Consider the following 230,686-nt stretch of genomic DNA (forward strand, 5'->3'; position numbering starts at 1 on the left):
ACTGCTGGAATGTTGAAAATTGAAGCGCCATTGGTCGATCCAAAACCACCTATCGGACCTGAAAAACCGAGCCAACCTAATCTCTCAATTTGGCAAGATTTATTAGGTAATCCATATCAGCGAGCGATTCATTTTGCTCCACAAGCAAATAAACCAAAACAGTCGGATAACATCGAAATAGAAATTATTGGTGATGGTATCAACATGGATGGTATTCACACCTTAACGGGGAATTTTTAATTATGTTATATCCGAAGCCTACATTATTGATCAGTATGCTTTCACTGAGTAGTTTTTCAGTTTTTGCAGATAATGTGCCAAATGCTGGACTACTTCTTCAACAGCAAACCATACAGCAATACCAATCTCAAGCTGAGGTGAATATTGAGCAGCCTGCACAAATGCAAATCGCGCAAGCAGATGCTCAACAGCAAGTTAAAGTTGAACAGATTGTAATTACAGGAAATCAAAGCATTAGCACACCAGATTTACATGCTTTGGTTGCCGATGCTGAAACTAAGATGTTGACACTTGCTGATTTACAGCAATTGACGAAACGGATTACGACTTATTATCAACAGCAGGGTTATCCCTATAGTCGGGCGTATTTACCTGTACAAAGTTTGAAAAATGGTGTGGTTAAGATTGCGATTTTGGAGGCAAAATATGATCGTATCATTATCAATAATCAAACCAAAACTTCGCCACACTTAATCCAAGCTATTTTGCAGCCTCTACAATCAGGCAATATTATTGATTCGGCGACTTTACAGCAGCAGCTTAAATTGTTGAATCGTTTAGATGGGATTCAAACACGTAATATCATTAGCGCAGGGCGTTATGCTGGAACTAGTGATTTAACAATTGATATTCAGCCAACATCATCACTGACAGGCTATGTCGGTTTAGATAATTATGGCAATGAATATACCCATGAAGTGCGTTTAAATGCTGGCGTTGCAGTCAATAATGCTTTGGGTTTGGGTGATCGCTTGACTGTGGATGGCATGACATCGGGCAATCTAAACTTTGGTCGACTGGCCTACGAAGCAACAATGAATGGTATCGGTACACGTCTAGGTGCGAGTTATTCTGATTTAGCCTATGAGTTAGGTAAAGAATATAAAGCTTTAGATGCGACGGGCACAGCACAACAAATCAGTGTATGGTTGAATCAACCAATATTATTGAATAATCGTAGTGAAGTGATTTTGGGTGTGGAATATGATCATAAACGCCTGAAAGATGATATTAACGTCGCAGAAATTTATCGGGATCGGAATATTGATGTTGGGCGTATTCGTTTAGATGCTTCTCAATATGATGATTTTGCAGGTGGCGGTTTAACTCAACTTGGCGTTGCAACAGATATTGGACGGGTTAATTTTAAAAATGCGATGGCAGAACTTGGTGATCAAGCAACGGCAAAAACACAAGGTGAATTTGTTAGTGCCTTTATGAATGTCTCTCGCTTGCAAAATTTAAATGGTTCAAAAACCCAAATCTATGCAGCTTTACAAGCACAATATAGCCCTGATAATTTAGATAGCGCTCAGCAATTTAGTGTTGGTGGTGCGTCGAATATTGCAGGATATAAGAATAGTGCGTTAAGTGGTTCAACTGGATATTACGTTTTGTCTGAACTTAGACAGAGTTTATATGCTTCTGCACAAAATCAACTTGCAGCGAAGATCTATGTCGATACAGCAACGGTTAAACACCAAGCACGAGAGTGGAGTGGTTTAACAGGCAAAAATATAGAACAGATTAGTAGTGCAGGTTTTGGACTAAACTGGTCAAATGCGATGCAATGGCAAGCAGCATTAACTGTAGGGTTCCCGATAGGCTCACAACCTGATAGTGTCGATAAGCGTAATGACGTCGAAGCTTGGCTTAATTTAAGTAAACGTTTTTAAATAAGAACCGAGTTGTGATCAGTTAAAATCATTGGGATTCTGATGATTTTAACGAGCAAAATTAAGAAATAAAAAAGCAAAGCCGAGGCTTTGCTTTTTTAATCAACAAAACTTAGATTTTGCTAATTAGATCATTAATTTGTTTCGCTTGTTCAGCCGCATTACCTGTGTAAGTTGCAGGTGTTAATTCAGCCAAACGTGTACGTTCGTCGGCAGGAACTTGTAATAATTCATCACCATTTACGAAGTTCACCATCATCTCACGCGTCATTGCTTGACCACGAGTCAATGCTTTTAATTTTTCGTAAGGTTTTTCAACGTTATAACGACGCATAACAGTTTGGATTGGCTCTGCAAGTACTTCTTGTGCTTGGTCTAAATCTTCATTTAAACGGTTCGCGTTCAACTCAAGTTTACCAATACCTTTTAAGCAAGCATCAAAAGCAATCAAGCTTTGTGCAAAACCAACACCCATGTTACGAAGAACAGTTGAGTCAGTTAAATCACGCTGCCAGCGAGAAACAGGAAGTTTTTCACCAAGATGACCCAATACCGCATTTGCGATACCTAAGTTACCTTCAGAATTTTCGAAGTCAATTGGGTTTACTTTATGAGGCATGGTTGATGAACCAACTTCACCGTCTTTTAATTTTTGCTTGAAGTAACCCAGTGAGATATAGCCCCAAACATCACGGTTAAAATCAATCAAGATCGTGTTGTAACGACGTAATGCATCGAACAATTCAGCCATATAATCGTGTGGCTCAATTTGTGTGGTGTATGGGTTAAATGCTAAACCTAAAGATTCTACAAATGCTTGAGCATGTGCAGCCCAGTCAATTTCTGGGTAAGCAGATAGGTGAGCATTGTAGTTACCTACAGCACCATTGATTTTACCAAGTAATTCGACATTTTCAAATTGCTTGATTTGGCGGGCTAAACGATAAGCAACGTTTGCCATCTCTTTACCCAAGGTAGTAGGGCTTGCAGTTTGACCATGTGTACGAGACAACATTGGTTGTTCAGCGTGTGTGATTGCCAAAGCAGAAATCGCATTGAGGATTTGTTTCATGCTTGAAACTAAAACTTCACGACCATTTTTAAGCATTAATGCATGAGACAAGTTGTTGATGTCTTCAGAGGTACATGCAAAGTGAATAAATTCGCCCGCATTTTGTAGCTCATCAATGTTTGCAATTTTCTCTTTAAGGAAATATTCAACTGCTTTTACATCATGGTTCGTCGTTCGTTCGATTTCTTTAATGCGATTCGCATCTTCTTCAGAAAAATTGGTTACGATTGCATCCAATGCTGCATTTGTTTCAGCAGAAAAAGCAGGAACTTCAATAATTTCTGCACGATTTGCAAGTGCTTGTAACCAACGCACTTCAACCGTAACACGAGCGTGGATTAAACCAAACTCAGACAAAAAAGGGCGTAACGCATCGCATTTGCTTGCATAACGTCCATCAAGTGGTGAGAGTGCGGTTAAAGCATTCATACAGATTCCTTAATTTTGGAATAAACATAAAAATAAATTCGTTTTAGCATCGGTTTATACCACCTGATACTGTAAACGAGCGAGAGCTTGAATATCTTGTAATAACTTACGTTTAGTAAAAATCATACTCCAAGAGCTACCACCGAGCTGCTTCCATAAATGTGCAAGTTGTAAGCCAGTAAATAAGCATGCACGAATACGGTTGGTATGATTGATGTCTTTAAATGCTTCCGCATTACCGCGAACGAGAATGCGAGGATTGATTTGCCCCGCTGTTTCCACATAAGTTTGTGCAAGGTTGGCAATAATACTTGGGTGCAAATAATTGTTATCGAAAAATGAAAGCTGTTTTAATATTTTTTGCTGAGCTGTTTCAATGATTTTGACGTATTCGGGATTGCTATATACTTTCTTTTCTAATTGCAACAAAGCCATCGCATAAGACATGGGCAGTTTAGCTGCTGAAATTTTAGGAACACGAGATTTGGGTGCAGTGTTAAAAGGCTGAGTAATACAGCCTTCTAAAGTTTTTAAACCGAGTGAAATATCAGCAAGTTGATTAAAAAAATCTAAAGTTTGAGTGGCATTATTGGTAGCGGGTCGAATATTAAGACTGGCTTTAATCAATAACTCAAAATAAAAATTACCACTATCCCCAATACTTTGCTGTCCCGCCATCGCGGTCATATGCGTGAGCTGCGTTGCTTGAAACACAGCAGCCAATGCCAAAGCACGATTTTGTCGAACATTCAACGCTTGGGCGTGCTGAAAGGGTAACTCCACCATGCTTCGCTTCCAATTTCCTTAAATAAAATCTGGTTCAGGTGCATTGGTATGGTGAATCACACCACCACCTAAGCAAACCTCTCCTGAGTAGAACACCACGCTTTGTCCAGGAGTTACAGCTCTTTGTGGTTCATCAAACTCAACTCGAATACCATTTTCGGTTTGCTCATCACGATAAATTGTACACGCTTGATCAGGCTGACGATAACGGGTTTTTGCCGTGCATCGGAATCCTGTGCTTGGAATGTCTTGTTCACCTGCGACCCAATCAATTGACTCGCTCCAAAGCTGTGTGCTTTGCATGAGTGGATGTTCATGTCCTTGACCAATCACCAGTCGGTTATTGGCGATATCTTTATGCAATACGAACCATGCACCTTCTTGCACACCTTTCATACCACCGATACCAATACCACCGCGTTGACCCAGCGTATAGTACATCAAGCCATGATGTTCACCAACTTCTTTACCTGACTCCAAAACAATTTTTCCAGCTTGTGCAGGTAAATATTGTTTTAAGAAATCGGTAAAACGACGTTCACCAATAAAGCAAATGCCAGTTGAGTCTTTTTTCTTCGCTGTCGCTAAATCAAGTTCTTCTGCAATTCGACGCACTTCAGGTTTTTCAATTTCACCCACGGGGAATAAGGTCTTGTTAATTTCACGACCATGCACCGCATGTAAGAAATAAGTCTGGTCTTTATTATTATCGACACCACGTAATAAAGGTGCGTAGGTTTCACCACGTGAGTTTTGTAGACTTGCACCACGACGCGCATAGTGACCCGTTGCGATAAAGTCTGCACCCAAGGTCATGGCGTGATCTAAAAATGCACGGAATTTAATTTCTTTATTACACAGAATATCTGGGTTTGGGGTACGACCTGCCGCATATTCTGCCAAAAAGTGCTCGAATACTCGATCCCAATATTCCATTGCAAAATTAGCAGTATGTAGCTTGATGCCAATTTTATCTGCAACGGCTTGAGCATCTGCTAAATCTTCGAGTGCTGTGCAATATTCCGTACCATCATCTTCTTCCCAGTTTTTCATGAAAAGACCTTCAACTTGATATCCTTGTTGAAGTAATAATGCGGCAGAAACGGAGGAGTCTACACCACCAGACATACCGACAATGACACGTTGTTGCATCTAATTAAGCGTCCAAATGAGAAGTTAATGAGGGAGAGAAAGGTTGCTCATAAATGAGCGATAAGGGATATTTTTTGCCAGCAAGGGCATCTTCAATTACTTTTAAAACCAATGGGCTACGCGCACGTGCTGTTTCTTGTAGCTCATCTAAGTTCATCCATACTACACCAACAATACCTGTATCCAGTTGAGCATTTTCTTCAACCGACGTGACATGTGCTAAAAAGCAAAAACGGTAATAGGTACGATCTGGAAACATCGGTGGAGTATAGGTATAAATACCGAGCAGATGATCAATTTCAACATGATGACCTGTTTCTTCTAAGGTCTCACGAATCGCTGCTTGAATAATGGTCTCATCGCATTCTACATGTCCCGCAGGTTGATTAAACACGGTATGTACAAAGCCTTCGCTGTGTTCTTCAACAAACAGAAAACGTCCGTCTTTTTCGACTACAGTAGCGACTGTGACATGGGGTGTCCAAGCGGTCATAGAAAGCACCATGATTTTAAAAAACGTATTCTACAAAATTTGGGCGTTTTTGGCTATGGAAATTGAATCATAGCTTGACGCACCGTTATTCAATTATGGACTTTTAATTTTTCCGTTAATATATTTTTGTAAGTCTTTTGCCGATTGTCATGCAGGATCATCTATTACGTATGTTCAACTATAATTTAAGACATCTAAGCTTTTCCATAATTTGGATTCTCTATTGAAATTAATTGATCAGCGTACATTGTACAGCCCCAAGGATCTTTCCAATCACAGGTTTTTGCAAAGGTTGATAAAATGCACTTATTTTGCAATGGCATTAAGTTTTCCGTAAGATTTAATATTCCTGCAATTCTGATGCGATTCAAAGCTCACATACTGATTTTCTCTGGGTATAAAAATTAACAACGAGGCAATAACATGCAATTGTATCAAATGAATTTCATTCTAATAAAGCAGTTCCTCATTCGGGGCAAAATGCATTAAAAGATGGTAAATAATGGAGAAAATCATGAAGGTTTATGAAGATAATGGACGAAATTCATTGGACGAAATTCACAGAGTCCAAAGTGAATTAGGTTATAATTTACCCAAAAATTATATTTCTCTAATGCAAAAGCATGATGCCTTAGAGCCTATAGAAAATATATTTGATTTCACTAATGTTTATGATCAGGCTGATAATAGGGATATAAATTTTTTTAGTTTCAAAGAAAATTATTTAGGAGGAAGTATTTTAAGTGAACAAGAAAATGTTTCTGATTTAAATAATTATGGTATAGAAAATCTTGTTGTGTTTGGAAGATGTGCTAATGGTGATTATATTTGCTTTGATTATAGAGATAATCCTAAAAGTTCAGAGCCTAAGATTGTATTAGTATACCATGATGATTTTATTGATTATGATGATGGTAAAAGCACAATGGTGGTAAACTTTGTTGCAGATAACTTTGATGAATTCATGAAATCACTCTATGAGAGTGAAGAATAGTACTTAAGTATTATTTCATTCCACCCCTTACGAAGTATACTTTTAGGTATAATCTTGCGGAAAAATATTCCTCATGGTTGGTTTATTATTTATATAAAATATTTTTTCTATATAAAAATTGAACGCATTAAAGTACTCCACCCTTTAATTGTACCAAGTGAAAATATTTCCAAAGTTTTTTAGTTATATATTCTAAAATATAATGGTGATCTATTTGGTCTTATTATAATTATCCTTCACTTTTACATAATGACGTGCCGAATAAGGAAGAAACTCCATTTCTTTTTCAGTCAGTGCACGAACTCGCTGTACTGGGCTACCAACATACAGGTAACCACTTTTTAACACTTTACGTGGCGGAACAAGGCTACCAGCACCAATCATCACATCATCTTCGATAATCACGTCATCTAAAACAACGGTATTAATCCCGATCAGGACACGATTACCAATGGTACAACCATGCAAAGTTACATGATGTCCAACCGTCACATCTTCGCCAATGACGAGAGGTGAACCGTTTGGTTTAGCTTGATTTTTATGGCTGACATGCAACATACAATGATCTTGTACATTACTATTTTTGCCAATTTGAATAGAATTGACATCACCACGAATTACGGCAAAGGGCCAAACAGAAACATTCTCTGCTAATTTGACATCACCAATTACCACAGACATGTCATCTACATAACAGCTTGAATCAACATCAGGTGTTTGATCGAGATACGGACGAATGTTCTTAGTCATTAGAAGCTTCAAAACAAAATATGATGGAATTATAAAATAAAAAAGCATTCATGCCCAAGAGCATGAATGCTTAATTAGTCTATTCTAAAATTAGAATAAGTTACTGAAGAACATTTTGATATGGTCAATCATACGTGCAAAGAAGCTTGCTTCTTCAACAGGCTTTAATGCAACCAGTGGTTTCTCTGCAATGACTTTACCATCAAGGCTTGCCACTAATTTACCCACAACTTGACCTTTGGCTAAAGGCGCATTCAATTTAGGTTGAACTACAAGCTGAGTTTTGATTTTGTCCGCTTGACCTTTAGGCATGGTTACGTTGAAGTTTTCAGCAAGACCAATTTGAACATTATCTTCTTTACCAAACCATACTTTGGCTTTAGCAAGCACTTGGTTAGCAGGTTGTACATTTGCAGTCTCGAAGTTTGCAAAGCCCCATGCTAACAATGTACGAGTTTGACTAGCACGTTCATTCATGCTTGGTGTGCCAAAGATCACTGAGATCAAACGCATTGGTCCACGTTTACTTGAAGTGGTTAGGCAATAACCCGCTTCATCAGTATGTCCTGTTTTTAAACCATCAACACTTGGATCTGTATAAAGCAAAGCATTACGGTTGCCTTGTTTAATACCATTAAACGTAAATTCTTTTTCCGAATAGATTGGATAGTATTTAGAGCTATCTTTAATAATATGTTGCGCTAGTACAGCCATATCTTTAGCAGTTGAGTAATGACCTTCAGCAGGCATACCTGTTGCATTGATAAAGTGAGTATTCACCATACCAATACGTTTGGCTTCTTGGTTCATCATGTGGGCAAATGTACCCTCGTTGCCCGCAATGTGTTCGGCCATTGCTTTAGATGCATCATTGCCTGATTGAATAATAATACCACGTAACATTTCTAGAACAGTTGCTGTACCATTTAATGGTACATACATACATGATTCAGCACTGGTACCACGACACCATGCTGATTCATTCATACGGACTTGTTCGTTGTCTGTTAATTCACCCTTTAAAAGTTTTTGTTCTATGATGTAGCTTGTCATCATTTTGGTCATAGAAGCGGGTGCGAGTTTTTCATTTTCGTTTTTTGCAGCAAGGATTTGTCCTGTCTCGTAATCCATCAATACATAGGATTTATTATTTAATTCTGGTGGAGACGGTAGGACAGTCGCTGCATATGAAAGGCTTGGCAAAAGTAATAATGCAGCAAGAGCGCTTTTTTGAGTCATTCTAGGTGTTCCAATATCTTGTGTGAAGCAGATGAGCCTAGCATTTTAGGACAAAGCAAAGCCGACTTCTACGGCAGAAGTCGGCTTTTTCATGCAGTATTGTAACTAATCAGTTACTTAGAATAATAATTCCGAACATCATCGCAAATTTGACGATTATCATCTTCAGATGCAGCCTTGGCATCTTTACGCGCTTCAGCAAGAGGAGCTTGGAACTCTTTGGTTTTAGCACGTTTATTGAGGATGTCTACAGCATTTGGTTCATTTGATAAATATGATTTGACGAGGTTGTCATATGCTTTATTAAATTTTAGATCTTTGCCAATTAAATCTGGGCAGATTTCTGACAATACATAAATTGCAGCAAGTTCTTGAGGAGTCACGCCTTCAGATGTTGGTGTAACTTCAATTTTTTCAGGTTCAGATTTTTTTTCTGCGGCAAATACAGTTGTTGTGAAAAGACTAGAAGTAATGAGAAATGATAAACCTAGTGTTTTGAAAAAACTTTTCTTCATAAGAACTCAAACTCAGAAACAAGACTTAAAGAATTTGAATAGCTTATAGCATAAAAATATGAATAAATTGTATGTTTGCTGTAGGGAAGTGGGGTTGTGTGGCTTTAAATATTAAAATTTAAAACCACAAATTTGTGATTGAGCTATTAGCCTTCAAAATTCAATACATCGTCACATACTGACTTTTGTTCAGCTTTTTCAACTTCTTTCGCTGCTTCACGAGCATCTTTCAATAAAGATTGGAATTCTCCATCCTTTTGTAGACTCTCAAGGGAAGCTGACTTATCAGAATAGGTGCTTAAATAAGAAGCCACCATCTTTTTGATGTTTTCGTCAAATTTAGCATTTTTTCCAATTATGCTTGGGCACATTTCAATGAGGACTTGCGCATTGGCAATATCATCTTTGATAAGTGCATCTGCTTCTTTAGCTGAAACCGTTGTGTTTGCAAAAATTGCGGGTGCTGTTAGAAGTGAAAAACTTACCCCTAAAACACGGATAAAAGTAGATAAATGTCTCATGGCGGCATAAATTTCTAATACTATGAAGTTACAAATATATATAATTCACTGAATAATTCAATTGAAAAAACTACGTAGTAACATTTAAAGAGACAGGATCAAAGTGAATATTTTAATAGCAAATGTTTATTTATAATTTAAAATATTGTTATTAATAAATATTTGTAATTATTATATATAAATCACCCGTATAGTTACCCGTTTTTAAAATTGTTATTATTTTTTATTAAAAATAAAGCCTGCTATGAGCAGGCTACGGTATTTAAATCTTGCTTAAATTCTTCAACTTTATGTTTTACATAAGATTCATGCCAAAAAACATCTTTTTTATTTAAGCGAACTGGCTGTTGAATTTCACCAGATTTCACTCTGTCATAAAATGCATCTTTTTTGATTGAAAGTAAGTCCATAAATTCTTTTGCGCGTACACGACGATCAATTTTCATTTTTATTTACCTCCAATTCATCCAAGATCTCAGCAAACAATTTAATACCTTCACGTAAATGATTTGCATATTTTTGCGGTGCTGGATCAACGTATTTAAAGCGACCATTTTCTTGAAATGGAATAGGTGGTGTTAATCCAGCAGCCAAGTAAACGCTAACAATTTGCCCACCAATCGCTGATTCAATTTTTGTGATGATTTGAGGCTGTTCAAGCATTTCTGTATATGTAGTCATGTGATAATCCTCAAAATGGCAAGTCTTCAAATGGATTGGAATCCATTGTTTCATCCCAATCTTTTGGATTGAAATCATATTCATTATTGAATAACTTAAATGCTTCTATTGCATCATGAATAAGTAGATTTCTTGACTCATGATTTGATGTTGAAAGTCTTAAATAGCTATAGTTATCAGTTCCGTCATCCATAATTTTGTGATGTGTGAAATAAATATTTAACTCTACATCCTCATTTTTTGTTCCCTGATAAAATTGAATATAAGAGCTAATATCTTTATTTTTAAAATTTGCTGCTGCCTGAAGAAGACTTGGAAAATTATGCTGAAATGGCATTGGTTTGTTAATCTCAATCCAATGCCTAGCTTGATTAATAGCATCATCAAGCGCGTTATGTGCTTCGCCAGATGGTTGAAAATCAACTTTGTGTGAGTATTTTAAATATGTCCTAAAACACATTTCTCTTGAGAATTTCCACGGTTTTTTCATGTCTAATTTATCAAGAATATTATTGGCCCATCGAATATCAGCAATTGCTCCTTTACTCCAGATTTCCTCACACTCATATTTTTTATATAGATCAACAAGCATACCCATTGCATAGCCAATATTAGTAGTTCCACCAAATGCGGATTTTTTTGCTGTATCGGATTGTTCTTCCCACCAAAGTAGGGTATCGACTGAAACAGTACAGCCAAGGTCTAAGCATGAATGCTGATCTATCTTTTCAAAAAATGAATCAACAATTCCATCTTCATTAAACACAACTACACCCATGCTTAAAATAACAGGGCATTCAGCAACGTCGAGAGTTTCAAAATCAAGCATTAAACGATTCATGCAATAGTTCCTTTTTTCTTTTTGTGTGCGAGTTGGTTAGCTGCATTACATGCAAAACATTTATAATTCAGCCCCGATCTTGAAAATTGGGTTTTGATTATAAAAAATGGTGTTTCGCCATGAACTTTACAGACACCCGTAAATTTTCTTTCGTTGTTGCTGGCAGCAACTAGCATTAACTCTTTGTTCAAAGTTTGGCGATTATGATTATCTAAATCTTTGATTTGAAAACAGTCAACGCATTTCAAGCAACGGGGACGATCTTTATAAAAGCGATAAACTGTATAGCCATGGTGTATACAAAGCGCTTCAATTTCATTGAGATTGTTGTCACGTGCCGTTTTAAATACTTCAATGTTATGAAAACGAATCATTGCACGTTCACCATAAACAACGAGCTTTGATACACGCTTTGGCTTAACAACTTTTGGTTTTACTAGGCGTAATTTAACGACTTTGACCTTGGTTGGTTTTTCCTTTTTTGGGGGATTCACTGGAGTATGTCTAGTAACTCGTTCAGCATTATATTTTTCAATATCAAGTTTCCGAACGGGTTGTTTTGCATACGGAATATTGCCATCTTTAAAGTTTGAATGTCCGAATTGTAATTCAGTAATTGTATTACCTTGGGCTAGCCATGCTTCAACGTCAGCTTTTAAATCAGGCTTAATAATTTTGCTGGCTGGTTCATAGAATTGCATTGCTATTCTCCAGTGCAGTGGTAATTGCATAGCCGAACAATAGAATCATGAGGGCAAGCAATCCAACTATAAGTTCAGTCTTTAACATCACTCATCTCCCAACTTTCTTACAAAAACTTCATGTTCGTTGGCATTTTGGAATTGTGCTTGGTATGCAATAGCACGTTCTGCATCTTGATCAATTGAATGCGCGCAGCTCTTTAAGCTTGAAAAAACCAATGCGCCCAGGATTAAAAATAGGGCAACGTAAACGGCAGTAAATTGAGTGGCTTCTTTCATGTTTAAGCCTCAATCAACTGGTTTTTATGAGCTGTGTGAACTTGATCGACCCATTGTACTTTTTCACTTAAATCAATAACTTCAAGATTATAAGCAGAGTCTATAAATGCATTTGCCTGAGCAATTGCTGCAATAAATTCAGGGTAGGTGTGAGCGTGTGCAATGTTAGAAATTGCACATTGGATTTGATCGATTGAACGTGAGCGATAGAAATCGAGATCGTGCTGTGGTTCAGCAACAAGGCGACCAACGACAATGCCGTCGAAGTGGTCAAATTGAGGGTCGAATTTTTTCATAAGGGCACCTAAGTAAAGTTAGTTTGCCATATAAAACTAACTTTACTAAGTTTAAGTGTCAATATTTAAATTAATTTTTCTTAGTTTAATGAATCTTTTAATTGATTCTTATAGGAATTTTTTACTAGGTGTAAATTTGCCTGTATATTTTCCTTTATAAACTGCATCTTCTTTTAAAGGAATTATATTTGGTTGAAAATTATTATTTAAAGCTTTGAGATACAATGATTTGTTTTCTCTAACCAGTGCTTTAAATGTTGCTTCATCATCTTGAAATACGATTATCATTTCACCTGTTTGAACATATTCCAGTGGTACATCTGGATCAATACAAATAAAATCACCATCATTAAATTCTGGCGAATTACTGATTCCTTGTGTAATCAGATAAAAACTATTTTTACCTGTATCTGGTGGAGAAGGTAGCCAATTATCAATTTCGTGAGGTGAAATTGATCGTACATTTGTCATTGAACCGCATTGAACATAAGTCAAAACTGGAAGCATCCTTGTAATTGGTCTAAAATCTATAACATTATCAGATGTATCTGATTTTCCATACATTATATAGTCTATAGTTGTATTTAAAGTTGGTGCCATAATATTTAAATGTTCTAATTTAGGAATATTTACATCTTTTTCCCAGTGAACAATTGCTGCGTCAGTGATACCTAGGATTTTCGCTAAATCTTTTTGAGTCAGTTTTTTCTCTTTTCTCAGGTTTCTGATTCGATTACCAATAGATTCCATGATTTAAGCCTTAAGTTTAAAACTAATTTATCTTAGCTCTTGACGCACTAAGTTAACTGCTATTAAATAAACTAAGTTAAATTAGTTTTTAGGTGTTACATGACTCGTCAAGAAGCGGCAAAACTTTTGAATTGTTCTTTTGCAGATCTGGCTGAAAAGCTGGGAATCACGACGGCTGCTGTTGCTCAGTGGGGTGATGACAAAGAAATACCTCTTTTACGTGAGATTCAGGTGAAAGAATTGGCAGCAGGTCGAAATCCTCTATTTAAGTCAAAAGCTAAACGAAATATATCTCAGTCAAAAATCTAAAAATATGAATGAATTGAGAGGATTTAAACATGCAACTTACGAATAAAGAACGAGCACAAATGACTGTGATGTCACTTCAAATGGCTTTGAAAGCATCGGTTTATCGTCATAACGATGACAGTATGATGGCTTATATTGCTGAAAAAAACGGTTGGAATATCAATACATTCCGCAGTTCACTTAACCCAACTACGCCAACGCACAAGCCAAATATTTATCATTTGGAAGGTGTTCTTGCTGAAACCAAAGATGCTCGAATCATGGACAGCATCTGTGCAATTCACGGAAACGCGGCTTGGTTTGAATTGCCTAAGGTCAATGTTTTGTCTGACTCAGATTTCATTTCGAAAGTCGGACGTTTGGCTAAAGAAAATGGCGACCTAGTGCAGTCAATTGTCACAGCGATCAAAGACGGTGTGATTTCAGCAGATGAATTGGCTGTCATTCGTAAAGAGTCTTATGACTTGATTCGTATTGCAGCAACTTTGTTGGCAATGGCTGAATTACATCATGCTGGGGGCAAATAACGATGGCACTAACATTCCCTCAAGTACGTGATGCAGCCTTGGGTCGCTGGAAAGATATGATTTTCCCAGCTTTTGCAATCACGGTACCAGTTCATAAAAACAAACATGGGCCATGTCCGATTTGCGGTGGTACTGACCGTTTCCGTTGTGATGACAAACAGGGCAAGGGCACTTGGATCTGCAACCAATGTGGTGCGGGTGATGGTTTTGAGCTAGTTGTGAAAGCGCGCGGCTATACACATGCGGAAGTTTTAAAAGAGGTTGGCTCAATTGTTGGTTTATCGGCAGATAGTAAAGTAACCGATGCTGATCGTCAGAAATGGCGTGAACGTGAAGAAAAAATGCGTTTACAGGCTGAAGCTGAAGAACGTAAGGCGCAAGAAGCTGCTGCAAAACGTGCGGATCGACTTTGGAAAGGTAAATCTGTAGACCGTGATTGCCCTTATTTAGATCGTAAACAAGTGCAGAATCACGGTTGCAAGATTAATGGCAAAGGTAATCTGCTTGTTCCTCTGTTTGATATAGACGGCAAAATTTGGAATATGCAGGAGATCCATGCAGATGGATTTAAGCCTTATCTTAATGGTGGGCGTGTTAATGACTGCTTTTATATCATTGGAAAAATCCTAGCTGAAAATCAAATCGTATGTATTGCGGAAGGTTATGCAACTGGAGCAAGTATTTATGAAGCGACAGGACACACAACGGTAATCGCATTTCAATCAGGCAATATCGACAAGGTCGGCATTGCAATTCGTTCTAAATATCCAAATTTGCAGCTTGTTTACTGTGCTGATGATGACAGTGCAACGCTAAATGCAGGTCTAAAAGCTGCGAATAAAGCTGTGGCTGCCACTGGCGGTATCATTGTATTACCTAAATTTCAAACGGTGGAGTCTGTATGAATCTCGAAGAAAATAACGAGCAGCCACCAGCAGCAGTTAAGCCACCATCTGATTTTAACGATCTGCATGTGTTGTCGGGGTTAGGTGAAGTTCGTCGGCAGATCGAAACGGCCATTTCATCATCTGATTTTGCTTTTGATGTTTCCCCGTGCCCCCTAAATTTAACCGACCACAATTTAGGGGAAATGCCAGAAAATAATGGATATATCGACTATTCCGATGATGCTTTTCAGCTAGATTTTGCACCGCCAATGAATGGCCATTCTATTGAAACTGGTCAGCAGGAAACAGCGGGGGGTGGGGAAAATTTTAGGGTCCTTGATCCAAACAGTCTTGAAGCTAAACTTAATAATGCTTTAGATCGCTATGCTGTGATTGCGTGTAGCAATGATGCTTTTGACTTTAAAACCAAGCATAAATTCAAGATTTCATCATTGAAACATACGCTCAGTAATACGTTTAAGCACTGGTATAGTCACGAGAACCGCAAAACGCTTGAAAAAGATGAAGTTGAAGCTCTGCTTAATCAAGACATTGGATCTGTAGCACCCAATATGAGCAAAAACTGCATTTTGTTGAAAGGTGAAACGTATATCTATGACAAGTCTTTAAACCGTGTGGTATCGTGGTCTGCATCTCAATTGATGTACCCGCATGAGTATAAGAAATGGATTGAAAGTCCGACTCGTTGTGAAATCGATTATGAAAAATTGATATTCGATCCAACACGTAAAATTGATATTGATCCAAATTATATCAATACATTTGAGGGCTATGGTGTTAAGCAGCTCTTGGATCAGGATCATAACCCATTAGATACTCGTTCATTACTGGCAAAATGTGCAGGCATTTTAAAAATGACCTGGTGTTTGTGTAATGGTGATTTAGATATTCAGCGTTGGTTGCTCCAGTGGCTAGCGTATCCACTTCAGAACGAAGGGCAAAAGGCGCACAGTGCTGTATTGATGGCAAGTCATGTTCAAGGGTCGGGAAAAACAACGTTATTTGAAAAAGTAATGGGTGGAATTTACGGTAAATATCACCGAGTTATTACCTCACAAGAATTGGAAAGCCCTCAATTTAACGGTTGGTTGAACAATGCAGCATTCATTTTTGGTGAAGAAATTGCAACGAATGCCACTAAGTACAACGTTACGCCTTATCTGAATGCGTTGATTACTGCAAAAAGTGTAACGATCAATGAGAAGCAACGCCCTCAGAAACAAGTGCCTGCATATTTCAATATGGCATTTGCTTCAAATGAAAATATTCCATTTCCGTTGCATGGTGAAGCGAGACGTTGGTTTGTCATCGCACCGCAAAATAAGCTAGATGAGAAATTGAGTGAGCAAGTCTATGCAGAAATCGCAAATGATGGCCTAGATGCGTTCTATACCTACTTAATGAGTGTGCCTTTGGAGGAATTTAAGCATGATAAGCCACCGATTACCGACGCTAAACGGGCATTGATTAATGCAAGTAAGCGATCTATTGAGGTGTTTATTGACGAATGGTTGTCTGGTGAAACCAAGTACAAAATTGTAAGTTGCAAGGCAAGTCAGCTCTATGATTCATACAAAGAGTGGGCATCTGCAACGCTGGAGCATAAATATACCTATCGGAAATTTACTGAGGATATCAAGAAGATAGATGGCATAGAGCTGCTTGAGAAGCAGAAATGGCGGTATATCCGTCAAGAGGGCCAGTCCCTGATCATCAAGGTTGGTGAAGTGCCTGCTGATCGGAATGCATTGGATTGGTATGGAGAGTGCGTGAATGAATTTGAAAAAGGTGTACCAAATGTACTTGACAAAAAAACTGCCTAAACCTAAGCTTTGTGACGTAAAAACAATGGCTTGTGAAGCTGTTCAGGTGAACGAGGGGAATGACAAAAACGCTCGTTCACCTAGTCGTTCACCTAGTAAGCCATTGAATTATAATAATGAATTACTCTCAGGTGAACGAGAGAACGACTTTTCTCCCGCGCACGTGGGAAGAAAATTTATATACCCTCTTATTTATCTATATTCTATACTCAATAACTCTGTCTTTATTTTTTTTACTCTCACGTGCGCGCGTATTTTTTCGTTCACTCGTTCACTTTTAAAGAATTTAATAATAAAAACAAATGTTTATCAGGTGAATGACTTAAAAATGTCGTTCCCAAGTCGTTCACTCGTTCACCTGAAAGGCTAACCAATGGAAAAATTAATTCGATTATTAAATCCAAAAACTGTTAATTATGAAGCAATTAGGGTTGATAATGCTTCATCTGAACTTACAGCTCAGGATGTTGTGCTTGCAATGAGCTTTGCGAAGCTGACACCACTTCAAGAAAATTTAATTAAGTTGAAATGCTTTGATGCAAACAGTGATGAAAATTTAAATCAATTTTCTCAATTGCTGGTGCAAAAGTACCAAGGTTTATTTGCTGGCCAAAAACTGGCTTTTGATTATCACCAGACTGTGATTCGTGTTGCGTTGCTGGAGTTCTGCAAAGTGACGGCTAATTACACACCATCATGCCGAAATCGTGCTGTCTTGGCTGGTGTTGAATATCGTGTGGTGCATCGGTACTTGGGTAAGGTGATTACATTGATTCTTGAAGATTTTGAAAAGGAGTATGCAATTGCTGAAGAGAAGATCTTTTTTCAGCTCTATAAAACTAATTAAAATAAGTTATTGACACTGGAACAAAGTTAAGTTAGTTTTCTCCATAATGAATTATTGTAAGTTTAATCCTCAGAGTCTTAGGACTCTATTCAAAGGACTGTATGTTTAACCGCATACAGTCCTCTTTTTTTTGAGGTCTAGCATCATGGCAAACAAACCGCCCCAACGGGCAAAACGCCCGTGCAAGGTGAGTAGTTGTAAAGACTTTGCTGTGAACGGTGGTTACTGTGATCAACATCAAGAACGGATCAGAAAGAAAGATCGTGAACGGGGCACAGCTCACCAGCGCGGCTATGATGCTGAATGGGATAAACAGCGGCTTTTGTTCTTGGATGAGCATCCATTGTGTGTTGATCATAAGCGTCGTGGTTATATTGAGATGGCAATGGTGGTTGACCATATCATTCCGCATAAAGGCGATAAGAAACTATTTTGGGATAAGTCGAATTGGCAAGCACTGTGCAAATCCTGTCATGACAGAAAGACTGCAACTGAAGACAAGGGTAGCTGGTCATATCAGCAGACAGTAATTGAAAAGCCAGTATCTTGTTATGTATTTAAAGTTGGTCAAATGGTACATGCTGCTACAGGTTATGCATTTGATTCACTGAGTTGCAAAGCTATAGATCAATTTGAGATTAAGTCAATTCAAGACAAGATAATCGAAGTTGAAGATGCAGATGGTTTTATACACCGTTTGCATCATTCACATTTCAAAGCGGTGACTGCATGAGTGACTACATGAACATGACACTTGAGCAGCTTCAGCAAGAACATGCTGAGTTGCTTGAGTTTAATGAGATGCTTGATAAGAAATACAAACATCATGCAGCACGAGCTGAAAAGTACAGGCGCAAGTGTGAATCTATAGCAAGTTTATTCGTCGTTCCTAGTGAAAATCACCAAATGACAATTAAAGCAATCCAAACAATTTTGGAAAGGGTTGGTGAGGAATGATCAAATTGAATGTCTTTTTTCTGTGTTTTTATGTGCTGTCTAGTTTTGGCGCATTAATGACTGATGATCAGGTGATGTCTTGCTTTAGCGGCATCTATGCAATGGTATTTGCGTTAGCTCTCATATTTTCACCAAGAGAGGTTTGAGATTAAATCAATTCAGGACAAGATTGTTGAAGTTGATGACGCGGATGGGTTTACCCACAAGCTGCATCATTCACATTTCAAGGCGGTGGCAACATGAGTGAAGTTATATTGCTTGGTGATCCTGTTGTCTATCGTGATGACATCAATGGCTTTGATGATGTTGGCGTGGTAGTTCAGGTTGGTTCAAGTCTGCATGTACTTTGGAATGGTGAAAAAAATCCACGTGTAGAAATCTATGAACGTTTGCGACTTGCTCGACTAGATGAAACAGATCTACATCGTCGAGTGATAAAAGAGGATGATTGAAATGAAAAGAAAAGACCGCGATTGGTCTGGGGTTTGGGTTCTTGTTTTGATTCTAATCTTACTGTTCAGCATATTCATCTCAGTTACAAATACGATTGCACTTTGTAAAAATCAAAAAGTGTTTTGGATTAAAGGCACACAATACAGTTGCTCTATTTTCAAATAATTATTGTGTGGGGATAGGGGGTAAAAAGTCGAAAAGGCTTTCCTAGAAAAGACCGCCCCCCCATGAAATTTTTACGTGGTCAAAAGTCCATAGGGGGGTATACCTCTAATATTTAAATAGTTTTAAAAAATTTGGAGGTTCTTATGTCTAATATGGGTCGTCCACCTAAGTCCTTACAGGAAAAAAATTTAAGTGGCAGCCGCATCCGTTCAGATCGGGATGGGGATGCACAGGAAGCAAATGCAGCCGTGGAACTGGGAATGCCGCCATGCCCTCGTTGGATAAAAGGAGCCGCGAAAAAACACTGGGATGTACTGGGGCCCACGTTGGTTCAGGCGGGCTTAATGTCTGTAGTCGATGGTGATGTGTTTTCAATTCACTGTGACAACGTTGCACGCTATGCCGATGTGGTTGAGAAATTGGACAACATTGAATCATGGCTGGCAAGTACACCCAACGGTTTTGAGGTTCAGGCAGGATTTGTCCAGATTCGCAACAAGCTTCAGGAACAAATTTTAAAAACGGCTGCTGAATTTGGCTTGACCCCAAAGGCGCGTTCAAGTGTCAAGATCAACAAGCAACAGCAGCTTGACCTACTGGGTGCTGATGCTGCCCAGAAAGAAGAAAATGACCCCTATGCTGGGTTTAACATTCGTTCAAGTTAGTGAGTTTTTATGCGCGATTATTTCAAAATTGCGCTCCAGTATTGCCATGACGTGCGCTCTGGAGTGCGCACGGCTGGGCAGTTGGAAAAACTTGCAGTCAAACGTTTCCTGAATGACCTAAATCGCTCAGGCATTGCGCTTGGATCGGGTGATGAGGAAACAGAAAAATTACTTAAATCATTAAAAATTGGCGCAAAGCCGCCTGACATAGGGTTTGGGTTTAAGTTCGATTTAAAGCGCGCACATCATGCGTGCTTTTTTATTGAAACCTGTCCTCATGTTGAAGGTGAGTTGGCGCGCTTGAGGCGTGACGGAACCCGAAATCTTTTGGTTATGTCGCCTTGGCAGATTTTTGTCACGGTCAATATTTTTGGATGGGTCGATTATGAAGATTTGCGCCGATTCACTTATGTATATCTGGAAGTTGCTAAGAAAAATGGTAAAACGACTTGGCTTGCTGCTGTCGGGCTTTACATGGGGTTCATCGACGGTGAACCAGGTTCCAACGTCTACGCGGCTGCCACGACCAGAGACCAAGCCAATATTTTGTTTGGCGCGGCAAAAACAATGGTTGAGTATTCGCCAAAGATGCGCGAGCGTTTTGATATTACGAAGCAAGAATATTCAATTTTCCAGACCACTACCAACTCGTCATTTAAGGCGCTATCACAAGATCGGGACGGATCAAAGGACGGCTTCAACGTACATTGTGGCCTGATTGATGAATTACATGCGCATAAAGATTCGGGCATGTATGACATTGTTTCAAACGGGATTGCATCACGTTCCCAGCCGCTACTTTTTGCGATTACTACGGCAGGCAAGGACACAACATCTGTTTGTTACCGTGAACGGAAAATCGTTGTCGCTATCCTGAAAGGGGAAGCGACTCATGACCGATATTTCGGGATGATTTTTTCTTTAGATAAAGGCGATGATTGGAAAGACCCGAAAAACTGGTCTAAAGCGAACCCGAATATTGGTATTTCAGTAAAGCCTGAATATCTTCAGGGCATGGCTGATAAATGTAAGATTTCCCCAGCCAATGAAGCCATATTTCGGCAGAAACATCTGAACGAGTGGGTCGGGGCGGTGGACGGCTGGATTGCTGAATCTGTTTTGACCAATACCATTGATGATCAGGTCAGGATTCAGGAATTTAAGGGCGTGGTTGGGTTTGGTGGCTACGATTTGGCAAGCCGTCTGGACTTGGCAAGCTGGGTGGAACTGCGTCCCCGTCGGGAAAATGGCAAGGTGATGTGGCACGCTTTTTCACATAACTATATCAACGAGCGTGTGATTGAGGCCACGGAAGCAATTAATGGCGAGATGCGTCCCGATGATTATCCAGTCTGGCGTGATGATGGTTACTTAATTGAAACGCCTGGCGCTTCAACTGATTTTAACCGCATTAAAGAAGACATTATTCAACATCACATAGATTATCCATTTTATGAGGTTGGGCACGATCCGTACCATGCTGAACAGGTGACAGCGGATTTACTGGATGAAGGAATCAATGTTATTGAGGTGCCACAACGTACTGAATACTTGAGTCCAGCCATGCGCTGGATTGAGGTTCTGATTGCGGAGGGGCGTTTCTTTTATGACGGCAATCCTGTTTTTGGTTGGTGCATTCTCAATATCGTGGTCAAGCCTGATGCCAAGGACAATATTTTTCCGCGAAAAATTTCACGGGCAAAAAAAATTGATGCTGGTGTTGGTTTAATTATCGCTGCATCAAGGGCGATGTACTGGGATAAAGAGGAAGTTTTTGAGCTTGTCCCTGGTGAAATTGGTGATGATTGGGACGTGGATGACTATTTAGAAAACATGGTGGTAGGTAGACGACGATGACAGCAAAAATTGCAAAAAATCGGCTGTTTGAGTGTCTTGAAAAGGACAAAATCCAACGGGCCGTGAATGAAGTCAAGGATTTACAGGGGCGAAGCACAGGCCCAGAAAGTCCCAAAAAAGGGACATTGATTGATTTTCCACGTTCAAACAGCCGTATTGCCAGTACAGCAACGTTTGAACGGGCAATGACGCTTTCTGCGGTGTTTGCCTGTCATAAAATTCTGGCTGAAACGGTGGCGAGTTTGCCGCTTGAGATGTTCATTTTTGATAAAAATCGGCATAGAAAACAGATATTTGATCATGATTTAGCCCGTTTATTCCGCAATAAACCCAACGATGATCAGACAAATGTTGAGTTTAAAGAGACTTTTATGCTGAATTTGATCAGTGGAAATGTCTATGTGCGGAAATATTACTATCACAAACAGCTTAATCAGCTTGTGGTGATCAATAATGCGTCGGTTTTACCAAAATTGAATGATAAAGGCAAAAAAGAGTACCACGTCACATATTTTGACGGAAAAAAGGAAATTCTGACAGATAAGGAAATCTGGCACGTCAAATTGTTTGGCACTGGCTTGGTTGGCATGTCGCCTTTGGCGTATGGGGCCAGATCAATCGGAATTGGCCTTGCCACTGACGATAAAGTCGGGCGTGTGATGGAAAATGGGGCAAAACCCTCTGGAACGCTATCAACTGAAAAATCTTTGAAAAAAGAACAGCGTGATGCATTGCGTCAGGAAATGTCAGAGCTGGTATCTGGCGATGACTGGTTTCTGCCAGTGCTGGAGGGTGGCTTAACGTTCGAGAAAATCAGCTTAACGCCTGAAGATATTGAACTGTTATCCACCCGACGTTTTACGGTTGAAGAAATTTGTCGTTTCTATGGTGTACCTAGTGTCCTGATCAATGACACAAGCGGTTCAACGGTTTGGGGCAGTGGTATTGAACAACTGGTCGAGTCGTTTTACCGCTTTGGTTTGCGTCCTTACTTTGAACGAATTGAGGAATCTGCACGGCTGAATCTGCTGGATCGGGTCGATTGGGACACATACGAGTTTGAATTTAAGATCAAGGACTTGTTACGGGCATCCATTACCACACGTATTGCGAACAACAAGGCGCGCATCGAAAGCGGTCAGTCAACAATTAATGAGGTCAGGATTGAAGAGGGTTATGCACCGATTGAGGGTGGTGACAATCTGATGCTGGCATCTAATCTTATTACCCTTGATCGTGTAGTGACAGGGCAGACAGGACAAGGGGAGTAAAATGAAGTTACTCAATGATGGTATTGGTTTGCCTTTGCTGTTGCGGAATGCAGGCTTTCAGATGCCAGATGTTCAGACGCGGCTGCTACCGTTTCAAGATATGCAGTTGCGTTTTGATGAGCAGCAAGACCAGAACAAGCCGTTTGAGTTTGAGGGGTATGCTGTGCGCTGGGATAGTATCAATTCGCATGGCGAACAGTTTGTCAAAGGTGCTTTTACTGATTATATCAATGCAGTCAAGGCGGGTGCAGCACGATGCCATATGTACTATAACCACGGTTATCAACTGGTTTGGGTCAATCCGACCTATGGTATGCGAATTGGTAAGTGGTTGAATCTGGAAGAGGATGACATTGGGTTGAAAGTGACGGGGCGTATTACCCCGAATCACAGTCTGGCCCATGATGTTCGGGCCATGCTGGAGGATAAAACCATTGATGGCTTATCTGTTGCATTTTTCCGTCCGAATCCAATGGATGTTGAAGACTTGGGCGAATATGTACGGATCAAACGCGCCAATTTATATGAAATCAGTCCGTGTGATGAACCCAGTGACCGCAATGCCCGTATCACGGATGCTGACATGCGTAATATTCAGACTGAGGATGATTTAAAACGTTTTTTACGCCAGTTCAATCTTGATGAAGCGGCTTCAACTGCACTGATCCAGCGTGTTCAGTCTTTTGGACAACCAGAACCTGAACCTAAAAAAGACCCCTTTGCTTGGTTGGACCAAGTTTAAACCTTAATTTTTTACATACATGACCGCCCATTTGAGGCGGTTTTTTCTTGCAAGGAAAAATATATGACAGCTTATATGCCTCGTCCAGTAATGACTTTACCGATTTATGCACGTAATGCAGGCGGTCAGTCTATTGATGATTTATCCAAGGATTTACAAGATCGTATTGCAAAACTGGATAAATTGATTGAGACCCGCCAGAACCAATTGACCAATTTGCCTGAAAATGTCCGTCAAGAACTTGAAGATCGTACCACTGAAATTAACAAGCTCGCTGCGGATATTACCCAGATTCAAACTGATTTGGTGAATCAGGCCAAAACCCGTAATAAAGAGGAAGCTGATACGCTTGTTGGCATCCTGATCCGCAATACAGAAGCAATCGAAATTGCCCAAACCATGTTGAGCAAACGCCAGAAAAATTCCAGTGTGAATTTTGATGGTATCAAAGCCCGTAACATCATCACTTTGGGCAGTTTGGGCGATAACGCACAATATGCACAAAATGATCTGAACCGTCGTCCGTGGCAACCATTAACAGTGGTTGACCTGATTACCTGGGCACCGCTTACAAACGATGTTGTTACCTTGTTGCGTGAAACCGCTTGGGGCTTGATGGCGGATATTGTGCCAGAGGGTACAGCCAAGCCTGAATCTAATTTGACTTTCGGCACAATGGTACTGAATGTCGGGGTGATTGCTCACTGGATCAAGGTATCGAATCAGGTGCTGGCAGATATGCCGATGCTTGCTTCATATATCGAAAGCCGCATGGCCTATGGTATTCGTTTCAAGCTGGAATGGTTCGTGATCAATGGTCATACCCCTGCTGTTGGACAGCCTAAAAACTTTAGCGGGTTAATGGAGACAGGTAACTTTGTCACCATCACCGTTGATCCTGAAGACACTGACCTTGATATTCTGAATAAAGCCAAGTACAAGGCGGCAAAATCCTTTGTTCAGCCTGAATGCTATATTTTGAACCCTGAAGACTGGGGCTTTATTGAACGTCTCAAGGGTGAGGATGGGCATTATATTGTTGGCGTGCCAACAGGTATTGGCGCGCAAGTGTACTTGTGGGGCTTGCCAGTCCGTTTCAGTCCAGCTCAAACGGCCCGAAAATTCTGGTGTGGTAACTTATCCATTGGTTATGACGGATATATTCGTCAGGATGTGGATACTCAGGTATCCCTTGAAGACGGTGACAACTTCATTAAGAACCTTGCGACAGTTCGTTCAGAAATGCGTGCGGCTGGTGGTGTGATCATTCCTGATGCCAACGTGGCAGGCGACTTGACTACATAATCTTAAATATTCACAAAAAGCACCCTTCGGGGTGCTTTTTTTAACTCTTTTCGTGTCGCAAAAAGGCTATTTTTATGAGTGATTTAATTGACCCCAACATTGTCAAAAAGCAGTTACGTGTACTGCATAACCGTGATGATGATTACATCGGATTACTCACAAAAGCAGCTCTAAAACATATTCAAAATTTCTTAGATCGACCACTTGAAGAAGTACTGGTCGAAGGCAAGTTGCATGAAGATTTGACGATTGCAGCCTTGTTGATCATTACTGATATGTACCAGAACCGAGCAGCTCAAACTGAGGTGAATCTCTATGTGAACAATGCTGTTGAAAATTACATGCTGCCATACCGAAGAATGGGGGTCTAAATGTCAAAACGTTTAATAAAAAAAGCAGCGATGCTTTCAATTATTGCTCAAGAAGATGCTTTGAAAAAGGTTTTAGTTTTTCAAGAAAAGATGAAAGAAGGTACGGTTCCTGTTTCAACGAACTGTATTAAAGAACTTCTCGCAGAGATTGAGCATCATCTTAAAGAATCACTTGATTGGACAGCTGGCATCCATGAAATAGGGGAATGACATGCAATCAGGCGAATTAGACCATCTGTACGAAGTACTGCAACGTACTGAAGAAAAAGACAGTGCGGGTCAAAAAAAATGGGTGTGGAACAAGATTGGTGAATTTTATGGCGGTGAAGTACCTGTCAGTACTTCAGCATTTTCGTCATCTGGTGCGATGGGATCGGCTTTAGTCGTTCAGATCAATTACCGACCTGAAGATTTTCCAGATTTGTTGCCTGAACATCAGTTGCGTGATGCAGACAGCCAAAACATTTATGCGATTACCGGCATCTTGCCAGTCAGTCGTGCCAAACATCGAATTATGTGTGCGGTAGGGAAAATATGATTGATTCGTCTGTGGAAGTTGAAGGCTTGGACGATCTTACAAAGCAATTGACCAGATTAGTGAGTCTAGCAAAGCAACAACAGTATGTAATGAATGCAGCTAGTTATGCGCTTAGCCCGATAGTAAAAGAAGTAAAGCGTTTAGCACCTAAGGCTGAATCAGAATATATCCGCTATCGAAATGGTCGAAAAGATAAAGTTAAGCCTGGTGGATTAAAAAAAGCGATTTCGAGAAAAAGAGTAAAACTTGAGAAAAGCCGTGGTGTGGCACTTCAAATAAAATATAACAAGGCATTTTATTGGCGTTTCTTGGAGTATGGTACACCCAATATGGCTGCTATTCCTTTTATACGTCCAGGTTTTGATACAAAAAAATCAGAAGCCTTGCAGCGATTTAAAGATCGATATCGCAGTTATGTCGATGATGTTATTCAACGTCGAGCAAGTGCGGGAGGAAATGGAGATGCTGGCGATTGAAATTTGTAATGTACTGCTGAGTGGTGCTGGATTTAAGTGTGGACCTGCACCCATTACTGCAGGTGAAGACCTGACAGATGGCTATGTCACCTTTCAGGACATTAGCACGGTACCGCAAAACGATGTAACAGGTTGGACGGGTATTGATTATGTCCGCATGCAAGTGAATGTCTATCACCATGAAAAATTGAAAGCATCACAGCGTGCCAATCAAATTAAGAAATTATTTTCAAAACAGAATCCGTACTGTGAATGCACGCCAGCTGGTGAGCGTGGATCACATGATACTGAAACCTTGCTGCACTGTCAGCAAATCGATTTTTACATGACTCAATCTGATAACAGTTGTTAGGAGACACTATGACTGATTGCGCAGCGGGAACAGTTGATTCCCAAGGGATCGAACTCCATGTGACTGGAGCACCGCTTTTCCCTACTCAAACATTAATTGCAGATGTATTGGATTTGCCTTTACCTGCAGGTGAACGTCCGACTGATGATGTGACTTCTGTGACATCAAAATTTGCTGAAAAATTGGCAGCTGGTGTCATTGATTACGGCAATATCGAATTGGGCTTACTTCAACGGACTAATGATGATCAGCAGGTGACACTGGAGCGTGCCTTCATTGCTGGTGACTGTTTTGATTGGGAAATCAAATTACCTGATGAAGCTAAAACTTCATATAAATTTTGCGGATCGATCACCAAATTTGCACCATCGCGTGAAGCATCGAAAAAGAACCGTGTGGCTTTAACGATTGCCATCTCTGGTGCTGTTGACCACTTAGAAAATGGTGTTTCGGTGATTAATCCTCCTCCATCAGGACCTTAATCGATTTATTTCAAAAAGACCCCGTTTCGACGGGGTTTTTTCATTCTATCTATTTCAAAAAAATGAGAGGCAATCATGTCTAAATTAGTAAATGCATTTTTAGGTACCGTTGGTAAAAAATCTTCACAGGTCGTTGAAGTTCCTGAAGTGGGTAAAGTTGGTGTTTTTACATCCATGACCTTGCAGCTACGTGCAGAGTATTTCGCTGAGCGTAAAGACAATGACAAAATTGCCAATGCCTTATTGTTGCAAAAAACCGTATTTGACCCCGAAACAGAAGAACTGATTCTTCAAAAGCTATCGTTGGATGATATTAATAACTTACCAACATATGTCACTGATCCATTGGTTAAGGTTGCATTGCAAGCAATTGGTGTGACACCTGAAATGATTGCACAGCAGGCCAATAAAGAAGTGGAGCCTGAAGAACTAAAAAACTCCGCGAACGACCAGAACTAATGTTTATGTTTCAGCTCGCACTGCGGTTGGGTCGGACCGTAAACGAGTTGATGAGCAGTATGAGTGCTGAGGAGTTCGAGTACTGGAAAGCATTTTCAGTATTCGAGCCAATCGGTGTTCTACGTGAAGATGCATTATTTGCCAATGTCTGTAAAACATTTGCTGATTTGCATGTGAAAAATGAACTGACATTACGGGATTTCACTGTGTTTAATCGCAATAAAGCAGAGCCTGAACCAGATCAAGAGCAAGTGATGCGTAACATCAAAGCAGTGTTTGGAGCTTTAAGTGCCAAGTCAAAGGCATAAGAATGTTTAAAACTGCCATAAAAAATCATATTTTCTACCAAGCACAGCAAATAAGATACCGCTTAGGTTGTTGCACTTTTGAAAAAATTGGATTAGGCTTTTTAAGTCACAGCAAAATCTGTGATTTGGGTTAGCCTCCAAATACATTCAAAGAGAGCAATACCGCTCAAAGCGGTTTTATTTTGCCTAAAGCTTTTTACAACCTGTGAAAAGCACCTACTATGGTGGGTTAGGTAGGAGCATCGCAAGATGCGCCAGTTCTCTTTGCTGGTAAGGCTAATCCTATCTAATCTGCCACCCAATTTATTAGCCTGAATTTGGTGGTAATTCTTATCAAAGAGGATTTGCCATGAATGCTATTTCAAAAGTTGTTAAATTTAATAATCAACAATTACCTGTATTTTTACATCAGGATAAACCTTATGTTGCTATGAAGCCTATATGTGAAAATATTGGGCTTCAATGGGAAGCTCAATTAAGAAGAATTAAACGTAATCATGTGCTTAGCAAGGGTATGTCCATTATGGACATACCTTCTAACGGTGGTATTCAGCAATATGTATGTTTACCATTAGGGTTGTTAAATGGATGGTTAATGGGAGTAGATATAAGTAAAGTTAAGTCTGAAATAAAAGATACTTTGATGAAATATCAACTTGAATGTTATGACGTGCTTTACAAACACTTTATGCCTAAACCACCAAAGCAAATAGATATGTCTATGTATGTGAGCAAAGATGTTCACAATAATTTGGCACTTAAATACCATCGTATGTTTAGACAGTATGATGACATGATTGATACCATGCGGGCACAAGTTGAAGATATGCAACGGAAATGTCGTAGGTATGATTTTAAAATGGTGCGAAGTGCGATCAGTATAGAAGAAGCAGCGAATGTTTTAAAAGTTCCAGTATCTAAGATTAAGAAAGTTTTGGAGGATGAGTATATCATTCAGGAACGCTGCACCTATGTTGAACATAATAAGCCGATACTGAAAGTGACCGAGCGTGGTAAGTCTTTTGATTTGGTTTTTATTCAAAATGAAATTGGTAAAAATGGTGTTGAGGAAGTCATCATGATTAATGAAGATGGTATGGCATATCTCAATGGACGAGTTTGATTTTAGATTTCATGAATAAGTAAGTTTGTGTAATTTTAAATCTAATAGTATGATCCCTATCAATAATGATGGGGATTTTTATGAAAAAGTTAATTTTCGCTACTATGTGTTTACTATCTACTTCGGCATTTGCGGGTTCTTCACTTTTTGCTGAATATTCTGCACATAAGGGGAAGTTTAGTGATGGTATTAGTGCTGATCTGAATGGTGGTGCTTTTGGTATTTCCACATCACAATCACATAATGGATATTGGGGGAAATTTGAGTACCTTACGAGTAGTGAGTTTAATAATGGTGAAAAAATCATTTTTTGGAATGGGTCTAAGTGGGACTATACAACTAAGAAAGCGAATATAAGTTACTATGAGCTTGCGGCTGGCGGTCATTTGAATTTCTACAATGTAAACAATGTGTATTTACTTGGGACACTAGGTGTTGGCGTTGGTGTAATTGATGTTGACGGGTTTGATAGCTCTGCATATTTTACAATGCCTGTTGGTATTGAAGCTGGTTATAATTTTGCACAGAATTTGTCTGTATATGGTGGTATTGGCTACAAGTGGGCGATTGAGATCAAAGATAAGCGTACGCTTTGCAAAGATGGGACTCGTAGTGACAGCAAAGGTTCTGGCACATGTTCTTGGCATGGTGGCGTTGCAACTGGACAGGATAGTATTACTGTAGGTGACTTTGATGGCGTGACTTATAAAGTTGGTTTACGTTATAATTTCTGATCTTGAGTAAAGTTGTGCAATTCTTAAACTAATAGTATGATCCCTATCAATAATAATGATGGGGATTTTTTATGGGTTTTAATTTTAGAAAGAGTTTTAAAATTGCGCCAGGTGTAAAATTAAACGTTACAAAAAAAGGGATTAGTAGCGTTTCTGTTGGAAAGAATGGCGCAAGAGTGAATGTTAGTAGAAAAGGAACTAAAACTACAGTTGGTATTCCAGGTAGTGGTTTGTCTCATTCAAGCTATAGACCACATAACAGCAATGAATCACAAGATAATAAAAATCAGATAGGTTTTGGAACATTACTTATTATTGGTCTTGTTGTTTTGTTTTTTATCATATTTATATTCGGGTGATTTATGAAGTTTTTAATATTGCTGTTTGCAGTTTATTTTATCCCTATAAATTCTTATGCTAATGATAAGGAAGAAGATAGATTGTTATCGAATTTTGCAGAAGCTACCAAGGCTAGAAATTTACCTAAGAAATGTCAGGCGACAAAAGATTTACTTAGATATTATAAAAAGGTTGGTAATAAGAATCGGGTAATAATGTCACAGGGTATTTTGGACAGAGATTGTAAAAAATATAAGTGAATTAAATATGAAATTATAACCGCTTTAATAGCGGTTTTTTTTCATCTGGAGAAAAGTGATGGCTGGTAATGATATTTTAAGCCGTATTCAAATTTTGCTTGATGCAGATACGGCAAATTTTGAACAAGGTATGCAGGATGCACAACGAACATCTGTATCAACCTTTGACAAAATTAAATCCAGTGCAAAAGTCATGGGTACCGCAGTTGCTGCGGGTGCAGCATCAGCGACAGTGGCACTTGCAACCATGGCTTGGGAAACAGCAAATCAAGCCGCTGAACTCGAAAAATTCGCGCTGCGTGCCAATACAACCACTCAAGATTTCCAAAAAATGGCGGTGGGTGCTCAGGCCTATGGTATTGAGCAAGAAGCGCTCAGCGACATGATGAAGGACTTCAATGAAAAGCTAGGTGAGTTGACGACGATTGGCGCTGGTGGCGGTGTCGATTTCTTTGAACAAATCGCAGTGAAGACTGAAGGATCTGCAGCAGCAGCCGAAAAGCTGATTCTAAAAATGCAGAAACTTTCGGGACCTGAAGCACTCCAGCTCTATGTCGATAAGCTTGAAGAAGCAGGGGTAACGCAACAGCAAATGTCATTCTATCTGGAGTCGATGGCTTCAGATATGACCGACCTCATTCCATTGTTGATCAATGGTGGTGAGGGCATGCAGCTTTATTCCGATGCTGCGGAACGTGCTGGCATCGTGATGAACGATGAAACCATTGCTAAAGCTAAAATTCTCAAAGAGCAAATGTATTTGCTCGATTTACAGTTACAAGGTGCTAAAAATCAGCTGATGCAGGCGGTGATTCCTGCTTTTGTTGATATTGCACAGGCTTTTTTTGGTGGATCTGAGCAGGGAATTCAATTCTCTGGCGTAGCTGAAGGTATTGCAAAAGTATTGAAAGGTGTTGCTGCGGTAGCAATTGGGGCAGTTACATCAATTCAACTTTTGGGTAAAGCACTTGGTGGAATGGCCGCAATTGGTGGTGCAATCTGGAATGAGACCGACTGGTACGAAATGAATCCAATCGGTCTAGTAAAGGCAGCGTATGAGGCACGTGCTGAAATTTCAGCTTTAACGAATGAGATGAAAGCCGACATGCACAGCACCATTATTGGTGCAGCTGATCGTCTAGATGGCATGTGGAATAGTACAAGTTCGGGTACAGCAGCACAGATGGCAGCCTTGCGTAGTGTTGAGAAAACAACAGGCGGTGTGAATGCAGGTTTAGGCACATTAGTTGAGAAGCAAGACAAGGCAGAAAAATCAGCGAAAAAAGCCACAAAAGCCAATTCTGAGCTAAATAATGTCTTACGTGATCAAGAGCGTGCTTTAGAGCAAGCCAAGCGGTTGGTGTATGAATATGGCGATGAGTTGCTTCGTATTGAAGAGGATCTGAAAAAAGATCTTGAAGAAATTCAGGGTGCAACATTAAAAGCTGAAGCGAAAGATCGTTATTCTGCCCTGGCTAAAGCGCAGGCAGCTTCACGAAAACAGTTATACGTGGCTGAGCTTGAAAATGAGCTATATGAGCACCGTAAAACTGAAGAAGAAAAACTTGCTGATGAACTGCGCATTAATAAGCTTCGTTTAGATGCTCAGCGTGGATTAAATAAAAATGAGATAGAACTGCGTAAACAAGCATTGGACGATAAATACCGTTTAGAGCTTTCTCAAATTGATAAAGAAAAACGTTCTCGTGTTAATACTGCAATGGCTGCGTGGGGTGGTACCTATTCAGACATGACAGGGCAGGGTGAAGAGCATGCCTTGTCACAGCAGCGTTTTTCACGGATTGATCAATCTCAAGAGCTGTTCGATGCGCAAATGGCGTTGGCAGATACCGCTGAAGAACGTGAAGCTATTTGGGAAGCACACCACAACCGTATGCAGTTCATTGAGCAAGAGTACTTCCGTTCTCGTGCCAATATGCAACTGCAATGGGGCATGAGCTATGTTCAAGGTGCAGCAGGTGTCATGGCTCAAGTCTTTGGTGAAAACTCCAAAGCCTATCAAGCCATGTTTGCCGTGCAAAAAGCCATGGCGATTGCTCAAGTGATGATGAATGCGCCTGCCACCTTCTCTGCAGTGATGACATCGGCTTCAGCCATTCCAGTGGTCGGTCCATTCATTGCACCAGGATTGGCAGCGGGTGCAGTGGCATTACAAATGGCTCAGGCTGCAATGATTGGATCTGTATCATTCCAGCCAACCGGTATGGCGCATGATGGTATTGATCGAATTCCAGAGGAAGGGAGCTGGTGGCTTGATAAAGGTGAACGTGTCCTAAAAGAGCAAACATCATCAAAACTTGATAGCACACTCGATGAGATCCGTCGAAACAATCGTGAACCTGCGTACGATATGCCATCAGTACAACAGCCGATTTATAACATTCAAGCCTTGGATGGTAAGAGTGTTGAGCGTGTACTAAAAAAACACAATCGGCACGTTGCTGGAAGTATGAAAGGCTATGCACGTAATTTTGGGAGATAAATGATGTCTGATGTTTTATTTCCAGACTTAAGAATTGGTTATGACCTGACGCGAAAGCCGATGTTCAATACCAAAATTATGACATCGGTGAATGGTCATGAACTGCGGGCAAGTTATCAAGCTGTGCCGAAATATGAGTTTTCATTGACGTTGCCAGGGCTTCAAGAACGGAAAGGCGAACTTCAGGCAATTGAAGACTTTTTCATTGCTCGTCGCGGTGCCTTTGATTCGTTCTTGTTCAAAATGCCTTGGGACAATGAATATGACTGCACCTTCAATGGTGACGGCACGACGACTTCATTTCAACTATATAAAGGTCAGTTGCCACTTGGAAATACACAATCGCAAGTGGCTTTTGATGCTGATCCTACATTTTGGAATGAAGATGACAATCAGCAGTTTTGGAGTGAAGACGATAACGAGTTGTTTTGGGACGATACAAAAATCACAGTCAGCAAAAGTGGTGTAGTTCAAGCAACAAAGCCATTGAAAGCCGGGCATAAGTTTTCAGTGAACGGCACCTTTTATTATCGTTGCCGATTTGCTGATGATAGCCAGGCATTCACGCTGTTCAGTTATCGACTATGGAAGGGTGAAGTTACTTTGATCGGATCTTTGGGAAATAAAGTATGAGAGCAGCTTCTGCGAAACTAATTGCGTTACTTGATGCTGATCAGTTTGTGATGGCAGATCTCTATACCATCACCACTGTTCAAGGTGATGTATTCCGATACACGAATTATGACTTTGACCTGGTGGTTGCAGGTCAGGTCTATAGCTCGGAAGGTCCTATCATCAGCCGTGACGGGATCAGTCTTTCACTCGGCATTGAGGTTGATAATTTATCGATCAGTATTGATTGTATTGATGATAATGAATGGAACGGCATCAATGTTGTTCAAGCGTTTCATAATGGCCAGCTAGATGGTGCGCGTTTCAAGCTGGAGCGAATCTTCATGGATATGGCTACACCAACGGATACCAGTGCCGGAACGATTAAGTTGTTCGAAGGTCGAATCATTGAGCCTGACTTAGATCGTAATTCAATTCAGGCCAGTGTTGCATCGGATCTGGATGAATTGAACGTGCAAATGCCACGAAATCTTTATCAGCCAAGCTGTACCAATACGTTATTCGATACAGCATGCGGTCTATTGCGTCAAAACTTTATGGTGCAAACAACGATTGAAGCAGGCAGTACTACAGCTCGAATTTTATGCCAGGTGAATCAGCCTCAAGGCTGGTTCACACAAGGCGTAATTGAGTTCTTGGACGGTGGCAATGCTGGTCTGAAACGGACGATTCGTCTGCATGAATCGGGGGCTTTGTTATTGACTTTGCCATTGTTGGAAGCACCGCAGGCGGGGCAACGAATCAAAGTTTATCCAGGATGTGATAAGCGACTTGAGACTTGTCAAAACCGTTTTAATAACTTTAGTCGTTTTCGTGGTGCGCCATTTATACCTGTACCGGAAACAGCCGTTTAATCAAATTTAATCTTCAATCCATACCTAGCAAATGCTAGGTTTTTTTATGGGGTAAAGAATATGGCATTGCCTACAGCTGATGAACTTATTGCAAGTACAGTAAATCATGGTCAATTTAAAGCAAAGCTAAAACAGTTAGTTGAGAATGTTGAATCGAAAGATAGTGCTCAGGCTAGAGTCGAAGAAATAAGAACGGATTTAACTGATCCCAGTAAAAATCTTTTTAATGAAAACACAAAAATAACAGGGAAATTTATTTCAAACGACCCTGCGGGCGTTATTCAAAATTCTGCAGGCTGGTCAATATCTGACTACATACCTGTAACTGCCGGTTTGTCTTATGCTATTTCAGCAGAAGCGAGACGTCCAGGTTTAGCGTTTTATGATTCTGCGAAAGTTTTAGTTGCAGGTAGCTACAATGGAAGTAATCCTGCAATTGTTACAGCGCCAGTGGGTTCGGCATATCTTGTGATTAATGTTGATTCTAATACTATCACTGCCTCAAAAGTGCAAGTGGAGCAAAGTTCATCTGTCACAAGTTACGTCGAATTTGGAGGAATTATTAAAGAGGAAAAAATCCCGACAAATATCCCTAGACGTGAAGATCTGGTTTCTTATGTTGAAAAAACAGAGCTTGAAACTTTGGTAAACCCATTAACAGTAAAGGATTATGATGTGGTTACCATTAGTCCAAATTTGCTTGATACAACCAAGAAACAATTAAACAAGTTGATTAATAGCGACACTGGTCGGATCGTAGCGTCAACAAACTGGTCTTGCTCGGATTTCATCCCTGTAGTTGCTGGTCAATACTATACGCTTTCATTTAGTAATAAGCGCGTGGGTGCTGCATTTTTCACAACAAAAGAGAGTGCTGCAACCACTAGTCTTGGTTATATTAATTCTTTAGCAAATCCACTGACAGTTCAAGCACCAGCGGGTGCAAACTGGCTCGTTGTCAATCTTGACTCGCCAACGATTGTTGCTTCAAATGTTCAAGTAGAAGCCGGCAATGTAGCAACAAAATATCAAGAGTATGGCACACATTTTAAGATTGACCCTGCATATATTAATGGCTTTGGCGGCAATTCTAAGAGTAAACTGGAAATTAAAGCGGCTAATCTTGCAGCAGTTTCTGGTTTTGTCGATGGCGTTCCAATTAAGATCAACCTGCAACTTACAAAAGCCAACACACATGACAACAGCACAGTATTCAATTTTGCCAGTGATATTGTAAATAACGTGATTCAGCGTGCAGTCTTAAACGACGATGTGGCACCGATGCGCCTCGACGGTTTTACAGTTGGCGCAAATCATGGTTATGAAAAATCAAATGTAACCCTTGCTTCACATGGAAAAACAGCAGCGGATATTGGGTCGGTGTGGTCAAGTGCTGGTAAAGAGTATGTGATTGTAGACATTGTTTCCGTTGATGTTTTAAGTGTAACGAGCAGAACGGATAATGTTGCATTTTCACCTGGAGCACTGACCCATGTTAGTGGCGCTTCAAATACTACATCCTTTACACCAACTTCAACAGTTTCGCGTCAATGGTATCCAGCCATTCGTGACAGAAAACTTACTTGCTTTGTTGATAATGTAAAAATTGATCTCGCTCAGATTGCAAATTATGACTTTGAAAAGAATGTTAAATTTTTAGAGTCATATAGCATCTTGAAAAAGTCAGACATGATCGACTGGCTCATTGCGAATAGAGGGATTAACCATACTAACTATGCTGCTGCACCATGTTACACAGTAGATTTTGGCTATACGTTTGACCGTGAATGTGGATGCACAATCTATTTCGGTGGTGTTGGGCGTAAAACTGTCGTTTTACAAGACCAAATGGTTGCTCAGAGTATTCAGCTCGACCAGGGGAACGGGGTTGTTTATAACTATATTCCTAAAGCCGTACCGTTTACGGCCGGTGGTTATACGTATGATTTTTCACAGAAAGAAAACTTATATGGCAAGAACCCATCAGAAGCTTTGCATTTAACAGCATCGCGTCAGGAGGCTGGAACAAGCCCAATTGATCGTTTGGTTATGCTGAATGACCAGGTCGGTTATGCAATTGGATATCTGCCGATTTTAGACGCTGCGCCTGATGTTCGACCCACTAATGCATCTAGAAAATATTTAGAGATTCGCAATGACACGCTGAAAGTCTATCCTCGTTTGATAGATTCCGCACTAATTAATCAAATTAATGATGGTGATGCTTTTGCTGCGATTGCATATCGAAAGTATTTTAAGCGCAGTCCAGACCGCACATGCAAATACGTAGTTAGATCAGAGATGGGTGATTATTTATATCTCGACTGGCATACAGCCAAAACGGATGAAATTGAGCTGCCGGCGGACTTGGTTGGGCGTGAATTTGAGATTTTTGAGAAGTCTAGCAACGTCACGCTGCTTTCAAAGTTTGCCAGCAATTCGATTTTAGTCAAAATTGATGCTTCAAAGAGTTATGGCTACCTAGTAATTAAGTTTAAATAACACCCACCAACCCCAGCCTTAATTAAGTCGGGGTTTTTTGGATTAATATGGAAAAAAATATCGAAGTTGTAGATGAAGCAATGACATGGCTCGGTACGCCATACCATCACCAAGGGCGTGTCAAAGGTGTCGGTGTCGATTGTGCAACACTGCTTTGTGAGGTTTACGAAGCAGTAGGGCTGATTGATCATTACGATCCAGGCCCATACCCACCTGACTGGCATATGCACCAGATGGGGCAGCGCTATCTTGAGCACATTCAAAACTTTTGTGAGCAGGTAAACGATCCTCAGCCTGGTGATATTGTTCTTTATCATTTTGGCAAGTGTATCAGTCATGCTGCAATTGTCGTCGAGTGGCCAACGATCATCCACTCATATATCCATCAGGGGGTCATCCTTCAGGATGGAACCAAAGGAAGTTTAGCCCGGCGAATTGCCGGGTTTTATCGTTTAAGAGGACAGTAAAATGGGTGGTGTTTTTGGGGGTGGTACAGTCAGCACATCTGACAAACGTATCAATTCAATGCGTATTCAACAATCCGCTTATGGCCTTTGCCAGCCCCTGGTTTATGGTAAAAACCGTGTTGCTGCTAATATGTTCTGGTATGGTGACTTTACCGCCACAGCGCATACAACAACGACAAAGCAGGTTGGTAAAGGTGGTGGTGTAAAAACCAAAAACACGACTTATACCTATAGCGCGTCTTTCATGCTTGGTCTCTGTGAAAATAAGATTAAGGACATTGGTATTATCTGGCGTGATAAAGAACAGATTGTTCCTAAAACGGAAGGCGGTATTCAGCTTAAACCCATTGATCAGCTAGGGTTTGAATTATTTGATGGTGATCATAATCCTGTTTGGGGCTATCTCCCATCAAAGCATCATGACCAGGCATTGCACTATCCATTTCTCGGTTATGTCGCATGTGCCAACTACGATCTGGGGGGGAGTGCCAGCTTATCGAATCACAATTTTGAAGTGATTAGCGATATTACATTCTCAGAAACGATTCATGATGCAAATCCAGCGGATGTAATTGAAGACTTCATTACCAATCCACGATATGGCGCATCACCCAGTCTGCAAATGGCAGATTTATCTGAATTTCGGACTTACTGTACAGCAACCAATTTGTTGATCAGTCCTGCTTTGACAGAACAGCGTGAAGCATTCGAAATCATCAATGAAATTGTTGAAGCGGTGAATTGTGCCGTGGTACCTAGTCCAGACGGTTTGAAGATCCGATCTTATGGTGACAGTGTCGTCAGTGGAAATGGGGTAACGTTCGTACCTGATCTGGAGCCTGTTTATCACCTTACTGATGATGATTTTATAGGTGAAGATCAGCCAGTTCGGGTACGCCGAAGTCGTGATACAGATGCATATAATCATTGCCAGATTGAATATGTAAACCGCTTCAATCAATACAATACTGAAACAGTGGAGGCTAAAGACCAAGCCAATATTGAAATGTTTGGTCTACGTACGCAAGATCCGGTCAAGCATGATTTTTTCTGTGAACCTAAAATTGCCCGTCATGCAGTGCAGTTGCTATTGCAGCGAAAACTTTATGTCCGTAATGAATATGAGTTTGAATTGGGCTGGAAGTACTGCCGTTTAGAGCCGATGGACATTGTGACCATCACAGATGAATCACTAGGCTTAAATCAGTTTCCAGTTCGGATCACCCGGGTTGAAGAAGATGAAGACGGAATGTTCTCGATTACGGCTGAAGAACTGGCTGTTGGATCTCGTTCTGCAGTTGAATATGATCTTCAATCATCGAATGGGTATCAAGGTGGAAATGAAGAACCAGGAAACGTGAATGCACCGAATATTTTTGAGCCACCATTAGATTTGACAGGGGGTAAGAATCAGATCTGGGTAGCTGTATCAGGTGGAATTAATTGGGGCGGCTGTAATGTCTGGGTCAGCTTGGATAATACGACTTATGAAATGGTTGGTACGATCTATGGGTCTGCTCGATATGGTGCCTTGGTTTCAGCGATTGATGCAGATGATACCGAGATGCAGATTCAGTTGAATACATCCAGCCAGATGTTCAGTGGTACGGTTGAAGATGCTGAAGTTGATGCAACTCTATGTAGAGTCGGTGACGAATATATTAACTATATTGAGGCCACATTGAATGGATCTGGGCTGTATACATTGAGCGATGTGATCCGTGGACGTTTCGATGATGCAGGGCCACATAATGCAGGCGAATCATTTGTTCGTATTGATCGTGCCATTTTTAGTCATGATTACAATGAAAATATGGTCGGAAAGCAGATTTATTTGAAGTTCACCAGCTTCAATGGATTGCAGCAAAGAGAACAGACTTTGGATGAAGTGACTGCGTACAGTTACACCATCAACGGGGGGCGTCCTGCAGGTGTCAAAGGTTTATCACTTCAATCTGCATTTGAAGGAACGAGCTTTAAAGTTCAATGGCAAAGTGCAGCTGGTGCGACAGGTTATATTGTTCAGATTTGGTCGAATGGTGTATTGCTTCGAACTGTTGATACAACGAATACAGATTATTCATACAGCATGGATGAAGCGAAAATCGACGGTATTCAACGTGCTTATACAGTACGGGTCGCAAGTAAAAACGGCTCGATTGTCAGCACTTATGCTGAGCTGAATATCAGTAATCCAGTTCCGCCACAATTGTTGAACGTGTACACATCGGCAACAGCAAACTCGATCACAGTGACTTGGATTCCAAGTGAAGTTCCTGATCTGAAAGATTACCAGGTTTGGGTCAGTCCAAATGCAAACTTCGATCCAGATACACTAGCAGCATCTTGGACAGGTACTGAGAATGCTTGCACGATTACTGGCTTGCAATCGACGACCACATATTATGTGCGTGTTGCTGCGCGGGACGTATGGAAGCCGACCTCGTGGAATTATTCATCACGGATCACACAGGCAACTGCTGATAGTTAAATTTTTCAACCATAAAGCACCTTCGGGTGCTTTTTTATTGCCGATTTTAAGGGGGCGCAATGTCGAACGCGACACAAATGGTGGATGCTTCTGGGCCAGTAGCGACTACAGCAGGCACAGGTATCACAATTATTTCCTGGCTTGCTACTTGGGACTGGGGTTTTTTAATTGGTGTTTTGATAGGTTTGGCTGGTCTTGCGATTAGTTTTGCAAACTACTTATCAAACAAGCAATTTCAAAAACGTAAAGATCAACGTGAGCAAGAAGAACATGAACTGAAAATTGCTAAATTGCGAGGGCAATCGGATGCAAAACAAGACTAAATTATTTGTCGCTGGTTCAACAGTTGCTGCCGCTTTATTAAGCGGCATTTTTATTACTGGACCAAGTGAACAGCAAGTTCAAGCAACAGCACAAAAAGAAGGCTTTACACCTAAGCCGGTGATCCCGGTTAAAGGAGATGTACCAACTATCGGCCACGGCACCACAGTCTATCCAAACGGTGTACGAGTCAAGATGACAGATCCTGCAATTGATCGTAAAACAGCGCTTCAATATTTGAAGCTTCACATGGATAAAGATGCACAACGGTTCAATAAAACCATATTGAATGTACCAATTTCACAGGATGAATACGATCTATATTTAGATTTCACATATCAATACGGTACCGCAAACTGGTCCAGTTCATCGATGTTGCGCAACCTCAAAGCCAAAAAATATAAAGCTGCCTGTGACTCATTACTCAAATGGAAATACGTAGCAAAGCGTGACTGTTCTATTCGTTCAAATAACTGCTATGGCGTTTGGACACGACAATTAGAGCGTCATAAGAAATGTCTGGAGGCTCAATAATGCTAATTATAGCTGCAAAATTTTGGCGAGAAATCATTATTGGTTTTCTCGCTTTTTTATTGCTGATCACTTTGACTGTTTTAAATCATAAAACAGGTCAATTAAAACAAGCTGATCAAAAGTGTTTTGCACAGATTCGAGAAATTGAGCGTAAGCAAGTTAAAGCCTTGGCTGAAGCTCAAAACAAAGCAAATAAGGCGAGTGCTGAATATGAGCAAGTCAAAGCTAAACAACGAACAAAAGTCGAAACTGTTACACGTACAGTGCAAAAGATCGTGGAACGTCCTATTTATCTCAATCGCTGTATTGATGACGATGGGTTGTCAGAAATCAACAATCTTATCAAAGCAAGTGATTCCAGCTAACTTATTGCAACCATGTCAAAATTTGAGTCAATTAGAGCGGGGTACTGGTAAAGAGGTTCTGTTGTGGGCTGTCGATACTGTAGCTAAGTACAATGAATGTGATTCAAAACATGCTGCACTTGTGAAAGCTCTCGAATGAGGGCTTTTTACATTTTGAGAAAAAAATGCGCAAAAATTGAATATAAGAATTAAATTGCGCAAATATATTCACAATAATTTATTCTTTGACTTGTTTGAATCCCTTCAATTTACGACCTATCGTAACTAAAAATCTATCAACCTCATCTTTATCAGCAAATTTAATTGCGCCATCTTGCTCATCTTTTAGCACATAATGCTGTGTGTACATTGAACTGATGTCGCTATAGTCTTGATAGTCCTCATGCTCATATTGAACAATATGCAGATATTTCCCGTCTTTCTTTAAATAGATGTATCTCATACAATTTTCCAACTATCTACTATGTCTGCCCAGTCTTGTAGCATCTTTCTACGGCTTTCCAGATATTTCGCATGGTTGTATGTAGCCCGTGTTTTATTTTCTTCAACATGAGAAAGTTGCTTATTAATCCAATCAGGTTTATAGCCTTTCTCATTTAGCAGGGTGGAAGCAGTGGCTCTAAAGTCATGAGTAGTTACTTCTGGAAGACCTATAAAAACTAGCGCACGATTTAGCGTGGTGCGGGATAAAATGTCATCCGTTTTAAATGGTGCAGCAAATACATGAGTTTTGTCACCACAAATTTCATATTGTTCTTTAAGTAGTGCATATAATTGATCAGACATGGGTACGATATGAATATGATTCTTCTTATTTGTTCTTTCCTGAAGTCGTCTTCTTGATGCTTTTGGAAACTTCACTATTTTTTCGTCAAAGTCTACAAAAGACCACTGCATTCTCCGTATTTCTGAAGCTCGTAGCATGGAATACATCATTGCACGACATGCATTACTTACAGTTCTTGTTCCGCCATATAGACTTATTCTAACCATTAACTTAATTCTTTCTTCTTTTTCGAGTGGGCGTGCATGTTCAGTTTCAGGTGATTCAATTGCATTTCGAACTGCATATGTTGGATCTGTATCAGCTCTTAAAGTCACAATAGCGTATTTCATAACCAAGCCAATGAATCGTCTATTTTGGCAAGCAGCAGCTTCTCCTGTACCGTAATGCCCAGTCTTTTTTACCCGATCCATTGTTTTATTCAAAATTCTTAAAACATCAGCCGAATTTACTTCTTTGATAGGTTTGTCACCAATTTCTTTGTAAATATCAGTTCTCATAGATCGCTTAAACTGGTCTCTATATTCTTCGCTTTTATACTTCATCTGTTCAACGATATATTCTTCAGCTACAGCTTTAAATGTGTTTCTATTAGCAGTTTGATTCTCATGTTGAATTTTCTTTTTTTCTTGTACTGGGTTAATACCATCTTTTAAAAGAACTTTTATTTCGTCTTTCTTTTTTCGTGCTTCAGCTAAAGATACCAACGGGTAATCGCCTAGACTAATTGTTCCTTCTTTGCCATGTAGTGTATATTTAAGTCGCCATACTTTCTTTCCAGATGGTCTAACCTCAATGTACAGACGTTCAGCGTCAAGAGCTCTATACATTTTTTCTTTTGGTTTTAGAGTTTTTATTTTAGTATCTGAAAGCATTGTTACCCGTCCAGTGTTTTTATTACCCGCAAATATACCCGTTTTATTTGCAGATTAATACAGATCAATACCGACTAAAACCGACTAATGAATTGGTAAGATGTAAGTGAATAAAGACTTTTCCAGATTAATTCAGATTTAAGCAGACTAAAGTGAATATTTTAATAGCAAATGATGATGGTGTTTTTGCACCAGGCTTACAGGCTCTAGCACAAGCGTTAAAGCCTTTAGGACGCGTCGTCGTGGTTGCACCTGAAAGTGAGCGTAGTGGTTACTCAAGTGCTTTAACTTTAGATCGTCCTTTACGACCTATTCCAATTGCAGAAGATGTTTGGGCTGTGAATGGAACGCCCGCAGATTGTGTTTATTTATCAATGAATGGTCTATTCGATTTTGAATTTGATCTTGTTGTCAGTGGTATTAATAGTGGCGCAAACCTCGGCGATGATGTTCTATATTCAGGTACGGTTGGTGCTGCATTTGAAGGTCGCCTAATGAAACATCCTGCAATCGCAGTTTCATTAGCAGGTTCAAATGTACGTTCCTATGAACATCCAGAGCATTATGCGAAAGCTGCACAATGGGTTCATGATTTTATTGCGAATGGGCTACCAATTTTGCCGCCCCGTCATATTTTTAATATTAATATCCCAGATGTTGAGCAAATTAAAGGGACACAAATCACCTATCAAGGTCGTAGAGCACAATCCAAACCAATTAGTAGCCATGTTGATCCACGTGGTCGCCAAGTCTATTGGATTGGTTTAGCCGGTGAGGCGGTTACAGAACCTCAATCCGCTTCAAGTCATATTCAGTCTGATTTCTTTGCTGTCGCGAATGGTTATGTCAGTATCACGCCGATTCAAATGGATGCAACTAATTATGCTGTACTCGACAATTTACATCTTCATGTAAATGGTTAGCAGTGGCTATGTTATAACTTTGTGAATATAGAAAGTGAGAACTCGTTTTTTCTCACTTTTTTGGTACTCTTAGGCGCAAATAAATTAAGGTTTTTTCGATGAGGGCGAAGATGCATTTAAACCATGTCTCGATTTTTCTATCACGAAAAATGATTAAAACAATCGTGTTGTCTATGGCAGTAACAAGCATTGTCGTCGTTACAGGTTGTGCATCAAAACCACAAGCAAAAGGTGGTAATCGTTATGTACAGCAAGCACCCAATTATTACACAGTACGTTCAGGCGATACGCTGAGTGCAATTTCAAATCGTTATGGATTGAATTATTTAGATGTTGCTGCGCTGAATGATATTGCGCCGCCTTATCGTATTTATGTCAATCAATCATTACGTTTAAAAGGTTCTGTTGCACAACGAACGACATCTACACAAGCAGTGGCACAAACCACGCCGATTCAACGTCAAACGATTAACTTACCAACACAACAACCTGTTGTTCCTAAGACACAGCCTGTTATACCAAAAGCTGTTATTCCAGCAAATCCCGTTACACCGTCTTCAACGACGCTTGCTTCGAGTTTACGTTGGGTAAAACCATCAAATGGAGCGATTATTCAAAGTTTCAATTTGGCAAATAACGTCAAAGGAACACGTTACGGTGGTAATGAAGGTGATCCTATTTTTGCTGCTGCAAATGGGCAAGTGGTCTATGCTGCTGATGGTTTAAAAGAATATGGCAATCTAGTCTTGATTAAGCATATTGATGGTTATATTACGGCGTATGCACATAACAGTAAGATGTTAGTCAAGAGTGGGGATAATGTGATTGCTGGTCAAAAAATTGCAGAAATGGGTTCTTCAGGTGCTTCACGTATCATGCTTGAGTTCCAAGTTCGTTTAGATGGTAAGCCTGTGAATCCAATGACAGTTTTACCAAACTAAAATAGTCGAATTAATAATCTTTCAATAAATTATTAATAATCGCTAGTTTAAGGGTAGACTTCCCTGTATACTTATTTGAGATTGCTTTAATTAGAACAATAAGCATATTTTAATAAATTAAGAGGGAAGTCTATGCTAGATCAATTGCGTGCAATGGGGGTCTTCGCTTGCGTTGTTGAAAAAAGTTCTTTTAGTGGTGCAGCACGAGAATTAGGAATTACAACAAGTGCAGTCAGTCAACAAATTCGTTCTTTAGAACATGAAATGGATGTCACTTTACTTCATCGTTCTACTCGAAAACTCAGTCTTACAGAAGCAGGACAAGCATTTTTTCTCAGTTGTCAAGAAATGTTGGCTGCCGCTGAACGTGGCAAAATTCGTATCAATGAACTCCGCGACGATCTTGTTGGAGATTTACGTATTGCGACGACACCTGAATTAGGTGCCTTGCATGTCATTCCAGCACTATCTCATTGGATGTCAGCACATAAAGGTCTAGCGATTCATTTTGAAGCAGACCATCGTTATATAGATTTGATTGAAGAGCGGATTGATATCGCAATACGGATGAGCTTGCGTGTTGATGATCATCAGCTCACCGCAGTACCTTTAGCGAGAGTTGATCAGGTTCTCGTTGCATCGCCAAGTTATCTCAATCAAGCATCACCTATTACTCGCCCAGAAGATTTACGAAATCACGAATTATTACCTGTTACCTTGATGCAAAATTATCAACATTTTGCCTTCCGTCATGGTTTGAGTGGTGAAATTGTCAATGTTGATATGAAAACACGCTTAGGCACAAACAATGTTTTTGTTGCTAAATCCTTGTGCCAGCAGGGGCATGGTATCGCGCGTATTCTCTATATGGATATTCAAAAAGAGTTGATCAATGGGTCTTTAGTTGAAGTTCTACCTGATTGGCAACTTCCTGCATATACACTTCATGCTTTAACTTCTAAGCGTGAACAATACCCAATGAAAGTACATCGTTGTATTGATGCATTAAAACAATATTTTGCTCAATTACCTGGTGGGCGATCTCTACAGGGTGTAGCCTAAGAAAAAAGCCATGTTTATTTAAAAACATGGCCTTTTCATTTTACCTATTCTTCTTACGAAGTAATTTTAAGCTTTTAGCTTCAACAGTAGATTCTTCTGAAGATTTTGTCTCAGTTTCAGCTTTTTTGGTCTTTTTCCGCTTTTTCTTTTTCTTAGGCTCATCATCTTCAACAGCTTCGCCATCTTCAATTGCTTGCCAATACTCAAGTTGTTCCATAACGGCTGCATAGATTGAATTTTTACTATATCGACCTTTCTTATCTAGTGTACCTACTGGACGAGCCATTAGAATTTCTAAGGCTTGATCAATAGTTTCAATCGCATGGACATGGAACTGACCTGCTTGAACCGCTTCAATTACATCTTGACGTAGCATCAAATGTTGCATGTTTTGACGGGGAATAATGACGCCTTGTTTGCCTGTTAAGCCTTGAAGTTTACATGCATCGTAGAAACCTTCGATTTTTGCATTCACTCCACCAATTGGTTGTACTTGACCGAGTTGGTTCATAGAACCTGTAATCGCCCATGATTGATCAATCGGAATTTGAGAGATTGCAGAAATTAAAGCTGAAAGTTCTGCAACAGTGGCACTATCGCCATCCACTTGTCCATAGCTTTGCTCAAACGCCAATGCTGCGGAGAAATGTAAGATTTGTTCACGGCCAAAGTGTGCTTTTAAGAAGCTTGACATGAGCAACACGCCTTTGGCATGAAGCGAACCGCCTAACTCGACACTGCGTTCAATATCTAAAATATCACCACCACCTTGATAAACGGATGCGGTGAGACGAGAGGGTAAACCGAACTCAACATCTGCATAGTGAATTACAGACAAGGCATTGATTTGACCTAGGCGATGTCCTGTAGTTTCAATGAGCTGCGTACCACGTGAGAGATCTTGCCAATAAAGCTCTCTTAAATAGCCTAAGCGATATTGGCGATGATGTAGTGCTTGGTTGACATGCTGATCAGTGACGATTTTATCATCGGCTTTAAAGGCATGATGATGTGCTTCACGAATTAAATCACCGAGTGTAGAGGCATGTAGTGAGAGTGAACTTTGATCTTCCGCCTGACGGCTAGAATCAGTGAGTAAAGCTGCAAGTGCGGAACGATCAAATGGAAGTAATTTATCTGCTTGAACATAGTCTGCAATCAGTTGCATATAGGCTTGTTCATTGCTGTTATTGCGTTGCAAGGTATCGGTAAAATCAGCGCGAATTTTAAAGACACTGCCTAGCTCAGGTTCAACTTCTAAAATTTCATAGTAAATTTCAGGTTCTGCCAGTAAAACGACTTTGATATCTAAAGGAACAGAAGCGGGTTCAATCGAAATGCTGCCTGTTAATGTTAGCATGTGTTCCAAAGATGAAAGTTTGAGCTGACCTGACTTCAATGCACGTTTTAAACCTTGCCATGCATAAGGTTGTTCAAGCAACTGCTCTGCTTCAAGCATTAGGAAGCCACCGTTGGCTTGATGTAATGAACCTGGGCGAATTAAGGTGAAATCGGTGGTAATCGTACCATTATGTGTAAGTTGTTCAACATGACCCAATAAATTGTAGTGTGTTGGAAAATCTTCGAAAATAACAGGTGCGCCGCTATTGGGTTTATTGGCAACGATCACATTGGCTTGATAGCGTGAAGGAACACGGTTGAATAAAGCAGGTGTAAAGTCATCTTCTTCTTGCTCTAAAATTAGCTCGACATTATCAATAATGTCCTCAGCATAATGTTTTAGATATACATCGAGACCTTTTACTTCTTTGTTTTTATTTAAAATCGACTCCATACGTGGTGTAACCACTTGAGTGGCAATTTCACGGTTTAAAATTGATACTTGATCACGAGCATCATCTTCTAAATCACCAAGATGTAACCCTAAACGCTCTAGTTTTTTCTCCATATAACGCATGTTGGATGTGATTTCAGCACGGTCTTTGCTGCTTAGAGCATCAAGATCATTTTTTGTTAATTCTTGATATTCATTTTCTATGAGCTGCATTGGAATAAACACGTGTTTGTCATCACGAGAAATCAATTTTAAATCGAGTTCTTGTCCCTCTTTTGTGAGTTCTATCAACGCTTGCTGTTGGACGTCACCTGTATCTTGACGAATGCGTTCAATGCGATTGTGATAGCTTTCAGCACTAAAACGACGTTCCAATTGTTTTAGTATGATTTGCCATGTTTGCTGTAAAGCATTTTGAAATTTTATACCTTGTCCTGCAGGAAAGCGTAGTGCAATCGGTTGTCTTGGATTTTTGAAGTTATTGACATAAACCCAATCGTTTGGCGTAGGCATGCTTTTAGCGTGTTGCTGAAGCAAGCGTTTAATCATGGTGCGTTTGCCAAGACCCGCTGTGCCTACTGCAAAAATATTATAGCCAGAGTATGGCAAGGAAATACCAGCTTCTACTGAAGCACGTGCACGATCTTGCCCAAGAAAGTTATTAAGGGGTTTGATACGTTTCGTTGAACTCGGAATCTCAGCTAAATTTAGAAGATGCGTGAGTTGTTCAGGGTTTAGTGCTGTTTTCTTAAGTGTCGTTTGAATATCCGTCTGCTCAAAGGCGCTTGGTAAAGAATTGATTTTCGCTGTAGTCGTGTTTCTTGGTGTTGAAGATAAAGTTGTTGCAGTCATTTGATCAAGTTTTTGGGTCACTATTGCTATCCAACAAAGAAACGAAAGTTAAGTAATTAAAGGTATACAGTTTTAGGTCTAAAGATCAAGCGAACTTGTGTTTTTTATCGACAAAACAAAACAATGGTTGCATAAAGCAACTTGCAAGCAAGAGCAAGAAACGATTGAATAGGCACATTCACGCATGTTCATGGAAAATAATAACCAATGACAACTCAAGCCACTGGGTGGGCATCCGCATTTAAAGCTTTTTTAGATCGCCGTGCACTGATTATGCTATTTCTTGGTTTCTCGGCAGGGATTCCCATTTTATTGATTTTTTCTAGCTTGTCTTTATGGCTAGGTGAGGCAGGAATTGATAAAAGTGCTGTGACATTTTTTAGTTGGGCTGCATTGGGCTACTCTTTTAAATTCGTTTGGGCACCGTTGATTGATGAATTGCCCGTTCCATTTTTAACGAAAAGTTTAGGTCGCCGCCGTGCTTGGTTGTTGATTGCACAGTCTTTGATTATATGTGCAATTTGTATTATGGCATTTTCCGACCCAGCACTTGGACAAGGCTATTTAATTCAAATGGCAGTTGGTGCAGTCTTGCTGGGATTCTCCGCAGCGACCCAAGATATTGTGATTGATGCTTATCGTATCGAGCTTGCTGAAAGGGAGATGCAAACGGTTTTAGCTTCAACTTACAACGCAGGTTATCGTATTGGGATGATCGTTGCGGGTGCAGGCGCTTTATTTCTTGCTGCTTATTTAGGTACAGCTAAAGGCAATTATATCTATGAAGCATGGAAATATACTTATCTAACCATGGCAGCAGTCATGGTGGTTGGTATTATTACCACTTTATGTATTCGTGAACCACAAGTAAATCGTGTTGATAAACATTATAAAACTACAGATTACTATCGCTTAGTCTTTGTATTCTTTATTGCTGTTACAACTTTTGTGGTCAGTTATATTTACTCTGGCAATTTGACAGATACTATCGCTAAAGCAGCAAATATTAAAGACACTGCAGCTTTATTTGGTTTAGAAGCCCTGCGTTTTTTAACTGCTACAGCCACAGCTTTATTCGTTGGTTTTGGTTTGGTTAAAACTGGCGTCGTGAATCAACAAATGGCTAAAGAAACTTGGGTTGCCCCAATTTTAGATTTCTTCAAACGTTATGGTATTAAACTTGCCTTAGTTCTTTTGCTGCTGATTGGTTTTTTCCGCATCTCAGACATTATTGCAGGAGTGATTTCCAATGTGTTCTATCAAGATCTAAATTTCACTAAAGAACAAATTGCTGAGGCTGTGAAAATCTATGGTGTGATCTTTAGTTTAGTTGGTGGCTTTCTCGGTGGTTTATTAGCGCAGCGCATGAATATTATGAAACTCATGTTCGTGGGTGCAGTGTTGGCCAGTTCAACCAATTTAATCTTTATCGGCTTGGTCAAATCAGGAAAACCACTTGCTCCACTTGAGGTTCAGGTCGGAAATAAACATTATCAAGTGCAAACTGATGATGTTGGATATTGGAAATTACAAGTGCCGAATGACGTCTTAGCAAAAGCAAATTCGGTACAGGTAAGTACTCAGTACCAAAATCAGAGCGATACCAATGTAACTCTTGCAATACCATATTTAGTAAATGCTCAGCACGCTCAGATTCAACTATTACCTATCAGTAGTGATGACCATTTAACACCAAAAGAGTTAAAACAAAGTTTGGTGGTTAAAGGGCAACTGGCAGGGATTAAAGCTGAAGACTTAAATGAGGAGAAGCCTGTTGTTCTTCAATTAGATGGTCAAGAGTTTACTGCGAAAGTGGATGATAAAGGAATATTTACTGGTGCTGTAGATGGAAAGCTATTACAAGCATCTTCCACTAAAACCATTAAAGCTTTTGTTAATTTCAAAAATAATAGTGCAAGCCAGTTATTTGCAACAAGATCATATCGTATTAATACTGCATCACATGTTGAAACCGCACTCGATGTCGATATTCAGCCAATTGCTGTGGTCGATCCAAGTCAGTCAGGCACAATAGAACTCTCTGGCAAAGTGATTAAAGGCTATAGCTCATTGTGGCTCTATTTTGCCATTATTGTAGATAATTTAGCTTCAGGTTTGGCAGGTGCGGCTTTTATTGCCTTTTTATCGAGCTTAACCAGTGTGTCATTTACTGCGGTTCAATATGCGATTTTCAGTTCTTTAATGACGCTCACACCCAAATTGTTGGGGGGGTATTCAGGAACGATTGTGAGTAATATTGGTTACCCAAATTTCTTTTTAATGACGACTTTGATTGGGATTCCAATTTTGATTCTTGTGGTTTGGGTCGCGAAACTATTGCGTGACCATGAAAACCAAACAACTCAACAGACAGGTGAATAACTATGCGCATGTTACATACGATGTTACGAGTAGGTAATTTAGAACAATCTTTAAAGTTCTACACTGAGGTACTTGGTATGAAATTACTACGCCAACGTGATTATGAAGAGGGGCGTTTTACCTTGGCTTTTGTGGGCTATGGTGATGAAGAAAACAACACTGTGCTTGAGCTGACTCATAACTGGGATACAGCTGGCTATGATTTAGGCAATGCCTATGGTCATATCGCCATTGGCGTAGATGATGCATATAAAGCATGTGAAGAAATCAAAGCACGTGGTGGAAAAGTAGTACGTGAAGCAGGTCCTATGAAAGGTGGTGTCACGGTGATCGCTTTTGTTGAAGATCCAGATGGCTATAAGGTTGAATTGATTCAACAGGATCAAGATGCACGTAATAATTAATTTCGTATCTTGATCTACAATTTCTAATTTAAAGCCCTAGCTTTATTTATACAGCTCAGAATGATGTTTTGATCGAATGGTCAATAACCTCATGTTGGGCTGTATTATTAGTGAACAGATTGGGAAAAAGTTATGTTAAAGCTCTTGGCGCTAGATCGTTTCACAATATTATTGATCGCAATGGTAGTGCTAGCGACTTTTTTGCCAGTTTCAGGGCAGGTTGCGCATTACTTCAATATTCTAACGACAGTTGCGATTGCTATATTATTTTTTTTACATGGCGCCAAGTTGTCACGTGAAGCCGTTGTACAGGGAATGCTGCATTGGAAAATGCATGCATTGGTTTTTGCTTTTACTTTTGTGATTTTTCCTGCAATTGGGCTTTTAGCTAAACCTGTTTTGGAGCCACTTCTTGGGCAGCAATTGTACTGGGGCTTCTTATTTATGTGCTTCTTACCCTCAACGGTACAATCTTCAATTGCATTTACCTCGATTGCAAAAGGGAATGTTGCAGGAGCGGTTTGTAGTGCATCTTTCTCTAATATCATTGGGATGTTTATTACGCCAGTCTTAGTGAGTTATTTTATCTTAGGCCAAAGCCAACATGGCTTTGATCCTACGCAATCGATTGTTCAAATTACCTTGTTACTATTGGTTCCCTTTGTCCTAGGTCAGTTACTTCGCCCTTATGTTTTTCCTTATATGATCAAATTACCAAGCTTAGTGAAAGCTTTCGATCAAGGATCAATCTTAATGGTAGTTTACGGTGCCTTTAGCAGTGCTGTAGTTGCAGGCCTATGGCATCAAATTAGTGGATTAGCTTTGCTGTATTTAGTACTTACATGCTCAGTTTTGCTTACTATTGTAATGTTGCTTGCTTTGTATTTACCAAAATGGTTGGGTTTTAATCAGGCAGATCAAGTTACGATTTTCTTTTGTAGCTCTAAAAAAACGCTAGCGAGTGGCGTGCCAATGGCGCAAATTCTGTTTATTGGTCAGCCTTTAGGTATGATTGTATTGCCAATTATGATTTTTCATCAAATCCAATTAATGGTCTGTGGTGTAATTGCGAATCGTTGGTCTAAGAAAGATAAATAACAATAATTTTTTTACTCAAGCTATTAATTTATGTGAATGTAATCGGGTGTCTGCGACATTTAGCCAACATTCAATTTGATGTTTATTAGTAGCTATGTAATATTTATAGATAAAATTGATTAGAAAAATCTAATCAGATTAAAACTTACAACTACTAAGATTAATATGATGAAGAAAAATTTAAAATTAGCGTGCCCGATTTTATGTATTAGTATGGCATGCTTATTAATATCACCTATGACTTTTTCCAAATCATTTCCGTACGATGAACGGGGTAGTGTCAGGATTGATACAATACAAATGCATCTCATTAATCCGACTGAAGATCAATCCTTAAATCAAAGAATTATTGACCAAGTTCGGAAAAACATCGCAATTTTTCCTGGTGAAAGTATCTCAGAGGAAAAGTTAGATTTTATAACGGCTAGAGTTAGAAATAGTCTTCGATTAGACAATCTATCGTATGATGCTGAGACTAGCATGGGTGGCGGCTTAAATCTCACCTTAGAAATAACATTAAATGATAAGCAATCGGTCACAGAAAAAGGTTATTTGATTGATAAAAAAAAGAAAACATTACCTTTGCTCTATGATAATAATGGTAAATATCTTAAAGCCAAATTAGAGTTATTAAGTATGTATTATGGCAATAATAATGCTTGGTATGCTCAGCCTGAAAAAATGCTCAACGGAAATCCATTGGTTAATGGAAGTCCAGCAGGCGGAGGTTATGATGATTGGCTAGAAGCTTTTGTTCATACTGGCTTATATGGAATGTATCCTTTAGGTATAAATACTTTTAGTTATGCAGGATTAAGTGGAATAGGTACTCTGTCTACAGGGCAAGAATTGTTTACTGACAAAACTCGAAATCATTTTGCGGTTGAAGATGCATATGTTGGCGTTGTAACAGGAAAAACGACGATGTCTGGAAATAGAATCGTTTCCAATACTTCCATAGGTCGTCAAAAATTCAGTTTGGGTGATGGTTTACTAATTATTAATACTGCATCTAATGGTTCTGATCGAGCCGCGTTACAATCAAATGCTCGTTGGGCTGGTGATCTAGTTTTTCAGTCTCAGCTTCAATATAACAAAACAAAATTTGAATTATTTTATGTAGACCCCGATGAATTACCTGTGATTGATTCCAAAACAAAGATTCAAGGTGTCAATATTCAAACCAATTTTTTTAATGGTATAGATGTTGGGGTGAGTTATTTAAAGGTTCCCCATTCAAGTTCTATATATTATTTGCCAGATGGTTCAACTCGAACTCGTGATGGTTTACGTGTAATAGATGGGCGCTTTAGATGGCAACCTTTAATAAATGGCAAGCCTTCTTGGTTTTTTGCAACAGAATATGCACAACAGTCTCATGAAGATTTCAATATGCGTGCACAGGCATCTAGTTATGAGCTGGCTTATAAATGGTCAGATTTAACGATGTCTCCTTCATTAGGTTATCGCTATGCAAGTTTTTCAGGGGATGATCCAAATACACAACAATATGAAAGATGGGATCCATTATTTTCAGGGGGGAATGGTGAACAATGGGTTCAAGGTGTAAATCATTTTAAGATTGTTCAGAACTCAAACTTAATTACACATCGTTTACAGGCACGCTTCAAGCCTAATCCAAAAGTAGAAATCGTGCCACAGTTTTGGTTATTTAGAGCAGATTCAAAATTAAACTTAGGGGGTAACCCAGCTTTGTCATTCATCGATTCAAAGGATTATGGTAGAGAGTTTAATGTTTCTGCAAAATATTATTATTCAAGAAATTTGTATATTCACAGTCAATTGGCCTATACCCAACCTGGCGATGCGGTAAAAACTGTATTAGGTGATGGAGTCAAAGATTGGTGGAGCTCTATGCTTTTTGTTCGATACGCATTTTAATCAATTTAGTATCATTATTGAGGAAATTTCCATGTTTAAGAAAAAAGTAAAAGCAGGATTTGCATTTAGCTCAGTATTGTTATACTCAGCCCTTGTCACTAATGTTTATGCGATTGATGTGCAACCTATTTCAGATCAATACTTTACAAAAGATCGTTTTAAAGGAAAAACTTTGTTAATTACTGGCGGTGCGAGGGGGATTGGAAAGGCATCTGCAATTCGTGCATCGAAAGAGGGGGCGAATATTGTAATTGCAGATGTATTGGCTAAGGAAGGGCAAGAGACTGTTGCTGAAATTAAGAAAATGGGCGGTAGTGCTATTTTTGTACAAGCTGATGTAAGTAAAACACCAGCATGTAATATGATGGTTGAAGAAACAATTAAGAAATACGGGCAAATAGACGGTGTGTTAAATGCAGCAGGGGTTATGGATGCTGTACCACCAGATGCTGAGGTAAATGTTGAAAAACAAAAAAAAGAATTATTTGCTCCTATACATGAAGCTACGGATGAATATTGGAACCAGACTTTAGCAGTGAATGCAACGGGAATGTTTTGTTCGTTACGTTCTGAATTAAAGCAAATGGTGAAACAAAATAAAGGTGGAGCAATTGTAAATATTGGTTCGATTGCTGGCTTGACGGGGTTGGCTGGTAATCCTGCATATGTTGCAAGTAAGCATGCGGTTACGGGTCTCACTAAAAATGCTGCAATTGATTATGCACCCTATGGAATCAGAGTAAATTCAGTAAATATGGCCGCTACAGAAACTGCAATGACAGATGCAGCCTTTAAAAAAGTAGCTACTTTACAAAAAGAACGGGCAAAAAATCCTGAGTTAGCAAAAATGCCAAATACTGCTATGTTAAAGACACAAAGTCTCCTTATGTTTGCCGACTCCAAACATAGAATGTCTACACCAGCAGAACAAGCTAGTGTTATATTATTTTTGCTTTCAGACGAAGCTTCAAATATTACAGGAGCGACATGGGCCACTGATGGTGGATGGACCACTTATTAACTAAAGTTTTTGAATGCTGTGAGAGTTAATGTGTGCATGAGGAGTTGTATACACGTTTTGTTTGGTAGTTATATATTTTAAACCCACTAAAAATGTGTATAATGCTCTCCACTTGTTGGCTTTGCTCTGACCTAAGGGGTCTCGGTGAGTCAAAAGAAATGGTCTGTTGTGGTATTGATCTGCGAGTGTTAACACTCTGCTTTCCTCATCTTGAGAGTGATCAATTGCGATAACAGCTTAAGCCTTTCTTACTAAATAGGAGCATCGACCATGCGCGCCGATATTCACCCTAAATACGAAAAATTAGTTGCTACTTGCTCATGCGGTAACGTAATCGAAACTCGTTCTGCACTTGGTAAAGAAACTCTTTATCTTGACGTATGTTCAGCTTGCCACCCATTCTATACTGGTAAACAAAAGAATGTAGATACTGGTGGTCGTATCGACAAGTTCAAACAACGTTTCTCTGGTATGTCACGTTCTATCAAACGTTAATATCGAGAAAACAAAAAACGGGCAATATGCCCGTTTTTTTATGCTTCAGTTTTATTAAGGTATTTTGCAATCTATTGCGTACAAGACCTTATTGGTCTTGTACGTCAGTTAAACGATCAAGTTTCTTTTGGAAGTAGTTACCTTGTAAGAAGCGGGCCTCGACATTCCATGCATTCGCAAACAAACTCATATCATTAAGTTCGGTGAGTACAATCTCAACTTGCTTGTGAGCAATAAAATGAAGAATTTTCTCTTGTAGAATTGCCATTTCTTTTTCAGATCCTAGCATTTTCGCCAATTTGCGATGGAAGCTTAAATACTGTGTGTCGATCTGTTGAAGAATTGAGTCACTATAAAGAGAATCGCCAAAGTTACGAATAGAGATCTCAGCACCGTGTTGACGAAGTGATGCAATCAGAGGTTGAGCCTGTGATAAATTTTGCTGAAGAGCTTGCTCTGAGAATTGCAGAATTAAAGGATGAGCTTGTTTGCTTCCAATAATTGTTAATAATTTAGCAACCAATTCAGATAATTTTCTGTCATTCAATAAAATATGATGGTTCAGATTAATAATTAATTTAGCTTTTGGATATTGGGTAATGAAGTTATGCAATTGCTTACAGGCTTCTACTAATACCCAACGGTCTAACTGAGCCGATAATTCATGATCATCTTTTAGATCACTAAGATCCATCAAGTCTAACCATTGATTATTATGAATAATACCGCCAGATACTTCATAAGTATGAGTGAATTGATCTTGTTTATCATAAAGCTGCTGATATTTTAGATGGATATCACCCTTATCTAATTTATTTCTGAGCTCTTGTAAAAGATTGAGTTCCATCGATATTGAAATTTTATCAGTTGTCAGGCTAATATCACTGTCAATCGCTGCATTTTTCAATAGTGGTAGCGCATGCGTAAATGCTTGGGAAATGATTTTCTCAAAATTAGCATCATCTAATATTTGTTGGTCTAGTTCTTGATAACCCAGTTTTAAATGTAATGGGAAAGTATGGTTTTCAGTGACCAGTAATTGAGGTTTTTGTAAACTATTCAAACCAATAAGCAAAGAGTTTAAAACTGTTTTTGATTCAGCTTGAATAAGCCCAACATACAAAGCCGTTTCTATTTGATAAATTGGAACATTGACTTGTTCTTTAATGAAATTTGCAATATTTGAAAAATAAGCTTTAGTTCCGCGCCAGTCTGTTTGAAAAACTTCATTTGGACAATTATTTAAACTAAATAAAATCAGAGCATTTGAGTTTGCTGGGTGATTGGTTAAATGGCGATTAATGTGCTGTAGAGCAGTATTTATACTCGGTGCTTTTTCAGATGATGTTGTCGTTGAAGCAGTACTTGGTGTTGCAATCGCATTTAATGATTCACATTCTATATTGAGTTGTATTTCATCATCATTACCAGAGGCTAAGAACTCAACATGTAAAGAATTATTCTTCACCATTGGATTTTGGGTGCGAATTTCAAAGCGTGCTTGTTCGAATAAGCCTTGGGAAATTCTTTTAAAGCGTAATTTAAACTGACCTAAATCTTCAGGTTGTAAAATATCAAGTATTGGTAAGCCAATGACGTCGTCTTCGCTATCGAAACCAAATAGGTGAGCATATTCAGCATTTGCTTTGATATGAATACCTTCTTGTAGAATTGCAACTGCTTTATGTGTTTCAGCAACAAGTGATTGGGCTTGTGTTTGAGCTGCCTCTAATTCGGTAAGTAAACGGTGCTCTGCTTGTACTAAACGACTGAATGAAAGTGATCTAATAATACTGATATAAAATTCTTCTGGCGCCTTTAAGTTCACAACATCATAAATACCTTTATGAATGTAATTTTGATATAGCGCTGAATTATAGTCATCTGGCTCAAGTAGTAGGATGGGTAAACTTGGTTGTGCTGATGCATGAATAAGAGAAAGCGTTTGTTCGATTTTTAGATCGTAAGCACGTCCAAAAATTACAATATCCCAAGGCAAATTCAATTGTTTTTCAAAAGTTTTTAAGTCATCAAGTAAAATAGCCTGTACTTGATGTTCTTGCTGCGCAAAAAGTTCCAAAACTTGATTATACCTTAATTGGTTATCATCAATAATGAGTAAGCGCGTTTCAGTTCGTTTCAACTTTTTAGAGAGTAAAGAATTTCTCACTTCAATGCTTCCCATAAATCTTGGTCATTTGTATCCATATTTTTTTGCGCAATAAATTTATTAAGAACGGGTTGTTCTTCTTCATTAAGTAGTTCAAAGTCGAATTGAACAAAACTTTGGGTAATTAGTTGTGCGGTTAACAGATACACTTTTACTTCCTCTTTCCCTAATCTCAAATGAACAGCTTGCTGTTCGCGAAAAATTTGCGAGCCTGGCAAAATTATTGTTGTTTTAGTTTCATCTAAATTTTGATTTTTTAAAATAAGCGCAGGGTGATAATTACTAATATGACGATCTGCTTGTACACGAACTGCACAAGGGAAAATTTCTTGTGCTAAAACCTCTAAGCCTAATTCTAAACTTTTTTCACTTGATTGCTTTAACCAACGAATTACACCGCCACGCCAATGTCCATGAGAGGTTTCTTTTACAAGAATATATTCACCTGTTCTTAGATTTTTTGGCGCTTCGGCTGACCATTTAATCCGATAACCATTGACACTAATATCTAAAATATCTGCTTGATAAATGGCTTTATTTTCTCGGCTTAAACGCTGGATTGAAGATTCTTGATTACCAGAAGAGTCTTTTTTATCCCAAGTCGATAGAAATTTTGATTCACTTTGTAGTCCATACCCGTGTTCTAAGAGTAATGTTTCACCAAAGTTTTTTGCTTTGGATAAATAGAAGTGGGCAGTTAAGAGTCCAAAACAAATATGTAGTTGAGCTGAATATTCATAGCGTTCATGGCGACGTTCCGCCGTAGATCCTAAAATCGTCTGAACGTGGAATTTTAGAGCGGGTGTGAGGTAAATTTTTTCATTCTTAGAAATATATTCAGCATTTTTATGTAATGTTGCTGTCACATGATCAAGTAAACCGTTTGTACTAATAAAGATATTAGGATTAAATCCTGAACTTTGTTTTTTGTTATATATTGGGGGATGATCTTTAGTTGTATCAACAACGTATTTTGTTAAATCAGTCTCTTTAGATAAGAGCTGTAGCATTTTGGCCCAGTCAAAACTGCATTGAAACAGGGCTTGAATTTCTGTTTGACGAATTTGATTAGTATTAAAAATATCCATCAAAATTAATTGCGCATAGGCCTGAGCAATATTATTCAGGCTATTTGGCTTAGTTTGCGCCTGTTCAATAGTCACATGATGATACTTATGTGTCACTGCTGCATCGTACAATTGATGTGCAATGAGCCACTGTCCTGCAACAGGTTCACTATATAACATGTGTTGTTGATAAAGGAGCTGTGTGAGCTGTTGTAATGCTTGGAATGTTGCAAGTGTTCTAGCAGTATTTAAATTTTTCTTTTGGTTCAGTGCAAAAATAGAAAATTTTTGATTTTCCAATTGTTCGCTACTGCGGCGAACAATATTGATATAAATAGCTGCAAAATAGCAGCGTAACAGCATCGCCAGTTCAATAATGTGCTCATTACGATCTGAACTGATTACACCCTGATTAAAAAAGTTTTTTTCTAAGCTGCCTAAGATATTTTCAATCGTTGGGTGTAAGGTCTGGATGAGATCAAAACGTAATGTTTCTGAACAATCTAATTCACAAAGCTCTAATAAGGCTGCAAACAATGCTTTTGAAGTGTCACCCAACTGCATGATTGAGAGGGTTGAAATCCATTCTGTTAAACTTTTTGCGTTTGCATCACAAAAACTGAGTTTATCCCGTCTTAAAACAGTGGGAATTTGAAAAATATCCGAAAATGCATTATTCATCATTGTAATCAATCTCAGAACGTTTGAACCCCAAAAAGCGGTGTTTTATTTTTTTCGCCCGCAATTTCCCTGACGAGTTTTGGAACTAAATATCCAGGTAAACTCGCTAATACATCACTGTATATATGATCTATCTCTGAAGATCTTAAGTCAAAATGTTGAGCACCTTTTACTTTATCCAATAGATGTAAGTAATAGGGCATAACCCTCGCTTCAAATAGTCGATAACTTAGATCAGTTAAAGCTGTTGCAGAGTCATTCACACCTTTAAGTAAAACTGCCTGATTTAACACAGTAATATGATGTAATGATAACTGTAAAAGCTTTGAACACGTGAAATCATCAAGTTCTGAAGCATGATTTGAGTGTATCACTACTATAATGCGTAGCCTACTGTTTTTTAAAATAGAAATAAACTCATCATCGATACGATTTGGAATAACAACGGGAACGCGTGAATGAATTCTCAATATTTTGAGTTGAGGTAAAGATTCTAATCGCTCTAACCAAAGTGCTATTTTTCGATTAGATAAAGTTAAAGGATCGCCCCCACTGAGAATGATTTCATTGATGGCAGGGTTGTCCTCAATATATTGTTTTATATTTAGCCAATCATCATTTTTAGGTAAATTTTCTTGATAAGGGAAATGGCGACGGAAACAATAACGGCAGTGAATTGCACATGCGCCTGTTAAGGTCAGTAAAAAGCGAGACTGGTATTTGTGTAAGACACCAGCCATTTGATTGGCTGCTTCTTCACCTAAAGGGTCAGTAACAAATTCAAGGTGTTCTTCAAGTTCAAGATGATGCGGTAGTACTTGTAAAAGAAGGGGATCAAAGGGATCACCAATGCGCATTTTTCCGACGAATGCACGCGGCACACGTAATTTAAACTGTTCAGAGGCAAGGATTGCCCCTGATAATAATTGCTCAGTCGATAATTCCAGCAGATTTAACAACTCTAAAGGATCAGTAATTAGATCACTGAGTTGTGATTGCCAGTTTTGCTCTTGATGTAAATAGTTTATCATGCAATACGTTAAAATAGTGTTAGCCTAAGCTGTGCGCGTAGTCTAACACTAATAGATTTGAGTTTTAAGTTTGGAGTGAGCCTTTCATGGCCTATTATTCTACAAATGATTTTAAAGCAGGCCTTAAGGTTATGCTTGATGGCAACCCATGTTCAATCATGGAAAATGAATATGTAAAACCAGGTAAAGGTCAAGCATTTAACCGTGTGAAATTACGTAACCTTCGCTCAGGTAAAGTATTAGAAAAAACTTTCAAATCAGGTGACTCTTTAGAAGCGGCTGATATTGTTGAAGTTGAAATGGATTACCTTTACAACGATGGTGAAATGTGGAATTTCATGGATCCAGTATCTTTCGAGCAAATCGCTGCGGACAAAACTGCAATGGGCGATGCTGCGAAATGGTTAAAAGATGATTCTAATGAAAAATGTACGATTATGTTGTTCAATGGTGTGCCTTTAAACGTTAATCCACCAAACTTTGTGGTGTTGAAAATCGTTGAAACTGATCCAGGTGTACGTGGTGATACTTCTGGCGGTGGCGGTAAGCCAGCGAAACTTGAAACAGGTGCAGTAGTACGTGTTCCATTATTCGTTCAGCAAGAAGAAAGTGTTCGTGTTGATACGCGTACAGGTGATTACCTAGAGCGCGCATAATCGTAAATGAGTAGCAATGCTACGTAAGCTATACGATTATCGAAGGGATGATTAAACAATCATCCCTTTTTTTATGCCAAAGTATTAGATAAATCATTTTTAATAACAGATAGACTTACAAAGATATTTCTTCTAAAGAAAATATAGACAGGGAAATCCAAAACTACAGCTTATGTATTTGAGAGGTTCTGAATGGAGACAGTACAAGCAAAGTCGACGCTATCCTCAAAAATTCTGTGGAGTTTAGTTGCCATCATTGGTGCAATTTCATTTGGAATTTTGGCGGTAAGTCGTGGAGAGCATGTCAATGCAGTTTGGCTCGTTCTTGCCGCGGTTTGTGTTTATAGCATTGCATATCGGTTCTACAGTTTATTTATTGCAACAAAAGTCTTTGAATTAAATCCTAAACGCTTAACACCAGCACATCGTTTGAATGATGGTCTGGATTATGTGCCCACCAATAAATACGTTTTATTTGGACATCACTTTGCTGCTATTGCAGGTGCAGGGCCTTTGGTTGGTCCAATTCTCGCAGCGCAAATGGGTTACTTACCAGGCACCATCTGGCTTTTGGTCGGTGTGGTGATTGCAGGCGCGGTACAAGATTTTCTGGTGCTATTTATTTCAACTCGGCGTGATGGTCGCTCTTTGGGTGAAATGGCAAAGCAGGAGTTAGGTACTTTCGCAGGTGTTATTGTGATGTTGGGTACGCTCGGTGTCATGATTATTATTCTTGCGGTACTTGCATTGGTTGTCGTAAAAGCTTTGGCTCATAGTCCATGGGGGGTGTTTAGTATCGCAGCAACCATCCCAATTGCATTATTCATGGGCATATACATGCGTTATCTACGCCCAGGGAAAATTGCTGAGGTTTCGATTATTGGTTTTGTGCTAATGATGGCGGCGATTGTTTTTGGTGGTGATGTAGCAAAAGACCCTTACTGGGGGCAATTGTTCACCTTAACTGGAACTCAGCTAACTTGGGCACTTATCATTTATGGCTTTATTGCGTCAGTATTGCCTGTGTGGTTATTGTTAGCACCTCGTGACTATCTATCAACCTTCCTTAAAATTGGTGTAATTGCGGGTCTGGCGATTGGAATTATCTTTGCAATGCCTGAACTCAAAATGCCTGCGGTGACTCATTTTGTCGACGGTACAGGTCCAGTATTTGCGGGTAGCTTATTTCCATTTCTTTTTATTACGATTGCTTGTGGGGCAATTTCTGGTTTCCATGCCTTGGTATCTTCAGGGACAACGCCAAAGTTGGTTGATAATGAAGTCAATATTCGTATGATCGGTTATGGTGGTATGTTGATGGAGTCATTTGTCGGTATCATGGCAATGATCTGCGCAACCGTGCTTGATCCAGGGATTTATTTTGCGATTAATGCCCCTGCTGCCGTTTTAGGTACAAATGTTGATACTGCTGCGGAAGCGGTAAGAAATCTTGGTTTTGTGGTCAGTCCTGAAATGCTTACTGTACTAGCACAAGAAGTAGGCGAAAGTTCAATCCTTTCTCGGACTGGTGGAGCGCCAACTTTTGCGATTGGTATGGCTCATATCATTTCGGAAATTTTCAATAGCCGTGCAATGATGGCATTTTGGTATCACTTTGCCATTCTATTTGAAGCACTATTCATTTTGACCGCAGTCGATGCAGGTACTCGTGCTTGTCGCTTTATGGTACAGGATACTGTCGGGATTGTTGTACCTGCAGTAAAACAATCAGGTTCATTCTTTGGAAATTTGGTTGGGACGTCTGTGGCAGTTGCAGGTTGGGGCTTCTTTGTGTATCAAGGCGTAGTCGACCCTCTTGGTGGTATTAATTCTTTATGGCCATTATTTGGGATTGGAAATCAAATTCTTGCTTCAATGGCATTGATCTTGGGTACGGTTATTTTATTCAAGATGAAGAAAGAGAAGTATGTTTGGGTAACGATTTTTCCAACGATTTTCCTATTTATTACTTCTATGACAGCGGGTTGGCAAAAGATTTTCCACGAAAATCCGAAGATTGGCTTCCTTGCTCAAGCGAATCGTTTCTCTGATGCCATTGCACGTGGAGATGTTCTTGCACCTGCGAAGTCAGTTGCTGAAATGCAGACCATTGTGATGTCGAATCAGATCAATGCGGTGTTATGCGGATTTTTCATGATTGTTGCAATTGTTATGATTATCGCATCGATTGGAATTATTCGCCGTGCTTTAAAAAGTCCTGTGCCAACTGTAAATGAAGCGCCTGCGGTATTCACTGAAACTGCAATGACAGCAGAAACAGCGAGGGGAGAATCATGATGGATTTTAAAATTGCTCGGCAAGGCAGTGCTGTGATTGTGAAGATTATTAAATTCACCATCATGTCACAAAAGCATTTGATCTTTTCACCTAAAAATTGGTCTCGTATTGCAGTGTTATGGCAAAACTTGCAAAAAAGTTTTCGTTTGATGGTGGGTGTGCCTGATTATGAAAACTATGTAAAGCATATGCAAGCGCATCATCCAGATTTAACCCCAATGGATGCCAAGACTTTTTATCGTTATTGTGTTGATGCACGTTACCCATCGTCAGGTGGTAATATCAAGAAATGTCCTTGCTAGAAATTATTTGATTTCTTTGAAAAAAAACTAAAACAGTGTATGTTGAATCATGCACTGTTTTAGTTTGGGGATTGCGTTATGTGGGGCATGGAAAAAGCTTCTATTCAAGAAAAACAACAAAAAAATCAAGAAGTAGAGCAAAATATTAAAAATTTTACTCAGAAAATCGAACGTTTTTTGATTGAAGTGAATCAACTTATTTTAGATAAACCACAACAAACCAAATTAGCGCTGACCTGTTTATTGGCAGGTGGGCATGTATTGTTTGAAGATTTACCAGGATTAGGTAAAACAACTCTAGCGAGTGCCTTAGCTCGTCTAGCAGGGCTGCATTTTCAGCGGATTCAATTTACCAATGACATGTTGGCGAGTGATGTGATTGGGATCAATATTTTTAATCAAAAAGAACATTTATTTGAGTTCAAGAAAGGGCCTATTTTTACTCAGATTTTATTGGCAGATGAGATCAATCGTTGTAGTCCAAAAACACAGAGTGCATTACTCGAAGCCATGGAAGAAGGTGCAGTCACTGTTGATGGAACTCATTATGAATTACCACAACCATTTTGGGTGTTGGCAACGCAAAATCCACTATTTCAAAGTGGAACTTATGCTTTGCCTGAGTCGCAACTTGACCGTTTTTTGATGCGTTTGTCGCTTGGCTATCCATCTCGCCAAGCTGAAAAACTACTGTTACAGCAAAGCTCACGTCAGGTTTTAATTCATCAATTAGAAGCAGTATTTACGCAAGTTGATATTTTGCAATTACGTGAATTGGCAAAACAGGTTTTTTTAAGCGATGCTGTACTCAATTATATTTTAGATTTGGCTGCTGAAACACGTAAACAACGTCATGGCTTATCAACACGTGGTGTATTGGCATTAAAAGCTGCTGCACAAGCTTATGCATTGGTTGAAGGTCGTAGCTTTGTAACCACTGATGATGTGCAAACCGTTTTTGTTGCCGTGGTTGCTCATCGTTTAAGTTTAGGCGAAATAGAGGTAAAACAAATTTTGCAATCGGTTAATGTCTTATAGTTGAGATTGGCTTATGCAAAGGATTCAGCAGTGGATTGCGAAACGCTTTCAAGTTGACGGGACTAAAACTCTGTTACAGAAAGATGTTTTGGTTTTTACCTACAAGCAAGGTTTTTTATATCTCGTTCTGATTTTAATTACCTTTATTGCAGGGATTAACTACGCAAATAACTTGATTTTAGGTTTCTGCTTTTTAATTAGCGCCATTTTATGTATTAGTTTTTATCTCACATTCAAGCAATTGCATGTTCTGCAAATTGATCTGATTGCAGCTGAGGTTGGGCAAGTCGATCAGCCTTTAATTTTAAAACTTCGGTTGAATCAGCCATCCATAATGACCCGATATTTACGTATCCAATGGCTGCAACAAGAGCAACTCATTTACTTAGATCAACAACAGCACACCGTAGAACTTGCTTTTTTTCCAAAGCAGCGTGGTTTATATGAATTTGGTGCAATGAAAATTTATTCGACCTATCCTTTAGGTTTGGTGCGAGCGTGGACTTATTTATATCCAAAACATAAAGTTTGGATTGCACCTAAAGCTTATGACTGGCAAAAAGAACATAAAAATCAACCAACCAACGCCAATGATAGCTTAGATGAATTTAAGGAACTTAAAGCCTTTCAACAAGGTGATTCTTATCAAAATGTGGCATGGAAGCAAGTTGCTCGAGGACAGGGATTTTTTATCAAAATGTTTGAGGCTCAAGCCAATCATCAACATTTAGAAATTGATTATCAAAAAATTCCTGCGCAAAGTCATGAGGAAAAATTAAGCTTTATGATGGGCTTAATTGAGCAATGTGAACAACTTGGTAATGATTATGCATTGATACTGCCACATGCAAGATTGGAAAGTGGTCAGGGGCAAATACAGCTTCTTCAAGCAAAACTTCTACTTGCGCAGGCCTAAGATCATGACCAAAAAAATCTATTTTTGCATTTTAGCTGTATTAGCATTTGTATTAATTGGGCAAGTCACTTTTATTCCTGTGACATTGAGTGGGTTGTGGGGTGTTATTTGGCTTACATTGGTATGGCGATATAGAAAACAAAAAATTTCACCATTTCCACGCTTATTTTTAGTTTTTTTCTCTTTATTATCTTTAGGTCTGATTTATTTAAATTATCAAACTTTACTGGGAGTAGAAGCAGGAGTCGCATTTTTAAGTACGTGTTTATTTGCGAAAAGTTTGGAAGCTAAGAATACCCGTGATTTATTGATTGTATTTAACTTTGCGTTATTCGTCAGTGCCAGTTTATTGTTACATAGTCAGGCATTCTGGATGGCTGTTCTGGTTTTTTCAGCATTTGTGATGTGTTTGATGGGTTTGTATCGGATTCAAACTGGTCTATTTAACCAGCATCAATTATTATCCAATCAGTTAAAAAATGATGTTAAACAAATTCTAAAGTTTGTCGGGATTGCAACGCCGTTCTTTATTATATTATTTATTTTCTTTCCTCGTTTGCCGCCGCTTTGGGCAATTCCTATTCATAAAAATCAAGCCACTACAGGAATCAGTGATCGTATGTCTCCTGGAGATATTGCACAACTATCACAATCATCGGCTTTGGCTTTTCGTGTTGTTGCGGATATGAGACAACTGCCCAACAGACAAGAGTTGTATTGGCGTGCTTTGGTTTTGGATGAATATGATGGTACAACATGGACCAGTAGTTTTTATAATCAACAGATTAAAAGCGTAAACTCAAATTCTCATGGGGTTAGCTATCAATACTTAGCTGCTGATGAACAGGCAAATTGGATCATGGGCTTGGAATATTCCATTCCACAAGAACGTTATTTACAATTGTATCAAGATGATAGTATACGCCCATCAAAGCTGATTAAACGTAATCAACCCATACAAATGTTTTGGTTGGGGCGAACATCAACATCATCTGTTTTACTATCGCCACGTCAAATTGAATTTAATACTCGATTTGATCATGATCGTGATCAAAAAGCACAGCAATTAGCCCATCAACTGTTTGAACAAAGTCAGGGACAGCCTGAAAAATATATTAAAAAGGTGCTGAATTGGTATGGAGACCATAACTTCGTTTATACCTTGGCACCAGGGACACTTGGCAGTGATCGTATAGATCAATTTTTATTTTATAGTCGAAAAGGTTTTTGTGAGCATTATGCCTCTAGTTTTGTGATGTTAATGCGTTATGTTGGAATTCCTGCAAGAGTTGTCACAGGTTATCAGGGTGGGCAGTTTGCATTAGATAGAGAAAGTTGGGAAGTACGCCAACTTGATGCACATGCTTGGAGTGAAGTGTATCTAGAGGGTGAATGGCAAAGAATTGACCCTACAGCAATCATTGCACCACAACGTATAGATTCAGGAATGCAAGAATATTTAAGTCAATATCAAAACATCTGGGGGAATGGGGGAAGTCATTCATGGCAACTACAGCAATTTAAATTTTTAACAAATATACGTATTTGGAGCGATTATTTAAGTTATCAATGGCAGTCTAAAGTTGTTGGTTATGATGCAGATAAACAAAAAAATTGGTTATCTAAACTAGGTTTTAATTCAAGTTATAGTTATGTGCTGATCTTAATTATTGGTATTGCTGGAATTTTAGCTGTGTATGTTAGCTTCTATTGGTGGAGACAAACAAGGCAGCAAGAATTATATCAACGTGTCATTATTCAATTTCAAAAGCAATTGCCTAAACATTTGCATAAAAGATCAGGGGAAACATTTCAAGTTTGGATGCAGCGTTTATCAAGTATAGATAGTGATCAAAAATCATTTCACCAAGTAGTTGTGCTATATCAAAAAATTGTGTTTTTAGAACAGAATACTCAGCAAAATATTCAAGAATTTAGGAAACTGCTTAAAGTCTGTACGAACGCAATTAAACAGTCTCAAAAAAACTTGTGAACCTGATTAAAAATGAATATCATGCTCTCATTCTAGGTGTATAGCTCAGTTGGTTAGAGCGCTACGTTGACATCGTAGAGGTCTCCAGTTCGAGTCTGGATATACCTACCAAGATTTATCAAAGACTTATAAGCGAATCAGCAGCTTATAGGTCTTTTTTTATACTTATAAGTTGTGTACTATTCTTTGGATTATTTAAGTAAGCATCCGCTGAGCCTCTCTTTTTCTCATCTTAGATCCTAAAATGAAGTGTACAGAGATTAAATTATTAGGAAGAAGCAAGATGAGCTAGTATTTTGCTTCCGACCGATCAAGGTCAAAGTTGCATCATGAACTAAACGCATCTTATACAAAATGAAAGATCTCAGATTTATACATTGTTACGTGAAGGTTTTTTCTGGAAATATCAAACGTAATCGTGCTAGAAATGGCTATTTCGCTAATCATGCGAATAAAGTAGCTCGAAGACGACATTGTGCTAATCCCCCCAAGAATCCTTTGTGAAATATGGGCACATGTCATCTCTTATCTTTAATAGAGTCCTGAACAGATTTTTTCTCGTGTTCCAGTCAGTTTGTATTCAATTTATCGCTTTATAAGGCAGGATAAAAACAATAGCGGTACACTCTTTCATAACCTACGTTTTACAAATCAAAGAAAGAGGAAATACGGCTCTCCTGAAACCCGTGGTTAGCTGAGTAATAATAAAAGTATTCATGACAGACCTATTGAGGTAGAGCAGCAGATTCGCTTTGGTGATTTGGAAATAGATACAATTGTTGGTAAAAACCATCAGCAAGCATTAGTCTTTATTGTGGATCGGAAGACAGGTTGTTTATGGCTGAAAATGTAGCTCACGTAAGGCAGATGAAATTTGCTAAACAACCATCAGTCTTCTTGAGCCGATCTAAGATCAGCTCAAGACTATTACTGCAGATAATGGCAAAGATGCGCGAATGAAAATATAAATGGTCTAATCAGACAATATATTAAAAAAGGCAGTAATTTAAATATCTATACGAATGAATATATCTCAGAAATCACTCTACGTTTGAATCATCGCCCAAGAAAAAAATTCAGATTTAAAAGTCCGTGTCAGGTATTATGACAACAACATGCTGTTGCACTTCAAATGATAATATAAGCCTATAGAAAAGCCACCTTGCGGTGGCTGTTTTCTTATAGCGGACTTAAAATTTAATGATTTTAAAATGTATTCTGTAACTACTATTTTTTAAATGCATAATCTTAATTTGAATCAAAAAAAAGCTTTTATAGATCTCGACTTGCTAAAATCTTAGCTGATTTATCTAATCCATTTTTCCATAAAATCGGCGTACTTAATATTTCTACTTTGCTAATTTGATTTTCAGCAGGAATATTCATAGCAAATGTTTTAAAACTTTCAGAATTTTTGGGATCAAGTTTATTATCACTAAAATCATCCGATTCTTTAAACCAAGGTCTAAATCCACCTTGTATTGCAAAGTGTTTAGTCGTTTGATTTTTATAGTATACTTTTAGCGTATAATCACATCCACTTTCGGCACAGAAATTTTTATAAATACTGTCACTATTTCTACTAATTTTTGCTAAGTCATTTGCATCTGTTGGATCTATTTGTGTTAATAGATTTCCTGTATAGGTTTTAGATACAGGATATATTTGTGTCATGCCTTTGGTATTCGCGTTACTGATAGTAAATACTACTGTTTTGACAAGTACATTTCTTTTATTTGCATAATTTTTATTTATTCCAAATCTTGCTCGATCCCATTTGTCATCGGTTGGATCATAGTCTATCCATTGATAATTTTTTTGATCCCATTTAGAATAATTGGTCAAACTTTTATCATTTATAATTGTTTTAGATTCAACATATTTTTGAATTCTTGCAGCATTATAATCTGAAAATATACCATATTGATATTTTTTAGATCTATCTTCACTACCAGACTCCATTACATCAACTTTGTAGCAATTTCCATTTTCATCTAATGGTCTCACATATCCATGAGATGTATATTTTTTACAGTTTGAGTAGTTTTGCGCATCACTGGTAACGAGATCTGAAATAAAAGTATTTGTACTTATATCAAATCCCCATTCTGAGCCTTTTATGCTTCCTCCGTAGTAGGGGAAGTTATTATCTTTGTATTCTCCTGCTGCATGACCAAGTCCAAAAGCATGTCCACTTTCGTGATTAAATATACCACTATAATAATGGTCTCCAACACTCACATTTCCCCATCCGACTCCGCCTCCTGGATACTGATATTCACCTTTAGAATTCATTTGAACAATAGGCCCATAGTATTGATAATTTAAACTAGAATTTCCACTTGCATAGTAGATCGTAGTAATAGTATTTAGAATTGTATTAATAACTCTTGAATCCTTTTCCAAAACTTTTTCAGCTTCTTTTCCATCGGAAGGAGGAACGATCATATAATCCCATTTAATTTCACCAATAGGATGCTGTTCAAAAATTAATTCTGATATTGGCCAAATATTTTCAAGTTCAGCTTTCTGTTGAGAAGTTGGCGAAATAACTTTGTCGTAAGCGATTAAGTTCGTAGATGCTCCAAATAAGTAAAATGGTAGAATTTGTATTTTTAAATTAGAATGTAATGAAAACTCTACTTCCTTAAAGCTGGATGGTTGAGCATTATCTGATATAACTCTAAATCTAAGCCCTTTTTGCATATATTCTTTTGGAATGTTTGCTATCCAAGTATTTTTTGAAAATGGTAAGGGTTTTACATTTCCATCTACTGAAAATGATTTATAGTCTTGTGATAGATTAATGCTTGTTATTAAATTATGAGACTTATATATCTCAATTTTAGGATTCTGATCACCATTTAAATTTAAATCTAAAAGGATTATTGCTGATTTATTTGGAGTAGCTCTATAAGTTAGTTCACTGCCATCTTTTAACTTCCATACTTTACCCTGTTCAGTTGGTAATATATGTGACTGAATAATATTTACTTTACTTAAAGTTATAGGAATCAATGTTTGTTTTTGTGTTTCAGTTAATTTTAATTCCTTATCCGTATTCATAACTTGATTTGGGGCTGATGATTCACCACCACAAGCAGAGAGGAAAATAGGAATGCTAAGTATTTTTAAAAATTCTATCTTTTTCATAAGATTAATTCTATAAGTGTAATAGTATTAATTTATCAAAAATTTTTTTTATTATCTATATTTATAATTTTGTTTATATTCACAAATAAATTTTTTAATGTCAATTTAAGCACGTATTTAGATATTTTTATGAAAATACAAATGTATTTTAATGATACATTAGACCTCTTTCATAAATAAAATTTTATTCATCTCTAAATTATAAATAACTGCAATCAAATTAAATCTTAAGCCAATTTTTTCCTCTATTTCGGTAACGCTCTGCAAGGATTTTGAAAGTCTTTAATTTACCAAATAAGTAACAGCTAAATAACAAACATGTTTGCTTTTTAGCTCTTACTTATTTGCTGTGTTTTATAGTGAATGATCGCTTGTACCTTAAATGTATGAGCTTTTTTCTTGCCGCTGTAGGTTTTGTTCTGTTTTTAGGTCTTTGAATTGGAATTTGAGTGGCATCTTCGATTACAACATTGCAGTCTATACCTTCCCCTTCAGGGATATCTCTGGGAAACCTGGCTGAATTAAACTATCTTCAACTAGACGAACAGTTCTGGAAGCTATTGGCTCTGATACACCATAATTTGCAGTAACTTGAAATAAACTTCGGTATTATCTTCAATAGCTTAAACAGGATTCGAGTTAGTTATGCTTGAACAATTTTTATCAGATATTGGAATCTTGACTAACCCTAATATTGGTGCTAATTTAATCAATAAGGAAGTCATATACTATTTAGGATTTAAGAGAAATCTTACCCAAATGAATAAAGATATGACAACCTGAATACACAGCTAACAACGAACGAGACGATTCAGATTGTTTTTAAAAATGTTCAAGGTTGTAGAAAAGCCCGTTAATCGGGCTTTTTTAATGCCGATTATTTTTTGGATAAAATTTAGGCTATAGTGAAATAAAGATTGGAGGAGCAATAGGGGATTGTGATGCTGATATTTATTATTTTGGTCATTGTGATTGGCTTAGTCTTATTAGCCTTCTTCGCAAAGAAAACAGATTCTACACAGGATACATCTGATTATAGTCATCCGTATTCTTCCACAACCTCTCCATGTGATTCTTCTCAGGATAATGTTTCTAGACATTCTGATGAATGTGGCTCAAATGATGATTCGAGCTCAGACTCAAGTAGTTGTGATAGTAGCAGCAATAATGATTAGAAAAAGCTTGTACCCCCCTAAGGGGCAAGGGGTACAAGATAAACCGAGTTTAATTAAGGTAGATCAAACCAAATCATTTGGCTTTCTTGCAATGCAGTAATGGTTGCAATTTCATCGAATACTAAAGCATCACCTGCTTTAACCAAATGATTGGCAATCATTACTTCACCTGAAATCACATGCACGTAGTTCACTTTTTTTCGTGCTGTAATTTCTAAATGCTGATCTTTCTCAATGACAGCAGTTTTCACTTCCACATTTTGACGAATCGACATTGGTGCAGATTCATCACCAGCAATCAAATGCCATTGGTTTGGATGATCTTTCGGGTTGAGCTGAATTTGCTGATAGGTTGGTTCGGCATCTTGTACATTCGGTTGAATCCAAATCTGTAATAGATGCACCGCTTGATCATGCTTGTTTATTTCACTGTGGGTGACGCCAGTTCCAGCACTCATCAACTGCCATTCACCTGCATTGATCTGACCTTCATTGCCCATACTGTCTTTATGGGAAATGGTGCCATCAAGTACACAGGTTAGAATTTCCATATTGTCATGGGGATGGGTACCAAAACCATTGTGAGCAGCAACCGTATCATCATTGATTACACGTAATGCGCTGACACCCATGTATTTCGGGTTATACCAACTACCAAATGAAAAGCTATGATAGGTGTCTAACCAACCCGCTTTGACATGACCACGGTTTTCACTACGATGTAGATAAGCATTCATCTTTCATCTCCCAGTTATTATGTTTTGCTTGATGCTTATATTATCGATTCATAATGGTGATAAGTAGTCTTTAAATGCGACATATTGTTCTATAAATGCAATGATTCGGTAATGAGTATTTTCTTGGATAAAATAAAAAAGGCTGAATCAAATATTCAGCCTTTTCAAGTTGGTAAATTAATTTACCAATCTTTTATTTTGATTTATTTTCTAGCTGTGGAATTGCAGAGCCTTGACCCACTGCAAGCAAACCAGTTTCAGTATAGATACCCAATTTTGCACGGGTATCGGTAATATCAAGGTTACGCATCGTTAACTGACCGATACGATCCATTGGTGTAAATACAGAATCACCTTTCTCCATAGTTAAACGCTCAGCTTCATACGTGAGGTTAGGAGATTCAGTGTTCATGATGGTGTAGTCATTGCCACGACGTAATTCTAAAGTCACTGTACCCGTAATGGCTTTAGCAACCCAACGTTGTGCTGTTTCACGAAGCATCAATGCTTGTGAGTCGAACCAACGACCTTGGTAAAGTAGGCGACCTAAACGTAAACCGTTAATGCGGTATTGTTCAATCGTATCTTCGTTATGAATACCAGTTACTAAACGCTCATAAGCAATGTGTAACAAAGCCATACCAGGTGCTTCATAAATACCACGAGATTTTGCTTCGATGATACGGTTTTCGATTTGGTCAGACATACCTAGACCATGACGACCACCAATACGGTTCGCTTCTAAAATGAATTCAACTGGATCTTCGATACGTTGACCATTGAGCGCAACAGGCATACCTTGTTCAAAAGTAATGCTAACTTGTTCTGGTTGGATTTCAACGTCATCTTTCCAGAACGCAACACCCATAATTGGGTCTACGATTTTAATACCCGCATTGAGGTATTCTAAATCTTTTGCTTCATGCGTTGCGCCTAACATATTTGAGTCAGTTGAATACGCTTTTTCCTTTGACATTTTATAGTCAAAACCGTTGTCGATGAGGAACTGTGACATTTCCGCACGACCGCCTAACTCATCAATAAAGGTTTGGTCTAACCAAGGCTTATAGATTTTGAGGGCAGGATTGGTCAATAAACCATAACGATAGAAACGTTCAATATCGTTACCTTTATAAGTTGAGCCGTCACCCCAGATGTTCACATCATCTTCTTTCATCGCAGTAACAAGCATCGTACCTGTAACTGCACGACCCAAAGGTGTGGTATTGAAATAAGGAACGCCACCAGTACTAATGTGGAACGCGCCACATTGAATTGCTGCAATACCTTCAAGCGCAAGTTGTAAACGACAATCGATTAATCGAGCTTTGACTGCGCCGTATTGTTCAGCTTTCTTTGGAATTGCATCATAGTCATCTTCATCAGGTTGACCCAAGTTTGCAGTATAAGCATAAGGCTCTGCGCCTTTTTGCTTCATCCACAATAAAGCTGCTGAAGTATCGAGACCACCAGAAAAGGCAATCCCAACTTTTTTGCCTACAGGTACGTGCTGCAAGATAGTTGCATTATCAGTCATTGCTTGTCCTAACATTTATTAGTAAAGACTCCGAATAGGTAGTCTTGAGAATAAAAAATCGGAACTATTGTAACACTTTTCATTGAGCTTGTTTTCCTGAAAGAAAAACTAAGCAGAAAAATTATGTTCTAATACATTTGATTTTGGTTTTTTAGATTGGAAATCAAAATAGTTACATTGCTTTTGACTTTAGTGTCAGCATTTTCTTGAAAAGAGTCATAAACACATATAAAAATTCAGTTAAAGTACTATGCAACAAGTTGCAAAGCCAATAAATACAGAAGGAATACCATGACTAGCTATGCAAATATCTTAAAACCATTACATTTAGGGTTTACGACAATTAAAAACCGTGTAGTAATGGGCTCTATGCACACAGGTTTAGAAGATCGTTTCTTTAATTACCCTAAACTTGCAGCTTATTTTGAAGAAAGAGCAAAAGGTGGTGTTGGCCTAATCATCACAGGTGGTATTTCTCCAAATCGCCAAGGTTGGTTATTACCAGCTGGCGGTACAATGAATAGTTTAATGGATATTCCACAGCATCGTTTAGTGACGCATTCAGTTCATAAACATGGTGCAAAAATTTTAATGCAAATTCTGCATTCTGGGCGTTATGGCTATCAACCTTTTGTGGTTTCTTCGAGTGCTGTTAAATCGCCAATTTCACCATTTAAACCGCGTGAAATGAGTAATCAAAATATTTTGGATACGATTCAAGATTACGCACGTTGTGCGAGTATTGCGAAGAAAGCAGGCTATGATGGTGTTGAAATCATGGGTTCAGAAGGGTATTTGCTGAATCAGTTTTTAAGCCGACATGTGAACCAACGTACTGATCGTTGGGGTGGTGATATCGAAAATCGTATGCGCTTTGCAGTTGAAATTGTGAAAGCAATTCGTGCGAAAGTGGGCGAGAAATTTATTATTTGTTTCCGTTTATCAATGCTTGATCTAGTGCATGATGGTAATACGATGCAAGAGGTAACGGTTGTTGCTAAAGCATTGGAAAAAGCGGGTGTCACGTTATTAAATACAGGGATTGGTTGGCATGAAGCGCGTGTTCCGACTATTGTAACTTCTGTTCCACGTGCTGCATTTGCGGACTATACCGCGTTTGTAAAGCAGCATGTTTCTATTCCTGTGATTGCCTCAAACCGTATTAATATGCCAGATGTTGCCGAAGATATTATTGCTTCTGGTAAAGCCGATATGGTGCAAATGGCGCGTCCATTATTGGCAGATCCATATTGGGTAAATAAAACTGCAACCAATCGTGTAGATGAAATTAATACGTGTATCGCATGTAACCAAGCATGTTTGGATCATAGTTTTAAGAATCAACGCGCAACCTGTCTTGTAAACCCACGTGCAGCATTTGAAACAGAATTGGTTTATATCAAAACTAAAAAACCTAAACGTATTGCGGTTGTTGGTGGTGGTGTTGCTGGAATGTCAGCTGCAACAGTTGCCGCAAGTCGTGGTCACGCCGTTACTTTATTTGAAGCAAGTAATGATGTTGGTGGTCAGTTTAATTTAGCGAAAGTTGTTCCTGGAAAAGAAGAATTCCACGAAACCATTCGTTACTTTAAGGTGCAAATCAAGCAAACAGGTGTCGATTTGCGTTTAAATACGCGCGTAAGCCGTGAACAGCTTGAACGTGAAGGTTTTGATGAAGTTATTGTGGCTACAGGTGTCGTTCCTCGTGCATTAAAAATTCAGGGCAGTACTGCGCCACAAGTATTATCTTATGCTGAAGTGTTACGTGGTGCTGAAGTTGGACAAAAAGTTGCTGTAATTGGAGCAGGGGGAATAGGTTTTGATGTATCAGAGTTTTTATTAAAACCACCGCATCAACCTCAGCCTCAACCTTTAGCAGAATGGCAACGTGAATGGGGGGTTGATCCAAACCCTAATTATATTTCTGAAGGTGGAATGCAACGTCCAGAAGTAGAAATGCCAATTCGCCAGATCTATTTATTACAACGCAAAACTACACCTTTAGGTGTTGGCTTAGGTAAGACTTCAGGCTGGGTACACCGCGCGCAATTGAAAAAGCATGCTGTTCGTATGCTTCGTGGTGTGCAGTATAAAGCGGTAACTGATGAAGGATTATGGGTTGAGCATAATGGTCACGATCAGTTATTGCGTGTAGACACAATTGTCGTGTGTGCTGGGCAAGAATCTGTAAAAGATTTAATGCCTAAAGATGGTGAAAATACTTTAGCGAACTATCATATTATTGGTGGTGCGAAGCTCGCTGCTGAGTTAGATGCGAAGCGTGCAATCCGTGAAGGGGCTGAATTGGCCGCTAAACTCTGATAATTGATGAAACATTATGCATTTGAATACATTGCACTTAAATTTCTCTTGAATAAAGACAACAAGCTTTGTATTCTTACGCACATGGAAGCGTGGCAGAGCGGTTTAATGCACCGGTCTTGAAAACCGACGAGGGTGTGAGTCCTCCGTGAGTTCGAATCTCACCGCTTCCGCCAAATATTAAAATAAGCCCTTGTTTTTACAAGGGCTTATTTTTTATCTATGACTTTACCCCTCAACCTACCCCTCATCAAATATTGAATGTAAAAAGCAGAGATGGGATGATCTTGGACTGAATAAGAAATCAGTACAAAAATATTAAATAATTCTAAACTCAATTTTGGCTTTGAAAAGATATTTTTAAAATATAAAAGGCTCACGAATGAACCCTTAGATGACAATAAAAAGGCTATAGGTTGTGAACATTACTTGAGTATTTTTTTCACATACAGTGAGCTTATAACGATAAAAAACCAAGTGGCTGATTGACTCGTTTAATAAGTTGTAATCATGTTTTTGGACGATACCTAATCAAAGCAATTGATGTGCCGATGTTCAGGAAAAAACACCTTGAAGTTGATAATCTAAGCATCTGTTTACCGATTGTTCTTTACGTAATAGTTAAAAGAAAAATTGATCGTAATTTAGACATTAGAGGATTTCTTTTTTATACTTAATTCAATTGTTTAAAAATACTATTAGAGATTTCTTGATGAAAATTGAAATATGTGTGCCAAGTTCTGCCACAACTAAAGAGAGGGGGGATTTACTAGAAACTTTAAGTAGAGAAATGCTTGAGATTCAAAACTTCAAAGTAGAAGAAGAAGTTAAAAAGACTGGAATGGAGTTAGATTTGCTATGTAAACATAATGTTGCGGACAGAACAATCTATGTTGAATGTAAAGCTTATCGAGACGGGAAAATTGATGCTCCTATTATTAGGCAACTAATGGGTACCATCGTCTTACAAGGATATTCAGAAGGTTGGTTAATTAGTACTAGTGAATTGGGTAAAGAAGCTAAAGGGATTGAGGATGAATTAGCATCAAAAGGCTTAGCTGGAAAGTTAGTTATTTATACACCTAGAAAAATTATTGATTCTCTATTGGCTTCCAAAATTATAAATCCTCCTCCTCAAGTACAATTAATACAATATTTGCCTGAAGAGAATATAGGAGAATGGAGTTTACTAATCACACCTTATGGTAAGTTCTGGGCTGTTGCAATTCTGGAGGGAGGAATGCCTTCTAAAGTGGTTTGCTATCATGCTAAGTCCTTAAGTTTAGTTGATGACCAAGCTCTTTTAGATAATATTGCTTCGACGGACTCAAACTTATCAAAATTAGATTTCTCGAAAATAATATTATTTACAAAGAAGGAGAAAAAGTTAAGTTTAGAAGAGAGCCTAATTGAAGTTGTTGAAGTCCAAAAAGGTGATGATTGGAACGACTATCGTCCTGCTAGACCTGAAGACTTTGTAGGGAGAACTAAAGATATTAATGATATCTTTGATTTTTTTAAAAAAATTAAAGAAAAGGAAACAACTAGACGTTGTTTTGCTATTACAGGAAATTCAGGGCTAGGCAAAAGCTCATTAATCATAAAATTGCTTGAGAAAGCAGAAAATAGACATCAAAAACACAAAGTTTATATATGTGCTGTAGATGTTCGAGCTGCTAAATCATCAGAATATATCTATGCTGCATTGCTTAAAACGTTGAAGAATGCTCAAAAAAAGGGATTTGGTGATCCTGAAATTAATATTTTGATTACAAATGCTAGTCATCCGTTAGATTCGGAGTCGATTACTGAATATTTAGAAAGTGTGGATAAGGCTAATCAAATAATAGTCTTAGTATTTGATCAGTTTGAAGAATTGTTTAGTAAACCAGATCTATCTGATCTATTTACTAATACTTCCAATATGTTAATGGATGCTACTAGTTTACAATTTAATTTTTGTATTGGCTTTGCATGGAAGACAGATAGTACTACGCATACGGAAAATCCTGCATATTTTTTCTGGCATAAACTTTCCGAATATCGTATGGTAAGAAAATTAAGCCCATTCTCAGATAGAGAATCTCATACTGTGATTAGTAAGTTTGAGGATGTGATTGGTCAAAAATTAGATGGTGATTTGAAACATAATTTAACAGTATCAAGTCAAGGTTATCCGTGGCTCTTAAAAAAATTATGCATCCATTTATATGACAAATTAGAACAAGGTGCTAAACAGGAAGATTTGTTAGAAAATAAATTAGATATCGCTAGTTTATTTTCGGATGATTTAAGTGAACTAAGTATATCTGAACAAAAAGCACTAAGATTTGTTGCAACAAAGGCACCTGTAGACTTGATAGAAACTATTGAAATTTGTACTGATGAGATAGTTCAAAGTTTATTACATAAAAGATTAATTGTTAAAAGTGGCAATAGGCTAAATCTCTATTGGGATATTTTCCGAGAATTTGTTCTGACAGGAAATGTTCCAATTATCGCTCTTAGATATTTACCATCACATGATTTTTCAACAATTTGGAATGTTGTGAAATATTTATCTAAGTCACCTGTAACTATTCATTCTTTACAAGAAAAGACAAACTTTTCTGAAGGTACAATTCAAAATGTTGGAACTGATATTTTACTTTTTGGATTAGCTACAAGAGAAAACTCTCAATATGTTCTATCTGAAGATTTATTAGAGGATGGAAATACTCAAGAAAATCTACTGAATATAATTAGAGAAAAATTTAAAAAACATATTATTACCTTACATTTGAAAGATTTACCTAGCGGAACTTTTTTAACAATTACTAGTATTATTGATTTAATGAAAGAAACATATTCAGAGAATAAGTATGCTGATAAAACTTGGCGATTATATGCTATTAGGCTTATCCGTTGGTTAGAATTAACGGGTTTTTTACAACCAACAACAGAGCCAAATACATGGATTTACCGAGATCTAGGCAGTTCAAAAACTTCCGTTATGAATAGAAGACGTACTTCTAATTTCTTTGTTCCTAGAATTTCACCTCAATTGTTTATTTCAATTTATAGTGAAATAGTAGGTAAAAGTCTTCAACAGTTACCGAATGATAGTAAGACAAATAAAACAGTAGAGATTTTGAGAAAGTTTGAGTTAGTAGACAATGATCGGGTGATGGAGATCGATGATTTTGATTCAATTCTTTATGCTAAGGCTAGTTCAGAATTTAGTATACAAGCTATATTGGAAATAAAAGATTTGTATTCAACTGATAAATTATCAGGGCAGAATTTAGGCATTCTTTTGAAAGAAAAATATGATCTGAAATGGACAGATGTTACAACGCAGCATTCAGGTAATAAGCTAAATAGCTGGGCTAAATGGATTAAAGCCTATGAGGTGAAAAATGAATAGAAATTTTTGAATAACAAGGAAATTGAGAACATCAGTTTCGTTCAACTTTTTAATTTTTATTCATAAATTTCTTTTTATTTCTAAGACTTCCTTCTTTTGAGGAACTTTTAGTGAAGTTCATCTTAAGTCCATAATGAAAAAATTTAATAAGTTATAGCTTCAAAGTTACAATCTGTGAAAATAAAAATAGCCTTAACTTAAGGCTATTTTTTATATCTATTTTTGGCCTTATTTACTATACATTGCCTGTGTATTCCTTCCACGCATAAGTAATTCCATTGCCCTTATAACGATAAAATCCAAGTGGCTCATGGACTCGTTCGATAAGTTGTAACCATGCTTTTTGGACGATACCTTGTCCATCGTAGCAATGGGTATGCTTAGGCTCTGGAAAAATACCATGAAGTTGATAATCATGACAGACTAATTCCCATTGTTCTTTCAGCAAGGGCATATAGTTTTCTTCATTCCCAATAATGTAAACAAATGCCTGTGCAGTTAGCCCCTGATCAAGACCTTTGACGATGCGCCATTGAATATCATAAAGCTTATCTGTGAGCTGCTTTGCTCTATGTAGCCACTGAAAATATTGCTTTAACACTTTTACAGATATTTTCTCCGCATCTTCCTGAGTCTCATAATGAGGTGGATCAGTTTGTGCAATCAAAGGTAGCTCTAAGAAAATACAATTGGCTTGGTCTTGTGTTTGCATTACACGTCGGAAAACAGTTTTTTGTTCATTACGAAGTTTTTGCACTTGCGCTTCATATTTATTGGCGTGAAGCTTAGCTTTGGCAACGTATAGTTCACCACGAAAATGATTGAAGTTATTTTGAAATATAGTGATTGGAATGGCTTGGGGTGAAGTCACTAAACCAATATTTTGAAGTGCAAATTTATGAAAGACTTTTAAGTGAGGATGAACTTCAAAGCCTTCAAAGAGGTCGATAAAATGAGCAAAAATTTTTACTTGATCTAGAATCCAAGTACATAATTGATTCATCTGAGGATAAGGTACAGTTGGCGTAGCTTTATGGAACAACTTAATTTTATCCTGTTCTATCAGTTTCGTACCATTGATCAAACCAAATGCGATTTGATTAAACATTGGATCTCCATACATAGGTCTGACCATTGTGCCATTTGTAGGAAAGCCAACACTTCCATTCGGATAAACATGTGGTGGTGTTTGTACCATGTTAAAAAAATTAGGTTGTGTATTTTGTACAAAAACTTGGTTCATTTGGGAATCCTCTGTAATTCGGTTAAATGGATTAATAATGTTTAGTTAGATTTGGTCGCCCCATTTCTTTACGGAGATGAGGTAAAATGCCTGTATTGAGTGTTTTGATGCGTTCTAAGTTGCTATGTAAGACGTACTGTTCAAACTTGGCAAAGTAGTGAATAACTTTCGCGATATTGTCGTACTTGCTTTGATCATCACGATTGATCACACCCAAGGCATCGTATTTGTACTTTTTACGATTCTTGCTGGTATTACAATTAAAATAGCTATGTCGACCATCAATTTGCTGATCCCACATTTCACCAATCATTCGGCCTAAGCTAATATCTTCACGGTGATGACTACCATTGAAAAAGAAAAAGCAATGAAGGTGTAAGGCCTGATCTACGCCATATTCCAGCTTCGTAACGTAGCCTGCTAAATGTACAGACTCTCTACGACGCAGCTTCTGCATTAAAGTATGGAAATTACTTACGATTTCTTTAGGCGTAAAATTTTTCTTGTCGTCGGGTAGATACAAGTCAACACGTACACCAATTAAACGTGAGTAATGTTTACGAAGTTTATTGATATATTGGAGTACTTTTTTTTCACGCCGCCTCGCTACCTTTCGACGATCATTCACACGCTGTACATATTTTGGAGAATGTAAATATTCAAATAACGTTTTAATGAATTGATTAATGAGCATAGCGACAGAGATTTTCTGACCTGTAGGTACACCACTGGTATCAACTTCATTCAATTGGTCATATGGGTATGCAATTAAGTCATAAATACAATCTTGATACGGTCTTAATATCTTATTAAAAGCAGCCATGACCGCATCATATTGCTCGCATCTATAGCTTATTGAGGACTTCAGCTTCTTTGAATTAACTAGAAAGTTTCGGATCAGCTCTAGTATTGGAGGATATATAAGCATCCATTTATCATTGAATAAGCTTCCTGATTTAGGCTTATCTTTTTGATATAGGTAGGTTGCTTTCTGTAGATTTACTTCGTTACATAAGCTAATCGCATTACTGCAAACGCTAATTGCTGGATTCCATTGTTTCTTCTTAAATAAGCTGATTGAATGATGTTTTGAGAATTCATTATGATCATCTGTTTCAGGATAACAGGCATAGTAATGCTCGATAGCCTCACCAACTTCATCGTTATATGGTGATGGTAAATCTTCAGTTGGTTCATCAGATGATGATTCTTCTAACTCATCTAAATCTGATCCTACAATCAAAGCATGAGGTTCAAGTCGAAGTGCCATTTCTAGTGTCGTAGGTGTTAAGTCAATTGTTTTTACATCTGGGTATTCTTGTCCCATAGATATAGCTCCAATTAGTAAAAAAATACAATTGTCTAAATCTGACCTATAGTATGTGTAGAATAGAGATATGATGAATTGATCTAATATATTTAATGAATTTAAATAACTTATTGAATATATTAGGTATATATATTAATCATATAAACTACATCAGCAAAGATCAGAGACAATAACGGTGTATCAGGGGACTTGAGATCAAGCCCCATCCTTAATATCGGTAAATTACTGTTTCTGCGTGATTGAAAAGATAAGCACTTGGTGCTTATGCTTTTTTCGATAAAAGCCAAGCATTAAGCTCGTGTTGAAACCAGCCTACGGCAGATACTGAAATTTTGATCGATTTGGGGAAGGTAGGATCATAACGAGGCGACTTCGGGTTAAGAAGCTCATAGATACTTGATCTGGAAATACCCGTGATATCTACAACTTCTTTGATACGTAGAACTTTTAGTGATAGCTGATTGTTTTGCATGGGAAAACCCTCCGATTACGAGAGTATTCTGTGCTAATGTAATTCGAATTAAGTCCATTTCGTAATTCTATTTTTTAACATGAGCTCAAAAAACATACAATTCCCAAAGGAAATTATTCATCACGTATTCAGAAACCTGATTGTTCAATCAATTACAATTCAAAAACTTGATAAAAGTCACCCTAAACTTATAAGCAATATGAAAAGGTTAAGGGATGAAATGCATGATGATTTTGTTAATGATTTTTTTGAATTTTATACATGTCACAACTTAGATTCAGAGCGGAAGAGAACACTGATATCTTCATTGTTTAAAAATAATCGTTTTATAGATCATGCTTTTAATTATTTTGAAACGGGAGTCCTAGGTATATCTGAGGATATTTTAAAATCTCATGCACTTACGCTCGAGCAAGTCGTGAATATTATTAAATATAGAGAGCCTGAGTTTTTAGAAAATGTAAGTAGGATTAGTAAGCATCTTGAAATCGAAAATTTCCTTGCTGACACAACACGTGAATACTACATTTCGGATTTGTTGATTGATTTACCTATTGATCAACTGGTTTATGACTATATTTATTTTCAGTTAATTATTGAAAAGTATCAACATAGTGCTGACGGCGAATATCAAGCAGAACTGAGCAATCCAATTGATATCGCAAAAATGTTTAGGCCACTCAATCATTATTTACGCTTTTTTTCACCAAAATTTACAACCTCATTTGTGGAATACAAAGAAGTAAAAAAAGGGTCATTAAGGTATGATTACTTAAGCTATAACTTAAGAATTGATGAACCCACTGAGAATATTGCGGATAGTATGACGACATTTTTTCTGCAATACATTGCACATCGGGTCTGGTTTTATCATGACGTTGCCGATGTTGATAATGGTCAAAAGGGGATCAAGATTGAAGAATTACATGAAATCAATAAGATTTTACAAACACTGGATCTGAGGTCGAATGTAGATCATCACTATGAAAAAAATATTTCAGTGCAGACTGATTTAGTCGCATTGTGGTTGTATGAAATTAACAAAGAGAAAAAAGACAATAAACGCAATGAGATTTGTAAGAGAGAATTAGCCAAACTTGAGAACGTAAATCCAGAGAATAGGCCTGATAAGGCTAAGTTTTTTAATACAGTTGATTTGTTACTTCAACAAGAAAAAACGGATATGAAGCCGTTGGCATTCTTGCAAGAAATATCTGAACGATTAAAAAAAATTAATGCTCTTAGTAGATATGATTTAGATATTAAATTCAGCGTGACAGATAGACTGCTCAAACCAGAGAACAAAACAGAAACCAAGGTGTTGTTGTGTTCTGCCTATACACCAGTGAGTGGAAATTCAGAACGTACAAAATGTGTAGAATATATGATCTTAAACACAACAATTAGCTCGCAATATAAAGATTTACTGCAAAATATGGAAAAATAATCTAACCGTAAAAAAGCATTATTTTTCTAAAACAAAGACTAATCTTTTCAAAGCCTGAGCTTATCAAAATTGCCGTTTTTAGTATCAAATTGGCTATACTGCTGACTGGAATCAGTCAGCAGTTTTGTCGGGCATAACATCAAATTTTACGTTAGCAAACGCATCAGAATTTGATGTTTTGAATACCTAAAAATTATAGGTATAGGTCAAACCGCTGCTGGTCGTGATGGTCACTTCACGTACATATTCGGCAGAACAGCCTAAGTAGACCTTTGCCACAGAACCATAACGCATATTTTGGTAATCGTAAGTGCCTTTGCTTCTACAATTGCCACGGTTGATTAAAACCCCTGTGATGGTGGTTGGCGCATCATTCAATGACATGATGTTCAACAAATCGGTATAGCCTGTCATCGAGTATTGAGATTCTTCACGGCGAACACGGACTTCAAACTGTTCCTGCGGTGCTGTTTGTACGGGTTCAACAGGTGGACCATTTAAGTCATATTCAGAGCTATCCACCATCGTCGTTTTAAACTTATCATCTGCTGGATCTTCAGTGGTTTGTGACGCGGTATTTTCACTTTTTGCTTTAGTTTCAGTGGGTGGACTGCATGCACTGAGGCTAGCGATCAGCAAGCTTGAGTACAGCAATGACTTGATCAGATTCATTGTTCAATTCCTATTCTTAAATTCTTTATTGATTGCATTGGTTGAGCCACATGGCTCAACCAATCATTTGGTTTTTGCATTATTGTTTTGATGATTGAGATCGTTATTTACATTTACCTGAACGGACTGATTCCACCATGCGTGGTTGGGTCTGCTCTGTACTCAGGCGTAGGCAAACCGCCTTTTTTGATTTGGCAGAACTGGAAATCAATTCTTCACCCTGAATTGGATTTGCGCCACCAGCGTTGTACACCATATAGCGTTTGCCTGAAGTCGTTTTAAACGTAAATGCATCACCTGATTCGCCAAAGCCTTCAATTTTCTTTACGGCGACAGTGACGGTATTGGCTTTGGCAAAAGCAGAACCACACAACACACTCAGCCCCAAAGCTAAAAATAGTTTCTTCATCTTGAATCTCCTTATGCTTATTTATTTCCTAAAAATGGTGACAGGCCAGACCGCTGCTTTACCGAGGTTGTAGGAATAAGGCAGGTGAGCGGTGCTGCTACAATTTTTGAAATAGACTGAGCAAATCACTGCGATAACGATGTAACCGATAATTAAATAATTTTTCATTTTTGATCCCTGCCTTATTCTTTACATTGCTGTACAGCATTCGCCATCACTTGGTTAAATTCAGGTGGTGGTTGCATGGTTTCCCGAGTGGTGACATCTGCCATGCTTTCCATAAACTCAGGCGAGTAGTGCGCCTCAACCTTGTCGTAAATACAGGAGCAGGTTGAACGATCTAGACCACCAGCCTGACAGCCTGCTTTAAAGTCACGTTTGACCTTGCTGTCACATGCAATCAGTAAGCTGCTACTAAGAATAAGAGTAATGACCCCGAACCACGTTTGATATTTCATAGATATTCCAATTCATGGTGATGTGTTGTTTTTAAAATCGTGATGGATTACCTATTTATGCCAACCTGCCAGATAGACCAGCAGCCATAAAAAAACCAGCAATAAAATAAAGCTTGGCCCAAGAGCCACCACGACGATGACAACCAAAATAAGCTGTGCGATGAATTTCATGATTTTTATCCAGCACAAAACACCACTGACCAAAATGGATGCAGTAGTTGATGAATGCCTTGAATCAATCAGGACACAGCGAAAGCGTGCGATAAATGAATTGGGATGAAATGCCTGAGAGGCGGAGCAAGTGCAGGGGAATAAAGCACAGTAAATTGCGTCATGGTTGACTCCTATATGCATTAGAAGTTCTACCGCATCACTGCTAAATAATGGTGGCAGAACGAAAAGGGGTTAGCAGACTGGGCATATAGAACCAGCACGCGCGAACGCGTCCCCCTCCCGTTCTACCGCAAAGGGGGACGAGAAGGTTTCACATAGAGCTTACCCTCAGAAGAGAATAAGTCTGATGCGCTATATACAACGGTCTGCTAAAACCGACTGACAATGTAGGTCAGCCCTTGCATGATAATCGTTGCTAAAAAACAGGTCAATTGATCTATTAACCTTCATTCAAAAATTGCCTAAAACTGATGATAAAAAACGCATTCTAAAAAAATACAAATACATAGTATCTAAATGAGAACGGTGCTTCTCCATTCGAGACCGCACCAATACATGCTTCAACTACATCGCAATCATTTTGCCTGCTTCCCCAGCAGGCTTTTTTATTCATTTACAGGAACTACCACAATGAGTTTGCCATGTCCTTATTGCCAGTCCCGAGAGACGGTACAACTACAATCACCGCAACATTTACCCAGTACTTCAACCAATAACCCCATTTCTAACAGTGTGATGTCACCGATGGCACTTGCCACATTAGGCGTGAGTGTTTCCAAAAGTCTAAATATCCCACCAATTGCAGGCGCAATCGTTGGGGTGCTGATCGGTGGTATCTGGATGTTGATTACTGAAGATGAACAGCAACAACCACTACACCCAACTTATCGCAGACAGTACTACTGCAATCACTGTGACCGCAGCTTTAGCCCAAATTTACGCAATTAAGTATTCAGCAAAATTCAAATCTAACGCTTTACCCATTCAAAATTGATACAGGAATTATTCATATGGCACATTTAGTTGAAACAATGGCATTTGTAGGACAAACCCCTTGGCACGGCTTAGGTAATCAACTCACTCAAAACCAACCCATCGAGGTTTGGGCACAACAGGCAGGCATGGATTGGCGCATCGAATCCTCCGATGTCAGTTACATGGCTCAAAATGAAAAAGGGCAAAGCATCATCATGCCTTTTGAGGAACAACGAGTACTTTACCGTTCTGATACCCATGCACCTCTATCCGTGGTGAGTCAACGCTTTCAGGAAGTGCAACCTAAAGAGATTTTAGAATTCTATCGTGACCTGACCGAACAATCAGGCTTTGAACTGGAAACCGCAGGCGTACTCAAAGGTGGTAAAAAGTTCTGGGCATTGGCGAAAACAGGACAGACTTCCGCTTTAAAAGGTAAAGACGTCAGCAATGGTTATATTCTTTTAGCGACAGCTTGTGATGGTACATTGGCAACGACAGCACAGTTCACCAGTATTCGAGTGGTGTGTAACAACACCTTAGCAATCGCTCTACGTGGACAGCAAGGTAATTCAGGTGTGGTCAAAGTTCCACACAGTACCCGATTTGATGCTGAGAAAGTCAAACAGCAATTGGGGATTTCGGTGCGTGCATGGGATGAACACATGTATGAGATGAAACAGCTTAGTCAGCGTAAAGTGACTCAACAAGAAGCAGCAGCCTATTTTGATGCGGTGTTTAATAACACCAGTCTCAGTACAGCAGAACAGGATGAAAGCATTGTGCAGTTTTACCGAAATGCAGCCATGCCGAATCAAGGCATCAACACAACAACCAAAGCTGATAATAAAACTGAACCGAATGGACGAGCCATGTCGAAAGTCATGACCATGTTTAACGGGCATGGGCGTGGTGCAGAACTCAGCTCAGCCAAAGATACGGCGTATGGTTTACTGTGTGCCATTACGGAATTCACAGATCATGAGCGTCGGGCCATGAGTACTGACCATCGACTCGATTCAGCATGGTTTGGAGCAGGTGCAGTGATCAAGCAACGAGGCTTGGAACAGGCATTGAGAATGGTGGGTTAGTTAAGAAAAGCACACCATTTATTCAGTTTTATTTAAGCTAAGCCGCTTAATTTAAACATAAGATAATACCGTAAAGCACAACAAACACCTTTAGCCACATTCTCCAGATGTGGCTTTTTTTATGCCCGAAATTTAGCTTTTACGATTTTACTCATACAGGAATATTCAATATGAATAGCCATACCCAAATTCAAAACACCTTAAACCATCCACCTTTACAACCCTATGTACCTAACTTAAATCAACCCACTCAACAGGTTGAGATGGGAACTCGAAGTAAACGTCATCCACAGAGTCACACAACCGACGCTCAAAATAAACAGCCACGTAAAACCAAAGCTCCTGTAGCCAAACGTCTTGCCAACACCAAGCAGATAAATTACCAACAATGGCTGGAAGTTCGAAAGCAGGGCATTGGTAGCAGTGATGCAGCCACCGCATGTGGACTCAATCCGTATATGTCGATGCTAGAACTATGGATGATCAAAACAGGTCGGATGCAACAAAACATTGAGGACGAAAGTGCAGGCTATGCACCCTTATATTGGGGCAAGCAGCTAGAACCTTTAGTCGCTGAGTACTACAGCATGCACACCAATAATAAGGTACGTCGTGTCAATGCAGTGCTACAGCATCCCGATGAAGACAAACACTTTATGTTGGCGAATTTGGATTATGCCGTAGTTGGTAGTGAAGAAGTTCAAATCTTGGAATGTAAAACCGTGGGGGAATATGGCTCTAAGCTTTGGCGAGATGGTGTACCACTGTATGTACTGTGTCAGGTACAGCATCAACTTGCGGTGACAGGTAAACAAGCCGCGCATATCTGTGCCTTGATCTGTGGACATGAAAGCAAAATCTATAAGGTGACACGTAACGAAACCGTAATTCAGCACATCATTAATGCCGAACGCCACTTTTGGCAATGTGTCGAAACAGGCATTCCGCCAAGTGTAGATGCCTCTGATTCAGCAGCTAAAGCCTTGCAGCAACTTTATCCAGCACAAACGCCGTTACTGGTGGAAGATCTCACTCAAAATGAACAAGCGAATTACCTATTTAACCAGTTATTAGAGGAACGACATAAAGTTGAACAACACCAACAGTATTTCGATGAACTCAAACATCAATTACAAATGCTGATGAAAGAGGCAGAACGAGCAGTGTTTACGGGTGGTTCTGTCACTTGGAAAAAGTCACAAGATTCGATCAGCCTAGACAGTAAATCCTTACTGAAAGAGCATCCTGAATATCTACAGCAGTTCCCTCAAACTAAAGCAGGAACGCGAAGATTTCAGATTTATCCGAATGGTGGATAGAGCAGATACGATCCAGCATTTATTTCCCGACTACGTATCAAATCAACAAACACCAACCGATCCCATACTTCAACAGGTATGGGATTTTTTTATGCCCAAAATTTTATTTATACATCTATATAGAGGACATCATCATGATTAAAGGTTTAGCTATTACCCCACCTGTATTAGGTCGTATCAGCATTGGCAAGATCGTGGAAAAGAACGGCAAACGACTGCCTGAAAAGGACGATCAATTTACCATTACTAGTCAAATCCAAAATAAGGATGGTTGGGTGAAACATCCACTGGATGAACAGTTACGTGCCAAAGCACAAAACCAGAAACTCAGAACCATTCCAGTACGCATGATCTTTAACGATCCTGAACTGAATCTACGGGCAGAGTACAGCCTATTTGACCGCCAAACTGGACGCTTAATCTGCTCAGGTAATGGAGAAACCTGTCAGCGACTGGGACAAAATGGTATTGAACAGCATCCATGTCCATCACCTGATCTTTGTCCATTGGCACAGGGTGGGTTGTGTAAACCTTATGGGCGGCTGTATGTGAATTTAGATGAATCGGATGAGTTTGGCACTTTCATCTTTAGAACCACTGGCTTTAATAGTATCCGCACTTTGGCAGCACGGCTGCGTTATTACCATGCCGCATCAGGCGATTTACTTTCATGCTTGCCATTGCAACTGACTTTAAGAGGCAAGAGCACTACGCAAAGTTACCGCACTCCAATTTACTACGTAGATTTAACTCTACGTGATGGCACAAACTTGAAAGATGCGATTAGTTCAGCCAAGCAGATGGATGAACAGAGCAAAGCAGCAGGGTTTTATCAGGAGGCGTTGGATCATGTGGCAAGGCAGGGTTATGGCAATGCCAGTTTTGAAGTTGCTGGGGATGAGGGACTGGATATTGTTGAGGAATTTTACACGGATGAATCTAAATCAGAACATCAGCAAACGCATGATCTGAACCATGTGCAGGATATTCAGAAAGGCTTGCAGCAATCGGTTCAGGCTTTGAATTGAATTTAAAAAGAGTATTCGTACTCTTTTTTTGCAAATTGGAGGTAGGCGATTTGAAATTGATTTATGTGTAAATGTGAAGTTAAATTAGATTTACTTTAATAACACTTTTTAGTATTTTGTTAGCAAATCAGAAGTATGTCCATCGTCATGCGTTCAAGTAGGTTGTCTAAGCTTATACTCGCATTTATCCTGTTTTTGTTTACGATAACAATTACGGGAGTTCATGCGTGGGCACCTGTTTTACTTGAAAATATTGAACACCAACATGAATTAAGTATTGTTGTGGAAGATGATGCATCAAGTCATTGGTCTTTGCAGCACTCAGGTGATTCTTTTACAAGTATGACTGATCATGATGTAGAAACACACACTTGGAAGAATTTTGATGAGCCAATCTACCATCACTCGGTGAAGCCTATTTCTTCTGATAGTGATCTAAGCATAGACCCTGTGTTTATTCTAAGTTTTATCACTGCTCTTATTTTTCTGTTCCTAAAGTTATCTGAACATCAGATTCGGGTATTTGACTTTAGAAAAAGAATATTTATTTTACGTAATTCTTATACCTATACAAAAGCTCTTATTGTTCTAAGAAATTGATTTTTATATACAAAAAATAATTATTCATTTTTTTGTATAGGTAAAGTCATGTCTAAAATTTATCAGCTATTCCTTAGCTGTGGTTTTGTAGTAACGGCAGCAAACGCATTTGCGGAAACGAATTATGCTGAACTACAAAAGCAGGTTATCGCAAGTGATGGTGTACTCAATAGCCTACAGCAGTCCGAGCAAGCTTATGAAATCAACCAAAAGTTTGCTGGCAGATTAAATAATCCGACTTTCAATGTGGAGTTGGATAATCTTGGTAATTCCAAATTGAAGGGTTTGGATGGCTCAACAACCTTGTTAGGGTTGTCACAAGAGATTCCTCTTAGTAATAAACTCTCCTTGAGAAAGCAAATTGCGAGTTTTCAAGGTGATCGTAATCAGTTCGAAATAGCAAAGCGTCAGGCTGAACTCAAAGCAGATTTAAGAATCTGTATGGCGAACTGGTATGTGGCAACTCAACGTGCTGAAGTTTATTCAACAGAAAGCAAGTTGAATGCAAGACAAGCCAATGTTCTTTCGGAAAGGCTCAAGTTTGGGCGAGTCATTCCTTCGGATGCTCAGCTCAGTGCAGCACTTTCATCTGAATCAAAACTACGTTATCAAAATGAAGTGAAAAAGGGGCAGTTTCAGAAGAATCTGTGCTCTAAGTTCACATCGAATCTACCAAGTAACGCTTTAGAAGTTCCTCTAAGTTTTAATTTCACAGACAAAATTAGTTTGGCTGAGCAAGAAGCGTTTCTGAGTTCAAAATTGAAAAAGACACAATTTGAACTCGCTCGTAAAGAAGCAATACCTGATATCACTTTGGGTGTTGGGGTCAAAAACTATCAAGAAACCAATGACAAGGTATTCCAAGTTTCAACCTCAATACCACTCAATATCTTCAACCGAAATAAAGGCAATATTGCGATTGCCCAAGCGGAACAGATGAAAGCTGAAACGCAGTCTGTATGGGTTAGCCGTAATTCTAAAATTGAACTGGAAAACAAGTCCATTGAGGTTTCTAACTTAATCGATGTGATCCACCAATATGATCAAACCGTTTTGCCCGCAACCAATGAAAGTCTTCGCATTGCAGAGATGGGATACCAAGCAGGGAAAAACTCGTTACTTGAGTTCAATAGCATTAAGCAAATTTGGTTAGACAAACATCTTGCTCGATTCGATTTGTGGTTGGCTTTGCAGACAGAAATTGCAGAAGTCGAGCGCAACTACATTACTCATTTAGATCAAGAATAAGGGCAAGAATATGAATAAACCAACCAATACTTTAATGGCTACGGGCATTATTGCCTTGCTTGTCGTGTTATGTGCTGTGGCATGGTACAAGACAGGTCAAAAGACTCAGTCTTCTTCAGCACATGGGGAAGCAACAGAAGTAAAAGTTGCAGTAGCAGGTGACGAGAAAGGACCTCATGGTGGACGTTTATATCGTGATGGCGATTTCTCAGCGGAAGTGAAAATCTTTGAGCAGGGCGTAGAACCACATCTCCGTGTTTATGGGTATTTCAAAGATAAACCGCTTAAACCTGAAGCGTTAACGGCAAATGTCTACATCAAACGTTTGGATGCAGAGCAAAATATTCAATTTAAACCAGAGAGTGATTACTTGATCGGTAATGAAATTGTCTATGAACCACATTCATTTTTGATGATTGTCAATGTTGATTATCAAGGTAAAAAATATACGTGGAAATGGGACACAAAAGAAGGTCGTGTCACCATGTTAGACAGTAGTATCAAGAGCAGCGGCTTAGAGCTTTTAAAAGTTGAATCCATGATGTTTGAAAATGCTTTAGAGTTAAAGGGAGAATTGAAGTTCCCCGATAATTTTGAAAGTTTTATCACACCGAAAGCTAGCGGAACGCTCATCAAAACATATCGCACGATTGGAGATAAAGTAAGTCAAGGTGATTTGTTAGCTACAGTACAAAGCCAAGATTTGATTCGCTTAAATGCTGAGCGTTCTATTGCAATGGATAATTTGCAATTTGCACGTAAGAAGATGGAGCAAGAACGAACGTTATTTCAAAAACGAGTATCGCCTGAAATTGACTACATTAATGCAAAGCGTGAATTTTCTGCCGCTCAAACTAGTGCAAATGAACTGAATAACTTAATCAGCTCTTATGGAGGTTCAGGCAACGGTACAACTGAGGTTCGGGCTGCGATGTCTGGCACAGTCTTACAAGTGCTGGGGGCTGTTGGATCAAACGTTACACCAGCTACACCATTATTTAAAATTGCCAATACATCTCAATTACTTGCAGTAGTCAACGTTCCTACGGATAAGCTGAATACAATTAACCCGAATGCTAAGGTGACGGTAAAACCCCAAATTCAATCGGGCACAGAAGAAGCACTGGGGACGATCAAATACATCAGTGATGTCATTGATCCAAAAACACGTACTGCTCAAGTCTTTGTTGAAATTGCCAACCAATTTAAATGGCGTTCAGGTCAATTGATCACCGCACATATTTTTGAAAATCAAAGCTTGAAGCCGATGGTGGTTCGTGAAGATGCTTTACAGAACTTCCGTGATTGGGATGTGGTATTCATTCGTGTAGGCAATGACTTTGAAGCACGTCCTTTAGAGTTGGGTGAAAAATATAATGGGTTTGTTGAAGTTAAGTCAGGCTTAAAAGCAGGTCAGGTTTATGCGGCAGGTAATTCTTATTTATTAAAAGCAGAGCTAGGTAAATCTGGCGCTACTCATGATCATTAAGGGGTAGCACCATGTTTGACCAAATTGTTAAGCTTTCGATTAAGAATCGTTGGCTTGTACTGATCATCTTCCTATTCGTAGCTGCATTGGGTGTTTATAACTATTTCAAACTACCTATTGATGCTGTTCCTGATATCACAAATGTACAAGTCCAAATCAACAGTGAAGCACAAGGCTTGTCTCCTATGGAGATGGAGTCACAAGTCACTTACCCGATTGAAACAGCTTTGGCAGGTATTCCTAATCTTGAATATACACGTTCTGTGTCGAGATACGGTTTATCTCAGGTCACGGCGATATTCAAGGAAGGGACGGACATCTATTTTGCCCGTCAAATTGTCAATGAAAAATTGCAAGGCGTGACATCAACACTGCCAAGCGGCATATCGACTTCAATGGGTCCTGTTTCCACAGGACTTGGCGAAATCTTCATGTATACCGTTGAAAATGCCAAGAATAGTCTAAACCCACTTTCACCCACTGAATTAAGAACTTTACAGGATTGGGTCATTAAACCTCAGCTTCGAAATGTAGAGGGTGTGAATGAAATCAATACCATTGGTGGGTATCTAAAGCAATTTGTGGTACAGCCTGATTATGCATATTTACGTAGCATAGGGCTAGATCAAAAGGCGATTTTAGAGGCGATCTCTAAGAACAGCATGAACAGAGGCTCAGGGTACATTGAGAAAAATGGTGAGCAGTATTTAATCCGTTCTGATTCTCAAATTAACTCGATTGAGCAAATCCAGAATATTCCGATTACGACGAGCAATGGCTATATCCTCAGATTGAAAGATGTTGCCAAAATATCGATTGGTCATGAATTACGGACAGGTGCTGCGACCAAAGATGGGCAAGAAATTGTACTGGGTACAGCATTCATGCTTATTGGCGAAAACTCTCGAAATGTTGCTCATGCTGTAGATCAAAAGCTACAACAGGTTCAAAAGTCGCTACCTGAAGGTGTTGAAGCAAAAGCAGTCTATAACCGAACAACTTTGGTTGATGCAACGATTCAAACAGTGAAGAAGAATTTACTTGAAGGCGCAATTCTAGTCATTGTGGTGCTTTTCATATTCTTAGGTCATTTCCGTGCAGCTCTGATTACGGCGATGGTGATTCCGTTATCCATGTTGATGACAATCACAGGCATGGTCAACCAAAAGATCAGTGCTAATTTAATGAGTTTGGGTGCACTCGATTTCGGAATTATTGTTGATGGTGCTGTGGTTATTGTCGAGGCATCTCTCGCTAAATTAGCCATGAAGCAAAAAGAGTTAGGACGTATTCTGACTCAAAAAGAACGCTTTACGACTGTGTTTGAAGCAACAAAGGAATCTCGAAAAGCGATTCTTTATGGTCAATTGATCATTATTTTGGTTTATCTGCCTGTGATGACTTTGACTGGTGTTGAAGGCAAGATGTTTACACCAATGGCTGCAACGGTTGTTATGGCTTTAGTTGGAGCAATGATTCTTTCAATTACCTTTGTCCCTGCAATGGTGGCATTAGTTACCACAGGTGAAATTAAAGAAGAAGAGTCAAAAATTGTTCATTTTATTAAGAAGTTTTATAGCCCGATTTTAGATTGGTCTTTAAATCACAGATATCTACTGATCGCCATTGTCTCAATATTCTTTATATTCAGTGCAAGTCTTGCAACTCGTTTAGGTTCAGAATTTATACCTTCTTTAGATGAGGGGGATGTGGCATTACATGCTTTGCGTATCCCAGGTACTTCATTAACTCAAGCCGTTGAAATGCAATACACGCTTGAAAAAGAAATTGTGAAAATTCCTGAAGTTCAGACCATGTTTGCCAAAGTTGGAACAGCAGAAATCGCCACTGACCCAGTTCCACCCAATGTAGCTGATAACTTTGTCATGTTGAAGCCACGTAGTGAATGGCCAAATCCAAAGAAACCAAAAGCTGAAGTCGTTGCCGATATTGAACGAGTAGCTAAAGGTGTTTATGGAAATAATTACGAGTTCACTCAGCCGATCCAAATGCGCTTTAACGAACTTATTTCAGGTGTCCGTACCGATGTCGCTGTGAAAATATATGGTGATGATCTCGATCAGCTACTCGAATCAGCAAATGCTGCCGCTAAAATTTTAGAGGGAGTGAATGGTACTGCTGACTTGAAAGTTGAACAGATGACGGGTTTACCAATGGTATCTGTCGAGCTGAAAAAAGATATGATTGCTAACTATGGGCTTGATGCTGAAGATGTACAGCAACAGGTTTCTAGCCTCATCACTGGTGAGACAGCAGGTAAGGTATTTGAAGGTGATCGAAAGTTCGATATTGTCGTTCGAATGGATCAGAACTCTGTCACAGATTTAGAAAAACTCTATCAAGTCCCTGTAAATCTGCCTGATGGTTCAAGTGTACTTTTATCAGAATTGATCGAGTTAAAAAATGTTCAAGGACCAAACCAAATTTCTCGTGAGAATGGTAAGCGTCGTATTGTTATCACAGCAAATGTCCGTGGGACAGATATTGGTAGTTACATTGCAGAAGCACAATCTAAGCTGAATGCAGATTTTAAATTACCAGAGGGTTACTGGTTGACTTGGGGCGGTACGTTTGAACAAATGGAGTCTGCATCGAATCGACTCATGGTTGTTGTTCCAATCGCTTTAATTCTGATCTTTGCCATGATCTACATGGCTTTAGGTAATGTTAGAAACAGTGTCTTGGTATTCACAGGCGTACCATTTGCACTAACAGGCGGTGTGATTGCTTTAGCTTTACGGGATATTCCATTCTCAATTTCTGCTGCCGTCGGCTTTATCGCATTGTCAGGTGTGGCTGTGCTGAATGGCTTAGTTCTTGTTTCTGCCATTCAAAGGCTTCGAATGCAAGGGGAAAGTGTCGTTGATGCGGTGAGACATGGTGCAATGGAACGACTGCGCCCTGTTTTGATTACAGCTTTAGTGGCTTCTTTAGGCTTTATTCCAATGGCTTTAAACGTAGGTATTGGTTCTGAAGTTCAACGTCCAATTGCAACTGTCGTTATTGGTGGGATTATTTCATCAACCTTACTGACTTTGATTATTTTGCCGACCTTATATGTGTGGTTTAACCAAGGTTGGTCAAGAAAATCAAACGATGCTACTGAACAGGTTGTTTAGGGGCATCTTTAATGACAAATATATTTCGAGATAAACAAAGCAAATTTGTGATGATGTGGCTAGTCTGCATGATCAGTCTCGCTTTATGTTTGCACTTTAATGAGCATGTAACTGAAAATGAATTTCAGAGACACGTTTCAATTGACGCAATTCATTCGCACCATCATGAGGTCAGCCAACAACATTCACATGGTCATCAGGATAACTACTATGAACATTTTGTTGGTTATGACGTACTTAAATCGATTGCTTTAGCTCATCTATTAAAGGGGATATCGATTCTAGATTGGTGTAAAGAATATGTTTTTTTGATGATAAGCCGTATTTTTAAACCGCCCAAAAAGTGAATGGATTTTCAATTCATTTTAAATTTTGGAGTTTGATATACATGCAAATTATTGATTCACACATTGTGAAATTAAGTGCTTACATAAAGCGATTACTTACTTTATTCATTACATTGGCAAGTCCTACACTTTTTGCTCATGGCGTAGCAGAAGGTGATAAGGGCTACATTCAAGAAATTTATGGCGTTCATGTGATTCCATTCATCTATTTGGGTGCGAAGCATATGGTCACTGGATATGACCATTTATTATTTCTTGTTGGCATTATCTTCTTTTTATATCGAATGAAAGATATCGGCTTGTACGTCAGCCTATTTGCACTTGGGCATTCGATTACCATGCTAGTGGGTGTTTATTACAATATCTCGATAAATGCTTACATCATTGATGCAATCATTGGTTTTTCAATTGTTTATAAGGCTCTTGATAATTTGGGGGCTTATCAGCGTTGGTTTGGTTTTCAACCAAACATGAAAGTAGCGACTTTAATTTTTGGTCTGATTCATGGTTTTGGACTCGCAGTAAAAATTCAGGAATATGAGGTTCCAAGTGATGGACTGTTGGCAAATTTAATCTCATTCAATATTGGGGTTGAATTAGGTCAGTTTATGGCTCTGTGCATCATCTTGTTATTGATGACGTTTTGGAGAAAGACACCATATTTCTTTAAAACAGCCTATCAAAGCAATGTTTTCCTCATGTTCCTCGGTTTTTTACTTGTTGGCTATCAACTTACTGGCTTCATTACTCAATAAGGATCTAAATTATGTATAACGCTGAAATTCCAAAAGATATCGAATTACCTTCATCAAGAAAGTTAATTAAATCAACAGCGATAGCTGCCGTTAGTGCTGTGGTCGTGTTGGTTACCTGTGTCATGCCTGCGGAGTATGCGATTGATCCGACGGGTATAGGTAAAGTGCTTGGCTTAACCAAAATGGGTGAAATCAAACAATCACTCGCTCAAGAATCAGTGAATGGTCTCAATGCTCAACAGGTAGTGAATAGTGTTGAAGAAATGTCAGTAGAAACTCCGACTCAAATGGCAATTGATACTGTTCAGATGACCATGCCTGCGATTAATAAAGAGAGCATTAGTATTGAGTTAAAACCTGGGCAGGCAACAGAGGTAAAACTAACGATGCCACAAAGTGCAAGTGTCAACTTTGATTGGAAAGCTGTAGGAGGTGGTCTTAACTATGATACTCATGGTGATCCCGTAAATGCCTCTAAAGGGTTCTATCATGGCTATGGAAAAGGCAAGAATGAGACAACTCAACAAGGTGTCTTAAAAGCAGCTTTTGATGGTAAACATGGTTGGTTCTGGCGTAACCGTACAGAAAATCCAGTGACTGTAACTCTACTTGTAGAAGGACAGTTTAGTGAAATGAAGAAAGTCTTTTAAGCTTTAATCAATCTCCTTGGAATAGTCTTCCAAGGAGATTTAATCGTTATAGATGTCAGATTCTAAAAAGGAATCCATAAAATGCTAGAAGTACTAAAAAATACCACATATCGGCATTTGTTCTTGGCCCAAGTGATTGCACTCATTGGAACAGGGTTAATCACGATCGCCCTAGCTTTACAGGCATACGATATTGCCAAGGGAGAAGCTGCTCAAGTTCTTGGTATTGCTTTGGCAATTAAGATGATTGCTTATATCGGTGTAGCACCTATAGCATCAGCATTTGCAGAGCGCTTACCAAGAAAACAGGTATTGGTTGGATTAGATATTATCCGAGCATTAACAGCATTGTGCCTACCATTTGTGACACAAATCTGGCAAATCTATATTCTCATTTTTATTTTGCAATCTGCATCTGCTGCATTTACGCCAACATTTCAGGCAATGATTCCAGATGTTCTGCCTGAAGAAAAGGACTATACCAATGCTTTGTCATTGTCTCGCTTAGCCTATGATTTGGAAAATATTATCAGTCCAATACTGGCAGGCTTCTTACTCACTGTCATGAGCTACCATAATCTGTTTTTAGGAACAGTATTAGGTTTTATCGGTTCTGCTTTGTTTGTGGTAAGTGCAAAATTACCAGTCGCCAAAGTGCCTGAGTTTAGAGGTGTTTATAGCCGTATAAAGCAGGGAGCTAAAATTTATTTTAATACGCCAAGACTTAAGGCGTTGCTTGCTTTAAATTTAGCCATTGCTTCGGCGAGTGCTGTTGTAATTGTAAATACTGTTGTATTGGTTCAATCGACATTTAAGCTTACCGAAAATGCAACGACATGGGCATTTGGTTTATTTGGTCTTGGATCAATGTTATCTGCTTTTGTTTTGCCAAAGATATTGGATAAGTTTCCTGATCGTTCTGTTATGTTGACGGGAACTACAATTCTTGTGATTGGATTATTCAGTGGTTCTTTGATTGCATCTTATAATGGTTTGTTAGCACTTTGGTTTGTCCTTGGTATTGGATATTCAGTTTCACAGACACCTACAGGTCGTTTGATTCGCAAGTCTGCATCAAGTGAGAATAGAACGTCATTATTCGCAGCCCAATTTGCATTTTCCCATGCTTGTTGGCTGATCACTTATCCATTGGTTGGATGGTTGAGTACGAATATAGGCACATTACAGACTTTTATTCCGATGGCTGTTATTGCAATTATTGCTCTCATTCTTGCATTACGCTTATGGACAACTAAAGATGAAGATTTTCTAGCACATAGCCATGATGATTTACCCGCAGACCACGAACATGTGATTCAGCATCAAATCAATGGTGTGCATGTGCATGAATATGTGATTGATGACTACCATCAAAAATGGCCTAAATAATTCTTTTCGACTAATGGATTAGAAGTGCATCGTTTATTTGTTGTACAATTTCAAACTTGTTTTATCGTTCAATAAAAAAGGGAAACAATATGAAAAAACTAATCTTGGTATGTTTAATGGGGCTTGCGGTAACAAATGCTTTTGCTCATTCAGGTGGTACTGATTCTTCGGGATGTCACACGAATAGTAAAACAGGGGATCGTCACTGCCACTAATAAAAAAGAGTAAGCCTAAGCTTACTCTTTATTTTTTCAAAAAATAAAATCGTTATATGACTGTGTGCAAGATTAGACCGCATAGTGCAGAAGCAAAAATGACATACATGACTTTGACTTCAAAATGGAATAAGGCAATAAATGCAGCAATTGCGATTAAAGCAGCTTCATAGTTGAAGGGATGACTAAACCCATTTGGCCATAATACGTGATAGCTAAAGAAGAGTGCGAGATTAAGAATTACACCAACAACGGCAGCAGTGATTGCAGTTAATGGGGCAGTAAATTTTAATTCATTATGAGTTGATTCAATGATAGGCGCGCCAGCCAGAATAAATATGAAAGAAAATAAAAATGTAAACCATGTAACTATCGTTGCCCCAATAGCCCCTGCTAAGAATAGATGCTCTGAGCCTAATAATGCCTGATTAAATGCACCTAGAAAGCCAACGAATGCTACAACCATGATTAGAGGACCTGGGGTGCTTTCCCCAAGAGCTAAACCATCAATCATTTGAGTTGGGCTCAACCAACCATAAAAATTTACAGCACCCTGATAAACATAAGGTAATACTGCATAAGCACCACCAAATGTTAGAAGTGCCGCTTTAGTAAAGAACCAAGCCATTTGTGTATACGAGTGATCCCATCCAAGAGTTAAACTTAAACTAATGATAGGAATAAACCATAGTAGACCACCGATGAGCACAATACTGCCTAATCGTTTCCAACTAAATATTGCATGTTCTGGTGTAGGTGTATCATCGTCAATTAAAGCCCGACCATAATCCTTTTTACTTTGTTGATGTGAATTTCCACCAGAAAACAGGGTCGGATATTTTTTACTGGTTAGATATCCAATAATAGCCGCAGTGAAAACGATCAAAGGGAAGGGTAGGTTAAAAAAGAAAATCGCAACGAATGCTAATGCAGCAATCATCCACAAGAATTTGTTCTTTAATGATTTACTACCAATTCGGTGCGTTGCATGAAAAACGATAGCAACAACGGCAGGTTTAATCCCATAAAAAAGACCAGCAATAATAGGGACATCACCAAATTTCACATAGACCCATGACAGACCAATCAGGATAAATAGAGAGGGTAATACAAAAAGGATTCCTGCAACTAATCCACCAACGGTTCTATGCATCAACCAACCGATATAGGTTGCTAATTGTTGTGCTTCAGGCCCAGGCAGTAACATGCAGTAGTTGAGAGCATGTAAAAAACGCTTTTCAGAAATCCAACGTTTTTGTTCAACAAGTTCTTGGTGCATGACGGCGATTTGGCCTGCGGGTCCACCAAAACTAATAAACCCTAATTTAAGCCAAAACAGAAAAGCCTGCCAAAATGAAACAGGCAGTATCTCAGGTTCTGGTGGTGTAATCAGTTCTTGTTCCATGATTATTCTCTTGAAAGGTTGGCATATAAGCCATCAAAAATATGGTTGGACAATTCAAATAATTGATCATCATTGCTAATTTGACTTCGAATGCCTTGAATAATTTTTTCAATACCAAGCGCTTCAGGAGGTTCAATACCACCTATATCAAGGTAATGAACAATTTCAGCGATTTTCTTTAATGCGGGTGTTTCTAGATCAAAACTATGTAAAAGAACTTCGAAGGTCACCCAATGATCGATGTGGCTGAAAGTTGCACCATCAAAATCGAATCCTAATGCTTCTTGTGGGCAGTCACTCGGCGTTTCTAACCAAATGAATGTTGGTGAAGTATCAATAAATGTCTTGATTAGCCACGCAGAGGCCAGACGATCAATCCAAGGTCGTTTACGTGTTGCCCAAGTTCTATTTTGATAACTAGTTTTGTTTAATAGTTGGATATGAGCTTGTATTGCTTGAGGTTCATTCGCTTCACCAATACGTGCAATTGAAAGCTCTAATGAAGATAGTTCATTTAAAACCTGAGCTTGAGTCTCATCAGGGTAATAATCAATTTCTACAAGTGCATCGATACTTTTTCTCAGTTTACGAACTTGCTTGAGTAGCTCTTTCTTTTCATCTTTAGTCTGTCGATCTCTCAACTCAGAGAGTTGTTTATAGAGGACATCGTATTCTTCTTTTCGATTGAAGAAAGGAGCTAATTCAAGATTTATAGGTTGGTCTGCGTGAAATACATAAGCAGTCCCTTGTTCTGAGATAACATCATTAGTAATAGGATCAAACTTTTCACTATGGGAAATAGGGAGTAAGTAGACCCCATCTCTTAGAATTGCTGCGCCACTTGCTTTGAGAGATCGCCAGACTCTCATCCGAGTGGTTGTGTTCTGCGTAGGCAGTGAGGATATGAGTAAGGATATTTTCATGTAATATACTCAACTTATTTGTTTAATATATTACAAATAAAAAAATAAAGGACAAATACAAAGAAGTGATTTCTTATATCAGAAGAAATATTAAAGCGCGGAAATGACTAAAGAGCAGGTGTTTTTTAAGTTTATGATTTTATATAAATTATTTGGTTATATATTGTTTCAGCACACTTCAATATTTGTGAGTTTAGTACTACTTATCAAAGAAAAATTGTTTTAGTTATAGTTAAATTATTGATTGCAAATTGTTTAAATTGCAGGGTGTGCAAAAGTTGACTGAGAATTAGGTTATTTGTAAATCTCAGTCAAAATTTTAACTCTTAGAAGGTGCTTATCGATTTAAGATGACATCAGCTAATTGATGGGCAATTTCCTCAATACTATTTACAGAAGTATTTAAGGCGACTTTATCAGCTAAATTCGGACTATAATCTAAAACATCATTTTTAGTAATTCTGTGCCAAATCGGTAGAATCATTTTGTGACCATTCATTTCACGGGCTACTAAGCCATCAAGTTCATAGTTGGTCCAGTCTTTTTTTATAAAATCAGTTGAAAGAACAACGGTACCGTATTTAGAGTTTCGGAGACCACTATCAATTTTACGACGCAAACTATCCCCAACTTTTAACGTGAATTCGTCGTACCAAACTTTTACTCCAAGTTGCTGTAATGTCTCTGCAAGTGGTCTGACAAAATCTTCTTTATCTTCTGAAGCGTGTGAAATAAACAAATCATATTCTGGTTCAATCTCAGGTATTGTATTGTTGTAAGATGGTATTGAAACATCAGTAATGTATTGGGTAGAAGCCTTAATAGCATCAATTTCACGTTTCAGTTTCTTTTGATGTTCAATTTCGTCTTTCTGATGTTTTTTAGTCAGAGCCTCTAATTTTTTTCTTTCCAGTATTTCTTCTTTTATAAGGTTCTGTTTTTCTTTCAGTAGCTTATTGTCAATATCAGTTTTCTTCTTTTGCAAGTCTGAAAGTTTTGATTGTATTCGAGCGTTTTCTTGTTCTTTCCGACTAATTTCTGTTAACTTTGTTTTTAATGTAGAAGGGCTAGTTGTCTTCCCGATAGAATTTTGAATTTGTAAAATTTTAGAAATTATATCAGCTCCCTTTTTCTGTTCTAAGCTCATTCGATGGGTAATATCTGCTAACTCCTTATTTAATCTTGTTATGGTACTGCTTATAGTTTGTATTGACATGTTGGCTCAATGATAAATATTAAAGAATAAGATTATTATTTGGTTGGGTTAAATACAAGGTTTATGTATTACGTCATTGTGTAAGCGTAGAGCAATACTCTGCCCAATCAGCCATTAAGCCTTTACGTTTTTCTAAATAGCCTCCACGTAAATAAGAAGCTTCAACCTTATCTGGAAGTTTGTGTGCGAGAACATGTTCACACACTTCTCTACGGTAATCTGTTTTGTCTGCCGACCAATCACGGAAAGTAGACCGAAAGCCATGCGTTGTAATGACTCGGTTTTGTTTGGGATCAATATAGCCTAAGCCATTTTCTTTAAGCTTTTGCTCATGCAGTCGTTTGATTAGGGTCGTCAAAGACATATCAGAAAGCATCTCACCACTCCGTGGCGCAGGGAAGATGAAATCTTGAATTAGAGTATGATTTTGAATTGATTCAAGCAAACTTATCGCTTCTTTCGACAAAGGCACATGATGTTCCTTTTCTGCTTTCATACGTTCTTTAGGAATAATCCAGACTTTATTCTTAAAATCAATTTCCTGCCATTTCGCCCCAAAAATTTCACCAGAACGACAGGCCGTTAAAATTGCAAATTCTAGAGCTTTAGGCGAAATTCCTTTTTTCTGTCTCAGGTGTTGAATAAACTCAGCGACTTGTTCATAAGGCAGGGATGGATGAGGGCGCGATTCCTGTTTTAAGTTGCCTAAGATTGGCTCAAGATTACCTTTCCATTCAGCAGGGTTAGTACCCTCAAAATATCCCATAGCCTTAGCATAATCAAAAATAGTTTCTATGCGACCACGAATACGTTTGGCTGTTTCATTTTTTTCGATCCAAATTGGTTTAAGAGCTTCTGCAATATCAACTTTGGTAATTGTGCCAATGGTGAGATTACCTAAAGTTGGATAGATATAGGTTTCTAATGTGGATGACCATTGCCCAATATGCTTTTGATTTTTGAGTTCACGGGTTTTATTGGCAATAACAACTTCCGCACACTCCATGAATGTTTTGTCACGAAGTTTTTGGCTATGCAATTTTTCAAGCTGTTTCTGCTTATGTGCAATTGGATCAATGCCATTTCGTATTTGTAATCTTAATTCAGTTGCTTTAGCTCGGGCTTCAGCTAATGAAACTTCAGGGTAGGGACCAAGACCAATATCACGGCGATGAGGTTTTAACTTTCCATCTCTATCGAGACGTTTGCCAACAACAGCACGTAAAATCCAAACACGAGAATTGCCTTCGACATTCAAGCATAAGCCATCGACACCACCTACAGAGTGTCGACCAGTTGTTTTAATTTTTGCTACACTGAGTGCTGATAGCTCTTTAGATTTCTTTGGCATGATCTTTGGTTACCCCTCAACCTACCCCACATAAAATACTGGAAATGATTGGAATAGACAAGACAAAGTTGGATGGATTAAACTTTAAATTATTGAAAAATATATTTTTATAATATTGGGTTGGATTGCTATGGACTATTGTTAGACGGACACCGCTTCCGCCAAATATCTAAATAAGCCCTTGTTTTTACAAGGGCTTATTTTTTATTTGTGCTTTTACCCCTCATCAAACTTTGGATTGAATCATACAATTTAGAACTTCATCGGACTGAAAAATAGATGTTCTGAATGCACACCATGATGAACTTTGTTTTTTCAAACTAACTTGTAATTGTTTGGGTATGATGGGGAGAGTGGGAGTTAGGGTTGTATTTTTCAGACTTTTTATAGAACCCTTAATTTTCCCAATCTCTACATGCAATGTGTTAGAGCAAAAAAATCAATAAACAATCTATTTGTACCCATGCTTAGAAAATTAAAAAAATCACTCTAAGCTAACAGTGCTTCTTTTTTGTGTGGTACTGAAATCGATTCAACATATCAAGTAAATATTTTCTCAATCTAATAACCCATCTCTTTGCCCATCCAAACAATAAGTCTCATTAAATTCCACAGAGACTATGGTCTGGAATACAACTTCTACGCGTGTAGATATCATTCTTGATTGGTAAAAAGTAATTTAGACAATATGAATCGTCAATATTATTGAACTAATTGTTATGCTAGAAATATAAAAAAGAATTTTAAGGGTATGATTGGTTGTTTTAATAGTACTAAATATAATGTAAAAGTATGCTATAGATAACGAAAATAAAAGATATAGTTCAATTTTAGCAGTGATTTGTAAATTTTTAAATTGTTCATATATTGGTATGGAAATCAAATGAAAAAAAGAATGTCACGAGTACAGAACCGAGTTGAACTTCTTCCTGTGTTGTTTGAGGAAATACGAGCTAATCTTTTAAATTTTGATAAGGAATGGAATCCATTTCAAACTCAAGAAGAGATTGATATATTTGAACAGGTGCAATCTGCTCAGATTAGATTGCTATTTCTCATTGAGGCGGTAGAGGGGTTTTTAACCAAACTGATTATTAGTAAACATAGTTTGTTCGACGTAGAGCTAAGATCAGAGTCAAATTATGTTCCTCAATATCATCGTCCACTCGAAGAGAGCTTTTTTAGTTTCAATCACATTTTTAAGAATGAAGGAATTTTTGATTCAGAAAAATAATTAGTCAAAGAAGCGAATTGTTTTAGCTACGAAATCCAATATGGAGCTGATTTAGAGTTGTGTTTAAAGGTCTTAGGAAGTGTACTTCCAGAGCACTGAACCGTACCGGGTTTGTCGGAGACTTTTTTATTTAAGTTAGGCCACCTGACCTAACGGGTTAATCTTATCATAGTATATTGCTTCAAACTCAAAAGGCGATACATAACCCAGTGCACTGTGTACACGCTTTTTATTGAACCAATCTACCCAGTTTAGTGTCGCAAGTTGTACATCTGCTAAACCTTGCCAATCTGCTTTTAAATATTCAATCACCTCTGTTTTGTATAAGCCATTCACCGTTTCAGCCAAAGCATTATCGTATGAATCACCAGTCGTACCGACTGATGCTCGTAAATTTGCAGCTTCTAAACGATGGGTATAGCGAATAGAAAGATATTGCACACCTCTGTCGGAATGATGAATCACATTCTTTGGCATGCCCCGATCATGCAATGCTTGCTCCAATGCATCGAGCACCATATCTGTATTCATTCGTGTAGATACTTTCCATCCAACAATTGCTCGTGAGAACACATCAATAATAAAGGCGGTATAGACCCAGCCTGAATGAGTTTGAATATAGATAAAGTCAGCAACCCACAAGTTATTAGGCTGATCAGCTCTAAAATTCCGTTTCACCAAGTCAGGTGCTCGTTTTTGGTCATCTCGGCTACGGGTGGTTTGTTTATTCTTACCACGCCAAACACCTTGTATACCTAGCTTCTGCATCAATCGAGCAACTGTACAAAGTGCGATAACATAACCTTCACGTTTCAATTGTTGCCAGACCTTACGCACACCATACCGACCTGAACTTTCCTTCCAAATTCGTTTAATTTGTTCAGCATGATGCAAGTCATGTAAATCTCGCTTTGCTCGATGTTCCCTTGCGAAGCAATGCTTCTCATCGCAGAGATCTAAAGTTCGGTAATAGGTTGAAGCTGCGATCGGTAAAATCTTACAAATCGCATCAATACCATATAAGTCTTTATTGTTATGGATGAAATCCACCATTATTTGTGTGGGCGGTCGAGCTCCGCCTGGGCGAAAAAAGCGGCTGCTTTACGTAGAATCTCATTGGCGCGTTGCAGTTCTTTATTTTCACGTTCGAGTTGTTTGATACGTTCTTGGTCTGACAGCTGCTGTACTTTAACTGGATTTTGTTTATCTAAATATTTTTGATACCAAACACGTAGTGTTTCAGGAGTACAACCCTTGCGCAGTATACTGCTCAGGGAGCAATAGCGGTGATCGCAGCCCAATTCGATGGATAATCTTTTTCAGATTCAATCAATAATTGAACCGCTCTTTCTCTGATTTCAGGGGTATAGTTTGATTTTCTCATTGGAGTAGTCTCCCAGAATATTGACTCTCCGACAAACCCGGTACGGTTCAACCAAGTTCTCCTGATATACCTGTGAGTCCCTGTTTCGCAATTACAGAAGTAAAACCTGCAAAAATCATCGATATAAAGGCAAATAGAATCCAATTTTTCATAAATAGTACCTAAGCATGTTCTTAGATTTCTTGTAGAGCATACAGAAAATCTAATCTAGGATGTTTTAAGAATTTAAGAGTTAGAAGTAAATGCCTAGCTAAGTCTTAGCTAAGTTAAAGTCATTAAACTAGCTGTAGATCCGCTTATATTGGTATATACCATGAGTAACTTACAACTAACTAGTGCAAGTGACTGGTCAAATAAAGTTCCAGAGATCACGTTATCTTTTTGGATTATTAAAATCATGTCTACCACCGTAGGCGAGACTGGAGCTGATTTCTTAGCTGTCAATGTTGGCTTAGGGCAGAATATAACATGTGTAATTATGTTCGTTCTTTTGCTTATAGCTTTATTTATTCAGTTAAATACACATCGTAATACTCCATGGATCTATTGGCTGACTGTGGTTTTAGTAAGCATTGTTGGAACACAAATTACAGATCTGCTAACAGATGGTTTGAATGTCAGTTTATATCTAAGTACATCTATCTTCAGTATTGTACTTACATTGATATTTACTATTTGGTATCGAATTGAACATACACTATCTATTCACGAAATAGTTACACGTCCGCGAGAATTATTCTATTGGGCCGCTATCCTGTGCACTTTTGCACTTGGGACAGCCGCAGGAGACTTAGCAACTGAAGCTCTAGGTTTGGGCTTCATTTGGGGGGCTATCATTTTTGGAATACTAATTGGGATCTGCTTTGCGGCTTGGCGTATGGGAGCAAATGCAGTGCTAACTTTTTGGGTTGCATATATTCTAACTCGACCATTTGGTGCAGCTTTAGGTGATTTTCTAACACAAGATAAAATTTATGGTGGGTTAGGTATTGGAGCCATGTGGACAAGTATTTTATTTCTTTCAATTATTGGCATGTTGGTATTTAAAGCTCAGTTGAATACCAATATAAACAAAAACCAACCAATGCAGACCAATCATTAACTTTAAAGGTAAAAAATCATGAAAACACAGTCTTCATTAATTCACCCTATAGCAGTAATAATATCCACTTTAACTCTGATCTTCGTGGCTGGTTGCTCAAAACCATCTGATACTGTGAATATCAATACATCGACTGTTCAAACATCACAAGTTAACGCATCATCTAAGTTAGGAGACTTGTCAGCATTTCGTAATATTGCAGTTGATGTTAGTGCGCTTGTTGATAAAGGTGATTTAGCGGCAGCGAAGACCCGAATTAAAGATTTAGAATTATCTTGGGATTCAGCTGAAGCAGGGCTAAAGCCACGAGCAGCTGATGATTGGCATGTAATAGATAAAGAGATTGATAAATCATTATCAGCACTTCGAGCTGACAAACCTAATCAGGAAAATTGTAAAGTTGCGATAGCAAGTTTATTAAAAACTTTTGATATGTTCCAAGTAAAGCGCTAAAGATTTACATAAGTCAGAGATTGGGTTGGTTCAAGAACAGCTAGAAATAGTTCTGATGATTATATTGATTCTTTATTGACTATCTAGCTAATCATTAGGTGGAGATAAAATGAGAGTTTTGCTAATTGAAGACGATCTCATGATTGGTGAAGCAATTCAGGGGGCTCTGAAAGATGCATCCTATGCAGTGGACTGGATAAAAAATGGTTTAGTGGCACTAACAACATTAGGTTGCCAGCACTATGATGTTATTTTACTTGATTTAGGTTTACCAAGTCAGGATGGGCTTGATGTTTTAAAGAGTATCCGCACCGAAAATAATCCGATCCCTATATTAATTATTACAGCACGTGATGGCTTAGATGATCGACTGATTGGACTAGATAGTGGGGCAGATGATTATATTTTAAAGCCCTTTGAAATGGCAGAATTACTTGCACGTATTCGAGCCGTACTTCGTCGTAAGGCTGGGAATACGACATCAATACTGAGTAATAGTTTAGTATCACTTGATTTAAGGACCAAAGAAGCAACTCTTAAAGATGGTATACCTATCCAATTGTCTAACCGTGAATTTTCTTTGCTTCATGCTTTGCTATTTCGACCAGGCGCGATTCTATCTCGTGCCGAGTTGGAAGACCGAATATATGGTTGGGGGGAAGAGGTTGAAAGTAATGCTATCGAGTATTTAATACATACATTGCGCCGTAAGTTGGGAAGCGAGGTAATTAAGAATGTTAGGGGGGCTGGATGGATGGTTTCAAAGAAGGTCTAAATAGTTCAGTCCAATTAAAATTGTCTTTTACTTTATCGATGTCTATTTTAATTGTTGCATTGATTGCAGGAGTATTTTCATTTGTATTCGCATTTGATGAAGCACATGAATTACAAGATGATATTTTACGTCAAGTTGTACAGCTCATAGAGCAAAAACAGTTATCTTCTAATGTTACATCTGTGACTCATCTCAAAGGAAATGATGCAGAATCTCAAGTCATTATCCAATACGTTAAAGCTAATCGCCCTGTAAATATAGATGTAGAATTTCCTATATCTGAAATAATGTCTGATGGTTTACATACTCAGGAGGTTAAAGGGAAGTCCTTCCGAATGTTAGTCAAGACTCTTTCCAATGGAGATTGTATCGTTGTTGCCCAACCTTCTAGTTTACGGAATGAAATTGCATATGATAGTGCCTTGCGTACATTAATGCCTTTTTTAATTCTTATGCCCATATTGCTACTTATTGTTGCTCATTTAGTTAGGAACATGTTTCAGCCTATTTCTACACTTTCAAAAGAAATAGACCAACGTGCTGAACATGACTTACGTCCTATTGAAAGTAGACATTTACCAACAGAAGTACGTCCCTTCATTATTGCAATCAACGCACTGTTTATACGTGTAGAACAGTCAATGGAGACTCAACGTCGTTTTGTTGCAGATTCAGCGCATGAATTAAGAACACCAATGACGGCTATTTCATTACAAGCTGAACGATTGTCAGAAGCTGAGATGTCTGAACTAGCTCGTGAACGATTACAAATATTAAGACAGGGGGTAAATAGGGGGCGGAATTTGTTGGATCAGCTTCTTGCTTTAGCTAAAGTTCAGTCTAATCCTGAATTTATGAAAACATTGCTACCTATTCAAAATATTTATTATCAGGTATTAGAAGATTTGATGCCATTAGCAGAAGCTAAGCAAATTGATATTGGAATTGAAGGAAAACTTAATGTTCAAATTTGGGCGAATGAGCTAGACCTCACTATGATTGTCAAGAACCTAGTGGACAATGCAATCCGTTATACACCAATAGGTGGCCGTGTTGATCTATCCATAATTCAACGTGATAATAGAATGATTTTACAAATACAAGATAACGGCCCAGGTATTTCTGTCGCTGAAAGGGAAAGGGTTTTAGATCCTTTTTATAGAATATTAGGAAATGATCAGATTGGATCAGGTTTAGGGCTATCAATTGTCAATGCTATTTCGAAGAGACTTGATGCAAAAATTTATTTCGACTTTACTGATAAGGAAACCCAGACAGGGCTAAAAATTCAAATTTCTATTCCACTTTAAAATTAATAGTTAGCCAAAGGGAAGTATAGAATGTTTTACTTATTAATATTGAATTTAATGAATCTTTAATAAAACGGTAAAATTTTTAATAATATTAAAAATTTTTATGATGATGTTTTATCATATATTATTATATACAATCATTATATTTTGTGTCTATTTTTAAGGAGAAAGATATTGTGTGAAATTTGTATTTATCAGATAGATTTTTAATTTGATTTAAGATGTAATTTTTATTTTAATATGTAGGTGAATCTAATATAAATTTTTTTTACATAAGTGTATTTAGGCAATTAAACATGCGTAAAAAATAAAAAAATCACCATAAGTGATTGTATTTTATTTATTAATTTAAATAACATACATGTTTACTTTTTAGCTGTTACTTACGTTACATGTAATTCTAATAATATCAGAGCCTTTTTTAAATGAAAAAATTGCTTGGTTGTCTTCTCTTTTATATCGGTGAATAAAGCCTTTATCTTCAAATTCTTTTAAAATATTAGACCTCTTGCGAAAGTTATTTTTTGATCATGCAATTGATAAGCCCAGAAATTAAATTTACTCTTAATCCGAATCTTTTTCGTCTATTTCTATATCGTTCACTCAGAATACGAAAGACTTTAAGTCTTGAATTGATATGTTCAATCGGAATTCGACGACGACTTATTTCCTTGTTGATTTGCTTAGCTTCTTTCGGTAAGCTCATTTTCCTTGGTTTTTTAATTGGAATTAATAACTTACTCTTTATTTCTTTGAACCCTTTATAGGCCAAATCCCCCAAAACACATGTAAAATTGGCAAATTCTTTAGCATATTTTCGAGCTATTTTAAGATCATGCATTGTCCCTATTTCAACTTGAATACTCACAATTTGATTTAATTTTGGACTAAAAATAACCTGTGTTTTTAATGTATGCTTCTTCTTTTTCCCACTATAGAATTTTCTTTGTTTTTTTGGGACGTTCAATTTGTGATTCTGTAAAATCTATGATTACAAAATCATCATTTGCCACATGTTGATTTCGTTTAGGTAAAGCAAAATATCGAGATTGAATCAGGGCATTTTCAACTTTTTGAATCGTGCGATTAACATTACTTTCAGCTATACCATAATCAACTGATAATTCTAGGTGTGTTCTATATGATCGTAAGTAATTCAAAGATAATAATAATTGATCTTCTAAAGTTAAAGAATGCGGACGCCCAGATTTTTTCTTGGCGCGCTCAGAATTTTCTAAAATCGTCATCATTTTAGAAAATAAAGGACGAGGAACCCCAACTAAACGTTTAAATTCTTCATCATTAAATCGTGTTAAATTTTCATATCTCATAGAAAATAGTATAAACGATTTTATACTTTCGCAAGAGGTCTATTTTGATTAAACAAAAAATTGATTTATAAAAATGAAAACTGAGTTTAAGAAATTAAAAAATCTTATTTCTGTTTATTATATGCACGATAGATCATTTTTCCAGAAATATAAAATAGACTACATATTTATTGAAAAAATATAGATAGTTGTTGTCCATTAGCATTAGTTAATACGGTTACTTATTTTCTGTAAAGTGTAAGATTTTAAATTGATCATTTATGAACAGGGGACGATACCCGCTTTCATGTTAAATACTCCACAGGTGTTTGAAAAAAAAATATGCGATGTAGACGTATCGTAAAAAATAACACTAAGTTTTTTCATTACTCATTCTATCAAAGTAAGTTGCATTCATTTATAAATGCTGTGTTCCCTGAATGATAATAAATAGGTAGTATTTATCTTAAATAAAAAACGGAGCAATGCTCCGTTTTTTATGGCTCATTTTGCAGGTTGGACATCTAATTCGAAAGTCCATGTGGTTGCACTTGATGCATTACTTGGATCTGCGTATTTAACTTCTTTAAGATGCAGACGTGCGTAGCTATTGCCTTTATTTCCTCTAATAACCGTTGCACTATCTGTATTTGCTTTCAACATATGCGCAGCCTGCAAGCCATCTGCTTGAGCGGCAGCTAATGTTGGGTAGTAGTTGTACCAACCATACGATAATTTTTGCGGGTAGGTGCCTTTGAAAGCTGGATTTAAAATAGAAGTAATACTATTAGAACCCCATTTTACATTTGTTGTTGATACTGCCGCTTTTAGATCTGCTTCAGTTGTAACGTAAGCATTGCTGTCTTTAAATTTATCGGTAACGGGTTTACCGTCTGCCCCATAGAAGCCTGCTGGCTGTGATGTCACCATACTACCAATACCTTGGTTAAGCTGTACGTTATAACGGTTAAACGCCAATTGCCACTTTGCATTTGCACCTTTGGTGGTTGTTCCTGTGCTGAGATCGACATAATTCCAGCCTTGGGTTGCATCAATGGTTAAGGTTTTTACATCATGAGGAAGTTGGGTATTGATATAACGGATCGAGATATAACCAGAAGTTGTGCCTTGGTAATAATTATAAATCTGCACAGCGAAAACTGGCTTCTCATAAGTACCGACTACATTTTTAGAGCTTGAATCGGTTGTGACTAAGAATGTTTTGAAATTTGGTGACATCCGATGATCACCAAATAAATCATATTCGAAAAAGCTGTTACTGCCAGAAGTTGTATCCATAAATGCATTGCTATACGCATCTACACTCCAAGCCTGCGCTGGTAAGCTACCACTTTGCGTTGCATCCAGTTCTTTAGATAGATTTTCCCAAGTCGCATCAAAGGGTGAATAAAGCACACCACCATTGCCTGAGCCACTGACGCCACTGTTTGAAAAAAGCAGTGGGGTACGCGTACCCATGGCAAATTTCAAATCCCATTCAGCAGTTGTACAAGAAATTTCGGTTTGAGTGTCAATATCATAACAATAGGAATTGTTGGCACTGGGAGTCACTCTCCATTGTTTGCTTTTCAGCGTAAATAAATCTGTTTTGGTTGCGGGTGGTGTGCTATTTCCACCATTATCCGATGAACCACCGCCACCGCAGGCGATCAGTAAGGTACTTAGCGTGCTTAGTGCAAATAATTTAGCTAAATTTAAATGAGACATTGTTGAGTGATCCTTTAAAGATTATTTCAGATTGCTATTCCAGTTAAAGCGCAGCCCCATGTAGGTATATCGTCCTGCGATAGGTCGGTAATCTACTGCGTTAGAGAAATTACGTTGTTCATTGAATATATTGTCGATGCCTGCGAAAGCACTGATATATTTGTTGATGCGATAGTCAACTTGTGAGTCAAGAGTGATCCAGCTCGGTGATTGTTTTTGATTGGCACCGTCCCCGTATTCATCGCTTTGGTAACGACTACGTAGAGTCAGGTCTAACTGATCATTCAAGGCATAATCAGCCCCTAAGCGCGCAATATGTTTTGGACGTCGTGTTAGAAGTGTATTTGTGGTTTTATCCTTGGCTTCGGTATAGGTATAGGCACCATTGAGCGAAAGATAGGGGGTCAGATTCCATTTAACTGAGCTTTCAAAGCCTTTGGTTTCAGCCTTGGCAACGTTGCTATAGCTATATTGAGTAATACCATTCAGTGTTGTTGCGTTGTCAAAGTCTGTTTGAATGAGGTCCTTAACATCATTCCAGAATAGGTTGAAGTCAGCATTCCAGCGATCATTTTGAACAAGGCTTAATCCCAGTTGATAGCTATCCGATGACTCTGGTTTTAGATTCGGATTACCAATCACGATATAGCCTAAGTGACTATGGTCAAAAGAATAAAAGCGTTCTTTGAGATTAGGAACACGGTAGCCCTGACCATAACTTAAGCGTAAATCTGCCAAGAGATCATTTTGCTCGTAAAAGCGGTATTTAGTACTGAGTTTAAAGGCATTGTGGTCACCAAAATCATCATCATTTTGGAAACGCCAACCAATGACTGCATCGAGATTTGGGACTAAATTGAAATCATTTTGAACATAGAATTCATGGCGATCACGTTTAACGCTACCACCTTGCATCTCAAACTTACCATTGTTGCTCTGCTCTAGTTTTTCTTCATGCCAGTCATAGCCCAATTGCCAGTTTTGTTTTTGCCATTTAGGGAGTGTGAGTTGTGAGCTGAGATGATTATTTTCTTGTTTTGAGTTTCTCAATGCAGATAAATAACCATCTACAGTTTGCACTGAAGTGGAATCATATGTTTCATGGACTGCTTTTAAATCGACTTTGGCAGTGTTCATGAGATTAAATTGAGACCCTGCGCTAAAACGTTGGCGCTCAATATCTTCAACTTTGTATTGCTTTAGATTAAATGGAGATACAAAGAGTAGGCTGCGTTGATGATCTTTTTCTTTGTATTCATTGAAATCTGCCCAAAGCATAAATTGATCTGTAGCTTGCCATGCACCATAAACGGCATATTGTTGGCGTTTCTGTTCATCGCCTTGTTGTGCATAGTTCTCTGGTTCTACTGCAAATCCATCATTACTGAATTGATCTGCAATAATGCGGCCTTTCAAATTTGAATTTGCAGCTTCAATACTGATTTTCTGATGGTGATTGTTGATGGACGTGTTTTTTCCATCCGCATTTTGTTTGCCATATGAGCCAATATCGATTTGGCTTGAAATTGAAATACCTTCCTGAACTTTCTTCGTAATAATGTTAATCACACCACCCATCGCAGATGAACCGTATTGTGCAGATGCAGCACCTTTAACCACTTCAATATGTTCAATGCCACCAATTAAATATTGATCCAAATCAACAGTAGAACTGGTGCTGGCAGCAAGCGGTAAACCATCAATCAAAATCAGCACTTGGTCACTACTTAGACCTTGTAGTGAAATTTCATAGCCTGATTTGCCATGAATTTCTCTGAGCAGAATCCCAGGGATATTTTCTAAAGCATCTTTTAAGGTAATGGCATTGGTTCGTTTTAGTTCATCTTCACTGATAATTTCGGTTCGGATTGGGCTATCGATTAATTTTTTTTCTGAACGTGTTGCTGTGACCACAATAGTATCAAGGACATAATGTGGTAATTTGGCGCTAGCATTTGCTGATTGTTCGAAGGCGTGAATCGATGGAGACATTAAACCTACTGCTAAAAGGGAAGCAAATAAAAAACTAGGTCTAGAAGAAAATTGAGGAGGTCGCATATTCACAGCATTCAATAGTAATGAAAATTATTCAATAATATAAATGGTAATCATTATCATATTAATTTACAATACCCCACAGGTTTATTTCAAAAAGATACGTACAGCTAATTTTTTAAAAGTTGTTTTATCTAATTTAATCAATGATTTAATATTTTATTGAGATTTTTTTATGAAACTTAAGCTATCTTATGTTTTGGTTACAGCATTTGTGATGGGGATAACAAGTGTAAATGCAGCACAACAGCCAATAAAACTAGCTGAGGCATTACAGCAGCAATCTTTACATGAAAATCTGACACAGGAACAAGCGCGTCAAGCCATTTTGAAAATGGCTGGAGAGTACAAAGTCGATTTTCGTTTTGAAGAACTCTATTCACTTAAACAAGGTTATGAACTCAAAGATGATGATTTATCAAGTGGACATGAAACGGTCATTGTTTTAGAAAACACACCTAGTAAAGTGTCATTACAACATATCTTGGTTGCAGGTGGGCAAGTAGTGAAACACTGGCGTCAAGATTGGGAATACGAACCTACTAAAATGTGGAGCTATATTGGTGACTATCGCTGGAAAAGCATTGATCTAAAAAAAGCTGAAAGTAGCGGTAAATGGTTACAAACAGTATGGCAAGTTGATGATTCACCCCGTTATGCTGGTTTAGGAAAATGGATAAAAGACAATGGTGTTGTTGAATGGGTATCCAATGAAACCTACCGCCCATTGCCACGCCGTGAACATACCACACGTAATGATTATGATGTAATCATTGGTATCAATCGTCATGCACTCACAGCAACAGGTTGGGTACACGAGCAAGACAATATTAAATTCGATAGTAAAACCAATACGGCACTGGCACGTGAACTTGGGTTTAACCGATATAACAAAGTCGAAGGTTATGACTTTAAGCCTGCTTATGATTATTGGAAAAACAATGCGGCGTATTGGAGTGCAGTCAAGGGGGCATGGAGCGATGCATTTAATCAAAATCAAATTGTGGCATTAAAATTTGCAGAGAAAAATGAAAAGTCTCATTTTAGTTATTTTAATGACCAAGCTGAGTCGGTTGCAGGAAAAGCAGTAAAGGCTGAACAGTTACAATCACAAGCAAAAACTTTGCTTAATCAACAGTTACTTGAGGGCAAAGTTAATTGATTAGAATTAAAAGGCTTTGAATCATATAGTTTCTCAAGGCTATGGCAATTCCTACTTTGAGGTGGGAGGAAAAGAGTGCTTAATATTGTTGATGAGTTCTATACAGATTAATCAAAACTAGAGCAGCATCAACAATCTCATGATCTCACTTATGTTCAAGATATCTAAAAAGGGTTGCAGCAGTCAGTTCAGGTTTTTAATTAAATTAAAGAAGGAGAACAATGTTCTCCTTCTATTATGGCTAAGATTATTTTTTATTTATAGTCAGCTCAAAGGAGTTTAAATTTTTGACGAAATTAAATAGAGCATACGAGTCTGTATAATAAATATGCACTTGATAATGATTTTCATTTTGTTTATTGCTTATCATGGAGCTTGTGTATAAATTTCGTATCAATTTAGATTGATCTCTATTAAATAATTTAGATGAATAAAAAAATATTTTTGGGATGCGTACTGAGCTACATTCCAATTTATAGCTATGCGTTAGAAGATATTTCACTTCCAGAAGTGATTAGATAAGATCAACGTTTAAATGAGCTAAAGAACCAACTTTTAGAGCAAGATCTGCAAGTCAGCCCTCAACAAAAGAAATCGAACAGTTACACAGTCAAAGATATTGTTGTAGAAGAAGCACCTTGTTTTCCGATTAAACAAGTTACACTTTCAATTAAAAATAATCATGACAATCAATATCAGGCTAAAGATTTCTCCTATTTATTAAAACCATTGAATAATGAAAAAAAAGGAATTATTGGTAAGTGTATCGGTACGCAAAGCTTACAAAATTTAGTCCGATATTCCCAAAATGAATTGCTCAAAAAGGGCATGATTACGACTCAAATTACAGCTCAACCACAAGACTTGAATACAGGTATTTTAGAGCTACAACTTGAACTAGGTCGATTACATAAAATCATTAGACAAAACGAACAACCTTCAAAATTAGAACTTTATTCAGCTTTGCCATTCAAAGAACAAGATGTACTCAATTTAAGATAATTAGATCAAGGTCTAGAGAATCTGAAACGCACTTCAAATCGTACTTTGGATATTGAAATTGTACCAGCAAGTTGAACCGTACCGGGTTTGTCGGAGAGTCAATATTCTGAGAGACTACTCCAATGAAAAAATCAAACTATACCCCTGAAATCAGAGAAAGAGCGGTTCAATTATTGATTGAATCTGAAAAAGATTATCCATCGAATTGGGCTGCGATCACCGCTATTGCTCCCTGAGCAGTATACTGCGCAAGGGCTGTACTCCTGAAACACTACGTGTTTGGTATCAAAAATATTTAGATAAACAAAATCCAGTTAAAGTACAGCAGCTGTCAGACCAAGAACGTATCAAACAACTCGAACGTGAAAATAAAGAACTGCAACGCGCCAATGAGATTCTACGTAAAGCAGCCGCTTTTTTCGCCTAGGCGGAGCTCGACCGCCCACACAAATAATGGTGGATTTCATCTATAACAATAAAGACTTATATGGTATTGATGCGATTTGTAAGATTTTACCGATCGCAGCTTCAACCTATTACCGAACTTTAGATCTCTGCGATGAGAAGCATTGCTTCGCAAGGGAACATCGAGCAAAGCGAGATTTACATGACTTGCATCATGCTGAACAAATTAAACGAATTTGGAAGGAAAGTTCAGGTCGGTATGGTGTGCGTAAGGTCTGGCAACAATTGAAACGTGAAGGTTATGTTATCGCACTTTGTACAGTTGCTCGATTGATGCAGAAGCTAGGTATACAAGGTGTTTGGCGTGGTAAGAATAAACAAACCACCCGTAGCCGAGATGACCAAAAACGAGCACCTGACTTGGTGAAACGGAATTTTAGAGCTGATCATCCTGACCCTTGCGAAGCAATGCTTCTCAGGTCGCTGACTTTACGTATATTCAAACTCATTCAGGCTGGGTCTATACCGCCTTTATTATTGATGTGTTCTCACGAGCAATTGTTGGATGGAAAGTATCTACACGAATGAATACAGATATGGTGCTCGATGCATTGGAGCAAGCATTGCATGATCGGGGCATGCCAAAGAATGTGATTCATCATTCCGACAGAGGTGTGCAATATATTTCTATTCGCTATACCAATCGTTTAGAAGCTGCAAATTTACGAGCATCAGTCGGTACGACTGGTGATTCATACGATAATGCTCTGGCTGAAACGGTGAATGGCTTATACAAAACAGAGGTGATTGAATATCTAAAAGCAGATTGGCAAGGTTTAGCAGATGTACAACTTGCGACACTAAACTGGGTAGATTGGTTCAACAAAACGCGTGTACACAGTGCACTGGGTTATGTATCGCCTTTTGAGTTTGAAGCAATATACTATGATAAGATTAACCCGTTAGGTCAGGTGGCCTAACTTAAATAAAAAAGTCTCCGACAAACCCGGTACGGTTCACTAGCATTAGTGACAATTTTCGCCATTTAGCTTCCAGTCTTGTTGTTTATGTCAAAAATATGACTTAAATATTTAATAACTAAAAATAAATATTAAAAAATGGTTGAATAATAAGCAATTATCTATAAAGATAACTAATATTCACTTGGTCATTCATTCTAGGAGGTAGATCATGATTGATGTGCAATATTCCGAAAATGTCTCTATACATCAGTTATCTGATGACGCATTCTTGTTAAGAGTCAATGATGCCAAGGTTTATCAATATTTGCTCAAGCAATGTGGCAAGGAATTCGGTTGGGAACGTTCGATACAAAAATCTCAAAGTTTTTTTAACGGTGATATTGAATACCAAATTAACCTTTCTGATATTCCATTGGAAAATTTTGGACGAGATTTCTTTATGTTGGAACCAGAGCTACTCGATAACATTGCGAAAAGTTAATACATAGCTTGATTATATGCTGTGTATAGTTAGTTATATATTTCAGTTTTTCGCCACGTCATCCCCTTGACGTGGTCTTTTTATATAAAACTATTTTATCGAGAATAGAATCAATTTTATAATTTTGATACTGAATATCGTCGCTAATGGCGCAAACTTCATATCAAATACGAGCATTTCAGCTCACAACAAACAATGTGAGTGATTCACAGGTGTTGGTGATTTGCTTGATCAAATTCCATTGGATGAACGAATTGATTCAGTCTATACAGATGGTGCTTATGACACAAAGCACTGCCGACAAGTCATTTTAGATTGAGATGCACATGCAGTCATTCCACCTAGGAAGAATGCAAAGCTTTGGAAAGATAAGAAATTGAGATATTTAGAGAGAGGAATGAATTATTAAAAACAGTCAAACGGCTAGGTAGGTCACTTTGGAAAAAATGGTCTGGTTATCATCATAGAAGTTTAGTGGAAACCAAAATGCATTGCATCAAATTATTAGTTGATAAATTAACAGCAAGGAGTTTTCCTAGTCAGGTGAATGAGATTTATGCACGTGTAGCAGTTTTGAATAAATTCACAGTATTTGGTCGACCTCATACCCAAGTTGTGACTTGAATTTAGCTCAATTACGGTAGCATTGTCTTTCAAACCTTTGTACAACAAAGCCTCGCTGTAGTAGTAAACCGGATAAACTTGCAATAACAACTTTCGCAAGATGTCTTATCTTGATACGGTTGTGTAATGTTTAGTAGCGAATTTAAAAAAAATCAATCTGATCTGTAGAATAAAAATTCACGCTTTTTTCACCTATTTCCATCTAAGTTCAAACATGAAGTCATTCAAATAAATCATTTTTCTCAGTTCAAGTTGAAGGCAAAGGAGTAACTATGACTCTCGTATTGATATTGCTTAGCTTGTTGATTCAGTTTGTTGTGTTGTGGGCTGTATTTTATTTCGAACTCAATCGAACAATTGGTAGTATTGTTGCTATCGCCACTGCGATTCTCTGCGCGATTTTTATTACACCGTGGAGTTTAGTGGTTGGTATTCCCATCATTTTAATGAGTATTATTTTACTTGTTGCACCATTACGTGAAGCTTTAATTGCTAAACCTGCGTTTAATATTCTTTCCAAAGCAATGCCTAGCATGAGTATTACAGAAAGAGAAGCTTTGGAAGCAGGTACAAGTTGGTGGGAAAAAGAATTATTTATGGGAGCGCCTGATTGGGAAAAGTTCGATCAATATCCTTATCCAAAACTTTCTGTAGAAGAACAATCTTTTATAGACAATGAAGTTCAACAACTTTGCGCCATGCTTGATGAATGGAAAATTCACCACAAAGATAAAAATTTACCTCGTGAAGTTTGGCAGTTTATTAAAGATAAAGGTTTTTTAGGACTCATCATTCCAAAATCATTTGGGGGAAAAGAATTTTCAGCATTTGCTCAAAGCCGCATTATGAGCAAGATAGCATCACGTTCATTGACTGCGGCAGTGAGTTGTATGGTGCCCAACTCGCTTGGTCCCGGTGAACTATTACTCCATTACGGTACAACTGCACAGAAGCAACGTTATTTACCCGGCTTAGCAAATGGTACAGAAATTCCTTGCTTTGGCTTAACCAGTCCAGAAGCTGGTTCTGATGCGGGAGCAATTCCAGATACAGGTATAGTCTGTTATGGGGCTTATCAAGGACAAGAAGTTCTTGGTCTAAAAATGAATTTTTCTAAAAGATGGATTACGCTTGCACCGATTGCAACGGTAATTGGTTTGGCATTTAAGTTGTACGATCCAGATGGTCTATTAGGTGATAAAAGTAAAAGTGAATATGGAATTACCTGTGCATTAATACCTGCAAGTCATGAGGGGATAAAAATAGGTGCACGCCATAATCCTGGTGCGCCATTTATGAATGGAACCGTGGAAGGAACAGACATTTTCATTCCAATCGACTGGATTATTGGTGGTCAACAAAATGCAGGTAAAGGTTGGCGCATGTTGATGGAATGTCTAGGCGTTGGTCGTGGTATTTCTTTACCAGCATTGGCCACTGCTGCGGGTGAGATGAGCTACCTTTTAGTGGGTGCATTTGCTAGCGTTCGACAACAGTTTAAAGTGTCAGTTGGGCATTTTGAAGGTGTGCAAGAGGCAACCAGTGATATTGCCAGTGATGCCTATATGCTTGAGTCATTTAGATACATGGTGACTTGTGGTTTGAATCAGGGCGGGACTCCAGCCGTCATGACAGCCATGGCAAAATATTATGCGACTGAAACCATGAGAAAAGTGATTAATCATGGTATGGATGTCGTTGGTGGACGTGCGATTCAGCTAGGGCCACGTAACTTTCTGGCTTTAACCTACTAATCTATACCTGTTGCAATTACGGTAGAAGGGGCAAATATTCTTACGCGTTCTTTGATGATTTTCGGTCAAGGTTCCATGAGATGCCATCCGTATTTATTTGAAGAACTGCAATTATTGCAATCAGACAATAAAGCGAGTGCTCTAAAAAAATTCAATACCTTGTTATTCAAACATCTTGCTTATACTTTTAATCGTGCTGCTAAAGCGCTTGCATTTGGTCTCACAGGGGGCAGTAAAGAGGGCTCTTCAGCAGCTGATGATTTCTCAAAACCATATTATGCAATTATCAATCGGATGAGTGCTGATTTTGCTTTGACAGCAGACATGGCATTGGGAATATTGGCTGGAGATTTAAAACGTAAGGAAATGCTTTCAGGTCGTTTAGCGGATATTCATGCCCATTTATTTATTGCAACATCGATTCTTAATTATTATGAGCATGGACAAAGAACTGAGCCGGATCAAAAACATGCAGAATTAGCATTAAATAAGGCTCTCTATAATGCTCAGGAAGCATTCTTTGGATTCTATGAAAATTTCCCTGTGAAAATTGCTGCGAAATTGGTGAAATTAATCAGTTTCCCATTTGGTCGACCAGTCACAAAGCCATCGGATGAACTCAAACAGCAAGTTGCTCAATTACTGCTAAAAGAAAATTCTTTTAGGGCTGAATTGAAAAAACATGTTTATTACACAACCGATGAAACAGATGTGATGGGACGCATGGAATCAACTTTCCAAATGTTGCTAACATTGCAGCCGCTTTGGGATAAGTTTAAAAAAGCTGAATCGAAAGATCAGTTTAAGGGGCTGACTTTTGAGGAACATATTGCAGATGCCGTTGCAGTGGGTTTTATTACTGCAAATGAATCGGAACAGCTTTTAAAATATAACGCTAAACGCTACGACAGTATGCTGACTGATATATTTGATCAGCATTTAGAAAATGACTTGCCTCTTGGAAACCCTCATTTGAAAAGTTAGATAAGGTGATCAATAAAAAAGCGAGATGTTCAAGTCTCGCTTTTTTATTTTTTATAAATTAAATTTTTTACGATAACGCCAAAGTGTGGTTCGACTCATACCCAGTGCTTTTGCTGCGAGTGAAAGATCATTTTGGTATTGAATTAATTTTTTCCGTATCGTTTCTTTATTGATTTTATCCGAAAGCAGCAGTGGGTCTGCTTCTATTACTAAGTTTGAAAGGATTGAATGTTGATTATCAATGATTTCATCGGGCAAATCGTAAATATCAATCTCAGATTTTTCATTTGCCATCGTCAGTGCATAGAGTAGGGTATTTTTCAGTTCACGAACATTTCCGGGCCAATCATAATCAATCAGTTTCTGTAAGGCTGCATCAGAGAGTTTTGGAGAAGCTCCAAAAACATTTTGTTGCTCAGTTAAAATATAATTGGCAATCAAAGGAATATCTTCTTTGCGATCACGGAGTGGTGGAACAAAAATTGGAATCACACGGAGTCGATATAATAAATCCTGACGGAAGCGTCCAAGACGAGCTTCTTCTCGTAACGCTCGATGAGTAGCGGTGATAATACGGACATTCGCTCTAATCGATTTTTCTCCACCTAAAGGTGTAAATTCACCAGTCTCAAGAACTCTTAATAATTTTGCTTGAAGTTCTAATGGAATTTCAGCGATTTCATCTAAAAAAAGTGTTCCGCCCGCAGCACGTTCAAAGACACCTTTATGTTCTCGAATTGCCCCTGTAAATGCACCTTTGACGTGACCAAATAATTCGCTTTCCAGAATGTTGGCATTTAAAGCTGCACAGTTAATGGCAATAAATACGTTATTTTTCCGCTGACTATGATCATGGATAGCCTGTGCAACCAGTTCTTTTCCACTGCCAGACTCGCCTCGAACTAAAACAGGAAACTCTGTAATTGCAACACGTTGAATGATTGAAAACATGCGTTGCATTTCAGCAGATTGGCTATGAAAAGTCTGCTCTAAAGCTGTGATCTTTTGATCTTGTTTTATTTTCTGTATGACTTGAGTGGATTGTAATAAATACATGGTTCCCTCAAAGCGCTGATCGATAATTCTAATGGGATGACGATGGCAAAACAGCTCAATGGATTGAGCTGCATCACTAATCATATGTCGTCCGATTTCAAGCTCATGATGTTGTATTGTTTTTTTTAAAGTTTGAAATAATGAATTATTGATTTTTTTATCGTTCAATTCATACACAAAGCGCTGCTTAGATTGATCTAAGATAAGAAGGGAACTGTCTAACATTAGGGTTTGCAATTTAAACAAAAAGCTCTCTAAATCAGCTTGAGTATAAAAATCAATCGCTTGGCTCATGATGTTTCATTATATGTTTTTCACTTGAAACAATTGAAACACATTATGCAACATTAATGAAATGGTGATTTTATTTAAAATTAAATATTATTAATTAATATATTGTTTTATTTGAATATAATTTATAACGCATAAAGTTGGCACTTAGTTTGCAAAATAAGAATATAACCAAGCATATCGAGACCAATTCAAATGATACTTCATCAGTTTTTTGAAAAAGAAAGTTCAACTTATACTTATTTGGTTGCATCTGAACAAACACGTGAAGCGGTACTGATTGATCCAGTTGCTTCTGAAATAGAAAGTTATGAACAAATGCTGAATCAGTTGAATCTCAAGTTAGTTTACAGCTTAGATACGCATGTTCATGCAGATCACGTTACGGCTGCAAATTTACTCAGAGCACGTTTTGGCTGTAAAACAGTTTTACATCGTAATTCGGGTGTAGATTGCGGCGATATTTTTATCACTGATCGCAGTGCGATACGTGTTGGTGAATTCTTAATAGAAGCGCGTTATACCCCCGGACATACTAATGCTTGTACAAGCTATGTAATCGACACTATGGTATTTACAGGTGATGCATTACTGATAGATGGTTGTGGTCGTACTGATTTCCAAGAAGGAAATGCTGAAACCTTATACGACAGTATTCACCAACAGATATTCACTTTACCTGACGACACGATTGTTTATCCGGGGCATGACTACAAAGGACGTTTGTTTTCAACAGTCGGTCATGAACGTGTACATAATTCCCGTTTAGGTCAGGGGCGTAGTAAACAAGACTTCGTTGAAATTATGAAAAACCTTGATCTCCCATATCCTAAAAAGATTGATATTGCTTTGCCTGCAAATAAAGCATGTGGGAAATAAGGGGAAAACTGTGATTGAATTAAAACAAGTTAACCCTGAGTTTTGGGTATCAGCTCAGATCAATCAATCTGATTTGGTTGAAATTGCAGCCAAGGGAATCAAAACGATTATTTGTAATCGCCCTGATGGTGAAGGTGTCGACCAGCCAAATATCATTGAGATCCAAGAAGCGGCCATTCGGCAGGGAATTCAGTTGGAATATTTGCCTGTTGTGAGTGGGCGGGTGACAGATGAGCAAGCGATTGAATTTAAGTCACTTTATCAAAAATCTAAAAAACCTGTACTAGCATTTTGCCGTTCAGGAACTCGATCAATTACCTTATGGGCACTGTCTCAAGTGGCTGAACTTACCATTGATCAGATGTTGTTGCAGTCAAAATCACTGGGCTACGATTTACAAGGTTTAGTCCCTCGAATTTTGAAGCAAAACCCAAGTCAGTTAAACAATATTCCGACTTTCTCTGTGGTGATTGTAGGTGCGGGTGCGGCGGGTATTTCAGTGGCATCGAGTTTGTTGTCTCGTCAACCGAATTTAGATATTGCCGTGATTGATCCTGCTGAAATTCATTACTACCAACCAGGATGGACGATGGTGGGCGGTGGGATATTTGCTCCTGAAAAAACGGTAAGAACAATGGCGAGTCTGATTCCTAAACAAGTTCATTGGATAAAGGCAGCTGTTGCAGCTTTTGATCCTGATAATAAACAAGTTTTATTAGAAGGGTGTAAACCAATTAACTATGAAGCATTGGTGCTATGCCCAGGCTTAAAACTAAATTGGCATGGAATTGAAGGCTTAGTGGAAACACTGGGTAAAAATGGTGTGACTTCAAACTATCGTTATGACCTTGCACCCTATACGTGGGATTTGGTTCGTAATATGAAGCAGGGTAAAGCTGTTTTTACACAGCCGCCTATGCCAATTAAATGTGCTGGTGCTCCGCAAAAAGCCATGTATTTGTCAGCTGATTATTGGCAAAAACAAGGTGTATTAAAAGATATTGAAATCAATTTCTATAATACAGGTGCGGTGTTATTTGGTATACAAGCTTATGTTCCAGCTTTGATGGAATATATTAAACGTTACAATGCCAATTTAAACTTTAATCATCAATTGATTAAAGTCGATGGAAGCCAAAAGCGAGCTTGGTTTAATGTCAGTGAAGGGGAAAATACTTCAGTGATTGAAACTGATTTCGACATGATTCATGTTGTTCCTCCGCAGCAAGCACCTGATTTTATTCGAGCAAGTAACTTGGTTGATGCGGCAGGCTGGGTCAGTGTTGATCAGCATACCTTACAGCATAGCAAGTATCCTTACATCTTTGCTTTGGGTGATGTTACTAATGCACCAAATGCAAAAACGGCAGCAGCAGCACGAAAGCAAGCACCTATTGTTGCAGTGAATGTATTGCAGTACTTAAAAGGCAATCAACATTTTGCGCAATATGATGGTTATGGATCATGTCCGCTTACTGTTGAGCGTGGAAAGATTGTGTTGGCAGAATTTGGTTATGGCGGAAAACTGCTACCTAGTTTTCCTAAGTGGTTGCTCGATGGGCAAAAACCTTCACAGCTTGCATGGTTGTTAAAAGAGCAAATTCTACCGCCGATGTATTGGGATGGAATGCTCAAAGGTCGTGAATGGCTGGTGAAGCCAAAACTTTAGTTTATTCAGCTTAAACAAATCAAATACTTAGTCCTGATTCAGAGCTGAGTTAGGACAGTATTTTCTCCAGAAATGGGTTCATCCTTGTACGAGGACATTGCATATCATGTGGTTATTAGTCTTAGAAGGTCTTGCGATCGGATGTTTACTTGGATTGACAGGCGCAGGTGGCGGTATTTTGGCTGTACCAGCATTGATGGCGAGTCAAGGATGGACAGTGTCTCAAGCTGCACCAGTAGGTTTGTTGGCAGTAACACTTTCTGCATTTGTTGGTATGGTTCAAGGCTTATTCAAAAAAATTGTGCGTTATCGTGCAGCGATCTGGATTGCCCTGATTAGTCTGCCATCGGCACGCTATGGCATCCATCTTGCGAATATTATTTCTCCAGTTTGGTTAAGCCTTGGATTCAGTATCGTGATGATGATTGTGGCTTATCGTATTTTCTTCAATAAGGTGAATGATTTTGAAGATCCGCCGTGTAAGGTGAATCAATCAACAGGACAACTGATTTGGAATGTTAAAACTGCTTCAGTATTGGGTATTATCGGTGTGATTGCAGGTCTATTAACTGGATTATTGGGGGTTGGTGGCGGTTTTGTGATTGTGCCTGCATTACGTAAAGTCACTGATTTGGATATGCGGAGTATCGTTGCAACGTCACTGATGATCATTTTCTTAATTGGTGGTGTAAGTATTTTAATACACATTATAGATGGCTTTCAGTATCCAATCGCTGTAACTGTTAGCTTTGTTGTGGCTTGTATTATTGGCATGTTAATTGGCAGAAGATTAATCAGCCTGATTGATATAAAAACGGTACAAAAGGTATTCGCTGTGGTGGTGATTTGTGTTGCCATTTACTTTGTGATTACAAGCTTAATGAAAATTTTACCTATACTTTCTCTTTAATTATATTGTTATCTATTTGATTTTTAGTTTCTAAAACTGAGCCTAGACTCAAGCGATAAGATTTTGAGTTTAGGTTAAAAGATACATAAATTTATGTTTCCTATGTAATTTTGTATTATGATGCTAAGAGTTCACTAGCATGCCTAAAACGATGCTTCACATAAACTTCATATGATTTCTATTAATATTACAAATATAAAAAGAGATTGGGTCAGGAAGAATCAATGTTTAAATTTTTTCTGCGATGGATGGATAGTTGGTCACTGACTGATACTTTAGATAAACAGCATATTCCCTTTCAAGAAAGCTCAAAAGATACCAAGATTCAGTGGTTTAGAATTTTACCATTCATTTTGCTGCATATCGCTTGTCTTGCAGTTTTTTGGGTGGGTGTATCTTGGTTTGCTATCGCATTCATGCTGTTTTTTTATTTTATTCGTATGTTTGCGATCACTGCTTTTTTTCATCGTTATCTTTCGCATAAAACCTTTCAAACTTCGCGTCCAATACAATTCTTTTTTGTGTTGATCGGAACCATGAGTGCACAGCGAGGGCCTTTATGGTGGGCAGCTCATCATCGTTATCATCATCGTTTTACTGACACAGATCACGATCCACATTCATCTACACACGGATTTTGGTACAGTCATATCGGATGGTTTTTAAATGAACAGAATTTTTCTACACGAAAAGAAGTCATTAAAGACTGGTTAAAGTTTCCTGAAATTGTTTGGTTAGATCGCTTTAGTTTACCTGTGGTCTTGTTCACTGCTTTTGCAATTTATGGTTTAGGTGAGTGGTTGAGTATTGCTTATCCGAGTTTAGGTACATCAGGCTTACAGCTATTGGTCTGGGGTTTTGTCATTTCGACAGTTTTATTGATTCATGCGACTTTATGTATCAATTCACTTGCGCATTTATATGGCAGTCGAGACTTCGAGACGAAGGATAACAGCCGAAATAATTTATTTTTATCAATTATTACATTGGGTGAGGGTTGGCATAACAACCATCATTATTATGCGGGGAGTACTCGGCAAGGTTTCTTCTGGTGGCAAATCGACATTACTTATTACATTTTAAAAATGATGTCTTTTTTTGGGTTGATTTGGGGAATTAAACCTGTACCACAACGTATTTATGATATCCATAAAAGTCATCAATTAAATCTCAAAATAAACACAAGCAAAATTCAAAGCGAGGAGTCTTGATGAAGATTGCAATCGTAGGCTCTGGTATTTCAGGTATATATGCTGCATGGAAATTATCAAAACAGCATGAAGTCACAATCTTTGAGAAAGAACAGTATTTCGGTGGGCATACGGATACACATGATCTTTGGATTGAACGTAAAAACGTTGCTGTAGATAGCGGTTTTATTGTATTCAATGATTATAATTATCCTCTATTCAGTGCCATGCTGGCTGCATTAGCTGTAGAAGCACAGAATAGTGACATGAGCTTTTCAGTCAACAACCGAGTGACAGGGCTTCAATATAATCCATCAAAAAAATGGTCACTATTAACGCGACCTCAGAATTTTTTAAACAAGAAATTTCGGATCATGCTGTCCGACTTGATTCGTTTTTATCAAGACAACAAGGATATTCAGTTAGATCAATGCAACGCCGAACTGAGTATCGAAGACTATCTGAATCAAAATGATTATTCAGAGGTATTTCGCCAAGAACATTTATACCCAATGTGTGGTGCATTGTGGTCAAGCCCAGTGGATCAAGTTGGAAATATTCCCTATAAGTTTGTTGTAAGTTTTTTTCAACATCATCGTATGTTGCAATTGGAAGACCGCCCTCAATGGCAGACGGTTAAAGGTGGTTCAGCTTCTTATATACGAGCGATTCAAAAAGCGTGTCCGTCGATTATTTGGAAAAAAGCGCAAGTACAACAAGTGCTACGTGAATCAGATAAGGTTACTGTTGTAACCGATCGAAATGAGGAAGTTTTTGATTGGATTGTGTTTGCGAGTCATGCTGATGACACGTTAAAGCTGATTCAAAATCCTTCGGCAGCTGAGCGAGACGTATTAGGTTGTTTTGATTATCAAGATAACTTTATGGTGGTACATTGTGATACTTCGATCATGCCGAAGCGTCAGTCTCAATGGGCGAGTTGGCATGTGCATGTCACTGCTCAAGAGAAACCTAAAAAAAATAGTAAAGCCCATCAAGTGCACTATGGATTTACCTATTGGATGAACAGCTTGCAGAAGCTACCGTGTAAGACTCAGATATTTTCTACACTCAATCCGAATATGCCGATCGCAAAAGAAAAGATTTATGTCGAACGTCGTTATCGACATCCTGTTTTTGATAAGAAAGCAATTGAATCACAAGCGCGTTGGGATTTGATCGATGGTCAAAACCGCAGTTCATTCTGTGGAGCATATTGGGGTTGGGGGTTTCATGAAGATGGAGCGAGAAGTGCTCAACGTGTAGTCGATAAACTATTAACATTGAATGACTAAATTTGGAGGTGATCACATGTTTGAAGATTCACTTTCCATAGCCAAAGCTCAGATTAGACATCGGCGCTTTTATCCTAAAGCACACGATTTTCAGTCTAGTTTGAGCTATTTATGTTTTGATCCAGATCGTATTGATCAGAACCTAGATCGTTCATGGCTTTGTTCTACTTCGCGTTGGAATATATTAAATCTCTATGAAAATGATTTTCTAAAAGGCTATACAGGTTCGATCAGAGAACGAATTAAGAAAATCCTTTTGCAGAAAGAAGATACGATTTTGTCGACACAATCAGAAATTCGTGTCCTTGCTTTACCAAGAACTTTAGGATTTAGTTTTAATTCAGTCATCTTTTATTTTGTACTCAATCCTCAAAAACAGCCTCTTTTCATATTGAGTGAAATTACCAATACCCCTTGGAATGAACGTGAAGTTTATGTGCATGACTGCCGTCAAAAATTAAAAGAGCACAGTCATTTTAAAAGTTATGAGTTTGAATTTGAAAAAAGTTTTCATGTTTCACCGTTTATGCCAATGGATATTCAGTACAAATGGCGATTTAACTTTTCAGATGAACAGAATGTGATTCATATGCAGCTTTATCAATCAGATAAATTGATCTTTGATGCAACCATGCATTTCACGTTAACCAGCATCACAGTTCCTTCACAACTGAATCGTTATGCTATTTATCATATCTTTGAACCTTTCAAGATGTTAGCTTCGATATACGTTCAAGCTTTTCATCTATGGCGAAAGAAAGTTCCATTTTATCGGCACCCAAAAAAAGATAAGGATTTAAAACAACATGATGAAAACGCTTATTTTCGGTGAACAAGATTCACTGCCTTTGGTTCTTCGAAGCTTGCTCAAACTTCGTCATGGACAAATTCATTTTCGTGGAGAATGGAATGGTACCGTGGGTGAGGTTTCTGATTTAGAAGCGACGATAGAGATTCATAATAAAGAATTGATCGATCTCATTTTTAAAAATGGTGTACTTGGTGCAGCTGAAGGTTATATTCGAGGCTATTGGAGCAGTAAACACCTCGTTGAGGTCATTCAAATTTTGGCGAGAAACCGTCATGTGCTCGATAAAATTAATCAAAATGTGATTTCTCAAGCCAGTCAACTTGTATTAAAAGCTTGGTATAAAACACGTAAAAATTCATTGTCAGGAAGTCGAAAAAATATTGCAGAGCATTACGACCTGAGCAATGATTTTTTCAAACTTTTTCTTGATTCTTCAATGATGTATTCAAGTGCTGTGTATAAGCACAAAGATATGACTTTGGAAGAAGCATCGGATTATAAAAAAGAACTGATTTGTCAGAAATTACAGCTCAAACCGATGGATCACTTGGTTGAGATCGGTAGTGGTTGGGGCGGATTTGCAATTTACGCTGCTCAGCATTATGGCTGCAAAGTGACCACGATTACCATTTCTCAAGCACAATACGATGAAGCAACTAAACGTATCGCCGATGTAGGTCTCAGTCATCGTGTCAGTGTTCAGCTTAAAGATTACCGATTATTAGAAGGAAAATTCGATAAGTTGGTTTCGATCGAAATGATTGAAGCTGTCGGTGAACAATATTTATCGACTTACTTTAATAAATGCCGATCTTTACTAAAACCGAACGGTTTGGGGTTGATTCAAGCTATCACGATTGAAGATGCACGTTATAAAAAAGCTTTGAATACAGTGGATTATATTAAACGCTATATTTTTCCAGGTAGTTTTATTCCGTGTATCAGTGTTTTAACTCAAGCTGCATCTGAACAACAGTTACGTTTAAAACATCTTGAAGATATTGGCTTGAGCTATGCAGAAACGATTCATCAATGGCGTGAGCGTTTCTTAAATGCTAAAGAACACGTTTTGGCTTTAGGATTTGATGAAAACTTTATTCGGATGTGGGATTTCTATCTCTGTTATTGCGAAGGAGGCTTTAAAGAAGGGGTGATCAGTGATGTGCATCTTCTATTTGAAGCAAGCCCTTATTAAAAAATCCATGATTTTTTAATGCATCAAGGAGGTGGTTATGTTGTGGCAATTATTTTTACTTGATGCCGTAGTAATGACGCTGTGTTGGTTGTGGGCAACCTCTAATCATCGAGCTGGTATTGTAGATGTCGCTTGGAGCTTTTGTATTTTTTTAAATATTGCTCTGACAGCATTACTTATTGATGTTGCACCATTTAGCGTCAGATTGTTTATTGGAATATTCAGTTCGATTTGGTTTTTACGATTGAGCTGGCACTTGTTTCGGCGTTATATGGCTGAACATGAGGAAGATAGACGATATGCCAATATGCGTAGGGCGATGGGAAAATATCAACATTTAGGTTTCTTTGCTTTTTTTATGTTTCAGGCAGGATTAGCCATTTTATTTAGCATTCCGATGTGGAGTTTGCTCAATGTGCCAAGTATGTCTTGGAGCATGGATACCAATGATTATTTGATTATTGCAGGTTTGATTATGTTTGTTGCATTCGTTGGCGAGACGGTTGCAGATCAACAATTATATCGGTTCAAGCAGAATCCCAATAATCATGGTAAAACAATGGATCAAGGTCTATGGAGATATTCACGTCATCCAAACTATTTCTTTGAATGGTTGCATTGGTTTGCTTATCCAACCATTGGGTTAGTAGCAGGATTATATAGCTTGTGGATATATCCAGTGTTGATGTGGTTGTTTTTGTACTACATCACAGGTATTCCATTTAGTGAACAACAAGCCTTAAAAAATCGCGGTCAAAATTATCTCGATTATCAAAAACGAACTTCAATGTTTATTCCGTGGAAACCCAAACAGTAGGTACTGCACATGGACTTTATAATTCAAAAATCTTTAAAACTCGTTGAAAGCGGTTTAGTTCCAGATCAAGCGATTCGTGCAGCCATCCGTGCATTGAGTAAAAAGCGTTTGATTCAAGAAGGGCGTTATGACCCTGAACAAGGTGCTCAGCGCTATATGGATGTGCTTAATATGTTAAAGCACAGTGAAATTGCGATCGAAACGGACAAAGCCAACGAGCAGCATTATGAATTACCTACAGCATTCTTTCAGGCTGTACTAGGGAAACGTTTAAAATATAGTGCATGTTTCTTTCCCCATGATCGAACAAATTTGGATGAAGCTGAAGAATTTTCACTACAGATATATAGTGATCGCGCTCAATTACATGATGGTCAACAAATTTTAGAGCTAGGCTGTGGGTGGGGATCATTTACCTTATGGATGGCAGAGCGGTATCCAAATGCAAAAATTACTGGAGTGTCTAATTCAGCTACTCAACGCCAACATATTCTTGCAGAAGCTCAAAAGCGTGGTCTAAACAACGTAGAAATCTTAACCTGTGATGTTAATGTGCTTGAGTTAAAAGCAAATACTTTTGATCGTGTGGTTTCGGTTGAAATGTTTGAACATGTTCGAAACTATCAAAAACTTTTTGAGAAAATTCAGTCTTGGCTCAAAGCAGATGGAATGTTGTGGTGTCATATTTTTTGTCATCGTTTTTTACATTATCCATTTGAAATTAAAAGTGAATATGATTGGATGTCACGCTACTTCTTTACAGGTGGTTTGATGCCAGCCAGTTCAACATTTTTACATTTTCAAGAGCATTTAGAACTATCTAAACATTGGCAATGGTCGGGTACTCATTACGAGAAAACAGCGAATGCTTGGTTAGAAAATATGGATCGCAATGTAGAACAATTAAAACCACTTTTTGAACAGGTTTACGCTCAAGATGCAGAAGCATGGTGGCAACGTTGGCGTATTTTCTTTATGGCTTGTGCAGAATTATTTGGGTTTGAACAAGGGCAAGAGTGGGTTGTCGGTCACTTCCTGTTTAAAAAGAAAGCCGTATAATTAAAGATAACTCTGTAAGTAGATCAGCCAATGTTTAGATCGAAACAAAATGACGGAAATAATCATCCACTCGGTGAGATGTTTAATCGCTATTATTGGTTGCAGATCGGGCTGATCGCACTTTCAATTGTTATTGGTATTGCTTGTAGTGCATGGGTGATTAAAGGTTCATTACTCAAAACTGCGCTTGAACAAGAAATGGAACATTATTGGATACGTGTTGATCGAAATCCAAATGCTGATCTTCCAGACACTAAAAATTTATATGGTTATCGATGGTCATCAAACAAGCCTCCGCAACCATTTCGTGATTTGACTTTACAGCAAGGTGTGCATCGTATTTTTGTAGATGGCAAAGATCGTATGACTGTTTATGGCGAGCGAAATGGACAACATGTGTTGTTGGTGTTTGGTGAAAGTAACGTCAATAAAATTGTTTGGATGTTTGGTCTTGCGCCATTAATGTTTAGTTTGATCGTGCTGTATAGTATTTTATGGTGGTCAAATCGCCGTGCGAAACGTTATTTTTCACCGATTACCCGTCTTGCAAATGCGTTAGAACAAATAGACTGGGTTCATCAAAATAAAGAAGCTTCTCCATTTCAAGATATTAGTACCAATGGCAATTTGGAAGCAGAATATCTAAAACAGGCATTAGAAAAGTACCATGAAGTATTGAGTGAGTTTATTCATCGTGAACGCGAGTTTACGGGGGACGTTAGTCACGAATTACGTACGCCTTTGACGATTTTGAAAGGTAATGTCCAAATCTGCCAAGCAAGATATGGTAATGATAAATCATTGAACCGTATAGCAAATACCATTGAAGACATGCAATTACTTGTAGATACTTTACTTGCAATTGCACGTAACACGACCAATACCCTAAATGCCGATCAAACTCGATTATCAGTGATTATTACTGATCTCGTTCACGATTTAGATATGGTAAGCCAAAGCAAAGGGATGGAGATTTTGGTGCAGTATGATGATCCAGAATCAACACGCCTATTATATCCATCGATGACAAAAATGGTGTTGAGCAATATTTTGCGTAATGCGCTAAATTATTCTCAAGGCTCGAGTATTCATATTATTCAACAGAAAAATAGCATCATCATCGCTGATAACGGCATTGGAATTAGCCTACCAGATGAATTAAAAGTCCGAGAATTAAGTCGTACTCAGCTAAAACTCAATCCTAAAGGACATGGCATAGGTCTACAGTTAGTAGAAAAACTATGTATGCAACTGGGCTGGAGAGTTGAGTTGTTCGATCGTCAATATTATTTAAATACACATACTGAACTTGAACTGCCGAATACAACAGGATTAATTGTTGTTGTATATATGAATTAAAGCACTTAATCCTCAAGTGCGATTTTTAAACCAACACCAGAAATGGTATGAATGAGTTTCTGTTGAAAAGGTTTATCCACCATTTTACGTAAATTATAAATATGGCTACGTAAAGCATCGCTTTCAGGCTCTTCATCACCCCAAAGCTCAATAATAATTTCTTGTTTGGTTATTACTCTTGGTGAGTTTCTCATTAAAATTTTAAGTAATTTAAATTGAATCCGTGGTAATTCAATGTGTTGACCTGCACGAATAATGGTTTGTGTGGAGCTATCTAAAATTAAGTCATGAATTTGAATTTTATTTTTGGAAACTTCGCCTAATGAACGTTTAATTAGGGCACGAATACGCATGACTAATTCATTGAAATCAAAAGGTTTAACTAGATAATCATCTGTACCTGCAACAAAACCTTTCAATTTATCATCTAAGGTGTCACGAGCGGTAAGCATAAGCACGGGAATATCCATACCTTGTTCTGTTCTTAACCATTCACATAAATCGTAACCAGAGCCATCAGGTAAATTTATGTCTAATAAAAGCAGATGATAAGCCTGTGTTTTAAGAAAATTACGTGCAGCATCCAAGTTACGCGCATGATCAATTACAAAACCATGTTCCTCTAAAAACTCACATACAGTTGCCGCAAGTTCATAGTGGTCTTCAACCATCAGGATAAATTGATTGCTCATAATAATATCCACTATGGATTAAGTAATTGTTGTTTTAATTTAGCATTAAAAGGTGAATTTCCAAACCAAATTTTAAAATACTGATTTGCTTTTTGATCTGTAATCGCACCGAGAGTCTTCTGATTTAAAGATAATCTGAGTGTATTGCTATTGTGATTGTAGCTGAGGCTATAAAGATCGCCTTTTTTTACAGAGTGATATAATTCTGTCATGTTATTCAGTGGTGAGTTATCTGAGAAGTCTGCAATATTTTTCTTAAGGAAATGAGTCGCTGCACGTTTAAATGCCCATTCAGGAATGTTTTGACGATAAGAAAAGTCTAGGCGTATGTTTTGGTTTTCCCAGTTTTTTTTACAGTCATCTGCAAAATATGTCACTGAACCAACAACTTTTCCCGTAACAATCAGTGGGGCATTCTGACAAGTTTGAACACTTGCATGCACTACATGAGTACCTACTATTAAGTTAATGGCACAAAATGAAAATATTTTCTTCATTAAATTTGAATTCATTTTAAGCTCCATTGTACAAAGAAATACTCAATTCAAAGCTTATTTAATAATATATATTTTAATAGGCATAAAAATTAAGATTTTTTTCAATACGTTCAATTTCGTAACGTGCATATGCAGGGTTTGTCAGAGTATGATCTAAAATTGCATATAAAAATAGGTTTTGATTACTTTCAAGAGGAGTAATCATATGATATTGATTGTGTAAATTGATAAATATACCTTCAATATAATCCAGTGGATCAAACTGATGTGTCAGTTTTATTTGCATGTTATATATATTGGTAACTTCAAGTATAGCACTATCTATATTTATATAATGATCTCCTATGGATTTTAATATAGCACCATCATAATTATCTATCACAGCAAGGAAGATTAAACCATCAATATGACTGAATTGATTTAATAAGAAATTATCGTTCATATATATCACCCTTGAATTATTATAAATTTATGATGGTCGAATTTTAAACTATTTTTTGAACGGTAAAATCAAAGAGTAGGCTCTTCCGATATAAGGTAATGAACGATATAAACCATTGGCAGGATCCCAATAGTCTTGTTGAAAAACAATTTGGCTAGAGGAGTTGATTTTGATTTCGCTTATGCCATACGATGCCATAGTTTTACTACGGCCAAACATTTTAAAATCATAAGCCATATACCAATGTATATAGGCTGAATCTTTTTGATAAGTGGCACTAATAAGTTTGACATTTACGTTACTCACATGCTCATTCATACCTGAAAAATGTTTTACCAAATCTTGTTTGTTCGAAAACTGGGATAAGGTGTCATTAATGTATAGGTCATTAGCATAAAGTTGGCTTGCATTTTTAATAAAACTTGGTGTTCCAAGTGTATTGAATGCTGAAGTAAAGCGCTTACCGATTTCAGCCGCTTGTTCTTGCGTCAAAGCAATGCCTGATATTTCTTTACTTGCTTTGGTATAGTCAGATGAATAGCTCGGTATACTTTTACACGAAGCTAAAGAGAATAAGGCTAATGTTGAAACGGCTAAAGTTCTGAGAAATGCCATTTTTTTACACTCATTTGATTTTATATACAGCATAAAAGTAAAAGTGTGAATCTGTTGTGAACTGATTATTAAACCTAATACGTTATTCATAGCCTAAGAAAATAATTTTTTGCTTTATTCTTATCAAATAACTTGACGCAAGTCGCCAGCAGTTTCAAGAAGTAAAGGTAAAATATGAGTAATTAAATAATCTTTGATTGTATGCATGGTTGGAGAAACAATATTTAACGCTGCAACAACATCTGCATTTGAGTCTTAAATTACACCTAGTTCATGTTCTTCACATGAGTAGCACCGATCCTGTTCTTTAATTTCATGTAATAGTGAAAGGAAAACTTCACTATCCGTATGCGTATATTTAATTAAACGTTTTAAAAGGTATTTTTCTAATCACTGTTTTTGTTCTTCAGCATTTAGATGTGCCAATAATATTTTACCTGCTGAAGTTGCATGTGCGGGAAGGCGATTACCTAAATGTAATCCATAAGGATTGACTCGATCTGGTCCAAAACATTCTAAAATACTTAAACCTTTAGCGATGCCCGCAATATAGTCTTCATGGGCTTTGTTGCACAAAGGTTTGAAAGACAATGCTACCGTAATTGAGCTAAATTCAAGTCACAACTTGGGTATGTGGTCGACCAAATACTGTGAATTTATTCAAAACTGCTACACGTGCATAAATCTCATTCACCTGACTAGGAAAACTCCTTGCTGTTAATTTATCACCTAATAATTTGATGCAATGCATTTTGGTTTCCACTAAACTTCTATGATGATAACCAGACCATTTTTTCCAAAGTGACCTACCTAGCCGTTTGACTGTTTTTAATAATTCATTCCTCTCTTTAAATATCTCAATTTCTTATCTTTCCAAAGCTTTGCATTCTTCCTAGGTGGAATGACTGCATGTGCATCTCGATCTAAAATGACTTGTCGGCAGTGCTTTGTGTCATAAGCACCATCTGTATAGACTGAATCAATTCGTTCATCCAATGGAATTTGATCAAGTAAATCACCAAGCACCTGTGAATCACTCACATTGTTTGTTGTGAGCTGGAATGCTCGTATTTGATATGAAGTTTGCGCCATTGGCGACGATATTCAGGTTGATGTTTCTTACGCTTCCATTCGCCTTCACCTAAAAATTTTAATCCTGTAGAGTCAATGAGTAGGTGTAATCCATCATGACTTTTCTGAGAGCTTATCGCAATATCAATATGCTTTTGTCGTCTACAGAGGGGGGAGTAATCTGGTGCTGTCCAATTCAAACCACAGCGTTTAATCAGACTTTGAGCAAAGCCAGTGACCATACGTAAAGAAAGACGGAATAGAGATTTGATCATTAAACAGCATTGAATTGCTGTATCGGAATAAGTTTGATTTCGTCCGTATTTGCCTTGTGGCTGTGCATACCATTGGGTCTTAGGATCAAACCAGATTGAAATATTTCCTCGCTTGATTAAAGCTTGGTTATACGAGGACCAATTGGTTGTACGGTAGATTTTAGGAACAGGCTTCTTCATCTGGAAATTATATTGCTGAAGAGGCCTTCAAGAATAGCTTTGTGCAACAAAGCCTATTTAATATAATACTTTGATAAATATAAATTAATTTTTCTTATGAATCATTTAAATAATATTTGTTAATAACGATCTTTATAACATTTTATATAAAGTAAAACATGATTCAATTGTATAAGCTTGTATATACAAATAACATCGTATTCATATACAATGCTTTAGATTATTTAGTATGAGTTTTAGCCAATGTCAAGAGCGTCAAAGCAAAACGATCTGGATTTATCTTTAGAAGAAGATAGTCCTATTCCATTGTATTTGCGCGTGAAACAAATGATTTCACAGAAAATCTATGAAGGAACTTGGTCTGTAAATAAAAAGATTCCTTCTGAGAGTGAATTGGTTAATTTATTGGGTTGTAGTCGGATGACAGTCAATCGTGCTTTGCGTGAGTTGACCAGCGAAGGCTTGCTTGTACGCATACAAGGTGTAGGTTCATTTGTCGCAGAAGGACAAGGGCGAACGGCTCTATTCCATGTCAATAATATTGCCGAAGAGATTATCGCTAGAAATCATAAACATCGTGCACAAGTATTGGTGTTGGAACAAATTCAAGCCAACACAGAGCAAAGCGTATTAATGCAGATACGTGAGGGACAAAAGCTATTTCATTCGATTATTGTGCATTATGAAAATGATGTACCTGTACAGATTGAAGATCGTTTGGTTGATCCTGTGTTAATTCCTGATTATTTGGCGCAGGATTTTAAAGCGATTACGCCGAATGCTTATTTGATGTCGAAAGCGCCTGTAACCGAAGGTGAGCATGTCGTAACAGCAATTCTAGCCTCAGCACAAGAATGTAAATGGCTGAAAATCAATAAGACAGAACCATGTTTATTGATCCGCCGTCGGACATGGTCAAACAAACAATTGATTTCTAGTGCACGTTTGATTTATCCAGGTAGTCGTTATTATTTGGAAGGTAAATTTACCCAATGATTGAGCTGTTAAAAGCTGTTAATTATACGAGAATGCGCTGGAAAAATGGTGCTGGTTATACGGTTGAACTTGCACGTAGTGAGGGGGATAGCCTAGAGCTGTTTGATTGGCGAATTTCTATGGCTGATGTTAAGACATCGGGTGATTTTTCCAAATTTAATGGTATGCAACGCATTCTGACTGTATTAGATGGTCAGGGCATCGTATTGAATATTGATAATCATTTTCGACACCTCAAAACTTTACAATCAGTTCAATTTAATGGTGACAGTCATACCAGTTGTGAGCTGATTGATGGATCTATTCGGGATTTTAATCTGATTTATGATCCACAAAAATATCACGCACGATACCAGTGGATTGTTGATTCTACAAACTCAGAAATATTCAGCTCAGCCGATTTCATTTTTATTTTTAATCAGAGTTTTGAACCTTTAGAAATTGAAATTGATCAACAGATTTTTTATTTGGATCATCAAGATAGTCTTAAAATTGACAATGAAAAATTGTTGAAAAATATTGTTTTAGGTCAACAAATTTTAAAGAAAATTTGTCTGATTGAACTGATAAAAATCTAAATTATCTTCACTTTTTTAAACCCATACAATTTGTGGTTGTATGGGTTTTTTATTATCAATTAAAAAATAAATCAATTAATTTCATTAACTTGTAATTTATTTTTATAAAAGAATAAAAATGCATCTTTTCAAGATAAAAGATTTGTGTAGTATATGGATGTATATACAAGTTAATACATTGCTATACAGTAAAAGCAGATTAATTTACGGTTCAAATCTCAAAGGAAGGAGTCCGATTGTGACAACAACGACAACAAAATTTCGTGATGTAGAAATTCGCGCACCACGTGGTACAAAGCTCAATGCAAAAAGCTGGTTAACTGAAGCACCACTTCGCATGTTGATGAATAATCTTGATCCTGATGTTGCAGAAAATCCAAAAGAGCTTGTTGTTTACGGTGGTATTGGTCGTGCTGCACGTAACTGGGAATGTTTTGATAAAATTGTTGAAACTTTAAAAAACTTAGAAACAGATGAAACCTTGTTGGTTCAATCAGGTAAACCTGTTGGCGTATTTAAAACCCATAAAGATGCGCCACGTGTTTTGATTGCGAACTCGAACTTAGTTCCTCATTGGGCGAATTGGGAACACTTCAATGAGCTAGATGCAAAGGGTTTGGCGATGTACGGTCAAATGACAGCAGGTTCATGGATCTACATTGGTAGCCAAGGGATTGTACAAGGTACATATGAAACTTTTGTAGAAGCTGGTCGCCAACATTTCAATGGTGATTTAACGGGTCGTTGGGTCTTAACTGCTGGTTTAGGTGGTATGGGCGGTGCGCAACCTTTAGCTGCAACATTGGCAGGCGCATGTTCTCTCAATATTGAATGCCAACAAACCAGTATCGATTTCCGTTTACGTACACGTTATGTGGATGAACAAGCGACTGATTTAGATGATGCTTTGGCGCGTATTGAAAAATATACCAAAGAAGGTAAGGCGGTTTCGATTGCGTTGCATGGTAACGCAGCGGAAATTTTACCTGAGCTTGTACGTCGCGGTGTGCATCCAGACATGGTCACAGACCAAACGAGTGCACATGATCCACTCAATGGTTATTTGCCAGTGGGTTGGACATGGGACGAATACCGTACGCGTGCGAAAACTGAGCCTGAAGTTGTGGTAAAAGCAGCTAAACAATCCATGGCGCAGCACGTTCAAGCGATGCTTGATTTCCAAAAAATGGGCGTTCCAACCTTTGACTATGGTAACAATATCCGTCAAATGGCTCAGGAAGAAGGCGTTGCAAATGCATTTGATTTTCCAGGCTTCGTTCCTGCTTATATCCGTCCATTGTTCTGCCGTGGTATTGGTCCATTCCGTTGGGTCGCACTTTCTGGTAATCCAGAAGATATCTATAAAACAGATGCAAAAGTAAAAGAACTCATTCCTGATGATGAACATTTACATCGTTGGTTAGATATGGCACGTGAACGGATTAGCTTCCAAGGCTTACCAGCACGTATTTGTTGGGTCGGTTTAGGTCTACGTGCCAAACTTGGTTTGGCTTTTAATGAAATGGTTCGTAGTGGTGAGCTTTCTGCACCGATTGTCATTGGTCGTGATCATTTAGATTCAGGTTCGGTATCAAGTCCAAATCGTGAAACAGAAGCAATGCAAGATGGTTCAGATGCAGTATCAGATTGGCCATTATTAAATGCGCTCTTGAATACAGCAGGTGGTGCAACTTGGGTTTCTTTACATCACGGTGGTGGTGTTGGTATGGGCTTCTCGCAACACTCAGGTGTCGTGATTGTATGTGATGGTACAGATGAAGCGGCAGCACGTATCGCTCGTGTATTGACCAATGACCCTGCAACTGGGGTGATGCGTCATGCCGATGCGGGCTATGACATTGCGATTGATTGTGCCAAAGAGCAAGGCTTGAACTTGCCGATGATCACACAATAAACAGACAAGGACATTACGATGCTTTTTGCAATTGTGTAAGCGGCATCGTAAGCGAACAATATAGTGCAAAACAGGACGCCAACGATGGAACTTTTAATTCAACCCGGCAAACTTACCTTAGCAGATCTGCGCCACGCTTATTTAAATCCAATCCAAGTCAAACTCGATGAAAGTGCATCAGCAGGTATTAATGCCAGTGTTGCATGTGTCGAAAAAATATTAAATGAAGGTCGTACTGCTTACGGGATTAACACAGGTTTTGGTTTGCTCGCTTCAACTAAAATTGCACCAGAAGACTTAGAGCAATTACAGCGTTCTTTGGTACTCTCACATGCCGCAGGTGTTGGTGAGCCATTAGATGATGCAATGGTTCGTTTAATCATGTTGCTCAAAGCAAACAGTTTGGCGCGTGGCTTCTCTGGTATTCGCCGTAAAGTGATTGATGCCATTCTTGCGTTGATCAACGCAGAAGTCTATCCACATATTCCACTGAAAGGTTCGGTGGGTGCTTCGGGTGACTTGGCACCACTTGCACATATGTCTTTAGTGTTATTGGGTGAAAGTAAAGCACGTTATAAAGGTGAATGGTTGCCAGCAGTAGAGGCGCTTAAAATCGCAGGTTTAGAGCCAATCTCTCTAGCAGCTAAAGAAGGTTTAGCACTGTTAAATGGTACGCAAGTTTCCACTGCATATGCTTTACGTGGTTTATTTGAAGCTGAAGATTTATTCGCTGCTGCAACGGTTTGCGGTGGTTTAAGCGTTGAGGCAATGTTAGGTTCTCGTGCACCATTTGATGCGCGTGTGCATGAAGTTCGTGGTCAACGTGGTCAAATTGATGTGGCTGCTGCATATCGTGACTTACTGACTGATTCAAGTGAAATTGCACATTCACATGAAGATTGCAGCAAGGTCCAAGACCCATACTCACTGCGTTGCCAACCTCAGGTGATGGGTGCTTGCTTGACTCAAATTCGTCAAGCAGCAGAAGTGTTGGAAATCGAATCAAATGCGGTATCCGATAACCCATTGGTATTTGCAGCGGAAGGCGATGTGATTTCAGGTGGTAATTTCCATGCTGAACCTGTTGCGATGGCGGCAGATAATTTGGCACTGGCAATTGCAGAAATCGGTTCACTATCTGAACGCCGTATTTCGATGATGATGGATCGCCATATGTCACAACTTCCGCCATTTTTAGTTGCCAATGGTGGGGTCAATTCTGGATTTATGATCGCTCAAGTAACTGCCGCAGCTTTGGCAAGTGACAACAAAGCTTTAGCACATCCTGCAAGTATTGACAGTTTACCAACATCAGCAAACCAAGAAGACCATGTTTCTATGGCACCAAATGCGGGTAAGCGTTTGTGGTATATGGCTGATAACGTTCGTGGCATTCTTGCTGTGGAATGGTTAGGAGCATGTCAAGGTCTTGATTTCCGTGAAGGTTTAAAAAGCTCGCCAAAACTTGAACGTGCGCGTAAAGCATTGCGTGACCAAGTGCCGTATTACAGTGAAGATCGTTTCTTCGCTCCTGATATCGAACAAGCCAGTGAATTACTCGCAAGTGGTTGTTTGAATGAATTACTCATTCCAAATCTATTGCCAAGCCTATCTAACGCGTAATCAGGATAACGGTCACATGGAGTGACCGACTCTAACTATATTTCCTCAAGGATTGGAGATAATAATGTCACAACACTCCACTTTACAGCGGGGATTAAACACCCGTCACATCCGTTTCTTAGCATTAGGTTCAGCAATAGGAACGGGACTTTTTTACGGTTCAGCAACAGCCATTAAAATGGCAGGTCCATCAGTTTTGCTCGCATATATTGTTGCAGGGATTGCAATTTATATCGTGATGCGCGCATTAGGTGAGATGGCGGTTCAAAATCCAGTTTCAGGCTCTTTCAGTCACTACGCTTCACAGTACATTGGACCACTTGCTGGTTTTACCACAGGCTGGACCTACGTTTTTGAGATGATCATTGTTGCGTTGGCTGACGTAACTGCTTTTGGAATCTATATGGGATTTTGGTATCCCGATGTTCCTCGATGGATTTGGATTCTGTCACTGATCATGTTTTTGGGTGCAATCAACCTCATTCACGTCAAAGTTTTTGGTGAGCTTGAGTTTTGGCTTTCTATTGTGAAAGTGACTGCAATTATTGCCATGATCTTAGGTGGTTTAGGACTGATGTTCTATGGTTTCCAAGCAGATCATAGTGGTTTTACTACAGGCATTCAAAACTTATGGATTCATGATGGTTTTATACCCAATGGAATTGCAGGTTTAGTCGCTTGTTTATCCGTGGTGGTATTTGCTTTCGGTGGTATTGAAATTATTGGGATTACGGCGGGTGAATCTAAAGATCCAAAGACTTCTATTCCGAAGGCAATTAACGCTGTTCCAGTCCGTATTTTGCTCTTCTATGTCTTGACGATCTTTGTATTAATGTCGATTTTTCCTTGGAATCAGATTGGTAGTCAAGGTAGCCCATTTGTACAAATTTTTGAAAATCTAGGTATTGGTTCTGCTGCAACAGTTTTAAATATTGTGGTGATCACTGCGGCAGTTTCTGCGATTAATAGTGATGTATTTGGTGCAGGGCGTATGTTGTTTGGTATGTCGAGCCGTGGACAAGCACCGCAAGTGTTTCAAAAAATCTCTAAAAATGGTGTGCCGTGGATGACAGTCGTGGTTATGGCTGGAGTCTTACTTATCGGTGTGGTTCTCAACTATTTAATTCCAGAAAATGTATTCCTTATCATTGCGTCAATTGCAACTTTTGCAACGGTTTGGGTATGGTTGATGATCTTACTTTCACAAGTTGCGATGCGTCGTAAGTTGTCTAAAGAACAGATTAAAGCACTTGATTTTCCTGTGATCGGTTGGCCGTATGCTCCTGCATTTGCCATTGCATTCATGCTGTTTATTTTGGCAATGATGGGTTATTTCCCTGACTCAAGACCAGCACTGTATGTTGGTGTTGGATGGCTAGTTTTACTGTGTATTGCATACAATATTTGGGTTAAACCAAAACAAGATGCAATTAAGGTTGATGAGGATTTACCACAAAATTTCAAAATGGAAAGCTAATAACCCAACTGTTCAAGAGCGCATAGCTCTTGGACAGGGAGATGATCTGAAATGAAAAAGCTTTGGAAAAACTGTCATATCGCTACTATGCATGATGGGAAATACAACAGTATTGAACATGCTGCTTTAGTGACATTTGGACAGCATATTCATTGGATTGGTCGTGAAAGTGATATTCCAAATGATAATTATGCTGAAACCATTGATTTGAATGGGGCATGGTTAACACCCGGTTTGATTGATTGCCATACGCATAGTGTGTTTGGTGGAAATCGTAGTGTTGAGTTTGAGCAACGTTTGCAGGGTGTCAGCTATGCAGAGATTGCAGCAAGTGGTGGCGGGATTGCCAGTACTGTGCGTGCTACCCGTGAAGCGAGTGAAGAACAATTACTCGCATCGGCTTTAAAACGTATTCGTTGTTTGCTTAAAGATGGTGTTACCACCATTGAAATTAAGTCTGGTTATGGTCTGGACTATGTCAATGAACGAAAAATGTTACGTGTGATTCGTCAAATTGCAAATATTTTGCCAATGACTGTACGCAGTACATGCTTAGCAGCGCATGCATTACCTCCTGAATATAAAGGTCAAAATGATGCCTATGTCGATCATATTTGTACAGAAATGTTGCCCAAACTGCATCAGGAAGGGTTAGTGGATGCGGTCGATGCATTTTGTGAGTATTTAGCATTTTCACCTGCCCAAGTTGAACGTATATTTAGAACAGCACATGCACTCAATCTCCCCGTTAAATTGCATGCAGAACAACTGTCTTCTCTAGGTGGTTCTAGTTTGGCTGCTCGTTATCATGCATTGTCGGCAGATCATTTGGAATTTATGACTGAAGACGATGTCAAAGCAATGGCTAGCTCAGGAACAGTTGCAGTGTTATTACCTGGTGCATTCTATTTCTTGAGAGAGACTAAATATCCACCATTAGACAGTTTGCATCAACATGGTGTTCGGATTGCGTTGTCGAGCGACTTGAATCCAGGAACTTCTCCAGCATTGTCATTACGTTTGATGATGAATATGGGAAGTACCTTATTTCGCTTAACACCCGAACAAACATTGGCAGGCGTAACCATTCACGCGGCACATGCTTTAGGGCTACAAGATTCACATGGCAGTTTAGAAGTAGGCAAAGTTGCTGACTTTATTGCTTGGGAAATTGAACATCCATCTGAGATTGTGTATTGGCTCGGTGGAGATTTACCTAAACGTATTATTCAGCATGGCAATGAAATTTTTGTGTAGTGCGAACAGTTTTAATTAGTGATATTGAATATGAATCATTCATTTAAATGGCAAGGGCGACAAGATGGTGAAGGTGAGCAACATCTACGTATCCATCAGGTGGTTAATACCAGTCAACATGCTGCTTTTGCTTTAATCGGCTTTAGTTCCGATGAAGGCGTAAAGCGTAATAAAGGGCGTTTAGGTGCAGCGGATGCACCCGATATGATTCGTGCTCAGTTGGCAAATTTACCTATTCATCAACCGATTTCGATTGCTGATTTGGGTACGGTGGTTTGTGATCATGGAAAATTGGAACAAGCTCAGGCTGAACTGGCAGAGCAGGTTGAACGCAGCTTAAAACAAGGCATGAAACCGATTGTTTTAGGTGGCGGGCATGAAGTCGCATTTGGTAGTTTTTCTGGGTTATTTCAATATATCCAAAACAACGATCCAAACCGTAAAATAGGCATCATTAATTTTGATGCGCATTTTGATCTTCGTGAAGCTGAACAGGTGACTTCAGGAACACCTTTTCTAAATGCAGCGCAATTGTCAGAACAGCATGATCAGGAATTTAATTATCTCTGTATCGGTGTGGCGAAGCATTCAAATACTAAAGTTTTGTTTGAAACAGCGGATCGTTTGAATTGTAGCTATATCTACGACCATCAATTACAACTGACCAATCTTGTAAATTTAATTTCGAAAATTAACGGTTTTATTGAAAAAGTTGACGACTTATACATCACAGTTGATTTGGATGTATTTAGCGCCAGCATCGCACCCGGTGTCAGTGCACCAGCAGTCAAAGGCATTGATTTATCCGTCTTTGACCCATTATTAGACGCCATTAAGAAAACTGGCAAAATTAAAGTTTTTGATGTGGCTGAATGCAACCCACGGTTTGATTTGGATAACAGAACTGCCAAATTAGCCGCTTATATCATTTTTAATTACCTATTTGATTGATGATTCAAACGAACTCATCAAAAGGATAAAACATGTCTAATTTATCTTATGTCTCTCAAAATGACGGTCCATGGGCAACTTATCTTAAACAGATTGAGCGTGTTGCTCCATATCTAGATGGTTTAGAAGACTATGTGGACACATTGAAGCGCCCAAAACGTGCTCTGATTGTCGATGTGCCAATTGTGATGGACGATGGCACAATTCGTCATTTTGAAGGTTATCGTGTACAACACAACTTGTCACGTGGTCCGGGTAAGGGCGGTATTCGCTATCACCCAGATGTAGATTTAAATGAAGTAATGGCACTTTCAGCATGGATGACCATTAAAACTGCGGTGGTGAATTTACCATTTGGCGGTGCAAAAGGTGGCATCCGTGTTGACCCGCGTCAACTTTCACCACGTGAATTAGAGCGTTTAACCCGTCGTTATACCAGTGAAATCAGCCATATCATTGGCCCACAAAAAGATATCCCTGCTCCAGACGTGGGTACTAATCCAAACGTGATGGGTTGGATCATGGATACTTATTCATCTGGTCAAGGTCATACAGTGACTGGTGTGGTAACGGGTAAACCGGTACATCTTGGTGGTTCTCTTGGTCGGATTAAAGCGACAGGTCGTGGAGTTTTCATCACAGGTCAACAAGTTGCTGAAAAAATCAAATTACCATTAGACGGCGCAAAAATCGCAGTTCAAGGGTTTGGTAACGTAGGTAGCGAAGCTGCATATTTGTTTGCTGATTCGAAATCGATCATTGTGACGATTCAAGATCACACTGGTACGATTTTCAATCCAGAAGGAATCGATCTTGCTGCATTAAAAACGCACATGGAAACTCATCAAGGTGTGGGTGGCTTTGAGGGCGCTCAAGCGATTAGTGATGAAGAGTTCTGGAATGTAGAGATGGATATTTTGATTCCTGCTGCATTGGAAAGTCAAATCACAGTTGAACGTGCGCAAAAGTTAACTGCGAAGTTAGTGCTTGAAGGTGCGAACGGTCCAACATTCCCAGAAGCAGACGATGTATTGGTTCAACGTGGTATTACGGTTGTGCCTGACGTCATCTGTAACGCTGGCGGTGTAACCGTATCTTACTTTGAATGGGTTCAAGATATGTCGAGCTACTTCTGGTCTGAGGAAGAAATTAACGAAAGACTGGATAAGTTGATGATTCAAGCTATCAATGATGTATGGCATAAATCAAGCGAGAAAGAATGTACTTTACGTACAGCAGCCTTCATTTTAGGTTGTGAGCGTATTTTAAAAGCGCGTAAAGAGCGTGGTATTTTCCCTGGTTAATTTTATTTTTTAGCTTAACATTTAAAATGACCTTAAGACTGATGTTTTAAGGTCATTTTTTATGGTTGAATCAATCCAAAAAGAAATCTTTCTGTAGATTGGTATTTCCAGCGACACATGCATATTGAGAAAAGTCAGTGATGCCGACTCTTACTAGAGCTTGTTCATCGGTTAGGTTCTGTCCTGTCAGTTCACCTTTCGCCGTACTATAAATCGCATAAGCTGCATCAGCCATGATTTCAGGTTTACGACTCACATGTAAGGTATTTTCTTCGCCTAGATTCTTAGACACGGCTGCGGTTGCGATATAAGTTTCAGGCCACAAGGTATTACAAGAAATACCATATTGGCGAAATTCTTCTGCCATGCCCAAAGTCAAAATCGTCATACCATATTTAGATAAAGCATAAGGTGAAAGCATCCCGAGCCATTTCGGTGACATGTTTACAGGTGGTGATAAACTCAAAATATGTGGATTTTCAGATTGCTTTAAAAAGGGCAATGCAGCTTGGGCACAAATGAAAGTGGCACGATGATTAATGGTTTGGATCAGGTCATATTGTTTTAATGAGGTGGATTCCACCCCCATCAATGCGATTGCACCTGCGTTATTAATCAGCACATCAATTCCACCAAAGGCTTTGGCAGCTTGTTGAATAGCTGTATGGATTTGTTGTTCATCTCTAACATCAAGTAGTAGAGGCAATGCTCTGCCGCCAGCAGCTTCAATTTCTTCAGCGACGCTATAAATCGTACCTGTTAATTTAGTGGTCTCGACTTCGGTTTTTGCTGCAATCACGACATTAGCGCCTGCCTGAGCTGCTTTTAATGCAATCGCTCTGCCAATACCTCGACTGCCGCCAGTGATAAAAACAGTTCTTCCTTGCATATTATTCATTGAGATATCCTAGATTTGAGTTGTTGTAAAAGGTGAACTAGATCATGAAAGGGGGTGCAAATTTTTCAGGATCATAGAGTTGGCGTTGCTTGGCAATCTCTACAATTCGATGGCGGAGCTGACGTTTGATCATGGCATAGGTCATACGGTGCTTTTGTGCCATATCTTCTGCAAATTTAAACACTTCAAAGTTTAATGTTTCGATTGGTTCAATTTGGTGAACGAGTTGGGATTGTAGACATTCAGTGCCTGTCATGGTTTTGCCTGTCAAAGACATTTCCCAAATTGCATGTTGATTGGGAAGTAGTTGTACAATTTCAGCAATGCTATCTGTAAAAGGAATGCCTAGATGGACTTCTGGAAAGCAAAAACGTCCTCGATCCGATCGCATAAATCGGAAGTCACAAGCAGATGCGAGAATTGCACCGCCTGCATAAGCATCACCACCGATTTCAGCAATTACAGGTAAGTTGAGTAATGCTAAACGGAGCAACATATTTTCAAGTTGCAGAGTAAAGGCTTTTTTATCTTCCAACGATTGTTGCATTAACCAAGCAAGGTCTAAGCCATTACAAAAGGTTTTAGGATGATCACTTCGAATAATTAAACAGGCATTATTTTTATCACTTTCAATTTCATCAAAAATAGCAAAATATTCTTCTAATACAGCTTTATTTAAAGCATTTTCCTGATTGCCATTGGTTAAATTCAGCACATAGGTCGATTGCTGTTTATCGAGTGTCATGGTTGCCATTTCAGCAATTCCTCATTGTTTTAGTCATCAATCTTGAGGTTATTATTTCGAAGAAAATACTCGCTCAATAGGGGAGACTATGCCATATTAATGATCATTTTAGGACATAGGATGTGTCATGCGAGATCCTTTTGGATTGTTTCAAGAAACCATTTCTGTTTCTTATGCTCATGTATTATTAGAAATTGTCTATGAATATGGTATTGATGCACACGTCGTTTTGCATGGAACGGATTTGATCTTGACCGACATGAAACAAGCCGATGCCAAGATGAGTGCACATCAATGGTCAAAATTGGTGGTGAATGCCTTACGATTGACGAGGAATCCGCGTCTTGGGATTGAATATGGGTTTAGGTTACGTCCAACTTCGCATGGGGCTTTAGGTTTTGCATTTCTGAGTTGTGCGGATGTTGAAACGGCGTTAAGTCTTTGTCAGCAGTATTTTTGTACCCGAATCCAAAATTTTACCCCTGAATGGCATATGGATGAAACGTTTATCTATGTTTATCTAGATGATGTTCACCCAGTGAAATTAGGTGATGCAGAACAATCTGATCAGTTAAGGCATTTTCTGATCGAAAGTTTATTGTTTGGAGCGATTCATTTTCTCACGTTGTTTTCTGACAAAATTGCAGAAAGTTGTGAGGTGTTTGTGGATTGGGCAGATGCTCAGAATTATGACAAAATTGATTTATCCCAGATAAAGATTCATTTTAATCAACCACGTAATGGTTTTCGATTTTCTAAAAAATATTTACATTGTAAGAATTCGAATGCAGATCAAGTCGCGTTCCAGCAGGCTATTTTGTATTGTGAAAATGACAAGCTTAAACTCGTAAAAGAAAGTACTCGGGACTTACAAAAAAGTATTCGCTCTGAGTTGTTGTATCATTCCAGTCATGGTTATCCCTCACTTCCATTGATTGCACAACGTTTAAATATGTCAGAACGAACGATTAAGCGGCATTTGCAAGCACAGGGCACTACATTTTTGCAAATCTTGGCTGAGGTTCGTTTTAATCAAGCGAAGAAATTACTGCAACAACAGCAATATAGTATTCAGGATATTGCTGGCTTGGTGGGATATGAAGAAGCCACCAATTTTATTCGTGCCTTTAAAAAGACCTTTGGGGAAACACCAAGTCAGTATCGCAAGAATCATCTATCCAAGCTGAATTAATTTGGTATTTGGTGTTGAATCGTCGTGATGAATAACTCTAGCGAATGCTGAATCTGTTCTGTCCAATCAAAAGAACAGTTCATACGAATAAAATGTTGATGTGAGGGCAACACATTAAATAAAGGGCTTGGCGCAACACCAATATGATGTTGAATCAGTTGCTCATAGATTTGCATACTACTGACTTTGTCAGGCAGTTGAATCCACAGAAAATAACCACTTGGGTAGTTATACACCTTGCAGTCTTGCGGCAAATGTTGTTTGAGATATTGAAAGAATTGTTTTTTATTCTTTTCTAAGGCACGTCGCAGAGTTCTTAAATGCTTTTCATAATGATGGTGAGAGAGGAATTCCACCAGTGCATTTTGGATCAAGGCGTTGGCAGAAATAGTACTCATCAATTGTAAATGTTGAATATGTTCAGAGAATTTACCTGCATAGACCCAGCCCATACGGAAACTTGAACCTAAGGTTTTAGAAAAAGAAGAGCAGTGTAATACCAGATTTTGTTGGTCAAAATACTTCATTGGCAATGGTTTCTGGCTGCCATAAAACATTTCTTCATAAACATCATCTTCGATTAAATGAATTTGGTGTTCATGCAACAATTTAGCGATTTTATATTTGATGTCATCGCTGACAGTAAATCCAATTGGGTTATGTGCATTTAGCATAAACCAACAGACTTTGATTGGATAATTTTTGATAACTTGTTCAAAAGCCTCGATATCAAAGCCATGCTGTGGATGTTCTGGGATGGTGATGACTTTTAAACCTAAACGTTCAGCAGCTTGCCAAGCACCATAAAAAATCGTTTGTTGTAATAAAATATAATCGCCAGATTGCGTAATGGCTTGTAGTGAAAGATTTAATGCTTCTAGTCCACCTGATGTAATGACAATGTCATCCGCATCGGTTGGAATGCCTTGCATACAATAGCGTTGTGCAATCAGTTTTCTTAACGCTAAATTGCCGGGAGGTAAATTTGAAGTTTGGTCATAACTATGGCGATTGCGGGAAAGTTGTCCCATGATCTGAATCAGTTTTGGGGGATACAGCAACTGACTGTCTGGAAAGGCAGAACCTAAGGGGCTGACATTGGAAGATTGAATCGACTTGAGATATTTAAAAACGAGTGAGTTAATTTCAATTTTCGGATTTAAAGACACCACTGAATAGGCTTGTGGAATCTGAATATGATTTTGCTCAGCCACAAAATAGCCAGACTTTTCTTTTGAATAAATCAGCCCTTGTGCTTCCAGTTCTTGGTAAGCATTCATCACAGTAATAAGACTGAAACCTGATCGTTGTACTTGCTCACGTAAAGAGGGTAACTTGGTGTGTGGCTGCCAAGAACCATTTTCAATAAGCAGTTTCAAGTTATGTGCTAATTGTTCTGATTTATACATAAAATAAAGTAAATCCGTGTTGATGGAATAGCCCTCATCTAAAAGCTATTCCACCCATTTTTTAATAAGCAAACATCAAGAGTAATCTAAATAGACCTGCAATGATGGCGAGTGCAAAAAATCCGACTAACCATAAGATTATAAACCATTGGGTTGGATTTAAATGCAGCGATTTTATTTTCATGTCAAGCTCCTAGTGATAACCTGCGTCACCAATACGCACCTTATCTCTAAACACCCAATACGAGAGGATGGTGTAGGCAATAATCACAGGAATTAAAATCACAGCACCAATAAGGGCAAACTTTTGACTTGAGTAGGGTGCAGCTGCTTCCCAAATGGTAACCGAGGGTGGAATGATATTTGGCCAAAGGCTGATCACAAAACCTGTAAAAGCTAAAAACACTAAAGCTAAAGTATAGATAAAGGGTTTGAAATCTTGCCGTTGTTTACATGCCTTTAAAATAAGGAATGTAAATAATAAGACCAAGATGGGTACAGGACTAAAATAAAGCAGATTTGGCAAAGCAAACCAACGTGTTGCAATTTCAGGATGGGTGAGCGGCGTGTATAAACTGACACCTGCAAAGACCACAAATAAAACAATCATCAATTTAGGCATCAAATGATACATTTTGTCTTGTAGTTCATGATCTGTTTTCATGATCAACCAACCACAGCCCAAAGCAGCATACATGGCAACCACACCCAGTCCGGTAAATAAGGCGAAAGGAGTGAACCAATCTAAACCTGAACCTGAGAAAATACCATTGGTGGTTTGGATACCCTGAATATAAGCACCTAAAATTACCCCTTGCAGGAAGCTAGATAGAATTGAACCCCAGATAAAGGCTTGATCCCATAGGTATTTGGTACGATTGGCTTTAAAGCGAAATTCAAAGGCAACCCCACGGAAAATCAATGCAGTCACCATTAGGATAATCGGCATATATAACGCAGACAGTACGGTTGAATAAACTAAAGGAAAGGCTGCAAATAACCCTGCGCCGCCCAGTACCATCCAAGTTTCATTGCCATCCCAGACAGGTGCGACAGTATTCATCATCACATCACGTTCTTCACTGCTTTGAATGAAGGGAAATAGAATCCCAATCCCGAGATCAAAACCATCCAAAATGACATAGATCAGGACACCAAGTCCGATAATGCCGACCCAAATCAGAGATAAATCAATCATGGTGTTTCTCCTTGTTTGAGTCTTGTTGATCAATGCTTTCATCGACTGCACTGAGTGGACGCATTGGGGTTTTGAAATGCCCATGACCTGCGGGTTCAAGATCAATCGCTTCAATAAATTCAGGACCTTTTTTCAAGAGCTTCAACATATAGTAAATGCCGCTACCAAACACGATGGTATAGACCAGTACGAAGATAATTAAGCTGATTCCGACCTGATCGGCTGTCACGGTATACGATAAACCATCTTTGGTGCGCATCACGCCGTAAATCACCCACGGTTGACGACCGACTTCAGTTGTCACCCATCCCGCCAGTAAGGCGATATAGCCTGTAGGCCCCATGACAAAAGCGAATTTATGAAACCAAGATGAACCATAAAGCTTGCCTTTTTTACGCAACCATAAGGCAAAGAAAGAGAGCAGCACCATTAACATGCCAAGCCCAACCATGACACGGAAACTCCAAAACACAATGCTAGCATTTGGGCGGTCTTCAGGCGCAAAGTCTTTTAAACCTGTGACTTTACCATTCAGTGAATGAGTCAGAATCAAACTGCCAAGATGAGGAATTCCGACTTCATAGAGATTTTCTTCTTTATCCATGTTCGGAATGGCGAACAGCAGGAGTGGCATTGCTTCATTGTGATTGGTTTGCCAATGACCTTCGATGGCTGCTAATTTTGCAGGTTGATGTTTTAAGGTATTTAAACCGTGATGATCACCAATCAAAACTTGTAAACATGAAGTGGCGAGTACCATCCAAAGTCCCATCGAAAATGATTTTTTGATCAGTTCATCACGGCGACCTTTGATCAAATGCCATGCCGCAGTACCCACCACCAATAAGGATGAGACTAAAAATGCGGCAACCGCCATATGCGCAAAGCGATAAGGGAAGGAGGGATTAAATACGATCGCCCACCAATCGGTTGGAATGATAATGCCATTTTCTATGCTAAAGCCTTGAGGTGTCTGCATCCAACTGTTGGAGGATAGTATCCAGAACATGGAAATACAGGTGCCGATTGCAACCATGAGGGTAGCAAAAAAATGCGCTTTGGGGCTGACCCGTCCCCAACCAAAGAGCATGATGCCGAGAAAACCCGCTTCTAAAAAGAATGCACTTAAAACTTCATAGGTGAGTAATGGGCCTGTAACACTTCCTGCAACGCGGGAAAATTCGCTCCAGTTCGTGCCAAACTGGTAACTCATCACCACGCCAGACACGACACCCATTCCAAAGGCAACCGCAAAGATCTTGATCCAGAATTTGAACAGATCTTTATAAATGGGATTTTGAGAACGCAGCCATTTCCATTCTAGCAGAGCGAGGAAACAGGCTAAGCCGATTGAGGTGGCAGGAAAGATAATGTGAAATGAAACAGTAAATGCAAACTGTATTCGAGCTAATTCTAAAGCAGTGAGACCAAGATCCATATATCCTCTCCTATAACAGACGAGCAAAAGCAGTCGCTAGGAAAATGTGAAAGAATGGACTTAAATATTTGAAAATAAAAAGAGTGGCATGGATTGCTCAATCCTTATTTAAAATCTATTTAAGTTTTATTTATCATCCAATCTTCTGTTGTATATAAATAGGTACAATTTCTTCTTGTTTTTTTATAACAGATGAATGGGAATGAAATGATCTGTTATATTTTTTTAACTAAACTCTGTAGCTATGCAGTTCTATATGCTTCATCCAAAATGACAACATGAACTCAGCAGCCTATGCAATCTCAATAAGGCTGGTAGATTGTTCGAAACATAATGATTTTGACTGGATGGCATATGACAATGTTTGTGACCAAAGAACTTAATGCGATGACGCATCTGTTTCAAGACAGAGAGCCATCGCAATCGGTACAAGAACAACTACGTCTTGAGTATGTCAATCTAGAAGCGACTTTATTAAGAGGCAAGGTTTTAAGAGATTTTTCCAAAGATCGTGTTGCTTATATTGCACAGTCTTCGATTGGTGAAAATGATAATAATCTAGGATATCTATTCGCTCCATTTATTATTGCCAATTTAAATCAGTTGGTGATTTATACAACGCCTGTCGTGCCGTCGGTATTGTCGATTTTGAATCCCTATTTTCATGCAGAAAAAAGTGTCAATTTCAAAATTGAACAGGTGCTGCATAGTCTAAAGCTGTATGTTGATCTCGTAGATTATCCGAAAAGTGAAGAGGATTTTCTTTTTCGGAGTGTTGTTAAAGCACTCTGTCGTACAGATGTTACCCATCTGTTTTTAATTACGCATTTGTTGATAAATGCAGAACAATTGCAAATTCTGCAAGATTATTTTGAAATTAAAATTGATGTGATTCATGCCGATACAGCACCGCAAATGGTTCATGATGAATTGTTGAATACTAGAAAATTGTTATTTAAAAACAAAGATGAATTACATAAAACGATCTGTACTTTGTTTTCGAATCTCAATGCCAAACTTATTGCACAAATTGGTCAATTTAGCCAAGCGCAAGCGGCGCATCTAATTGAAGATATGTTTTATTCAGAACATATTTTTGAGAAATTATCGGTCTATGCCGAATACATGCAAACTCGCCTTCAAAATGGCGCAAGCTATAAGGTTTTGTCCACAATGTGATTGTATCGAATCGAATTTTAATATTTGAATAGGAGCGGATCTATGTCTCAGCAACAATCAAAATTCCCATACCTTGCAGTAGGAATCAGTATTTTATTAGGCTGCTTATTTTTAGGTTTCTTCTTCCTTGCTGTATCTCATCAGCCTGATTATATGCCATCACAACAGAAGCAAAATACAACTCAAATACCACAATCCATTCAGCCTAATCAGTCGTCTGAATAGTTAATTTAAGCATTAGGTTTTAGCTCTCTTACTGGCCATTTGAGCAATTGCCAGTAAGTTTTTTAATTTTAATCATTAGAATTAGACAAATCAAAAATAGAAAAGAATAAAAATTCATGTTAATTGTATCTTAGATTGAAACCAAAATAGCGCAATGATGTAGGCGATTAAATGGATAATTCAGAGCAAAGCAAATTTAAACAAGAAAATATAGGTTATGCCAGAATCGAGCCTTATACCCAACCCGCAGGAGGGTGGGGAGCATTACTGAGTGTTGCGCGAAATCTCAAGCGCCAAGACATCTTAAAAAAAGGTTCAATTACTTTACTCAATATTAATCAACCGACAGGTTTTGACTGCCCAGGCTGTGCATGGCCTGAGAAAAAAGATACACATGCCTTTAACTTTTGTGAAAATGGTGCCAAAGCGGTGGCATTTGAAGCAACCAGTAAAACCGTAACACCTGAATTTTTTGCACAACATACGGTGAGTTGGTTGTCGGAACAGAGCGATTTTTATTTAGAAGATTTAGGGCGTTTAACTGACCCGATGCGTTATGACCCTGTGTCAGATAAATATGTACCGATTTCTTGGGATGACGCTTTTCAGTTGATTGCTAAACATTTACAAGCACTCGATTATCCAGATCAAGCGGCATTTTATACCTCAGGTCGTGCCAGTAATGAGGCGGCGTTTCTCTACCAACTTTTTGTCCGAAGTTTTGGAACCAACAATTTCCCAGATTGTTCCAATATGTGCCATGAAACCACGAGTGTTGGTTTAAAAGATGCGATTGGTTTGGGCAAAGGAACCGTTATTTTAGAGGATTTTGATCAAGCGGATGCCATCTTCAGCTTTGGGCATAATCCAGGGACCAATCATCCACGTATGTTGGCGACGCTCAGAGAAGTCTCTAAACGAGGAGGCAATATTGTTGCGATAAATCCAATTAAAGAACGTGGCTTAGAGCGTTTCCAAGACCCACAAGCAGCATTGGAAATGATGACCAATAGTAGTACGCCAATTAGTCGTTATTACTTCCAGCCTAAAATTGGTGGGGATTATGCGTTACTTTTTGGGGTACTAAAGCATTTATCAGAATGGGATAAAAAGGCACTTGCGAAAGGGAAACCAAGCGTTTTTGATCGTAGCTTCATTGAAATGAATACGATTGGCTTCGAGGAGATGTTATCTGAAATTGATCGAACAGATTGGGCGGAAATTAATCAATATACGGGGCTGTCAGCAGAACATTTAGAATCAATTGCACAAATGTTCCTTGATGCCAAAAAGGCAATTTTCTGTTGGGGCATGGGCATTACCCAACATCGTCATGGGACTGCCAATATTCATATGTTGGCTAACTTGATGCTATCACGCGGGCATATTGGTCGTCCGGGTGCAGGTCTATGTCCAGTACGTGGTCATAGTAATGTACAAGGCGACCGAACTATGGGTATTAATGAACACCCAAGTGATAAACTACTAGATAGTATTGATCGAGTATTTGGGATTAAATCGCCACGTAAACATGGATTTGGTGTGGTCGATACCATTAAAGCCATGTATGAACGAGAGGTAAAAGTTTTTATTGGTCTAGGAGGGAATTTTGCAGTCGCAACGCCTGATACTGCATATACCCAAGAAGGGTTACGCCGTTGTGATTTAACTGTACATATCACCACGAAATTGAATCGTAGCCATTTGGTCTGTGGTCAAGATGCTTTGATGCTACCTTGTTTGGGGCGCACTGAAGTTGATATGCAGATGCATGGTGCGCAAGCGATTTCAGTTGAAGATTCGATGAGTAATGTTCATCTTTCAGCAGGGCGTAATCCACCAATTTCAGACAATATTTTGTCCGAACCTGATATTGTCGCTCGTATGGCAGCAGCAGCTTTGCCAGACAGTAATGTGAAATGGCGTTGGTATATCGAAAACTATGATCGTATCCGTGATTCGATTGCTGATGTCTTTGATGAATTTCATGATTTTAATCAACGTGTTTATCAATCAGGTGGTTTCCATCTAGAGCATCCAGCCAATCAACATGTGTGGAATACGCCAAGTGGCAAAGCTCAGTTTTTGATTACACCGTTGGCAGAGGTCTACCAAGATAAAGAAAATCAATACGCAGCAGCATATACTGAGCAGCAGGTGTATACCTTGATGACTACACGCTCGCATGACCAATACAACACCACTTTATATGGTTTGGATGATCGCTACCGTGGTGTATTCGGGCAACGCCGTGTCCTGTTTATGAACCAAGCAGATATTGATGAGGCAGGGTTTGAAGCGGATCAATGGGTTGATATTGAGAGTGTGTTCTCGGATGGAGTTAAACGGGTTGTACACAGTTTCCGTATTGTCCCTTATAACATTCCGAAAGGCAGTTTGGCAGCTTATTATCCTGAAACCAATCCATTAGTTGCCTTAGGTAGTCATGACAAATATGCCAAAATCCCAGCATCAAAAAGTGTTCCTGTGATTCTGCATGCAGGGCAAGCACCTGAACATTTTAATCTTGCAGTTGCAGTCGATCCTGAACATGCCAATGAAAGGGTGAGTCGTACATAGCCTCTCGAAATTCAAAGTTCGATTAGGCAATGTGAATGAGGTAAAGTGTGGATACAAAAATTCGTGGCTATGAAACGGTGCAAGTGCATCGTTTCCATCGGGATATTTCAGAAAATGAGATGGACTATATTGTGCAGGAATATCCTGTTGCACTGATTTATAATGGGATTTCACATGCAGTGATGATGGCAACGCCTTCAGACCTTGAAGTATTTGCCAAAGGCTTTAGTCTGTCTGAAGGGATTTTACATAGTCTAAGTGAGCTATATTCACTTGAGATTCGTCACAATACATTAGGGGTTGAAGTCGATATGACGATTTCCTCTTGTGCATTTATGGCGCTCAAAGAGCATCGCCGTATGATGGTCGGGCGTACAGGTTGTGGCTTATGTGGTGTGGAAAGCCTAAAACAACTTTATGCGAATTTACCTATCGTAAATACAAGCGTCTCTTCGATCTGGCTAAATCAAATTCCGAATGCGATTGCCCAACTCAAAGTCAGACAAAGAATTAGTGAACTCACTGGTGGCGCACATGCTGCGGCTTGGGTGGTGAAAGGTCAGATCGTGGCGTTATTTGAAGATGTTGGTCGGCACAATGCTTTGGATAAATTAATCGGTTACTTGGCTGAACAGAAAATGAATGTTGCAGAAGGTTTTGTGGTGATGACCAGTCGTGCCAGTTATGAGCTGATTCGCAAATGCGCACAATACAATATTGGACTATTGGCGACAATTTCTGCACCGACCAGTATGGCGATTGAGATGGCAAAACACTTAAATCTAACCTTGGCCAGTTTTTGCCGTGGTGATAGCTTTGTTTTATACACGCAATAATAGTAATAATTTATGATTTGGTTATTTGCACGCCATTACCAAAGACATGCTCGAAAATATATTCCTCAGCAAAGAAAATAAAAAGATAGATCAATAGCTTGATTTTAGTATCGTCGTTTTAGGTCATTTATGCTTTGGCTAACCTCTAATTCTCTCGAAAATTTGACTGAGTAAATCTAAGCAACTGCAAATAAAGACTTCATTTGCGGTTGCTAGAATATTGAGCTTATTGTGCAACCAAGTACTGCTGTAACTGTACGCGGAATTGATCTGGGATACGGCCTGATTTTTGTGTGCTGAAATCAAAATACACTTGAACCGCTTTGCCACGTGCAACGCAATGCTCATTTTGCCAAGCTTCATGTGCCACAATAAAAGAAGAATTGCCAATATGCTCAATCCATGTTTTGATTTCGATATCAGCGCCGTAATAGATTTGGGCAACAAAATCGACTTCCACTCGAGCGAGAATCAAAGGCAGATTTTTGATTTCCATACTTGGGTTAAATAGGCGAAAAACAGGTTCACGTGCTGTTTCAAACCAGCCAGTGATCACCGTATTGTTGATATGTCCAAAAGCATCGGTTTCATAGAATCTTGGTGTAATCGAAAGTGTAAACATGGATTCACTGTTATTTTCTGATTTAAACCTAAACACTATAAGGGCTGAGTCTGTAAAAATCAGCCCAAATAGTCGACTTAAGCGTTTACGAGGCTCGAGATAAACCACCACCGAGCGCTTTATACAATTCGATCTGATTATTTAACTTGCTTTGTTCTAGCATCAGTAAACCTTGCTGTGCCGCATAAGCAGAACGTTGTGCATCCAATACGGTCAGATAACTATCAATACCCGCTCTAAATCGAGCCGTGGATAATTTATAAGTGGTCTCAGTGGCAGAGACTAAACGACGTTGTGCTGCTAAACGCTCATCAATATGCGCATGAGCAGCAAGGGCATCGTTGACTTCACGAAAAGCGGATTGGATGGCTTTCTCATAATTAGAGAGTGCTATGTTCTGATCTATTTTTGAAATTTTAATATTGGCTTTACGTGTACCCCAATCGAAAATGGGGAGGTCGATACTTGGTCCAATTGACCAAGAGAAGCCACCAGATTTGAATAAATCTTTGAGATCTGCCGATGCATATCCTGCTGAACCTGTCAGGCTAATGGTAGGGAACATCCGTGCTTTGGCTGCACCAACATTTGCGCCAGCAGCCTGCAACTGATATTCAGCACCTTTTAAGTCTGGACGGTTATTGAGTAAATCGCTGCTTAATCCAGTTGCAAAGATTTTTTCTTGGGTAATATTTAAGATCGCTTGGTCAGGCAGTAAGTTCTTAGGAATCGTTTGCCCAGCCAATAGATCAAGTAAATTCTGTGCTTGCGAAACTTGGGTTTTATAATTTGCGACATCATTTCGTGCTGTTTCAACTGAAATCTGCGCCTGACGTAAAGGAACTTCACTATCAATACCAACATCAAAACGTTTTTTATTCAGATTATAAGAATCGAGTTGTGTTTTTAAGGTCTGCTCAGCCAGATTTAAATTTGCTTTTGCATAGACATAATCTAACCAAGCTTGCGACACTTGACTGACTAAACTGATCTGTGTGGCTTCTCTTGCACTATGGGTCGCAAAGTAATTATTTAAGGCCTCATCTTTTAAGCTTTTTACACGACCCCAAAAGTCTAACTCATAAGCAGTTAAGCCAAGACCGACTTGAAAAGTTGAATAAGGATTGTTTGGGTTCGCAGATGGATTCACCTGTCGAACAGCACTTCCATTTGCTCCAATAGTTGGTAACTGATCATTTTTGCTGATTTGATATTGTTGCTGTGCACGTTGGATATTCAGTGTTGCAGTGCGTAAATCACGGTTGCTATTTAAGCTGATTTCAATCACTTGCAATAGGCGTGTATCGGCAAAGAACTGTTTATAGCCCTGAGTTGCAATTGAGTTGCCTGTGTTTGCGAGGGCAAAATTTTGTGGAATATCGGATTTAATCACAGGTTTTGGTGCCTGCATATTCATACACGCTGTCAAGGCAATTGAAAGCGTAGAGACAAGCAGGCCACGAGATAAGACAGTCACTTTAGACATGGTCTTCTCCAAATAATATAAGGATAGGTACAGATGAGGAGTCAGAGGAAACCCGTTGATTCCCTCTGCTTAATGTCGTTTAAGATGGATTTTTTTGTTTCGAGGAAAACAGCTTTTCAACTGCACCTAGGATGAAAATGAAGAACACAGGGACAAAGAAGATAGCGAGAATCGTCGCTGAAATCATACCTCCAAACACACCTGTACCTAAGGCATGCTGTGTTTCTGAACTTGCGCCTGAGGCGATGACCAATGGAATCACACCACAAGTAAAGGCTAACGAAGTCATAAGAATAGGGCGTAGACGGAGTTTTGCTGCTGCCACAGTGGCTTCGACTAAACTCATGCCTTCTTCTTTCAACATCTTGGCAAATTCAACAATCAGAATCGCGTTCTTGGCAGATAAACCAATAATGGTAATCAGACCAATTTTAAAGAATACATCGTTCATCAAGCCACGAGACATTATCGCAACCACTGCACCAAAAATACCTAAAGGCACGACCAGCATCACTGAAAGCGGAATGGCCCAACTTTCATAAAGCGCAGCCAGAACAAGGAATACCACCAGCATAGAAAGTACAAGCAGGAAAGCCATTTGCGACTCAGACTGCTTTTCCTGCAAGGAAATACCTGTCCATTCATAACCGATGCCTTTTGGCAATTTGGCAATCAGGTTCTCCATTTCACGCATCGCATCACCTGATGAAGTATCAAAGTTCGGAATACCTGCAATACTCAACGATGGGCGACCGTTATAGCGGTTATATTGTTGTGGTGCTTTATTCCATTGAGGAGTCACCACTTCAGATAAAGAGACCAATTGCCCATTTGAACCCATGACTTTCAGATTCAAAATATCTTTGAGTTGCATACGTGATTTGGCATCGACCTGTACGATCACTTGTTGCATGCGTCCCTGATTTGGGAAATCGTTGATATACATTGAACCCATTGATGTAGAAATGATGTCGGAAACATCAGAGAACTTCACACCGAGAACATTTAATTTTGCACGGTCGATTTTTAAAGAAATATTGTCGCCTTGCGGTAAGCCTTCATTCCAAACCATATAGAACTTTTTGTTCTTGGCGGCCATTTCCATAAGCTGGTCTTGTGCAGCTAAAAGTGCAGGCATACCTAAGTTGGCACGGTCTTGCAAGCGTAAGCTAAAGCCCGAAAATGTACCCAATTCATCAATGGCAGGAGGTAATACCGCCATTGTTGCACCTTCTTTACTGTGCGCCATCGTGGCATTAACCGCATTGGTCATTTCAGTTGCTGTTGAAGTACGGTCTTTAAAGTCAGTTAATGTGGTAAAAGCGACAGCCACGTTTTGTCCCGCACCACTAAAGCCCCAACCCATGATGGTCGTGTTACTTTTAACATTTGGATTGTCTTTGAGACTACTTTCAAATTGATTGACCACACCTCGCGTTCTTTCAGCAGTGGCATCCGATGGCAATTGGAATGAGGTCATAAACCAGCCTTGATCTTCCTCAGGCATAAAGGCTGTAGGCCAATACTTCATACCTGCAAGGGTAAGTCCTGTAATCACTACAAAGATCACCATCATCGGAATGCTATGTTTAATCACTTTAAGCAGGATCAATTCATACTTTTTAGTGACCTTATCGAAGCTGCGATCAAACCATGCAAAAAAGCCTTTCTTCTGATGATGGCCATCAATTGGTTTAAGAATCGTGGCGCACAATGCAGGCGTTAAGATTAATGCCAATAATGCTGAGAATAGAATTGAGACTGACATGGTTAAGGTAAATTGTTGATAGATAATCCCGATCGAACCACTGGCAAATGCCATCGGTAAGAACACCGCTGCCAAGACTAAGGTAATTCCAATAATCGGACTGGTAATTTCCTTCATTGCCTTGGAAGTTGCTTCTTTGGGAGGAAGTCCTTCAGTCGCCATAATTCGTTCAACATTTTCGACCACCACAATCGCATCATCGACGATAATACCAATCGCAAGCACCATACCAAACATGGTGAGGACATTGATTGAGAAACCTGCCAGTAGCATCACCGCAAAAGTCCCCAGTAATGCAATCGGTGCAACAATCGCTGGAATCAGGGTATAGCGAACATTATGCAAGAATAAATACATGACAATGAAAACCAGTACCATGGCTTCAAGTAAGGTATGAATCACTTTTTCAATCGAAATTTTGACAAAAGGTGCGGTATCATAAGGAATACTAAATTGCATGCCATCAGGTAAATTCAGGTTTAATTCCTCAATTTTTGCTCTGACACCTTCCGCTGTTTTGACAGCATTGGCACCTGGGCTGAGCTGAATCGCAGCAGCCGTTGCAGGTTTGCCATCTTCTAAAATCGCAAAGTTATAGGCCTGTGAACCCATTTCAACTTCAGCCACATCAGAAAGTTTAATCACGCTACCGCTGGTTTTACTTTTGAGGCTGATATTTTTAAATTGTTCAACATCACCTAATTGACCTTGTGCCGATAATGGGATGGTAATCAATTGACCTTTAGGTGCGGGAAGATCACCGAGTCGACCTGGTGCGATCTCGACGTTATTTTCACGGATGGCATTATTAACGTCACTAATTGATAGACCATAAGACACCAATTTATTGGGATCAACCCAAATACGCATGGCTTTTTCAGCACCGAAGGATTGAACTTTACCAACGCCTTCAACACGTTTCAGCTCTTCGACCACGTTACGGACCAGATAATCACTCAGATCAACTTCGGAATACTGCCCATTGGGTGAATTGATTCCAACCAGCATCAGGAAGCCCGAAGACGATGCCTCAACTTGCAAGCCTTGTTGACGAACCACTTGCGGTAAACGAGCTTCAATAGCTTTGATCTTGTTTTGTACATCGACCTGTGCCATTTCAACATCTGTACCCGGTTTAAACGTTGCAGAAATTTCTGCCGTACCCGAAGTATCCGTAGTTGAGCTGTAATAGAGCAGATTTTTTACACCCGATAATTCTCTTTCAATGAGCGTGACGACGCTATCATTGATAGTTTTTGCCGTCGCACCCGGATAAGTCGCGCTAATATTGACTTGTGGTGGCGCAACACTTGGAAAGCGGGCAATCGGCAGTTTGGGAATGCTTAGTAACCCGAACAAGATAATGAAAATCGCAATCACCCATGCGAAGACAGGACGGCGAATGAAGAATTGTGACATCATCATTGAGCTCCTTGTGTTGCAGGTATTTTCCAGTTGCTAATTTCAAGTTTTTGATTGGGCTGAATACGATCAACACCTTCTACAACCACTTTGTCACCTGTTTTAAGGCCTTTATTGGCAATGTAGAACTGATCATATTGTTGTCCCAGTTCAATCGGGCGAATATCTGCGGAACCTTTGGCATTGATCACATAAACTTGCGGGTCGCCATTGATATTGCGTTGAATTGCTTGGGCAGGGACTAGCAAAGCTTGAGGCACTGAAGCACGGTCGATATTCACTCGCACATACATGCCTGGAAGGAGTTTCCGTTCAGGATTCTGAACTTCGATACGAATGGTGACATCACCTGTTTCAGGGTCAACATTAATGTCTTCAAATAGCATTTTGGCGGTGACGTTATACGCTTGACCATGGCTATTAGAAATACGGACAGTTTTTTCATTATTGGCAGACAATTCACCGCTTTGTAGCGCAGCCTGCAAAGTCTCGTATTCACTAATCGACTGTTTTACATCCACATAAACCTTGTCGATCTGTTGTATGGTTGCCATTTTATTTGTATCGCCTTGGCTGACTAGGGCACCTTCTGTTACGAATGATTGCCCAATACGACCTGAAATTGGGGCGCGAACAGTGGCATATTGCAGATTTAGGTTTTGACGAGCTAATAAGGCTTTCATCTGAGCAACATCCGCCAAAGCCTGACGATACGCAGCTTGAGCATTACTAACTTCTTGCTTACTGATTGCATTACTTGGAAGTAATTGTTCAAAACGTTCCAATTGAATTTTTAAACGGGCGACTTCAGCTTCAGCTTTATTTAGAGAAGCACGATTACTATTCACATCAGCCTGAAAAGTTGCCGCGTTAATTTTATAAAGGGCTTGGCCTGCTTTAACTTCACTGCCTTGTCTGAATAATACCTTTTCAATAATACCGCCGACTTGAGGGCGAATCTCAGCAGTTCGGAAAGCCTGTACCCGTGCTGGTAAGTTTTCACTAAAGTTCACTAATTGCGGCTGAATATTTAAAACGCTCACTTTTGCAGGGGGTGTTTCAGCTGGCTTTGCCTCCTCAGAACCACAGCCTTGTAGCACGAGTCCGATAGATAAAAATAATGGAAGTAATAGATGCTTTTGCATTCTGTCCAAGCCTTGGGAGTTTCTGATGCTGACATTATTTTCCAGCTTTGTGTAACCAATATCGGGGAAGTGTGGAAAAAGTGTGGAGATAATCAGATAAATCAGCGTATGATGAATCGATTGTTTTATTGATCTGGATCGTTATGTTTGAGCATTCCTTTTCTTTCGATTATCACGATAAACTTATTCTTGTGGTAGAGGATGAGTATGATATTGGAGACATTATCGAGCACTATCTCAAGCGTGAAGGGATGCGTGTCATTCGGGCAATGAATGGCAAACAGGCGATTGAAATCCATGCCGCACAAACAATTGATCTCATTGTGTTGGATATAAAATTGCCTGAACTGAATGGCTGGGACGTGCTGACCAAAATTCGTCAAAAGGCGCAAACCCCTGTCATTATGCTTACGGCATTGGATCAGGAAATTGATAAGGTCATGGCATTAAGAATTGGTGCGGATGATTTTGTCGTCAAACCCTTTAATCCGAATGAAGTTGTGGCTCGCGTTCAAGCAGTGCTGCGACGAACACAGCAGAGTCAGCCGGTACTTAATAGAAATCTAAGTTATAAAAATATTCTTTGTACACGACAAATTTCACAGAACCCTTATCCTATCAGGATTCTGCTTTCTTAAAATTGCCAAAATTTCCTTAAACTCTTCTTTTTTCCCAAAACCAATTAAACGCTGAATCGCCATTTGAACATAGTCTAAACCATAGCGAAATAAACTCATTGAGAGTCGTCCATGCTTCTTTATTATTATCGCTTTTTTTTGATTATGTTGCCATTCACCCGTTAAGTAACACCAACAGAAGCTTATAGCTAACACCGCAATCAATTTTTTCACTCGTCTAGGGTCTGTCAAGCGCGTATTTTCAAGATTAAACCCGCGTCCTTTGAGACAACTGAATAAGGTTTCAATTTCCCAGCGTAATGCATAATCCTGAATAGCATTGGCATTAAACTGAGGAGAAACGACGAGTAAAAGCTCTCCATTTTCTAACTGTAGTGCACTTATATATAGTTTCACCCGACCAACCAAAATCCGTCGTTTACGACATTCAATTTGACCAACTTTAAGATGGCGAAATAAATCACTAATTTTATGATTCTTTCCTAAATGATTGGTGACAATGAAGTTTTTTTAACACGAATGCAGAAGTTGATGTCTTGTTCAATTAACCATGTAAACCACTGCTCACCGATAAACTCTCTGTCTGCGAACACATTCACAATACGGTCTTTACCAAAAATGGCTATAAAGCGTTGAATCAAAGCAATACGCTCTTTCGTATCTGAATTTCCACGTTTATTAAGCAATGTCCAAAGGATAGGTATCGCTATTCCACGATAAACGATTGCGAGCATCAGGATATTAATATTTCGTTTTCCCCATTTCCAATTGGTTCTATCTAAAGTCAGTTGCACTTGGTCGAATGAAAACATATTGAAAATCAACTGAGAAATTTGACGATAATCAAAATACTGACCTGCAAAGAAGCGCTGCATACGTCGATAAAATGATTGTGGTAAGCACTTGATGGGCAAGGCTTTAGATGCAGAAGAAAGATTACATGTTTGCTTTAAAATGATCACAAGCATGATGAGCGCAAAGCACTTTAAATGTGACTTGTTCCATTTTAGAGATTTGTTTAAGATAAGATATAACTCATTGAGATGTGTCATAGTATTCGTCGTTAGAAAACAATTATTGTGACATTATTTCAATGAGTTATCTATTTTTGTCGTGTACAGAGAAAAATATTGAAATTAATACCGAGATTCATAGTGTTTATGTTCATCAGCAGCATAAGAAGGTGATGCTGAATTTAACCCTGACTGAATATAAAATCTTGCTACAAATGATTGATCATCCTCATAAAGTATTCACTCGTAGTGAGCTTTTAAATCATTGTCTGCCTGATGGTGATGCATTAGAACGTACAGTAGATAGTCATGTCAGTAAATTAAGAAAAAAATTAGAGGAGCATGGATTGCAGCAGATGTTGATTAACGTGCGTGGGGTCGGTTACCGACTCGATCATCCGCAGGAAATATAGTGTAGTCAAATGATCAACATGCAAGTTATCTGGAAAAAATGTTATGAAAAGTCACTCAGGAATCAGTAAACAGCTCTTTATTGCCTTAAGTATTGTGAACTTAAGTGTGACACTTTTTTCAGTTTTTCTGGGCTATTTCATTTATAACTATGCCATCGATGCGGGATGGATTACTTTAAGTTCATTACAAGAAGATTGGACGGAATTCCATTTTGTCGATTGGATTTGGCTATCTGCGGTGATTTTTTGTGGTGGTATCATTTCTATCATTATTGGAATGCATCTTGCCCAACGTTTTATTAAGCCGATCAATTTCTTGGCGGATGCAGCAAAAAAAATTAGTCAGGGCGATCTATCCGCGCGGGCTGATGACAGTCAAATTCATTCTACTGAAATAGCTGAGTTGATGCATAACTTTAATAGTATGGCGAAACAATTAGAAAGTTCTGTTAAAAAAGCCCAACTTTGGAATGCAGCAATTGCACATGAATTAAGAACACCAATCACAATTTTACAAGGACGTTTACAAGGTGTTTTAGATGGTGTTTTTAAACCTGATGAAATCTTATTTAAAAGTCTACTCAATCAAGTTGAGGGTTTGTCTCATCTTGTAGAAGATCTTCGTACAGTGAGCCTTGTTGAAAATCAACAACTACGATTAAATCATGAATGGGTCGATATTCAGGACAGCGTTGAAAAAGTATTAAAAATATTTGAACAAAGATTCACTACAGCAAATTTAACTGCTCAACTGCGATTAGCGACGACTCTTATTTTTTGTGACCGACGACGTATCGAACAAATATTAATTGCTTTATTTGATAATGCTGTTCGATACGCCAATGCAGGGACAATTAGAATTTCTTCAAGTAGCACCGCTAAAGAATGGACTTTAAACATTGAAGATGAAGGGCCGGGCATTCCTCAAGAATATCAACAAGATTTATTCAATCCTTTTTTTAGATTGGAACAGTCAAGGAATAAAGAATTTGGTGGTACAGGTTTGGGTTTAGCTGTTGTATATGCGATTGTAATTGCGCATAAAGGTTCAATTGAATATAGTAATCCGAATCAGAATAGTGTGTTTAGCATCAAATTACCGATACAAAAAGATCATATATAAACTTTTTGAAAGTTGAAAATTTAGGTTGTATTTAACTAAAACGTAAGTCTTTATAAGTTATCCTTCTTAACTTCGGTGGTATAAACAAGAAATTCTAATTAAAATTTCATTTGCGAATATATTTTTATTCAAATATAACATTAGTAGTTCTACGATAATTCTTGTTGAAATTAAGTATACATATCTCAATTTTGTTAAATTATGTGTTCAATTTGATATTTTTGTAGTATTGTATGCACAGAATTTGAATAAATAACAACTTTTAGTGCAGGTTGAAAATATGATAAGCCGATTCAACAAAAGTGCTGTCTCAAAAACTTCATTTATCGCTTTATTTGGCTTATTTTTGGGATTTCATAGTTCTATTGCATTTGCTCAACCTAAAGCAGGAAGTAGTATCACGAATATTGCAAGTGGTGACTTCTATGATGAACAAGGCAATTTGCAAGTTATTAACTCAAATGCAGTTATTTTAACTGTTCAACCAATCTACTCTTTCGCTTTACAAAGTAATCAGCAAAATATCGGAAATATCGGAAGCAAAGTTAACTTCCCGCATGTTTTAACCAATACTGGTAACATCGTAGACGACTATAAATTAAGCCTTACTCAGTTAACGAATGATCAATTTAATTTAGATAATGTAGCCGTTTACATCGATCGGGATCAAAATGGCGAGCCTGATGATAATAATAATTTACTGAATTCGACGACAAGTTTTCGCTTAGAAGCTGGCGAGTTTGCCTCATTAGTTGTCGTTGGAAGTATTCCAACCAACGTAACTGCAAATAATGTTGCTAATTTTACTTTAACAGCTACAAGCCAGCATGATAATGCAATCGCTATGACCGTAAGTGATACAGTAAAAGTTGTGGATGATGCTGTAATTCAAGTGACGAAATCACAGAATATCAGCACAGGTAAAACTGGCACGGAAATTACTTATACTTTAGCTTATACAAATACGGGTACTGCAGCAGCAAGACTCGTATTAAGAGATATTTTAGCTACAGATGTAACATATAAATCGGGTAGCGGTAGTTGGGGGAATGGTTCAGGATTTTTAACTGATGCTGATGATGTTGAGACGGGTGCAAATGCACCAATAAAATATAAAGTGAGTAATGGGCAAGTAGATGTAGAGCTTGCAAGTGTAGCAGCTTTAAGTAAAGGCACAGTAAGTTTTAAAGTCACTGTGAATGCGAATGCTGCTGAAAAAGTTGCGAATACCGCTGATTATCAACAATACAATGCATCAAATGCTATTCTGAAAAACACGCTAACGAATACTGTAATTTTTAATGTTCAGCAAACCTTAGGTGTTGTACTTAACTATAGCCCAAGTAACGCGAATGATGATGGCGAGCCAAACGGTGGCTTGAATAACTTACAAACCCAAAACAATACTTTTGGGGGCGTAGCAAAAGAAATCCAGTTTGATAATTATGTTTGGAATACAGGGCAGGCGACAGATACTTATAATTTAAGCTTCGTTAAAAGTAATGTGCCAAGTTGTGCTGTAGTTCGTTTATATCATGCAGATGGTCGGACATTGCTGACAGATACTAATGGTGATGGTGTTATTGATACAGGCGGATTGGCTTACGGCACTTCAAAAAGAATTAAATTAGGGGTTTATTTCCCATCAAATTGTACATCTACAAGTACAATGGATTTCGATATTACCGCAACTTCCGTAACAGATACTAGCGTAAAAAATAGTACGCGTGATCGATTAGTTAATACAGTTGCTGTGGGCGAAAGCGATTTGTATAACAGTAACAATTCAGGTGTGGGAGTTGGAAACGTTACTGGTTCAGGTGGGCAAGCCTTATTGGTGAAAAATGCTATAAAAGGTGCAACAGCTGTTTTCCCACTTGTTATTCGAAATAATAGCACTGCCTCAAATAATTATAATTTGTATGCATCGAGTACAGCGATTGACATTAATAGTATCAATACGACATTACCAACAAATTGGGTCGTGAAGTTCTATAATGGTGATGCAACATGTCAAACCTTACAGGCTGAAATTACCAGTACTGGCAACATGGCGGCTGGAACAACTAAACAGTATTGTGCGGTTGTCACTGTTCCTGCGGACACGACTTTGACAAGTTTACCAATTTGGTTTGCTATGAAATCACCGATGAATGCTCAAGGTGACAGTATTAAAGATCAAGTTGATGTAGCTGTACGCAAGTTGACTTTAGCAAATGATCAACAAGGGCGGATTAATGTAGGTGGTACGGTTGTATATCTGCATACATTAAAAAATATGGGTACATTTGTTGAAGGTGATACAAGCGGAAAAGTAAGTCTTAGCGTAGTCCCTCAAAATATTAATGATGGTTTCACTTATACTTTGTATTACGATGCTAATAATAATGGTGTATTAGATACCACAGACCCGATTGCTACCGATTTGTCTATAACTGGTGGATTAAACCCACAAAGTTCAGTTCAGCTAATTTTAAAAGTTCAAGCTCCATTAACAGCAGCAAATGGTATTTCTAGTGCAGCGAATATCGTCGTCTCTGCTACGAATACAATCCAAGGTTTAACGCTGACAACAATTCAAAATACAGATTTAACAACAGTTGATCCTACGCAACTTCGTTTGACCAAAGAGCAGTCTAAAGATGAAGCATGTACACTTATGAATGTTGCCACCGCGACCTATGCGAGCAACCCATTGACGATTAAGCCAAATCAATGCGTTACCTATCGTTTAACAATTAAAAATGATGGTTCAACACTAGCAGCAAATGTCGTGATTAATGATGTTGTACCTGCTTATAGTATTTTGCGAAATGCATTGCCGCCGTCAGTGAGTAAGGGTTCTGTAGCTGTGAGTGGAGATCAAATATCTGGAAATATTGGAGCACTTGCGCCACAGGAGCAAGCAGCGTTGTATTTTTCTATTCAGGTTACACCTTAAGTTAGGCGGATGCTAGAAGATGAATATAATCAATAAATTAGAAAATTTCCGCAATAGCAAGATCACTTTTGGGATTTTGTTGGTTACGTTATTGGGAGTGCATCAGTCTAGCTCTGCTGCTGTTCCTACGCGCCAGATCATTAGCAATATGGCGATTGGTGAGTACACCGAAGAAGGCTCAACCGTTGTTCAAGTCAGCCGTTCTAATTTAGTTCAAACAACGATTCTTCCAGTTTATTCTGTTAATTTGACTGCCAATAATACTAAAAGTGTCGCAGCGGGTCAGACGGTATATTTCAATCATACTTTGACTAACACGGGTAATGAGGTCGACCAGTATACCTTTGCGGTGACAAATAATACTGGAGATAGTTATGACTACAGTAATCTATCTGTATTTTTAGATAAAGATAATGATGGCGTGCCTGATGGCGCAGCGATTACTTCTTATTCCTTAAGTGCAGGTGAGTCAGTTGGTCTTATTGTGGCGGCAAATGTACCGAGTAGTGCAACGGTTAATCAAAATGGATTATTAACATTAACTGTAAATTCTTTAAATAGTGCATCTGGAACAAAGACCAATGTCGATACAGCAACTGTTACCAATCAGTCTGCTTTGGTTGTTCGTAAAAAGTTTTCTCAAACAAGTGTGGCAAATGGAGACGTTGTTACCGTTCGTTTGGATTATGAAAACTTAGGTAGTACAGCGACAGGCTCTGTAACTTTAACAGATACACTCAATTCAAGTTTGGCTTATCAACTAAATGCTGGTGAGAATTGGAATGGTGCAACTGTAAATCCGAGTACTGGGAGTAACGATCCAGTAGGAATCAATTACAGTGTGACATCAAATACTGTAACTGCGGTCATTAGCTCAATACCAGCAAATGCAACTGGCTATATTGAATTTAAAGTTAAAGTAAATAAAGTAACTGCTGGACCAATTAATAATACCGTTAATTTTCAGTATGATCATGATAATAGTGCAGCAACTGCAAATATATCTGATCTCAGTAACATAGCTGTACTTAATGTCGCTTCAATTTATGCTGTCAAAATTAATGGTAGCGCAAGTGATGTAAACAATAGTGCTACGGTTATAGCTTCTGCCGCTTCTCAGGGTGGAGAGCTTACGTTTAATAACTATGTTTGGAATACAGGTAATAATACTGATGTATTTAATGTAACAATAACAGGTAGTACATTTCCGGCAGGTAGCCAAATTGAATTTTATCGTGCAGATGGCGTAACACCATTATTAGACAGCAATGGAGATGGTATTCCTGATACAGGTTTATTATCAGCAGGCGTAAATTTACCAATCGTTGTTAAAGTGCGTTTACCTAGTAGTTATGCTGTAACGACTGATACGACATTCGAAGTTTCACCTCAAGCGCAGTCTTTAGGTGATATAAGCAAAACAAGTTTGATTAAAGATCAGGGTAATTTACTTGCCACAACGGTAGCACGTTTAGTTGATTTGACGAATAGTCCTGAAAACAATGGTTTGGGTAATGGAAATGTTGATAATGCTGGTAATCCGTGGAAAACCGTGATTGCATCAACAAGTATCAATCCTGTTGCGGGTGGGCAAGCAATATTTCCATTAAAAGTGAGTCATACTGGTATTGGAGCTGAATATTTACTCAGTGCGAACTCAACAAGTGATTTTACAAGCTTAACATTACCTAATGGTGTAAACCGAGTTCGTTTTTATGTTTCTGGAAATGGTTCAAACTGTAGTGTCTTAGGTAGTGAAACAGGTAAAACCATCTATCTGAATAATGGTGAAAGTCAGTTAATCTGTGCTGTTGTTGAAGTGGATCAGTTGAATGGTAGTGTAACTACACCGATCTATTTCCGCGCTCTTTCTACAAGTTTTGTAAGTGGTAATAATAGTAGTAATCCTAGCCAAGATATTATTAAGGATGCGATTACCATTCAAAGTGTCAATTCTGTGGCTGAAGTTGAATTCACACCAAATTCTCGTGGACAAGTCTCACCATTAGGTACTGTCATTTATAGTCATCTTTTAACCAATAATACTGATGTTGATTATACAGGGAACTACAGTTTTCTTTCGAATAACGATCAGGTTGAGTTTAACAGCACTCTTTTCTATGACGTAAATGGAAATGGTGTTTTTGATGCTGGGGATTTGGTGATGAGAAGTTTAGCTGACTTGCCAGGTGGAAAATTAGCAGCACATACTCAAGTCAAATTATTGCTTCAGGTTAAAAATCTTGTAGCAAATAATATTGCCCAAGCGAATACCACCACGATTAATTTAACGAATAATGCTAATGGTCAAGTTGTGGCATCAATTACCGATGTAACCACAGTGAATCAGACACAATTGAAGCTGAGTAAGTTGCAAGCACGTGATTTTGATTGTAATGGCACAGCTGATGAGTCATATACAACAAATAGTCTAAATATCGGTAAACAAGCAAATGGCCAAGGTCAGTGTGTTTTGTACAAGGTAATCTTAACCAATACAAGTGCTACTGCTATGAGTAGTGCATTTACCTTTAGAGATATGACGCCTGCATATACAGTTTTATCTCAATCACCTATCTGCACATCGTGTAGTGGTATGACGGCTCCTACAGTTGGTAATGCTGGTGCGGTTTCAGGAACATTAAATAGTGTAGCTGCAAACCAAAGTTATGAATTTAATTTCGGGGTGCGCTATGTGGGTCAGTAAGCAAAAAATGAAAAAGAATACCTCTAATTACAGCATGATGAATCATAAAGTTAGTTATATATATACTTTGGTTTTGTTTATCTTAACTTGTTTGATGTGTAGTCAAGCTGTATTGGCTGCTCCACCAACTCTTGAGATTTATTCAGGCTCTGGATCTGGGCAGGGTCCAACTGCTGGCCCAGTAACGACAACGTTTAGATTAAATGCAAATAATCCAAGTGATAATAATAGTACTGCTTATACACCTGTGACTACAGCAACCTACACAATTACTGAGTCAGTCTATAATAAAGCTACTTACTCTAGTGGGACAAATAAACCTAATTTAACTCTAGGTGGGAGCGGGACTAATTCAACAGTAGCAGCTACAAATGTTATTTTGCCATTAGTTTCATATGGTGCTAGTGGTGATGATATGTTTGCAGCATCCATACAAAATGCGCCTACTAGCTGTGTCAATGGATCGAATTGCCCGAGTACTAATGGTGGAATTAGAGCTGGATCGAGTTCCTCTGATACTACAGCGAATTATGGAGTAACTGTACATATAAAAACAGCAGGGTTTTCAAGTTTACCGGGCAGCTTGAATTTGTCAAGTACTGCTAGAATAAGGGTTGGGCAGATCAAGATAGAATTTAATCGACCAGTAAATAATCCTATTTTGCAGGCAGCAGGAATGGGAGGGGGTTCTGGAAATTTAGGCTTTTCTGCTGAATTTACATTAGTGAGTAGTAATACCCCTGTAGTATTAAGCCGTATAGCAGGTAGTAAAGAACTATCTGTTATTGGTAATGATATTACAAATAATGCAAGTACAAAAGGAGCTAATTCTAATTCTGGAGGAGCGAGTGGAAGTATTTATATTAAAGGAAAAGGTATACAAACTTTAGTCTTTGATGCCTATATCAAGGGAGACGGTGGTAGCGATGGATGGAGTGATACAGGCGCAGATACATTCTTTTTCGGAATGTCTAGTATGGATGCTGATAGTGCAATTGCCCTTGTCAAAAGTCAACGTGTAGGCAACACAGGCACATTTGTATCAACTCAGTTGAACAATGTGCCTCTCGGTTCATTAATGCAATATCAATTGGAAATTACCAACAATACGCCATCAGGTGCAACATTGGGTGGGACAGTTGTAAATTTACCTTTTAATGACACACTCCCAGTCAGTTTAAAAAATGTTTCTATTGTCGGAACACCAGCTACGACACAAGGTACAGGAGGTTCAAGCCCTGTTACTACCTCCTGTACTCCTACATTAACAGGCGATAATACCGCAGGCTGGAAAGTCTCTGGGTTATTTACGGGAGCAACAACTGCAACCTGTATAATCACGATTCAGGGTACAGCAACCGCAGCAGGTACGTTAACCAATACAGCAACAATAGAGTCAACCTCATCGAATACGCCTGTCAGTAGTTCAGTCAATGCGATCATTGTAGCCCCGACACCTGATCCAGCGGTTAAGGAAGCTCGTTTTACAATTACTCCTGATTTACCAACGATTGTACGAGGACGAGTTGGTACACAAACCATCAATATTAAAAATGAAGGGCCGAACGATGCAACCAATGCAATTGCGACTTATGTCTCTGCACCGCAAACTGGTGTGACAGTAACGGGTGTAAGTGTTGTTGGTGGGGGGGTATGTGCCCAAAGTGGTAGCAACTGGACATGCCCTTTAGGGAGCGTGGCGAATGGAGCTATAAAACAATTATCTGTGAGTTACAGCACAACAGCGGCTTCCTCTTTGGGTACTGCTCAGCAAGCGACCGTTAAAGTCTCGAGTGATGAGTTTAACCCGGGCAGCGGCGCAGGCGAAACACTGTATAAGGTTTGGGGTAGCAACCAGCAAAATGAGTCAACAACCAATGGTGCCTTTTGGGTGGGTTATGAAGGAACTGGGGGAAGTACGCCTGTAGGCAGTAATGTAAATCAGGGAAGTTCACTTGCAGCAGCTTGGCCTTCAAGCCAAGCTAGCCCGACGGGTGCTTATCTTTCCTATGGTGGGCCAGCACTCGGCGACTCAGTTTATTTGGCATCCAGCAGCACCGCTGCACCCATGATCCAACGCATTATTGGCAATATGGGGGCAGCTGATGAAAGAACGGTATCACTCCCTACAATGCAGACTGCCGATAACCGCCGTGCTTGGGAATTTACCACAGGGATCAATATTCCGAGTTCGCAAACATTAACAGTTTGTATTGGAAATACGAGTGTTGGCGTGGATGATGGCGCATATATTATGGTGGATGGTAATGTCGTGGCGAGCACAAACGGATGGGCAGCAGGTGGTGTAACTGTTACCACAGCTTCCGCCTTCAGTGCTGGTTATCATCGCATTAGCTATCGTATCGTCAATCGTAATACCTACAATTTATCAGGGTCGGATGCAGAAAACTCCGCAGGTGGTTATGGACCAATTGGTTTGTCTTTAAGTGGGAATTGTTCGACTGCAAACTATGACACAGTCACAGGTACAGGTGTTCCTGTCAGTATTAACATTATAGATGGTGCAAAAATTAAAATTGCTAAAAACTCTGTGAATGGGACGGGTACGTTTAACTATATTAATCTTAGCAATCTTGTAAATAGTACAACAGCAGTTACCACCGATTCTGTAACTACAGTCACAGCAGGAACCACAGCAACCTCTGCACAACAGCTTTGGGCGCAAACATTGAATACAGATGTTTCTTTTACAGAAAGTGCTTTAGCAGGATATGTCTTATCAGGTGTTAGCTGTGTAGATGCAAATAGCGGTGTAACAGGTAATACAGGTACTTTTTGGACGCTTGTAAATAATATTGTAACGATTCCTGCTGTTCGCATAAAAGAAGGCGCCAATATTACCTGTACTTTTACAAATACTAAGCTTATTTACGTTGATATTACTGGACGAGTATTTGTTGATAATAGCGGAACAACATTAGATGTGAGTAAAGCATATAATGGCATACAAGATGCAGGTGAAGTTGGGATTGCAAATAGTACAATTCGTTTGAATAACTGTAGTACTACACAATTAGCTTCAACAGTGACAAGTGCAAATGGTGATTATGCTTTCTCAATTGAACAAAGCTTATTACCATCATCATTTTGTATTGTTCAGCAGAATTTACCTGAATATATTTCTGTCAGTGGCACAACGGGCTACACTCGTTCAACAGATACTATTGCTTTAACCAAGACAAGTGCGACAAGCTATACAGCAAATAATTTTGGTGATGTGATTGTTAATGTTGTGTTGAATGAAGATGGACAGCATACAGCTATTGCTGGAGATGTCACTGACTATCCTCACCGTTTAAGCACACAAATCCCAGTTCAACTCACTCAGTTATTACAGACTCAGACTCAACAACCAAATGCTAGTGCTGATCAACCTTGGCAGGCATTGGTTTATCGAGATACGAACTGTAATGGTCAGGTAGATATGGGTGAAATTGTATTTAACCCAACTGCTGCAAGTACTGTTCTACTACAGCCAAGTGTTGATATTTGTTTAGTACAGCGAGTTCATGTACCAACTAATGTTACTGCTGGTGCACAACATATTGGAACTCTTCAAGCAAGTTACCAATTTGCTCTGACAAATCCGTCACAAACGATTTTAGGGCAAACGCTTAAACGTCAGGATGTGACACTTATTGGTAGTGCTGGTTTAACACTGACAAAAAAAGTTCGTGCAGTTGCAAGTTGTCCTTCAACATCTTCCGATACAAACGCATTTGTAACGACTAATCAGGCTGCTAAGCAAGATAATTTAGAGTATGAAATCACCTATAAAAATAACAGTACCAAGAAATTACAGAACGTAAAAGTGAAAGATAGTTTACCAATTGGTACTAATTTTGGCAGTATGAGTTGTAGGCTTACACCAAGTGGAAATACTTGTAATACAAGCCGTTCTGGTGATTATCTTGAATGGAGCTTGACTGGGTTATTAAATCCTTCAGCTTCAGGCACTCTAAGGTTCTGTGTGTCGCAAAAGTAAATTATAGATAAAGTATGCCGAAAATATTATTGATTTGGCATGCTTTGTACAAGAAGTTGGTATGGAAGTTGCTATTATTTGAATTGATAGGTGAATTTTACAAAAAATGTGATTTTCAGCAACAAAAACACATAAAGTTGTTGTGTTTTACATCGAAGAGAAGTAATTTAGTTGTTAGATTAAACTAAATATAAGTCTATGTAACTCGGTTTGGAATAGATCAAATGCATTTAAAAGATAATTGGAAAAAAGGTTTACTTGGTGCAGCTAGTTTGATTTTGGCGGTTGGCGTTTCTGCTGAAACTAAAGTTGCAAAAGATCCTGTATCTGTAGAATTAAAAACCTATCTCATTAGTGTAAGCACTGATGGGAAGCCAGTAGCTAAGTTAGTGAATAAAGTAAAGCCAAACGATGTAATTGAGTATCGTGCAACGTATACAAATAATACATCTGGAAAAATTAAAAACTTAGCTGCTACGTTACCAATACCAGTTGAAACTTTATTTTTGGCGAAATCTGAGCCAGAAAACGCGCAAGCAAGTACAGATGGTAAAACTTTTGCCCCGATGCCTTTAAAACGCAAAGAGGGTAATCAAATGGTGAATGTTTCACTGAAAGATTATCGTGCATTACGTTGGACGATCGCAGAACTTCCTGCTGGGAAATCTGTAACCGTATCAGCACAAACGCGCATTAACAGTGACAAAACCAAAAATTAAGCAAACTGACATTGAATAATCAACAGGGGTAAGTTCCGAATGTCAAATCAAACTCAACGTTTAAAACTAACGCAATTAGCAGCTTCGATTGCATTTGTTGCAGGTGGTGCAGCTTTCCTTCCTTCAGCACACGCAGCAGCTCCTAGTGCGGGCACGAATATTAGTAACATTGCATCTGCAAGCTATACAGATAGCAACGGTTCTAATAAAACTGTGACATCAAACGTAGTTACTACGACTGTATTGCAAGTAGCAAGTTTCACGTTGATCGCTGATCAAACTAAAACTGCTAATGCGAATGGTCAAGTATCTTTATCTCACACATTAACAAATACAGGTAATGGTAGCGATACCTTTAACGTAGCTGTTGCCAATAATGATACACGTGATAACACAACTGATAATTTCGATTTCAGTGGTTTAAATGTTTATCTTGATGCCAACAAAGATGGTGTTCCAGATAGCCAAACTCCTGTAACAAGCATAACTTTAGCAGCAGGCGAATCTGTTAACTTAATCGTACAAGCAACAACAGCAAGCAACAACGTTACTGCTGGTGATCTTGGTAAGTTAACGGTTTCAGCAATCAGTGGTTTTGATACAAGTGTAACTGCTAAAAATGTTGATACTGTTCGAATTACCAATGGCGCTGTAATTAGTTTATTAAAATCTGCAAGTGTTAGTAATGTAGATGCAACTTTATCAAACCCTGCGGCACGTGAAGTTGAATATGCTTTAGCTTATCAGAACACTGGTAACACGACTGCAACTAACGTTACAATTACAGACGTACTTCCAGCTGGTTTAACCTATGTTGTTGGTTCTGCTACTGTAAATGGTACTGCTGTAAGTGATGCAGCTGATACTGATGGATATAACTTCACTTCAGGAACTGCTACATTAGTTATTCCTACAGTTGCTGCAAACAGTAGCGGTGTATTGAAATTCAAAGTTCGGGTAAACCAAAATACTCCAGCTGGTGTCATTACAAACATCGCTGAAGTGGATCCAGATGGTCCGGGTACAGAAGGCAAAACGCCATCTAACCCGAACGATGTAACAGTGTTAGGTGTTAAAAAAGGTACAATTAACGACAGTACAACTGATGCCTTTGCTGATGGACAAACTTCTACGGCTCCAGCTGATGACGTAATTACTAAGTCAACAACTCAAGGTACTCCAGTTACCTTTGGTGTTACTGCGGGTGGTGGTGAGCCAATCGTTATACATAACACTGGTAATGTTACAGAAGCATTCAACATCACTGTAAATAAAAACTCTTTACCAGCTGGTAGTATTGTTGAATTATTCAAATCTGATGGTGTAACGCCATTAACTGATACGAATGGTGATGGTGTTGCAGACACTGGTCCAATCGCAAGTGGCGCTACATACCAAGTTGTTGCTAAAGTAACTCTGCCTTCTGGTTATTCTTCTACGACGCCAATCAGCACGATCTTAACTTCAACACCTGTTACTAATTCTACTGGTACAGATACAATTGCTTTAGTCATTGATAAAGTTGTTGCATCTACAGTTGACTTACACAATGGTGATGCAACAAATAGTACTGGTACTGTCGTTGGCGCGTCAGGTAAAGATACTGGTCAATTTATTGATACTAAATCAACTAAACCTGGCCAAGCAACTAACTTCCCATTAACTATTGATAATAAAGGTGCAACTGGAGATAACTATAATTTATCTATATCACCTACATTACCAACAGGTTGGACGGTTCAATATTACTTAGCTGATGGTGCAGGTAATCCAACAGGTGCTCCAATCACGAATACGGGTAATATACCAAGTGGTGGTAGTGTTCAACTTGTTGCAGTTGTAACGCCTCCAGCAAATGCTCCAGCAGGTGACCAAGAAGTTATCTTTAAAGTTTCCTCTCCAGCTACTGGCTTAACAGATGTAATGTCTGATCGTGTAACAGTTGAAACTAATCGTATCCTTAGCTTGCAAAATGACCGTACTGGACAAGTTGCACCAGGTGGTACGGTTGTTTACAAGCATACCTTGACCAACAACGGTAACATTGTTGAAGGTGCTACAGCGGGTAGCTTACCGTTTACACTTACGAATGACCAAGCTGCAAATGGTTGGGTAACAAGCTTATTCGTTGACTTAGACAATGATGGCGTGGCTGATGCGAATGAGTTGGTTACAGGTAATGATCTTGCTGCAGTATCTGGAAGTATCGCTCGTGGTGCATCTGTTAACTTACTCATCAAAGTACAAGCTCCAACAAATGCAACTGCTGGAACACCAAGTGCAGTTGTATTGACGATCAAACCAACTGTTGTTGGTGGTCAGTCTGTAGCTGATCTAGTCAATACTGACTTAACGACTGTTACAAGTGGTCAAGTGCGTTTAGTGAAAGAGCAATCTTTAGCAAACTGTTCAACAGGTGTTGCTGGTACTTATACTCAAAATACAGTTTCTGCTAAACCAGGCGAATGTGTGAAGTATAGAATTACTGCAACGAATGAAGGTAATGCTGACGTAACTAATGTTGTAATTAGCGATGCTACGCCTGCATATACAACCTTGAAAGTGATTGCAAGTGCATCTCCAGTAGCTACAAATGCGACATTGAGTACTTCAACTGCTGCATTAACTGATGGTTCAACAGGTACTATCGCTGCTGAGAAAACACCTCTTGTACCTAATACAAGTGCGGTATTAGAGTTTGTAATCAAAGTAAATAATTAATATTCATTAAGCAATTTCGATTGCTCAAAATGAATTGATTAAATATGTGGGCATTTGCGCAAAGCAGGTGTCCACAACAATAATTTTAAAGTTTTTTTATTTAGACTATTTAGTTGAAGGGTAGAGTACCGTGGCGCTACAACAGAAGCAAAATCGTGTAAGTCGAAACATATCTTTCATGTTATCAACGTTGACAATATCTATTCTGTCTGCGCAGTATGGCCACGCGTCGAATATTCCTAAAGTTGGTAGTAAAATCACAAACGTTGCTTACGCAACTTTTATACCAGCAAATGGTAAAGAACAACAATCAGTTTCTAACACAGTCGAAGTTAATGTTTCAGCATTGTATGCTATTACTTTAACTACCCCACCAGTACTCGATGTTGAACCTAGTGTGCGAGTAATATGGGCGAATACTTTATCGAATAATAGTAATGCACCTGTTAATGTTCAGCTAGAAGCATTAACAATTAATGAATTAAATAATATTAAAATTTACATAGATAGCAACAAAGATGGTCAATTTGATACGAATGATCAACAATTAACAACTAATGTGGCTCTACAAATTGGTCAAAGTGTCAATTTGTGGGTTGTTGCTACCACAAGTTCAAATTTAACAGAAGGTCAGCAATTTAATTTACCAATTAAAGCAACAGTTGTTGAAGATACAACAGCAATTGCAACCGCTACAGATAGTGCAATTAGCTATGGTGCAAAATTAGTTGCAACTAAAGACGTGCAACAAAAAACTTTTGAGCCTTCTGCAAGTGCAAATTATGACTTAAATTACACGCTCAACATTAGCAATGAAGGTAAGAAGACAGCCAGACCAACCGATGTCATGGTGGATGGTCAAATACAAAAAATGGTTTTGTTGGTTGATGATTTGCCGCCAAATACAACATTTAAATCTGCTTTAGTAAAGAATACTCAAGCCAAAATTTTATACAAGCTTGCAAATAATAGTTATAGCACTATTGCTCCTAGTGACATTACACAGATCAATCAGCTTGTTGTCGGTTTTCCACAAATTGCTGCAAATACATCTGAGCAAGTTAATCTTGTTGTTAGTATGAACCGCAATATTGCAAAAACCACAGTAAAAAATACTTATAAAGTTTCGTATGCTGTCACTGATACTCAGAAAGATGTGTTATCAAACGTTGCATCTACTTTAGTTAGCGGCTCAGCAGATATTACAAATAATTCAAGTGATTTTAAGAGTATTTTGGCAACTGGTAGTGTAAATAAGCCACTGAATATAGAAGCTAAGAATGCAAGTTGTAATGCGGATCGTTACACTCCTGATCGTGTGAAAATTCGAATTAAATCTACAAAAACAGATGATTTAGAAGAAGTTATTGGTATTGAAACTGGCCCAAATACTGGTGTATTTCGCTATACATTACCAACAACTCTTTCAGATAAAGGCATTCAATATGATGTAGTTTTGCAAACGCTTAAACGTGATAAAGTTGATATCAGTTTAACGGATTGTTTGGATGCTCAAGGTCAATCGACTGGAACGATTACCGACATTAATACAAGTGTGTTAATGGATCCTTATGGTACAGTATTTGATGCTAAAACGGGTTTACCTGTAGCCGGTGCTACAGTTACTTTATTGGATCAAAATGGCCAACCAATTGCTGATAATGTAGCATTTATAATTGATCCTCAAACAGGTAATTTAGTTTCTATACCTGCAAAACAAGTTACGAATAGTGCTGGTGAATTTATCTACCCATTAGTAAAAGCAGGTACATACAGTTTTATTGTAGATACAAACACTATTCCAGGTGAAAAACGTTATACTTTTATTAGTGATCGCAAGGTATATTCAAATTTTCCAGCAGATAAAGCGGTTGATTTAAAGTGGTCTTATGCAGGGCAATTCACATTAAATAATGGTGACCCTGCACTCAATATCGATATTCCAATTGACCCTGTGCTTCCACCTAGTAGTTCTACCTTATTTGTAACGAAAGTTGCCTCGAATAAAACTGCAGAGATTGGCGATTTCGAAGAATATACTGTCAAGGTTGCAAATCGTGGAACTGTAGATTTATCAAATGTTTCGATTACAGATAAACTTCCTCGAGGCTTTATTTATGTTCAAGGCTCAATGCGTGTTGATGGTAAAAAGGTAGAAGATCCATTAGGTGGTAAGGGACCTTATTTAACATTAGGATTAGGTACACTCACTCCAAGTACAGAACTTAAAGTGAAATATCGTGTTTATATTGGACCAAATGCACTCAATGGTGATGGTATAAACCGTGTTCGTGCCAAAGATAAAAATGGTATTGAGTCGAATGAAGCATCAGCAAAAGTAGAAGTTACGCCTGGTATGATGATGTCTGAGGGTTTTATCGTAGGTAAAATCTTCACCGACTGTAATCGGAATGGCATCCAAGATGCTGGTGAAATAGGTGTTCCTGGTGTTCGTATCTACCTTGAAGATGGTAGTTATGTTATTACGGATAGTGAAGGTAAGTATGATTTCTATGGAATTAGTGCAAAAACACATGTTTTAAAAGTCGATCGTACAAGTCTACCGATTGGTTCTGAATTAGTATTAATAAATAATCGTCAAGCAGGTGATCCAAATAGCCGTTTTGTCGATTTAAAACGTGGTGAATTGCATCGTGCCGATTTTGCGATAGCTGAAGGTGTTGGTCAATGTTCAGAATCTTTAATTGAACGTGTGCTAGAGCGTAAAAAGCGTATTGAACAAGATAATACAAATTTAGAGCAAATATTACGTTCTGATTTAACGGCTGATCCAATTTTTTCCAAAGTCACGGATGTTCGTGGACAGCCATCGAGTGGCTGTATTTCAGCCGTTGGAGTTCAGGCGAATTGTAATCTTGATTTTTCAAAAGAACAAATTAAAGAAATCAAGCAAATACAATTTGAACCCGAAAAGTCTGGTGTTCAAGCATCTAGCGCTTTACCAAGTTCTTCAACTCTTGCTCTGCCAAATGAAGAGTCTGTAGATACTGTTAATTCTGCCAAAATGATTAATCTTGAAGCAGCTTTAGAAACAGCTGTGAATAATCAACTAGAAATTTTAAATCTTAAAGATGGGCAAGTATTGCCTTATCCTCAGACCTCGATTCAAGTTAAAGGTGCAGCAGGCACTCAGCTTGAACTCTGGGTAAATGGAACTCGTGTTCCTGAAAAGCGGATTGGTAAACGTGCTGTATTGCCGAACATGCAGGTTTCAGGTTTAGACTTTATTGGTGTTGATTTAAGTACGGGTCAGAACACCATCGAAGTACGTCAAATAGATATGATGGGCAATACTCGAGACATTAAACGTATTAATGTTATTGCACCTGATCAGTTAGACAAGTTGCAACTAGAGCCGAGTAAAACGATTCCACAGGCAAATGGACGCGATCGTTTTAATGTTAATTTAAAAGTTGTCGATCGACATGGTACGCTTGTCTCGAACCGTACACCTATCACCTTAGATAGTTCAATCGGTAAGATTGACTTAGTAGACTTAGATCCAAAACAGCCAGGTATTCAAGTATTCGTTGAAGGTGGAACTTTACTTGTTCCAATTCAAGCGCCAATTGAAGCTGGTGAAGGAACATTATCGGTTGAAAGTGGTATCTTCCACTCAAGCACACCTGTTCGTTTCTTACCTGATTTAAGACCGATTATCGCTGTAGGTATAGTTGAAGGTTCTTTTAATTTCAAAAAGTTTGACCCTAAAGAACTGAGTGGTATTAATTCAAATGATGGTTTTGAAGAAGAATTAAATGAGATTTCAGCTTCAAAAGATGGAAAGCGCAATTTAACGGGGCGAGCTGCATTATTTTTGAAAGGTAAGGTAAAAGGTGAATACCTGCTTACACTTGCATATGATTCAGATAAAGATAAAAACCAAAGATTATTCCGTGATATTCGTCCTGATGAATATTACCCAGTTTATGGTGACTCTGCTGCTAAAGGTTTTGATGCTCAATCTACTAGTAAATTGTATGTTCGTGTCGATAAAGGACGTTCATATGCAATGTATGGTGACTACGTAACACGTACTGAAAATGATGAGGGCTTATCTTTAGGTCAATACAATCGTTCATTGACAGGTATTCGTAGTACAGTAGAAGCTGATAAATATAAAGTTACTGCGTTTGCTGCACAGACAAATACACAACAAGTTGTGAATGAACAACGTGCTATGGGTATTTCAGGTCCTTATAGTTTGGGTAATGGTGTTAATGCGCAAGACGTGCGTGAAAACAGTGAAAAAGTAGAGGTTATTACGCGTGACCGTAATAATTCGGGTTTAATTATTGCACGTACAAGTTTGACTCGTTTTACTGATTATGAGATTGATACTTTCAGTAATAGTATTTATTTGAAAGATCCAGTTCCAAGTGTTGATGCTGACCTAAACCCAGTATATTTACGAATTACAGTTGAATCTGATCAAGGTGGTGAAGAATATACGGTTGGTGGTGTGTCTGGTTCTTTAAAAGCCACCGATAAAGTTAAAGTAGGTGGTTCTTATGTGAAGAGTAATAACCCACTAACTCAAGATCAGTTAGCAAGTGTGAATACTGTCGTTAAATTTGCCAATGATAAAGGTAAATTCATTGCTGAGTTTGCTCGTTCAGAGAATATTAATAATGACTTAAATTCATCGACGTCAGGTAATGTGAAACCAGATGCAACTGGTAAGTTATCGGGTGATGCTGCACGAGTTGAATTAAACTATTCTTATAAAGACTTGGAAATGAAAGTTTATCATAACCAAGCTGATAGAGAATTTTATAATACAGCTGCACCTATTACTGCTGGTCGTAAAGAAAGCGGCATTAAGGGACGTGTACAATTAAATAAAATCGGCTTAGCTAAGCTTGAAGCGATTCGCACAGAAGATCAGTTAAATGGCGTAAATCAAGGTGTATCAGCAAGTATTGAACGGGCAATTAACCGTATTTTAGCTGTAGAACTTGGTTTAAAATATTATGATGAGTCATCTAATCCAGCAACGCTAAATACAACACAAGTTGCACCATATCATGGTGTCACAGTTCGCTCTAAATTAATCAGTCAACTACCTTGGCAAGGTTCGAATGTCTTTGCTGAATATGAGCAAGATATTTCTGAAGCGGATCGTCGTATTTTCGCGTTGGGTGCAAATTATCAAATTAATTCCAAACTCCGTGCTTATGCTCGTCACGAATTGGTTTCAAGCATTGGTGGTCTTTATGATTTGAATAGTAATCAACGCCGCAATGTAACGGTATTCGGTCTTGATAGTAAATATAACAATAATGGAACAGCCTTCAGTGAATATCGTGTTCGGGATGGTATTAGTGCGAGAGAGGCTGAGGCAGCAATTGGTTTACGTAATCGTTGGGAAATTGAAAAAGGTTTTTATGCCAATACGAGTTTTGAGCAAACTAAATCATTATCAAATGCCAATAACTCAAATTCTGATAGCACAGCAGCATCTTTAGGTATTGAATATTTAAAGAACCCTAACTGGAAAGCTGTTGCGCGCATTGAAGCACGTTGGACAGATCAATCAGATACGATATTGAACAATTTAGGCGTTGCTTATAAATATTCGGATGATGTGACATTATTGGCAAAAAATGTTGTTAGCCTAACAGATAGCAAAAATGATAGTAGCGGTGATCGTTTAGTGGATCGCTTCCAATTAGGATTGGCTTATCGTGATACAGAACACAATCGTTTTGATGCACTAGCTAAAGTTGAATATCGTTATGATGATAATAAAACTGATTTAAATAATCCGTATCTTAAACATGTTTATATTTTCTCGAACCATTTAAATTATCATCCAACACGTGATTTTACCTTGTCGGGTCAATATGCGGTGAAAAATGTGCAGGCTACATTCTCTGGTTTAGAGTCTACAGGTATGACACACATGTTCAGTGCAAGAGCTATATATGACATCAATGAAAGATGGGATGCAGGAGTACACACAGGTGTATTATGGTCTGATATGAGTTCAGGGCGTCGAATTCTCCTGGGTGGTGAGGTTGGGTATCTCGTTGCAGCAAATTTATGGTTGTCAGGTGGCTATAACTTCTCAGGTTATAAAGATGATGATCTGGTAGATAGTGATACTACAATTCAGGGTGCTTATATTCGTTTTAGATTCAAGTTCGATGAGAATCTATTTGCTGTTAATAACGCTGGAATAAATGCTTCGAGAGAACCATAAACATGAAATATCTTCACAATAATTTATATAAAATGTGTTCTTATTTTTATATCGGGGCTTCTGTTGGTTTACTTGCAGTAAGTACTTGTATATTTGCTGAGTCTGCATCTGAGCAACTTATTGTTGGGGAGCAAACCAGTTCTTTGGTACAAGATGTCAATCAACAGAAACCTTATAATCCTAAAGATAAGCAAGTTGCGGCATTACAAACACGTCTGATACCTTATTTAAAACCATCTGAAAATATTGCATATTATCAAGCGATAAAAGCCTTAACATGGTTAAGTTACGCTGCCCACGAAGGAAGTGAAAAGAGTCTAAGTTCTGCGAGAACTGAAGCACTTCAACAAGCAAAATATATTATTGATGCTTTAGAACAAGGACAAATTGAAAAATTTACGCTGACAACAGCTATTCTTTCTGATTCAAGTGTCATGCGCAGAGACCTTTGGGCAAATGCTGAATTATTAAAGCAAACTGAAGGTTTTTCATGTGCTCAGGCTGAGATTGCTCAAGCAGAAGTGATGTTGGTTTGGGCAGCAGCAGAACATTGTGAACTTGGATGGAGACACTCAAGAGAACTGTTTCTATCCGCTCAAAGTTTAATTGATCAATCAAATCTCAAAGCATCGGCGTGTAAGTCTGCAACAGTATTAGAATTACCTAAAATTAATTATCCATCTTTACAAGAATTGAATGGTGATGCTAAAGGTTGTCATGGAGTGAAAGGCAAGTGGCCAATTTGGTCGCCTGAACAGAAAGTTATCGCTGAACCACCAGTAGCTAAAGTTCCATCAAATGTACCAAATGTAGTTCACTTCGCCTTAGATCAATCAAACTTGTCAAAAGAATCGATTGAAGTATTGAATCAAGTTGTAATGTTCCTAAAAGACAATCCAACCTACACCTTGACTCTGTACGGTTTTACTGATGCTCGTGCAAGCGAACAATATAATTTGAAACTTTCCATGAGACGAGCACAGAGTGTACTTGCATACCTTCAACAACAAGGGATTCATTTAGATCGAGTTGCTGCTGAGGCAAAAGGCAAAAAACAAACAATTAACGATGAAAATCAGAAGTTTGGTCATGCATTAAGTCGTAGAGTCGAATTAGTCTATGTTGATCCAGAAGGTAAAGAGGTATCAACTTTCAAGCAACGTCAGGATATTCAAGTAGAAAAATAACTCTCTATTGAACAATGAAAGTACGTTAAAAAGAGAGCTTTAAAGCTCTCTTTTTAACGTTCAGCTTTAGCTAACTCTGCATCAATATAGCTAATAATCATGGTGCTTAAGCCTTTGACCATTTCATCGAAACTAATTTGTGGATTAGGCAAAATGAGATGTCGTGCCACATTAAAAATACTACTATTGATACTGATATAGGCTGTAACACTCAAATTGCTCACTTTCAAATATTTAGGGTGGCGCATCATGTATTTCATCAGAACTTCCATCAATGCCATTTCAATTTGTCCAATATAGCGTTCATATTTAAGTTCAGTTGCATATCGTAGACAGATGAGATAACGATCATTATCACGGGTAAGTAAGTCACGGAAAGTATAGAAAATCATTTCAAATAATGGTTCTAACTCCATTTCGACAATAATAGGTGTCAGTTCTTTAACCATGTCTAGAACTTCTTTGACAAATGATTTTGCCATTGCATCGTAGATTTCTTCTTTATTTTTAAAATATTCGTATAAAGAGCCGACGCTGACGCCTGCAATATCGGCGATGTGACGTGTTGTGGTTCCACTCGTACCATTTGTTGCAACAGCGATAAAGCCTGCTTCAATAATCGTATCTACTGTTACTTTTGATCGAGTTTGACGTGGTTTTCGAGTAGCCATAAATATTGTTATATAAATCCGAACATGATGTCAGATTAGCATGCTCTACATGGAAGTAAAAGATCAGCCTACATAATCCGAACAAATAAAATTACATACTTTTGAATATCAAGTTATGCAATGTAATAAAAATAATAATTTCTTTTATATTAATAAAAAATATAGATGACTTAAAGTTTTTTAAATCAAATAAATAATTGATATATATTATATTATTTTTAATTTTTCCCATTTGAATTTTTAATTTTAAATAAAAATTTCTAACTTTTTATGTTGATCATTACTTCATTAAATTGATTGTTTTACCCGAATTGAATCCGAACATAAGATCGGTTTACATTGTTTCTAGTAGGAAATTAGGTTCACAAAAATCTCCCGAATGTTTTTTCGTAACTCAAAGAATATGTAGCTATACGAAAAGAGATGAACCTGATTCAAAGAATGTAAAGGGCAAGTGACGCTCAAGTAAAGTAGGTAGGTGTAGCCATGATTAGCAACACATTAATGAAAGGTTTAAGTTTATTTAAATCTAACCCGATAACTGAGCAAATTGATTTTGCAAGTAAAAAAAGTATTCCCATTCGACATTTGGCAATTGGCTTTGAAGGCAAACAGGTCGATTTATCATTTTATATGAACAATCAATTCGCGACTATTTTCTTTGCTACGCTATCTGTATTTTTGACCTATGGTGAAGACTTAGTGATTGAAACTGCACGTCACCATCGTGATTTATTAAAAGATCCTATTTTAAGGCAGCGTGTGACGTCATTGATTGGTCAGGAAGCGATTCACTCAAAACTTCATAATGAGTTTAATGATGCAATTGTTGAGCTTGGCTATCCAGTGAGACTGTATCGTTTCTTGGGCGAGCAATTTTTTGATCATATCTTCTTAAAATTTCCACAACCATTAAAACTTTCTTTAATGGCAGGGATTGAGCATTTTACGGCTGTATTAGCTGAATACATGATGGCACATGAGCAAAACTTCTATTTCTCTGATGACGCTAAAACACGTGCGCTTTGGATGTGGCATATGTTAGAGGAGTCTGAGCATAAAGATGTCGCTTATGATGTTTATCAAACATTAAATGGTAATTATGCACTTCGGATTTCTGGCTTCTTCCTCGCGTATTTTACCATTCTTGGCTTAATTCCATTTGCGACAACATTCGTTCCTGTTTTACGTAAGCCTCAAGAAATGTTGACTGCAAAATTCTGGAAAGATGCAAAGCGTGGAGTCAAACTCGTTTTTAGTCCTAAAGATGGCGTTTTTGGTAGCACTCAAAGCCGTATTTTTGATTATCTACGTACTGATTTTCATCCTAATGACCATGATGCATCTGCGTATTTTGAATATTACGAAAAGAAATTATTGTCTGAAGGTGGTGCATTACATCCTTTCTTTGTTAAGGAATTTACACCTAAAGTTCAAGCTGCTTAATTTTGTTGGATAACTGATTGGTGCACAGCACAATAGTGATGATATGAGTTGGCAAAAAAGCTCAGATTCTTATGAGCGATTTGGTTCTTGTTGCCCATATTTTGCTCGTGCACTATGCAAGCAAGTTTTTCAGGAAATATCAATTTAAAAATTTTCTGAGATAAAAAAAGAGTTTTCATTGAACTTAAGTGTTTAACAATTGAAGTGTTAAATGTTGCAGAAATAATTTTATAGACAACTTTACCGTTTTAATTGCTATGTAACTCTTTGATTTTTATTTACTCTCGTTATGGGGATCACGTTATGGTCGCTCAAGTTATTCGAAGTGTCTTTTCAGACAAACTAAGTACTAAATATCAGGGAATTATTCAGAACTTTGCGAATAAATCACCGATTCCCATTCGCCATTTTGATTTTAAATTTAACCCAAATGAGTTAGATGAAAAATTTTTCTTAAATAAAGAATTGGCTACATCTTATTTTCATGCTTTATCAATTTTTCTAACTTTTGGTGAAGATGTTGTAATTGAAACAGCGCGTCATCACCGTGACTTTATTCATGATCCAATTTTGAAGCAAAGACTTACTTCTTTGATAGGACAGGAAGCGATTCATTCAAAAATTCATAATCAGTTCAATGATGAAGTTTTGAAAGAGAATGGTTATCCCGTTGAGCTGCTGCGTGCAATTGCCGCAAAAGTTTTTGATTATGGTATCTACAAATTACCACAGTCATTACAACTGTCATTGATGGCTGGAATTGAACATTACACAGCAGTGCTTGCTGAATTTATGATGCAGCATGAAGACTATTTACTTGGCTCACAGGATGAAAGACAACGTGCTATGTGGATGTGGCACATGTTGGAAGAATCTGAGCACAAAGATATTGCCTATGACGTATTCCTTGAATTATCGGGGGATTATTGGCTCAGAATTACGGGTTTTCTTTTAGCTAGTTTGACAATTTTAGGTGGCGTATCACTTGGCGGTTATTTGATGCCATTCTTACGTAAGCCAAGCAATTTGTTCAATCCACGCTATATGAAAGATGTATTAGAAAGTACCGCATTATTGTTTGGTAGCGAGCGTGGCGTGTTTGGTAGTAGCTTTATGCATATCTTGGAATACTTACGTCCTAGCTTTCATCCAAATGACCACGATACTACTGCGTATATGGCGTATTACAAAGAGCGGTTACTTAATCCTGAAACGGGATTATTGTCACCATATTTCCTTAAAGAATTTGTACCACCTGTACGTGCAACTCACGCATAACTTGGGCCAAGTAAATACGAAATTACTGGAAAACAAATATGAAATTATTTGGTAAAAAAGTCAAACCGAGCCAAAAAGCATTTGCTGTAGTGACTGGTGCGGGAAGTGGAATTGGTCGTAGTTTTGCACTTGAATTGGCAAAGCGTGGTGGCACAATTGTGTGTTCAGACATCAATCTTGATGCGGCAAAAGAAACAGTAGCTTTAGTTGAAGCGCTAGGTGCAAAAGCCTTTGCCGTGCGATGTGATGTTGCGCAAGAAGAACAGGTTAATCAATTGGCTGAGCAAGCTGAACAATTGATGCAGAGCCCTGTCACTTTGGTGATTAATAATGCAGGTATTGGTCTTGGTGGTAAGTTCGATGAAATGTCATCAGAAGACTGGAAATGGTGTATGGACATCAACCTATGGGGTGTCATCTATGGTTGTCGTGCTTTTGTACCGAAGTTCAAAAAATTAGGTCATGGTGCAATCATTAATGTTGCTTCAGCAGCATCCTTTACCGCAGCACCAGAGATGACTGTTTATAACGTTTCCAAAGCGGGTGTACGTGCATTATCTGAAACTCTGTCAGCAGAACTTAGAAAGTCGAACATTAAGGTCAATGTACTTTGCCCAACGTTGGTTCCGACCAATATCATCAAAAATGGCAAAGTACCACATAAGGGTCTTTTAGATTATGCCTTGACTAATCTTGCATTTACGACCAGCGATAAAGTCGCAAAGTTGACATTGGATCGTTTAGACAAAGGTGAGCTTTATACCATCCCACAAATTGATGCCAAATTATTTTGGTTGATGAAACGTACTGCACCAAATTTATATGCAAAATTTTTGGGCACATCGTACCGTTTGATGAAATAAACCCAATCGGGTAAAAGATTTTGATGACTGAAATAAGATTGAAGATACATTTATTTCAGCGCAATAGATGAAAGGATATTTAAATGACCGCTCAAGCAAAAAAATTAAATTCTGCTGACAAAAAAGCATTACCTCCACACATTTACGATACTTTTATCGTAGGTGCTGGTATTTCAGGTATTGCAACTGCAATCCGTCTTGATCAAGTGGGTTACACCAACTACAAGATTATTGAAAAAGCGACGCGTGTCGGCGGCACATGGCGTGAAAATACTTATCCTGGTTGTGGTTGTGATGTTCCATCAGCATTATATTCATACTCATTTGCACCAAGCGCTAAATGGAGTCATTTATTTGCTCGTCAGCCTGAGATCTTAAGTTATTTAGAAGAAGTTAGCGAAAAGTTCAATGTAAGTTCAAAAATTGAATTCGGTACTGAACTCACAAATGCTGCTTGGGATAAAGAGCGTAATTTATGGGTGATTGATACGAATAATGGTCAATTCCTCTCTAAAACAGTTATTTTTGCGACGGGTCCAATCACTGAAGCTCAGATTCCAAAACTTGAAGGTTTAGAAACTTTTAAAGGCGAAATGTTCCACTCAGCAAAATGGAATCATGATTACGATCTTACAGGTAAGCGTATTGCTGTTATTGGTACAGGCGCTTCTGCGATTCAGTTTGTACCGCAGATTCAGCCTTTAGCAAAAGAGTTATATGTATATCAACGTACAGCACCTTGGGTTGTACCAAAACCTGATACTGACTTAGGTGAAGTTAGTAAAGCATTGATTGAAAAATTCCCGTTTATCCAAAAAGCTTGGCGTAAAACGGTAGCACAATCACTTAATGCGATTAATTTTGGTTTACGTAATCCAGCGGTATTAAAGCCTGTTGGTGAGTTAGCGAAACTGATTTTACGTTTCCAAATTGAAGATGCTGAGTTACGTAAAAATGTAACTCCTAACTTTACGATTGGTTGTAAGCGTTTATTGTTCGCTAACAACTATTATCCAGCATTACAACAAGCTAATACTAAACTGATTCCACATGGTTTGGTCAAAGTGGAAGGCAACACTGTTGTATCTGCAAATGGTGAGCGTCAAGAGGTTGATGTGATTATTTGGGGTACTGGTTTTGAAGTTTCACATCCACCTATTGGTAAGCGTGTTTCAAACGAGAAAGGTGAATGTCTTAATGATTTATGGAAAAGTAGTTCTCCAGAAGCATATTTAGGTACAAGTATTGAAAATGTACCGAATGCCTTTTTAATTTTGGGTCCGAACGTATTAGTTTATGACTCATTTATTGGTTTAGCTGAAGCGCAATTGGACTATATTGTGGATGGTTTGCTTAAGATCAAAGAAAAAGGTATTAGCAAGCTAAATATCAAACCAGAAGTGATCAAGAAGCATAATGATTTGGTACAGCAACATTTGAAGACGACAGTATTCAATGCGGGTGGATGTAAGAGTTATTATTTAGATGCAAATGGTCGTAACTTTGCAGCTTGGCCATGGTCATTGAAGCAGTTAAAACAGCGTTTAAAACGTATGGATTTGAACGATTATCAAGTAACTTATCAAACTGAAAAAACAAACTAATCATTAGATAAGTGATAAAAGGGCAGTAAATTTTATCTAAGGATAGAATTTACTGCTTATTTTTTGCATGATAGAAATAAATTAGGAAAGAAATATGAAAGAAGGACAATCTAGCCGAACGGCGGAAGCAGCAGCAGCATTGCGCGCGAATCACTTTCAAAATGCTGAAAATCCAGTATTTTCTGATCCTTATGCCTTTGAGTTAACCAGTAAAGGCTGGAAAAAATTATTAACAACGCCTCTGACCGTAAAAGTGATGAATTCCTCTATATTTAATCGAACACTTGGTTTATTAACGGGTCAAGTGGTGGGTCGATCACGTTATGCAGAGGATTTATTGCAGCAGGCTATCGAAGCTGGTATCCAACAATATGTATTGGTTGGGGCAGGGCTAGATTCTTTTACACTGAGACAAGCAAAAAAACATCCTCATTTAAAAATTTTTGAAGTTGATCACCCTGACACTCAAGCAGAGAAACAAAAAAAGTTGACTCAGTTCGATCAGGTTCCAACCAATGTTGAGTTTGTTGCAATTGATTTTGAACAAGAGTCGATTGCTGAAGCATTAGCAAAGAGCAATTTTCAAGTAGAACAACCAGCCTTCTTTTCTTGGTTAGGTACAACCCATTATCTTGAGCCACAAACGACACTTCATACCTTAAAAAGTATTAGCAGTATTGCTGCTGCAAAAAGTGAGGTGGTTATGGATTATTCAATTGATTATCGTGAATTATCTGGCGTAGAACGTTTTGGAAGTATGTTCGTTTCCCAATTCACACGGTTTTTAAAAGAACCCTTAAAAGGGCAATTTAGACCTAGAGCTTTACACCAAGCTGTAAATCAAATGGGCTATCAAGTGGCTGAAGATCTGTCTGGAGATGGTTTAAGCGAACGATATTTTAAAAATCGGGCAGATCATATTCGTCATACCATAGCGACACATATGTTGCATTTACGTTTAAAGGTATAAGTTGGCATCTCAAACTGCTTTAGCATATTTACTAAAGCAGAGTTAGGTTATTGAAATTTGGTGGTGTTTCAAAAATGGTGGTGTTTCAAAAAGTATGCTGAAAAAACAAGCTGAACTTTGATAAAATAAGGAAATACAAATCACCCTACAAATCAAATGTCCAGCCTGCCTGAGTAACCGTATAAAGAAAAATGGCAAAAAAGTGGATGGCAAACAAAATTACCAATGTAAAGATTGCAAACGTCAATTTATTGGTGACCATGCACTGAGCTATTAAGGTTGTCATTCAGGTATCACGACAAAGATACTCCACTTAATGGTAAGAGGTAGTGGTGTAAGAGATATTGCAGAGGTTGAACGTATCAGCATTGGCAAAGTATTGCGTACTTTAAGTCAATCAGAATATCAGCTTCATGCTCAACAAAGTTATTACGAATGTCTTGAAGTAGATGAGTTTTGGACGTTTGTGGGTAATAAGCAAAATAAACAATGGCTGATTTATGCTTACCATCGCGAATCTGGAGAAATTGTTGCTTATGTTTGGGGTAAGCGGGATTTAGCAATGGTTCAACGTCTTAAAGCTAGACTTAAAAAGCTTGGGGTTCAATATACTCGAATTGTGAGTGATCACAGGGATATTTTTATCACAGCATTTCAATGTTGCAAGCAAGTGATGGGTAAGTTTTTTACCGTCGGTATTGAAGGTAACAATTGTAGAATTCGTCATCGAATCAGGCGTGGATTTAGGAGAAGTTGCAACTTTTCTAAAAAGCTCGAAAATCATTTTAAAGCCTTTGATTTGACTTTCTTTTACATTAATAACCTATTTGTTTAACGCCAGCATACTTTTTGAAACACCACCGATTTATTTAGTCGTCGAATTGTTTGTTGGCAAACCAGCCATCAAATAGACCGTCAATTGGTGTGTGACACATTTAATTATACGCTTGCACGTCAAGGCTATCCAACGAATATCATGGTCCATTCAGACCAAGGCAGTCAGTACTGTAGTCGTGATTTTAGAGCACTATTATTAACGAATAATTGTATTCAAAGCATGTCACTGATCCTAGACAGTATCGTGGACAACCGATCCCTCTAAATTCTTGAAATATTTCTGTTCAAAGGCTTCTGGACTTAACCAGCCATTTGCAGAATGCCTTCTGATTCGATTGTAGTAAACTTCAATATACTCAAACAAGATAGCATTTGCCTCTTTTCTCGTAGAAAATACACTGCCATGTACTACATGCCCCTTCAGGGTATGGAAGAAGCTTTCGGTCACTGCATTGTCCCAACAGTTTCCTCGTCTAGACATGCTTTGAATACAGTTATTCGTCAATAATAGCGCCCTAAAATCACGACTACAGTACTGACTACCTTGATCCGAATGCACCATGACACCCGTTGGATAACCCTGACGAGCCATTGCATAATTAAACGCATCACACACCAATTGGCGGTCTATTCGATGGCTGGTTTGCCAACCCACAATACGACGGCTGAATAGATCTAGCATCACACATAAATACAGCCAGCCTTCTTTAGTTCGGATATAGGTAATATCCGTTGTCCAAACTTTATTAGGCTGAGTAACTGTAAATTGGCGATCCAACAAATTTGATGCTGTAGACAAACGATGGTTTGAATCAGTCGTATGCTTGTATTTACGTGCAATCCTACTACGTAAACCAAGCTTTTTTAGCATCCTTCCAACGGTACGTTCGCTCATGCGATAACCTAAATCACGCATGTCATGTACCAATGACGGTGCACCCAAGCGCGCATGATGCTGCCAATATACAACTTTTAAATCATTGTATTTCTGCGCTGTATTGGTCTGGCGTTTTCGCCAGGCATAATAGCCTGAAGTGCTGACATCTAGGCATTTACAGACAGAAGACACAGTGACTTCATTCACATCCATATCTTGAATTACCGTGTACTTTTCTTGGCATGATCTGTCAGAAAGTACACATGCGCTTTTTTTAAGATGTCATTGGCTTCCTTGAGCTGTTTGACTTCTTTTTCTAATTCCAATATCCGCTGTTGTTCAGGAGAAAGTTGACGTTTGCTTGAACCTACTGGATTGGCTTCACGAATCCATTTATCTAAGGTTGAATAACCCACACCTAATTTATGGGCGATTGCAGCTATAGGCTCGTGGGAGTTTGAAAGTGCATGATCAATTGCTTGCTGTTTAAATTCCGGACTAAAACGTTTAGCCATTTCTTGGATCTCCAAAGATTGAAGTTACGTTATCTTTAGAGGGACATGCTGTCCATTATTTTGGCTAGGATCACACGCAGCCTTGCGCAGTACACTGCTCATGCTGGGATAATGCAGTAACAGAAAGTTTTTTTCATACATTAAAAGGACATGTGGTGCATGGGAGTCTGTTTGCTACTCGAAAAGAGGCTAATGCTGTCTTGTTTGACTGTATTGAGATTTATTACAATCGAATCAGAAGGAATTCTGCAAATGGTTGGTTAAGCCCTGAAGCTTTTGAGCAGAAATATTTTAAGAATTTAGAGGGATCGGTTTTTCACAATACTGTCTAGGATCACTAGGATCAAATAAAGCCGATTTCTATTTAGGCTCTTGTCTCTGAACAGAATTCATTTCATGTCTGACGATACTTATATTTTCGTATATTACTTTACGTAATCTATTTATCGCACCTAATGGTTTATGTTCAGGTAGAGAATGCCAAGGCGTAAATGAAAGGTTTTCACAAAATTTATTTTGATCGGGCGTATTAAAAACCTGTTGAGGAATATGAATGGTTGCAACTTTATAAAAAGGCGCCTTGTCTTCTTTCCATTCATTCATCGAATTTTCTACAAGCATTTTATTTGATGTTCTTGGTTGTATAAGAAATTCCATACATACATCTTTCTTATTTAAGGTATCTTGTAGAGCTGCCCTCAAAAAGTTAGGATCTGATTGGTTAGGCATAGTATTCGCATTTAGGGAGCAAGGTCTTGCCGAATACTTTACTGCTTGACGATTAGCACCTAATCCGAATTGATAGGGAACCATCGACCAATAGCGAGCTTGAACTGGATTCGATATTTTTGAATTGCTTGCTCCTAATGCGTTGAGTGTTCCTTTAAAACCTAATGCGAAAGGGATATGCAATTTTTTTAAAGTACTTTTGCTATTTGTATCTTCTATAAAAGATAAATAACGTAAAGGTTCATCTACGAAAAATACAGGGTGGTTGATCATAATGAAATCTTGAGTCAGCGCTTGCTCATCATTTTCCAAGATTTTTTTACCTGGGACGCCTAACAATTTTATTGCCATACCACGCGCATCTTTTTTATCATCAGCTCTTGTGGCATCACCAGAAGCATTAGAAAAACGAATCCATGCTGAATAGGTTTTATCAGGAACAAAAATTCCTTGAGCTAAGTTTTTGGGTATAGATTTTGATACATGAAACTCTGCACGTACGCAGCCATGCGCTTTGGGGTGTGCATCTCTCAATGCATTGCCAGAGGAGTATTGACTTCGAATTGATTGAACAATTTGCTCTGTAATTTGATTCGCTATGATTTCTTCGTCAGGCTGTAATTTTTCACCGAGTTCTCTATCAATGGTTGGATAGGGAAGTTGATGCATATTCGTTATGGTTTTTTTTTGCTGAAGATTGTTAGAACAACCGCTTATGTTTATCAAAATAGGAGTCATGGCAAATAACAACAAACTGAAACGTATCGATGGCATATAACTTGACATTTACTTGCTCCTTATCCCATCGCAGCTATTGTTGAGTGCGATAGATCGATACACTTTGTGGTAAAAGATGTTGTTATCGGAATTATTGCTATCCTGTATTTTAGTACATCAAAACTTGAGTAAGAATACAAGCTGTTCTTAGTTATTGATTTTATATTTAACTTTTATCGAAATGTGGGTTTTTATAGGCTATGTTTATGTCTGACTTTTAAAATATGCGCATAAAATCTTCGTTCATAACCACATAATCAAGTTGTTTTTGCTACGGTTTGGTGTGCTTGCCAAAAAGGGTTCTCAGTCCACCTTTGTTCTTGCTTGTATAGGAGGTAACGACGATTTTCATAAGTATTGATAATTTGGTGGTGTTCTAAAAAGTATGCTCATAAGAAAAGGAGGCAAGGAGGAACAATTCAGCTATATTTAAATGTGTGAAAATCGAAATAGAACTTCATTGTCCTCGATGCCAGAGTACAAGTATAAAGAAGAATGGCATTAAATACGATGGTAAGCAAAACTATCGTTGTAAAGAATGTAATAGGCAGTTTGTGGGTGACCATAATTTGACGTATTTAGGCTGTCATTCAAAAGCGGTCAAATTGATTTTGCTTATGCTTGTGCGATGTTGTGGCATTCGGGATATTGCAAAGATTACGAGGTTTAGTATTGGCAAGATACTTAAAACGCTTACACAATCAAATCATGAAATAATTCCTCAAAGAACTCATTATAAATGCTTGGAAGTTGATGAATTTTGGACATTTGTAGGCAACAAGAAAGATAAGCATTGGCTACAGTACGTCTATGATAGAAGTAGCGGAGAAATAGTGGCTTTTGTATGGGGAGGAAGAGATGCTCATACAGCACAAAGGCTAAAAAACCGTTTAGAAGAACTGGGCATTACTTATGATTGTATATCGAGTGATCATTGGGAAAGTTTCATCAAAATTTTTAAGCCGGACCAAGAAGGGAAATATTATACAGTCGGGATAGAAGGAAACAACTGCCGATTAAGACACCGCATAAGGCGAGCAGTAAGAAGAACATGCTGTTTTTCGAAGAAGGTATTGAATCATGTAAAAGCTTTTAATCTTGGATTCTTTTACATTAACCACAGTTTTGTATAGTGATGTTAAAATGATCAGCATACATTTTGAAACACCACCGATAATTTTATTAATTTCAGTGGTGTAGTTTCTGTGGTTATTTTCATTATGCTCAGCAGCTAAAATAGCTTCTGCGGCCTTCATACCTGTATAAAGAGCATTGAACAGACCCTGTCCAGCAATAGGATCAAATGCAAGTAATGCATCCCCACAAGCAACCCAACCGTTGCCTATTGGCTGTTCCAACCAACTACTACGAACATCATGAGAGAAAATATCTTTACCAAATTCTAAATTGCCCAATAAATCGTATAAACCGACATTCTTAGAAATCAGATGCTCCCATTGTTTATTGTCATGATGAAATTGAGTAGCTGTTTTGGGAGTTGTATGGTATCCAATGACCCACTGGTGATCATTGATTTTACCTGTGTATACCCATCCATTTTGACTAGCAGAAATAATGGTTCTGTTCAGTTTTACATTTTTCTGGGGCGTACAGGTACGGTATAAAGCAACCAATGGAACTCCACGATAACGTTCAACCCCAAGAAGTTTGATCAATTTTGCACTGCGACCTGTTGCATCGACAATCCATTTGGAATGGATTGTTTTTCCATCTTCAAGTCTGATTCTCCATACACCATTATGTTTTTCTAGTGCTACAACATCTGATGGATAGAATCTCGCTCCACTTAAGAGCGCTTCTTTTCTGAGTAGTTCATCAAAATTTTTACGATTAATTCTTAATCCAAAGCCATAAGGGTCATGGATATAATCTGTGGTTGATAAGATATTACTTCCCCAAAAAGTCATATTACCGCCAACATGCTCAGAGTAGGTAGTATTGCTAAATTGATTCTCTGTTTTTAATTTTGCGGTTAGAGAAATAAGCCCAAGTTTATTAAGTAGGCGAATTGCTGCGCTGGGCAGAGTCTCTCCAAATTTATGTGTTTTGTGTGCAGGTCTATCAATTAGAGTAACTGATAAACCTGCTTGCGCAAGCTGTCTGGCCACAATGGTGCCAGCAGGACCACTACCTGCTATGCACACATCGACATCAAAAATTTCCATCTTAACGTTTTTGTACACGAACTGAACGGAATGCCAATAGCTGTTCTTGATCTGCCCATCCAGCTTTTTCTAATTCGGTCAGAGGTCGAGCTATATTGCGCAATAATGTGGTTGCATTTTCTACCGCAGTTTTGAGTTGTCCCGCGATTAATGTTTCTATATAGATATATTCAGGAAGATCTGGATCATCTTTGATACCAGGACGTACCTCAACAATACCCAACTCATTAAAATGGGCAATCATGCGCAGCATCACTTCTGCTGTATTTGCATTTTTAATTGCACGAAGCCAATTTAGACGTTGATTAAATGCTGCAATTCGTTCTTCTCTTGGCAAATCTAGGTTCATTACTTTTTGATAATCTTGTTCAGTCAATACATGGTTTGGAACTCGCGCAGCCCAGAAAGTTGGTAAATACGGATCAAAGTCTGGATCATAGCCTGAACGGCAGAATGCAGTATCACCTTGCCATGGAATTGCCATCCATCTTGTTATGCTTCCGGCAGTTTGTGCATACAATGGTCCATCAACCTGTTGTACTTTAATCGGAGTCATGGTCGAACCATAATAAGGCTCTGGTTCTGAACTTGGACGTAATCGAATACGGAAAGGGGCACTGTACATACTGGCATGACGCATTGGCCAAGTCATTTCACAACCTGGGTGGAATGTATCTGCCAAACAATAATGTAAAGCGGCCTGATCGAGCATGTTTGGTTGTTGTGCTAATGGTACTTGATCAATTGATGTCGGTACTGTAGGTGTTTCAGTTGTCCAATCATTGATAAATTTACCATTTACCCAATGCTGTAAGATTCCTTGTTGTAGGCCTGTCATGGTGAGCATGTTACCTGTACCATTTTCAGGGAAACTACCAAAAGCATCACCATAAATCCAAGGCCAGATATGTGGCCATGTTACTGGTTCAGCAACTGACGGTTTTAATGGTCTGAAGCTATGAAGAATCGCACGACGTAATTCGCTATATGGGTCTAGATCAGTAGCTTGCTCAGGTTTAAATGACAACTTGGCTAACAAAGACGGATTAGTGAAATCCATTGGACAACCTTTACCGAAATAAGCTGCAAAGCCTTTGTTTACCCACTGTAAGCCACCTAGACGTTGTAATAGAGGTAAAATGTCTTTAGTAAATGAAGGCGTTTCAGGCATACTCATCCAGCCAGCATTAACATAAACATCACACATCAGGTCATACATTGTTCTCCAACTTACAACATCGGGTGCGTAATTGGGTGGAGCTACAACAACCCAAGCCGATTCAACAGGAATACTAATTCCATTAATTGACACCGTTGCTGTTACTGGACCATCTGAAGTGTCATCATACCAGTCATTGGCGTTGTTAAAGCTTGGTGGGTTTTCTGGATCATATACAGGTGCATTAGTTGGTGAAGCTGCTTTTCCGTGTCCTCCTAAGAAAATTAAACGACCATTTTCATCAGTTTGAATCTCTCCAAGAGGTACGGTAACGGGCTGATCAGCAGCAGCTTGAAACGTACCTGTATCAAAACGATGTTCAGCACCACCTGATACATTACGACCAAAAATACTGCGCGGTCCTGGATCAATTGCTAATTTTTTACGATCTTTTACGGTTGGATTACGTAATGTAAAAGCATTGTCAGGAGCATTCACAGCTTCTGGAATATCAAGCGCATATTGGAATTGATACCATTCGGCTTTGCGATTCGCAACGTGTACAGTCCAAACAATATCTGCATTATCAGGAGTTAATTCGCGTACCACTTCGCCTGCTGCGTTGTAACCATAAATGCGAAAACGGGCTGCCTGTCTTTTAATTGCACCTGTAGCATCACGATAAGAATTAGGTGATTGATTTAAATCGGCTGGTGCATCGACAACTTCAGGTCCAATAAAAAACTCGTTTATGCTATCACCAACCCGTGCAATTCCAATAGCAGGATGAATTGCTGCACGAACAATATCCGTATCAACAGCATTTGCAGGTGATATTAATGGACGAGGTGTGTCTGGTTCACCTTGTGGCACACCATTAACATTACGACGTAATTCTGCAGAGGCTGCATAAACCACACGGCGCGCATCAGCAATAGAACCGACAGGAGCATGTTCTGCTGTCACACGCCAGATATTCATTGCTAGATTTTCGCCGTATTCTGCTTGACCACGTGCGCTGATATCTTGAATAGGAATAATAATATCCGCAACATGGATAGGTGGACTCAGATCTTCCGGCCAGACTACAGTTGCTTCATCTAAAGGCATTCGTTCTGGAACAGTTCTTAGCTGAATCATGAATCGAAAACGAGCTTCTGAATTTTTTAATCTAGTATTCAGGTCCGTGGCGAGATATGAGGGATCATTCGGTGAGTGAGTAGGGGGATCTAAATAGAATGTCGGTTCAATTTTATATTTGACATATTGGTCCTCTCCAAAACGGAAGGGTAAACCGCTCCAATAAGGTGATGCCAACACACTTGCGACTGGTTTTGCCATTGCATCAAGCAATTCAGACGTCTTTGGGTGTGCCTTAAGATATGGATCATAATCCCCATCAACAACGCCAGCCTTGGTAAATTCGCACATATCTTTAGCTGTATCAACAAAGAATGCATCAAAGTTTTGTAAGATGAAGTCGAAGGTATCGGCATGAGGATTGCCGAGTAATTTTTCCCCATCAACATCAAATAATTTAATCCCGATACCCAGTGTGGATTTATAGTCTGTTCGTGTCGGTGTGGTATCTGATGAAAATCGAATCCATGTTGGATAACTTTTGCCTAAATTTGCAAATAGACCAACACGCAAATTTTCAGGGAGATCACTACGAACAACGAATTCTGCTGCTGCCACACCGTGGGGTTTCAGAAATACAGGACGCATAGCAGGGCATTGACCTTTGGCAATACGTCCAGCTTGTACCATATCTACGAACATTGCTTTTAGAGATTCAATTGGGTCAGTAGAACAGTCTACACAAGGTGCATTCTCAGACGTAATTGATTTTATTAGATGGTCCATATTTATCCCTTATTATTTTTAAAATTATTTATAAAGTATATTTCCGATAAGAAATTACAGAAAAGGGTTTATATGGTCAATACATGTCCTATAAAAACAGTTCTGTATTTTTTAAAATATTGTTTTTATTGAAATTATTTATTTTTGATCGTTTTTTTAAATCTGATAAGTTTTATTAAATAAAGAATTGATAATGATAATGATAATTGATATTGTTGTTAGCGCTAATAAAATATAGGTTTTTAATTGTGGCACTAAATATTTGAGCTAAAATATTTTTTGATTATTTAGATAATTTTAATTAATTATTGGTTTTGTGCTGTTTTATATAAAATATAATAATGGGTTTAAAATCAATATTTATGAAATAAAAAAATAAAATGCAAATTTTATCACATTTTATTTTTTATTCTGATATTTATTTTTAGTAATAATTAGCAGTTATAACTGTACTTTTTTGGTCAGGTAATTGTTCAATACTAATCTCAGTTGTATAGTTTTTCTGTGATTTGTTCTTTAAATTTTGGATTAAACTTACTATTTCTTCATTTTTCTTGTTTGAAATGTTAGCCAATTCACAGTCTTTGTTACTTTGATTTAAAGAGCATGTATCTTCAACAATACTTCCACTGATTTGAATGGTATTTGCTGAATAAGCCATCGAAGTAAATGCAATTAATGATGAACCCAATAGAATTTTATAAATATTTTTATACATGAATATTTCCTTTATATAATGTATTTATTATTAATTAACATGAAATTTATTATTAAGGCAATATTGAAATTAATTATGATAAAAATATTTATTTAAAATGTGATGTATGTTTAATTTTTCTTGGGTAGTGATAATTTTGGCGTGTTTTTAATTGTATATACAGTATCAATATTTTTTTATTTAGTGTGATTTATTTCAAATAAATAAAAACCCCAAGGCCATGACTAGATTTGGGGTTGGGTGAATTTGGAATTAAAGTTTTAATCGTACTGAATGGTAACCGTTGCCATCGCTCGTACAGTTCCAGCAGTGACAGTTGTTGCTGTTTGATAGTAACGAGCAGCTAATGGAACATTGTATTGAATGACTTCATTTGATTTAACCGTACCCAGTGCAAGTTTGTCGCCACGAGCAATCACCTTATTGATGTTTTGGTAATTTGAGATCAGTTGAACCCCAACACCATTCGCTTTCGTTGCAGTCGGTGCGGTATTGGTTAAAACTTGGTTATTACTGCCATCTTGGGTGTAATCGAAGCTTAAACTAACCTGAGTTTTTTCTTCGTAACCTGTTGGGTTGATACCGCCATTACATAAGATATTCAGATCAAATACTTGTTCACCTTGAGTCGAACCAACCCCTTTAAAACCAGATTTCATTACCGTTGGAAGCTGAACTGTTTTATTGATGTTGCCTTGTAGCTCACAGGAAGAAGAAGCAATAGTAATGGCGTTACCATAAACAGTACTGGTTAAAAATGGACGACTGTTTTGTCCAGTCACGTAATAGGTACTATATCTACCCGGAACAAGGGCACCAGATCCAGTTTGTGATGCTGTTTTAACAATCTCAACAACAAAGTAGCCTTGTGCTAAATTGTAAAGTGTTCCTGGTGATAGACTGCGCGAGTAGGGATAATATCCAGAGAAATTGGTTGCATTTTCGGCTTCACGATATAGTCGAATACCGATTCCTGCAATATTGGTTGAATAAATACTATCGCCTAAAGGACTAATTGGATATCTTTGCGATAAATCTGCGTAAATTCGATCAGCACTTGAATTACATCTTAATGTTGAGCCATTGGGATTGATTGGAAACGTTGCTTTACGCAAAATAGTCCCAACAGGATCACTTGGGCGCACAACCACGCGACCTACAGCCATAGAAATATCAACTGTACTGAAGCCTGGGCTGAGTGTACAAAATGCATTGGCCGCCGTATTAAAACCAAAACCTGCCGTAAATAAAGCACCAGTAATTAGAATTTTCTTCATTTACAAATTGCCTCAGTCATGATCATATTTTGTTGATTTTTATCTAATTGAGAACGAACATCATAGCTTACCTGACATTGCTCAGACGCTTCATCACCCCAGTTAACGTAAAGCGTATCTTGAGGTAATTTTGTTCGAACATAAATTAGGCTTCCTTGTGCAACCATGCCCACAGCTTCTTTATCTTTGTTATAGACTTGAGCAGCAAAAGGTAAACTTTCTCCATTTGCCTGTTTGCTTTGGATATAGATTGCATAACCAGTTTTTGTTGAAAAATCTACTTTTGCAATTGCACCTGCAAAGGGGGCAATACGTTGGCTAGTTTCCTCTAGTTCAACATTTGTAGACATGTTTTGAGGGTCAAGGGTAATGTCATTTAAACGATATGGTGTAACATAAGGAATAACAGCATAGCCCGCTTTATTAATACTTAAACCAACGGTATTACCGACTTTTGCACCTGCAGCGTCTGGTGCATAGACTAGAACCATGGTTTGCCCTTGATCTGGTCCAAATAAGATGCCTTGAGAATGTGCAACAATACTACCGCTTAAACTTAACATTGCTTGTTGATAGTCTTCTGCATAACTATAAGATCCGCCGACTGTTGCAAAATTAGTTCTATAACGACTATTGACGTTAAAGCTAGGATCATTGCGATCTTGGTGAGACATACTCGCACCGTAGCTGAAACGATCACCCACCACGCCACTTACACCCACAGTACGATTATTATCTGCAATGGTGGTATTCACGTTCGCAGAGTTTTTCTTAAAGCTTAGCGGGAAGGAGATTGTCGCTAAATATTCAGTATCTTGGTCACTACGATTTGAGCCGTATTCTATTTGGCGATTTACAGCTGAAATACCGTACGTAATACTCTGATAATTATTACTATAACCAATTTGGTACTGCTTAGTCGATTCGCTACGATTCCAATAATCAATCCATGAACCAACAACATAGACATTCCCCCAACCTTCAGGTAGTTCTTGGTTCAGCGTGATTTGGAACTCACTACGTTGTTTACCAACGGCATAAGTATTTTCGCCTTTTTCTTCAAGGTCACGAATTAAAATTGCATCACGAAGGTTGTAATAGTTTTCTGTAGAGTAGCGATATGCTGCAAGTGTTAAATTCGTATCCGTTGGAGCAATTAATTTACTGTAACTTAAGCGAAAACTCTGACCAGATTGAGACTCTTGTTTTTTGAAATCTGCTTGTGAGTGTGTTACGTCTAGAGAAATTGCACCTATTGGTGTAGCAAAAGCAGCTCCGACGAGTGCAGACCCATAATCTTCTGCTAATTGGAAACCAGTATATGCTGTTAAGTAGTTATTAACACCGCGCTGATATTTACCTTGCGTTACCCACGGCGTTAAATCTATATCTCGGTCGCGAAATTCACCTGCTGTGAGCGAGTAACGGCTTAAACCGGGACGTAGCATTTGAACAACTGAGGCATAAGGCACAGCGAATTTTTGAATTTCACCGTTTGATTCAATAACTGAAACTTCGAGTTCGCCGCCAAATCCAGTCGGATATAAGTCATTAATTTCAAAACGTCCAGGAGCTACAGTGGTTTGATAAATCAATTGACCTTGTTGTCGAATCTCAACTTTTGCGTTAGTTTTTGCATTACCACGGATCTGAGGCGCATAACCAGTCATACTGTTTGGCAGCATCCGATCATCACTAGAAAAATCGACACCACGATACCCAAAAGAATCAAAAATCTCGCCGTTAGTAAAACTATCACCTAAAGTGAGAACGCCACGATAATTTGGAAAAGCACGTTGGGCATAGCTACTGACAGCTTCGTAATTTGAGCCTTTTTTTTCTGATTCTTTGTTATCTTGCCACTGCCATTGACCGTTATGTCTAAACTGCCAACCACCGATGTTAGCGCCTGTTGTTAGACCAATAAAAGCATTTGTCGTTTCTTGTTGACCAGAAGATTTGTTAAATGTTTTATAAGCACTTCCGTTATACGACAAAAAACCAGCATTAATACCTCGATCCCAGACACTCGGATCGACATAACCCTGCGCATTTTTTTGTAATGCGATTTGTGGAATAGAAACATCAATTCGTAGGCGTGAGGTATCAAAATCGTAATAAGCATTTTCTACCCATTCTTCGATTTTATAACACGCATTTGAAGCTGTCGTTTCGGTACGATTGACCAAAACTTCTTGTTTTACGCCATATTCAAGTAATGAATTGGCGGTAAAACATGTGTAAGCATTTTGATTTTGTTCAGTAGAGCGAAAAACCATCCGTTTTTTACCAAACCAGTTTCCGTTGATATAAACATCAACGCTATATTCACCTGGTAGAACTGGATTGCCATATTTAAAACGTGAAATATCAACTTTTTTAGCATCACCCATTAAGAAAACAGAGTCAAATTCTGCTTCCATTGGTGCTTGTTCTTTTGTTTGTTCTGCTGAGTAAACAGCCATAGGCATCGTAATTGTAATTATCCCAGAAGTAAGGTAATAACAAATACGACGTTTAAGGAACTTAGCAGAAGCTTTCTTATTTGACATAACTCTTTCGCCTATTCAAGGATAGGTACTCAATAATTTATCGCTTGGTAAGTAATATCTTTATTATTGAAGTTTGATTTGATGCTCAATACGACCGCCATAGTCATTAATACTAATAAAGCTAAGTTTTTCAGTATTTGCAGTTTTTAACTGCACTTTATCTTCGCTAAAAGGCGATAGCATTAAGCCTTTAGGTAAGAGATCAACTGGCTGAGAACCATTAAGTTGATATACGGCAGTCATCGTAACGTGAAATGGGGTTGGATTTTTGACCGTTAAGGTCTGACCATTTCTAATCCATTGTAGTTTTTCAGCAGCTAAATTAGCGTCTTCTTTAATACCAGCAGGTCGGTAGAAAAATTTAATACGTGAACGGATTGCAAGTTGCAAAAAATTATCTGGAACAGCTTCTTTGCTATTGGCTGTTGGTCTTGGTGGAATATCTAATACATTTAACCAATATACCGTTTCTTTTTTCTGATCTAATTGTGTTGCGCTTGGAAGAGCAGCGATACGAAGAGATTGACTCTTAGTTGGATCGACACGAGAGATAGGAGGGGTAATCATAAATGGAACTTTAGATTGGTCTGGTGTACTTTTAGGGTCACCATCATCAATCCATGCTTGAACAAGCGATGGTTTTGAACCATTGTTACTTACTTGCAAAGTCACTTCACGAGCGTCAGACGGATACACAACGCGAGTACCATGTAAGATAATTTCTGCTTGAGCTGTGCTTACAGCAAAAACGGAAGATATCGCTAAACCAAGCAAAATATTGTAACTGTTCAATGTCATTTATACTTACTCTATTACCGCAATATATTTTTATAACAAACTGCGAACTTCTAAATTTTAGAAATTCGCAGAGATTATCAACAAATTATTGATAAATGATTGTGTACTGAACTGAAGTACTTACTTTACCAGCAGTAGAAGCGCCAGTTGCATAGTATTCAGCATAGTAGTTCAAGTCAGCGCTACCATTGTCTACAACGTCAACCCATTGAGAGTTCGCTTGAGCACCATTTGAACCTGTTGCAAGCACAGGAATAAATTGGTTGTTGCTACCTAATAATTGAACTTTAACGTTATTTGCACCACCAACAGCTTGGTTATTTAAACGACCTGTAGAGAAGTCAACAGTTGCACCTGGTTCAAAATAAGTCGCAACTTTACCTTTTGAACATTGGTCAAGTTTGATTTGGAAAGGGGTGCGGCCAGCAACATCACCTGTAGCAGCTAATGTTTGTTTAGAAACTGTTGGAAGAGTAACAGTAAAATCTTTGCCTGCAGGAGTGACAATTTTACAAGTTTGGTCAGTAACTAAACCATTAATAGTAATCGTACCATCAGCGGCTTGAGCGTTAGCAATACCTACAACTGAAAGAGTAGCGATCAAAGCAAGTTTTTTCATAATAATTTCTCTAATACATCAGCTTAAAGTTTGAATTAGATTACTTTTTCAGTTAATGATTGCGCTGAATAAGTAATGTGCGAAATATATCATTTAAATTAAAAAATGCAAACAATATCACATTTTTATGTTTTTGCTTGATGCTAAAAATTTAGAAAAATAACTCATTGTTTATTTTATAGTTCTTTTTTAAAACGATTTTTATTTTGTGAATTTTAGATAAATTACATGAAATTTAGTGTCTTATTTTGTAAGTAATAATGCATTATTTGTTTATTTTTTATTCAAAATAGTCGTTTTTTATATTAATCTTTTATTAAATCTTCAAAATAACGAATGAAAAATGAGCACTAGAATTACATTCTTAACAAAAATGCCAAACTTTCTTTAAGAATTTTTTAAGGTTGAATCCTTAGTTTTTTAGTCATGATTAGATGAAAAATACATCGAAAGGAGCTACTCATGAATATGCTTTATACACATAAACCAAACTACTATTTCTTTGCCCATAAGTTCGTTCTCTTCTTGGAAAGTTATCTAAAAGCGCATCCTTTGGAACAGCAAACGAGTTTTAACTTACATACAATTTACGATTTGTTTAGTCATGATCGTGCATCGAGCACTACGAATTTAGAAGGTATTTTAAATATTGCTGATGAATATGTACTTGAAACTGATGAAGGTTCACAGCCATTGATTCGTAGCTATCATTTGCATTTGGATAATCATGTATTAACACTCGAATTTAATCCTAAAGCGGTTGAAAGCTTAAAGGCAGGTCAAATTATTGTGAGTCCTTTGGCAGCTTAATTAATCTATTATCATTTCCTCTTTTATACACTTAGCTATTAATCTTCTTTGGCTAAGTGTTTTTTACAAGCTGCATAAAAGCTATTGATTGTTTATGATAAATAGATCAAGCAAAGATATTTGAATAGTATGGATAAAGATTTTAAGTCAGAAACTTATAAGGTAGATGAAAGTACGACTGATACCATTTTATGGTTGATGCAGCATCAGGATATTTTTGATTCTTTCCATTTTGATGTACATACTCAAGAGTTGTCAGTCACACATGCAGCAGGTGTGGATATCATTCGCGTAGGAATGTTTTTAAATGCCAAATACGGCATTTTAGTGACATCAATTTAATATGATCGAAAAAAAGCCTTGTCAAATAACAAGGCTTTTTTTGTTTATGCACTCATAGCATCTACGGAGAGTTCAGCAACAGTTGGTTTCGGTTTTTCTGCTGTTAAACCTAATTTAGCAAATAGGATTTGATCTTTACCTTCTCCAGCATTAGGCGTAGTCAATAACTTATCACCAGAGAAAAGCGAGTTTGCACCTGCCATGAATGCAAGCGCTTGATCTGAATCACTGAGTGATTCGCGTCCTGCCGATAATCGAATATAACTATGAGGCATAATAATACGAGCAACAGCAATCGTACGAATCCATTCGGTCACATCTAACTTTTCAACTTCAGCAAGCGGTGTACCTTCTATTGGTACAAGCATATTAATTGGCACTGATTCAGGATGTACAGGCATAGTTGCAAGTTCTTGTAATAAACCAATTCGATCATTACGACTTTCACCTAAGCCAACGATACCACCACTACATACTTTCATACCCGCTTGACGTACATGATCTAATGTATCTAAACGATCATCAAAAGTACGCGTACTAATAATATGTGAATAGTATTCACGAGAGGTATCAAGGTTATGGTTGTAATAATCTAAACCAGCATCTTTTAAGCGTTCAGCTTGTGACTGATTGAGCATACCTAAAGTCATACAAGTTTCTAAACCGAGTGCTTTTACTTCACGAACCATTTCTAACACATAAGGCATATCTCGTTCGTGTGGATTGCGCCAAGCAGCGCCCATACAGAAACGTGAAGAACCAGAATCTTTTGCTGTTTGTGCTTCACGAATGACTTTATCTACTGCAATACGCTTTTCTGCTTCTAGTTTTGAGTCGTAATGTGCAGATTGAGAACAATACTTACAATCTTCTGGGCATTTACCTGTTTTGATTGAAAGTAGTGTGCTGACTTGAATGGTATTTGGCTGAAAATGCTCACGATGAACACTTTGTGCTTTGAATACTAAGTCTAGAAAAGGTTGATCATATAAAGCTTGGATTTCATCACGAGTCCAGTCATTACGTAAAGTCATTGTTATATCCATGATGATTGATTACAAACATTGAGATTAATCATACAGAAATCGTGCCAAAGCCAAAGGGCAAAAAACATCATTTTTCTATTCAGGTACGTTTATTTGCTGCAATTGTTGTTGAATTGCCCACTCAATATGTACATTGACAATCTCATCGTGTAGAGCTTTTGCTTCTTGCAATTGGCTCACGATTTCAGCCGAGTATGGAGCATTTCCTAAGCCGATTGCAATATTCCGTTTAAAGGATTGATAGCCTGTGCGACGAATTGGACTACCTTCTGTTTTTGCAAGAAAAGTTGCTTCATCCCATTGCCAGATCTCTAGTAAGCTAATGTTATCTAAACTATGTCTTGGGTCAAAGTCTGGAATTGACGCTGTTTTAGCAAAGCCATTCCACGGGCAAATCAGCTGACAATCATCACAACCGAAAATACGATTACCTATACCTGAACGTAACTCTTCAGGAATGATTCCTTTATATTCAATAGTTAAGTAAGCAATACATTTCCTTGCATCCAACATATAAGGCTCAACAATGGCTTGTGTTGGGCAAATGTCGATGCAAGCAGTACATGAGCCACAATGGGCTGTTGCGGGTTGATCAAAAGGGAGGTCAAGAGAAGTAAATAGCTCACCCAAAACGAAGAAAGAACCTGATTTTTTATGAATGAGTAAGGTATGTTTTCCTGTCCAACCCATACCTGCACTTTCAGCAAGTGATTTTTCAAAAATAGGTGCTGAGTCCGCAAACGGGCGTGATTCGAAATCGCCCACTTTTTCTTTAATACGACTGGCTAATGTTTTAAGTCGACCACGCATGACTTTATGATAGTCACGTCCACGCGCGTAGCGTGCAATAATGGCTGAATTTGGTTCAAATGGTACATAACGGGGCTTAGGTGATGCCACAAGATAATTCATTCGCACACAAATAATGCTTTTAGTCCCAGGCACAAGCAATTTTGGATCAGCACGTTTTTCTAAATTCTCTTCCAAATAGTGCATATCAGCATGGTAACCCCGTTTTAAATATTCTTTAAAACGTGGCATTTGATCTTGAGCATCAGGTTTGGCAATGACACAATCAGAAAAGCCCAAGTCTAAAGCTTGAGTTTTTATCCATGTTTTAAGTTCTTGAGGATCAAGCTGCTGAAGCTCAATTTTATCAAGTGATTTTCCAGAGGATGTGGTTGAAGCCATAAACCAATAATTAGGGGATAACATGCAACGTTCAGTTTACCATAGCCAAAGCATTCAAGCATGGGAGCAGCGTTGGTTTACGCAGCAAAATTCATCTTTAGGACTGATGCAACAAGCAGCTTGGACAATCTCACAACAGTTAATTGAACTATTTAATAAAAATAAAATTCAAAGGATCGCAATTTGGTGTGGACAAGGCAATAACGCAGGTGACGGTTACTATATTGCTGCTTTTCTAAAGCAAGCAGATTTTAAAGTCACGGTTTTTTCATCTGAAATGGGGGACTCTGCCGATTTAAAACAAGCTGTACAATATGCTCAAGCGTATCAAGTCGATATTCAACCACTTTTGCACCCCCCTCTAAATCTCCCCCGTGATAGGGAGGAGACTTGCACGTATTCAATACCTGATTTGGTTTGTGCTGTCCCTCTCCTTATTAAGGAGGGGCTAGGAGAGGTTGACTGTCATATTGATGCTTTATTTGGCATTGGATTAAATCGTGAGCTTGATCAAAAATGGCAGTCGATCATCCAGTTATTTAACTCACAGATTGGTTTAAAGATTGCTATTGATATTCCGAGCGGACTACATGCCAATACTGGGCAAGCTTTACCATGTGCTGTACAAGCAGATCAAACCTTTACAATTTTGGGCTATAAAGCAGGTTTGTTTACAGGTCAAGGCAAGGAATATGTGGGAAAACTACATTTAGTCAGCTTGATCCCAATTGATGCAGAATTAAAGCCACTTGCATATCTATCCTCTGAAAAAATTGTATTACCGAAACGCCAAGCTTTTGGACATAAAGGAAGTTATGGGCATGTGCTTGTCGTTGGTGGTCATGCGGATATGGGCGGAGCGGTGATTATGTCTGCTGAAGCAGCGTTTCATGCTGGAGCAGGAAAAGTCAGTGTGGTCTGTCATGCTAAACATCATCAAGCTATTCTGGCGCGTTCACCGAATATTATGGTGCGAGATATTAATGCTTTAGATCAAAAATCGATCCAATACCTATTAATTCAAATTGATGCCGTCTGTTTCGGAATGGGCTTAGGGCGAGATGAGTGGGCAGAGCAGATTTATCAGCAATGGTTCGATTTACTCAGTCAAAATTCACATTTAGAAGTGGTATTAGATGCAGATGGGTTGTGGTTTTTGGCAAAACATCCTCAAAAATTAAATCCTCATGTTTACGCAACCCCACATTCTGGTGAAGCAGCAACTTTATTAGGTTGTGCGGCTGCGGACATTGAGCAAGATCGTATTGTTGCAATTCATAATTTACAACAAAAATATGCAGGGCAATGGGTGCTTAAAGGTGCAGGTAGCTTGGTCTTAGAAGGTGAATTATTTATCTGTACTCAAGGCAATGCAGGAATGGGTACAGGAGGAATGGGGGATGTGCTTGCAGGTATGATTGCCAGTTTAAAAGCACAATTTCATGAGCAAGTCGCATTGCATGATATTGTAAGCTTACATGCGCAAGCAGGAGATTTACTGGCTGAAAATGGTATGAGAGGTTTACAAGCACATGACATGGGGAAAGTGATTTATAACGTGGTGAATATGTAATACTCAACATTCATTCGAAAAGAATTAATCCCATAAATGTTGGTAATAGGTTGAAAACAAGACTAAACCTTCATCAATTTTGATTTCATCTTCTATTGAGTGAGCCCCAGCTAAAACCAATTCGTAGGAGAGAATCATTTTATTTAAATAATCCAACCAAATTTGATTGAGTTGAATATCAGTAAAATTATCACTATTTCCTTTACTAACCACCCAAGTTGGTAGTGACATATTTTTTCCTTTGAAAACCAACTTTTGATATGATCTCAATATAGGAAGTACTTTGTGTGCAATTTCTTTTTTAGGGTCAGCATAATATGAGGTTGGAATAAAACCATATCCTTTAGCAAAATTCTCTAATTTATCTCTCAAATTAAAATATGGCTCAGTTACTTTTTTAAATAATTTTTTTGTAATCATATTCTTAAATGCTCTTTTATATGCTTTGTAGGGTATATTATTTAAAATAATTACATCTTAATTTTTCAATCAATCAGCGCCTTCTACTACTTGAACGACTCCGTCCACGAGCCATACCACCGAGTGCATTTAATACTGCCATTTTGCTCATACTTCCCGAGGCATGGGCATGACAGATTGCAGCAGCTAATGCATCGGCTGCATCAGCCTGTGGTTGAATGCTTAGGTTCAATAAACGCATTACCATCATTTGTACTTGCTCTTTTTCAGCAGCGCCGTAACCCACCACTGACTGTTTGATTTGACGAGCAGTATATTCCGCGACTTGTAGGTCTAAATTGACCAACGCCGCAATCGCAGCGCCACGGGCTTGTCCAAGTTTTAACGCAGAATCAGGGTTCTGCGCCATGAAAACTTGTTCAACGGCAGCCTCAGTAGGCCCGTGAAATTTAACAATACGTTCAACACCTGCAAAAATACGTTTTAGTCGTTCAGGCATTGCTTGAGTTTCAGTACGAATAGTTCCCGCATCGACAAAACGTAGTTTATTGCCATCTTTTTCGATAATTCCATAACCTGTTAAGCGTGAACCAGGATCAATACCAATAATTAATGACATGTCGAACTATAAAAATGAAAGATTGTTGATATTGTTACATAGCAGGCTTTTCGATGCATAATATTTTTGTAGGATTTTGAATTATAAGAAAATAGTGGATTTATTAAACAGAGTTAGTTTTATTGAGTACATATTCCAAAATTCGGTCTCTTTTCAACAGATCAACTAATAAGACTCATTTTGATTTGTTTTTGATCAATTTGTGTTTAATTTGAGCGTTAGGCAGTAAATTATGTGATTTTTCTAAAAAAAAATTGCATTGTGGGGGAGAAGGGCGTATAAAGCATCTCATTGATCAGACATGTTGATCAAGATGTTGATGCGGGATGGAGCAGTCTGGTAGCTCGTCGGGCTCATAACCCGAAGGTCGTTGGTTCAAATCCAGCTCCCGCTACCACTTTAAAGTTAATTGAATATTAGCTCTGTGATTATTGAGTTGTTGTTATCTGAAAGATTAGACAGCAATTAAGTTAGCTGAAATAACCCTAAAGAAAGCTAAAAATTATTAGATTCTAGAATTGTAGTTTACCTCTCTCCATATATCTAGCGTTATAGTAAATCCAAATCGATCACTTGAGCTCAGAAATGAGTGATTTTGTGTTGAAAATTATTAATGAATGGCGTGTAGCCAAAGCCAGCAATGGCAATGAAATTTGTGTGCAAATTATCCCGATGAAACGTCAACAAAATACGTTGGATGGTTTCAAATGGGTAGAGGTTGGAAAGAAAATCCAGCTAGAGTCGGGTCGAGAAGTCGATTTTAATCTAGATGGGAAAAGCTTCTATACCGATGTTAATCAGCTTTATCGATTAATATAGATAATTTACGCACTTGAAGTATCTATTGGTTAAAGATAGATTGGGTTAAATCAATATTCATAATTTGATTTAATTCATAAATGAACAAAGTTTAAAGGTTTAAAAGTATGTCTGATACAGTTACTGGTACTGTTAAGTGGTTTAACGAAACTAAAGGTTTTGGTTTCATTCAAGCTGATTCTGGCCAAGATGTTTTTGCTCACTTCAGCGAAATCCAAAGCAATGGTTTCAAAGTATTAAACGAAGGCCAACGCGTTTCGTTTGTACTTGGTCAAGGTAAAAAAGGACCACAAGCAACTACAATTAAAGTTATCTAATAAGATTGCTTGAAAAAAAGCTCACTTTATGTGGGCTTTTTTTATATCTAAAAACTATCTTTTGATTTCTAGTTGTGCTTTGCATGAAATTCTAAGCTTTATAGAGGTTGATCTTCTGCCTAAAAGCCGAATTCTGTATAAGAAAGCAATCAGTAAATTTGTATATAAGAAAATCTTAAATGGGAAAGATAAAATATTTTTTATGATCTATTGTGAGTAAATCTTAAGTTTTATAGATTGTGTAACTACACAATCAAGGCTAATTTTTTGATTTAGCAAAGAATGTTGTTTTTATATGATTTGGTTTATTAAAGTTCAACTTCATTCATTCAAGAGATAAAACTTTCAATACTTTCATAGATCCACTATCTCGTATGACTTAAAATTTGCTATGCTTGCAGTATCTGTCAAATAAAGATAGATTAAGTTAAGTCAGAATGAAAATTTTGATTTAATTTATAAATGAACAAATTTTAAAAGGTTTAAAAGTATGTCTGATACAGTTACTGGTACTGTTAAGTGGTTTAACGAAACTAAAGGTTTTGGTTTCATTCAAGCTGATTCTGGCCAAGATGTTTTTGCTCACTTCAGCGAAATCCAAAGCAAAGGTTTTAAAGTATTACAAGAAGGCCAACGCGTTTCTTTCGTACTTGGTCAAGGTAAGAAAGGACCACAAGCAACTCTCATCACTGTTATCTAATTTTTAGACCAGTAAAAAAAGCTCACATATGTGGGCTTTTTTGATGCTTTTTATGTGTAAAAAACATCAAAATAATTTTTAAATATAATTATTTGATTGAAATAAATGAAATTTTACAATTTTTTAGACATCAAAAGCGATTGTTTTTTAAGAGAATTTTTAGGTAATATAACTATTCGAACCCAATTTTTCATCTAGAGTTAGATAATGTTTGTGCCGAAAAAGTAAAGTGGTGTATATTGAATAATAACTAGAAGAATAACACTGTTGATTCAGAAAATCTTTCATCTCGTAGTTTAGATAAACCTTTCGTGTTATCAGATTTAATCTCAGAGTTTATGATTCCAAGTTACTTGCTACTAAGCATTCCAAATATTTCTAATAGGTTACGTATATGTCTAACACTGTGACTGGTACAGTTAAATGGTTCAATGAAACTAAAGGTTTTGGCTTTATTCATGCGGATTCTGGGCAAGATGTATTTGCTCATTTTAGTGAAATCCAAAGTAACGGTTTTAAGGTTTTACATGAAGGGCAACGTGTTTCATTCACTATTGCTGATGGTAAAAAAGGACCTCAAGCAACTGGTATTACAGTAATTGCTCAAAACTAAACATCTAATTAAAAAAGCTCACTATTGTGAGCTTTTTTAATTTTCGGATGGTATCTGTAAATTTTAATCATCATTATTTCTTGCAATGTACCTATTTTTGTCACAATTTAACCTATTGATTAAAAAATTGCCCTAGCATGTTGTTAGACTTTTTGCTAATTTTAACTGGTGGATTATTTAGGCAAATTAACAATTTACGTACATTAAATGAGCGCAAAGTTATGGAAAACTTAGAGCAATTGACTCAAGGGTTTGAGCAAGAGGTTCATGTACATTGTAAACGATCTATAGGTACGTTGTTGTTTAGTTTCGTGGTTTTGATTGCAACGAGCTTCTAGTGAAAAAAGCACCTTAGGGTCACTGCTGTCCCATAAATATCACAAGAAGAACCTCAGTTGAGGTTCTTCTTGCTTATTCCACTTTTTGTCAGGTAAAACAGAGCCTTCAATGGTTTCCTTTCAAATAAGTTCACCTGAATAATTCTTAATAATCTTTGAACACTCCATCCTTCTTGTGCCATATGTTTCGCAAAACTCACCAGTAAATACGCGATTAGTGCAATCCATATTTGTGTTTGTATCGCATTGCGGCTACGACCTAGAAACGATTTCAATTTTAGGTTTTGCTTGATCGCTTTAAAAAATAGTTCTACTTTCCATCGATCTTTATAAATTGCAGCAATGGTAGATGCAGCTAAATGAAAGTTATAGTAAAACCGTTTAATTATTCATACATTTATTGAAAAATAACCGAAATAATTGATCAATTGAATCAACCAACCACTCTTTACGCTTGCGTTTAACCCATGCCCACATCTTTTCTATAGGATTTAAATCAGGACTGTATGCAGGAAGCCAAAGTATCTGATGCCCTTGTTGTTCCAATAACGCCTGAGTATCCGCTCTTTTATGAAATGTTGCATTATCCATAACCACAATACTATTCTTCGGTAATTCAGGGATCAGTAATCGCTCAACCCAAAAATGAAAAACATCAGCATTGATTTTGCAATCAAATAATCCTACTGCAAACAATTTCTATTGATGAATTGCTCCAATTGCATTGGTCTGATTTTTTAACTGCCAATTATATTGTCCAAAGCATGGTTTTCCTCTTTGCGAATAACCATTAGGTCTATGATCATGTGACTTGAAGCCACTTTCATCAAGGTAGACAATAGGATGACTTTTTTCTAACAACCTATCCAGAATATTTTCTATGCAAAAGTAGCCTTAAAAAGGCTAAATTAATGAACTGAAGGCTCGTATTTAGGTGCTTTTCACAGTTTTTCCAAAGCCTTCTACATTTTTCTAACCAAGCAAATGATCTTTCCACAACCTAGCGTTGTGGTATGACTGCAAATTTATGTAATTCACTTCGTTTAGCAACATCAACTCGCGCTCTGATTAAATCATTAACAGCCAAAGAAAAGGGTTCACCTGTATAACCACCATCAACAAGTACAACCTCTATATTTTGTAAGGTGTCTCTATGTAAAGTTATGGCATCTAATGCACCTTGACGATCTGTTTTATCTGCTGTCGTAATAAATATTCCATGAGGCAGACCTTGAGTATCAACAATGATATGTCTTTTAATCCCTGAAACTCTTTTACCAGCGTCATAGCCTTTATTACGTGCGGTATCTGTGTTTTTTACACTTTGTGAATCAATGATGATAAAGCTCGTTTGTTCTTTCCGTCCATTGTTGATACGGGCCTCGCCAACCACATTTTTTTAAAGCCTGCTCAAGTATGCTAGGTTCAGTTTCTGATGGTTTTCTATTCCAAATCGAGAAGTAATAATGCACAGTGCTTTTAGGTGGAAAGTCTCGAGGAAGCATACTCCATTGACATCCACTTTTTAGAATATAGAGCAAGGCGCAAAACACTTCATAGACATCAACGACTCTTGGACGTGTTTGTTTTCTTCCGCTCAATAGTAACGGTTCAATTTCTTTAAAGGCTTCTCGACTAATGTCGCTGGGATATGGTTTTCTCATGGGGGAGAATTTAACAAATTATTTTTCCAATTGCCAAAAAAGAATGAAATTAATATTGGATAGGTTCTAAAAAGTATGCTCATAAGAAAAGGAGGCAAGGAGGAACAATTCAGCTATATTTAAATGTGTGAAAATCGAAATAGAACTTCATTGTCCTCGATGCCAGAGTACAAGTATAAAGAAGAATGGCATTAAATACGATGGTAAGCAAAACTATCGTTGTAAAGAATGTAATAGGCAGTTTGTGGGTGACCATAATTTGACGTATTTAGGCTGTCATTCAAAAGCGGTCAAATTGATTTTGCTTATGCTTGTGCGATGTTGTGGCATTCGGGATATTGCAAAGATTACGAGGTTTAGTATTGGCAAGATACTTAAAACGCTTACACAATCAAATCATGAAATAATTCCTCAAAGAACTCATTATAAATGCTTGGAAGTTGATGAATTTTGGACATTTGTAGGCAACAAGAAAGATAAGCATTGGCTACAGTACGTCTATGATAGAAGTAGCGGAGAAATAGTGGCTTTTGTATGGGGAGGAAGAGATGCTCATACAGCACAAAGGCTAAAAAACCGTTTAGAAGAACTGGGCATTACTTATGATTGTATATCGAGTGATCATTGGGAAAGTTTCATCAAAATTTTTAAGCCGGACCAAGAAGGGAAATATTATACAGTCGGGATAGAAGGAAACAACTGCCGATTAAGACACCGCATAAGGCGAGCAGTAAGAAGAACATGCTGTTTTTCGAAGAAGGTATTGAATCATGTAAAAGCTTTTAATCTTGGATTCTTTTACATTAACCACAGTTTTGTATAGTGATGTTAAAATGATCAGCATACATTTTGAAACACCACCTGAAATTAATATTGGATAGGTTCTAATAACTCTATTTGTTCAATAAATCTTTCTCTAAGTTCTGAGTTAGCTTTTGGGTGACTTAGCGTCTTTTTTTTATTGTAATACCTAAGCGTTTTAAAGCATCACCAATAGATGAAGCTCCACATCCAAAACGTGCAGCCCGTTCATATTGATAGTCATCAGGATATTTTTCAACATCAGCACGTAAAGCATCATTATCGATTTTAGAAGGTTTACGTGGACGAGTTCTTTTGATCTCTATACGTTTCTTCCATTGGACAATCGTATTTTTATCAATTTCAAATTGAGCAGCAACAGCTCGAATAGAATATCCTTCTTCAAGCTTAGCTAATACTTTCTTTCTAAAATGTTCTGAATAACTCATTCCATGAGTGTATGCTATTTTTAACAGATTTACTATATTACTTAAAAACTCAAACGTTCTTTTCTTTTTTTCATAATAAAACTTTATACGTCTTAATCGCTTAGGTGCACCACGCTTTTTAGCATAATCACTACTCAACTCAATATATTCATCCGCAAGAATCCCCTTACTGGCTAACACATCTTGTTTTGATTTCACCTCATAAACTGTCTTTGGTCTCAGCCTAGTGACAAAGCTGACTTTTTGGTTGGTCATTTCTGCAAACCATTGATAATCAACATACCCTTTATCAAATACAACGATACTTCCAGACGGGAATTTGAGTCGTCGACCTTGTACCATGTCATTTTCAATACCATCACCAAGCGCAACAAACTCAGGAATAGTGTTGCTATGATTTAACCCAACTGTAAGTTTTATACTGGCTTTGGACTCATGTACTTTTGCCCATTCACACAATGACAGTGAAAGATCAATATGACTCGCATCAAGTGAATATAATGGATTTTTAAATCGAAATTTATGAGCAATCTTGGAATTTTCACAATGTTGAAGTAGTTGGATAAACAATTGTTGATACAAGCTAGCTGGTTGTTCTTCATTAATCCTTGCTAAGGTATTTCGTGCAATTCTTTTGGCACCAAGGTGATAAAGCTTTTCCTGTTGTGATTCGAGATTAGATTCAATGTCTCTTAAGCTTTGACGGTATGATAATTGAGACATCAAAATAACAATAAATTGATCCCATCGTGTTGCAGATCTTAATTTTTGTCCTTGATGGTGTTGTTTTGCAAGACGTTCAAAATCTTGTCTCAAAATGGGCTTGAGTAATTGATGAAATACCGTATTCTGATGTGACAAAATCTGAATCCTTGTAGTTGAAGTGTTTGTTCGCACTTATATTTTAACTACTTTGGACTCAGGTTTTTTATTTAAGTCTAACTATGGGACAGCAGTGCAGCATTCGCCTCTTTTCGAGTATCAAACAGACTCCCATGCACCACATGACCTTTCAATGTATGGGAGAAGCTCTCAGTCACTGCATTCACGAATCCATTTATCTAATGTTGAATAGCCGACGCCTATTGCTGAGCAATGTGGTTATCAATCTCAGTCTCGATTTACGGACCAGTTCAAACTGCTATTTGGCATGACACCAAGAGAACTTCGTAAAACAAAAAATATGTAATTTAAAATCATTTATTCAAGTATAGCTATGTATTAATCGAGAGTTATAAGCTGTTAAATTCGATAAAATATGTGATTTTCTAACCACTTCGAATATATTACTCAATTATCGGATCATAAAAATCAGCATTAGGTTTATATATGCATATTGATTTAAACAGCGACTTAGGCGAAAGCTATGGTGCTTGGAAAATGGGAAATGATGAGCAGATTCTTGCGATTGTGAGTAGTGCCAATATTGCATGTGGTTTTCATGCAGGCGATCCTGTCAATATGTTAAATACCTTAAAACAAGCTGCTGCTCAAAATGTCAGTGTGGGAGCGCATGTCTCATATCCAGATCGGGTTGGTTTTGGTCGCCGTAATATGGATGTATCTTATGATGAATTATACGCAGATGTGCTTTATCAAATCTCAGCGCTGCATGGGTTGGCTCAAGTCGCTGGAACAAAAGTGACTTACGTCAAACCACATGGTGCCTTATATAACACCATTGCCACCAATTTAACTCAAGCTCAAGCAGTGATTGATGCAATACAGCATTTAGATAAAAAATTAGTGTTAGTTGCATTGGCGGGTTCACCATTAATTAATTTTGCTCGTGAGCAGGGAGTTGGTGTTATTTCTGAAGCGTTTGCTGATCGTGCTTATCATCGTAATGGTGAACTAGTTTCACGCCGTTTAGAAGGTGCTGTTTTACATGATGCAGAAGTCGTAGCTCAACGTGTACTGAGCATGATTCAGAACGGTGGTATTGAGTCGATTGAAGGAGATTTCACAGCGATTCAGGCTGATACAATTTGTTTACATGGTGATACCTTTGGGGCAGTACAAATGGCAGAAAAGATTTGCCAAGTATTGTTAGAGAATAAAATTGAAGTTCGTGCTTTTTGTGCTTAAGTAAATTTTAAATGTTTTAAACGAGCTATTTATGCGATTTCTATCCGTTAATTTAGATTGTTTTTTGATTGAGCTTGAAAGTTTAGAAGAAACAATGGCGGTTCATTACTGCTTAAAACAAGCACAGCATCCTCATATAAAAGAACTTATTCCTGCGGCACGTAGCATACTGATTTATTTTGATTCATTATTGGTCGAGATGCATATACTGATTCGATGGATTTCAAGCCAAAAAATCAGTCAGGATACTTTGCGTCAAGGGAAGGAAATCGTTATCGGTGTGCGCTATAATGGTATTGATTTAAATAACGTTGCTGAATATTTAGGAATAAGTACTGACCAAGTCATTCGGAAACATACCAACTCTTATTGGCAAGTTGCATTTATTGGCTTTGCTCCCGGCTTTGCTTATCTAACCAATCCTGAGCAAGTATTTGGGAGTATTCCACGCTTAGCATCACCACGTAAAAAAGTTAGTGCAGGGGCTGTTGGTTTAGCAGGCGAATATAGCGGTATTTATCCTCAAGATAGTCCGGGTGGATGGCAGTTGATTGGACAGACTAATGAGATATTGTGGGATATTCATCGACAACAGCCAGCTTTATTAATGCCGAGTGATCATGTCATCTTCAAGGATGATAGTCATAATCCAACCCAAATTAGTGTCCCTGCTCAGACATTTTCTCAAGAAAAATTGATTGAAAAACCTGCCGTGTTACGCGTTAAAAATGTTGGCTTACAAGTATTAATCCAAGATGAAGGGCGTAAAAATTTAGCTGAGCTAGGTGTGGGGCGAGCAGGAGCTATGGATCAAAAGGCATTTCGTCAGGCAAACTTAATTGTTGGTAATCCAAAGAATGCAGCCGTCATAGAAGTTTTAAATGGTGGAGTGCGATTACAAGTTTTGGAACCGACGGTTATGGCTGTGACAGGTGCTGAAACGGAAGTCTGGATTACTTATATTGGCGCGGATAAAGTTAAAGTGGCTTTGTATCAGCCGATTGCTTTAGATTATGGCGATGAAATTTATATTGCTGTACCTACCGCAGGCATTCGTAATTATATTGCGCTACGTGGCGGTATCGCCGTTAAGCAAGTACTAGAAAGTGCCAGTTATGACTCTTTGGCTGAATTGGGTACAAAACCAATTCAAGTCGGTTATGAGATTCATTCTGCCCAATTAAAAACGCAGCCTGTTAGATTAAATGTAATACCGATTAAATTACCTAAACGAGGTGAGATTATTGAGATAGATCTCGTGTTAGGACCGCGTACAGATTGGTTTGCCGAAGAAAGCCTTGATTTATTGTTTAAACAAACTTGGTTAGTGAGTACAGAGAGTAATCGAATTGGATTGAAATTAGTGGGTGATCAGCCTTTAACGCGACAATTCGAGCAAGAATTACCGAGCGAAGGTTGTTGTACAGGTGCTTTGCAAATTCCTCCAAATGGTCAGCCTGTATTATTTATGAATGATCATCCCATTACAGGTGGTTATCCTGTGATCGCAGCAGTTGCCTTATATCATTTGGACTTAATTGCACAGATTCCAGCTGGTTGCCATATTCAATTTCGTAAAATTTCTGATTTCATGGATGTCAAAAAAGATGCATAAGCAACATAAGCTACTGATTGCGAATCGTGGAGAAATTGCTGTACGCATTATTCACGCATGTAAGGATATGGATATTACATCAGTGGCTATTTATGCAGATGATGATATTGCCAGTTTGCATGTTCAACTTGCAGACGAAGCTTGGGCAGTATCAGGACAAACAGCACAGCAAACTTATTTAGATATCAATAAAATTATTGATATTGCGTATAAAGCCCAAGTGACCATGATTCATCCTGGTTATGGTTTTTTATCAGAACGTGCCGAATTTGCCCAAGCTGTGATGGATGCAGGGCTGATTTGGGTTGGACCATCTCCTGAAACTATCGACAAACTTGGTGACAAAATACAAGCGCGTAAGATTGCACAGTCGGTAAATGCACCTTTGGTTCATGGTACTGAACAACCACTTCAATCAGCTCAAGAAGCCTTAGATTTTGCTAAACAATATGGTCTGCCGATTGCGATTAAAGCTGCTTATGGCGGTGGTGGACGTGGTTTAAAAGTTGCTTGGCAATTGAACGAAGTCGCTGATTTATATGAGTCGGCTGTGCGAGAAGCATTCGCAGCTTTTGGTCGAGGGGAGTGTTTTGTTGAACAATATCTGGATAAGCCTCGGCATTTGGAAGCACAAATTATTGCTGATCAACAGGGGCATATTGTCGTGGTAGGAACGAGAGATTGTTCTTTACAACGCCGTAATCAAAAGCTAGTCGAGGAAGCGCCTGCACCATTTATTAATGAGCATATTGAAGCTCAGTTAGTGCAATCTGCTATTGCAATTTGCCGCGCTGCAGATTACATCGGAGCAGGTACCGTCGAGTATTTACT

General features: G+C 38.3%; 194 protein-coding genes, 3 tRNA genes, 16 pseudogenes and 2 other annotated features (2 of these 215 running past the window's edge). Of the genes and pseudogenes, 138 read left to right on the forward strand and 75 right to left on the reverse strand.

The genetic code is table 11. The annotated features are described in order from the left end of the window. A protein-coding gene (locus ACN19N_RS05555) for a YDG domain-containing protein (protein WP_420002140.1) crosses the window boundary here: on the forward strand, positions 1–240 show its end. It extends 1,383 nt beyond the left edge of the window; the window shows 240 of its 1,623 coding nt (coding positions 1,384–1,623); the start codon falls outside the window, past its left edge; it ends in the stop codon at positions 238–240. Positions 241–242: 2 nt separating this feature from the next. Then, positions 243–1,916, forward strand: coding sequence for a ShlB/FhaC/HecB family hemolysin secretion/activation protein (locus ACN19N_RS05560; RefSeq protein WP_420002141.1), 1,674 nt, complete (start codon positions 243–245; stop codon positions 1,914–1,916). A 112-nt stretch (positions 1,917–2,028) separates the two neighbouring features. On the opposite strand, the gene purB is transcribed toward ACN19N_RS05560, so the two are convergent. From purB to ACN19N_RS05580, 4 genes are read right to left on the reverse strand one after another with little or no spacing between them, the layout of a single operon-like run. Then, a complete protein-coding gene (gene purB / locus ACN19N_RS05565; protein ID WP_420002142.1) occupies positions 2,029–3,417 on the reverse strand; it encodes an adenylosuccinate lyase in 1,389 nt (462 codons plus the stop codon). Between the two features lie 54 nt (positions 3,418–3,471). Then, entirely contained in the window at positions 3,472–4,203 is a 732-nt protein-coding gene (gene hflD / locus ACN19N_RS05570; protein ID WP_420002143.1) for a high frequency lysogenization protein HflD, read from the reverse strand. Positions 4,204–4,221: 18 nt separating this feature from the next. Then, on the reverse strand, positions 4,222–5,355 hold the full coding sequence (gene mnmA / locus ACN19N_RS05575; protein WP_420002144.1) for a tRNA 2-thiouridine(34) synthase MnmA: 1,134 nt from the start codon (positions 5,353–5,355) through the stop codon (positions 4,222–4,224). Between the two features lie 4 nt (positions 5,356–5,359). Then, positions 5,360–5,848: an NUDIX hydrolase gene (locus ACN19N_RS05580; RefSeq protein ID WP_420002145.1), complete on the reverse strand. Its 489-nt coding sequence runs from the start codon at positions 5,846–5,848 to the stop codon at positions 5,360–5,362. Positions 5,849–6,362: 514 nt separating this feature from the next. Between ACN19N_RS05580 and ACN19N_RS05585 the strand changes: the two genes are divergently transcribed. Further along, a complete protein-coding gene (locus ACN19N_RS05585) occupies positions 6,363–6,842 on the forward strand; it encodes an SMI1/KNR4 family protein (protein ID WP_420002146.1) in 480 nt (159 codons plus the stop codon). Positions 6,843–7,052: 210 nt separating this feature from the next. Here ACN19N_RS05585 and ACN19N_RS05590 read toward each other — a convergent pair whose 3' ends face one another. The 11 genes from ACN19N_RS05590 to ACN19N_RS05640 form a co-directional block, all read right to left on the reverse strand. Further along, positions 7,053–7,592 carry a gamma carbonic anhydrase family protein gene (locus tag ACN19N_RS05590; RefSeq protein WP_420002147.1) on the reverse strand — a complete coding sequence of 180 codons (540 nt, stop codon included), beginning with the start codon at positions 7,590–7,592 and terminating at the stop codon, positions 7,053–7,055. A gap of 90 nt (positions 7,593–7,682) precedes the next feature. Beyond that, a complete protein-coding gene (gene dacC, locus ACN19N_RS05595; RefSeq protein ID WP_269228291.1) occupies positions 7,683–8,831 on the reverse strand; it encodes a D-alanyl-D-alanine carboxypeptidase PBP5/6 in 1,149 nt (382 codons plus the stop codon). 113 nt (positions 8,832–8,944) lie between these two features. Next, positions 8,945–9,346, reverse strand: a complete 402-nt coding sequence (locus ACN19N_RS05600) for an MCR_0457 family protein (RefSeq protein WP_269228290.1) — start codon at positions 9,344–9,346, stop codon at positions 8,945–8,947. Between the two features lie 146 nt (positions 9,347–9,492). Further along, positions 9,493–9,867, reverse strand: a complete 375-nt coding sequence (locus ACN19N_RS05605; protein ID WP_269228289.1) for an MCR_0457 family protein — start codon at positions 9,865–9,867, stop codon at positions 9,493–9,495. A gap of 242 nt (positions 9,868–10,109) precedes the next feature. Next, positions 10,110–10,313 (reverse strand): transcriptional regulator, encoded by a 204-nt coding sequence (locus tag ACN19N_RS05610; RefSeq protein ID WP_314370397.1) that lies wholly within the window; start codon positions 10,311–10,313, stop codon positions 10,110–10,112. After that, positions 10,303–10,548, reverse strand: coding sequence for a hypothetical protein (locus ACN19N_RS05615; RefSeq protein WP_420002148.1), 246 nt, complete (start codon positions 10,546–10,548; stop codon positions 10,303–10,305). Before ACN19N_RS05615 ends, ACN19N_RS05610 begins: the two co-directional genes overlap by 11 nt. 10 nt (positions 10,549–10,558) lie before the next feature. Further along, the gene (locus tag ACN19N_RS05620) at positions 10,559–11,389 is read right to left on the reverse strand and encodes a 3'-5' exonuclease (protein WP_420002149.1); all 831 of its coding nucleotides are present in this window, start codon (positions 11,387–11,389) and stop codon (positions 10,559–10,561) included. Continuing rightward, entirely contained in the window at positions 11,386–12,090 is a 705-nt protein-coding gene (locus ACN19N_RS05625; protein ID WP_420002150.1) for a hypothetical protein, read from the reverse strand. The genes ACN19N_RS05620 and ACN19N_RS05625 overlap by 4 nt, the downstream gene beginning before the upstream one ends. Before the next feature lie 87 nt (positions 12,091–12,177). Further along, positions 12,178–12,369, reverse strand: coding sequence for a hypothetical protein (locus tag ACN19N_RS05630; RefSeq protein ID WP_420002151.1), 192 nt, complete (start codon positions 12,367–12,369; stop codon positions 12,178–12,180). A gap of 2 nt (positions 12,370–12,371) precedes the next feature. Continuing rightward, complete coding sequence (locus ACN19N_RS05635; protein ID WP_420002152.1) at positions 12,372–12,665, reverse strand: hypothetical protein; 294 nt, start codon at positions 12,663–12,665, stop codon at positions 12,372–12,374. Between the two features lie 108 nt (positions 12,666–12,773). Next, positions 12,774–13,415 (reverse strand): LexA family protein, encoded by a 642-nt coding sequence (locus tag ACN19N_RS05640; RefSeq protein ID WP_420002153.1) that lies wholly within the window; start codon positions 13,413–13,415, stop codon positions 12,774–12,776. 99 nt (positions 13,416–13,514) lie between these two features. On the opposite strand from ACN19N_RS05640, the gene ACN19N_RS05645 reads away from it, so the two are divergent. The 34 genes from ACN19N_RS05645 to ACN19N_RS05810 all read left to right on the forward strand — a co-directional run bounded on the left by ACN19N_RS05645 (position 13,515) and on the right by ACN19N_RS05810 (position 41,356). Further along, a complete protein-coding gene (locus tag ACN19N_RS05645; protein WP_420002154.1) occupies positions 13,515–13,724 on the forward strand; it encodes a Cro/CI family transcriptional regulator in 210 nt (69 codons plus the stop codon). Positions 13,725–13,753: 29 nt separating this feature from the next. Then, positions 13,754–14,251, forward strand: a complete 498-nt coding sequence (locus ACN19N_RS05650; protein WP_420002155.1) for a phage regulatory CII family protein — start codon at positions 13,754–13,756, stop codon at positions 14,249–14,251. A gap of 2 nt (positions 14,252–14,253) precedes the next feature. Further along, positions 14,254–15,156: a primase-helicase zinc-binding domain-containing protein gene (locus tag ACN19N_RS05655; protein ID WP_420002156.1), complete on the forward strand. Its 903-nt coding sequence runs from the start codon at positions 14,254–14,256 to the stop codon at positions 15,154–15,156. Continuing rightward, the gene (locus ACN19N_RS05660) at positions 15,153–16,982 is read left to right on the forward strand and encodes a DUF5906 domain-containing protein (RefSeq protein WP_420002157.1); all 1,830 of its coding nucleotides are present in this window, start codon (positions 15,153–15,155) and stop codon (positions 16,980–16,982) included. Before ACN19N_RS05655 ends, ACN19N_RS05660 begins: the two co-directional genes overlap by 4 nt. A 373-nt stretch (positions 16,983–17,355) precedes the next feature. After that, positions 17,356–17,829 (forward strand): hypothetical protein, encoded by a 474-nt coding sequence (locus tag ACN19N_RS05665; RefSeq protein WP_420002158.1) that lies wholly within the window; start codon positions 17,356–17,358, stop codon positions 17,827–17,829. A gap of 145 nt (positions 17,830–17,974) precedes the next feature. Next, complete coding sequence (locus tag ACN19N_RS05670) at positions 17,975–18,562, forward strand: HNH endonuclease signature motif containing protein (RefSeq protein WP_420002159.1); 588 nt, start codon at positions 17,975–17,977, stop codon at positions 18,560–18,562. Further along, positions 18,559–18,786: a hypothetical protein gene (locus ACN19N_RS05675; protein WP_257736699.1), complete on the forward strand. Its 228-nt coding sequence runs from the start codon at positions 18,559–18,561 to the stop codon at positions 18,784–18,786. The genes ACN19N_RS05670 and ACN19N_RS05675 overlap by 4 nt, the downstream gene beginning before the upstream one ends. A 239-nt stretch (positions 18,787–19,025) precedes the next feature. Continuing rightward, positions 19,026–19,238 carry a phosphohistidine phosphatase gene (locus ACN19N_RS05680; RefSeq protein WP_420002160.1) on the forward strand — a complete coding sequence of 71 codons (213 nt, stop codon included), beginning with the start codon at positions 19,026–19,028 and terminating at the stop codon, positions 19,236–19,238. A gap of 309 nt (positions 19,239–19,547) precedes the next feature. After that, positions 19,548–20,069, forward strand: a complete 522-nt coding sequence (locus ACN19N_RS05685; RefSeq protein WP_420002161.1) for a phage terminase small subunit P27 family — start codon at positions 19,548–19,550, stop codon at positions 20,067–20,069. Between the two features lie 9 nt (positions 20,070–20,078). Further along, a complete protein-coding gene (locus tag ACN19N_RS05690) occupies positions 20,079–21,926 on the forward strand; it encodes a terminase large subunit (protein WP_420002162.1) in 1,848 nt (615 codons plus the stop codon). Beyond that, entirely contained in the window at positions 21,923–23,197 is a 1,275-nt protein-coding gene (locus ACN19N_RS05695; protein ID WP_151769337.1) for a phage portal protein, read from the forward strand. The genes ACN19N_RS05690 and ACN19N_RS05695 overlap by 4 nt, the downstream gene beginning before the upstream one ends. Position 23,198: 1 nt before the next feature. Then, positions 23,199–23,939 (forward strand): HK97 family phage prohead protease, encoded by a 741-nt coding sequence (locus tag ACN19N_RS05700; RefSeq protein WP_420002163.1) that lies wholly within the window; start codon positions 23,199–23,201, stop codon positions 23,937–23,939. A 63-nt stretch (positions 23,940–24,002) separates the two neighbouring features. After that, positions 24,003–25,244: a phage major capsid protein gene (locus tag ACN19N_RS05705; RefSeq protein ID WP_420002164.1), complete on the forward strand. Its 1,242-nt coding sequence runs from the start codon at positions 24,003–24,005 to the stop codon at positions 25,242–25,244. A gap of 74 nt (positions 25,245–25,318) precedes the next feature. Then, positions 25,319–25,615 carry a head-tail connector protein gene (locus ACN19N_RS05710; protein WP_420002165.1) on the forward strand — a complete coding sequence of 99 codons (297 nt, stop codon included), beginning with the start codon at positions 25,319–25,321 and terminating at the stop codon, positions 25,613–25,615. Then, positions 25,616–25,825: a hypothetical protein gene (locus tag ACN19N_RS05715; RefSeq protein ID WP_180110528.1), complete on the forward strand. Its 210-nt coding sequence runs from the start codon at positions 25,616–25,618 to the stop codon at positions 25,823–25,825. It abuts the gene before it with no gap. A gap of 1 nt (position 25,826) precedes the next feature. Then, positions 25,827–26,153, forward strand: coding sequence for a head-tail adaptor protein (locus tag ACN19N_RS05720; RefSeq protein WP_420002166.1), 327 nt, complete (start codon positions 25,827–25,829; stop codon positions 26,151–26,153). Further along, positions 26,150–26,629, forward strand: a complete 480-nt coding sequence (locus ACN19N_RS05725; RefSeq protein ID WP_420002167.1) for an HK97-gp10 family putative phage morphogenesis protein — start codon at positions 26,150–26,152, stop codon at positions 26,627–26,629. Before ACN19N_RS05720 ends, ACN19N_RS05725 begins: the two co-directional genes overlap by 4 nt. Then, positions 26,616–26,981, forward strand: coding sequence for a hypothetical protein (locus ACN19N_RS05730; protein ID WP_180045031.1), 366 nt, complete (start codon positions 26,616–26,618; stop codon positions 26,979–26,981). Before ACN19N_RS05725 ends, ACN19N_RS05730 begins: the two co-directional genes overlap by 14 nt. 8 nt (positions 26,982–26,989) lie before the next feature. Further along, the gene (locus ACN19N_RS05735; RefSeq protein WP_420002168.1) at positions 26,990–27,463 is read left to right on the forward strand and encodes a hypothetical protein; all 474 of its coding nucleotides are present in this window, start codon (positions 26,990–26,992) and stop codon (positions 27,461–27,463) included. A 75-nt stretch (positions 27,464–27,538) separates the two neighbouring features. Next, positions 27,539–27,922, forward strand: coding sequence for a hypothetical protein (locus tag ACN19N_RS05740; RefSeq protein ID WP_420002169.1), 384 nt, complete (start codon positions 27,539–27,541; stop codon positions 27,920–27,922). A 5-nt stretch (positions 27,923–27,927) separates the two neighbouring features. Then, positions 27,928–28,230 carry a phage tail assembly protein T gene (locus tag ACN19N_RS05745; RefSeq protein ID WP_420002170.1) on the forward strand — a complete coding sequence of 101 codons (303 nt, stop codon included), beginning with the start codon at positions 27,928–27,930 and terminating at the stop codon, positions 28,228–28,230. Positions 28,231–28,579: 349 nt separating this feature from the next. Beyond that, positions 28,580–29,353, forward strand: coding sequence for a phage antirepressor N-terminal domain-containing protein (locus ACN19N_RS05750; RefSeq protein WP_420002171.1), 774 nt, complete (start codon positions 28,580–28,582; stop codon positions 29,351–29,353). A gap of 80 nt (positions 29,354–29,433) precedes the next feature. Further along, complete coding sequence (locus ACN19N_RS05755) at positions 29,434–30,087, forward strand: hypothetical protein (RefSeq protein WP_420002172.1); 654 nt, start codon at positions 29,434–29,436, stop codon at positions 30,085–30,087. 71 nt (positions 30,088–30,158) lie between these two features. After that, on the forward strand, positions 30,159–30,446 hold the full coding sequence (locus ACN19N_RS05760; protein ID WP_420002173.1) for a DUF4236 domain-containing protein: 288 nt from the start codon (positions 30,159–30,161) through the stop codon (positions 30,444–30,446). 3 nt (positions 30,447–30,449) lie between these two features. Next, positions 30,450–30,686: a hypothetical protein gene (locus ACN19N_RS05765; protein WP_420002174.1), complete on the forward strand. Its 237-nt coding sequence runs from the start codon at positions 30,450–30,452 to the stop codon at positions 30,684–30,686. Between the two features lie 58 nt (positions 30,687–30,744). Then, entirely contained in the window at positions 30,745–33,189 is a 2,445-nt protein-coding gene (locus tag ACN19N_RS05770; RefSeq protein WP_420002175.1) for a hypothetical protein, read from the forward strand. A gap of 3 nt (positions 33,190–33,192) precedes the next feature. After that, on the forward strand, positions 33,193–33,822 hold the full coding sequence (locus ACN19N_RS05775) for a DUF2460 domain-containing protein (protein ID WP_420002176.1): 630 nt from the start codon (positions 33,193–33,195) through the stop codon (positions 33,820–33,822). After that, positions 33,819–34,676: a DUF2163 domain-containing protein gene (locus tag ACN19N_RS05780; RefSeq protein ID WP_420002177.1), complete on the forward strand. Its 858-nt coding sequence runs from the start codon at positions 33,819–33,821 to the stop codon at positions 34,674–34,676. The genes ACN19N_RS05775 and ACN19N_RS05780 overlap by 4 nt, the downstream gene beginning before the upstream one ends. A 60-nt stretch (positions 34,677–34,736) precedes the next feature. Beyond that, entirely contained in the window at positions 34,737–37,178 is a 2,442-nt protein-coding gene (locus tag ACN19N_RS05785; protein ID WP_420002178.1) for a hypothetical protein, read from the forward strand. Between the two features lie 47 nt (positions 37,179–37,225). Then, the gene (locus ACN19N_RS05790) at positions 37,226–37,645 is read left to right on the forward strand and encodes an NlpC/P60 family protein (protein ID WP_420002179.1); all 420 of its coding nucleotides are present in this window, start codon (positions 37,226–37,228) and stop codon (positions 37,643–37,645) included. Position 37,646: 1 nt separating this feature from the next. Then, positions 37,647–40,136 (forward strand): phage tail protein, encoded by a 2,490-nt coding sequence (locus ACN19N_RS05795; protein WP_420002180.1) that lies wholly within the window; start codon positions 37,647–37,649, stop codon positions 40,134–40,136. Positions 40,137–40,195: 59 nt separating this feature from the next. Beyond that, entirely contained in the window at positions 40,196–40,459 is a 264-nt protein-coding gene (locus ACN19N_RS05800) for a hypothetical protein (protein ID WP_420002181.1), read from the forward strand. Beyond that, positions 40,443–40,991: a glycoside hydrolase family protein gene (locus ACN19N_RS05805; protein WP_420002182.1), complete on the forward strand. Its 549-nt coding sequence runs from the start codon at positions 40,443–40,445 to the stop codon at positions 40,989–40,991. Before ACN19N_RS05800 ends, ACN19N_RS05805 begins: the two co-directional genes overlap by 17 nt. Beyond that, positions 40,991–41,356, forward strand: coding sequence for a hypothetical protein (locus ACN19N_RS05810; protein ID WP_420002183.1), 366 nt, complete (start codon positions 40,991–40,993; stop codon positions 41,354–41,356). The genes ACN19N_RS05805 and ACN19N_RS05810 overlap by 1 nt, the downstream gene beginning before the upstream one ends. A 217-nt stretch (positions 41,357–41,573) precedes the next feature. Here the strand turns inward: ACN19N_RS05810 and ACN19N_RS05815 are convergent, their stop codons facing one another. Beyond that, positions 41,574–41,798: a hypothetical protein gene (locus tag ACN19N_RS05815; RefSeq protein ID WP_420002184.1), complete on the reverse strand. Its 225-nt coding sequence runs from the start codon at positions 41,796–41,798 to the stop codon at positions 41,574–41,576. Next, positions 41,795–43,015, reverse strand: coding sequence for a tyrosine-type recombinase/integrase (locus ACN19N_RS05820; RefSeq protein WP_420002185.1), 1,221 nt, complete (start codon positions 43,013–43,015; stop codon positions 41,795–41,797). Before ACN19N_RS05820 ends, ACN19N_RS05815 begins: the two co-directional genes overlap by 4 nt. Before the next feature lie 152 nt (positions 43,016–43,167). On the opposite strand from ACN19N_RS05820, the gene surE reads away from it, so the two are divergent. From surE to ACN19N_RS05835, 3 genes are all read left to right on the forward strand, one after another. Then, positions 43,168–43,938: a 5'/3'-nucleotidase SurE gene (gene surE, locus ACN19N_RS05825; RefSeq protein WP_269228288.1), complete on the forward strand. Its 771-nt coding sequence runs from the start codon at positions 43,168–43,170 to the stop codon at positions 43,936–43,938. A 110-nt stretch (positions 43,939–44,048) separates the two neighbouring features. Then, positions 44,049–44,879, forward strand: a complete 831-nt coding sequence (locus ACN19N_RS05830; RefSeq protein WP_269239398.1) for a peptidoglycan DD-metalloendopeptidase family protein — start codon at positions 44,049–44,051, stop codon at positions 44,877–44,879. Positions 44,880–45,011: 132 nt separating this feature from the next. Beyond that, complete coding sequence (locus ACN19N_RS05835; protein ID WP_004662927.1) at positions 45,012–45,941, forward strand: LysR family transcriptional regulator; 930 nt, start codon at positions 45,012–45,014, stop codon at positions 45,939–45,941. A 40-nt stretch (positions 45,942–45,981) separates the two neighbouring features. Here ACN19N_RS05835 and ACN19N_RS05840 read toward each other — a convergent pair whose 3' ends face one another. Then, entirely contained in the window at positions 45,982–48,609 is a 2,628-nt protein-coding gene (locus tag ACN19N_RS05840; RefSeq protein WP_420002186.1) for a Lon protease family protein, read from the reverse strand. 186 nt (positions 48,610–48,795) lie between these two features. Here ACN19N_RS05840 and ACN19N_RS05845 point away from each other — a divergent pair, with 186 nt between their 5' ends. The 6 genes from ACN19N_RS05845 (at position 48,796) to rpmE (ending at position 55,890) form a co-directional block, all read left to right on the forward strand. Further along, complete coding sequence (locus tag ACN19N_RS05845; protein WP_269239400.1) at positions 48,796–50,970, forward strand: AmpG family muropeptide MFS transporter; 2,175 nt, start codon at positions 48,796–48,798, stop codon at positions 50,968–50,970. 2 nt (positions 50,971–50,972) lie between these two features. Further along, complete coding sequence (gene gloA / locus ACN19N_RS05850) at positions 50,973–51,374, forward strand: lactoylglutathione lyase (RefSeq protein WP_269239401.1); 402 nt, start codon at positions 50,973–50,975, stop codon at positions 51,372–51,374. Positions 51,375–51,506: 132 nt separating this feature from the next. Then, on the forward strand, positions 51,507–52,472 hold the full coding sequence (locus tag ACN19N_RS05855; protein WP_420002187.1) for a bile acid:sodium symporter family protein: 966 nt from the start codon (positions 51,507–51,509) through the stop codon (positions 52,470–52,472). Positions 52,473–52,640: 168 nt separating this feature from the next. After that, complete coding sequence (locus ACN19N_RS05860; RefSeq protein WP_420002188.1) at positions 52,641–54,374, forward strand: alginate export family protein; 1,734 nt, start codon at positions 52,641–52,643, stop codon at positions 54,372–54,374. 31 nt (positions 54,375–54,405) lie between these two features. Next, complete coding sequence (locus ACN19N_RS05865) at positions 54,406–55,395, forward strand: SDR family NAD(P)-dependent oxidoreductase (protein ID WP_269239404.1); 990 nt, start codon at positions 54,406–54,408, stop codon at positions 55,393–55,395. 270 nt (positions 55,396–55,665) lie between these two features. Then, positions 55,666–55,890, forward strand: coding sequence for a 50S ribosomal protein L31 (rpmE, locus tag ACN19N_RS05870; RefSeq protein WP_004662919.1), 225 nt, complete (start codon positions 55,666–55,668; stop codon positions 55,888–55,890). Positions 55,891–55,978: 88 nt separating this feature from the next. Here rpmE and ACN19N_RS05875 read toward each other — a convergent pair whose 3' ends face one another. Genes ACN19N_RS05875 through epmB form a run of 3 tightly spaced genes read right to left on the reverse strand, consistent with a single transcriptional unit; the run spans position 55,979 to position 60,839 of the window. Continuing rightward, on the reverse strand, positions 55,979–58,075 hold the full coding sequence (locus ACN19N_RS05875) for an EAL domain-containing protein (RefSeq protein ID WP_420002189.1): 2,097 nt from the start codon (positions 58,073–58,075) through the stop codon (positions 55,979–55,981). Further along, a complete protein-coding gene (locus ACN19N_RS05880) occupies positions 58,057–59,811 on the reverse strand; it encodes a GTPase (protein ID WP_269239406.1) in 1,755 nt (584 codons plus the stop codon). Before ACN19N_RS05880 ends, ACN19N_RS05875 begins: the two co-directional genes overlap by 19 nt. Positions 59,812–59,822: 11 nt before the next feature. Then, entirely contained in the window at positions 59,823–60,839 is a 1,017-nt protein-coding gene (gene epmB, locus ACN19N_RS05885) for an EF-P beta-lysylation protein EpmB (RefSeq protein ID WP_269239407.1), read from the reverse strand. Between the two features lie 86 nt (positions 60,840–60,925). On the opposite strand from epmB, the gene efp reads away from it, so the two are divergent. From efp to ACN19N_RS05920, 7 genes are all read left to right on the forward strand, one after another. After that, entirely contained in the window at positions 60,926–61,495 is a 570-nt protein-coding gene (gene efp, locus ACN19N_RS05890) for an elongation factor P (RefSeq protein WP_004662912.1), read from the forward strand. Between the two features lie 192 nt (positions 61,496–61,687). Next, positions 61,688–63,793 carry a carbon starvation CstA family protein gene (locus ACN19N_RS05895; protein ID WP_420002190.1) on the forward strand — a complete coding sequence of 702 codons (2,106 nt, stop codon included), beginning with the start codon at positions 61,688–61,690 and terminating at the stop codon, positions 63,791–63,793. Further along, the gene (locus ACN19N_RS05900) at positions 63,793–64,095 is read left to right on the forward strand and encodes a YbdD/YjiX family protein (RefSeq protein ID WP_269230458.1); all 303 of its coding nucleotides are present in this window, start codon (positions 63,793–63,795) and stop codon (positions 64,093–64,095) included. Before ACN19N_RS05895 ends, ACN19N_RS05900 begins: the two co-directional genes overlap by 1 nt. 78 nt (positions 64,096–64,173) lie before the next feature. Next, complete coding sequence (locus ACN19N_RS05905; RefSeq protein WP_269228277.1) at positions 64,174–65,133, forward strand: AAA family ATPase; 960 nt, start codon at positions 64,174–64,176, stop codon at positions 65,131–65,133. A gap of 13 nt (positions 65,134–65,146) precedes the next feature. Further along, positions 65,147–66,049: a DUF58 domain-containing protein gene (locus ACN19N_RS05910; RefSeq protein ID WP_420002191.1), complete on the forward strand. Its 903-nt coding sequence runs from the start codon at positions 65,147–65,149 to the stop codon at positions 66,047–66,049. A 4-nt stretch (positions 66,050–66,053) separates the two neighbouring features. Next, entirely contained in the window at positions 66,054–68,042 is a 1,989-nt protein-coding gene (locus ACN19N_RS05915; protein WP_269228275.1) for a DUF3488 and transglutaminase-like domain-containing protein, read from the forward strand. A gap of 34 nt (positions 68,043–68,076) precedes the next feature. Continuing rightward, a tRNA-Val gene (locus tag ACN19N_RS05920) sits at positions 68,077–68,153 on the forward strand. 1,161 nt (positions 68,154–69,314) lie between these two features. Here the strand turns inward: ACN19N_RS05920 and ACN19N_RS05925 are convergent. Beyond that, the gene (locus ACN19N_RS05925; RefSeq protein ID WP_420002192.1) at positions 69,315–71,195 is read right to left on the reverse strand and encodes a M66 family metalloprotease; all 1,881 of its coding nucleotides are present in this window, start codon (positions 71,193–71,195) and stop codon (positions 69,315–69,317) included. Between the two features lie 941 nt (positions 71,196–72,136). Between ACN19N_RS05925 and ACN19N_RS05930 the strand changes: the two genes are divergently transcribed. After that, positions 72,137–72,370, forward strand: coding sequence for a hypothetical protein (locus tag ACN19N_RS05930; RefSeq protein WP_420002193.1), 234 nt, complete (start codon positions 72,137–72,139; stop codon positions 72,368–72,370). Positions 72,371–72,423: 53 nt separating this feature from the next. Here the strand turns inward: ACN19N_RS05930 and ACN19N_RS05935 are convergent, their stop codons facing one another. Further along, complete coding sequence (locus ACN19N_RS05935) at positions 72,424–73,107, reverse strand: pirin family protein (protein ID WP_420002194.1); 684 nt, start codon at positions 73,105–73,107, stop codon at positions 72,424–72,426. A gap of 193 nt (positions 73,108–73,300) precedes the next feature. Further along, positions 73,301–74,659: an argininosuccinate synthase gene (argG, locus tag ACN19N_RS05940; RefSeq protein ID WP_269228221.1), complete on the reverse strand. Its 1,359-nt coding sequence runs from the start codon at positions 74,657–74,659 to the stop codon at positions 73,301–73,303. Positions 74,660–74,935: 276 nt separating this feature from the next. On the opposite strand from argG, the gene ACN19N_RS05945 reads away from it, so the two are divergent. The 3 genes from ACN19N_RS05945 to ACN19N_RS05955 all read left to right on the forward strand — a co-directional run bounded on the left by ACN19N_RS05945 (position 74,936) and on the right by ACN19N_RS05955 (position 80,372). Next, positions 74,936–76,966, forward strand: coding sequence for an NADPH-dependent 2,4-dienoyl-CoA reductase (locus tag ACN19N_RS05945; protein WP_269228220.1), 2,031 nt, complete (start codon positions 74,936–74,938; stop codon positions 76,964–76,966). 86 nt (positions 76,967–77,052) lie between these two features. Next, a tRNA-Ser gene (locus ACN19N_RS05950) sits at positions 77,053–77,142 on the forward strand. 536 nt (positions 77,143–77,678) lie between these two features. Beyond that, positions 77,679–80,372 (forward strand): restriction endonuclease, encoded by a 2,694-nt coding sequence (locus ACN19N_RS05955; RefSeq protein WP_279676471.1) that lies wholly within the window; start codon positions 77,679–77,681, stop codon positions 80,370–80,372. A 235-nt stretch (positions 80,373–80,607) separates the two neighbouring features. Here the strand turns inward: ACN19N_RS05955 and ACN19N_RS05960 are convergent, their stop codons facing one another. The 3 genes from ACN19N_RS05960 to ACN19N_RS05970 form a co-directional block, all read right to left on the reverse strand. After that, on the reverse strand, positions 80,608–81,615 hold the full coding sequence (locus ACN19N_RS05960) for a hypothetical protein (protein ID WP_334009937.1): 1,008 nt from the start codon (positions 81,613–81,615) through the stop codon (positions 80,608–80,610). 31 nt (positions 81,616–81,646) lie between these two features. Next, entirely contained in the window at positions 81,647–82,942 is a 1,296-nt protein-coding gene (locus ACN19N_RS05965) for a YagK/YfjJ domain-containing protein (RefSeq protein WP_334009934.1), read from the reverse strand. Between the two features lie 265 nt (positions 82,943–83,207). Continuing rightward, positions 83,208–83,417 carry a helix-turn-helix transcriptional regulator gene (locus ACN19N_RS05970; RefSeq protein ID WP_334009931.1) on the reverse strand — a complete coding sequence of 70 codons (210 nt, stop codon included), beginning with the start codon at positions 83,415–83,417 and terminating at the stop codon, positions 83,208–83,210. Between the two features lie 220 nt (positions 83,418–83,637). On the opposite strand from ACN19N_RS05970, the gene ACN19N_RS05975 reads away from it, so the two are divergent. Then, complete coding sequence (locus tag ACN19N_RS05975; protein ID WP_334009928.1) at positions 83,638–84,864, forward strand: hypothetical protein; 1,227 nt, start codon at positions 83,638–83,640, stop codon at positions 84,862–84,864. Between the two features lie 186 nt (positions 84,865–85,050). On the opposite strand, the gene ACN19N_RS05980 is transcribed toward ACN19N_RS05975, so the two are convergent. The 3 genes from ACN19N_RS05980 to ACN19N_RS05990 all read right to left on the reverse strand — a co-directional run bounded on the left by ACN19N_RS05980 (position 85,051) and on the right by ACN19N_RS05990 (position 86,403). After that, positions 85,051–85,536: a hypothetical protein gene (locus ACN19N_RS05980; RefSeq protein WP_004808213.1), complete on the reverse strand. Its 486-nt coding sequence runs from the start codon at positions 85,534–85,536 to the stop codon at positions 85,051–85,053. 103 nt (positions 85,537–85,639) lie between these two features. Then, complete coding sequence (locus tag ACN19N_RS05985; RefSeq protein WP_334009924.1) at positions 85,640–85,945, reverse strand: hypothetical protein; 306 nt, start codon at positions 85,943–85,945, stop codon at positions 85,640–85,642. A gap of 182 nt (positions 85,946–86,127) precedes the next feature. After that, entirely contained in the window at positions 86,128–86,403 is a 276-nt protein-coding gene (locus tag ACN19N_RS05990) for a hypothetical protein (RefSeq protein WP_334009922.1), read from the reverse strand. 804 nt (positions 86,404–87,207) lie between these two features. Here ACN19N_RS05990 and ACN19N_RS05995 point away from each other — a divergent pair. From ACN19N_RS05995 to ACN19N_RS06055, 13 genes are all read left to right on the forward strand, one after another. After that, entirely contained in the window at positions 87,208–87,525 is a 318-nt protein-coding gene (locus ACN19N_RS05995; protein WP_241321001.1) for a hypothetical protein, read from the forward strand. A gap of 62 nt (positions 87,526–87,587) precedes the next feature. Continuing rightward, complete coding sequence (locus ACN19N_RS06000; RefSeq protein WP_334009913.1) at positions 87,588–88,643, forward strand: DUF932 domain-containing protein; 1,056 nt, start codon at positions 87,588–87,590, stop codon at positions 88,641–88,643. A 170-nt stretch (positions 88,644–88,813) separates the two neighbouring features. Beyond that, positions 88,814–89,962, forward strand: coding sequence for a lambda-exonuclease family protein (locus tag ACN19N_RS06005; RefSeq protein WP_334009910.1), 1,149 nt, complete (start codon positions 88,814–88,816; stop codon positions 89,960–89,962). 134 nt (positions 89,963–90,096) lie between these two features. Continuing rightward, entirely contained in the window at positions 90,097–90,990 is an 894-nt protein-coding gene (locus tag ACN19N_RS06010) for a hydrolase or metal-binding protein (RefSeq protein WP_334009908.1), read from the forward strand. Between the two features lie 147 nt (positions 90,991–91,137). Then, entirely contained in the window at positions 91,138–91,590 is a 453-nt protein-coding gene (locus ACN19N_RS06015) for a hypothetical protein (protein WP_005058242.1), read from the forward strand. 48 nt (positions 91,591–91,638) lie between these two features. Next, a complete protein-coding gene (locus ACN19N_RS06020) occupies positions 91,639–92,838 on the forward strand; it encodes a TolC family protein (protein WP_334009905.1) in 1,200 nt (399 codons plus the stop codon). A gap of 10 nt (positions 92,839–92,848) precedes the next feature. Then, positions 92,849–94,327 carry an efflux RND transporter periplasmic adaptor subunit gene (locus tag ACN19N_RS06025; protein WP_334009903.1) on the forward strand — a complete coding sequence of 493 codons (1,479 nt, stop codon included), beginning with the start codon at positions 92,849–92,851 and terminating at the stop codon, positions 94,325–94,327. A gap of 11 nt (positions 94,328–94,338) precedes the next feature. After that, positions 94,339–97,467, forward strand: a complete 3,129-nt coding sequence (locus tag ACN19N_RS06030) for a CusA/CzcA family heavy metal efflux RND transporter (protein WP_334009900.1) — start codon at positions 94,339–94,341, stop codon at positions 97,465–97,467. Between the two features lie 11 nt (positions 97,468–97,478). After that, positions 97,479–97,814 carry a hypothetical protein gene (locus ACN19N_RS06035; RefSeq protein WP_340600957.1) on the forward strand — a complete coding sequence of 112 codons (336 nt, stop codon included), beginning with the start codon at positions 97,479–97,481 and terminating at the stop codon, positions 97,812–97,814. A 41-nt stretch (positions 97,815–97,855) separates the two neighbouring features. Continuing rightward, on the forward strand, positions 97,856–98,569 hold the full coding sequence (locus ACN19N_RS06040; protein ID WP_087548238.1) for a HupE/UreJ family protein: 714 nt from the start codon (positions 97,856–97,858) through the stop codon (positions 98,567–98,569). An 11-nt stretch (positions 98,570–98,580) separates the two neighbouring features. Next, positions 98,581–99,219 carry a transmembrane anchor protein gene (locus ACN19N_RS06045; protein WP_087548237.1) on the forward strand — a complete coding sequence of 213 codons (639 nt, stop codon included), beginning with the start codon at positions 98,581–98,583 and terminating at the stop codon, positions 99,217–99,219. A gap of 81 nt (positions 99,220–99,300) precedes the next feature. Then, the gene (locus ACN19N_RS06050; protein ID WP_334009892.1) at positions 99,301–100,608 is read left to right on the forward strand and encodes an MFS transporter; all 1,308 of its coding nucleotides are present in this window, start codon (positions 99,301–99,303) and stop codon (positions 100,606–100,608) included. Between the two features lie 89 nt (positions 100,609–100,697). Further along, positions 100,698–100,823: a YHYH domain-containing protein gene (locus ACN19N_RS06055; RefSeq protein WP_000733641.1), complete on the forward strand. Its 126-nt coding sequence runs from the start codon at positions 100,698–100,700 to the stop codon at positions 100,821–100,823. A 52-nt stretch (positions 100,824–100,875) separates the two neighbouring features. On the opposite strand, the gene chrA is transcribed toward ACN19N_RS06055, so the two are convergent. The 4 genes from chrA to ACN19N_RS06075 form a co-directional block, all read right to left on the reverse strand. Beyond that, positions 100,876–102,228, reverse strand: a complete 1,353-nt coding sequence (gene chrA, locus ACN19N_RS06060; protein ID WP_257736397.1) for a chromate efflux transporter — start codon at positions 102,226–102,228, stop codon at positions 100,876–100,878. Between the two features lie 2 nt (positions 102,229–102,230). Then, a complete protein-coding gene (locus ACN19N_RS06065) occupies positions 102,231–103,151 on the reverse strand; it encodes a chromate resistance protein ChrB domain-containing protein (RefSeq protein ID WP_334009883.1) in 921 nt (306 codons plus the stop codon). A gap of 337 nt (positions 103,152–103,488) precedes the next feature. After that, a complete protein-coding gene (locus ACN19N_RS06070) occupies positions 103,489–104,367 on the reverse strand; it encodes a toll/interleukin-1 receptor domain-containing protein (protein ID WP_005058259.1) in 879 nt (292 codons plus the stop codon). A 73-nt stretch (positions 104,368–104,440) separates the two neighbouring features. Further along, positions 104,441–105,718, reverse strand: coding sequence for a tyrosine-type recombinase/integrase (locus ACN19N_RS06075; RefSeq protein WP_340600959.1), 1,278 nt, complete (start codon positions 105,716–105,718; stop codon positions 104,441–104,443). An 883-nt stretch (positions 105,719–106,601) separates the two neighbouring features. Here ACN19N_RS06075 and ACN19N_RS06080 point away from each other — a divergent pair. Continuing rightward, positions 106,602–106,952, forward strand: a complete 351-nt coding sequence (locus ACN19N_RS06080) for a hypothetical protein (protein ID WP_420002195.1) — start codon at positions 106,602–106,604, stop codon at positions 106,950–106,952. Between the two features lie 135 nt (positions 106,953–107,087). On the opposite strand, the pseudogene ACN19N_RS06085 reads toward ACN19N_RS06080, so the two are convergent. After that, positions 107,088–108,336 (reverse strand): annotated as a pseudogene (locus ACN19N_RS06085) (IS3 family transposase). Continuing rightward, positions 107,934–108,047: a sequence feature (AL1L pseudoknot), on the reverse strand. (Overlaps the previous pseudogene by 114 nt.) 313 nt (positions 108,337–108,649) lie before the next feature. Between ACN19N_RS06085 and ACN19N_RS06090 the strand changes: the two are divergent. From ACN19N_RS06090 to ACN19N_RS06105, 4 genes are all read left to right on the forward strand, one after another. Continuing rightward, the gene (locus tag ACN19N_RS06090; RefSeq protein WP_420002196.1) at positions 108,650–109,438 is read left to right on the forward strand and encodes a hypothetical protein; all 789 of its coding nucleotides are present in this window, start codon (positions 108,650–108,652) and stop codon (positions 109,436–109,438) included. Positions 109,439–109,456: 18 nt separating this feature from the next. Next, positions 109,457–109,891: a hypothetical protein gene (locus tag ACN19N_RS06095; protein ID WP_269228203.1), complete on the forward strand. Its 435-nt coding sequence runs from the start codon at positions 109,457–109,459 to the stop codon at positions 109,889–109,891. A 109-nt stretch (positions 109,892–110,000) separates the two neighbouring features. After that, positions 110,001–110,666 carry a response regulator transcription factor gene (locus ACN19N_RS06100; RefSeq protein ID WP_269228202.1) on the forward strand — a complete coding sequence of 222 codons (666 nt, stop codon included), beginning with the start codon at positions 110,001–110,003 and terminating at the stop codon, positions 110,664–110,666. Continuing rightward, a complete protein-coding gene (locus ACN19N_RS06105) occupies positions 110,642–111,976 on the forward strand; it encodes an ATP-binding protein (RefSeq protein ID WP_269228201.1) in 1,335 nt (444 codons plus the stop codon). The genes ACN19N_RS06100 and ACN19N_RS06105 overlap by 25 nt, the downstream gene beginning before the upstream one ends. A gap of 520 nt (positions 111,977–112,496) precedes the next feature. Here the strand turns inward: ACN19N_RS06105 and ACN19N_RS06110 are convergent. From ACN19N_RS06110 to ACN19N_RS06120, 3 genes are all read right to left on the reverse strand, one after another. Further along, positions 112,497–113,310 (reverse strand): IS5 family transposase gene (locus tag ACN19N_RS06110; RefSeq protein WP_420002197.1). Its coding sequence is split into 2 segments (ribosomal slippage): positions 112,497–112,922 and positions 112,924–113,310, totalling 813 coding nucleotides; the frame shifts between segments, so codons are not numbered across the junction. A gap of 483 nt (positions 113,311–113,793) precedes the next feature. Continuing rightward, on the reverse strand, positions 113,794–115,017 hold the full coding sequence (locus ACN19N_RS06115) for an HmuY family protein (protein WP_420002198.1): 1,224 nt from the start codon (positions 115,015–115,017) through the stop codon (positions 113,794–113,796). A gap of 21 nt (positions 115,018–115,038) precedes the next feature. Beyond that, on the reverse strand, positions 115,039–117,075 hold the full coding sequence (locus ACN19N_RS06120) for a TonB-dependent receptor plug domain-containing protein (protein ID WP_420002199.1): 2,037 nt from the start codon (positions 117,073–117,075) through the stop codon (positions 115,039–115,041). Positions 117,076–117,247: 172 nt separating this feature from the next. On the opposite strand from ACN19N_RS06120, the gene ACN19N_RS06125 reads away from it, so the two are divergent. The 7 genes and pseudogenes from ACN19N_RS06125 to ACN19N_RS06155 all read left to right on the forward strand — a co-directional run bounded on the left by ACN19N_RS06125 (position 117,248) and on the right by ACN19N_RS06155 (position 124,467). After that, complete coding sequence (locus ACN19N_RS06125) at positions 117,248–118,234, forward strand: DUF6607 family protein (protein ID WP_420002200.1); 987 nt, start codon at positions 117,248–117,250, stop codon at positions 118,232–118,234. Between the two features lie 10 nt (positions 118,235–118,244). Next, positions 118,245–118,402, forward strand: a pseudogene (locus ACN19N_RS06130) (hydrolase or metal-binding protein); the annotation flags it as partial. Between the two features lie 561 nt (positions 118,403–118,963). Continuing rightward, complete coding sequence (locus ACN19N_RS06135; protein ID WP_420002201.1) at positions 118,964–119,236, forward strand: POTRA domain-containing protein; 273 nt, start codon at positions 118,964–118,966, stop codon at positions 119,234–119,236. A gap of 122 nt (positions 119,237–119,358) precedes the next feature. Beyond that, positions 119,359–120,621: pseudogene (locus ACN19N_RS06140) on the forward strand (IS3 family transposase). Next, positions 119,648–119,761: a sequence feature (AL1L pseudoknot), on the forward strand. It overlaps the preceding pseudogene by 114 nt. Positions 120,622–120,832: 211 nt before the next feature. Further along, positions 120,833–121,105 (forward strand): hypothetical protein, encoded by a 273-nt coding sequence (locus ACN19N_RS06145; protein WP_004662783.1) that lies wholly within the window; start codon positions 120,833–120,835, stop codon positions 121,103–121,105. A 164-nt stretch (positions 121,106–121,269) separates the two neighbouring features. Beyond that, positions 121,270–121,729: pseudogene (locus ACN19N_RS06150) on the forward strand (IS5 family transposase); the annotation flags it as partial. 272 nt (positions 121,730–122,001) lie between these two features. Then, a pseudogene (locus tag ACN19N_RS06155) lies at positions 122,002–124,467 on the forward strand (acyl-CoA dehydrogenase). 51 nt (positions 124,468–124,518) lie between these two features. Here ACN19N_RS06155 and ACN19N_RS06160 read toward each other — a convergent pair. Next, positions 124,519–125,817, reverse strand: a complete 1,299-nt coding sequence (locus ACN19N_RS06160) for a sigma-54 interaction domain-containing protein (RefSeq protein WP_420002202.1) — start codon at positions 125,815–125,817, stop codon at positions 124,519–124,521. Positions 125,818–126,009: 192 nt separating this feature from the next. On the opposite strand from ACN19N_RS06160, the gene ACN19N_RS06165 reads away from it, so the two are divergent. The 10 genes from ACN19N_RS06165 (at position 126,010) to ACN19N_RS06210 (ending at position 136,998) form a co-directional block, all read left to right on the forward strand. Further along, complete coding sequence (locus ACN19N_RS06165) at positions 126,010–126,693, forward strand: MBL fold metallo-hydrolase (RefSeq protein WP_420002203.1); 684 nt, start codon at positions 126,010–126,012, stop codon at positions 126,691–126,693. 13 nt (positions 126,694–126,706) lie between these two features. Further along, on the forward strand, positions 126,707–128,362 hold the full coding sequence (locus ACN19N_RS06170; protein WP_420002359.1) for a TIGR01244 family sulfur transferase: 1,656 nt from the start codon (positions 126,707–126,709) through the stop codon (positions 128,360–128,362). A 106-nt stretch (positions 128,363–128,468) separates the two neighbouring features. Then, the gene (locus ACN19N_RS06175; RefSeq protein WP_420002204.1) at positions 128,469–129,272 is read left to right on the forward strand and encodes a sulfite exporter TauE/SafE family protein; all 804 of its coding nucleotides are present in this window, start codon (positions 128,469–128,471) and stop codon (positions 129,270–129,272) included. A gap of 224 nt (positions 129,273–129,496) precedes the next feature. Next, a complete protein-coding gene (locus ACN19N_RS06180) occupies positions 129,497–130,483 on the forward strand; it encodes an acyl-CoA desaturase (protein ID WP_269239431.1) in 987 nt (328 codons plus the stop codon). Further along, on the forward strand, positions 130,483–131,757 hold the full coding sequence (locus tag ACN19N_RS06185) for an NAD(P)/FAD-dependent oxidoreductase (protein WP_420002205.1): 1,275 nt from the start codon (positions 130,483–130,485) through the stop codon (positions 131,755–131,757). Before ACN19N_RS06180 ends, ACN19N_RS06185 begins: the two co-directional genes overlap by 1 nt. 16 nt (positions 131,758–131,773) lie before the next feature. Next, on the forward strand, positions 131,774–132,589 hold the full coding sequence (locus tag ACN19N_RS06190) for a DUF1365 domain-containing protein (RefSeq protein WP_420002206.1): 816 nt from the start codon (positions 131,774–131,776) through the stop codon (positions 132,587–132,589). Beyond that, positions 132,564–133,763 carry an SAM-dependent methyltransferase gene (locus ACN19N_RS06195; RefSeq protein ID WP_269228186.1) on the forward strand — a complete coding sequence of 400 codons (1,200 nt, stop codon included), beginning with the start codon at positions 132,564–132,566 and terminating at the stop codon, positions 133,761–133,763. The genes ACN19N_RS06190 and ACN19N_RS06195 overlap by 26 nt, the downstream gene beginning before the upstream one ends. Before the next feature lie 37 nt (positions 133,764–133,800). After that, positions 133,801–134,580: a DUF1295 domain-containing protein gene (locus tag ACN19N_RS06200; protein ID WP_420002207.1), complete on the forward strand. Its 780-nt coding sequence runs from the start codon at positions 133,801–133,803 to the stop codon at positions 134,578–134,580. Positions 134,581–134,589: 9 nt separating this feature from the next. Further along, on the forward strand, positions 134,590–135,639 hold the full coding sequence (locus ACN19N_RS06205) for an SAM-dependent methyltransferase (RefSeq protein WP_269228184.1): 1,050 nt from the start codon (positions 134,590–134,592) through the stop codon (positions 135,637–135,639). Positions 135,640–135,669: 30 nt separating this feature from the next. Beyond that, entirely contained in the window at positions 135,670–136,998 is a 1,329-nt protein-coding gene (locus ACN19N_RS06210) for a sensor histidine kinase (protein ID WP_420002208.1), read from the forward strand. Positions 136,999–137,003: 5 nt separating this feature from the next. Here the strand turns inward: ACN19N_RS06210 and ACN19N_RS06215 are convergent, their stop codons facing one another. The 6 genes and pseudogenes from ACN19N_RS06215 to ACN19N_RS06240 all read right to left on the reverse strand — a co-directional run bounded on the left by ACN19N_RS06215 (position 137,004) and on the right by ACN19N_RS06240 (position 140,770). Further along, a complete protein-coding gene (locus ACN19N_RS06215; protein ID WP_005159494.1) occupies positions 137,004–137,690 on the reverse strand; it encodes a response regulator transcription factor in 687 nt (228 codons plus the stop codon). A gap of 11 nt (positions 137,691–137,701) precedes the next feature. Next, positions 137,702–138,202: a chalcone isomerase family protein gene (locus ACN19N_RS06220; protein ID WP_420002209.1), complete on the reverse strand. Its 501-nt coding sequence runs from the start codon at positions 138,200–138,202 to the stop codon at positions 137,702–137,704. A gap of 58 nt (positions 138,203–138,260) precedes the next feature. After that, a complete protein-coding gene (locus ACN19N_RS06225) occupies positions 138,261–138,629 on the reverse strand; it encodes a roadblock/LC7 domain-containing protein (protein WP_420002210.1) in 369 nt (122 codons plus the stop codon). Positions 138,630–138,677: 48 nt separating this feature from the next. Beyond that, positions 138,678–139,244 carry a nuclear transport factor 2 family protein gene (locus tag ACN19N_RS06230; protein WP_269228180.1) on the reverse strand — a complete coding sequence of 189 codons (567 nt, stop codon included), beginning with the start codon at positions 139,242–139,244 and terminating at the stop codon, positions 138,678–138,680. A gap of 123 nt (positions 139,245–139,367) precedes the next feature. Continuing rightward, positions 139,368–139,745 (reverse strand): annotated as a pseudogene (locus ACN19N_RS06235) (IclR family transcriptional regulator domain-containing protein); the annotation flags it as partial. A gap of 112 nt (positions 139,746–139,857) precedes the next feature. Next, positions 139,858–140,770 (reverse strand): annotated as a pseudogene (locus ACN19N_RS06240) (IS5 family transposase). A 243-nt stretch (positions 140,771–141,013) separates the two neighbouring features. Here ACN19N_RS06240 and hutC point away from each other — a divergent pair. The 8 genes from hutC to ACN19N_RS06280 all read left to right on the forward strand — a co-directional run bounded on the left by hutC (position 141,014) and on the right by ACN19N_RS06280 (position 150,871). Then, entirely contained in the window at positions 141,014–141,766 is a 753-nt protein-coding gene (hutC, locus tag ACN19N_RS06245; RefSeq protein WP_420002211.1) for a histidine utilization repressor, read from the forward strand. Next, positions 141,763–142,344: a HutD family protein gene (locus ACN19N_RS06250; RefSeq protein ID WP_420002212.1), complete on the forward strand. Its 582-nt coding sequence runs from the start codon at positions 141,763–141,765 to the stop codon at positions 142,342–142,344. The genes hutC and ACN19N_RS06250 overlap by 4 nt, the downstream gene beginning before the upstream one ends. 238 nt (positions 142,345–142,582) lie before the next feature. Next, entirely contained in the window at positions 142,583–144,259 is a 1,677-nt protein-coding gene (gene hutU / locus ACN19N_RS06255) for a urocanate hydratase (RefSeq protein ID WP_293745334.1), read from the forward strand. 84 nt (positions 144,260–144,343) lie between these two features. Next, entirely contained in the window at positions 144,344–145,882 is a 1,539-nt protein-coding gene (hutH, locus tag ACN19N_RS06260) for a histidine ammonia-lyase (RefSeq protein ID WP_420002213.1), read from the forward strand. 64 nt (positions 145,883–145,946) lie between these two features. Further along, the gene (locus tag ACN19N_RS06265) at positions 145,947–147,359 is read left to right on the forward strand and encodes an amino acid permease (protein ID WP_420002214.1); all 1,413 of its coding nucleotides are present in this window, start codon (positions 145,947–145,949) and stop codon (positions 147,357–147,359) included. Between the two features lie 51 nt (positions 147,360–147,410). Further along, on the forward strand, positions 147,411–148,616 hold the full coding sequence (gene hutI, locus ACN19N_RS06270; RefSeq protein ID WP_420002215.1) for an imidazolonepropionase: 1,206 nt from the start codon (positions 147,411–147,413) through the stop codon (positions 148,614–148,616). 30 nt (positions 148,617–148,646) lie between these two features. Beyond that, the gene (gene hutG / locus ACN19N_RS06275; protein WP_420002216.1) at positions 148,647–149,567 is read left to right on the forward strand and encodes a formimidoylglutamase; all 921 of its coding nucleotides are present in this window, start codon (positions 148,647–148,649) and stop codon (positions 149,565–149,567) included. A gap of 32 nt (positions 149,568–149,599) precedes the next feature. Continuing rightward, a complete protein-coding gene (locus tag ACN19N_RS06280) occupies positions 149,600–150,871 on the forward strand; it encodes a Glu/Leu/Phe/Val family dehydrogenase (protein ID WP_293745337.1) in 1,272 nt (423 codons plus the stop codon). A gap of 70 nt (positions 150,872–150,941) precedes the next feature. On the opposite strand, the gene ACN19N_RS06285 is transcribed toward ACN19N_RS06280, so the two are convergent. Together ACN19N_RS06285 and ACN19N_RS06290 are read right to left on the reverse strand one after the other, a co-directional pair. Then, on the reverse strand, positions 150,942–151,769 hold the full coding sequence (locus tag ACN19N_RS06285) for an SDR family oxidoreductase (RefSeq protein ID WP_420002217.1): 828 nt from the start codon (positions 151,767–151,769) through the stop codon (positions 150,942–150,944). 37 nt (positions 151,770–151,806) lie between these two features. Next, positions 151,807–152,523, reverse strand: a complete 717-nt coding sequence (locus tag ACN19N_RS06290; protein ID WP_420002218.1) for an enoyl-CoA hydratase/isomerase family protein — start codon at positions 152,521–152,523, stop codon at positions 151,807–151,809. Between the two features lie 118 nt (positions 152,524–152,641). Here ACN19N_RS06290 and ACN19N_RS06295 point away from each other — a divergent pair, with 118 nt between their 5' ends. Continuing rightward, complete coding sequence (locus tag ACN19N_RS06295; RefSeq protein ID WP_420002219.1) at positions 152,642–153,706, forward strand: helix-turn-helix domain-containing protein; 1,065 nt, start codon at positions 152,642–152,644, stop codon at positions 153,704–153,706. On the opposite strand, the gene ACN19N_RS06300 is transcribed toward ACN19N_RS06295, so the two are convergent. From ACN19N_RS06300 to ACN19N_RS06315, 4 genes are all read right to left on the reverse strand, one after another. Then, positions 153,703–155,115 (reverse strand): PLP-dependent aminotransferase family protein, encoded by a 1,413-nt coding sequence (locus ACN19N_RS06300; protein ID WP_420002220.1) that lies wholly within the window; start codon positions 155,113–155,115, stop codon positions 153,703–153,705. The two genes, ACN19N_RS06295 and ACN19N_RS06300, sit on opposite strands and share 4 nt — an antisense overlap. A 61-nt stretch (positions 155,116–155,176) precedes the next feature. Further along, positions 155,177–155,299 (reverse strand): hypothetical protein, encoded by a 123-nt coding sequence (locus ACN19N_RS06305; protein ID WP_265596708.1) that lies wholly within the window; start codon positions 155,297–155,299, stop codon positions 155,177–155,179. A 9-nt stretch (positions 155,300–155,308) separates the two neighbouring features. Continuing rightward, positions 155,309–156,313, reverse strand: a complete 1,005-nt coding sequence (gene cydB / locus ACN19N_RS06310) for a cytochrome d ubiquinol oxidase subunit II (RefSeq protein WP_420002221.1) — start codon at positions 156,311–156,313, stop codon at positions 155,309–155,311. After that, positions 156,306–157,751, reverse strand: coding sequence for a cytochrome ubiquinol oxidase subunit I (locus ACN19N_RS06315; protein WP_420002222.1), 1,446 nt, complete (start codon positions 157,749–157,751; stop codon positions 156,306–156,308). Before ACN19N_RS06315 ends, cydB begins: the two co-directional genes overlap by 8 nt. Positions 157,752–158,111: 360 nt before the next feature. On the opposite strand from ACN19N_RS06315, the gene ACN19N_RS06320 reads away from it, so the two are divergent. The 4 genes from ACN19N_RS06320 (at position 158,112) to fdhD (ending at position 162,571) form a co-directional block, all read left to right on the forward strand. Continuing rightward, on the forward strand, positions 158,112–158,930 hold the full coding sequence (locus ACN19N_RS06320) for a hypothetical protein (RefSeq protein WP_420002360.1): 819 nt from the start codon (positions 158,112–158,114) through the stop codon (positions 158,928–158,930). A 42-nt stretch (positions 158,931–158,972) separates the two neighbouring features. Continuing rightward, positions 158,973–159,155: a hypothetical protein gene (locus ACN19N_RS06325; protein ID WP_269228165.1), complete on the forward strand. Its 183-nt coding sequence runs from the start codon at positions 158,973–158,975 to the stop codon at positions 159,153–159,155. A 171-nt stretch (positions 159,156–159,326) separates the two neighbouring features. Beyond that, positions 159,327–161,735, forward strand: coding sequence for an FdhF/YdeP family oxidoreductase (locus ACN19N_RS06330; protein ID WP_420002223.1), 2,409 nt, complete (start codon positions 159,327–159,329; stop codon positions 161,733–161,735). A gap of 47 nt (positions 161,736–161,782) precedes the next feature. Continuing rightward, the gene (fdhD, locus tag ACN19N_RS06335) at positions 161,783–162,571 is read left to right on the forward strand and encodes a formate dehydrogenase accessory sulfurtransferase FdhD (RefSeq protein ID WP_420002224.1); all 789 of its coding nucleotides are present in this window, start codon (positions 161,783–161,785) and stop codon (positions 162,569–162,571) included. Between the two features lie 226 nt (positions 162,572–162,797). Here the strand turns inward: fdhD and ACN19N_RS06340 are convergent, their stop codons facing one another. The 4 genes from ACN19N_RS06340 to ACN19N_RS06355 all read right to left on the reverse strand — a co-directional run bounded on the left by ACN19N_RS06340 (position 162,798) and on the right by ACN19N_RS06355 (position 169,014). Continuing rightward, complete coding sequence (locus ACN19N_RS06340) at positions 162,798–163,193, reverse strand: acyl-CoA thioesterase (protein WP_269228162.1); 396 nt, start codon at positions 163,191–163,193, stop codon at positions 162,798–162,800. 85 nt (positions 163,194–163,278) lie between these two features. Then, on the reverse strand, positions 163,279–164,679 hold the full coding sequence (gene adeC / locus ACN19N_RS06345; RefSeq protein ID WP_420002225.1) for an AdeC/AdeK/OprM family multidrug efflux complex outer membrane factor: 1,401 nt from the start codon (positions 164,677–164,679) through the stop codon (positions 163,279–163,281). 79 nt (positions 164,680–164,758) lie between these two features. Next, positions 164,759–167,869 carry an AdeB/AdeJ family multidrug efflux RND transporter permease subunit gene (locus ACN19N_RS06350; protein WP_420002226.1) on the reverse strand — a complete coding sequence of 1,037 codons (3,111 nt, stop codon included), beginning with the start codon at positions 167,867–167,869 and terminating at the stop codon, positions 164,759–164,761. Then, positions 167,869–169,014 carry an efflux RND transporter periplasmic adaptor subunit gene (locus tag ACN19N_RS06355; RefSeq protein WP_420002227.1) on the reverse strand — a complete coding sequence of 382 codons (1,146 nt, stop codon included), beginning with the start codon at positions 169,012–169,014 and terminating at the stop codon, positions 167,869–167,871. Before ACN19N_RS06355 ends, ACN19N_RS06350 begins: the two co-directional genes overlap by 1 nt. A gap of 143 nt (positions 169,015–169,157) precedes the next feature. Between ACN19N_RS06355 and ACN19N_RS06360 the strand changes: the two are divergent. Next, positions 169,158–169,613 (forward strand): annotated as a pseudogene (locus ACN19N_RS06360) (response regulator); the annotation flags it as partial. Here ACN19N_RS06360 and ACN19N_RS06365 read toward each other — a convergent pair. Then, positions 169,614–170,704, reverse strand: a protein-coding gene (locus ACN19N_RS06365; protein ID WP_100222571.1) for an IS4-like element ISAba1 family transposase whose coding sequence is annotated in 2 segments (ribosomal slippage) — positions 169,614–170,164 and positions 170,164–170,704 — 1,092 coding nt in all. Because the reading frame shifts where the segments join, the coding sequence is not laid out codon by codon here. It lies immediately after the preceding pseudogene. A 71-nt stretch (positions 170,705–170,775) separates the two neighbouring features. Between ACN19N_RS06365 and ACN19N_RS06370 the strand changes: the two are divergent. The 9 genes and pseudogenes from ACN19N_RS06370 to ACN19N_RS06410 form a co-directional block, all read left to right on the forward strand. Next, positions 170,776–171,078 (forward strand): annotated as a pseudogene (locus ACN19N_RS06370) (winged helix-turn-helix domain-containing protein); the annotation flags it as partial. A 43-nt stretch (positions 171,079–171,121) separates the two neighbouring features. After that, entirely contained in the window at positions 171,122–172,201 is a 1,080-nt protein-coding gene (adeS, locus tag ACN19N_RS06375; protein ID WP_420002228.1) for a two-component sensor histidine kinase AdeS, read from the forward strand. A gap of 280 nt (positions 172,202–172,481) precedes the next feature. Beyond that, positions 172,482–175,142 (forward strand): hypothetical protein, encoded by a 2,661-nt coding sequence (locus tag ACN19N_RS06380; protein WP_420002229.1) that lies wholly within the window; start codon positions 172,482–172,484, stop codon positions 175,140–175,142. Positions 175,143–175,161: 19 nt separating this feature from the next. Beyond that, positions 175,162–177,849 carry a hypothetical protein gene (locus tag ACN19N_RS06385; protein ID WP_420002230.1) on the forward strand — a complete coding sequence of 896 codons (2,688 nt, stop codon included), beginning with the start codon at positions 175,162–175,164 and terminating at the stop codon, positions 177,847–177,849. After that, a complete protein-coding gene (locus ACN19N_RS06390; RefSeq protein WP_420002231.1) occupies positions 177,836–181,855 on the forward strand; it encodes a beta strand repeat-containing protein in 4,020 nt (1,339 codons plus the stop codon). Before ACN19N_RS06385 ends, ACN19N_RS06390 begins: the two co-directional genes overlap by 14 nt. 224 nt (positions 181,856–182,079) lie before the next feature. Further along, positions 182,080–182,574 carry a hypothetical protein gene (locus ACN19N_RS06395; RefSeq protein ID WP_269228154.1) on the forward strand — a complete coding sequence of 165 codons (495 nt, stop codon included), beginning with the start codon at positions 182,080–182,082 and terminating at the stop codon, positions 182,572–182,574. 39 nt (positions 182,575–182,613) lie between these two features. Then, positions 182,614–185,295 (forward strand): beta strand repeat-containing protein, encoded by a 2,682-nt coding sequence (locus ACN19N_RS06400; protein ID WP_269228153.1) that lies wholly within the window; start codon positions 182,614–182,616, stop codon positions 185,293–185,295. Between the two features lie 178 nt (positions 185,296–185,473). Then, on the forward strand, positions 185,474–191,521 hold the full coding sequence (locus ACN19N_RS06405) for an SdrD B-like domain-containing protein (RefSeq protein ID WP_420002232.1): 6,048 nt from the start codon (positions 185,474–185,476) through the stop codon (positions 191,519–191,521). A gap of 2 nt (positions 191,522–191,523) precedes the next feature. Next, positions 191,524–192,708 carry an OmpA family protein gene (locus ACN19N_RS06410; RefSeq protein WP_269228151.1) on the forward strand — a complete coding sequence of 395 codons (1,185 nt, stop codon included), beginning with the start codon at positions 191,524–191,526 and terminating at the stop codon, positions 192,706–192,708. A gap of 53 nt (positions 192,709–192,761) precedes the next feature. Here the strand turns inward: ACN19N_RS06410 and ACN19N_RS06415 are convergent, their stop codons facing one another. Then, positions 192,762–193,379, reverse strand: a complete 618-nt coding sequence (locus ACN19N_RS06415; RefSeq protein WP_005216664.1) for a TetR/AcrR family transcriptional regulator — start codon at positions 193,377–193,379, stop codon at positions 192,762–192,764. Between the two features lie 486 nt (positions 193,380–193,865). Between ACN19N_RS06415 and ACN19N_RS06420 the strand changes: the two genes are divergently transcribed. From ACN19N_RS06420 to ACN19N_RS06450, 7 genes and pseudogenes are all read left to right on the forward strand, one after another. Beyond that, positions 193,866–194,825: a metal-dependent hydrolase gene (locus ACN19N_RS06420; protein ID WP_420002233.1), complete on the forward strand. Its 960-nt coding sequence runs from the start codon at positions 193,866–193,868 to the stop codon at positions 194,823–194,825. Positions 194,826–195,128: 303 nt separating this feature from the next. Further along, complete coding sequence (locus ACN19N_RS06425; protein WP_269228150.1) at positions 195,129–196,103, forward strand: metal-dependent hydrolase; 975 nt, start codon at positions 195,129–195,131, stop codon at positions 196,101–196,103. A 38-nt stretch (positions 196,104–196,141) separates the two neighbouring features. Continuing rightward, the gene (locus tag ACN19N_RS06430; RefSeq protein WP_293743601.1) at positions 196,142–196,966 is read left to right on the forward strand and encodes an SDR family NAD(P)-dependent oxidoreductase; all 825 of its coding nucleotides are present in this window, start codon (positions 196,142–196,144) and stop codon (positions 196,964–196,966) included. An 83-nt stretch (positions 196,967–197,049) separates the two neighbouring features. After that, entirely contained in the window at positions 197,050–198,570 is a 1,521-nt protein-coding gene (locus ACN19N_RS06435; protein ID WP_420002234.1) for a flavin-containing monooxygenase, read from the forward strand. Positions 198,571–198,664: 94 nt separating this feature from the next. Beyond that, entirely contained in the window at positions 198,665–199,540 is an 876-nt protein-coding gene (locus ACN19N_RS06440) for a class I SAM-dependent methyltransferase (RefSeq protein WP_420002235.1), read from the forward strand. A 133-nt stretch (positions 199,541–199,673) separates the two neighbouring features. Further along, positions 199,674–200,375: pseudogene (locus ACN19N_RS06445) on the forward strand (IS1 family transposase). Between the two features lie 27 nt (positions 200,376–200,402). Next, positions 200,403–200,603 (forward strand): annotated as a pseudogene (locus ACN19N_RS06450) (DDE-type integrase/transposase/recombinase); the annotation flags it as partial. 6 nt (positions 200,604–200,609) lie between these two features. Here ACN19N_RS06450 and ACN19N_RS06455 read toward each other — a convergent pair. Further along, a protein-coding gene (locus ACN19N_RS06455; RefSeq protein WP_420001054.1) for an IS3 family transposase occupies positions 200,610–201,769 on the reverse strand; the annotation gives its coding sequence in 2 pieces (ribosomal slippage) (positions 200,610–201,535 and positions 201,535–201,769; 1,161 coding nt in all). A gap of 98 nt (positions 201,770–201,867) precedes the next feature. Between ACN19N_RS06455 and ACN19N_RS06460 the strand changes: the two are divergent. Then, positions 201,868–202,101 (forward strand): annotated as a pseudogene (locus ACN19N_RS06460) (IS3 family transposase); the annotation flags it as partial. A 28-nt stretch (positions 202,102–202,129) separates the two neighbouring features. On the opposite strand, the gene ACN19N_RS06465 reads toward ACN19N_RS06460, so the two are convergent. Beyond that, positions 202,130–203,284 (reverse strand): catalase family protein, encoded by a 1,155-nt coding sequence (locus tag ACN19N_RS06465; protein ID WP_420002236.1) that lies wholly within the window; start codon positions 203,282–203,284, stop codon positions 202,130–202,132. Positions 203,285–203,712: 428 nt separating this feature from the next. On the opposite strand from ACN19N_RS06465, the gene ACN19N_RS06470 reads away from it, so the two are divergent. Next, positions 203,713–204,408 (forward strand): IS1 family transposase, encoded by a 696-nt coding sequence (locus ACN19N_RS06470; protein WP_269228301.1) that lies wholly within the window; start codon positions 203,713–203,715, stop codon positions 204,406–204,408. Here the strand turns inward: ACN19N_RS06470 and ACN19N_RS06475 are convergent. The 7 genes from ACN19N_RS06475 to ACN19N_RS06505 all read right to left on the reverse strand — a co-directional run bounded on the left by ACN19N_RS06475 (position 204,292) and on the right by ACN19N_RS06505 (position 214,450). Continuing rightward, positions 204,292–205,461, reverse strand: a complete 1,170-nt coding sequence (locus ACN19N_RS06475) for an NAD(P)/FAD-dependent oxidoreductase (protein WP_420002237.1) — start codon at positions 205,459–205,461, stop codon at positions 204,292–204,294. The two genes, ACN19N_RS06470 and ACN19N_RS06475, sit on opposite strands and share 117 nt — an antisense overlap. Before the next feature lies 1 nt (position 205,462). Then, complete coding sequence (locus ACN19N_RS06480) at positions 205,463–208,486, reverse strand: LodA/GoxA family CTQ-dependent oxidase (RefSeq protein WP_420002238.1); 3,024 nt, start codon at positions 208,484–208,486, stop codon at positions 205,463–205,465. Positions 208,487–208,910: 424 nt separating this feature from the next. After that, complete coding sequence (locus tag ACN19N_RS06485) at positions 208,911–209,204, reverse strand: type 1 fimbrial protein (protein ID WP_269228143.1); 294 nt, start codon at positions 209,202–209,204, stop codon at positions 208,911–208,913. A gap of 260 nt (positions 209,205–209,464) precedes the next feature. After that, positions 209,465–210,481, reverse strand: a complete 1,017-nt coding sequence (locus ACN19N_RS06490) for a fimbrial protein (RefSeq protein WP_269239468.1) — start codon at positions 210,479–210,481, stop codon at positions 209,465–209,467. Then, complete coding sequence (locus tag ACN19N_RS06495) at positions 210,478–213,033, reverse strand: fimbria/pilus outer membrane usher protein (protein WP_420002239.1); 2,556 nt, start codon at positions 213,031–213,033, stop codon at positions 210,478–210,480. The genes ACN19N_RS06490 and ACN19N_RS06495 overlap by 4 nt, the downstream gene beginning before the upstream one ends. A 63-nt stretch (positions 213,034–213,096) precedes the next feature. Beyond that, entirely contained in the window at positions 213,097–213,831 is a 735-nt protein-coding gene (locus ACN19N_RS06500) for a molecular chaperone (RefSeq protein ID WP_269239469.1), read from the reverse strand. Positions 213,832–213,916: 85 nt separating this feature from the next. Then, positions 213,917–214,450: a fimbrial protein gene (locus ACN19N_RS06505; RefSeq protein WP_005215828.1), complete on the reverse strand. Its 534-nt coding sequence runs from the start codon at positions 214,448–214,450 to the stop codon at positions 213,917–213,919. 462 nt (positions 214,451–214,912) lie between these two features. Here ACN19N_RS06505 and ACN19N_RS06510 point away from each other — a divergent pair, with 462 nt between their 5' ends. Together ACN19N_RS06510 and ACN19N_RS06515 are read left to right on the forward strand one after the other, a co-directional pair. Then, positions 214,913–215,260 (forward strand): hypothetical protein, encoded by a 348-nt coding sequence (locus ACN19N_RS06510; RefSeq protein ID WP_269228139.1) that lies wholly within the window; start codon positions 214,913–214,915, stop codon positions 215,258–215,260. Between the two features lie 129 nt (positions 215,261–215,389). Beyond that, entirely contained in the window at positions 215,390–215,602 is a 213-nt protein-coding gene (locus ACN19N_RS06515) for a hypothetical protein (RefSeq protein ID WP_004661803.1), read from the forward strand. Between the two features lie 44 nt (positions 215,603–215,646). Here the strand turns inward: ACN19N_RS06515 and bioB are convergent, their stop codons facing one another. Both bioB and queG read right to left on the reverse strand, forming a co-directional pair. Continuing rightward, positions 215,647–216,636, reverse strand: a complete 990-nt coding sequence (gene bioB, locus ACN19N_RS06520; RefSeq protein WP_005159575.1) for a biotin synthase BioB — start codon at positions 216,634–216,636, stop codon at positions 215,647–215,649. Between the two features lie 87 nt (positions 216,637–216,723). Next, positions 216,724–217,839 (reverse strand): tRNA epoxyqueuosine(34) reductase QueG, encoded by a 1,116-nt coding sequence (gene queG, locus ACN19N_RS06525; RefSeq protein WP_420002361.1) that lies wholly within the window; start codon positions 217,837–217,839, stop codon positions 216,724–216,726. Between the two features lie 22 nt (positions 217,840–217,861). On the opposite strand from queG, the gene ACN19N_RS06530 reads away from it, so the two are divergent. Beyond that, positions 217,862–219,412 carry an NAD(P)H-hydrate dehydratase gene (locus ACN19N_RS06530; protein WP_420002240.1) on the forward strand — a complete coding sequence of 517 codons (1,551 nt, stop codon included), beginning with the start codon at positions 217,862–217,864 and terminating at the stop codon, positions 219,410–219,412. A 24-nt stretch (positions 219,413–219,436) separates the two neighbouring features. Here ACN19N_RS06530 and ACN19N_RS06535 read toward each other — a convergent pair whose 3' ends face one another. Both ACN19N_RS06535 and ruvC read right to left on the reverse strand, forming a co-directional pair. Then, positions 219,437–219,832 carry a hypothetical protein gene (locus ACN19N_RS06535; RefSeq protein ID WP_420002241.1) on the reverse strand — a complete coding sequence of 132 codons (396 nt, stop codon included), beginning with the start codon at positions 219,830–219,832 and terminating at the stop codon, positions 219,437–219,439. Between the two features lie 73 nt (positions 219,833–219,905). After that, the gene (ruvC, locus tag ACN19N_RS06540; RefSeq protein WP_005159580.1) at positions 219,906–220,451 is read right to left on the reverse strand and encodes a crossover junction endodeoxyribonuclease RuvC; all 546 of its coding nucleotides are present in this window, start codon (positions 220,449–220,451) and stop codon (positions 219,906–219,908) included. 320 nt (positions 220,452–220,771) lie between these two features. Between ruvC and ACN19N_RS06545 the strand changes: the two genes are divergently transcribed. The 5 genes from ACN19N_RS06545 (at position 220,772) to ACN19N_RS06565 (ending at position 222,900) form a co-directional block, all read left to right on the forward strand. Further along, a tRNA-Met gene (locus tag ACN19N_RS06545) sits at positions 220,772–220,848 on the forward strand. Positions 220,849–221,036: 188 nt separating this feature from the next. Next, entirely contained in the window at positions 221,037–221,270 is a 234-nt protein-coding gene (locus ACN19N_RS06550; RefSeq protein ID WP_004661814.1) for a hypothetical protein, read from the forward strand. A 107-nt stretch (positions 221,271–221,377) separates the two neighbouring features. Continuing rightward, positions 221,378–221,587, forward strand: a complete 210-nt coding sequence (locus tag ACN19N_RS06555; RefSeq protein ID WP_004661816.1) for a cold-shock protein — start codon at positions 221,378–221,380, stop codon at positions 221,585–221,587. 490 nt (positions 221,588–222,077) lie between these two features. Further along, positions 222,078–222,287: a cold-shock protein gene (locus tag ACN19N_RS06560; RefSeq protein ID WP_004661817.1), complete on the forward strand. Its 210-nt coding sequence runs from the start codon at positions 222,078–222,080 to the stop codon at positions 222,285–222,287. A 394-nt stretch (positions 222,288–222,681) separates the two neighbouring features. Then, positions 222,682–222,900: a cold-shock protein gene (locus ACN19N_RS06565; RefSeq protein ID WP_004661818.1), complete on the forward strand. Its 219-nt coding sequence runs from the start codon at positions 222,682–222,684 to the stop codon at positions 222,898–222,900. A gap of 377 nt (positions 222,901–223,277) precedes the next feature. Here ACN19N_RS06565 and ACN19N_RS06570 read toward each other — a convergent pair. The 3 genes and pseudogenes from ACN19N_RS06570 to ACN19N_RS06580 all read right to left on the reverse strand — a co-directional run. Continuing rightward, positions 223,278–223,606, reverse strand: a pseudogene (locus ACN19N_RS06570) (transposase); the annotation flags it as partial. A 13-nt stretch (positions 223,607–223,619) separates the two neighbouring features. Continuing rightward, positions 223,620–223,934, reverse strand: a complete 315-nt coding sequence (locus tag ACN19N_RS06575; RefSeq protein ID WP_420002242.1) for a transposase — start codon at positions 223,932–223,934, stop codon at positions 223,620–223,622. 166 nt (positions 223,935–224,100) lie between these two features. After that, positions 224,101–224,902: pseudogene (locus ACN19N_RS06580) on the reverse strand (IS5 family transposase). 127 nt (positions 224,903–225,029) lie between these two features. Between ACN19N_RS06580 and ACN19N_RS06585 the strand changes: the two are divergent. After that, positions 225,030–225,725, forward strand: coding sequence for an IS1 family transposase (locus ACN19N_RS06585; RefSeq protein WP_269228301.1), 696 nt, complete (start codon positions 225,030–225,032; stop codon positions 225,723–225,725). 121 nt (positions 225,726–225,846) lie between these two features. Here the strand turns inward: ACN19N_RS06585 and ACN19N_RS06590 are convergent, their stop codons facing one another. Then, positions 225,847–226,152, reverse strand: coding sequence for an IS630 transposase-related protein (locus ACN19N_RS06590; RefSeq protein ID WP_269228194.1), 306 nt, complete (start codon positions 226,150–226,152; stop codon positions 225,847–225,849). 90 nt (positions 226,153–226,242) lie between these two features. After that, positions 226,243–227,049 (reverse strand): annotated as a pseudogene (locus ACN19N_RS06595) (IS4 family transposase); the annotation flags it as partial. Between the two features lie 187 nt (positions 227,050–227,236). Between ACN19N_RS06595 and ACN19N_RS06600 the strand changes: the two are divergent. The 4 genes and pseudogenes from ACN19N_RS06600 to ACN19N_RS06615 all read left to right on the forward strand — a co-directional run. After that, positions 227,237–227,341 (forward strand): annotated as a pseudogene (locus ACN19N_RS06600) (helix-turn-helix domain-containing protein); the annotation flags it as partial. Positions 227,342–227,481: 140 nt separating this feature from the next. Next, on the forward strand, positions 227,482–228,240 hold the full coding sequence (locus ACN19N_RS06605; protein ID WP_420002243.1) for a LamB/YcsF family protein: 759 nt from the start codon (positions 227,482–227,484) through the stop codon (positions 228,238–228,240). A gap of 31 nt (positions 228,241–228,271) precedes the next feature. After that, positions 228,272–229,855, forward strand: coding sequence for a 5-oxoprolinase/urea amidolyase family protein (locus ACN19N_RS06610; RefSeq protein WP_420002244.1), 1,584 nt, complete (start codon positions 228,272–228,274; stop codon positions 229,853–229,855). Further along, positions 229,848–230,686 carry the 5' portion of an acetyl/propionyl/methylcrotonyl-CoA carboxylase subunit alpha gene (locus ACN19N_RS06615; protein ID WP_420002245.1) on the forward strand. Its footprint extends 877 nt past the window's final position, so the window shows 839 of its 1,716 coding nt (coding positions 1–839); it begins with the start codon at positions 229,848–229,850; its stop codon lies beyond the right edge, outside the window. Before ACN19N_RS06610 ends, ACN19N_RS06615 begins: the two co-directional genes overlap by 8 nt.

The organism is Acinetobacter sp. LF10 (genome assembly GCF_048585715.1).
GTDB lineage: Bacteria > Pseudomonadota > Gammaproteobacteria > Pseudomonadales > Moraxellaceae > Acinetobacter.

Excerpts from the sequence above, each read along its gene's own strand:
- ACN19N_RS06305 (WP_265596708.1), bottom strand. The coding sequence starts at position 155,299 with ATGAAAATAAAATCGCTGCATTTAAATCCAACCCAATGGTTTATAATC.
- ACN19N_RS06605 (WP_420002243.1), top strand. The coding sequence starts at position 227,482 with ATGCATATTGATTTAAACAGCGACTTAGGCGAAAGCTATGGTGCTTGG.
- ACN19N_RS05615 (WP_420002148.1), bottom strand. The coding sequence starts at position 10,548 with ATGACTACATATACAGAAATGCTTGAACAGCCTCAAATCATCACAAAA.
- ACN19N_RS06200 (WP_420002207.1), top strand. The coding sequence starts at position 133,801 with ATGTTGTGGCAATTATTTTTACTTGATGCCGTAGTAATGACGCTGTGT.
- ACN19N_RS05760 (WP_420002173.1), top strand. The coding sequence starts at position 30,159 with ATGGGTTTTAATTTTAGAAAGAGTTTTAAAATTGCGCCAGGTGTAAAA.
- ACN19N_RS06075 (WP_340600959.1), bottom strand. The coding sequence starts at position 105,718 with ATGCCAAAGAAATCTAAAGAGCTATCAGCACTCAGTGTAGCAAAAATT.
- ACN19N_RS06080 (WP_420002195.1), top strand. The coding sequence starts at position 106,602 with ATGAAAAAAAGAATGTCACGAGTACAGAACCGAGTTGAACTTCTTCCT.
- ACN19N_RS06435 (WP_420002234.1), top strand. The coding sequence starts at position 197,050 with ATGACCGCTCAAGCAAAAAAATTAAATTCTGCTGACAAAAAAGCATTA.
- ACN19N_RS05860 (WP_420002188.1), top strand. The coding sequence starts at position 52,641 with ATGAAGAAAAATTTAAAATTAGCGTGCCCGATTTTATGTATTAGTATG.
- ACN19N_RS05770 (WP_420002175.1), top strand. The coding sequence starts at position 30,745 with ATGGCTGGTAATGATATTTTAAGCCGTATTCAAATTTTGCTTGATGCA.
- ACN19N_RS06120 (WP_420002199.1), bottom strand. The coding sequence starts at position 117,075 with ATGCGACCTCCTCAATTTTCTTCTAGACCTAGTTTTTTATTTGCTTCC.
- hutG (WP_420002216.1), top strand. The coding sequence starts at position 148,647 with ATGAATCATTCATTTAAATGGCAAGGGCGACAAGATGGTGAAGGTGAG.
- rpmE (WP_004662919.1), top strand. The coding sequence starts at position 55,666 with ATGCGCGCCGATATTCACCCTAAATACGAAAAATTAGTTGCTACTTGC.
- ACN19N_RS06590 (WP_269228194.1), bottom strand. The coding sequence starts at position 226,152 with ATGAGTTATTCAGAACATTTTAGAAAGAAAGTATTAGCTAAGCTTGAA.
- ACN19N_RS05600 (WP_269228290.1), bottom strand. The coding sequence starts at position 9,346 with ATGAAGAAAAGTTTTTTCAAAACACTAGGTTTATCATTTCTCATTACT.
- ACN19N_RS06300 (WP_420002220.1), bottom strand. The coding sequence starts at position 155,115 with ATGTATAAATCAGAACAATTAGCACATAACTTGAAACTGCTTATTGAA.
- ACN19N_RS05655 (WP_420002156.1), top strand. The coding sequence starts at position 14,254 with ATGGCACTAACATTCCCTCAAGTACGTGATGCAGCCTTGGGTCGCTGG.
- ACN19N_RS05585 (WP_420002146.1), top strand. The coding sequence starts at position 6,363 with ATGAAGGTTTATGAAGATAATGGACGAAATTCATTGGACGAAATTCAC.
- adeS (WP_420002228.1), top strand. The coding sequence starts at position 171,122 with ATGAAAAGTCACTCAGGAATCAGTAAACAGCTCTTTATTGCCTTAAGT.
- ACN19N_RS06175 (WP_420002204.1), top strand. The coding sequence starts at position 128,469 with ATGTGGTTATTAGTCTTAGAAGGTCTTGCGATCGGATGTTTACTTGGA.
- ACN19N_RS06550 (WP_004661814.1), top strand. The coding sequence starts at position 221,037 with ATGAGTGATTTTGTGTTGAAAATTATTAATGAATGGCGTGTAGCCAAA.
- ACN19N_RS05765 (WP_420002174.1), top strand. The coding sequence starts at position 30,450 with ATGAAGTTTTTAATATTGCTGTTTGCAGTTTATTTTATCCCTATAAAT.
- ACN19N_RS05805 (WP_420002182.1), top strand. The coding sequence starts at position 40,443 with ATGCAAAACAAGACTAAATTATTTGTCGCTGGTTCAACAGTTGCTGCC.
- ACN19N_RS05945 (WP_269228220.1), top strand. The coding sequence starts at position 74,936 with ATGACTAGCTATGCAAATATCTTAAAACCATTACATTTAGGGTTTACG.
- ACN19N_RS06400 (WP_269228153.1), top strand. The coding sequence starts at position 182,614 with ATGTCAAATCAAACTCAACGTTTAAAACTAACGCAATTAGCAGCTTCG.
- ACN19N_RS06000 (WP_334009913.1), top strand. The coding sequence starts at position 87,588 with ATGGCACATTTAGTTGAAACAATGGCATTTGTAGGACAAACCCCTTGG.
- ACN19N_RS06380 (WP_420002229.1), top strand. The coding sequence starts at position 172,482 with ATGATAAGCCGATTCAACAAAAGTGCTGTCTCAAAAACTTCATTTATC.
- hutI (WP_420002215.1), top strand. The coding sequence starts at position 147,411 with ATGAAAAAGCTTTGGAAAAACTGTCATATCGCTACTATGCATGATGGG.
- ACN19N_RS05810 (WP_420002183.1), top strand. The coding sequence starts at position 40,991 with ATGCTAATTATAGCTGCAAAATTTTGGCGAGAAATCATTATTGGTTTT.
- adeC (WP_420002225.1), bottom strand. The coding sequence starts at position 164,679 with ATGTCTAAAGTGACTGTCTTATCTCGTGGCCTGCTTGTCTCTACGCTT.
- ACN19N_RS06065 (WP_334009883.1), bottom strand. The coding sequence starts at position 103,151 with ATGAAAATATCCTTACTCATATCCTCACTGCCTACGCAGAACACAACC.
- epmB (WP_269239407.1), bottom strand. The coding sequence starts at position 60,839 with ATGATAAACTATTTACATCAAGAGCAAAACTGGCAATCACAACTCAGT.
- ACN19N_RS06100 (WP_269228202.1), top strand. The coding sequence starts at position 110,001 with ATGAGAGTTTTGCTAATTGAAGACGATCTCATGATTGGTGAAGCAATT.
- ACN19N_RS05820 (WP_420002185.1), bottom strand. The coding sequence starts at position 43,015 with ATGCTTTCAGATACTAAAATAAAAACTCTAAAACCAAAAGAAAAAATG.
- ACN19N_RS06145 (WP_004662783.1), top strand. The coding sequence starts at position 120,833 with ATGATTGATGTGCAATATTCCGAAAATGTCTCTATACATCAGTTATCT.
- ACN19N_RS05790 (WP_420002179.1), top strand. The coding sequence starts at position 37,226 with ATGGAAAAAAATATCGAAGTTGTAGATGAAGCAATGACATGGCTCGGT.
- ACN19N_RS06530 (WP_420002240.1), top strand. The coding sequence starts at position 217,862 with ATGCAACGTTCAGTTTACCATAGCCAAAGCATTCAAGCATGGGAGCAG.
- ACN19N_RS06250 (WP_420002212.1), top strand. The coding sequence starts at position 141,763 with ATGATTGAGCTGTTAAAAGCTGTTAATTATACGAGAATGCGCTGGAAA.
- ACN19N_RS06535 (WP_420002241.1), bottom strand. The coding sequence starts at position 219,832 with ATGATTACAAAAAAATTATTTAAAAAAGTAACTGAGCCATATTTTAAT.
- ACN19N_RS06020 (WP_334009905.1), top strand. The coding sequence starts at position 91,639 with ATGTCTAAAATTTATCAGCTATTCCTTAGCTGTGGTTTTGTAGTAACG.
- ACN19N_RS06265 (WP_420002214.1), top strand. The coding sequence starts at position 145,947 with ATGTCACAACACTCCACTTTACAGCGGGGATTAAACACCCGTCACATC.
- hutC (WP_420002211.1), top strand. The coding sequence starts at position 141,014 with ATGTCAAGAGCGTCAAAGCAAAACGATCTGGATTTATCTTTAGAAGAA.
- gloA (WP_269239401.1), top strand. The coding sequence starts at position 50,973 with ATGCGCATGTTACATACGATGTTACGAGTAGGTAATTTAGAACAATCT.
- ACN19N_RS06280 (WP_293745337.1), top strand. The coding sequence starts at position 149,600 with ATGTCTAATTTATCTTATGTCTCTCAAAATGACGGTCCATGGGCAACT.
- ACN19N_RS06115 (WP_420002198.1), bottom strand. The coding sequence starts at position 115,017 with ATGTCTCATTTAAATTTAGCTAAATTATTTGCACTAAGCACGCTAAGT.
- ACN19N_RS05715 (WP_180110528.1), top strand. The coding sequence starts at position 25,616 with ATGTCAAAACGTTTAATAAAAAAAGCAGCGATGCTTTCAATTATTGCT.
- ACN19N_RS05905 (WP_269228277.1), top strand. The coding sequence starts at position 64,174 with ATGTGGGGCATGGAAAAAGCTTCTATTCAAGAAAAACAACAAAAAAAT.
- ACN19N_RS06515 (WP_004661803.1), top strand. The coding sequence starts at position 215,390 with ATGGATAAAGATTTTAAGTCAGAAACTTATAAGGTAGATGAAAGTACG.
- ACN19N_RS05895 (WP_420002190.1), top strand. The coding sequence starts at position 61,688 with ATGGAGACAGTACAAGCAAAGTCGACGCTATCCTCAAAAATTCTGTGG.
- ACN19N_RS06500 (WP_269239469.1), bottom strand. The coding sequence starts at position 213,831 with ATGACATTGAACAGTTACAATATTTTGCTTGGTTTAGCGATATCTTCC.
- ACN19N_RS06225 (WP_420002210.1), bottom strand. The coding sequence starts at position 138,629 with ATGAACGATAATTTCTTATTAAATCAATTCAGTCATATTGATGGTTTA.
- ACN19N_RS06215 (WP_005159494.1), bottom strand. The coding sequence starts at position 137,690 with ATGAGCAATCAATTTATCCTGATGGTTGAAGACCACTATGAACTTGCG.
- ACN19N_RS06045 (WP_087548237.1), top strand. The coding sequence starts at position 98,581 with ATGTATAACGCTGAAATTCCAAAAGATATCGAATTACCTTCATCAAGA.
- ACN19N_RS05815 (WP_420002184.1), bottom strand. The coding sequence starts at position 41,798 with ATGAGATACATCTATTTAAAGAAAGACGGGAAATATCTGCATATTGTT.
- ACN19N_RS06125 (WP_420002200.1), top strand. The coding sequence starts at position 117,248 with ATGAAACTTAAGCTATCTTATGTTTTGGTTACAGCATTTGTGATGGGG.
- ACN19N_RS05830 (WP_269239398.1), top strand. The coding sequence starts at position 44,049 with ATGCATTTAAACCATGTCTCGATTTTTCTATCACGAAAAATGATTAAA.
- ACN19N_RS05755 (WP_420002172.1), top strand. The coding sequence starts at position 29,434 with ATGAAAAAGTTAATTTTCGCTACTATGTGTTTACTATCTACTTCGGCA.
- chrA (WP_257736397.1), bottom strand. The coding sequence starts at position 102,228 with ATGGAACAAGAACTGATTACACCACCAGAACCTGAGATACTGCCTGTT.
- ACN19N_RS06180 (WP_269239431.1), top strand. The coding sequence starts at position 129,497 with ATGTTTAAATTTTTTCTGCGATGGATGGATAGTTGGTCACTGACTGAT.
- ACN19N_RS05745 (WP_420002170.1), top strand. The coding sequence starts at position 27,928 with ATGTTTCAGCTCGCACTGCGGTTGGGTCGGACCGTAAACGAGTTGATG.
- ACN19N_RS05855 (WP_420002187.1), top strand. The coding sequence starts at position 51,507 with ATGTTAAAGCTCTTGGCGCTAGATCGTTTCACAATATTATTGATCGCA.
- ACN19N_RS06565 (WP_004661818.1), top strand. The coding sequence starts at position 222,682 with ATGTCTAACACTGTGACTGGTACAGTTAAATGGTTCAATGAAACTAAA.
- ACN19N_RS05670 (WP_420002159.1), top strand. The coding sequence starts at position 17,975 with ATGGCAAACAAACCGCCCCAACGGGCAAAACGCCCGTGCAAGGTGAGT.
- ACN19N_RS05935 (WP_420002194.1), bottom strand. The coding sequence starts at position 73,107 with ATGAATGCTTATCTACATCGTAGTGAAAACCGTGGTCATGTCAAAGCG.
- ACN19N_RS05665 (WP_420002158.1), top strand. The coding sequence starts at position 17,356 with ATGGAAAAATTAATTCGATTATTAAATCCAAAAACTGTTAATTATGAA.
- ACN19N_RS05605 (WP_269228289.1), bottom strand. The coding sequence starts at position 9,867 with ATGAGACATTTATCTACTTTTATCCGTGTTTTAGGGGTAAGTTTTTCA.
- ACN19N_RS05780 (WP_420002177.1), top strand. The coding sequence starts at position 33,819 with ATGAGAGCAGCTTCTGCGAAACTAATTGCGTTACTTGATGCTGATCAG.
- ACN19N_RS05740 (WP_420002169.1), top strand. The coding sequence starts at position 27,539 with ATGTCTAAATTAGTAAATGCATTTTTAGGTACCGTTGGTAAAAAATCT.
- ACN19N_RS05610 (WP_314370397.1), bottom strand. The coding sequence starts at position 10,313 with ATGAAAATTGATCGTCGTGTACGCGCAAAAGAATTTATGGACTTACTT.
- ACN19N_RS05975 (WP_334009928.1), top strand. The coding sequence starts at position 83,638 with ATGCATGATGATTTTGTTAATGATTTTTTTGAATTTTATACATGTCAC.
- ACN19N_RS05970 (WP_334009931.1), bottom strand. The coding sequence starts at position 83,417 with ATGCAAAACAATCAGCTATCACTAAAAGTTCTACGTATCAAAGAAGTT.
- ACN19N_RS06190 (WP_420002206.1), top strand. The coding sequence starts at position 131,774 with ATGTTTGAAGATTCACTTTCCATAGCCAAAGCTCAGATTAGACATCGG.
- hutH (WP_420002213.1), top strand. The coding sequence starts at position 144,344 with ATGGAACTTTTAATTCAACCCGGCAAACTTACCTTAGCAGATCTGCGC.
- ACN19N_RS06015 (WP_005058242.1), top strand. The coding sequence starts at position 91,138 with ATGCGTTCAAGTAGGTTGTCTAAGCTTATACTCGCATTTATCCTGTTT.
- ACN19N_RS06485 (WP_269228143.1), bottom strand. The coding sequence starts at position 209,204 with ATGTATAAAAATATTTATAAAATTCTATTGGGTTCATCATTAATTGCA.
- ACN19N_RS06160 (WP_420002202.1), bottom strand. The coding sequence starts at position 125,817 with ATGAGCCAAGCGATTGATTTTTATACTCAAGCTGATTTAGAGAGCTTT.
- ACN19N_RS05865 (WP_269239404.1), top strand. The coding sequence starts at position 54,406 with ATGTTTAAGAAAAAAGTAAAAGCAGGATTTGCATTTAGCTCAGTATTG.
- ACN19N_RS05640 (WP_420002153.1), bottom strand. The coding sequence starts at position 13,415 with ATGGAATCTATTGGTAATCGAATCAGAAACCTGAGAAAAGAGAAAAAA.
- ACN19N_RS05785 (WP_420002178.1), top strand. The coding sequence starts at position 34,737 with ATGGCATTGCCTACAGCTGATGAACTTATTGCAAGTACAGTAAATCAT.
- ACN19N_RS06560 (WP_004661817.1), top strand. The coding sequence starts at position 222,078 with ATGTCTGATACAGTTACTGGTACTGTTAAGTGGTTTAACGAAACTAAA.
- hflD (WP_420002143.1), bottom strand. The coding sequence starts at position 4,203 with ATGGTGGAGTTACCCTTTCAGCACGCCCAAGCGTTGAATGTTCGACAA.
- ACN19N_RS05710 (WP_420002165.1), top strand. The coding sequence starts at position 25,319 with ATGAGTGATTTAATTGACCCCAACATTGTCAAAAAGCAGTTACGTGTA.
- ACN19N_RS06490 (WP_269239468.1), bottom strand. The coding sequence starts at position 210,481 with ATGAAGAAAATTCTAATTACTGGTGCTTTATTTACGGCAGGTTTTGGT.
- ACN19N_RS05685 (WP_420002161.1), top strand. The coding sequence starts at position 19,548 with ATGTCTAATATGGGTCGTCCACCTAAGTCCTTACAGGAAAAAAATTTA.
- ACN19N_RS05660 (WP_420002157.1), top strand. The coding sequence starts at position 15,153 with ATGAATCTCGAAGAAAATAACGAGCAGCCACCAGCAGCAGTTAAGCCA.
- ACN19N_RS05690 (WP_420002162.1), top strand. The coding sequence starts at position 20,079 with ATGCGCGATTATTTCAAAATTGCGCTCCAGTATTGCCATGACGTGCGC.
- ACN19N_RS05560 (WP_420002141.1), top strand. The coding sequence starts at position 243 with ATGTTATATCCGAAGCCTACATTATTGATCAGTATGCTTTCACTGAGT.
- purB (WP_420002142.1), bottom strand. The coding sequence starts at position 3,417 with ATGAATGCTTTAACCGCACTCTCACCACTTGATGGACGTTATGCAAGC.
- ACN19N_RS05620 (WP_420002149.1), bottom strand. The coding sequence starts at position 11,389 with ATGAATCGTTTAATGCTTGATTTTGAAACTCTCGACGTTGCTGAATGC.
- ACN19N_RS06430 (WP_293743601.1), top strand. The coding sequence starts at position 196,142 with ATGAAATTATTTGGTAAAAAAGTCAAACCGAGCCAAAAAGCATTTGCT.
- ACN19N_RS05630 (WP_420002151.1), bottom strand. The coding sequence starts at position 12,369 with ATGAAAGAAGCCACTCAATTTACTGCCGTTTACGTTGCCCTATTTTTA.
- ACN19N_RS05960 (WP_334009937.1), bottom strand. The coding sequence starts at position 81,615 with ATGAACCAAGTTTTTGTACAAAATACACAACCTAATTTTTTTAACATG.
- ACN19N_RS06355 (WP_420002227.1), bottom strand. The coding sequence starts at position 169,014 with ATGCAAAAGCATCTATTACTTCCATTATTTTTATCTATCGGACTCGTG.
- ACN19N_RS06320 (WP_420002360.1), top strand. The coding sequence starts at position 158,112 with ATGTTTGTGACCAAAGAACTTAATGCGATGACGCATCTGTTTCAAGAC.
- ACN19N_RS06025 (WP_334009903.1), top strand. The coding sequence starts at position 92,849 with ATGAATAAACCAACCAATACTTTAATGGCTACGGGCATTATTGCCTTG.
- ACN19N_RS06090 (WP_420002196.1), top strand. The coding sequence starts at position 108,650 with ATGAGTAACTTACAACTAACTAGTGCAAGTGACTGGTCAAATAAAGTT.
- ACN19N_RS06185 (WP_420002205.1), top strand. The coding sequence starts at position 130,483 with ATGAAGATTGCAATCGTAGGCTCTGGTATTTCAGGTATATATGCTGCA.
- ACN19N_RS06390 (WP_420002231.1), top strand. The coding sequence starts at position 177,836 with ATGTGGGTCAGTAAGCAAAAAATGAAAAAGAATACCTCTAATTACAGC.
- ACN19N_RS06440 (WP_420002235.1), top strand. The coding sequence starts at position 198,665 with ATGAAAGAAGGACAATCTAGCCGAACGGCGGAAGCAGCAGCAGCATTG.
- ACN19N_RS06415 (WP_005216664.1), bottom strand. The coding sequence starts at position 193,379 with ATGGCTACTCGAAAACCACGTCAAACTCGATCAAAAGTAACAGTAGAT.
- ACN19N_RS05845 (WP_269239400.1), top strand. The coding sequence starts at position 48,796 with ATGACAACTCAAGCCACTGGGTGGGCATCCGCATTTAAAGCTTTTTTA.
- ACN19N_RS06165 (WP_420002203.1), top strand. The coding sequence starts at position 126,010 with ATGATACTTCATCAGTTTTTTGAAAAAGAAAGTTCAACTTATACTTAT.
- ACN19N_RS05625 (WP_420002150.1), bottom strand. The coding sequence starts at position 12,090 with ATGCAATTCTATGAACCAGCCAGCAAAATTATTAAGCCTGATTTAAAA.
- ACN19N_RS05980 (WP_004808213.1), bottom strand. The coding sequence starts at position 85,536 with ATGAATCTGATCAAGTCATTGCTGTACTCAAGCTTGCTGATCGCTAGC.
- cydB (WP_420002221.1), bottom strand. The coding sequence starts at position 156,313 with ATGATTGATTTATCTCTGATTTGGGTCGGCATTATCGGACTTGGTGTC.
- ACN19N_RS05725 (WP_420002167.1), top strand. The coding sequence starts at position 26,150 with ATGATTGATTCGTCTGTGGAAGTTGAAGGCTTGGACGATCTTACAAAG.
- ACN19N_RS06480 (WP_420002238.1), bottom strand. The coding sequence starts at position 208,486 with ATGGACCATCTAATAAAATCAATTACGTCTGAGAATGCACCTTGTGTA.
- ACN19N_RS06205 (WP_269228184.1), top strand. The coding sequence starts at position 134,590 with ATGGACTTTATAATTCAAAAATCTTTAAAACTCGTTGAAAGCGGTTTA.
- efp (WP_004662912.1), top strand. The coding sequence starts at position 60,926 with ATGGCCTATTATTCTACAAATGATTTTAAAGCAGGCCTTAAGGTTATG.
- ACN19N_RS06035 (WP_340600957.1), top strand. The coding sequence starts at position 97,479 with ATGACAAATATATTTCGAGATAAACAAAGCAAATTTGTGATGATGTGG.
- ACN19N_RS06315 (WP_420002222.1), bottom strand. The coding sequence starts at position 157,751 with ATGGATCTTGGTCTCACTGCTTTAGAATTAGCTCGAATACAGTTTGCA.
- ACN19N_RS06030 (WP_334009900.1), top strand. The coding sequence starts at position 94,339 with ATGTTTGACCAAATTGTTAAGCTTTCGATTAAGAATCGTTGGCTTGTA.
- ACN19N_RS05705 (WP_420002164.1), top strand. The coding sequence starts at position 24,003 with ATGACAGCTTATATGCCTCGTCCAGTAATGACTTTACCGATTTATGCA.
- ACN19N_RS06350 (WP_420002226.1), bottom strand. The coding sequence starts at position 167,869 with ATGATGTCACAATTCTTCATTCGCCGTCCTGTCTTCGCATGGGTGATT.
- ACN19N_RS05930 (WP_420002193.1), top strand. The coding sequence starts at position 72,137 with ATGCTGATATTTATTATTTTGGTCATTGTGATTGGCTTAGTCTTATTA.
- ACN19N_RS06290 (WP_420002218.1), bottom strand. The coding sequence starts at position 152,523 with ATGGCAACCATGACACTCGATAAACAGCAATCGACCTATGTGCTGAAT.
- ACN19N_RS05645 (WP_420002154.1), top strand. The coding sequence starts at position 13,515 with ATGACTCGTCAAGAAGCGGCAAAACTTTTGAATTGTTCTTTTGCAGAT.
- ACN19N_RS05675 (WP_257736699.1), top strand. The coding sequence starts at position 18,559 with ATGAGTGACTACATGAACATGACACTTGAGCAGCTTCAGCAAGAACAT.
- ACN19N_RS05835 (WP_004662927.1), top strand. The coding sequence starts at position 45,012 with ATGCTAGATCAATTGCGTGCAATGGGGGTCTTCGCTTGCGTTGTTGAA.
- ACN19N_RS06040 (WP_087548238.1), top strand. The coding sequence starts at position 97,856 with ATGCAAATTATTGATTCACACATTGTGAAATTAAGTGCTTACATAAAG.
- ACN19N_RS06495 (WP_420002239.1), bottom strand. The coding sequence starts at position 213,033 with ATGTCAAATAAGAAAGCTTCTGCTAAGTTCCTTAAACGTCGTATTTGT.
- ACN19N_RS06105 (WP_269228201.1), top strand. The coding sequence starts at position 110,642 with ATGGATGGTTTCAAAGAAGGTCTAAATAGTTCAGTCCAATTAAAATTG.
- ACN19N_RS06010 (WP_334009908.1), top strand. The coding sequence starts at position 90,097 with ATGATTAAAGGTTTAGCTATTACCCCACCTGTATTAGGTCGTATCAGC.
- ACN19N_RS05695 (WP_151769337.1), top strand. The coding sequence starts at position 21,923 with ATGACAGCAAAAATTGCAAAAAATCGGCTGTTTGAGTGTCTTGAAAAG.
- ACN19N_RS05775 (WP_420002176.1), top strand. The coding sequence starts at position 33,193 with ATGTCTGATGTTTTATTTCCAGACTTAAGAATTGGTTATGACCTGACG.
- ACN19N_RS06330 (WP_420002223.1), top strand. The coding sequence starts at position 159,327 with ATGGATAATTCAGAGCAAAGCAAATTTAAACAAGAAAATATAGGTTAT.
- ACN19N_RS06610 (WP_420002244.1), top strand. The coding sequence starts at position 228,272 with ATGCGATTTCTATCCGTTAATTTAGATTGTTTTTTGATTGAGCTTGAA.
- ACN19N_RS05750 (WP_420002171.1), top strand. The coding sequence starts at position 28,580 with ATGAATGCTATTTCAAAAGTTGTTAAATTTAATAATCAACAATTACCT.
- ACN19N_RS05735 (WP_420002168.1), top strand. The coding sequence starts at position 26,990 with ATGACTGATTGCGCAGCGGGAACAGTTGATTCCCAAGGGATCGAACTC.
- ACN19N_RS05720 (WP_420002166.1), top strand. The coding sequence starts at position 25,827 with ATGCAATCAGGCGAATTAGACCATCTGTACGAAGTACTGCAACGTACT.
- mnmA (WP_420002144.1), bottom strand. The coding sequence starts at position 5,355 with ATGCAACAACGTGTCATTGTCGGTATGTCTGGTGGTGTAGACTCCTCC.
- ACN19N_RS06385 (WP_420002230.1), top strand. The coding sequence starts at position 175,162 with ATGAATATAATCAATAAATTAGAAAATTTCCGCAATAGCAAGATCACT.
- ACN19N_RS06420 (WP_420002233.1), top strand. The coding sequence starts at position 193,866 with ATGATTAGCAACACATTAATGAAAGGTTTAAGTTTATTTAAATCTAAC.
- ACN19N_RS05910 (WP_420002191.1), top strand. The coding sequence starts at position 65,147 with ATGCAAAGGATTCAGCAGTGGATTGCGAAACGCTTTCAAGTTGACGGG.
- ACN19N_RS05990 (WP_334009922.1), bottom strand. The coding sequence starts at position 86,403 with ATGAAATATCAAACGTGGTTCGGGGTCATTACTCTTATTCTTAGTAGC.
- ruvC (WP_005159580.1), bottom strand. The coding sequence starts at position 220,451 with ATGTCATTAATTATTGGTATTGATCCTGGTTCACGCTTAACAGGTTAT.
- ACN19N_RS05800 (WP_420002181.1), top strand. The coding sequence starts at position 40,196 with ATGTCGAACGCGACACAAATGGTGGATGCTTCTGGGCCAGTAGCGACT.
- ACN19N_RS05580 (WP_420002145.1), bottom strand. The coding sequence starts at position 5,848 with ATGACCGCTTGGACACCCCATGTCACAGTCGCTACTGTAGTCGAAAAA.
- ACN19N_RS06285 (WP_420002217.1), bottom strand. The coding sequence starts at position 151,769 with ATGAATAATATGCAAGGAAGAACTGTTTTTATCACTGGCGGCAGTCGA.
- ACN19N_RS06195 (WP_269228186.1), top strand. The coding sequence starts at position 132,564 with ATGATGAAAACGCTTATTTTCGGTGAACAAGATTCACTGCCTTTGGTT.
- ACN19N_RS05680 (WP_420002160.1), top strand. The coding sequence starts at position 19,026 with ATGAGTGAAGTTATATTGCTTGGTGATCCTGTTGTCTATCGTGATGAC.
- ACN19N_RS05880 (WP_269239406.1), bottom strand. The coding sequence starts at position 59,811 with ATGATGAATAATGCATTTTCGGATATTTTTCAAATTCCCACTGTTTTA.
- ACN19N_RS05900 (WP_269230458.1), top strand. The coding sequence starts at position 63,793 with ATGGATTTTAAAATTGCTCGGCAAGGCAGTGCTGTGATTGTGAAGATT.
- ACN19N_RS05965 (WP_334009934.1), bottom strand. The coding sequence starts at position 82,942 with ATGGGACAAGAATACCCAGATGTAAAAACAATTGACTTAACACCTACG.
- dacC (WP_269228291.1), bottom strand. The coding sequence starts at position 8,831 with ATGACTCAAAAAAGCGCTCTTGCTGCATTATTACTTTTGCCAAGCCTT.
- ACN19N_RS06220 (WP_420002209.1), bottom strand. The coding sequence starts at position 138,202 with ATGAATTCAAATTTAATGAAGAAAATATTTTCATTTTGTGCCATTAAC.
- ACN19N_RS06210 (WP_420002208.1), top strand. The coding sequence starts at position 135,670 with ATGTTTAGATCGAAACAAAATGACGGAAATAATCATCCACTCGGTGAG.
- ACN19N_RS06410 (WP_269228151.1), top strand. The coding sequence starts at position 191,524 with ATGAAATATCTTCACAATAATTTATATAAAATGTGTTCTTATTTTTAT.
- ACN19N_RS05700 (WP_420002163.1), top strand. The coding sequence starts at position 23,199 with ATGAAGTTACTCAATGATGGTATTGGTTTGCCTTTGCTGTTGCGGAAT.
- ACN19N_RS05915 (WP_269228275.1), top strand. The coding sequence starts at position 66,054 with ATGACCAAAAAAATCTATTTTTGCATTTTAGCTGTATTAGCATTTGTA.
- ACN19N_RS06555 (WP_004661816.1), top strand. The coding sequence starts at position 221,378 with ATGTCTGATACAGTTACTGGTACTGTTAAGTGGTTTAACGAAACTAAA.
- argG (WP_269228221.1), bottom strand. The coding sequence starts at position 74,659 with ATGTTAGGACAAGCAATGACTGATAATGCAACTATCTTGCAGCACGTA.
- queG (WP_420002361.1), bottom strand. The coding sequence starts at position 217,839 with ATGGCTTCAACCACATCCTCTGGAAAATCACTTGATAAAATTGAGCTT.
- ACN19N_RS06325 (WP_269228165.1), top strand. The coding sequence starts at position 158,973 with ATGTCTCAGCAACAATCAAAATTCCCATACCTTGCAGTAGGAATCAGT.
- ACN19N_RS05955 (WP_279676471.1), top strand. The coding sequence starts at position 77,679 with ATGAAAATTGAAATATGTGTGCCAAGTTCTGCCACAACTAAAGAGAGG.
- ACN19N_RS05590 (WP_420002147.1), bottom strand. The coding sequence starts at position 7,592 with ATGACTAAGAACATTCGTCCGTATCTCGATCAAACACCTGATGTTGAT.
- ACN19N_RS05730 (WP_180045031.1), top strand. The coding sequence starts at position 26,616 with ATGCTGGCGATTGAAATTTGTAATGTACTGCTGAGTGGTGCTGGATTT.
- ACN19N_RS06295 (WP_420002219.1), top strand. The coding sequence starts at position 152,642 with ATGCGAGATCCTTTTGGATTGTTTCAAGAAACCATTTCTGTTTCTTAT.
- ACN19N_RS06070 (WP_005058259.1), bottom strand. The coding sequence starts at position 104,367 with ATGTCAATACAAACTATAAGCAGTACCATAACAAGATTAAATAAGGAG.
- ACN19N_RS06055 (WP_000733641.1), top strand. The coding sequence starts at position 100,698 with ATGAAAAAACTAATCTTGGTATGTTTAATGGGGCTTGCGGTAACAAAT.
- ACN19N_RS05995 (WP_241321001.1), top strand. The coding sequence starts at position 87,208 with ATGAGTTTGCCATGTCCTTATTGCCAGTCCCGAGAGACGGTACAACTA.
- ACN19N_RS06475 (WP_420002237.1), bottom strand. The coding sequence starts at position 205,461 with ATGGAAATTTTTGATGTCGATGTGTGCATAGCAGGTAGTGGTCCTGCT.
- ACN19N_RS06395 (WP_269228154.1), top strand. The coding sequence starts at position 182,080 with ATGCATTTAAAAGATAATTGGAAAAAAGGTTTACTTGGTGCAGCTAGT.
- ACN19N_RS05875 (WP_420002189.1), bottom strand. The coding sequence starts at position 58,075 with ATGGGAAGCATTGAAGTGAGAAATTCTTTACTCTCTAAAAAGTTGAAA.
- ACN19N_RS06425 (WP_269228150.1), top strand. The coding sequence starts at position 195,129 with ATGGTCGCTCAAGTTATTCGAAGTGTCTTTTCAGACAAACTAAGTACT.
- ACN19N_RS06005 (WP_334009910.1), top strand. The coding sequence starts at position 88,814 with ATGAATAGCCATACCCAAATTCAAAACACCTTAAACCATCCACCTTTA.
- ACN19N_RS06340 (WP_269228162.1), bottom strand. The coding sequence starts at position 163,193 with ATGTTTACACTTTCGATTACACCAAGATTCTATGAAACCGATGCTTTT.
- ACN19N_RS05650 (WP_420002155.1), top strand. The coding sequence starts at position 13,754 with ATGCAACTTACGAATAAAGAACGAGCACAAATGACTGTGATGTCACTT.
- ACN19N_RS06505 (WP_005215828.1), bottom strand. The coding sequence starts at position 214,450 with ATGAAAAAACTTGCTTTGATCGCTACTCTTTCAGTTGTAGGTATTGCT.
- bioB (WP_005159575.1), bottom strand. The coding sequence starts at position 216,636 with ATGACTTTACGTAATGACTGGACTCGTGATGAAATCCAAGCTTTATAT.
- ACN19N_RS06050 (WP_334009892.1), top strand. The coding sequence starts at position 99,301 with ATGCTAGAAGTACTAAAAAATACCACATATCGGCATTTGTTCTTGGCC.
- ACN19N_RS06230 (WP_269228180.1), bottom strand. The coding sequence starts at position 139,244 with ATGGCATTTCTCAGAACTTTAGCCGTTTCAACATTAGCCTTATTCTCT.
- ACN19N_RS06510 (WP_269228139.1), top strand. The coding sequence starts at position 214,913 with ATGAATATGCTTTATACACATAAACCAAACTACTATTTCTTTGCCCAT.
- ACN19N_RS06465 (WP_420002236.1), bottom strand. The coding sequence starts at position 203,284 with ATGTCAAGTTATATGCCATCGATACGTTTCAGTTTGTTGTTATTTGCC.
- ACN19N_RS05795 (WP_420002180.1), top strand. The coding sequence starts at position 37,647 with ATGGGTGGTGTTTTTGGGGGTGGTACAGTCAGCACATCTGACAAACGT.
- ACN19N_RS06405 (WP_420002232.1), top strand. The coding sequence starts at position 185,474 with ATGTTATCAACGTTGACAATATCTATTCTGTCTGCGCAGTATGGCCAC.
- ACN19N_RS05925 (WP_420002192.1), bottom strand. The coding sequence starts at position 71,195 with ATGAAAAAGATAGAATTTTTAAAAATACTTAGCATTCCTATTTTCCTC.
- ACN19N_RS05985 (WP_334009924.1), bottom strand. The coding sequence starts at position 85,945 with ATGAAGAAACTATTTTTAGCTTTGGGGCTGAGTGTGTTGTGTGGTTCT.
- ACN19N_RS06095 (WP_269228203.1), top strand. The coding sequence starts at position 109,457 with ATGAAAACACAGTCTTCATTAATTCACCCTATAGCAGTAATAATATCC.
- ACN19N_RS05635 (WP_420002152.1), bottom strand. The coding sequence starts at position 12,665 with ATGAAAAAATTCGACCCTCAATTTGACCACTTCGACGGCATTGTCGTT.